The sequence below is a fragment of the Sphingomonas hominis genome (genome assembly GCF_013328205.1).
Taxonomy (GTDB): Bacteria; Pseudomonadota; Alphaproteobacteria; order Sphingomonadales; family Sphingomonadaceae; genus Sphingomonas; species Sphingomonas hominis.
Genome location: NZ_JABULH010000005.1, coordinates 1 through 226,722, shown reverse-complemented (window position 1 = coordinate 226,722; position 226,722 = coordinate 1). Strand labels below are relative to the sequence as shown.

Genomic DNA, 226,722 nt, shown 5'->3' with positions numbered 1-226,722 from the left:
CCCCGCGCGGGTCGATCACGGTCAGCGTCTGCCCGGCGTCGAGCATGAATGCGGTGCCGGAGCGCGGCGGTATCTCGGTCGTGGCGTCGCTCACTGCTCGGCATCGCCCGAGTAATGGAACGGGCAGCGCCACTCGGCATCGACCACGCGCCCGCTATACTGACGCGCCTCGCTCGATGCGCCGTGGCGCGCGAGCATTGGGTTGCGCGATCCGGCGATCGCCTCGTCACGCACCATGATCTTCTCGCGCATCGTCTCGTAACGGCCCTGCGCGCGCAAGGTCTCGAATTGGTCGTGCAGGTTGAACACCATCGTCGGGCGTCCGAAGCGTCGCGCGGGGCGTGACGCCTGTGGGTGGAGCCCGACGACAAAGAACGCCTCTCCGCCGAAACTCAGCGAGAAATGCGGGTCTTCGGGATCGGCGCTAACCCGCGCGTCATAATCCTGTCCGCGCCACACGTCCTTGTCGGACAGCGACTGAATGCGCTTCCACAAGGCGCGCTCGAACGTCGGCTCGGTCAGGTCATCCGGACCTTCGAACACCACCGCGAAGCTGCGGAACAGGCCAGGCTCCTCGCGATAGGCCTGGGCGAAGCGCATCAGCCCGTCGTGGATGCGCAGATCGTCCCACGAACTATCGATGCGGTTGCACGCCAGCACCTGCAACGTGCCCTTGGCGAGCGCCGCCTTCGCGCCGACACAAGGGAAAGCACGATCGTCGACGTGCGCGTGCATCATGGCTTCGAGTTCTGCCTGCGCCGAGTGGCGCCACGGGAACATCGGTGTCTCAGGCATAGGCATGGATGGGCCATACGGGCGACTCGCGCGCGTGGTTCCGGCAGAACGTCCTAACACCGATCAACATAGGAGGTTGTGCAAACAGGAAATTCGTTGCGGCACCAGCTGCGTCATGCAGGTTTCCTGCCAAGCGGCTTTGGCGTAGAGCAGCGGGCGTACCACCCGTTCCGGAAAGTGCCCGCGCGCATGGCAACCACTGCCGACCCCACGCTCGATCAGGTCGAGGCGATCCACGAGGCTCCCGTCAGCCACGGGTTGCAGGTCGTCTCGATCGCCAAATCATACGACAAGCGCACCGTGCTGACCGACGTGTCGGTGTCGGTCGGGCGCGGCGAGGTGATCGGGTTGCTAGGCCCGAACGGCGCGGGCAAGACGACGTGCTTCTACTCGGTGATGGGTCTGGTGAAGCCCGATGCCGGGCGCATCATGCTCGACGGCGACGACATTACCGGGCTGCCGATGTACCGCCGCGCTATCCTGGGTCTGGGCTATCTGCCGCAGGAAACCTCGATCTTCCGCGGGCTGTCGGTCGAGAAAAACATCATGACCGTGCTCGAACTGTCCGAAGCCGACGCGTCGGCGCGCGGCGCGAAGCTGGAAAAGCTGCTCGACGAGTTTGGACTTACCCGCTTGCGGGACGCGCCCGCGATGGCCTTGTCTGGTGGCGAGCGCCGCCGCGCGGAGATCGCGCGCGCGCTGGCGGCCGATCCGTCGATCATGCTGCTCGACGAACCATTCGCGGGCATCGACCCGATCTCGATCGCCGACATCCGCGACCTGGTGAAGGACCTGAAGCGCCGCGACATCGGCGTGCTGATCACCGACCACAATGTGCGCGAGACGCTCGACATCGTCGACCGCGCCTACATCATCTACGACGGGCGCGTGCTGTTCACCGGCTCGCCGGAGGAACTGGTCGCCGACGCCAACGTCCGGCGGCTCTACCTCGGCGAAGGCTTCACGCTGTAGTCATGGGCGACGCTCGCCAACGTTCTGACGGCGATCCCAGATGAGCCTCGCGCCGCGGCTCGACCTGCGCCAGTCGCAATCGCTGGTGATGACGCCGCAATTGCAGCAGGCGATCAAGCTGCTGGCGCTGTCGAACCTAGAGATCGAGGGCGTGATCGCGGAGGAGGTCGAGAAGAACCCCCTGCTCGAAACCGCGCCGGCCGCCGACGATGCGCCGGTGGTCGCGCCGGAAGCGCCCTCCGCGACGCGTGAGGAGCCCGCGGGTGCCGACGAACTGGTGATGGCGGGCGAGGCCGCGGGCGAGGCGCTCGACGTCGATATCGCGGCGGAGCGGTTCGACGATGGACCGTCGGACGGCGGCGCATCGCTGGGGCCGGCCGGCGGCAGTGTGTCGAGCGGCGAGATGCCCGACCTCGATGCGTTCGCCGATACGCGCGCGGAGAGCCTGGCCGACCATCTGCTCGCCCAGGCGGGCACCGCATTCGCTGCCAACGACCTGTTCATCGCGCAGCATTTGATCGATCACATCGACGAGGCGGGTTACCTCCAAGTCCGCCCGCTCGAGGTTGCGCAGCGGCTGGGCGTGCCGCTTGCACAAGTCGAGGCGGTGCTTTCCACGATCCAGACGTTCGATCCCACCGGCGTCGGCGCGCGCGATCTCGCCGAATGTCTCGCGCTGCAAGCGAAGGAGGTCGACCGCTACGATCCGTGCATGGCGCGGTTGATCGACAACCTCGACCTGCTCGCGCGCGGCGAGCTGTCGCGCCTCAAACGCCTGTGCCACGTCGACGACGAGGACATGGCGGACATGATCCGCGAACTGCGCGGCTATGATCCCAAGCCCGGCTGCCGCTTCGGTGGCGAGGTCGCGCCCGCGGTTGTCCCCGACGTCTACGTGACGCGCGGGGCCAAGGGCTGGAACGTCGAGATCAACGGCGCGACGCTGCCGCGCGTGCTGATCAACCGGCGCTATCATGCCGAGCTTGCCGCGGGCGCACAGGACAAGGCGTCCAAGGCGTGGCTCGGCGATCAGCTCGCCAGCGCCAACTGGCTGGTCAAGGCGCTCGACCAGCGGCAGCGCACGATCATCCGCGTCGCGACCGAGCTGGTGCGTCAGCAGGAGGCGTTTTTCCTGCACGGCGTGTCGCACCTGCGCCCGCTCACCCTGTCGCGCATCGCCGAGGCGATCGACATGCACGAATCGACCGTCAGCCGCGTGACCTCGAACAAATATCTGTCGTGCGCGCGCGGGCTGTTCGAGCTAAAATACTTCTTCACCTCCGCGATCCAGTCGGCCGACGGCGGCGACGCGGTGTCGGCGGAGGCGGTGAAAAGCGCGATCCGCGCGCTGATCGCGAACGAAGGTGCCAAGATCCTGTCGGACGACACGTTGGTCGAATTGCTCAATGCCAAGGGCTTCGACATCGCGCGGCGGACGGTCGCGAAATACCGCGAGGCGATGGGGATCGGCAGCTCGGTCCAGCGCCGCCGCGCCCGCGCGCTGGCGGGTTAAGCCACCTACGTCACCCCGGATTTGATCCGGGGTCCCGCTTGTACGCGACGAAGGCAGCGGGATCCCGGGTCGAGCCTGGGACGACGAGCTCTGGATGATCTAGGTACTCGCTGCTCGTCGGTAGCTCATGACCTCGCGACAGCTACCAACATCTTATCCACAGCTTATGAACAGCCGACCGACACGCCGCGATCGGCGGTCACACCCTCACCCCTTCTTCGTCGCGATGTAGCGGTCGACCTGCTCCTCCAGCACGTCGAGCGGCAGCGCGCCCTGCGCCAGCACCGCCTCGTGGAAGTCGCGGATGTCGAACTTCGGCCCCAGCGCACGCTCCGCCTTGGCGCGCAGCTCGGTGATCCTGAGCTGGCCGATCTTGTACGCGGTCGCCTGCCCCGGCCAGTTGATGTAGCGATCGACCTCGCGCGCGATGTCGGTGTCGCTGACCGAGCTGTTGGCCTTGAAATACGCGATCGCCTGCGCGCGGGTCCAGCGCTTGGAATGGATGCCGGTGTCGAGCACCAGCCGGATCGCACGCCACATCTGGAGCGAGAGCATCCCGAACTCCGAATACGGGTCCTTGTACGCCCCCATCTCCTTCGCCAGCCGCTCGGTGTAGAGCCCCCACCCTTCCGCATAGGCGCCGTAGCCGCCGAAGCGGCGGAACTTGGGCAATCCCTCCAGCTCCATCGCGCGCGCGATCTGGAAGTGGTGGCCGGGCGCGCCCTCGTGGACAGAGATGCCCGCCATCTGCACCTTCTGCGTCTGGTTCATGTCGACCAGATTGACGTAATAGATGCCGGGGCGCGAACCATCCGGCGCAGGCTGGTTGTAGAAGGCGGTCGGCGCGGTCGCCTCGCGCCATTTCTCGACCGCGCGCACCTCCAGCTTGGCCTTGGGCAAATGGCTGAACCAGCGCGGCGCCTTTGCCATCATGTCCGCGATCACCGCGCGCGCGTCAGACAGATACTGTTCGCGGCCCGCCTCGGTGTTGGGATATTTGAACTTCGGATCGGTGCGGATGTAGTTGAAGAACTCGGGCAACGTGCCGGTGAAGCCGACCTGTTGCTTGATCGCATCCATCTCGCGCCCGATCGAGGCGACTTGGTCGAGCCCGATCTGATGGATCTGGTCGGCGGTCAGGTCGGTCGTCGTCGTCGCGCGCAGCCGCTGCTGATAATAAGCCGCGCCGTCGGGCAGGCTCCACGCGCCATTGTCGCCCTTCGCCATCGGCTCCACCGCGTCGAGCGCGGCGAACATCACGTCGTAGCCGCGCTTGAACGGACCCGTCATCGCCGCCACCGCGTCGGCAACGAGCTTGTCCTTCTCGCCCTGCGGAATGGTGAGCGCGGCGACCTTCTTCTTGAAGTCGGCGAGAACGGCGGTGTCGGCGCCGGGGGTGAACGGTGCGCCCGTCACGACCTTGCGCGCGTCGGCGCGGACGGGGGCGAAGTTGAGCTTCGGCGGGACGATCCCCTTGGCCGCGCGCGCGCGCAGCTCGGCCGCGCTCTCGCGCATCACGCGCTCGGTGTCGCGCAGTCGTGCGATGTACGCGCGCGCGTCGTCGGCCGAGTCGATGCGGTGGTTGTTGATCAGGAACACCGGCACCTCGCCCATCGGGCTGCCGTTGGTCGAGATGATGTAGCCGTGGTCGCGGAAGCGGTACGCCTCGCGCGCCTGCTCGGCCTGTTGCTCAAACAGGCGATAGCTGAGCCGCGCGCTTGTCCCCAGCCGCGTGGGGCTGAACTGCGGGCGCATCTGCTTGAGCTGGCGCTCGCCCAGCTCGCGACTCTTGACCGCCGCGGCATCGGTGTAATCGTCGAGGCGGTCGTAGTTCGTCTTCAACCCCAGGCTGGTCTGCGCCTCCGGGCTGAGCGCGACCTGCTCGTCGAAGGCGCGGTCGAGGAACGCGACCAGGCGCGCGTCCTCCGCGACGGTGCTGCTGGCGGCGACCGGTGCTGCGGCGGGACGGGTTTGCGCGGAGGTGGACGCCGCAGCGCTGGCGAGCAGCAGCAGCGTCAGGTGACGGATCGACATATCTTCTCCCCTTTGTCTCGTTATCAGTTCGGCGGCGTGGCCTGCGCGGCCGACAGGCTGGCGGGCTGCGCGGGCGTGCCGTTCCGCGCGTCGCTCACCGCCTCGTCGTACCATGCCGACAGGTCACGCTTCATCGCGTGCAGCGCCTCGGGGTTGAGATACGTCATGTGCCCGGCCGGGTAGTAAGTGAACTTGAGGTTCTGCTGCTGCGCGGGTTCGAGCATCATGTGGCCGAGGTCGTTCTCGGTCCCGAAGAACGGCGTCGCCATGTCGTACCAGCCGTTCATCGACAGGACGTGGAGATACGGATTGGCGCGCATCGCCGCCGCCAGATCGATCGCGGTGTTGGGGTTGTTCTGCATCGCGCCGTATCCGCCGCCCGGCGCGCGGTGCTTCCAGTTCCAGTCCCACCCGGCCGCGTCGCGCGCCGACAGGCGGTACGGCATGTCGGTCTTGTAGCCTAAGGTGTGCGTCGCATAATCGTTGAACGTCGCGATGAACGCGCCCGAGATCGCGTCGGACGAGGCGTCAGTCTCCGCCCGCTCGCCCGCCGCATCCGCGTCGAGCCCGGTATAGCGCGAGTCGAACCGCCCGATCGTCTGGCGGGTGCCGCGCAGCAGCTCCTTCTGGAACCGCGGCAGATCGACGCGCAGGTTGGATCGGATGATGAACTCTGGGCTGAGCCCGGTCAGCTCGCTCATCCGCCGCGCGACCGCGTCGCGTTCCTGCACCGAGACGTTCTGCCCCTTGGCAAGCGCGGACATATAGGGACCGGTCGCGAAGTCGCGCGCCTGCTGCACGATCGTCGCGACGTCGGCCGGGCGGTTGGGCACGCGATTGTGGTACCACGCCGTCGCGGCGTAGCTCGGCAGGTAGTTCAGATACACCTGATCGAGCCCGGGCTGGCGATAGCCGTAGTTCATGATTGATGACAGCAGCACGACGCCGTTCAGCGCCATGCCGCGGTCCTGCAGCTGGTAGGCCAGCGCCCCCGACCGCAGCGTGCCGTAACTTTCACCAAAGATGAACTTCGGTGAATTCCAGCGGCCGTACTTGGTCGAGTAGCGGATGATCGCCTTGGCAAAGGCGTCGGCATCCTCGTCGGTGCCGTAGAAGGCGCTGGGCTTCATGTCGCCGAGCGGCCGCGAATAACCCGCGCCGATCGCGTCGAGGAACACCATGTCGGTCTTGTCGAGCAACGTGTCGGGATTGGGGCCGAAATCGTACGGCGCGGGGCGGATCGACTCGGGGTTGCCGGTCCGCAACCGCACCGGCGCGAACGATCCCATGTGGAGCCAGAAGGTCGGGCTGCCCGGTCCGCCGTTGTAGAAATAGGTGATCGGCCGCTTCGTGCCCGGCTTCGTCCCGTCGAGCGTGTAGGCGGTGTAGAACATCGACGCGGTCGGTTTGCCTTCCGTGTCGCGCAGCGTCAGCGTGCCCGCGGTCGCGGTATAGCCCAGCCGCCTGCCCGCGACCGTCACGTTGCCGCGCGACACCTCGGCGCGCTCGGCGACGGGGGCGCTGGCGTAATCGGCCTCGACCGCGTCGCGCTGTACCTCGGCGTTGGTGCGGCCGGGCTTCTCCTTCGCCGGCGTCTTGTCGGCGGCCGCGCGGTCTTGCGCCATCCCGGCAGAGCTGACCGTCAACCCCGCGCTCAACAGCAACAGCGACGCCAATCGGAACATGCGCGAACCCCCTTCGATCATCTTGTTTGCACGCAGCCTAGGCCAGCATCCTTCACCCATTCAAGCGAAAGCACCCGTATGCCGCAGCGTGACGAAAGCACTTGTCCTTCGCCGCGCGCGCGGCAAGGCTGCGCGCAACAGGGGAAGGGTTTCACATGCATCGTCTGTCCGCGCTTCTCGGCGCCACCATGCTCGCGCTCGCGCCGCTCGCCGCGGAGGCGCGCACCGTTGTCGTCACCGCCGCGCACATGATCGACGTGCTGTCGGGCCGCCGCGTCGACGATGCGCAGGTGGTGGTGACCGACGGCCGCATCACCGCGGTCGGCCGCCGCGGTGACACCGTTCCCACCGGCGCGGAGCGGATCGACCTGGGTGCACGCACGCTGCTGCCCGGGCTGATCGACATGCACGTTCACCTTACCAGCGACCCACGGCTGTCGGGATACCGCGGGCTCGAGTTCACCGACAATTTCGCCACCGTGGTCGGCGTCGCCAATGCGAAGAAGACGCTCGACGCCGGCTTCACCACCGTGCGCAACGTCGGGTCGGGCAATTACGACGACGTGGCGCTGAAACAGGGGATCGAGGGCGGCTACGTGCCCGGCCCGCGCATCGTCCCCGCAGGGTACGCGCTGGGCGCGACCGGCGGCCACTGCGACGCGACCGAGGCGCTGCCGCCGTCGTTCGCCGCCGTGCCCAACCCCAGCGTCGCCGACACGCCCGACGGTTATCGCAAGCTGGTGCGCACGATGCGCAAATACGGCGCCGAGGTGATCAAGATTTGCGCCACCGGCGGCGTGCTGTCCAAGCGCGATTCACCCGGCGCGCAGCAGATGAGTTTGCCCGAGATGAAGGCGGTGACCGACGAGGCGCACATGCTCGGCATGCGCGTCGCCGCGCACGCGCACGGCACCGCGGGCATCAACGACGCGCTTCGCGCCGGCGTCGACACGATTGAGCACGCCAGCCTCGCCGACCCCGAATCGTTCAAGCTCGCGCGCGAGCACGGCGCGTGGTTCAGCATGGACATCTACAACGACGACTACATCCTGGCCGAGGGCGCGAAGAACGGTGCCTTCCCCGAGAGCCTGGAAAAGGAAAAGGTGATCGGCCGCAAGCAGCGCGAGACCTTCCGCGCCGCGCACGCCGCCGGCGTGAAGATGGTGTTCGGCACCGACGGCGGCGTCTACCCCAACGGCGACAATGCCAGGCAGTTCGCCAAAATGGTCGAATGGGGCATGACGCCGATGGAGGCAATCCAGGCGGCGACGAAGAACGCGGCCGAGTCGCTCAATCGCAGCGACGTCGGCGCGATCGCGTCGGGGCGCTACGGCGACCTGATCGCGGTCGACGGCGATCCGCTGTCCGATGTGCGCGCGCTCGAACGCGTCAGCTTCGTGATGAAGGGCGGCGAGGTCGAGCGCAGCCCGCGCTGACTGCTAGGTGTCCGTGTGGCGGACGGGCTGGAGGCGAATTTACGGAATTCTATGGGCTCCACTTCAGCAATAGCTCAGCAAGAAGAAGCGGAATTCCGGATCAAGTTCGGGATGACGGCGGTGAGTCGGTCGCGAAATAGTTGAAGGCGGCGTGCGGCGACGCGCACCTGCCCGGGGGCAAGCGGTTGGCCGCGCAGGTGGACGGCAGCGTGCGGATCCACTTCGTGCTGCCGGTGACGGTAACGTGGATCAGCTATTCGCCCTCGTCCGACGCTCGCTCCACCCTCGCCTTCGCACGCCCGAACGCCCATGTTGCATGCATGGACGATCCAACACCCGAGCCCGCCGACACGCCCGCCGCTGAGCGCCGGTCGCCGCTCAAGTGGATCCTGCACTGCGGATTGAAGGGGCTGTGCCCGCGCTGCGGCGAGGGGAAGATGTTCTCGTCGTGGCTCAAAATCGCACCCAAGTGCGACCATTGCGGGCTCGATTACCGTTTCGCCGCGGCCGACGATGGGCCTGCGTTCTTCTCGCTGTGCATCATCGCGCTGCCGCTGACCTTTATCGTGGTGTGGATACAGGTCGCGTATGATCCGCCGGCCTGGGTGCATCTTGTCACCTCGGTGCCGATCATGGTGCTCGGCTGCCTGTTGCCGCTACGGCCGATCAAGGGCTGCCTGGTCGCGTCGCAATACGTTAATCGCGCACAGGAAGCGGGCACCGGCGGCCTGTGGGCGAAACTGGAAGGGCGTGACACGGATGCGGGCGGCAGTTCGTTCGACTAGCCTCGCGCTCGCGGCATCGCTCGCCGCCTGCGCGCCCGCCGCGCGCGACCGCGGCGTCTCACCCGATGCGCCGCTCGCCGCACGCATGAAGGTCGCCGACGCCGGCGCCGGACGCGCGGTGTTCCGCCAATGCGCCGCCTGCCATACGATCAACGAAGGTACGGGCGACCGCGACGGCCCCAATCTGTACGGCGTCACGCGTGCGCAGGTCGGGCACAACAGCCAGCGCTTCGGCTATACCGCCGCGCTGCAATCGGTCGGGGGCGCGTGGAGCTGTGAACGGCTCGATCGCTGGCTGACCAACCCGGCAGCGTTCGCGCCGGGCACGTCGATGCACTTTCCGGGCCTACGCGACGGGCTGACTCGCGCCGACGTCATCGCCTACCTTTACGCGAACGGCGGCGGCAAACTCGACTGTTCCTAGCTGCCGTCATCCCGGATCAAGTCCGGGGTGACGTGAACACTCAATCGTCCTCGTCCTCGAACCCGGCGAGTGCCAGCGCGCGCGCGCGGATCTGGCGCGTCATGCACCAATGGACCAGCGCGTCCTCCCGCCCGTGCGTCACCCACACCTCCTTGGGGCTGATCTCGAGCAATGTCGTCGTCAGCTCGTCCCAGTCGGCGTGGTCGGACAGGATCAGCGGCAGCTCGACGTTCTTCTGCCGCGCGCGTTGCCGCACGCGCATCCACCCGCTCGCCATCGCGGTGATCGGGTCCGGCAGCCGCCTGGACCAACGGTCGTTGAGCGCGCCCGGCGGACACATCACGACATGCCCCGCCATCTCCGCCTTGCTCGCGTCGGCCACCGTGCGCAGCTCGCCCAGCCGCACGCCCTGCTCGACATAAAGGTCGCACAAGCGCTGCAAGGCACCATGGAGGTAGATCGGCGCCTCGTGCCCGCGCTCGCGCAATTCCGCGATCACGCGCTGCGCCTTGCCGAGCGCGTAGGCGCCGACCAGCACACAGCGCGTCGGATTGGCGTGCAGCGCGGCGATCAGCTTGTCGATCTCGTCGCCCGTATCGGGGTGGCGAAACACGGGGAGCCCGAACGTCGCCTCGGTCACGAACACGTCGCATTTGACCGGCTCGAACGGCGTGCAGGTCGGATCGCTGCGTCGCTTGTAGTCGCCCGACACCACGACGCGCTCGCCGCGGTAATCTAGTACGATCTGTGCCGAGCCGAGCACGTGGCCGGCGGGAACGTAGCCGACCTCGACGTCGCCCATGCGGATCGTCTCGCCGTACTGCACCGGATTGGCCGATTGCTGGCCGTAGCGCACGTCCATGATCGCCAGCGTTTCGGGCGTCGCCCATACCGCGCCGTGCCCACCGCGCGCGTGATCGGCGTGGCCGTGCGTCACCAACGCGCGCGGCTGCGCCGTCGACGGGTCGATCCACGCGTCGGCCGGGCGCACGTAGATGCCGTGCGGATGCGGTTCGATCCAGTCGCCTAACGTCGGTGCGCGTGTCGCCATCCGCGATCAACCGGCCAGCGGCGTCGTGCGTTCCGGGTCAGGCATGTTCCGGGATCGAATGAACCGTCGTGCTCGTTAGCGTGGGGAATAGTGATGGGAGCAGGCGATGTTCGGCGACAATCTTCAGGCAATTCTCGTCATCCTCGGTTTCGTGGTGCTCGGCGGCGCGATCCTGTTTGCCAAGCTGCGCAACAAGCAGACGCCGGCCGAATTCCGCCAAACCGAAGAAGCGACCCGGCGGAACTATCACGAGCAATCGGCCGAGGACCGCGCGCGCACGCCGTGATCGCGCTTGCCTGACGTATCGAACCGCGGTCGAGTGACGTGGTGACCGCGCCCGACAACCAGGTTCCTGCGCCACTCGCGCGCTGGTTCGAGGGGCGCGGCTGGAAACCGCGTCGTCACCAGCTCGACATGCTGGCGGAGGCACGGCGCGGCCGGTCTGCACTGCTCGTCGCAACCACGGGCGCGGGCAAGACGCTCGCGGGGTTCCTGCCGACGCTCGCCGAACTGATCGAGCATCCAGTCGACGGGCTCCACACGCTCTACGTCTCGCCGTTGAAGGCGCTGGCGGTGGACATCCAGCGCAACCTCGTCACGCCAATCGACGAGATGGGCGTCGACATTCGCGTCGAGACGCGCACCGGCGATACGCCGTCCGATCGCAAGGCACGCCAGCGCGCGCGCCCGCCGCAGATCCTGCTGACCACACCCGAGTCGCTGTCTCTGCTGCTCAGCTACCCCGACAGTTTCACGATGTTCGCGCAGTTGCGCACGATCGTGGTCGACGAGGTTCACGCCTTCGCGACCGGCAAGCGCGGCGACCTGCTGTCGCTGTGCATGGCGCGGTTGCAGCGGATCGCGCCCGCGATGCGCCGCGTCGCGCTGTCCGCGACCGTCGCCGACCCTGACGGCTATCGCGCCTGGCTCGCCCCCGACGGCGACATCGACACGGTCAGCCTGGTGCAGGGCGAAGGCGGCGCCGACCCCAACATCGCGATCCTGCTGCCCGAGGATCGCGTACCCTGGGCGGGCCACTCGGGCCGTTACGCCGCGGCGCAGGTGATGGCGGAGATCGCGCATCATCGCACCAGCATCATCTTCTGCAACACCCGCGCGCTCGCCGAGCTGATCTTCCAGGATTTGTGGAAGTCGAACACCGACCAGCTACCGATCGGCATCCATCACGGCAGTCTGGAGAAAGAGGCACGCCGCAAGGTCGAGGCGGCTATGGCGTCGGGGCGGCTGCGCGCGCTCGTCGCGACCTCCAGCCTCGACCTCGGCGTCGACTGGGGCGACGTCGATTGCGTGATCCAAATGGGCGCGCCGAAGGGGTCGTCGCGCCTGCTTCAGCGGATCGGCCGATCGAACCACCGGCTCGACGAATCGTCGCAGGCGCTGGTCGTGCCCGGCAACCGCTTCGAATATCTCGAGGCACGCGCCGCATTGGACGCGGTTGAGGCGGGCGAGCTCGACCCCGACATCTTCCGCATGGGCACGCTCGACGTGCTCGCGCAGCATTTGATGGCGTGCGCCTGCGCGGCACCGTTCGACCAGGCCGCGATGCTGGGCGAAGTGCGCTCCGCCCTCCCCTATTCGGCACTGACCGACGAGCTGTTCGACCGCGTGCTCGGCTTCATCCGCGACGGCGGCTACAGCTTGCGCGCCTACGACCGTTTCAAGCGGCTGAGCCAGGATGCCGACGGACAATGGCGCGTCAGCCATCCGCGCTTCGTCGCGCAACACCGCCTCAACGCCGGTATCATCGTCGAGGCGACGATGCTCAAGGTTCGCTTCGGCAACGGTCGCGCGCTCGGCAAGGTCGAGGAAGGCTTCGCCTCCACCCTCTCCCACGGCGACACCTTCTTCTTCGCCGGATTGAGCCTCGAGGTCGAGAAGATCGACACCGAGGATTTGATCGTCCGCGCGACCAGCCGTCCCGCGCGCATTCCAACCTATGGCGGCAGCCGGATGCCGCTGTCGACCAGCCTCGCCGACCGTGTCCGCGGCTTTCTCGCATCCTCGTCCGAGTGGCACCGTTTTCCGCCCGACGTGCGCGAATGGCTCGAGATACAGGACCGCCGCTCGGTGTTGCCGCGCCCCGATCAGTTGCTGGTGGAAACGTTCGTGCGCGAGGGCCGCCATTACATGGTCGCCTATTCGTTCGAGGGGTGGAACGCGCACCAGTCGCTCGGCATGCTCGTCACCAAACGCATGGAGACGATGGGGCTGAAACCCCTCGGCTTCGTTGCCAACGACTACGCGCTGGCCTGTTTCGGGCTGGAGAAGATCACCGACCCCGCCGCCTTGTTCTCCGCCGACATATTGGAGGACGAGTTCGTCGACTGGGTCGAACGTTCACACCTGCTCAAGCGCGCCTTCCGCGAGGTCGCGGTGATCGGAGGCCTCGTCGAACGCCAACATCCCGGCAAGCGCAAGACCGGCAAGCAGGTTACCTTCTCCACCGACCTGATCTACGACGTGCTGCGGCAGTATGAACCGAGCCATGTATTGCTCCAGGCCGCGTGGGACGATGCACGCGCGCGGATGACCGATGTCGGGCGGCTCGCCAGCCTGCTCGAGCGCGCCGCCGACACGATGGTCCACGTCGACCTGCCGCGCGTCTCCCCGCTGGCCGTCCCGGTGCTGGTGCTGATCGGGCGCGAGCGTATCTCCACCAACAGCGCCGACGACGCGCTGCTGATCGAGGCCGAGGCATTGGCGCACGAGGCTATGGCGATCGACTGAGCCGCCGGGCATCCCTGATCGCGCAATCGCCCAATAGCGTTGCGCAATCGCGCATTCGCTGCGACCCTGTACGGCGTAACGGTTGCGAGGGGATGCAGGATGCGCGGAGTGTTGGTCAAGCTGCTGGCAGGAGCGGCAATGATGGCGACCATGCCGGCCGCTGCGCAAACTCGCGCCGACCAGAAGCCGTTCTTCGATCTCTACAAGGAGCTGGTCGAGACCAACACCGTCGTCGGCGTCGGCAGCTGCACCAAGGCATCGGCGCAGCTCGCCCAGCGGTTGAAGGCAGCCGGATACGCCGACAGCGACATCACGTTGTTCTCCACCCCCGATCACCCCAATGACGGCGGGCTGGTCGCGGTCCTCAAGGGCAGTGAAGCGCGCGACAAGCCGATGCTGCTGATGGGCCACCTCGACGTCGTCGAGGCGAAGCGCGCCGATTGGCAGCGCGATCCGTTCACGCTTGTCGAGGAGAACGGCTTCTACTACGGTCGCGGCACCGTCGACGATAAGGCACAGGCGGCGATCTGGGCCGACGCGATGATCCGTTTTCGCCAGCAGGGGTACAAACCGAAACGCACGATCAAGCTCGCGCTGACCTGCGGCGAGGAAACCACCTACGCCTTCAACGGCGCGCAATGGCTGGCGCAGAACAAGCCCGAGCTGATCGCGGCGGAGTTTGCCTTGAACGAGGGCGGCGGCGGGCGGCTCGACGCGCAGGGCAAGCGGCAGGTGCTGGCGGTGCAGGTCGGCGAGAAGGCGGCGCAGAACTATACCATGCTCGCGACCAACCCCGGCGGGCACAGTTCGGCCCCGCCGCCGGAGAACGCGATCTACGACCTCGCGACCGCGTTGAAAGCGGTGCAGGGCCACGAGTTCCCGGTAAAGTTCACCGACACGACGCGCGCCTTCTTCGCCGCCACCGCCAAGAGCCTGGGTGGTGAAACCGGCACGGCGATCACGCGCCTGCTCGCGAACCCGAACGACACGGCCGCCGACACAATCGTCAGCCGCGACAAGACGCTCCACTCGACACTGCGCACCACCTGCGTCGCCACGCTGCTGAACGCCGGCCATGCCGAGAACGCGCTGCCGCAGCGCGCCACCGCCAACATCAACTGCCGCATCTTCCCCGGCGAGAGCGTCGACGGCACGCTCGCCACCCTGAAGCAGCTCGCCGGCTCCAAGGTGACCGTTACCGCCAACCAGCCGTTTCGCCCGACCGCGATCCCGCCGACGCTCGACCCCAAGATCATCGAGCCGATGCGCACGGTCGCGGCGAAGCATTTTCCCGGCGTGCCGCTGCTGCCGCTGATGTCGACCGGCGCGACCGACGGCGTGTTCCTGGAGGCGATCGGCATCCCGGTCTATGGCGCACCCGGTACTTTCCTCGAGCCCGATAACAACGGCACACATGGATTGAACGAGCGTATCCGCGTGTCCTCGCTCTACGCCTCGCGCGATTACCTGTTCGATCTGGTCAAGGCCTATGCCGGGTAGGGAGAACCGGCAGCTTTCGTCACCCGGATCAAGTCCGGGATGGCGGCGGCACTTACCGGATCGTTACGCCGTCGGCGATTGATCCACCATCCAGCTTGCGGCATGAGCGCGCGCATGGTTCCCCTTTCGTTCGGCGGACATGACTGGCGCGCGCTGGCGCAGGGGGCGTTGTTCTGGCCGGCACGCCGCGCCTTGCTCGTGGCCGACCTGCATTTGGAAAAGGCGAGCTGGTTCGCGCGCGGCGGACAGATGCTGCCGCCGTATGACTCGATCCGCACGCTGGCCGATCTCACTGCACTCGTCACCGCAACCGCGGCGGAGGAGGTCTGGTGCCTGGGCGATAGCTTCCACGATATCGAGGGCTGCGACCGCCTACCACCGCAAGCGCGCGACCTGCTCACCGCGCTGACCGGCAGCACGCGCTGGACCTGGATCACCGGCAACCACGACCGCGTGCTGGTCGATCGCTGCGGCGGTGAGGTGTGCGACGAGGTCGAAGTCGATGGCGTGATCCTGCGGCACGAAGCGCAGCCGAGCGAGACGCGCCCCGAGCTCTCCGGCCATTTCCATCCCAAACTACGGCTGCGCGTCCGCGGCAAGTCGATCGCGCGGCGCTGTTTCGTCGCTACCCCGCGCAAGCTGATCTTTCCCGCCTTCGGTTCGCTCACCGGCGGGCTTGACGCGACTCACCCGGAAATCGGCCGCGCAACGCGACAATCCGGCGGAGAACCCGCCGAGGCGCTGGTCGCGCTCGATGATCGCCTGCTGCGCTTCCCGCTCGCCGCTTAGGCCGGCATCCCCATCAACAGCCGCGGCAATTGCCCGCTCTCGCCGCGCGCCTCGGCCATAAACCGGTCCTTGAGCGGCGACATAGCGTCGACCGCGCTGATTCCGAAGCGCCGCACCGCACTCGCGGTCTTGCCCGGCAGGCCGAACAGCCGCGTCAGCGTGTCGGTGGCGAACGCGACGGCGAAGGTATCGACGCTGCGCCATTGTTCGTAGCGCGCGAGCAATTGCGCGTCGCCCGCCTCCAACCCGAGCCTGCGACCCTCCACCAGCACCTCGACCAGGGTGGCCACGTCGCGGAAGCCGAGGTTCAGCCCCTGCCCCGCAATCGGATGGATGCCGTGCCCTGCGTCACCGACCAGCGCCAGCCGTGTGTCCGTCACTCGCGTGGTGTGGTGGAACCCCAGCGGATAGGACGCGCGCGGGCTCGGCGCTGACAGCGCTCCCAGGAACCCACCCATTTGCTTCTCTGCCTCTGCCAGGAAGCCGCGATCGCCAAGCTTGAGCATTCCCGGCGCCTGATCCTTCGCGACGGTCCACACGATCGCAGAACGGTGTCCGATGTCGTCGTCCGGCAGCGGCAGCAGTGCGAACGGCCCAGACGGGTAGAAGATCTCGAACGCGATATCTTCGTGCGCATGTTCGTGATGGAACGCGCCGATGATCGCGGCATGATCATACTTCCAACGCGCGACCTTGATCCCGCTCGCCTCACGCGTCGGCGAGTTGCGCCCCTCGGCGGCGACCAGAAGATCGGCGGTGACGATACTGCCGTCCGACAGATGCGCGGTCACCCCGTCGAGGTCGCGCGTAACGTGCGTCGCCCGCGTCTGCATTCGCAAATCAACCCGCTCCGCCGCCGACGCCGCCTCGAACAAGGTCGTGCGCAGCAGCCGGTTCTCGTACATCGTGCCGAGCGGATCATCCTGATCGCCGGCGATGAAATCGAGCTTGCCCGGTGCCAGCCCGTCGCTGACGCGGATCTGCCGGATCGCGCATCCCTGTCCACGCAGCGTCTCACCAACGCCGATCACGTCGAGCAATCGATGGCTGGCACTCGCTACCGCCGACGCGCGGCCGTCGAACCCGGTCGACAGGATCACCGCCGGATCGGCAGGATCAACCACGATCGTGCTGATCCCGGCCTGCGCCAGCGCGATCGCCAGCGTGCTGCCGACCAGACCACCACCCAGGATCAGGACGTCTGCGTGCGCGGAAGCGTTGTTCATGCAGTCCGCTCTACCCGTCATCGCCGCGCCTGCCAACGCCGACCGCTTGACGAACAGCGGTGGCGAGCGGATGGTTTCGCCCAAGTTCACGACATCGTTGAGGATTAACTATGGCGACCCGTGCAGACGCACCCTTGTGGCGCGAGACGGTGAAGGCGGGAGCGTTGCGCAGCTGGTCGCTCGCGGTCGCGATCGCGCTGCTGCTGCTCACCGCGGCGATGGCGCTCGCGCTCGCCAGCTACCATCCGGGCGACAGCTCGCTCAACACCGCCGGTGGCGGCGTCGACAATCTGCTCGGACCGGCGGGCGCGTGGTTTGCCGACATCGCGCTGATGCTGTTCGGGCCGGCGGGTGCGCTGCTGCTGCCGGTCGGGCCGATTGTCGCGATGCGGCTTTGGCGCGACGAGCCGGCGGGCGCGTGGGGGCGGATGCTGCGCACCGCCTTGTTGGGGGTTGTGTTGATGGCAGTGGCGCTCGCCTGCGTCGCGCCGGGTGCGGTACCTGCGCTGCCGTTCGGTTGGGGCGGCGCGGTGGGACTCGCGGTGGTCGGCGGTGCGCGCTGGGGCATGGCGTTCGCGGGCAACCCCACGGTCAGTTGGTGGGGTCTGGTCGTGCTCGGCCTGCTCACCGGCTTCGCGGGTGTGATCGTCTGGGGCCGCAGCCTGGAGATCGACTTCGGCCGCTTCGCGCGTCGCCGCGTGCGCGTGCGTAGCGACGACTATTCCTATGACGACGAGGAAGACGAGGAGCAGCTGGAGGAGAGCCAGGCGCTCGCCCCAGCCCCGCTGCCGCGCCGAGACGCACGCGTCGAACTCGAGATCGAGGTCGACACCCGCCCCGCACCGGTCATCGGAGACCGTAAGCTGGCGCCCACCGCTGCCAAGCCGAAGCCGCAGGCGGGCGCGAGCACCGCCGCCAACAGTGCCGAGACTCGCGACAGTTACGTCCTGCCGACGCTGGACATGCTGACGCCCGCCCCGCTCTCCAACAGCGGCCCGGTGGACAAGGCCGCGTTGGAGCGCAACGCGCGGCTGCTCGAAACCGTGCTCGACGACTTCAACGTCAAAGGCGACATCGTCGAGGTTCGCCCCGGCCCCGTCGTCACGATGTACGAACTCGAACCCGCGCCAGGGATCAAGGCGAGCCGCGTCATCCAGCTCGCCGACGACATCGCGCGCAACATGTCGGCGATCTCGGCGCGCGTCGCGGTGATCCCGGGGCGCAACGTCATCGGCATCGAACTGCCCAACCAGAAGCGCGAATCGGTCTCGCTGCACGAACTCGTCGGCTCGCAGACGTTCGACGACCTGACCGCGCAATTGCCCGTCATCTTGGGCAAGAACATCGCGGGCGATCCCGTCATCGCCGATCTCGCGCCGATGCCGCACCTGCTCGTCGCGGGCACCACCGGCTCGGGCAAGTCGGTGGGGTTGAACTGCATGATCCTGTCGCTGCTCTACCGGCTGACGCCCGAGCAGTGCCGCATGATCATGATCGATCCGAAGATGCTGGAACTCAGCATGTACGACGACATCCCGCACCTGCTCTCGCCCGTGGTCACCGATCCCGCGAAGGCGGTGCGCGCGCTCAAATGGGCGGTCGAGACGATGGAGGATCGCTACCGCCAGATGTCGTCGGTCGGCGTGCGCAGCCTCGCCAGCTTCAACGAGAAGGTGCGTGCGGCCAAGGCCAAGGGCTCGCCGCTCGGCCGCCGCGTCCAGACCGGCTGGGACGAGCACGGCCGCCCGGTGCACGAGGAGGAGCAGCTCGATTATGACGTGCTGCCGCAGATCGTCGTGGTGGTGGACGAGCTCGCCGATTTGATGATGACCGCGGGCAAGGAGGTCGAGTTCCTGATCCAGCGCCTCGCGCAAAAGGCGCGTGCGGCGGGTATCCACCTGATCATGGCGACGCAGCGCCCCTCGGTCGACGTCATCACCGGCGTCATCAAGGCGAACCTGCCGACCCGCATCTCCTTCCATGTCACCTCAAAGATCGATTCACGCACGATCCTGGGCGAACAGGGCGCGGAGCAGCTGCTCGGCAAGGGCGACATGCTCTACATGCCCGGCGGTAAGGGCATCGTCCGCGTCCATGGCCCCTTCGTCAGCGACGAGGACGTGCAGGCAGTTACCGATCACTGGCGCTCGCAGGGCGCACCCGATTACGTCAACTCGGTTACCGAGGAGCCCGAACAGAGCTTCGCGCTAGACGGCGCACCGACTGGGGAAGACTCTGCCGAGGACCAGCAATATCGCGCCGCGATTGCGCTGGTGTGTTCGAGTCAGAAGGCGTCGACCTCGTGGATCCAGCGCCAGCTGCGCATCGGCTACAATTCCGCTGCGCGTCTCATTGAGCGGATGGAAAAGGACGGCGTCGTCAGCCGCCCCGATCACGTCGGTCGCCGCGAGGTGCTGCGCGACACCGACGGTCAACCGGTGTGACGGTGTGGGCGGGGCTCACCACCCCGCCCGCTTCGATCAGCCGAGATGCTCGGTGAAGAATGCCGCGGTTCGCTCGTCCGCCTGACGCGCCGCCGCGTCTGACCGCCGCTCGCCAAACTCGGTCGCGAAGCCGTGGTCCTCACCCGCGTAATCGTGCAACGTCACCTTCGGGTGATCGTCGAGCCCTTCGTGCATTGAGGCTTGGGTTTCCTTGTCGACGAAACCGTCCTCGCCGGCGATGTGGAGCATCAACGGATGCGCGATCGCGTGCTTCTCGCCGAGCAGCCCGTCTACGCCGACTGCGTAATAGCCAACACTCGCGTCGACGTCAGTCCGCGCCGCGGTCATGTACGCCAAACGTCCGCCCAGGCAGTAGCCGACCGCACCGACCTTGCGCCCGCCGCTCGCATCGCGCGCGTAGCGGATCGCCGCCTCGATATCGCTGACACCGCGATCCTGGTCGAACTCGCCCATCAGCGACAGCGCACGCTGCATCTGCGGCTCGATGTCGGGATCAAGCTCGATCCCAGGCTCCAGCCGCCAGAACAGGTCGGGCGCGATCGCGAGGTAACCGGCCTCGGCAAGCGTGTCGCACTTGCGCCGGATACCCCCGTTAACGCCGAAGATCTCTTGAATGACGACGATGGCCGCCTTCGGCGTGCCTTCGGGTTCGGCGCGATAGGCGGGCATCGTCTGGCCATCCAGCGTGTCCAACGTGACGTTGCAGGTCATCCTCACACTCCATCGATTGTCGCGGCCGTTCGCACGCACCACCTAAGGGCCTAGTCCCGAGCCTGAACGACCGCAACGCGCCAACGTTGCCGCGAGCGTGCCGCGGCAGGCATAACGCGGGAGGCCGCACAGGTTCGGCACGCAGATGAAAGGCTCGCGATGAAGGTCACGATCGAGGTTGAATGCACGCCGGAGGAAGCACGCCGCACGATGGGCCTGCCCGACCTCACGCCACTGCATGACCGCTATCTCGCACGGATGCAGGAGGCGATCGATGGCGGCGGCGTCTCGCCCGAGATGGTCAACGCGCTGGTCAAGAGCTGGGCACCAATGAATGACGCTGGGATGGACTTCTGGCGCACGATGTTCGCGGCCGGCGCCAAGCCGACGACGTGACCGACACGATCTACGCTTTGTCCAGCGGCCGGCCGCCCGCCGCGATCGCCGTGCTGCGCATCAGCGGCCCCGATGCAATCCCAGCGGGGCGACGATTGGCCGGCGATCTGCCGCCTCCCCGTACGGCTGCTCTGCGAACGCTGCGCACCGCCGCCGGTGAGCCGCTCGACCGCGCGCTCTTCCTCGTCTTTCCGGGTCCCAAAACTGCCACCGGCGAGGATCTGGTCGAGCTTCACCTGCACGGTGGGCGCGCCGTCGTGGCGGCGGTAGAGGCCGAGCTCGCCACCCTACCCGGCTTGCGCGCTGCGATCGCGGGCGAGTTCACCCGCCGCGCGCTCGAGCACGGACGTATCGATCTCGCTGAGGCGCAAGGTCTCGCCGACCTGCTCGCCGCCGAAACTGAAACCGAACGCCGCGCTGCCTTTGCAGCGGCCGAGGGCGAGATCAGCCGGCAGGTTGCGGCTTGGCTTTCCCGCATCGCGCATCTCTCGGCTTTGGTCGAGGCATCGCTGGACTACAGCGACGAGGACGACGTCGGCGCCGCGCCGCTCGTCGCAATCCACGACGACACCGCGGATCTCGCCACGACGATCGCCGCCGTCCTCGCACGTCCCACCGTTGAGCGGCTGCGTGAGGGCATCACTGTCGTCTTCGCCGGGCCGCCTAATGCGGGCAAGTCGTCGCTGTTCAACGCCCTGCTCGCCCGCGATGCTGCCATTGTCACCGATCAGGCGGGGACCACGCGCGACGTGCTGGAGGCGTCGGTGCAGCGTGACGGCACCAACTTCGTGCTGATCGACACCGCTGGCCTGCGCGCCGACACCGAGGATGCGATCGAGCGGATCGGCATCGCACGTGCAGGCAATGCCATCGCGCGTGCTGATATCCTGCTCTGGCTGGGCGAGGCGGCGGACGCACCGGAAGGCGCGACGATCGTCCACGCGCGCAGCGACGCTTCTGACCGGGCGACCGCACCCGCCGGCGCGCACGCCGCATCAGTCAACGATCAGGCATCGATCCAGGCATTGTGGAACCACCTCCACCAGCGCGCCACGACGATCATGCCACCAGTCAGCACCGCATTGCTCCACCAGCAACAGCGCGAGCGCGTTGCCGTCGCACATGCCGCGCTGACGCACGCGACGGTTGAATCCGACCTGTTGTTGGTGGCAGAGCAATTGCGCACCGCGCGCACCCATCTGGCATCGTTGCTGGGCGTCGACGCCACTGAGGTGATGCTAGACGCATTGTTCGCGCGCTTCTGCGTTGGGAAATGAATGTTCCACGTGAAACACGATTATGACCTCATCATCGTCGGTGGCGGCCATGCCGGCACCGAGGCCGCCGCCGCTGCCGCGCGGCGTGGCGCGCGCGTCGCACTGCTGACACAACGCCCTGATCGCGTCGGGGCGATGTCGTGCAATCCCTCGATCGGCGGGCTCGGCAAAGGCCATCTCGTCCGCGAGGTCGACGCGTTCGACGGCATCATGGCACGCGCGAGCGACGCCGCCGCAATCCACCATCGCATGCTTAACCGCAGCAAGGGCTTGGCGGTGCAAGGCCCCCGCGTGCAGGCCGACCGCGGCCGGTACCTGCGCGCCGTGCAGGACCTCCTGGCTGGCTATTCCAACATAGCAACACTCGCCGGTGAAGCGGCCGAACTACTGATCGATCATGGCAAGGTCGCCGGGATCGTCACCGCCGCGGGCCAGACGATCCGCGCACGCGCCGTCGTCCTCGCCACCGGCACCTTCCTCGGCGGCCGCCTGTTCCGCGGCAGCGAACGACACGAGGGCGGACGCGTCGATGAAGAGTCAGCCAATCGCCTCGGTCAGCAACTCCGCGCCGCCGGCCTCCCGATCGCACGCCTAAAAACCGGCACCCCACCCCGGCTCGACGGACGCACGATCAATTGGGCCGCACTCGAACCGCAGCCGTCCGATCAGGACGCCTGGACGATGTCGCCGATGACGCCGCGACGCATCCTGCCGCAAGTGGCCTGCGCAATCACGCGCACCACGCAACAAACGCACAATATCATCCGCGCGGGACTGGGCGATTCACCCCTCTTCGGTGGCGCGATCGAAGGGCAGGGTCCACGCTACTGCCCGTCGATCGAAGACAAGGTCCATCGCTTCGGCGACCGCGACGGTCATCAGATCTTCCTCGAACCCGAGGCGCTCGACGATGCCACAATATACCCCAACGGCATCTCGACCTCGCTTGGCAGCGATGTGCAGCAGGCGTTGGTGCGCTCGATCCCCGGCCTCGAACAGGCGCGCATCGTCACGCCCGGTTATGCGGTCGAATATGACTATGTCGACCCGCGCGCACTCGACCATTACCTGGCACTCGGCGCCATCCCCGGCCTGTTCTGCGCCGGGCAGATCAACGGCACGACCGGCTATGAGGAGGCTGCGGCACAAGGGCTGGCCGCCGGCCTCAACGCCGCGGCCTATGCCTGCGATCTCGCGCCGGCCAAGCTCGACCGTGCCAATAGCTATATCGGCGTGATGATCGACGACCTCGTCTTGCAGGGCGTCAGCGAGCCCTACCGCATGCTCACCGCTCGTGCCGAGTTCCGCCTCTCGCTACGCGCCGACAATGCCGAGTCGCGCCTCAGCGCGATCGCTGCGGCATACGACTGTCTGTCGCCGGAACGTCGCCGCCATGTCGAGGAACGAGACGCACAGCGCGCCCAAATCCGCGCCGGCGCTATGGAAGGCGCACCGATCGACCTCGTCCGCGAGGTCGAGGAGGATCGCCGCTACGCACCCTATCTGCTCCGCCAAGCTGAGGAGATCGCGCGCATGCGCAAGGACGAGGGCGTCGCCCTGCCCCCAGTCGCGACGCTGCGTTCGATTCCTGGTCTGTCGAACGAAATGATCGAACGGCTGACCGTTGCCGCGCCCCGCACATTGGCAGAGGCGTCGCGCGTCCGCGGCGTGACGCCAGCCGCACTCTCAACCTTGTGGCTCCACGCCCGCAAGCAGAAGCAAGCATCATGACCGAGAATCAAGCGCGTGCCTGGGCGAGCGAGCACTTCCCCGTCGCAGTCGACCGGTTCGACCGTTTCGCCACCATCGTCACACGAGAGACTGAGCGCCAGAACCTGATCTCGCCCTCAACGATCCCGCTGATCTGGTCGCGCCACATCGTCGACTCGGCTCAGTTGCTGTCGTTCGTTCCGGCAAGCGCCACGACGTGGCTCGACATCGGCACCGGCGCCGGCTTCCCTGGCATCGTCGCTGCGATCCTGTTCGACGGCCATGTGACGATGGTTGAACCTCGGGCCAAGCGTGCGACCTTCTTGCGCGAGGTCGTGGCCGCGCTCGACATCGATGCCACGGTCATCCAGTCGCGTGTCGAGACGACGACGCCCACCACTGCCGACATTATCTCCGCACGCGCCGTCGCCACCGTCGACGCACTTCTCACCATGACCACGCATTTACGCGGCGCATTAACCACTTACCTGCTGCCACGCGGCCGAACGGGGCAGGACGAGATTGTCAAAGTGCGCGCAGGATGGCACGGAACGTTCCACGTGGAACAGAGCATCACTGATCCCGCTTCCACCATTCTGATCGCGACAGGAGTACGCACCCGATGTTCTGCATCGCGATAGCCAATCAGAAGGGCGGCGTCGGCAAGACCACCAGCGCGATCAATCTCGGCACCGCCCTCGCCGCATCGGGGCATCGTGTGCTGCTGATCGACGTCGACCCGCAAGGTAACGCTTCGACCGGGCTCGGCATCGGTCACGCAATGCGCACGCGCTCGAGCTACGATGTGCTGATCGATGCCGGCGGACTCGATGCCGCCGTCGTCCACACCGCCGTGCCCAAGCTCGACATCATCCCCGGCACCGTCGATCTCTCGGGCGCCGAGATCGAATTGGTCGAGCTCGATCAGCGTACCCACCGCCTCCACATGGCGCTGGAGCAGAGCCGCGGTGAGTGGGACATCGTGCTGATCGACTGCCCGCCCTCGCTCGGCCTCCTCACCATCAACGCGATGGTCGCGGCCGACGCGTTGCTCGTGCCGCTGCAATGCGAGTTCTTCGCACTCGAGGGGTTGAGCCAGTTGCTCAGCACGGTCGAGCGCATCCGCTCCCGCTTCAATCCGTCGCTCTCGATTCTTGGCGTCGCGCTCACCATGTACGATCGTCGCAACCGCCTGACCGAACAGGTGTCGACCGACGTGCGCGCCGTGCTCGGCAAGGTGGTGTTCGACACCGTCATCCCGCGCAACGTGCGTCTGTCGGAGGCGCCCAGCCACGGCCTCCCCGCCCTTATCTACGATCACCGCTGCAGCGGGTCGGAGGCTTATATGGCACTCGCGCGCGAGTTGATCGTCCGCCTCCCCGCCGCTCCGACGGAGGTCGCGGCGTGAGCGAGACGGTAACGCGCCGCAACCGCGGCGGACTCGGCCGCGGTCTCGGCGCACTGCTCGGCGACGTCGCACGTGACGAGCGCGAGGCAAGCGCCAGCGGGGAGGCACGGGCTTCGGTTCGGATGATCTCGGTCGGCGCGATCTCGCCCCACCCGGAACAGCCGCGCCGTCATTTCGACGAGACCAAGCTGGAGGAACTCGCCGCCTCGATCGCAGAGCGTGGTATCATCCAGCCGATCGTCGTGCGCCCGCACGGCCACGGCTATCAGATTGTTGCCGGCGAGCGTCGCTGGCGTGCGGCGCAACGCGCGCGTCTCCACGAAGTACCCGTGGTCGTCCGCGACTATAGCGACAGCGACACGCTCCAGATTGCGCTGGTCGAGAACATCCAGCGCCAAGAGCTCAACGCGATCGAGGAGGCCGAAGCGTATCAGCGGCTGCTCGGCGAGTTCGGCCATACGCAGGAAGCGCTCGCTAAGGTCGTCCACAAATCACGCAGCCACGTCGCCAACCTGTTGCGGCTGCTCGATCTGCCCAGCGCGATTCAGTCGCAGGTGGTCGACGGATCGCTGTCGATGGGCCACGCCCGCGCGATCATCACTGCCCCCGATCCGGCCGCGCTCGCCACGCAGGTCGTCGCCAAGGGATTGTCGGTACGTCAGACCGAGAAGCTCGCCAGCGTCGCCAAGAAGCGGCCGCGCGAGGCGAAGCAGCCCTCGCCCGAGCCGATCGCCGGCGACACTAGCAGCGCCGACATTGCCGCGCTGGAGAGCCAGCTCGCCGACCTGCTCGGACTCAAGGTCAAGATCACCTTCACGCCCGCGGGCAGCGGTACGATCGCGCTCGACTACAGCACGCTCGAACAGCTTGACATGGTCTGTCAGCGACTGACCGGCGACAGCATCTGACCGAGGGCACTCCTACACCGCACCGGCGGCGTAGGAGCGGGTCGTTCAGACCAAGCCGACACCTACCGCCGCGCCAGCATCAGCAAGCGCTGGTCCGCGATCGTCCGGCCCGCAGCGCCGCGCGCCATCACCTCGCGCTCGGTCGCGCGGACGATCTCCAGCGCACGGGTCAGCCGCGCGACGTTCCAGCGTTGCAGTGCCGCGATCGTTGTGCCTTCTTCGCGCCAGAATACGCGAAAGCGCTTCACGACCTGCCCTGCCCCCTCACCCGCATCGACCGCGGCGCGCATCTCGGCGAGGTTCGCCAGCCGCCGCGCCAGCGCACGCAGCCACGGGATCGGTGACGCATCGCTGCCCTCCATCGGACGCAGCGCCGCGATCAGCGCCTGCGCGTCGCCCGCGATCACCGCCTCGACGATCGGCGTGATCTCGCCCTCGTCGATCTCCGCGCCGATCTCCGCCAGGTCACCCGCGCTTGCATCGCGCGGATGTTCCACGCCTGCGTCGAGGAAGAGCGCCAGCTTCTCGACTTCCGAGGTCATGATCGCGCGGTCGCCGTCGCTCGCGCGCACGATCCGCGCCGCGACACCTGTACCCAACCGCAGCCCCTGCTCGCGCGCCAGACTGTTGACCAAGCTTTCGGCATTGTTGCCCTCTGGCGGGTAGCAGGCGAAGCTCATCGCCTGATTTGCGGCGAGCGCCAGCTTCACCAGCCGCCCCGTTGCCTTCACCGATGGTGCGATCATCACCACCGGGTTGCCCGCGCTGGGCGCCGCCAGCAACGCCTCGACAGCGTCGCCGCTCTCCTCGCCCGCGCCTGCGATCCGAATATAGCGCCGCTCGCCGAACAGCGACATCGACGCCGCTTCGTCGGCGAGCTTGGCAGGATCGCTGCGTAGCGTCGCAGGCTCGATGTCGACGCGCTCCACGCCCGCGCCGACACCCTTCGCCAGCCGTGCGGCGAGTGCCATCGCGCCCGATTCGTCGGGGCCGTGGAGCAGGAATAGCCTGATGTCACCGCCGCCGCGGTCGACCGCGGCGTTGAGCTGCGCCTGCGTCGCCTTCACGATGCCGGTTGAGGGGCAGGCTGCGTGCGGCGCCTCGCGTAGAGCGCCACCCGCGCGACGATCTGATCCGCGATCACGGTCGACAGCCGCTCCAACGCGGTGTTCTCTGCCGCAATGACCGCATAATCGCTCTGCACCACATCGATGCCGACGTCCGACCCCGCGGTCTGATCGAGCAGTACCGTGCCCTGCGCCGCGTCGACCAGTTGATAGCGCGCGCGCAGCGTCCGTCGCTCGCGCGTGACGCTGTTGTCGCGCCGCACGCCCAGCCCGCTGATCTGGTCGTCCAGCCGCACCACCAGCCGATACGACGCACTGCCGCCCAACACCGCACCCAGCCGATCCTTCAGCGCGTTGGTGACCAGCCACCCCGCCTTGCCCTCGATCGGCGCGATATCGACCTGCCCAATCGCATTGGCGACCGCGCCCGAGCTGCCGCCGGAATAAAGCGGCTGAAGCCCGCATCCGGCCAGCAACAAGGCGGCGAGCGGCAGCAGATGGAGCGAGAACGGGCGCGTCATGCGACGATGTTCACGAGGCGGTCGGGCACCACGATGACCTTGCGCGGCGTCTTGCCCTCCAGCGCCCGCACGACCTTGTCGCTCGCCAGCGCCGCGGCTTCCGTCGCGTCCTTGGCCGCGCCTTTCGCCATCACCAACGTGTCGCGCAGCTTGCCGTTGACCTGCACCGCGATCGTCACCTCGTCCTCGACCAGCAGCGCCGCGTCGACCTCGGGCCAGGCCGCATCGGCGACCAGCCCCGACTTGCCCCGCGCCGCCCAGGCTTCCTCGGCCAGATGCGGTACCATCGGGGCGACCAGCCGCAGCAGCGTGTCGACCGCGTTCGCGCGCGACGTTGACGGCGCGGACTTCTCGATCGCGCTGGTCAGCTCGTACAGCTTCGCCACCGCCTTGTTGAACGACAGCGCCTCGATGTCGCCTGCGATCCCGGCGATCGTCTGATGCAGCTTGCGATCGAGCACCGTGTCCTGCCCCGCTGCCACGTCGGGCTCGGCATCGACCAGCCGCCACAGACGCTGCACGAAGCGCCACGCCCCCTCGATCCCGTTCTCGCTCCACTCCAGGTCACGCTCGGGCGGTGAATCGGACAGCATGAACCACCGCACCGCGTCCGCGCCATACTGGTCGACGATCGGTTCGGGATCGACCGTGTTTTTCTTCGACTTGGACATCTTCTCGACCCGGCCGCGCAGGACCGGGATCGAGGCGCCCTCGGCGGTCTCGAACGACAGCGCGCCACCCTCGCCCACCGTCAGGTCGGCCGGGTTGACCCACAACGCGCCCGGCGGTCCGTCGTGGTCGGGGATGTCGAGCCGGTACGTCTCGTGCGTCACCATGCCTTGCGTGAACAGCCCGGTGAACGGCTCCGCCACGTCGAGCATGCCGACGTGCCGCAGCGCACGCGTCCAGAAACGCGCGTAGAGCAGGTGCAGGATCGCATGCTCGACCCCGCCGATATACTGCCCCACCGGCAGCCAACTCTCCGCCACGGCCTTGTCGAACGGCTTGTCGTCGGGCGCGCTGGCAAAGCGGATGAAATACCACGACGAGTCAGCGAACGTGTCGAGCGTGTCGGTGTCGCGCAGCGCCTCGGCCCCGCAACGTGGACAGGCGACATGCTTCCACGTCGGATGACGATCGAGCGGGTTGCCCGGCACGTCGAAGCTCACATCCTCGGGCAGCACCACCGGCAACTGTTCGCGCGGCACCGGCACCTCGCCGCACGCGGCACAGTGGATGACCGGGATCGGCGTGCCCCAGTAACGCTGGCGGCTCACCCCCCAGTCGCGCAGGCGATAGACCGTCGTCCCCTCGCCCCAGCCCGCTTCCTCGGCGCGCGCGATCACCGACCGCTTGGCGTCTTCGACGCTCATCCCGTCGAGCTCGCGCGAGTTCACCAGCACACCAGGCCCGGTATAGGCCGCGTCATCGTCGAACGCCGGGTCGGTCCGCTCGCCATCAGCGACGACGCGGCGGATCGGCAGCTTGTACTTGGTCGCGAACTCGAAATCGCGCTGGTCGTGCGCGGGCACGCCGAACACCGCGCCGGTGCCATATTCCATCAGCACGAAGTTCGCAATGTACACCGGCAGCTCGCCCGCACCCAGCGGATGCGCCGCGGTCAGCCCGGTGTCGAACCCCAGCTTCTCCTGCGTCTCCAGCTCGGCCGCGGTAGTACCGCCCTGCTTGCACCGCTCGATGAACGCCGCGGCATTAGAGTTCTGAGCCGCCAAGCTCTGCGCGATCGGATGATCCGCGGCCACCGCCACGAAGCTCGCGCCGTAGATCGTGTCGGGACGCGTCGTGAACACTTCCACGCTGCCGCTGTCGGAGAGCAAGAAGCGGAACCGCAACCCCTGGCTGCGCCCGATCCAATTCTCCTGCATCAGCCGCACCTTGTCGGGCCAATGCTCGAGTGCGCCCAGCCCCTCGATCAGCTCGTCGGCGAATTGCGTGATCTTCAGAAACCACTGCGACAGCTTGCGCTTCTCGACCAGCGCACCAGATCGCCAGCCGCGCCCGTCGATCACCTGCTCGTTGGCGAGCACGGTCATGTCGACCGGGTCCCAGTTGACCGCCGACTCCTTGCGATAGACGAGCCCCGCCTCGTAGAACGCCAGGAACAGCGCCTGCTCATGCCCGTAATAATCGGGCTCGCACGTCGCCAGCTCGCGCGTCCAGTCGAGCGCGAAGCCGAGGCGCTTCAACTGCGCCTTCATCGTCGCGATGTTCTGGCGCGTCCAGTTCCCCGGATGGACGCCCTTCTCCATCGCCGCATTCTCGGCCGGCATCCCAAACGCGTCCCACCCCATCGGGTGAAGCACCTCGTAACCCGTCATGCGACGATAACGCGCCAGCACGTCGCCCATCGTGTAATTGCGCACGTGCCCCATGTGGATCTTCCCCGACGGATAGGGGAACATCTCGAGCACGTAGCTCTTGGGCTTGGCGCTGTGGTCGTCGGCGGCATAGGTGCGGCGTTCGTCCCACACCTGTTGCCAGTGCGCATCCGCCTTCAGGGCATTGAACCGGGTAGCCATAAGTATGTGGTCGCTCAGCCGGTCACCGACCCGCGACGCAGGTCACGCGCCTTGGTCAGGATGATGTCTTCCAGCTTCTGCGTCGTCGCCGCGGCAACGGGTGCGGACACCCACTGACCGCCGCGGTTCACTTCACGCAGTGCCGCCACGCGCACCGCGTCGGCACGCAGGTCCTGGTCGAGGATCGACACCGTCACCTTCATCCGCTCGGTCGGCAGCTGCGGATTGACGTACCAGTCGGTCACCACGACCCCGCCGTTGGAATCAGTCTGCAGCAGCGGCATGAAGCTCAACGCGTCGAGCGTCGCGCGCCACAAATAGCTGTTGACGCCGATCGTCGTCACCTTCGACGCCGCTAGGTCAGCGGTCGGGCGCTTGCTGCCCCCGGTGCTGCATCCCCCCAGCACGGACGTGGCGGCGAGGGCGGCGCAGAGGCCAAATGCGACACGCGAACGGCGAAACATGGCAGGATCCTTGGAAAACGCGCGCCTTGGACCGGCGCATATCACGCTTATCTCTACCGTTCAGGCAAGGGCGCGGCAAGGATGGACACGGACCTACCGCCTGTGCCGAATCCGCAACACTCCCGGGGATTCGCAAGTCGGAGTAATGGACTTGGAACACAAAGCTGCTAGGTCGCTTCTCCGGGGCGGCGTAGATCGCCGTTGAGGGGTTTTTGTCGTGAACGCACGTCGGGTCATGGTTGGCAGCATGGGGGTCGCCTGCGCGGCGCTCGCCTTTGCCGTCGCGCCCGCTTTCGGTGCGGCTGAAACGGCACCGCGTTCGATCAAGCGCTTCGTCGCGCCGCGCGTCGCCGGCTCCTTCACCCCCGCCGCCGCCGATCCCAAGCTTGCCGCGCTGTTCGCACGCAGCGGGTTGGACGCCAGCAGCTTCCGCTTCACGCCCACCGAGTCACGCAGCGGCAGCCGCTCGGTGACAGTCGCGGTCCGCGCGCGCTCGACGCTGACGCCGCCGACCGAGACCCGCGTGGCCGCGGTCGCCGCGCCGACCGTCGGTCCGGCGCCGATTGCCTACAACCTCGGCGTGTCGGTCGGGTGGAAGCGCTTCGCCGTCACCGGCGAAACCGCCAAGGTCGATCTGGTTTCGGTGCCCGGCGGACGCGAGACGTCCGACCTCGCGTTCAGCTACGCCGGCAACCGCGTCTCCGGGCAGCTTCGTGCAACCGCCGACCGCGCGCTCGCGGGAACGCCTGCCCTCGTGGCCGAACGTCCCAGCTACGCGCTCGACCTCGGCGGCTCCTACTCGCTCACGCGCAACATAGATCTGACCGCCGGTATGCGTTACAAGAGCGAGCGTGAGCGGCTGACGCGGCGCGAGGATGATCGCCGCGATAGCCAGGCAGTCTACGTGGGCACCGCCTTCCGCTTCTGATTGCTTGCGCGAAGGCTGTTACGCCGACCAGGCATCGATCGCGGCATAACCGTGAAACCCGCGCAGCCGCCGGAATCGCGCCTCGCTCATCCCGCCTAAGGCAATAACCGGAACCCCCGCCACCCGCCCGATCGCGCGCGCACGGCGGGCACCCAACCCCGTTGCACCCGGATGCGACCGCGTCGCGAACACCGGCGAGACGAACACCGCATCCACCCTTGCACGCCGCGCCCCACGCGCTTCACCGACATCGTGCACCGGCCACGTCACCATGCCCGCCCCGCGTTGCGCGTGCGTTCCCATCTCGCCCGTCATCCGCGCCGGCCCTGCGCGTACCAGCACCAACCCGCGCCGCAGCGCCACCCGCCGCACCCGCGCGAACAAGCCTCGTCGCTCGCGAGACGGAAGCGTGTAATGCCGGAACACCACCCCTCCGCCGCGCGGCAACCGTTCCAGCGCGCGCCACAATCCCTCGCCCATCCGCTCGTCGGTCATTAACCAGCGCATCGGCAGCGGCGTGCGTCTCGAGCGGTCGGGGTGGCAGCGATCCATTCCGCCTCCTATAGCGCCCGCGATGCCCTTCCACGAACCCTCGCTGCCCAAACCCGCCCCGTGCCTCGCGCCTGACGATCGCCCCGTTACCGAGCGGCTGGCGACGATCCGCGCGCGCATCGACAAGGCCGCCACCATCGCGCAGCGACAGCCGGGCGACGTCACGCTGATCGCGGTATCGAAGACGCACCCGATTGAGGCGATCGAGCCGCTGCTAACCGCCGGACAGCGCGACTTCGGCGAGAACCGCGTCGCCGAGGCGCAGGCGAAATGGCCTGGCTTGCGCGAGCGCTTCCCCGACACCCGCCTCCACCTGATCGGGCAATTGCAATCCAACAAGGCGCGCGAGGCTGTGGCGCTCGCCGACGCGATCCACGCGGTCGACCGCTCCTCGCTCGTCGCCGCGCTCGCGCGCGCGATGGAGCAGGAGGACCGCCGCCCCGACTGCTTCCTCCAGGTCAACATCGGCGACGAACCGCAGAAGGGCGGCTGCTCGATCGCCGACCTGCCCGCCCTGCTCGCCGAAGCACGCAGCGCCGACCTGCCGGTCGCCGGGCTGATGTGCCTGCCACCCGCCGGGCTGGAGGCAGCGCCCTATTTCGCGCTGCTGGCCAAGATCGCACGTGACCACGGCCTATCGGGGCTCAGCATGGGGATGTCCGACGATTTCGAAACCGCGGTGACGCTCGGCGCCACGCACGTCCGCGTCGGCTCGGCGCTGTTCGGCGCACGCGCATGAAGTTCGCCGCACTCCTGTTCGACTTCGATGGCGTGCTGATCGAGAGCGAGGCCGCCGGCAACCGCCAGATCGCCGCGTTCCTGACCGGCATCGGTCACCCGACCACCCCCGAACAGTCGATGGCGAACTTCATGGGCCTGTCGGGCGCAGACTTTCGCGGTGCAGTCGAGCGCTGGATCGATGGCCCACTCCCCGCCACCTTCCACGAAGCGCGCGCTGCCGAGGATGCGCGCTGCGTGGCGGAGGGGATCGAGGAGGTCGCCGGCGCGGTCGCCTTCGTACGCAGCCTACCTGCCGATCTGCCCAAAGCGGTCGTGTCGTCGAGCGGCACGCGCTGGCTCCACGCGCATCTCGCTCACCTCGGCCTCACCGACGTGTTCGGCGATCACGTCTACTCGGGTGCGGAGCACGTGACCCGCGGCAAGCCCGCGCCTGACCTTTACCTCTACGGTGCCGAACAGCTCGGCGTGCCAATCGAGCGCTGTGCGATTCTTGAAGATTCGCCCGTCGGCGCGACCGGCGCAGTGGCGAGCGGCGGCTACGTCATCGGCCTGGTCGCCGGCACGCACTGCGCACCCGGCCACGCCGACCGGCTGCGCGCGATCGGCGTCGACGCGGTCGCGCGCGATTTTGCCGAGGTCAGCGCGCTGCTCGCCTGACGCGCGCGCCCGTCAACGCCCACGCGCCCGCGACCACGTCGTACGGCAGCGCCAGCGCCTCGCGCGCGTAGTTGCGCGCGCGCAAGGCGGCCGGCTGCGCACGGGGCGTCATCCACGCACCGCCCGCCACGACACCGAACATCCGCAACAGCATCCGCGCGCGCGGCTGATGCCAGTTGTCGGTACAGGCGATGCAGCGCGCGATGCCGTTTGCGCGGGCATAGCGCGCCGCCGCCAGCGCCGTCTGCAACGTGTCGCGGCTCGTCTCGTCGAGCACCAGCCGCTCGCCCGCCACCATGTCGCGCAGACCGTCCGCGATCACCGACGCTTCCGACGGTCCCTCGCGCCCGACCGCTCCCGAGCAGAACACGATCGCGCCCGGCTCCTCCAACGCAAGTCGCCGCGCCAGCGCGATCCGCCCCGCCAGCGCGCCGCTCGGCCGCCCGTCGGCACGCACCGCCGCGCCGAACACGACGATCAGTGTAGGCGCCCGCATCGTCATGCCGCCTTCACGTCTGACCTTACCCACACGGCAGGTCCGACGGTCAGAGCTGATGCCCCGTCCGGTCGCGCTTGGTCGCTAGGTATCGCTCGTTGTGCGGGTTGGTCGGCAGGAAATGCGCCACGCGCTCGATCACGCGGACGCCCGCCGCCTCCAGCCCCGCGACCTTCGCCGGATTGTTGGTCAGCAGTCGCACCTCGCCCTGCCCCAGCAGCGTCAGCATCCGCGCCGCCACGCCAAAATCGCGCGCGTCGATCGCGAAGCCGAGCCGCGTGTTCGCATCCACCGTGTCGAAACCCTGATCCTGCAGTGCGTAGGCACGCAGCTTGTTGATCAACCCAATTCCGCGCCCCTCCTGCCGCAGGTACAACAGGATGCCCCAGCCGCTATGCTCGATCGCGTGGATCGCGGCATGGAGCTGAGGTCCGCAATCACACTTGAGGCTGCCGAGCACGTCGCCAGTCAGGCATTCGCTATGCAACCGCACCACCGGCGGGCGCCCATTCGGCGCGCCGACGATCAGCGCGACATGTTCGTCCGCGCTCTCGGGCGAGCGGAACGCAACGATCTCCGCATCTTCCGCGCCGTCGACCGGCAGCTTGGCACGCACCGCGATCGACAAACGCGCGGCATCCTCGTGACTCGCCACGTCGTCAGGCGTGATCGTCACCTCGGGATCGACGCCGTCGGTGAAGAAGGCGGGCAGCAGCCCCGCAATCCGCGCCAATTGCAACGCCGCCGCAGTCGCCATAGGTCGCGCATTGTCGAGCGTGCGGAACGGCCCCTTCATCGGCGTCGCCAGATCGCGCTGCGGGTCGGCGATCGCGGTCGCCAGCGCCATGTCGAACCACGGCGCGCGCTCGATCACCACCGGCTGGTCGGGGTCGCCCGACGCGCGCTGGTTGAGCAGCTTGAGCGTTTCCGCGCGCCCGCTCGAGATCAGGATACCGTAATCGTCGCCCGCGAAGTCGCGCAACCGCCCCTCGTCCGCGGTCTCGATCGCCAGCAATGTCAGCGCTTGCTCACCCGCCGCGTGGATCGCGATCGGCCAACCACGGCGCAGCGCGTCGATCGCCTTGGCCGCGGCGCGCGCGCTCACCAGTCGAACTCGGTCATGATCGGCACATGGTCGCTCGGCTTCAACCAGGCGCGGCAATCCTCGAACACCGTGTGCGCACGCGCTTGCGCCGCCACGTCGGCAGTCGCCCACATATGGTCGAGCCGCCGCCCGCGATCGTTCTTGGTCCAGTCGGGCGAGCGATAGCTCCACCACGTGTGCAACCGCGCCGGTGCCGGGTGGAAGTGCCGCCCGAGATCGACCCACGTGTTCGACGCTTTCAGCGTATCGAGTGCCTCGACCTCGATCGGCGTGTGGCTGACCACCTTCAGCAGCGCCTTGTGGCTCCACACGTCGGCGGGCAGGGGGGCGATGTTGAAATCGCCGGTCAGGATCGTCGGGCAGTCGAGGTCTCGCGACCAGCGTGTCATTCGCTCGATGAAATCCAGCTTCTGCCCGAATTTCGGGTTCACCTCGCGATCGGGCACATCGCCGCCCGCGGGCACGTACACGTTCTCCAACCGGACGCCGTTCGGCAGCCGCACGCCCAGGTGCCGCGCTTCCTTGTTCGCCTGCCAGTCGAGCCGGTCGTCCTCCACCACCGGCACGCGCGCGACGATCGCGACGCCGTGATGCATCCGCTGCCCGTGCAGGATGACGTGCTCGTAACCGAGCGCATGGAACGCCTCGACCGGGAAGTCGGCGTCGACCACCTTGGTTTCCTGCAAGCACAGCACGTCGGGCTGCGCCTCGCGCAGGAATTGCTCCACGATATCGATGCGGAACCGCACCGAGTTGATGTTCCAGGACACGATCTTCACAGCAGCGCGTGTAGCGCCGCGGGGGAGGGGCTGCCAAGGGGAGGGGAGAACCACACCCGTCTCAACCGTCATCCCGAGCTTGACCCGAAATCCCGCTTCTTCGCGACGCTGACGTGAGTGGGGAAGGCCCGCCGCGGGCAAAGCCCGCGTCGTCGGACGGGCCTCGCGGCCCGCCGGCCGTGCTCATGGGCCAATTCATAGGCCCATTCGCAGAATGGCCCCCGCTCCGGGGGCGAGGAGCGAGGGCCGACCTGTCGTTCGTCACGCAGGCGGGACCGTGGGAGAGCGGGGCAACAGGGGGAAAAATCCCCGACAAGCCCCCACGACCGCAAGCCCCGTCTAAGCGCTTGTGCCTGTCGCTGCGATGAACGGAATTGCAAGAAACCGCATCACCCGACGCGTCCCTGCCGCCGCGGATCGTTCCAGCGGAACGTTCCGTCGCTCACGGGTGCGTTGAACTTCTGTCCCGACAGCCGGATCGTGGTGCGATTGCCCTGCGCGTCAAGCTGGACCCAGCCCTGCAGCATCAATCCGGCCGGCGCACCCGCGTCGCGCGCGAATACCAGGGTAATGCGCCCATATTCGGGATGCTTGGCATCGTAACCGTCGAGCGTCACGACCCGTGGATCGCTGCTGGGCACGATCTTGGCGAAGCGGGAAATATCCTTGTTGGGATCGAGCAGCACGCCCAGTGGCGAATTCCCGATCGGCCAGCGCTGCACCTGCCTGACCGAATAATCGATGAAGGTGAGCGCGCGGCCATCGCCGACGATCAGGATCGGCACGCCCTTCTGATACTGGAACCGGATCTTGCCCGGCTTCTTGAGCGTCAGCGTGCCGGTCAGCACCTGTCCGTTGCGATCGGTCTGGCTGAATGCGGCGGTCATCGTGTTCACCGCCGACAGATGCCGCTGCACCGCCGCCAGGTCGCCGGTCTGCGCCGCGGCGGGAATCGCGGTCGCGGCGAGGACGGCGAGCGGCAGAAAGACTTTCACGAGTTGAAGCTCCGGTGATTGCTTGATCGGCCATGAGTGGCACGGCGGCATTGAACGCGCCGTGAACCCTGACCGATCCCGATCGCCGTCGTCCCCCGCGTCAGAACAGCGACACGATCCCCGCCGTCTCCGCGGTCCCGGTCCAGCCTTCGTAGATCATCTTGCCCGCCACGAACACGATCACTGCGAGGCCAATATAGGCGATCCAGCGATGCTTGTTGATGATCCGTGCGATCAGGTTCGCGGCCAGCCCCATCAGCGCCACCGACAGCAGCAGCCCGATCACCAGAATGCCCGGATGCTCGCGTGCCGCACCCGCCACCGCCAGCACGTTGTCGAGGCTCATCGACACGTCGGCGACCGCGACCGCCCAGGCAGCGGCAGCGAAGCTCTTGGCCGGGCGCACGCCCGATACTTCCTCGGCCTCGTGCGCGCCGCCCTCGCGAATTTCGCGCCAGAACTTCCAACTGACCCACAGCAGCAGCAACCCGCCGGCGAAGATCAGCCCGACCAGCCCCATCAACCACGTCACGATCAGCGCGAAGAAGATGCGCAGCACCAACGCCGCGCCGATGCCGATCAGGATCACCTTCTTGCGCTGGTCCGCCGGCAACCCCGCCGCCAGCGCGCCGACGACGATCGCATTGTCGCCCGCCAGCACCAGGTCGATCAGCAACACCTGCCCGAACGCCGCCAGCGCCGCGGGCTCGTTCAGGTTTGAGAAGTCGGCGACGATATGCTGCCAGATGTCGGACAGCGATCCGGGGCCAGCGGCCGCCGCGGCGGAGAGGATGGTGGCGAGGATCAAGCGACGGGCTCCCGGTTCATGTCACGCGTCATAGCGCAACCGCTGCACACGCCAAGCCGGTCAGACGCACTAGCCGGCCCGGTGATCCGCTGAGTGATCCCCCGGACATGTTTCGATACATTGTGAGGGGAGGGAAGGCGCCGCGGGCTAAGCCCGCGTCGTCGGTCGGGTGCGGTTTGTGCCGCACCCGCCGGCCGAACCGGCGTGAGTCGTGCGCCAGCATGGCGCACGCCACGCTCGGTTATTGATTCATGCTGTCGAAGAAATCGGCGTTGGTCTTCGAATCCTTCATCTTGCCCAGCAGGAACTCCATCGCGTCGACGGTGCCCATCTGCATCAGGATGCGGCGCAGCACCCACATCTTGGACAGCTGCCCCTTGTCGACCAGCAGCTCTTCCTTGCGCGTGCCCGACTTGCCGACGTCGATCGCCGGGAAGATGCGCTTGTCCGCCACCTTGCGGTCGAGCACGATCTCGGCGTTGCCGGTGCCCTTGAACTCCTCGAAAATCACCTCGTCCATGCGGCTGCCGGTGTCGATCAGCGAGGTCGAGATGATCGTCAGCGAACCACCTTCCTCGATGTTGCGCGCCGCACCGAAGAAGCGCTTCGGCCGCTGGAGCGCATTCGCGTCAACACCGCCGGTCAGCACCTTGCCCGAGCTCGGGACGACGGTGTTGTAGGCGCGGCCCAGGCGCGTGATGTTGTCGAGCAGGATGACGACATCCTTCTTGTGCTCGACCAGCCGCTTGGCCTTCTCGATCACCATCTCGGCGACTTGGACGTGGCGCGTCGCCGGCTCGTCGAAGGTCGAGGACACGACCTCGCCGATCACCGTGCGTTGCATGTCGGTGACTTCCTCGGGCCGCTCGTCGATCAGCAGGACGATCAGGAATACCTCGGGGTGGTTGATCGAGATCGCGCGCGCGATGTTCTGCATCATGATCGTCTTGCCGACGCGCGGCGGCGCCACGATCAAACAGCGCTGCCCCTTGCCGAGCGGCGTGACCACGTCGAGCACGCGGCCCGACTTGTCCTTGATCGTCGGATCCTCGATCTCGAGCTTCAACCGCTCTTCGGGGTAGAGCGGCGTCAGATTGTCGAAGTTCACGCGCTGGCGCACGCGATCGGGGTCCTCGAAATTGACCTGGGTGATCTTCACCAGCGCGAAGTAACGCTCACCGTCCTTCGGTCCGCGGATTTCGCCTTCGACCGTGTCGCCGGTGCGAAGGCCGTGCTTTCGCACCTGGTTCGGGCTGACGTAGATGTCGTCGGGCCCGGCGAGATAGTTCGCCTGTGCCGAGCGCAGAAAACCGAACCCGTCGGCGAGCACCTCGATCGTGCCCTCGCCCATGATCTGCTCGCCGTTCTCTGCCTGAACCTTCAGGATCGCGAACATCAGATCCTGCTTGCGCAAGGTCGAGGCGCCCTCGACGCCCAGCTCCTCGGCCAGTTGGACCAGCTCGGCAGGAGCCTTCTTCTTCAAATCTTTCAGGTGCATGGTCGTCGGTCCGATACGATCGGGTAAACAGGGAGAAGCTGGTTCCGGCGAAAGGAGTAAGTCGCTGGCGGAAACGCTGGAAGGAGGCGGCAGGGCGCGGGCGCGCCTCTACCGTGCTCGCGACCTAAGATTGGCGCGTAGCCAAGTCAAGCGCGCAAGGCTCGCCCAGGCGCCCGGCCGATCGAAACGGCCTTACGACTCAGAACGGCTTCACGATCACCAGGATGACGATCAGCGTGACGGCGAGCGCGGGTATCTCGTTCATCATCCTGAGCGCCTTGTTCGACACGGTCGCACGACCCCGCGCCAGCTTCTTGGCATATCCGACCGCCCAGCCGTGATAGCCACTCAGCAGCAGCACGATCAGCAGCTTGGCATGGAGCCAGCCGAGCCCAGGCACGCCCGCGAGCAGCCCGGCGTTGATCGCGAGCAGGATGCCGAGCACCCACACCAGCACCATCGCCGGTGTCAGGATGATGCTCCGCAGCTTGTTCTCGCGCTCGGTCCAGCGCGCCGCCTCGCCCGCGTCCGCCAGCCCTTCCTGATGGTACACCAGGTAACGCGGCAGCATGAACAGCCCCGCCATCCAGAAGATGACGAAGATCAGATGCGCCGCTTTGACCCACAGATAGGTCGCGCCCAGAAAACCCGGTTCCATCATTCAGCCCTTAGCACGGCAAGTAGCCGTTCGACATGCGCGATCGGCGTGTGCTGCCCAATGCCATGCCCCAGATTGAACACGTGCGGGCGTCCGGCGAGCGCCGCCATGATCGCGCGTGCGCCGTCCTCCAGCGCAGGTCCGCCCGCTTCGAGCAGCAGCGGGTCGAAATTGCCCTGCACCGGCATCCCCGCGGGCAGCACGCGGTTCGCCCATGCCGGGTCGACCGTCTCGTCCAGCCCGATCGCGTCGGGCGCGACCCCCGCGGCGTAATCGACCAGCTTCGCGCCCGCACCCTTGGGGAAACCGATGATCGGCACGCCCGGATGCCGCGCCCGTAATGCATCGACGATCGCCCGGTTGGGCTGGATCACCCAGCGCTCGAACTGCGCCGGGCTGAGCGACCCCGCCCAACTGTCGAACAGCTGCACCGCCTCGACGCCCGCCGCGATCTGCCGCGACAGATACTCGACCGTCAGCGCAACGACCCGCTCGATGATCTCACCAAAACGCACAGGGTCGCGATAGGCCAGCATCCGCGTCGCGCCCTGGTCCTTCGATCCCGCGCCCGCCACCATGTACGTCGCGACCGTCCACGGCGATCCGGCGAACCCCAGGAACGTCGTCTCAGCCGGCAGCATCGCCGCCACCCGCTCCACCGTCGCATAGACCGGATCGAGCCGCGTGAGATCGGGGGTCAGCGCATCCAGATCGGCCTCGACCAGCGCCGGCGCCAATCGCGGGCCTTCGCCCACCCCGAACGTCAGCTCCTGTCCCAGCGCCCACGGCACCATCAGGATGTCGCTGAACAGGATCGCGCCGTCGAACCGGAAGCGGCGGATCGGCTGCACCGTCACTTCGGCTGCGGCGTGCGGGTCGATCGCCAGCGCCAGGAACCCGCCCTTCTCCGCTCGCAATGCGCGATATTCGGGCAGGTAGCGTCCAGCCTGACGCATCAGCCACACCGGTGGACGCGACCGCGCCTCACCGTTCAGAACCGCGAGCAGGGGCTTGGAGCCGGACAATCGGGCACTCCTTCTTCAATAGAAGAATCTAAAATGAGGGTTGTTGATGTTGTTGGCGTGTGGGCGCCGGGGATTATGCGTTCGCACACTTAATGCCAACAGATTGACTCGTGTGACTCACCGATTCCACCGGGATTCGATTCAACCGCTACCACGACTCACAGCCTGTGGATAAATCGAGGCGGCGTTGGCGGGATTGTGGACAAGTACCGCGTTATCCACGGCGGCTGGCCGGCTTGGCGGGTCGGCCGAGTTACGCTAGCCCTCGTCCCCATGTTGTCCACAGATCGATCCTGAGCGCTGCGTGCCGGTCCGGCTCCACCTCCACTTGCTGTCCGATTCAACCGGCGAGACGCTGGAGAACATCGCCAAGGCGGCGCTGGCGCAGTACGACGACGTCGAGACGGTCCGGCATTTCTGGCCGATGGTCCGCACCGAGGCGCATCTCGACCGCATCCTGCAGGAGATCGCGCAGAACCCCGGCCTCGTCATCTTCACGCTGGTCAATCCGCAGACGCGCCGCGCGCTCGAAGGGCGCTGCCACGCGCTCGGCCTGCCGATGGTCGCCCCGCTCGACCCGGTGAACGACGCGCTGTCGGGCTTGCTCGGGCAACAGGCCAAGGCACGCCCCGGACGCCAGCACGTGCTCGACGCGGCTTACTTCGCGCGCGTCGACGCGATCCAATTCACCATCGCGCATGACGACGGGATCGCGTGGGAGGAATGGGAGGAGGCCGACATCGTGCTCGCGGGCGTCAGCCGCTCGTCGAAGACGCCGACCTCGATCTATCTCGCCAATCGCGGCTACAAGACCGCGAACATCCCCGTCGTGGTCGAAAGCCCGCCGCCGCCGCTTCTCTACCAACTCAAGAACCCGCTCGTCGTCGGGCTCACCACCAGTGCCGACCGGCTGATCGCGATCCGCCGCAACCGCCTGCTCTCGCTCAACCAGGCGCCGGAAACCGATTACGTCAACGGCGAGGCGGTCGCGCGTGAGATCGCCTTTGCGCGCCGGATGTTCGCCGACAACGGCTGGCCGGTGATCGACGTCACCCGCCGCTCGATCGAGGAAACCGCCGCCGCGATCATCTCGCTGTGCAACGAACGCCGCGGCGACGCCGTCGGCCCGCGCGACTGACCCACCGTCATCCCGGATTTGATCCGGGATCCCGCTTCTCCGCCGCGGCCCGATCGGAGCGAGCCCGAACGTCAACAGCCGACCGCCGCAGCCACACCCTGGACCTCATCACCCCATGACCCTCATCCTCGCCTCGCAATCCGCCTCGCGTACCGCCATGCTGTCGGCCGCCGGCGTCCCCTTCACCGCCGAACCCGCCCACGCCGACGAGGCAGCGCTCAAGGCCGCGATGGCGGGCGCACCCCCGCGCGACATCGCCGACGCGCTCGCCGAACTGAAGGCATTGAAGGTGTCCGCGCGCCATCCCGGCCGGCTCGTGCTCGGCTCCGACTCGCTTGCGGTGCTCGACGACGGCACGATCCTCGACAAGCCGCGCGACCGCGACGACGCGCGCGACCATCTGCTGCGGATGTCGGGCAAGCGCCACGACCTCGTCAGCGCGGCGGTGATCGCGGAGAACGGCCGCCCGGTATGGCGCCACGTCGAGGCCGCGCGCATGTTCGTTCGACCGCTGTCTTACAGCTTCGTCGACGCCTATCTCGACGCCGAATGGCCGGCGATCGCGGGGTGCGTCGGCTGCTACCGGATCGAGGGGCCGGGCGCACAATTGTTCAGCCGCATCGAAGGGAGCCAGTTCACCGTGCTCGGCATGCCGCTCCTCCCGGTGCTCGGCTACCTGCGCGACCGCGGCGTGCTGCCCGCCTGATCCTGCAACACCGTCATCCTGGGCTCGACCCGGGATCCCGCTTCTTCTCACCGGCTGCCGCACGGGAGCAGGAGCTCGGATCAAGTCCAAGGCTACGATCATCAACAGCCGCGTTGGTGTGACCTTCGCGTGACCTTCCACCCCGCTGGCCCCGCAGAAAGTGACCCGTTGGACTAACCTTTGCCTGACCTTTGGCGCATGATGCCACGATGACCCGCCCCTATGCAGAAGTGATCGGCGACCCGATCGCGCATTCCAAGTCGCCGCTGATCCACCGTTTCTGGCTCGACCAGCTCGGCATCCAGGCCGACTACCGCGCCACCCGCGTCGCCCCCGACGACCTCGCCACCTACTTCGCCGAGCGTGCGGCCCACTCCGACTGGCGCGGCTGCAACGTGACTGTACCCCACAAGGTGGCAGCCCTCGACCACGTGCCCGATCCCGGCGACGTGCGCGGCTCAATCGGTGCCGCCAACACCGTGTTCCGCACCCCCGACGGGCTGGCGGCGACCAACACCGACGCCGCGGGATTCCTGTCGCCGATCGCCGACCTCGACCTCGCGGACAAGCCGGTGGTGGTCGTCGGGGCAGGGGGCGCGGCGCGCGCGATCCTGTTCGCGCTGTCGAAGGTCGGTGTCGGTCCGGTCACCCTGCTCAACCGCACACCGTTGAAGGGTGCCGCACTACTCGCGCAATTCGGCCTGAAGGGACAGGCGCTTCCGCTCACCGCCAAGCTTCCGCCCGCGGCCTTGCTCGTCAACGCGTCCACGCTCGGCATGGCAGGCCAGCCGCCACTCGATCTCAACCTGTTGGCGCTCCCAGCCGACGCGATCGTCTACGACATCGTCTACTCGCCGCTCGAGACCGACCTGCTGACCCAGGCGCACGAGCGCGGACTCGACACGATCGACGGGCTCGACATGCTCGTCGGGCAAGCCGCGCTCGCGTTCGAGCTGTTCTTCGGCCAGCCCGCTCCGCGCGAGCACGACGAAGACTTGCGCGAACGGCTGCTCGCGTGACCCGGCTAATCGTTGGCCTGACCGGCTCGATCGGCATGGGCAAGTCCACCGTCGCGCAGATGTTCCGCGACGAGGGCGTCCCTGTCTTCGACGCCGACGCCGAGGTGCACCGGTTGCAAGGCCCAGGCGGCAAGGTAGTCGCGGCGATCGAGGCGCGCTTCCCGGGTACGACCGGGGCAGCGGGCGTTGACCGCGCGAAGCTCGCCGCCGCATCGCTGGGCGATGATGCGGCGATGAAGGCACTGGAGGCGATCGTCCATCCCGCGGTCGGAGTCGAGCGCGCCGCCTTCCTGACGGCACATGCCGATGCGCCGTTGATCGTGTTCGACGTGCCACTGTTGTTCGAGACCGGCGGTGACGCCCGCGTCGACAAGGTGGTGGTCGTCTCGGCCGATCAGCACGTCCAGCGCGCCCGCACGCTGGCGCGTCCCGGCATGACCGAGGCGAAGCTCGACGCTATCCTCGCGCGCCAGACCCCCGACGCGGAGAAGCGCGCGCGCGCCGACGTCGTGATCGCGACGGACACCTCGCTGGAGGAAACGCGTGGCCAGGTCCGCCGCGTCGTCGCTTGCCTCCGCGCGGGGGAAGCACGATAATCGCTTCCCCATGCGCGAAATCGTCTTTGATACCGAAACAACGGGCCTGAGCTTCGCCGGCGGCGACCGGATGGTGGAGATCGGCTGCGTCGAACTGTTCAACCGCGTCGAGACCGGGCAGACGTTTCACGCTTACTATCACCCCGAACGCGATATGCCCGAGGAGGCAGCGCGGGTGCACGGCCTGCGCATCGACTTCCTGTCCAAGTTCCCGGTGTTCACCGCTGGCGTCGACGCGCTGCTTGAGTTCATCGGCGACAGTCCGCTGATCGCGCACAATGCCGGCTTCGACTTCTCGTTCCTGAACGGCGAGTTGGAACGCTGCGGCCGCACGGCGGTGTGTCGCACCCGCATGGTTGACACGTTGCAGATCGCGCGTAGCCGCCATCCCGGCGCCAAGCACACGCTCGACGCGCTCTGCAATCGCTACGGCGTTGATCGCTCGCACCGCGTCATGCACGGCGCGCTGCTCGACGCGCAATTGCTCGCGCAGGTCTATGTCGAGCTGCTCGGCGGCCGGCAGATCGGGCTCGGGCTGGTGAGCGACGTGATGGTCGAGGCCGCGCCCGTGGTCACCGCATCCCCGCGCAAGGCACGCGCACCGCGCGTCTTTCATGCAAGCGCGGCGGAACTGGCGGCGCACGCAGCGTTTGTGAATGGTATAAAGGAGCCTTTGTGGGGAGCGGCCGAAGGCTCTTCGTGAAGGGGGCCGTCGCGCCCGGTTGGCGCGGATGGCGGGGTCGTCCTGGCCCCGTGTCGAGCAGGAGAAGACAATGGATATCCGGACCAATGGTCACCAGGTTTCGATCGGCGACGCGCTGAAGAGCCATGTCGAGGACCGCCTCCAGGGTATCGCCGACAAGTATTTCGCGCGCGCCATCTCGGCCGAGGTGACCTTCGGCAAGGGCCCGCACGACGTCGGTTTCCGCTGCGACATCGTGTCGCACGTGATGCGCGGGCTGGTGCTGAAGGGCGCGCACGAGGCGCATGACGCGCACGTCGCCTTCGACGGCGCGGCCGAGAAGATCGAGAAGCAACTGCGCCGCTACATGCGCCGCCTGAAGGATCGCCACGCCGCGCACGTCGGCGCGGAGGCCGAGCAGGACCGCTCGGGCTACGACAATGCCGGCTATACGTTGTTTGCCGAGTCCGTGTCCGAAGAGGAAGATACCACCGACGCCCCGTTGATCATTGCGGAAACGCGCGTCGACGTGCCCGATGCCAGCGTCTCCGACGCGGTGATGATGCTCGATCTGCGCAACACGCAGGCGCTTTTGTTCAAGAATGCGGGCACGGGCGCGTACAACATGGTCTATCGCCGCGGCGACGGCACGATCGGCTGGGTCGAGCCGCAGCGCGGCTGATCTCCACCCACATAACGCAACATGGACCTGAGCGACCTGTTGCTGCCCGAGCTCGTGGCGGTGGATGTTCCCGCCGCCACGCGCAAGGCAGCCTTTACGCAGATCGGCGCCCTTGCGGCGCCGGTGCTGCACCTCGACGCGCGCGTGATCGCCGACGCGCTCGGCGCGCGCGAGAAACTCGGGTCGACTGCCTTTGGCGGTGGCGTGGCGATCCCGCACGCGCGTCTGGACGGGCTCGACCGCATCGTGGCGGGTGCGATCCGGCTGGCGCAGCCGATCGATTTCGCCGCCGTCGATGACGCACCCGTCGACTTGCTGTTGATCCTGTTCTCGCCGCCGAACGCGGGTGGCGATCATCTGAAAGCGCTCGCGCGCGTGTCGCGTCGGCTGCGCGACCGCGGCTTCGTCGCCAAGCTGCGCGGCGCGGGCTCGCGCGACGCGATCTGGGCATTGCTCACGGACGAGACACGTGACGCCGCCTGAGGGAGCCGCCGCGCATTTCCGCGCGCTCGAAGCGCTCTACACGGCTGCCCCGATCAATCGCTTGTTCGAGTCGCGACTAGAGGTGCCTGAGGCGGGCGTAGCACGCATCCATTTCGCGATCGACGAGCGGCATTTTCACGCGGCCGGTGCAGCGCACGGCACCAGCTATTTCAAGATGCTGGACGATGCCGCCTTCTACGCCGCCAACAGCCTCGTCACCGATCGCTTCCTGCTCACCACTCAGTTCAGCCTCAACTTCACGCGACCGCTGGGCATAGGTCCGGTCGTCGCCGAGGGACGTTGGATCAGCGGGCAGCGCCGCGTGTTCATCGCCGAAGCACGCTTGATCGCCGCCGATGGCGAGGAAGTGGCGCGCGGCACCGGCACGTTCATGCGGTCGCGCATCGCACTCGCCGGGCTGCCCGGCTATGGTGCGCCGGCGTGAGCGGACGGCTGCCAACCCATCTCGCGGTGGGCGCGCTCGTCCGTCGCGTCAACGACGCCGGCGGCTTCGCGGTGGTGCGCGCGCGCGGCGAGGCGCAGAGCGGTGCGATCCTGGTCGTGATCGAAGACGATGGCCGAATACGCGCGCTGGAACGGTTCCGTGATCTCGACGATCGCGAGACGCTGGTTCCCGCGGGGCCAAGTGACAGTGATGGTGCCGCCATGGACGACTATTGGCGGAAACGACGCGTTTCCGATCCTGATCTATGGGTCATCGAACTGATGATCCCGCAGGCCGAACGGTTCGTCGCTGAAACGATCCTGGTTTGTTGACCCGTTAATCGCCGCAGTCGAGAGAGACTTTCATCAACAAACGCGTTGTGCTGCGCCGGTGTGCGATGCCGGACGGTTACGCAGTCGGGGGGATCCCGGCGGTGGCGTACTCGCTCGCGAGTAGCGCGCACCGTCCGTGTACTCACCGCACGATGTAGACGATGAATGACGTTTCGGAAGCGCGCTGCGACCATTGCAGCGACCTTGATCTCTCTCGCTGGCCTGACGCTCCACAGCACAGCCAGCCTGGCAGCGGAAACACCCGTTGTCGTATCGAGCAGTCAAGCTTCTGAACAACCGGCCACTTCTTCGGTTCCCGCGTCCTATTTCGTTCAACAGCTCCCCGCCGAGCCTAGCGTCCAGGCGGCCGTGGCGCAGGAGCCGGCCTTCGCACCCGACGCGGACGAAGACGACACCGTCGCCTACCCGACGCTCGCCGCAGCGGTTGCCGCACAGGAAGCTTCCGCCGACAACGAGCAGATCCGCTGCTTGGCGGGTGCGATCTATTTCGAAGCGCGCGGTGAGCCGCTCAGTGGGCAGCTCGCGGTTGCCGAGGTCATCCTGAACCGCGCCAATTCGGGCCGGTTCGCCAAGAGCGCGTGCGGCGTGGTGACGCAGCCCGGCCAATTCTCCTTCGTGCGCGGCGGCCGCATCCCCGACGTTGCCGAGAATGCACGCTGGCGCACCGCGATCGCGGTGGCCAAGGTCGCGATGAAGGATGCGTGGGACAGCGACGCTGCCAAGGCGCTCTACTTCAACGCCGGCCGCTCGCCGGGTCGTTCGCTGATCCGTGTCGCGTCGATCGGCAATCACACCTTTTATCGCTGAGCCGCGCCGGCGCGAACGGCCGCTAGCCGCCGTTCTCGCAATGTTCTAAAGGTCGGCGATGTTGCAGCCGCCCGCCTCCTGCCAGGATCATGCCAGCGATACGCTCTGCGCCGCTGATGTCGCGCGCGGAGTGACGCGCATGTTCCTGCGTCACGATCTCGCCACCATCCACGAAGTACCATTGGAGGGTGGGCGCCGTGCCGACCTGATGGCGGTCGACGCGCGCGGACAACTCGTCATCGTCGAGATCAAGGTGTCGCGCGCCGACCTGCTCGGCGACGGCAAGTGGCAGGATTATCTCGCGCATTGCGACCGCTTCTACTGGGCGGTGCCGGCGGGCTTCGACGCGTCGCCAATCGACGGACCCGCCTTCCTGCCCGAGCGCACCGGCGTGATCATCGCCGATCGCTACGATGCGGAGATCGTGCGCGAGGCGCGGACCGACCCGCTGCCCGCGCATGTGCGCAAGCGCTGCACGCTCGCCTTCGCGCGCCGCGCTGCCCGCCGCCTGATCGCGCATCACGATCCGGAGGCGATGCAGTTCGGCGGGTAAGTCAGCGCAGCGTTGGTCCGGACACCGCGCGCGGCTTGACTACGGGAGTGTCCGACAGAACCTTCAGCACCGGCGCGGCGCGCGGATCGGCCTTGGCGTAATCGCGCGCCGACATGCCCGCGACATTGTCGGTCTGATCCGGGTTCGCGCCAGCGGCGAGGAGGGAGCGCACCAGCGCCAGGTCGCGACGCTGCACCGCGCGGATCAGCGGCGTCTCGCCACCCGAATTGCCGAGGTTCGCATTCGCCTTCACCAAAGCAAGGATATCGATCAGCGCGGGTTCGCCGCCCTGCACAGCTAGCATCATCGGCGTGTTGCCGGCATTGTCGCGAATGTTCGGGTCGGCACCCTTCGACAACAGGTAGCGCAGATAGGTCGCGTCACCGCGTTTGACCACGATGTGCAACGCGGTCTCGCCATTGGTCACGTCGCGCGTGTTGACGATCCGCTGTCCCGGCTGCTCGACCAACTGCGTCACAACCGTGCCATCGCCGCTGCGTACCGCTTGCAGGAACTTGTAGCTGGCCGATTGCTGCTGCGCTGCGACCGGAGCGGCGACTAGGATCGCGGCGGCGGCGAATAGGGCGGAACGGAACATGGGCCTCGCTCGGATGACAATGACGAAAGGGCGACGAACGCCTTGGCGAACATGCACTTGCTCCCCATCGTATAACCAATCAATGCTGGACGCACCATGTACATGCCCCGTCTGATGCTCGCCCCGGCCGCGCTGCTCGCGGCGGCGCTCTCGTCCTGCTCGTCGCCAGTTGCGTCGACGCCCGCCCAGCCGCCACTAGCCGGTGCACGGATCGGGGGACCGTTCACGCTGGTCGACCAGAACGGCCGCACGGTCACCGACGACGATTTCGCCGGGCGCTACCGCATCATGTACTTCGGCTACACCTTCTGCCCCGACGTCTGTCCGACCGATGCGCAAAATATCGGTGCCGGCTTGCGCCTGCTTGAGAAGAGCGACCCGACGCTCGCGGCGCGTGTCGTGCCGATCTTCGTCAGCATCGATCCTGCGCGTGACACGCCCGCGGTGCTCAAGCAGTTCGTCGCCGCGTTCCACCCGCGCATGATCGGGCTGACCGGCAGTGCGGCGGAGATCGCGCGCGTCGCCAAGGAATACGGCGTATTCTTCGCGCGCGGCAAAGGCACGCAGGACGGTTACCTTATGGAACACAGCCGACAAATTTACCTGATGGACCCCGCGGGCAAACCGCTCGCGCTGCTGCCCGAGACACCGCCGCAGGCGCTGGTGGACGAGATCGCGAAGTGGGCGAAGTGAGCGCGCGTTTCTGGGAAGACACGCCGTTGTCGAAGCTCGATCGCGCGCAATGGGAAGCGTTGTGCGACGGTTGCGGCAAATGCTGCCTGCACAAATTGGAGGATGACGAGACGGGTGAGATGTACGCCACCAACGTCGCGTGTCGCCTGCTCGATCGGCGCAGCGGGCAATGCTCCAACTACCGCAACCGCCGCGCTTATGTGAGCGAGTGCGTGCGGCTGACCAACGGCAACGTCGACCAGATCGACTGGCTGCCCTCGACCTGCGCCTATCGCCTGCGCGCCAACGGTGAGCCGTTGCCCGAGTGGCATTATCTCAACAGCGGCGACCGCGACGCGGTACACCGCGCGGGCGAGTCGGTACGCGGCTGGACGATCAGCGAGGACGATGCCGGCGACCTGGAAAACCACGTGGTCGATCGTCGGTTGTAACGCGGGTGGAAGACGACGCGATTGAGGTCGTTCGCCACCCACGCGCGCGCCGGGCGAAGCTGTCGTTCGATCCGGTAACCGGTCGTGTCCGGCTGACCATCCCCAAACGCGCGGCGCTCGCGCCGATGATGGCCTGGGCGAGGTCGAAGGAGGAATGGATCGCGCAGCAGCGTGACGTGCTGCCGCAGGCGCGCCCGTTCGTGCCGGGTGCGACGCTGCCGCTCGACGATGAAAACCTCTCGATCGTCTGGCAGGCGGAGGCGCTGCGCAGGGTCGAGCGCGATGGCGCGACGCTCGTCGTCGGGGGGCCGATCGACCGAGTCGAGGCGCGCGTCGCGACGTGGGTAAGGCAGCAGTCGCTCGCTCTACTGGTCGCCGATACCGCTTTCTACGCCGAGCGCGCCGGAGTGAGCGTGACGCAGGTAAGCGTCGCCGATCCGCGTGGCCGCTGGGGGAGTTGCGCGTCGAGCGGTGCAATCCGCTACAATTGGCGCCTCGCACTCGCGCCGCGCACCGTACGCCGGGCCACCGCCGCACACGAGGTCGCACACCGCGTCCATATGAATCACGGGCCGGCGTTTCACGCGCTGGTGGCCGAACTGTTCGGGCGCGATCCTACGCCTGAGCGGCAGTGGCTACGCCAGCACGGCGCCAGGCTTCACTGGTATGGTCGTTCGTCGTCCGAAGGTTCGGCGCGGGGCGGGTAGCGTCGCTCACCCGCCTGCGGTGCGGGTTCGCGCACTGTCGGGGGTGCTGGGCGCGCGGGATCACGCCGCCTGTTGGTGACGCGGTCGATCCAGTCCTGATCAAGCCGCTGCTCGTCGCCGTCGACCGGCTGTGGCTCGTCCGGGTTCGCGCGCTGCGGCTGCTCGCGCACCGTCGGTTCGGATGCCGATGGCGGATTGCCGTCGTCATCGACGAACGTGCCGTTGTCGGGTGAGCCGAAATACGCTTCCTCATCGGGTTCGAGCTGCCATTCGGGCAGCGTCACCTTGGTGTCGAACTCCTCGATCGGGCGATTGGCGACCGCGCGGCTCATGAATGCGGCAAAGGCCTTCGCCGGCGCGGTACCGCCGTGCAGCCCAGCGATCGGCCGCGCATCGTCGCGCCCCATCCACACGCCCGTCGTCATGCCCGACGAAAAGCCGAGGAACCAGCCGTCCTTGCCCGAGGTGGTGGTGCCCGTCTTGCCCGCGACGGGTCGCCCGATCTGCGCCGCGCGACCGGTGCCGGTGTTGACTGCGGTCTGGAGCAGGTCGGTCATGCGCGCGGCGACGTCAGGGGCGACCAGCACGCGGCTGCGGTCGACCTCGTGCGTATAGATCGTCTCGCCGTCGCTCGTCACCTTGGTGATTGCGTAGGGGGTGATCGCCACGCCCTTGTTCGCGACGCTGGCGAAGGCGCGCGTCATGTCGATCAGCCGCACTTCCGATGTGCCGAGCACCATCGAGGGATGCGTGTTGACGCGCGTGGTGATGCCGAAGCGGCGCGCCATGTCCGCTACCGTTTGGAACCCTACCGCCTGCCCCAGCTTCGCCGCGACGGTGTTGAGCGAATAAGCGAAGGCGGTGCGCAACGTCACTTGCCCCGAGTTGCGGCGCGAATCGTTGCGCGGGCTCCACCCGTCGATCGTGACCGGTGCGTCGAGTTCCTTGTCTTCGGGCGTCTTCCCCGCCTCGATCGCGGCGAGATACACGAACAGCTTGAACGCCGATCCCGGCTGGCGCACCGCTTGCGTCGCGCGGTTATAGATCGAACTCACGTAGTCGGTACCGCCAACCATCGCGCGCACGGCCCCATCGCGGTCGATCGCGACCAGCGCACCTTGCGCGCCCTTGGGCACGTTCTGCCGGATCGCTGCATCGGCGTCGCGCTGCATCGACGTGTCGATCGTGGTCCACACTTCGAGCGGCTTGACCGTCTCGTCGATCAACAACTCGAGCTGCGGCAATGCCCAATCAGTGAAATAGCGCACGCTGTTCTGGCGCGGGGCGGGGGCGAGCTTGACCGCCTGCGGATCGGCGGATGCGGCCTCCGACGGCGTGATCGCGCCCGTCTCGCGCATCGTCTCGATCACCACGCCGGCGCGGCCGACTGCGGCCTCGGCGTCAGCGGTCGGCGAGTAGCTCGACGGCGCCTTGACCAGCCCGGCGACGATCGCGGCTTCGGACAGGTTCAGCTCGTCCGCGCCGTGACCGAAGAAGCGCCTGGACGCCGCGTCGATGCCGTACGCACCGCCACCGAAATAGACCTTGTTCAGGTACAATTCGAGGATCTGGTCCTTGGAAAATTTTCGCTCCATCGCCAGCGCCAGGATCGCCTCGCGGAACTTGCGGCCGAACTTCTTGGCTGAATTCAGGAAGATGTTGCGCGCGAGCTGCTGCGTGATCGTCGAGCCGCCCTGGGTCCAGCGCCCGCGCCGCACGCGCACGTCGACCGATCGCGCCACGCCGACCGGATCGACGCCCAAATGGCTGTAGAAGCGACGATCTTCGACCGAGATCATCGCGCGCTGCATCACGCTGGGAATGCGGTCGATCGGCAACCACTCGCCGTAGCTCGGCCCGAGCGACACGATCACCGAGCCATCGGCGGCGTGAACGCGGATCATCTGCCCGTTGGGTGAGGACTTCAGATCCTCGAAGCTCGGCAATTGCGCCCGCGCGACATAAACCGCGGTGACGAGCGCGCCGAGTGCGACCAAGGCGAGCACGACCAGCGACTTCCACGCGATCGACCAGCGCCGCCGCCACGGAGAGCGGGTCTTGGAGCGCTTGCGGGATGAGGAGGGACGGGCGCGGGCCATGGCGTCGGCCCTGGCGGATAGAGGCTTGAGCGATGCTTAACAAGTCATGCCCGGCGTGGCCGATCGGTGCGGATCGGCAGCTAATCGAGCGCAGGTACCCGCGTGCTGGCCGCCACCATCGCCAGCGCGCCGGGTACGCGGGCGGCGAACGGCAGCAAGGCGGCCGACGCGCGCCGGTCCGACAGCGCCCAGACCGCCCCAGCGTTGCGCAACGGCGCGGCGACCGCGCGCGCGAACCGCTGCTGCCACGCCGCCGCGCCCGCTGCACCATGCGCGACCATCGCCTGCGCCGCCGATCGGCCGCTGGCGAGCGCGATCCCCATGCCCTCGCCGGCCAGCGACGGGATCACCGCTGCCTGATCGCCCAGCCGAAACACACCAGATGTCGTCCGTTCGGTCCGCCAACCATAGGGCACGTTGGCGATCGCATCGATCGCGCTCCATCCGCCGGCGAGCCGTTCGCCCAATTGCGGCGCCTCATGCATTAGGTCGCGTAGCAGCGCTTCCGGGCTGCCTGCCTCTCGTAAGCGCGAGCGGTGCACCGCCATGCAGGCGTTGGCGCTGCCATCTTCCTGCAACACGACGCCGCAGTAGCCGCGGTCGAACAGGTGCAGCTCGATCGCGTCACCGACCAACCGCGCCAATGCGGGAGAGGGTGCCAGCCGTACACGGAGCCCGAGCGTCGGATCACTGCCTCGCGCCTCCGCAGGGCGTGCGCCGCCGCGAATGTCGTGCTTGCCGCTGGCGAGGAACAAGGCGTCGGCGGCGAGCGTCGCGCCGTCGGCGGTGCTGACCGCGTGCTCGGCAACCTTGCGCACCGTCACGCCGCGCTCAACCGCGACGCCCAGCGTCTCGGCATGGGCGAGCAGCAGCGTGTCGAGCCGGCGCCGCGACACGGCCAGGGCCGGTCGCGGCAGCCGCGCTTCGCCACGGCGGCCTGCCGCAAAGATGCGCGCGCGGGTGATCCGCATTGGGGTGAGCGCGTCGGGGTCGATGCCGAGCCGTTCCAGCGTCTCAATCGTGCGCCAACTGATGAAGCCGCCGCACAGCGCATCGGCGGTTTCGCGCGTGCGCTCCACCAGCAACGGCGCGTGTCCGCCGCGCGCGAGCGTGATCGCGGCGGCGCTGCCTGCGGGGCCACCGCCGACGATCAGGGCCGCGCGACGCACAGCCGGAACGGAAAAGCGGTGAACACGCGCGCGGCGACACCTGCCTGATCGAGCAACGGCTGCCACTCGGCTGGACGATAGCTGCGCGCGATGGAGAGATGGCCGTCGTGCCGGACGATTGGGTGCCAGCGGAACAGCCGCGCGAGCAACGGCCAACCGGCATGCGCGAAACGGTGGCGATGGAGGTCGTTGACGAGCCACCCGACGCGCGCATGGTCATGCATGAAGCGCAGAAACGCGACGAGCTGCGCGGTCGTCATGTGGTGCGCGACCAGGCTGGAGACGATGAAGTCCCACGGCTCGTCCGCCAATCCGGCATAGTCGCCGGTGCGATAATCGATGGCGAGCGCGGCCGGCGTGTCGGCGCGCGCGGCCAGTTCGCTGCGTGGATTGAGATCGATACCGACGAGATCGAACACGATGCCACGCCGTGCGCCCCAACGCGCGATCCGCCGCAACATGTCGCCGTCACCGAACCCGACGTCGAGCAGGCGATAGCGATTGCCAGGACGTGTGTGGGCGTGCAGGAACGCGAGCGTCGGTCGCGCGGCCAGCGTTACCGCGTTGACGCAGGCAAGGTCGCGCACCACCGCGGCATAGGTGTCCGCCGGTAGATCGTCGGCGTCCATCAACTCCTCGCCCTCGGCGCGTTCGGCGAGCGCGATCATGCCGACGGACCGAACGCGAAACCCTCGGCAGCGAGACCGGGCCCGAAGGCGAGCGCAACGCCGCGGCGCACGTCGGACCGCGCGAGCACACGCGCGAGCACGAACATCAGCGTCGCCGACGACATGTTGCCATTGTCCACCAGCACCGCACGCGAATCGTCGAGGGCGTCGGCGTCGAGCGACAGCCCATGCTCGACCGCGTCGAGAATCGAGCGTCCGCCGGCGTGCACCGCCCAGCCATCGATAGAGGTGGCGTCCTGTCCCGCGGTGATCGCGTCGACCAGCACCGGATCGGCCAGCGCGGCGGCGATCCGGCCGGGCACCTCGCCCGACAGATGCATCGCGAAGCCGGCGTCGGTGATGTCCCAGCGGATTAAACGGTCCGACTTGGCGAGCGTGGTCGCGAACGGTTGACCGATCGCGAGGCCGCGGCGCTCGGCAGACACCATCGCCGCGGCCGCGCCGTCGCCGAATTGAAGCATCGCCAGCAATGGTTCGATCTCGTCGACGGCTTGCAGGTGCAGCGTGGAGAGCTCGACCGTGACCACCAGCACGCGCGCGGCGGGGTCCGATCGCACGATATGCCGCGCGGTGCGCAGCGCCGCGACCGCGGCGTAGCACCCCATGAAGCCGATCAGCGTACGCTCGATCGCGGGCGAGAGGCTTAATTGTCGCGCGATGATCTGATCGATGCCGGGCGCAACGAAGCCGGTGCAACTGGCGACCACCAGGTGAGTCGCATCGTCGATCGGGACCTGATCGCGCAGCCGCTCGATCGCACTCAGCGCCAGTTCGGGTGCCGCCTGTGCGTAGAGCGACATTCGCGCGGCAGTGCCCGGGTGCGGCGTGTCGGCGTAGAAACCGGTGTCCCCGACCGGTGACCCGGCGTCTTCCGGCAGCACCGACCAGCGATGACCGATCGCGGCACGCGCGGCCATGCGGTCGAACAGCTTGCGCTGCGCGATTGGCAAACGCTCGCGCGCCCAGCCGATAAAGGCCGCGTGGATGTCGTGGGACGGAACAGCCGTGCCGATCGCGTTGATATAGGGTGTCACAAAGTCGGCCGATGCCATGACGGTCGAACGCGCACCGGCTTCGTTCGGGCCCACGCACCTGCGCGACACCGCGCCAGGAGGAGCGACGAGCAGTGAGGCGATGAGGGAATCACACCCGACGCTGCCGGGCGGTTATCGATCCCGCTCTCCACAGAGCGAGAAATGGTGCGGTCGAGAAGACTCGAACTTCCACGGCCTTTCGGCCACAACGACCTCAACGTTGCGCGTCTACCAGTTCCGCCACGACCGCACGTGTTGTTCACCGGGCAGGCCCGGCGACTGGCAGGAGCGGGCCTCTAGCAAAGCACTTCGACCCTGGCAACGCCGATTGTGCGTGAGTTGACACGATTTGCGCGGTCAGCTCGCTTCGCCGACGAAGGTCAGGTCCAGCCGCTTCGATGACGGCGGCACGTCGACCTGTGCCGAGTTGAAATCGATCGCGCCATTGGCGGGCAAAGTGCGCTGCTGCGGGGTGATCGTCCAGCTGAACACCACCCGGCCGCGTTCGTCGCGCAGGTCGGCGCGCAGGTCGGGGACGCGCTGCGAGGCGGAGGATGGGTTGGTGATCCGCCCGCTGACCGCGAACAATTCCGACCCGTTGGTCATCTGCCGTCGCTCGATCGGATTGTCGACGATGCGGAGCGGCGACTGTGCCGGACCGATGTTGAAGCCGGCCTGCTGCGCCAATCCAGGCGCGGTGGTCCACAGGATTACGCCGACCAGCGCCAGCATGATCAGCCCCGCCGCGATCGACGCAATCGTGCGGACGCGCGCCATGTTGCGCCGCGGGCGGAACGGCGGGCGGTGCGCGAAGGCGTCGTAGCTTGCCTCGTCCGTCGGCGTCGGATCAATCGTCGGCGATGGCGCGTAGCCGGCGGGTGCGAAGCCTTTGGTGGTCCCGGAGAGCGCGTCGGGCGCGGTCGGCGTCGTGGTGCCCGAGAGCGGAAGTGGCGGAAGCGCGGCGCCTTCCTGGAACCAGCTGTGCCGGCAATTGGCGCAACGCACGGTTCGGCCCGTCACGCCGACCGCGGAGTCGGGTACGAGGTAGCGGGTGCGGCATTCGGGGCACTCGAGGATCATGACGCCACGCTGTTGGTTATCGTTACCGACGTAAACACTTACCGTGCCCCGCTGGCAAGTATCGCTGGCGAAACGACGTGCGATGATGCCCCGCGCGCTGCCCAAGCTTGATGAAGGGGGCCGCCACGTGCGATGGCGGGCGCCTTCAAGCGAAGGGATGTCGCGGGCCGGTGGCCGGAATCGTGCAGTTCGAGAACGTGGGGCTGCGCTACGGCCAGGGCGAGGAGGTCTTGCGCGACCTCAGCTTCTCGCTGACGGGGGGCGAGTTCTACTTCGTGACTGGCGCGAGCGGCGCGGGAAAGACCTCGCTGCTCAAGATGCTGTACCTGGCGCAGCGCCCGACGCGCGGCGCGATCCACCTGTTCGGCACCGACGTGGTCACCTTGCCGCGCGGGCGCATTCCTGGCTTTCGCCGCCGTATCGGCGTGGTGTTCCAGGATTTCCGGCTGGTGCCGCACCTGTCGGCGGCGGACAATATCGCGCTCCCCTTGCGGATCGCCGGCGTGCTGGAGGACGAGGTGCGCGACGCCGTGTCGGAGATGCTCGCCTGGGTCGGGCTCACCAGCCGCGCGGAGGCGCGACCGCCGACGCTGTCGGGCGGCGAGCAGCAACGCGTCGCGATTGCGCGCGCGGTGATCGGCCGGCCCGAGATCCTGGTTGCCGACGAGCCGACCGGCAACGTCGACGAGGCCATGGCCGACCGGTTGCTGCAATTGTTCGCGTCGTTGAACGGGCTCGGCACCACGCTGGTGATCGCGACGCACGACCTGCAGCTTATCGCGCGCGTGCGCTCGGCGCAGATGATGCGGATCGACGACGGGCGGCTGCTCGATCCGACCGGCATGCTGCGCCATCCGCCGGGACGCCATTCGTGAGCGCGGCGAGCACGCGCGTCCTAGAAACCGCGCGCACCGGACGCGGCATGGTGTGGGTGATCGCGGTGATGCTGTTCCTGACCGTGCTGGCGACCGCGGGCGGGATCGGCACCGCGCGCGCCACCGGTGCGATCGGGGTGCAATTGGGCGGGCGCGCGACGGTGCAGGTCGCCGCCGCCGATCCGGCCCGGCGCGAGCGCGACGTGGGCGAGGCGGCGGCGGTGCTCGCCGGCATCGCGGGGGTGAGCCAGGTGCGCGTCGTGCCGCGCGCGGAGATCGCGCGGCTGCTGTCGCCGTGGCTCGGCGGTGATGCGGCGGACGTCGACCTGCCGATCCCGGCGATGGTCGACCTGACGGTAGCGGACAAGGCGAGCGTGACGCGCGTGCGCCGTGCACTCGCCGCCGCGCTGCCGGGGGCGCGGCTCGACCTGCACAGCGCGGCGCTGGCGCCGGTGCGGCGGTTCCTGACGGTGATGAGCGTGCTGGGCCTCGCGTTGGTCGCGATGATGGTCGCGGCGACCGCGTTCGTCGTCGTGCTGGCGGCGCGCGCCGGGTTGGAAGCGCATCGCGGCACGATCGAAGTCATGCACATGCTGGGCGCGACCGACGTGCAGGTCGCGCGACTGTTTCAGCGGCGCTTGTCGCTCGATGCGGCGTTGGGCGCGGCGGTAGGCGGGGTCGCGGGGCTGGTCGCGGTGGCATTGCTGGGCGCGCAGGCGAGCGCGCTCGGCTCCGAACTGCTCGGCGCGGTGACGCTGGGTGGGCTCGGCTGGGGGGTGCTGCTGCTGCTGCCGTTCGCATTCGTCGCGCTGGCGGCGGGCGTCGCGCGGCGTGCGGTGGTGCGCAGCCTGGGGCAGATGCTGTGACCGGACGGTCGCCATCGTGACCGGGTGGTTGCCATGATCGGACGTTTGGCCGGGCTGGCGCTGATCGCCTGGGCGCTGGGCTTTGCGTTGTTCGCGGTCGCGCTGCCCGAGCCGGTGGACGACGTGCGCACCGACGCGATCGTGGTGCCGACGGGCGCGGCGGGTCGGATCGATCGCGGGCTCGCGATGTTGGCCGCGGGGCGCGCGCGGCGGATGCTGGTGACGGGCACCGCGCCGGGCGTGCGCAAGCGCGATCTGGTGCGCACCTACGGTCACGGCGCGACCTTCGCGTGCTGCGTCGATCTGGGCGAGCAGGCGGTCGACACGCGCTCCAACGCGGCGGAGACGGCGGGGTGGGTCGCCGAGCATCGTTATCGCTCGGTGCGGCTCGTTACCTCGAACTGGCACGCGCGGCGGGCGGCGATGGAGCTGGCGCAGACGCTGGGGCCCGATATCCGCATCGTCACCGACGGCGTGCCGACGCACCCCAGTCTGGCGCAATTGTTGAACGAATATCACAAGCTGCTGCTGCGGCGCGCGGTGTTGTGGTGGGAGAGATGGCGTGGGTGACGTAGTGCGGACGTGGCTGTTCCGATTGCTGTTCGCGATCGGATCGCTGATCGTGGTGCTCGTAATCCCGTTCGTCGCGCTGTTCGGGCCGCGCGCGATGATCCCCTATGCGCACGGCTGGGCACGCTATCACACGTTCATCGCGCGCTGGGTGATGGGGGTTCGGGCGCATTTCGAGGGCGCGGCGCTGCCGCCGGGACCGGTGCTGTTCGCCGCCAAGCACGAGGCGATGTTCGAGACGCTGGAGCTGCCGTACCGGCTGGGCGGGCCGGCCGTCGTCATAAAGCGCGAATTGTCGCAGATCCCGATCTGGGGCTGGGCGGCGCGCATCTACGGCGCGCTGCCGGTCGACCGCGAGGCATCGGCCAAGGCGCTGCGCCAGCTCATGGCCGATGCCGCGACCTTCAAGGCGGCGGGGCGGTCGGTGATCGTGTTTCCGGAAGGAACGCGGATGCCGCACGGCGAACACCCGCCGCTGCGCTCAGGGTTCGCCGGCCTGTACCGTGCGCTCGGCTATCCGGTGGTGCCGATCGCGCTCGACAGCGGCCGCCGCTGGCCGCGCAAGGGGCACGCGCATTCGGGGCCGATCCGCGTGCTGATCGGCGAGGCGATCCCGCCGGGCCTGCCGCGGCGCGAGGCGGAGGAGCGCGTCCACGCCGCGATCAACGCGCTCAACGATTGAGCGCGGAAGGTCACGCGAAGGTCACACCAACGTGTGTCGCCGCGGGGTGCCGATCGTTTGCCGAAAGTCGCACCCTGGACGTGTGTGCGCGTCTGTGTCGGATAATGGCAAAGAGCGCCGATCCGGGTAGGTGATCAGTCGCGTGTAGGACAGCGGGCGCGGGCAGCGTTTCGCGGCGGTACTCGTCACCGCGGACTTGATCGGGGGTCCCGCTGCCTGTGCACCGGCTTCGCAGAAGAAGCGGGATCCCGGGTTGAGCCCGGGATGACGGAGGAGGTGACCTGCTAAAGCAAGCCGCATTTTCTGGGCCACAGACCCACTCGCCTTCCTTCGATATTGGGGAGCGAGTTGGCGATTGCCCTAGTCGTGCTTGCGGCCGAAGTCGGCGGCGGCGTCGTCCTGGCCCTGGTCGACGATCGAGCGCCGGATCGCGCGGGTGCGCGCGAAGCGATCGTATAGCGCGTCGCCGTCGCCCCAGCGGATCGCGCGCTGCAATTGCGACAGGTCCTCCGAGAAGCGTTGCAGCATGTCGAGCACCGCGTCCTTGTTCGACAGGAACACGTCGCGCCACATGGTCGGATCAGACGCGGCGATGCGCGTGAAGTCGCGGAAGCCGCCGGCGGAGAATTTGATCACCTCGCTCTCGGTCACCTGTTCGAGGTCGTCGGCGGTGCCGACGATCGTGTAGGCGATCAGGTGCGGCAGGTGGCTGGTGACGGCAAGGACGAGGTCGTGGTGGTCGGGCGCCATCTGCTCGACCTCGGCGCCCAGCCGGCGCCAGAACTCCGCGACGCGCTCGACGGCTACGGGGTCGTTGTCCGGGAGGGGGGTTACGATGCACCAGCGACCGCGAAACAGCGTTGAAAAGCCCGCCTCGGGCCCGCTCTGCTCGGTGCCCGCAACCGGATGGGCGGGGATCACCTGCGCCGCCGGCAAATGCGTGGTGAGCGCGGCGGCGACCGATGCCTTGCAACTGCCGACGTCGCTGACGATCGCGTCCGCGGGCAGGTCTGCGGCGATCTCGGCCGCGACCGCGCCCATCGCGCCGACCGGCACGCACAGGATGACGAGGTCGGCGTCGGTCACCGCTGCGCCCGCGGTGTCGGTCACGTCGTCGGCAAGGCGCAGCGCGCGCGCCGCCTCGCGCACCTCCGGGCTCGCATCATGCCCGGTCAGGCGGACGCTTGGCATATATTCCCGCACCGCGCGCGCGATCGAGGAGCCGATCAGCCCCAATCCAATGACGGTCACGCGCGCGAACGGGAGCATCAGCCGCGCTCGATGCCCTGATCGGCCGGGGTGGCGTGCGCGGGGGAGGCGTGCTGTTCGACGAGCGCGCGTAGCGCCGCGGCGACGCCGCGCGTCTCTTCCTCGGTGCCGATCGTGATGCGCAGGCCTTGCGCAAGACCCTGACCGGGCAGCCAGCGGACGATGAACCCTGCGTCCATCAGCCCCTTGTACGCGGTCTCGGCAGTCAGCTCGCCCTCGAACACGACGAGGACGAAGTTCGCCTGGCTGGGGATCGCGCGCAGGCCGGCGTTGCCGAGGCTGGCGACCTCCTGGTTGAACCACGCGCGCCACTCGGCATTGTGGACCCGCGTCGCCTCGACGAACGCGCGATCCTCGATCGCCGCCACCGCCGCGCGCTGCCCGCCGATCGTCACGTTGAACGGCAGGCGGATGCGATGCAGCGCCTGGATGATGTCGGCATGCGCGTAGCCCCAGCCGATCCGTTCGGACGCGAGGCCGTGGATCTTGGAAAAGGTGCGCGTGACGAGCACGTTGGACGCGGTGCGTGCGAGGTCGAGCCCGCCGTCGTCGTCGGCGGCGTCGAGATATTCGGCATAGGCTTGGTCGAGCACCAGCAGCACGTGGCTCGGCAGCCCGGCGTGGAGGCGCGCGATTTCCGCGCGAGCGGCGAAGGTGCCGGTCGGGTTGTTGGGGTTGGCGATGTAGACGACGCGGGTGCGGTCGGTGACGGCAGCGAGCACCGCGTCGACGTCGGTGGCATAGTCGCGATCGGGCGCGATCACCGGCGTCGCGCCGACGCGCCGTGCCGCGATCTCGTACACCGCGAAGCCGTAGCGGACGAAGATCACCTCGTCGCCCTGACCCGCGAAGGCGCCGGCGGCGAGGTGGAGGATCTCGTCCGAGCCATTGCCGTAGATGATGCGTGCAGGATCGAGATCGAACGCCGCGGCGATCGCCTCGCGCACCGGTGCCGCGCTCGCGTCGGGATAGCGCTCGAGCGTGTCGGCGGCGGAGGCGTAAGCCGCACGCGCGGCGGGCGAGGTGCCGAGCGGGTTCTCGTTCGACGACAGTTTGGCGACCTTGCGCCCGTCGTCGGTGGTCGAGCGGCCGGGGATGTAGGGCGCGATGTCCATCACCCACTGCTTCGGGGCGGGAGCGTTCTGGCGTGCGGTCGCGGTGTCGGTCATGGTGCGGAGGCTTAGTGCCGAGGGCGGGCCGGGGGAAGCGGGTCGTTCAAGTCGAGGCGCTGCGAACGCACAAATCCTCTCGTCACCCCGGACTTGATCCGGGGTCCCGCTTTTGTCGGGCGGCGAGAGAAGAAGCGGGATCCCGGATCAAGTCCGGGATGACGGTGGGTTGCTGGCGAGGGTGGCGTTGCTTGCGGGATGACGGGGCGCGGATTATCGCGGCGGCTCGATGTCGCTCGCCTCCCTTTCTGACGATCAACGCTTCGGCCTGTCGCGCCGCGTGTCGCTGCCAGGTCCGCTCCACCTCGACGGCGGCGCGACGCTGTCGCCGGTCGAGATCGCGTACGAGACCTATGGTACCCTCGACAGGGATGCGGGCAACGCGATCCTCGTCTGCCACGCGCTGACTGGCGACCACCACCTCGCCAGCCCGCACCCGCGCACCGGCAAGCCGGGCTGGTGGCAGCGAATGGTCGGGCCGGGCAAGCCGATCGACACGAACCGGTTCTTCGTCGTGTGCGCCAACGTACTGGGCAGTTGCATGGGGTCATCCGGCCCCGCCTCGATCAACCCCGTAACCGGGCGCGCCTGGGGCATGGCGTTTCCCGTCATCACGATTCGCGACATGGTGCGCGCGCAAGCTTTGCTGCTCGACCATCTCGGCATCGCCCGGCTGGCGGCGGTGGTCGGCGGGTCGATGGGCGGAATGCAGGCGCTCAGTTGGGCCGCGACCTATCCTCAGCGGGTCGCGGCGGCAGTGGTGATCGCCTCCACCGCGCGCCACACCGCGCAGAACATCGCGTTTCACGAGGTCGGGCGGCAGGCGGTGATGGCCGACCCGAACTGGCGCGAGGGCGATTATTACGATCGTGAAGCGCCGGCGCGCGGGCTGGCGGTGGCACGGATGGCGGCGCACATCACTTATCTGTCGGAAGCGGGCCTCACAGAGAAATTCGGACGGCGACTCCAGGCCAGGGAAGCGAAAAGCTTCGGCTTCGACGCCGATTTTCAGGTCGAGAGTTACCTGCGTCACCAGGGGCTGAGCTTCACCGACCGGTTCGACGCCAATTCCTATCTCTATATCACCCGCGCGATGGATTATTACGATCTGGCGGAGGAGCATGGCGGGCGGCTCGCCAATGCGTTCGCGTCGGCGACGCGTTTCTGCCTCGTCAGCTTCGACACCGACTGGCTCTACCCGACCGCCGAATCGCGCGCGATCGTCCAGGCGTTGAACGCCGCCGGGGCGCCGGTCAGCTTCGTCGAGCTGTCGAGTCCGTACGGCCACGACGCGTTCCTGCTCGACTCGCCCGAGCTCGACCGCATCGTCGCGGGGTTCCTCGGCGCGTGAGCTTGCGTCCCGACCTCGCGATCATCGCCGCGCACGTCGCGCGGGGCAGCCGCGTGCTCGATGTCGGGTGCGGAACGGGTGACCTGATGGCAGCGCTGCGCGACGAGGCGGGGGTCGACGCGCGCGGGCTGGAGATCGATGCCGTCAAGGTCGCCGATGCGGTCGCGCGTGGGTTGAGCGTGATCCAGGGCGATGCCGATGTCGATCTGGCGGGCTACCCCGACGCGAGCTTCGACTATGCGATCCTCAGCCAGACGTTGCAGACCGCGCGCGCGCCGCATCTGGTGCTCGACCATCTGCTGAGGATCGGGCGGCGCGCGTTCGTCAGCTTTCCCAATTTCGCGCACTGGCGGGTGCGGCTGTCGTTGCTGTGGGGAGGGCGCATGCCGGTGACGCGGCTGTTGCCGGAGGAATGGTACGACACGCCCAACATCCACCATCTGACGATCGACGATTTCCGCGCGTTCCTGCGCGCGCGCGGCGTCGCCGTCGAGCGCGCCTGGTTCTTGTCGGGCGACCAGGAGATCGGCAGCGCGGCGGCCAATCTTATGGCCGAACACGCCGTATTCCTGCTTGCTCGGAACCAAGAACGTTGCTCAAGGTTAGCTGAATTCGATAGCAACCTTTCCGAGACCGATGCCCAAAACCGCGCTCATCGTTGAAGACGAGATCTTCGTCGCCCTCGACCTGGAGCGTATCCTGGTCGATGCAGGCTATACGGTGGGTGCGATCGCGGCCGACAGCGCGCAGGCGCTCGCCGCTGCACCGGCATGCTCGTTCGCGTTCGTCGACGTGAACCTGCGCGACGGGCCGACCGGTCCGATCGTCGCCGAGCGGATCGCGCGCGATTACGGCGTGAAGGTCGTGTTCGTCACCGCCAACCCCGGACAGATCGGCACGGTGCCCGCGGCGCTCGGCTACGTCCGCAAGCCGTTCAGCGACCAGGCGATCCTGGCGGCCGCGGCGATCGCGGCGGCGGGCAGCAACGAAGCAACCGTCGACGCCGACTTCGTTAGGCTGGACTAAACCCGGCTGAACGCGGCGAGTGGGGCGGTGAGCGTCACTGACAGGCCGGCGCTCCGCCAGTCGCGATCGATCGATCCGCCGAGCTGACGCACCGCCGACAATTCGATCAACTGCGTACCGAACCCCACATGGTCGCTCGCGCCGCCGATCGCGGGGCCGCCGGCCTCGTCCCAGCGCATCGTCACCATGCCGTCGCTGTGCGCGACGTCGAGCGTCACCGACCCTTCCGCCCGCGATAACGCGCCGTATTTGGTCGCGTTGGTTGCCAGTTCGTGGAACAACAGCGCGAGCGGGGTCGCGGCGCGATCGTCGATCCGCAGGTCGGTGCCGGTGATCGCGATCCGTGCGCTGTCGCCGACGACTGATTGGTAGGGCGCGAACAATTGCGTCAGCAGGCCGCGCAAACTGTCCTGCGGTGCGTCGGGGCGTGATCGCGGACTGTGCGGCCGCACGAAATCATGCGCGCGCCCCAGTGCGGTGATGCGCTGGCGCAGGTCGGTGGCGACGGGCGCGAAGCCGGGATGGCTGCGCGCGGCGAACTGGATCAGCCCGGCGACGACCGAGAAGATGTTCTTGATGCGGTGCGACAGCTCCTGGCTGATCACCTCGCGCTGTTCGAGGGCGAGTTTCTGCTCGTGGATGTCGGTGCAGGTGCCGAACCAGCGCGTGATGCGCGCGCCCGCGTCGCGGATCGGCAGCGCGCGCCCCAGCACCCAGCGATAGGTGCCGTCGCGGTGTCGCAGCCGATACTCGATCTGATACGGCTCACCGGTATCGAGCGAGTGGCCCCACACCGCCCACGCCCGCTCCTGATCCTCGGGGTGGAACACGCCGTTCCACTCCGCGCCGTCGGTCGAACCTTCGGGCATGCCGGTGAACTCGTACCAACGTGCATTATAATAATCATGATAACCGTCGGGCAGCGTCGACCACACCATCTGCGGCATGGTGTCGGCAAGCGTGCGGAAGCGCGTCTCGCTGTCGAGCGCGGCGCGGCGCGCGTCGTTCTCCGCGGCGCGCCATGCGGCACCGTCGCGCGAGTCGCGCAGCCGCGCGAGCACGTTGGAGGCGAGCACGACGAGACCCTCGTGCTGGAGCGCGGTCAGCCCACCGGGCCGCGGCGCCATGTCGAGCACGCATAAAGCGCCGAGCGGGATACCGTCATCGCTGACGAGCGGCGCGCCGGCGTAGAAGCGCACGCCCGGGTCGACCAGCAGCGGGTTGTGCACGAAGCGCGGATCAAGCGTCAGGTCGGGGACGACCATCACCTCGCTGCCCCACATCGCGTGGGCGCAGAAGGACTCGCTACGCGGCGTGCCGCACAGGTCGGTGCCCGTCGCCGAGAGGAACGACTGCCGCGTTTCCTCGACCAGGCTGACCAGCGCCACGGGCGCGTCGCACAGCCGCGCGGCGAAATCGGTGATCTGTTTCAGCGCCGGCGAGTTGCGCAGCAGGTCGAGCTCGTATGCCTCCAACGCCGCCGACCGACGCGCCTCGTCGACGCGCCAGCCCGACGCTGCGGGCACGCTCGGCGGTTCGGGCACGCTCAATGGTTTGGACAGGGAGCGCCCGTCGGACTGCGTCTGGTCGCTCACTTAGAACGGAACGTCGTCGTCGAGGTCGTCCGCGTAGCCACCGCCGAAGTTGCCGGAACCGCCCGAGCCGCCGCCCGACGAGCCGCCGCGCGATCCACCACCCGAACCGCCGCCGAAGCCGCCGCCGCCACCGCCGCCGCGCGATCCGCCGCGACTGCCGCCGCCGAAATCATCACCGCCGCCGAAATCGTCACGCGCGCCGCCGCCACCGCCGCCCGGACCGTCGAGCATCGTCAGCGTGGCACCGGGGCCTTGCAGCACGATCTCGGTCGAGTAGCGATCCTGCCCCTGCTGGTCCTGCCATTTGCGGGTCTGGAGCTGACCCTCGATGTACACCTTAGAGCCCTTGCGCAGGAAACGCTCGGCGACGCCCGCGAGGCCTTCGCTGAAGATCGCGACCGAGTGCCACTCGGTACGCTCTTTCTTCTCGCCCGAATTGCGGTCCTTCCACGATTCGGAGGTGGCGATGCGCAGGTTCACCACCTTGCCGCCGTTCTGGAACGAGCGCGATTCGGGGTCGCGCCCGAGATTGCCGACGATGATGACCTTGTTGACGCTGCCTGCCATTCCTGCCTCTTCAAAGGCCGACGGCGACCGCCAGCCAGTAGGTTAATCCGGCCATGATGTAGGCCGCGGCGAACAGATAGCCAATCATGAACAGCGGCCATTTCCACCCATTCGTCTCGCGCCTGGTCACCGCGATGGTGGAGATGCACTGCGGCGCGAAGACGAACCACATCAGGAACGCGAGCGCGGTCGGCAGGGTCCAGCGGTGGCGCAGATTGTCGACGATGGTGCGCTCGCCCTTGGCATCCTCGGGATCGTCGACCGCGTAGACGGTGCCGATCGCCGCCACCGCGACCTCGCGCGCCGCCATCGCGGGGATGAGCGCGAGCGCGATGTCGCGGTTGAACCCGATTGGGCGCACCGCGACCTCGATCCCGCTCGCGATGCGGCCGGCGACCGAGTAATCGACCTGGCTCTGCCCCTCAGGCGCCTTGGGAAAGGACAATAGCGCCCACAGGATCACGGTGGTGAGCGCAATGGTGGTCCCTGCGCGTTTCAGGAAGATATAGGCGCGCTGCCACAGCCCGATCGCGACGTCGCGAAAGCGCGGCATCTGATATTTGGGCATCTCCATCATGAAGCCCGACGATGCACCCTGCGTGACCGTGCGGCGCAGCACCAGCGCCGCGACGAACGCGCCCAGGATGCCGAGCAGGTAGAGCACCAGCAGCACCAATCCCTGTAGCCCCACGAACCCCGCGACCCGCGTGTTAGGAATGAACGCGCCGATGATGATCGTATAGACAGGCAGCCGCGCCGAACAGGTCATCAGCGGCGCGATCAGGATCGTGGTCAGCCGGTCCTTCTCGTCGTCGATCGTGCGTGTCGCCATGATGCCCGGCACCGCGCAGGCGAAGGACGAGAGCAGCGGAATGAACGCCCGCCCGGACAAGCCGACGCGGCTCATCATCCGGTCCATCAGAAACGCCGCGCGCACCATATAGCCCGATGCTTCGAGAACGAGGATGAAGGCGAACAGGATCAGGATCTGCGGCAGGAACACGACCACCGCGCCGACGCCCGCGATCACGCCGTCGGTCAGCAGCGAGCGCAGGAAGCCATCGGGCATCACGCTCTTGATCACGTCATCGAGCGCGGTGAACGCGCCCTCGATCCAAGCGATCGGCGCCTCCGACCAGGTGAACACCGCCTGGAACATGATAAACAGAAGTGCCACGAGCAGGACGGGGCCGACGATTGGATGAAGCGCGACGGCGTCGAGCGCGTGATTCCAGCGGCGTGTCGGTGTCTCGCTGACGGTCGCGGCGTTGGCGATCGCGCGCGCGCGGCGTTGCAGCACGCCGATCTCCTCTGGCACCGGGTCGACCGGGTCGCGTGCGGGCACGCGCTGGCCGAGCAGTGTGCCGAGCTGCGCCTTGAGCACGTCGATCCCGCGGCGGCGCACCGCGACGGTCGGCACGACCGGCACGCCCAATTCGCGCGCGAGCACGTCCGGGTCGAGCGTCAGCCCGTCGCGCTCGGCGAGGTCGACCATGTTGAGCGCGACGACGACGGGCAGCTTCAACGCGATCAGCTGGAGTGCGAAGCGCAGGTGGTTGTCGAGGTTTGAGGCGTCGACCACGACGATCATCGCGTCGGGCCGCCGCTCGAAGCCGCCGCGTCCGGTCACCACGTCGACGGTCACGCGCTCGTCGGCGGAGACGGGGTCGAGGCTGTAGGTGCCGGGCAGGTCGACCAGCTCGACCGGGCGGCCATCGTCCAATGACAGGCGACCTGAGTGGCGCTCGACCGTGACGCCGGGGTAATTGCCGACCTTCTGCCGCGCGCCGGTCAGCGCGTTGAACAGCGCGCTCTTGCCGGCATTGGGGTTGCCGACCATCGCGACCAGCGGCGAGGCATGCATGTCAGCCGGCGTTGGTCGAACGGTGTGGGGTCACTCGGCGGGCAGCGGGTCGAGCGAGACGCGCACCGCGCCCGCGACCGCGCGGCGCAGCGCCACCGTCATGCGCCCGATGCGGCAGGCGATTGGCCCACCGCCGAAGCGCGCGCGGTGCAGCACCTCGATCGAGACACCGGCGTCGAACCCCAGTTCGCGCAGTCGCAGCGCCTCGGGCGTCGCGAGCCGCGCCCACTCGATCGAATCGACAGTCGCGGCCTGGTGGCGCGGGAGGGTTTCGAGGTTGAGGTTCGCGGTCACACGACGGTTATAGGTGGTCTGCGAGTGATTATCAATAACTCGCGTCGCGTCTTACGCGACGGGGTAGCGCAGTCGCCCGACGAAGCGCGACAGGCTGGGGCGGTAGCGCGTGCGCGCGGTGGCGCTCGCCTTGGCCTTCTCGATCGCCATGATGTTGTCGATCCGCCGTGCGAGGAATGCGCGCGTCTCGGCATGACCCTCGCTGTCGTCGTCGAGGAAGACAGTGATCGTCGCGGCGTAGGTGGCGAGCAGCATCGCGCGCTTCGTGTAATGGTTATAGTCGGTCGCGGTGTCGCCGGCGAGCCGCCACATCCGGTCGGCGCTGCGCCAGCTGAGCCGCGCAGCGCGCGCGACGTTGGTCGGCAGCGCGAGGATCGCGATCGCGCGACGCAGCGACTCGCGGTCGGGTGACAGAATCTCCAGCCGCGTCTCGATCAACGCGGTAATGCGCTGACGAACCTTCATCGCGGCAAGCGTCTCAGCGGGCAGGCGCGCCGCCATTTCGGCGTCGACGTGGTCAAACCAGGCATCGATCATCGCCGGCGCGCCGCCGTCGAAAGCAAGACGGGCCACGTCGCGGTCGATGCCCGCGCCCTCGGCGGCATAGTCGCGCGCCTCGTCGCCCCAGCCATCGAAAGCGGCGTTGCTGGCGATCGCGGGGGCGAGTTGCTGGCGCACCTCGTCGAGCGTCAGGTCGGCTGGATCGTGCGCCGCTGCCGCGCTGCCGGTCGTGTTCGCCATCGTATCGGTCATCACCGCACCTCGTCTGCCGCTAGCGGCTCCGCCGCAGTCTTTACCACTTGGGGACTGCGCCGCACCAGCACCAGCGCCACGGCCACCATCGCGGCGCCGAACAGGTCAGGCGCGCCGAGCGACTCGCCGTAGACGATCCAGCCGATCGTCGCCGCGACCACCGGCTGGAGCAGCAGCGCGAGTCCGATGACGAGCGGGCTCAATTTGCCGAGCGCGTAGATCATGCAGCCCTGCCCCACCACCTGACTGACCAGCGCGAGCCCGATCAGCGGCCACCAGTCGCCCGGCATCACGCGTTCTCCCAACGCGAGCGCGATCGCTAGCAGCGGCACGAGCGCGGCGAGTGAGGAGAGCGCGAGCGCGGGCCACGGCGCCATGGTGCGGCGCACCCCCGACATCAGCACGAAATAGACCGCGTAGAGCACGCCCGCGAGCACGCACAGCAGATCACCGACGAGGTGGCGCGGGTCGAGCTGATACGACCGCCCCATCAGCAACCCCGCGCCGAGTGCGGCGAGTAGCAGCGCCAACCCTTGCGTCCGCGATGGCCAGGCACGCGCGATGATGAAGCCGTAGATCGGAAAGATGAAGGTCGCTGAATTGCCGAACAGCGTCGCATTGGCGAGCGTCGTCTGCAGGATGCCGACGTGCCAGCTACCCAGGTCCATCGCGAAGGCGACACCCGCCAGCGCGAGCAGCAGCCACATCCTGCCCGGCAGCCGCAGCGTGGCCGCGCGCGTACCGCTCGCGATCGCGAGCACGACGATCAACGGCAGCGCGAGCGCCATGCGCCAGAAGGCGGCGGCGACCGGCCCGGTGTCGGCCAGCCGCACGAACCACGGCCCGAACGCGAGCGCGACGTTCGCCACCACGACCGCGAGCAGCGGCAGTGCGGGCGCGCGCTCGCTCGCATTCGCTTCGGCGCCGACCACCACCGCTTCGACGCCGCGCTCGACCGCTCGCGGAACCGCATCCCGGGCGAGCGCGCTTGGCGGCGGCGAAGCATTTCTTGGGTGCGCGCTCTGGTGCATGGCGCCCCTTAGCGTCCTATGTGTGCGGCGTCAGGTAGCTGAATGAAACGGAAAGGCCCATCAATGCCCAGCCTGTTCGACCCCATTACCCTCGGCACGATCGAGGCCCCCAACCGCATCCTCATGGCGCCGCTGACCCGGTCGCGCGCGACCAAGGATCACGTGCCGACTGATTTGATGATCGAATATTATCGCCAGCGCGCGTCCGCCGGGCTCATCATCTCCGAGGCGACGGGCATCAGCCGGCAGGGGCTCGGCTGGCCGAGCACGCCGGGGCTGTGGACCGACGAGCAGGTCGAGGCGTGGAAGCCGGTGACCGCGGCGGTGCACGAGGCGGGTGGGCGCATCGTCGCGCAGCTGTGGCACATGGGCCGGCTCGCGCGTCCCGACGTGACCGGCATCCAGTCGGTGTCGTCCTCGACCAAGCGCGCGCCGTACCACGATCCCGATCCGGCGAAGAACCCGTATGACACGCCGCGTGCGCTGCCGGTGGACGAGATCCGCACCACGATCGACGATTACGGCACCGCCGCGCGCAACGCGATTGCCGCCGGGTTCGACGGCGTGCAGATCCACGGCGCCAACGGCTATCTGATCGACCAATTCCTGCGCGACAACACCAACGACCGCGAGGACGAGTACGGCGGCAGCCCTGAGAACCGCATCCGCCTCATGCGCGAAGTGACCGAGCGCGTGATCGGCGAGGTGGGCGCTGGTCGTACCTCGATCCGCCTGTCGCCCAACGGCGAGACGCAGGGCGCGGACGACAGCAATCCCGAGGCGGTGTTCGTGCCTGCCGCGCGCGCGCTGAACGACCTCGGCATCGGCTTCCTCGAACTGCGTGAGGTCGGGCCTGAGGGAACGTTCGGCACCACCGACGTGGCCAAGCTCAGCCCCAAGATCCGTGAGGCATTCACCGGACCGCTGGTGCTCAACCAGGATTACACACAGGAAGCCGGGCAGGCCGATCTCGACTCAGGGGTCGCCGACGCGATCGCCTGGGGTCGGTTGTGGATCGCCAACCCCGATCTGGTGGAGCGTTTCCGTACCGGGGCCGGCTTCAACAAGCCCAATCCGAAGACCTTCTACACGCCCGGCGCCGAGGGGTACGTCGACTATCCCGCGCTGGAGCGCGCGGACGCGTGAACCGTGCCGCCCCGCCGCCCACGCGCGGCGGGGCGCTTCACGCCGGATCGGTGTAACGGTCGATCAGTGACGTGACGCCGGCGCGCAGCCGCTCGCGTACCTTCGGGTTGAACACGATCGCAGCGACCACGACCAGCAGCGGGAAGCTCGACCAGGCGAGCATGAGCAGCAGCGCGGGCGTGATGATGAGCAGCACCAGCGCGGCGAAGGCAGCCCCGCGAAGTAGGTTCGCACGGGCAGGATCGAGCGCCACCGTGCGCGGTGCGCGCTCGTCGTAGAAGGTGCGGGTGGTGAAACTGACCGTGCCATCAAAACGGGTCGCGCGCGGCAATGCGCCGGGCTGCGGCACTGACTTGCTACGCGGAACGGAAGCCCCGCCAACAACTTGATCGAGCAGCAGCGGCGTATCGTCGCGGCATGCGCCTGCGGATGATGCGGCTGGGTTCAAGCCCGGCTTGCCGCCGATCGCCCGCCCCGTCGCGGTGTCGATCACCTCCAGCCGCCGCCCACGCTCCACGACGCGGAAGCGGGTGGGCGGCATGTCCATGTGGTGGTCAGCCGAGCCGCGACTTGAGGTCGAACATCGCGAGCGCCGCCTTCGCCGCGCCACCACCCTTGTCGAGCTGCGCCGGATCGGCGCGCACGATCGCCTGCTGCTCGTTCTCGGTCGTCAGGATGCCGTTGCCGATCGGGATACCATCCATCGTCAGCGCCATGATCCCGCGCGCGCTCTCATTCGAGACGATCTCGAAATGGTAGGTCTCGCCGCGGATCACGACGCCGAGCGCGACGAATCCGTCGTAGCGCCCCGTTTCCGCCGCCAGCGCGATCGCGCCGGGCACCTCTAGCGCGCCGGGCACGGTCGCGACCTCGCATGAGTGGCCGGCCTGCTTGAGCGCGGCCTCGGCCCCCGCGACCAGCATGTCGTTCAGGTGATCGTAGAACCGCGCCTCGACGATGAGGAAATGCGCCATCTGGGTACTCCGTAATCAGTCGATCTTGCGCTCGCCGACGATCGACAGGCCGTAGCCGTCGAGCCCGACCAGCGTGTGGTGCGTGTTGGTGAGGAGCACCATGTCGTGGACGCCAAGCTCGGCGAGGATCATCGCGCCGACGCCGTAATCGCGCAATTCCTCCATCTCGACCTCGACCGGCTCGCCCACCTTCATCTTGACCGCGGTGGTGAAGGCGTCAGCGCGGTGGCGGTTGATGACGATGATGACGCCGGCACCTTCCTCGGCGATCAGCTCCATCGAGCGCGACAAGAGGCGCGAACGGTCGCTGTCCTCGCCGAACATGTCGGCGAAGGGCGATAGCGCGTGCATGCGTACCAGCGTCGGCTTGGCCGGGTCGACGCGGCCTTTCACTAGCGCGATCTGCTCGGTGCCCGTCGCCTTGTTGCGATAGGCGCGCACGGTCCAGTCGCCGCCCCAGCGGCTCTTGAATGGCGCCTCGCTCGCCAGTTCGACCAGGTGATCGTTGCGGCGGCGATAGGCGATCAGGTCGCGGATCGTGCCGATCTTGAGGTTGTGGAGCTGCGCGAACGAAACGAGGTCGTCCATCCGCGCCATTGTCCCATCCTCGTTCATGATCTCGCAGATCACGCCCGAGGGGTTGAGGCCGGCCAAACGCGACACATCGACCGCGGCCTCGGTGTGCCCGGCGCGCACCAGCACGCCGCCGTCGCGCGCAACCAGCGGGAAGACGTGGCCGGGCGTCACGATGTCGGTCTTGTCCTTGGTGCCGTCGATCGCGACCGCGATCGTGCAGGCACGGTCGGCCGCCGAGATGCCGGTCGTCACGCCCTCGCGCGCCTCGATCGAGACGGTGAAGGCGGTTTCGTGCCGGGTGCCGTTGTTGCGGCTCATCAATTCGAGCCCGAGCGTCTCGACCCGCGACTTGGTCATGGCGAGGCAGATCAGCCCGCGGCCGTGGCGCGCCATGAAGTTGATCTTCTCGGGTGTCGCCATCTGGGCGGGGATGACGAGGTCGCCCTCGTTCTCGCGATCCTCGTCGTCGACCAGGATGAACATGCGCCCGTTGCGCGCTTCGTCGATGATCTCTTCAGGGCTGGAGAGATAACCGTGCCGCAGGCGAGCGAGTTCGGGGTTAACGGCCACGGTAATGCTCCATCCTTTGGAGGTAGCGGGCGAGCACGTCGATCTCGATGTTGACCGATTGCCCGGGCGCGAGCCGGCCGAGCGTCGTCACTGCCTGGGTGTGCGGGATCAGGTTGATCGTGAAGGTGGAGCCGTTGTCCGCGTCCTCAACCGTGTTGACCGTCAGCGACACGCCGTTCACCGTCACCGAACCCTTGGGCGCGATGAACGGCGCGAGGTCGGCGGGGACGCGGATGCCGATGCGGCGCGAGTCACCGTCGGGCGTGACCTCGATCACCTCGGCCACGCCGTCGACGTGGCCGGTCACGATATGCCCGCCCAGTTCGTCGCCCAGCTTCATCGCACGTTCCAGGTTGAGCGCGGCGCCTTCGATCCACTGCCCCTCGGCGGTGCGGCTGATCGTCTCACCCGAAACATCGACCGCGAACCAGTGACGGCCGTCCTGCTGACCCTTGTCGACCACCGTCAGGCACACGCCCGAGCAGGCGATCGACGCGCCCAGGTCGACCGTATCGGTGTCGTAGGCAGTCGTGATGTGGAGGCGCGTGTCGCCGCTGCGCGCCACGCGCTCGACCGTGCCGATGTCGGAGATGATCCCGGTGAACATATGCCCTCTCAGCCGCGCTCGTAGACCTCGACGCGGTCGCTGCCAAGCGCGCGCGCGTCGTGGAGCCGCCAGCGTCCGTGCGCGTCGCTGAGGTCGGTGAGGCCGATGTTAGGCAGTGTCCGCCCGCCACCGACGACGATCGGCGCGCGGTAGATCAGCAGCCGGTCGACCAGATCATCGGCGAGGAAGGCGGCGGCGGTTCGCGCGCCGCCCTCGACCAGCAGATGATCGCCCGCGAGGGCGGCGATCTCGGCCGGCTGCGCGATCGTCCGCACGCCGTCGATCGCTCGCGATGACAGCACCACCCGCTCGGGTGCGCGCTGTTCGAGGCCGGGCAAGCGCACGTCGAGCCGCGGGCGATCCGCCTTCCACGTGCCGCGACCGACCAGGATCGCCTCGTGCCGCGCGCGTTCGAGATGCGTGTGCGCGCGCGCCTCCACGCCGGTGATCCACTGGCTGCGTCCGTCCGCCATCGCAGCGGCACCATCGAGCGACAGCGCGAGCTTGAGCGTCACGAACGGTCGCAAACGCGCGCGACGGGTGAGAAAGCCGGCCATGACTCGCGCCGCCTCGGCCTCGCGCACGCCCTGCTCGACCGCGATCCCGGCGGCACGAAGGCGCGCAATCCCCTGACCATCGGTGCGTGGATCGGGATCGCGGTGCGCCACGACGACGCGCGCGATACCCGCGGCGATCAGCAGGTCGCTGCACGCCGGCCCGCGCGGCGAGACATGCGCGCACGGCTCCAACGTCACGTAAGCGGTCGCGCCCGCGGCCCGCTCGCGCGCCTGTTCCAGCGCCATCGCCTCGGCGTGCGGACGCCCGCCCGCCTGCGTCCAGCCGCGTCCGACCACCACGCCGTCCGCCACGATCACGCAGCCGACGTTGGGATTGGGCGCGGTCATCCCGCGCGTCCGCTCGGCGAGCGCGAGGCTTGCGCCCATCCAGCGCGCGTCGTCGGCGGACGGGCGGGTCACGTGTCGGTCAGATGCCGAGGCGGTTCATCGCGTCGTCGACCTTCTTGAACGATTGCCGCATCTTCTCCTCGCGCGCCGCCTGCTTGGCCTTGGCGGCGTCGATCGCCGGCTGGTCGATCTTCTGCTGCGCGATGATCTGCGCGTCGGTGCGGTCGAGACGATATTGCTGCACGTAGATGATGTTGGGCTTGTACTCTTTCTCGAAGTACGAATCGTGCGCGAACGCCCAGATCAGCACGCTGGTGATCGTGACCGCGAGCACCAGGAACCACAATTCGTACGGCTGCCGCTGGTTCAGGAAGAAACGCAGGTCGCGGAAGGCGCGCAGCGGGGACATGCGGCTGAAGAATTGCATGGAACCGATATAGGACGCGTGCGTGACGCGTGCGAGTCCCGCCTTACCCGCGTGCCGCCGCCTCCAACCGCTCGATGCTACGCGCCTGTCCGATCAACGGCAGCAGCGCCGCCATGTCGGGGCCGTGGTCGCGGCCGGTCAGCACGCGGCGCAACGGGAGGAATAGTGCCTTTCCTTTGCGCCCGGTGTCGGCCTTGAGCGCATTGGTCAGCGCGTGCCACGGGTCGCCGGCCCAGTCGATCGCGCGCGCGGCGGCGGCGGCTTGCGCGAGGTAATCGGCGTCCTCGCCCGCGGCCACCGTCTCGATTGGCCCCTCGACGACGTGCCACCAGTCCGCCGCTTCGGCGACGGTATGGAGGTTGGGGCGCACCGCCTCCCACCCGGCCGCATCCATGCCCGCGGGCAGGCGATCGGCGACCACGCCGTAATCGAGCTGGTGGATGACGCGCGCGTTGACCTGCGCGAGCTCGGCCTCGTCGAAGCGCGCCGGCGCGCGGCCGAAATGCGCGAAGTCGAACGCGGCGACGAGCGGGGCGGGGTCGACCATCGGCTCGACGGGATCGCTGGTGCCGAGCCGCGCAAGCAGCGAGACGATCGCGGCGGGCTCGATCCCGCTCTCGCGCAGCTCGTTCATGCCCAGCGCGCCCAATCGCTTGGACAGCTTGCCCTCGCTGCCGGTCAGCAGCGCCTCGTGCGCGAAACGCGGGTGCGCCGCCCCCATCGCGTCGAACATCTGCAGCTGCAGCGCGGTGTTCGACACGTGATCCTCGCCGCGCACGACATGGGTGACGCCCATGTCCACGTCGTCGATCGCGCTCGGCAGCAGGTAGAGCCACGAGCCGTCGGCGCGGCGGATGACGGGGTCGCTCAACTGCGCGGGGTCGAACGACTGGGGTCCGCGGATCAGGTCGTCCCAGGTGATCGGCGCGGCGTGATCGAGCCGGAAGCGCCAGTGCGGGCGCGTGCCCTCCGCCTCGAAGCGCGCGTGATCCTCGGCCGTCAGCGACAGCGCGGCGCGGTCGTACACCGGCGGCAACCCGCGCCCGCGCGCGATCTTGCGCTTGAGGTCGAGCTCCTGCGCACTCTCGTATGCCGGGTAGATCCGCCCCGCCGCGCGTAGCTCCTCGAACACCGCGTCGTAGCGCTCGAAACGCGCCGACTGCCGCTCCTCACGATCGGGGTGGAGGCCGAGCCAGGCGAGGTCGGCGCGGATCGCGTCGACGAACCGCTCCTCGCTGCGCGCCGCGTCGGTGTCGTCGATGCGCAGGATGAAGTGCCCGCCGTTCTTCTTCGCCCACATCCAATTGTGCAACGCCGCGCGCACGTTGCCGACGTGGAGCCGGCCGGTCGGCGAAGGGGCGAAACGGGTGACGATCGGGGAAGCGGTCATGCGCGCGGCCCTAGAGAAGCGTGAGCGTACGCTCAACCTCGCCGCTCAGATGCGGCAGCCGTACAGCACCGTTGTTCCCGACTGATGCCGCACCGCGCCGCAGCGCAGCCGCACCACCGACCCGCGGGTCAGCAGTTGCAGCGCGTCGCGCTGGTCGCCCGCCAGGTCAGCGATCACGTAATTGCCGCGCGAACGCCCTTCCAGGCTGAGCGCGGGCGGCGAGTCGGACAGCAGCCCGATCACCGTGCCGCGCACCGTCACGGGGCCGGGGAACTCCTCGCCCGCGCGGTCGGGATCGTCGTCGAACGCGGTGTCGATCGCGGCGGCGGGGATCGCCGCCTCGCCGTTCGGGTTGAGCGATGCGGTCGAGCCGATCTCGTCGCCGGTTTGCGCCACCTCCAGCGTCGGGGATGGTGTGGGGGTCGGCTCAGGCTCGGGCAGCGGCGCGCTCGCCACCTCGGCGGGTTCGCTGCTGGGTTCGGGGGCGGGCTCGCTCGCGTTGGTCGCGACCTCGGCGACGGGTCGCGCGCCGTCGCGCTGCTGCCAGAATACGACCGCGAGCACCGCCGCCGCGATCAGCGCCAGGATCACCAGCAACCGCGTGCCGGTGCTGGTGCCGCCCTCGTCCGCGTCCTCCTCGTCGTCGTCGTCGCGCCGCGTCGGAGCGGGGGCGAGCGGGGGCGGCAGCGATGCACGTCGCGGCTCGGCGCGTTCACCCGTCGTCGCGCCTAAAACCGCGCCGGTGCGCGGCGCGGGGCCGAAATGCAGACCATCGGCCGGCAGCTCGGGTCCGCTCGCGGCAGGGGGCACGAGCGGCGCGCGCGGGCGCTCAGGCTCAACAGCGCGGTCGGCGTCCGTCGGCGGGTCGAGCGTTGGGGCGGCCGCGCCGCAGCGCGGGCAGAAGCGTGCCTGATCGGGCAATCGCGTGCCGCATTGGGTGCAGAATGCCATTGCTCACCTTTCACGCAGACGGACAGCAACGCCTAGCGCGCGCGAGCACGCCCGAACAGTCCCGCTAGCGTGCGCGTCAGAACAGCCCTGGCGTCTCGCGCTGCGCGGTCGACGGACGCTCCGGGCTGAGCAATTGCTGGCGCTGCGCGAACGGCGTCGTGGCACGCTCCACCGAAGCGGTGGCCCCGATCCGCGTGCAGCCGCGCCCTTGCAGGAAGTTGAGCGCGGCGCGCGTCGACGCTTCGCGCGGGTCGCCCATCTGATAGGTCGCATCGTCCACCGCCTGGCACGACGTTTCCACCTTGGTCGCCAGCCCGTCGTAATAATCGCCCTGACGCGACGCATTCTGCAGCGCGAGCGCGATCACGCGCAGCCGGTCGTCGCATTGCGACCGGTCGAGCGCGATCTGCCCGACCGGCTTGCCATAGGTGTTGCTGCCGATCAGCGCGACGTTGCTCCGAAGGTACGGCAGCATCGAGTTGATGACGTACTCGCTCGCCGACGCGGTGCTGCCGGTGCCGATAAAGGCGATCTTGGTCGGTGCGATCGATTGCGGCTGCGGCGAGAAATAGGTCGTCTCGTTCTGCGATGCCTTGGACGGGCGGAACGTGATATAGCTCTGCACGTCGTTGGTGGACCGCGCACCACCGAGCAGGTCGGTGAACAATTCCGCGATCGAGAGCGACCCGCCGCCGTTGTAGCGCACGTCGACGATCACGTTGGTGATGCCGGCGTCGCGGAATTGCTGAAACGCCGATCGCAGCCCGGCATCGGCGGTGCCGATAAAGGTGCGCAGGTTGACGTAACCGACGCGCATCCCGTTGTCGGTGATGATCTTCGCGCCGTAGCGCGACGACACCGGCGTCAGGTTGAAGTCCGCCTTGGTCAGCGTGACGTTGCGCGTTCCGCTGTTGTCCGACACGCGCAGCACGCGCGTCGTGCCCGCATTGTCGGGGCCGAGCGCGTCGACCACGCCCTGCGGGCCGTTCGCCGCGATCAGGTCGCTGGTGGTGCGCAGCGTATCGGCGCTGGTCCCGATCGCCAGGATCTCGGTGCCGCGGTCGAGCCCGGCGGCGAGCGCGGGTGCGCCTTCGAACGCTTCAATGATGCCGACGCGGCGGTTGGTGGTGTCGTAACCCAGCCGGATGCCGAACCCGCCGCTCGCGCCGGCGCTATAATAGGCATTCTCCTCGGCGATCGAGGTCAGATAGGTGAAATACCGATCCTTGCGCTGCGCGCGCGCAGTGGCGGTCAGCGCGTCGACGTAATCGTCCACCGTGGAATAGCCCGCCGGGCTGAGCGAGGCCGGCAGCGTTTCGGGAAACAGATACCATTCGTTCAACTGGGCGAACGCCCAATCCTGCCGCTCGCGCAGCGAACAGCCCGCCGCCGCGGTCGGTGTCGGGGAAGCGGCGGGTGTGGGCGTCGGCGCCGATGCAATCGGAACGCCGCTGCCCGACCCGCCACCATCGCCGCCACCGCATGATGCGAGCAGTGCCGCACTTGCCAGCAAACCGGAAAAACGCCCCGCACGCATCTCACTCTCCACTCAACCATCATCGCTCGCCGCGTGATGGTGCAGCGTCGTCGTCGCGACGCGCGGGCGCAAGCGGAATCGTGCAGGCATCCACTCGGAGTGACGGTTGCCGCTCGTCTTGCGCGCGGGTCGACGCTACATCATCGCCCGTTATGAGCCGCAACCTCCTCTTCTTGGCGCCCGCGCTGCTGACGCTGGGCGCCTGTCAGCAGCCGTCGAACGAGGCACCGTCGGTGCCGGAGCCGGTCACCACCGTCGGCAATTACGTCGCGCGGGTCGAGGCATTGGGCGAGCGGCAGCGCTTCGGCGTGCTGTTCCGCGCGGTGCGCGACGCCGGGCAGGACTGCCAGGAGCTGACCGACGCCACCGCGACCAAGACGACCGACGGTCGCCCGGCGTGGATCGTCACCTGCGACGCGCGCACGCGCTGGACGGTGGTGTTGAGCAACGACGGCACCGCGCTGGTGACGCCCGTGTCGCAGGCGCGCTGAGCTACCGTCCGATCAACCGCAGCGTCGCGGCGTCGGGCGCGGGGAAAAAGGTATCGAGCGCGCGGGCGACGGCGGGCGGCGCGCCCGCGGCGTCGAACAGCGTCAGCGACGAGCGCAGCTTCACCGCGTCGATCTCGCCCATGATTGCGCGCGCATCGCGCCCGGTGTGGCGCAGCAGCGCGTCGACGCAGGCGAGATAGCGCGTCCCGAGCAGCGGGTGCGCCAGATAGGCGCGCGCTTCATCCAGGTCGGCAATCGCATAATGGATCGCGGTGGCGCTGCGGCCCAGCCCGGCGATCTGCGGAAAGATGAACCACATCCAGTGGCTGCGCTTCGCCCCGGCGGTGAGCTCGGCCAGCGCACTGTCGTAACTGTCGGCCTGCGCGGCGACGAAACGGTTGAGGGGGTCGGACATAGGGCGATAACGCCGGCGGCCCTGCGCGGGTGCCGCGATCAGACGATCGCGCTACCCGGGTCGATCCACAACAGCATGGCGGTGGTCACGATGCTCGCCAAGACGAGTGCGAGCGGACGGTGAGCGAGACCGGTCATTGCCGACCTCACGCGATCGGCGACACGGGAACCGCGGCGCCGATCATCAGCGCGGCGACCGAGAAAGCGGCAACGAGGGCGAATGCCTGGCGAGCGACGGCGTCAAAGGTGCGGATCATGGTGGTGAACTCCTGTTGCTCGATCGGCCGTTCCGATCGATGCAAGAGGCGTAGCACCCAGCGTGCCAATTTCAGTATTCGTTCACGATCAACAGCTTAGCACTGAGCGATCGAGCAGGTTGGCGCGATCCGCCGCATGGTCGCGGCGATCCGCGCCACTTTATGGCGCGACCATCGTGCGGCCACGCCCGGCCTGCTTGGCGGCGTAGAGCGCGCGGTCGGCGCGTTCCATCAGCGGGATCAGCGTGTCGCTCGCTTGTCCCAGCGCCACCCCGGCGGAGAAGTTGATCGTCCCGATCGGACGATCGGTGTCGCGGTCGCGCAATCGTCGCGCGCCGATCGCGTCGCGCGCCGCCTCGATCCGCGATCGTACCTCGCCGACATTGCGCGATTCGAACAACAGGGCGAACTCCTCGCCGCCGTAGCGCGCGACGGTGCACCCGACCTCGCGCTCGAGCAATTGCGCGACCAGCTTCAGCACGCGGTCGCCGACCGCGTGGCCGAAGGCGTCGTTGACGCGCTTGAAGAAGTCGATGTCGCAGATCGCGACCGCCACCGGCGTGTCGGGGGACAACGCGGTGAAGGCGTCGTCGAACGCGCGGCGGTTGGGCAGCTCGGTCAGTGGGTCGGTCTGCGCGCTGGTGCGTGCCTCCTCCAACGCCGCGCGCAGTTCCGCCGTCTCGTGCTTCGCTTGTTCCAACCGCGATTCGGCCTGGTGGACCCGCTCGATCATCGCCGCGGTCAGGTGCGAGATCCGCTCTACCCCGGCATCGGCACCACCGACGCGGATCGCCTCGGCCGTCGCCGCCAGATCGCGGCCGAAATGGTTGGTTTCGCTGTGGATCGCGTGCAGCGTGTCGCTGAACCCCGCGACCTGCGCCAGCGCGCGCGCGGCCAGCGCATCGTCGCGCTGGTCGGGCGGCGAGGCGACCGGGGCGGGCGCAGCAGGCGTGGCGGGTGCGGATGGGACCGGGCCAGCCTGCGCCGGTGAGGTCACCAGCGCGATTGGCGCCGCACTGCGCGCACTGCCACCCAGCCGAACGATGTCGCCGCCCGACAGGCGCACGCCGTCCTGCGTCAACCGCGCGACCTCGCGCGCGCGCGGGCAGTCGGGATGACACACGACGTCATAGGCGAGGGCGTAATTGACCGGGTCGGGGTGCAGCCAATGTTCGCCCAGGAACGCCATGATCCGCGCCACCATCGTGTTCGCATCGGTGGCGTCGTGTACGTTCCGCAATCTCGTCGCCACGCCTTAACCCCCCAGCCGCGATCCCCGTTCGGCACCGCGATAGGACAGGATTGCTAACATCCCGTGTGTGACGCGGCGTTTTCTCTTATGATTGTTGCGTCAGGCCGGTGACCGGCGACTCAGCGCGCCGCCAACCGCTTCACCGCCGCCAGCGTCGTCTGCACGTGCTCGGCCGGGTTCATGTCGGCGTGGACGAAGGCGATACGACCGTCGCGGCCGATGACGTAGCTGGTGCGGCTGGTCACGTTGCGTCCCTTGATCGCCTGGCCCAGCGCCACGTCATACCCTGCGATCACGCGCGGCCCGGCGCTCGCCACCGCGAACTTGCCCGCGCACTCGCTCGACGAGAATTTCTGCAGCGTCGGCACGTCGTCGGCCGACATGCCGATTACGCGCGCGCCCGCCGCCTCGAACTGCGGCACGGCCTCGGCAAAAGCGCGCGCCTCCGCGTTGCAGCCGCCGGTGAACGCCGCGGGGAAGAAGTAGAGCACAACCGGACCGCGACGCAGTTCCTTGGCGAGGTCAACCGAGATCACCTTGCCCGCCATCGCACCGCGCGTGGAGAACGTCGGCGCCTTGGCACCGGTCGCGAGCGTCGCCGCGGCGGGCAGGGCAGCGAGGGTCGCGGCGGCGGCGATGATGGTGGCGAAGGCACGCATGAGTATAGGTCTCCTGTTGCGCCGCATCCTAGCGCCGCGCCGCGCACCGCGATAGGCACCACGTTTATGCCCGTACGCCCCGCCGACATCCAACTCGCCCACCGCCTCGCCGACGCCGCCGGCGCGGTGATCCGACCGTATTTCCGCGCCGACGCCGGCGTGCGGATGAAGGACGACCAATCTCCCGTCACGCTCGCCGACACCGAGGCGGAGGCCGCGATGCGCCGCATCCTCGACGCCGAACGCTCGGGCGACGGCATCGTCGGCGAGGAATATGGCGAGAAGCCGGGCGTCACCGGGCGGCAATGGGTGCTCGATCCGATCGATGGCACGCGTAGCTTCACGGTTGGGCGCGCAATCTTCGGCACGCTGATCGCGCTGGTCGAGGATGGCTGGCCGGTGCTCGGAATCATCGACCAGCCGGTACAGCGCGAGCGCTGGATCGGTGTCGCCGGCCGCGCGACCGAGTTCAACGGTGCGCCGGCACGCACCCGTGCCTGTGCCGCGCTCGCGGGCGCGACGATCGCGACAACCAGCCCGCACCTGTTCGGCGACGGCGACGTGCCGCATTATTTGTCGCTGGTCGCGGCGGTCAGCGGCGGCTCGCCCAGGCAGGGTCCGGTCTATGGCGGGGACTGCTACAATTACGGACTGCTCGCCAGCGGCCACCTCGACCTGGTGTGCGAATCGGGGCTCCAGCTCTACGATTTCGCCGCGCTAGTGCCGGTGGTTGAGGGCGCCGGCGGGCGGATGTGCGACTGGAACGGCGATCCGCTGACCGCGGCGAGCGCGGGCCACGTGCTTGCGATCGGCGACCCCGCGCGCACCGACGACGTGCTGGAAGCGCTGCACGGCGCGCATGACCATGGGCACGCGCACGACCACGATCATTGAGGCGCGGGTAATTTCGCGCCGCGCGCGCGTTGTGGGGCGATGACCGTCTCCACCCCGCCGCGCTATGCTTATCGCCCGATCACCGATCGTCCCGACTACGACTGGCCCGAGGGCAAGCGGCTCGCGATCTACTTCGGCATTAATTACGAGGTGTTCGACTTCGGCGGCGGGATGGGTGCCGAGCTCGCCCCGCCCAAGAACCAGCCCGACGTGCTCAACTATGCGTGGCGCGATTACGGCAACCGCGTCGGCGCGTGGCGGCTGTTTGATTTGTTCGACCGGCTCGGCTTACCCGCCACCGCGCTGCTCAACGCCGACGTGCTCGCGACCTGCCCCGGCCTCGCCGAGGCGTGCGTCGCGCGCGGCTACGAGATTGCGGCGCACGGAGAGAGCAACGCCGCCGCGCAGGGCGAGCTGTCGCAATCCGACGAACGCGATCTGATCGCGCGCACCACCGACGCGCTGGCGGCGCTCGGCACGCGGCCGACCGGCTGGCTCGGGCCGTGGATCTCCGAAAGCCACGACACGCCCGATCTGCTGCACCAGGCTGGTTACCGTTACACGCTCGACTGGGCGCACGACGACCAGCCGACGTGGCTGTCGACCGACACGGGCCGGCTGCTGTCGGTGCCCTATTCGCAGGAGATCAACGACATTCCCGCGATCGTCGCGCGCAACGGCGAGGCATCGCAGTTCGCCGCGACGATCGAGGATGCGGTGGCGCAATTGCTCAGCGAGTGCGACCGCCGCCCGCTGGTGCTCGGCGTCGCGCTCCACCCGTATATCATGGGTCAGGCGCACCGTTTGCCGCCGCTCGCGCGCGCCTTAGAGCGGCTACGCGCCGATAACGACCCACGCATCTGGTGGACGACGGCCGGCCAGATCGCCGACCACGTGATCGAGCACGATCTGGGCGTTTAGGCGCCCGCTTATCGGGCTAGAAGATGCCGAGGAACTTCTTGCGCTTCGGCTTGGCGCTTCCCCCCACGTCGTCGCGCGCCTCGCCCTTAACAGTGCGCTGGGCGGCGGCAGTCTTGCCCGCCAGCACCGGGCCGCACGCCGCGGCCTTGGCGTCGCCCGGATCGATGAACGCGATCAACCCCGCGACCGGCGTCGCCAGCACCGCCAGCCCCAGTCCGACGCCCGCGCGCGACAACAGCTCGGGCGTGATGATCTGCAATCCCGGCTGCGCGAACGTGCCCTTGATCCCGACCGGCGATTGGCCGGAGAACAGGCTGAACTTCTTCGAATCGGCTTTGAACGCCAAGTCGACGCCCTCGGTGCGGAAACTGAACCCGCCGCGCGCGGTGACGACGTTCTTGCGCGTGTCGATCAGCACCGGGTCCGCCGCCGCCACCCCGCCGCGCACGGTGAAGCCGATCAACCCGCAGTTGATGTTCACCGGCTCTTTCAGCGCACCCGAGAACATCTTCTGCACGAACGTTCCGATGTCGAGCTCGGCCAGTTCGGCATTGCGCGTCCACAGCGTGCCGGCGGGCAGCACGAACGCGATCCGCCCGCGCGCGGTGCTGAGCGAATCGTGGATCGTGTCGCCGCGTCCCGCCAATTGGATGCGCCCGCGCACCGTGCCGCTCGTTCCCGCCTCCGCGACGCCCCAGCCCGCCAGCAACCGCCCGAGCGGGGTAGGGGCTAGCCGGATGTCATAGGACACCGCACTCGGCCGCTGGCGCGTGTCGAACACCAGGTCCGACGCCACGTTGCCGCGCGCCATCGCGAAGGTCAGGGGCGCGACGGTCAGCTTGCCGCGGTCGAGGTTCAGCGTCACGTCGACGTCGCTGATCGGCACCCGGCGCGAGCGTACCGCCTGAATCGTCCATTTCAGATCGGCGTCGAACCGCCGCATCGTCTCCACCGGGAAGGCCGCGTCGGGCATCAGCCGTGCCGGCGCCGCACCCGTCTCCGCCGCCGCGGCGGTCACGCCCTTGGTCGCGACCGTGTCGGGGTTGAACCCGATAAAGGGTGCCGCGTCGACGATGTCGAGGCTGCGCGTCGCTAGCTGCGAATCGAGGTGCAGCCGCGCGCCGTTGGTGATCGTCAGCCGACCCGCCAGGTCGGTCTGCCCGGCGGTGCCGGTGATGCGGGTGAAGCGGTATTCGTCGCCCGCCTTCACCATCTGCCCGCGTAGAGCGTAGGTCCGCGTCTGTGGGATCGCCACGTCGATGATGCCGAGCAGCGTCGACAGGTCGCGCCCCCGCGCGCTGACGCGCAGCGGCACGTCCTCGATATCGGCCAGGCTCGGCAGCGTGCCCGCGATATCGACCGTGTTGCCCGCGGCGCGTGCCGTCGCGACCAGCTTGTTCTCGCCGCGGTTGGCGGTGGTGTCGGGCGACAGCAGTTGCGCGGACACGCTGAACGGCGTCGATCGGATCGTGCCCGCGCCCTTCACCCCCACCGCCTGCCCGATCCGCGCCTGAACCGAGCGGATCGTGTCGACGTCGAGATCGGCGAGCAACCGCATGCGCGGATCGCGGTAACGCACGCTCGTGCCCGCCACGGTCGCGCGGTCGATCCGCGGCAGCTCGAACGGCTTGCCGCCCTTCTTCTCGCTGAAGGTCCAGGTGTTGCGATCGTGGCGCTCGTTCCACTCCATATCGAGCGCCGCGTTCGTCAGGTCGAGCCAATAGAGCCGCCGCCGCCCGAAGATCAGCGACAAGGGCGCGATCCGCGTGTCGATCCGCTCGGCCTCGAACAGGTTCGGCTTGGTCGCCCAATCGGGATTGGAGATGCGCAACCGCTCGGCGTGGAACTTGATCTGGAACGGCGCGAAATAGAGCTGGAAGTCGCCGCCGACGCGCACCTCGCGGTGTGTCATGCGGCCGACGATCCGCTCGAATGGCGATTTCAGGAAGCGCCCCTTGGTGACGAACAGGATCGCCCAAGCGGCGAAGATCGTGCCCAGCACAGCCAGGACGATGTTGCGCGCAACCCGCCGACGCCTGGACGCGACCGGGCCGGTCGCGTTTGCGCGCTCGACCGGTTCGTCGGGCTGGGTCGTCGTCGTCATGACGGGAGCGCAATGGTCGAACGCGGTGCTTGGTTGCATGGGAGCGGGTGGGGAGCAGGACGGTTGCATCGCGCGCGATCCGCGGCTAAGGCGCGCAGCTTCCGTGAGCGAGGCGCTTAAAGGAACGGCCCGGCCATCTGGGGCTGCCGCGGCCGTTTTCAGCCTCCTCTCAACCGAAAGGACCAAAATGCCCAAGCTGAAGACCAAGAGCGGCGTCAAGAAGCGCTTCAAGCTCACCGCCACCGGCCTGCTCAAGCACGGCGTCGCCGGCAAGCGCCACCGCCTGTTGCACCACAACGGCAAGTACATCCGCCAGAACCGCGGCACCAAGGTGCTGTCGAAGGCGGACACGGCGGCCGTGAAGGCCTGGGCCCCCTACGGCCTGAACTGAGCGAGAAGGACTGAGATATGGCACGCGTCAAGCGGGGCGTAACCACTCGCGCCAAGCACAAGAACATTCTGGAACAGGCCAAGGGTTACCGCGGCCGTCGCAAGAACACGATCCGCGTCGCGCGGCAGGCGGTCGAGAAGGCCGGCCAGTACGCGTATCGCGACCGGAAGGTGAAGAAGCGCACCTTCCGCGGCCTGTGGATCCAGCGCATCAACGCCGGCGTCCGCGCCGAGGGGTTGAGCTACAGCCAGTTCATGCACGGGCTGAAGCTCGCCGGGATCGAACTGGACCGGAAGGTCCTGGCCGATATCGCGATGCACGAGGGCGAAGCCTTCACCGCGATCATCGCGCAGGCGAAGGCCGCACTGCCGGAGCAGCAGCAGGCCGCCTGATCGAACGATCCGGTTGATCCAGAAAGGGTGTCGGTGGAGCGATCCACCGGCGCCTTTTTCGTTGCGCGTCTTCTCGCGGAAGCTACGCGATCGATCCGGCGTAGCGCCACCCCCACCCGTCATCCCGGGCTCGATCCGGGATCCCGCTTCTTGGTGCACCGGCTCGGAAGTGGTTCACGCCTCAGGGTCGAAGGCGGACAGGAGTTGCTCGCCAGCAGCCGCTTCGACTGTTCGTGCCATGCCGAAGTCGACTCACATCTCCGCCGCCGTCGCGCCCGAATAAGCGGGGCCCCGGATCAAGTCCGGGGTGACGGGTGGGTAGAGACGGCATCTACATCCGCTCAATGCATCGTGTATTTGCGAGCCCCACCGACGCGTGGGTCGATCACCGCAGCAGCCGGGATGACGAGTGGTGGGAGGCTCCTACAACCGCGTCACCGCGCCGTGGACCCGCTATCCGCCACCGACCGCGCGCGTGCCTCGGCCGCGGCGTCCGCAGCCCCGGTGTCCAGCCCGGTATCGACCGGGTTCGCCGCATTCGCGCCGCCCCCGCTCGCTGCGGCCGAGGCTGCCGCCGCATCAGCCGCATCCTGCCCGCCCATGCCGCCACCGCCGCCGGCATCGCTGCCCGGCGTGCCGCCGTTGGTATCGCGCAGCACGTTCGCCGCGGTCGCGTCGTCGCGTGCGTCGGTGCCGATATCCTCGGGTGCAGCGTTCGGGTCGGTCATCGCCATCTCCTTGTTTTCAGGCTGTGAACGAGCGGGATGGGCGGATGATCCGCGATCGGCTACAGGCCATGCATGTCCGCGCTGTCGATCCTCGCCGCCGTCACGCTGTCCGCGATCGCGATGACGCTGATCGTCGGCGTGCGCTACCTGATTACCTCGGCCGGGTTCGCGTGGGCGACGAAGCTCAGGCATCCAGGCCTCTACACCGGGCTCGATCCGCAGATCCGGCGCGAGATCTGGTGGAGCCTCGTCTCCGCCGCGATCTACGGCATACCCGCGGGCGTGCTCGCCTGGGGGTGGGACAATCACGGCTGGACCCGCGTCTACCGCGACGTGCACGATTTCCCCTTGTGGTACCTGCCCGTGTCGGTGCTCGCCTATCTGTTCCTGCACGACACCTGGTTCTACTGGACGCACCGCTGGATGCACCGGCCGCGGCCGTTCAAGCTCGCGCATGCCGTTCACCATGCCAGCCGCCCGCCGACCGCCTGGGCGGCGATGGCATTCCACCCGATCGAGGCATTGACCGGCGCTGTGGCAATTCCGCTACTGGTGCTCGCGATTCCGATCCACGTCGCAGCCCTCGGCTTGGTGCTGACGATCATGACCGTTATGGGTGTGACCAACCATATGGGGTGGGAGATTTTCCCCCGGTTCATGTGGCGGGGGGTAGTGGGACGCTGGCTGATCACGGCCAGCCATCATCAGCGTCACCACGAACGATATGGGTGCAATTATGGGCTTTATTTCCGGTTCTGGGACCGGGTTTGCGGCACCGACGATGGGGTCGGCGACTTCACCCGCGCCCATGCCAAGGCGCGCGCGCGTGGGCATGCTGGCGAGCGCCACGTTGTTGCTGATGGGGGCAGCGCCGGTCGCGTCGCTTGACGTCGGCATCGACCATCTGCGCTCGACCAAGGGGATGCTGCGCGTCTGCCTGACCGCGGATGCGGAGAACTTTCCGTCGTGCGTCGACGACAAGGATGCGGTGACGCGCAACGTGCCCGCGACGACGCACGGCCTGCGCTTCGCCGGCCTGCCTTATGGCAATTACGCCGTGGCGGTGATCCACGACGAGAACGGCAACGCCAAGCTCGACACGTTCGCGGGCATCCCGCGCGAGGGCTTCGGCTTCTCGCGCAATCCGCCGATCCGCTTCGGCGCGCCGCGCTTTTCCGCCGCGCGCTTCGCGATCGCGGGTGATGCACAACGGCAACAGATCGGCATGCGCTACATGCTGTAAGGACGTAAGCGGACACAAAGCCGTAAACGCTCGTTCACGCGGGCAGATCAAAGGGGAAATTTTGTGTCCGCTGTTCGTCCCGTCGCCGTTCGCTCGCTCCGTCCGCTCCGCCTCGCCACGCTGGCGGTCGCCGCCGCGTCGTCGCTCCTTGCCGCTCCGGTGCTGGCGCAGTCCGCGCCGGTCGACCCCAACGCCCCGCCGATGCCGGTGCCCAACGCCAACGGCAACACGGTAACCGTCGCGGTGGCGGGTGCGTGGTTGCCCGATTACGAAGGCTCGAACGATTACTCGCTGACGCCCGCGCCGGCGGCGATCGGCACGCTGGGCGGCGTCTCGTTCCAGGTGCTCGGCAACCGTGCCTCGGTCGATCTGATCGCCGAGCCCACCGACGCCAAATGGGATTTCCAGGCTGGCCCCGTCGGGCTGGTCAACTTCAACCGGGTCAGCCGCAAGGGCATCGACGATCCCCGCGTCAAGGCGCTGCCGACCACCTCGACCGCGCTCGAACTCGGCGGCTATGTCGGCGTCGGCAAGGTCGGCGTCATCACCAGCGATTACGACAAGCTGACGGTGTCGGTCAGCTATCGCTACGACGTGACCGGCATTCACGACAGCGGCGTGATCCAGCCCTCGATCAGCTATTACACCCCGCTCAGCACCAAGGCGGCGATCGGCATCTTCGGCTCGGCCGAGAAGGTCGAGCGCGAATATGGCCGCACCTATTTCGACGTCCGCCCACAGGACGTGGCGGCGAGCGGCCTGCCCGCGTTCCGCACGCGCGGCGGGTGGAAGAACTACGTCGTCGGCTTCGCCGGCACCTATTCGCTGACCGGCGACCTGCTGCACGGGTTCAAGGTGATCGCGGGCGGCACCTACAAAAGGATGCTCAACGACTTCGGCGACACGCCGATCGTCAGCATCGCGGGTTCGCGTGATCAGTGGCTCGGCGCAGTGGGCATCGGCTACACCTTCTGACCTTACCTTGGGTAGGTCGATCGACGACTCACCCACCCAGACGTCATCCCGGGCTTGACCCGGGATCCCGCTTCTTCTCTCAGGCTGACCAGAAAGCGGGACCCCGGATCAAGTCCGGGGCGACGAGTGGAGAATGCGTCCGCTCGGCTCGCCCGGTCACTCCCGCCGCATGACGCCCCCGGTTGAAGAGCGTCGCGGCGAACCGCAGCGTCCCATCTCACCGCTTCAAACGGCAGCGACCGCCTCTCCCACATCCCCGATCGCCCGGCTGACCCAGCCGACACCACGTCGCCGCCCACCACCCACCATTTGCACCCACGTCCGCCTGCGCCTATCGCTGCGATCGAGTCAGCCGCGCGCAAGGTTCGCCGCGGCATGGTCGAGCGTAGCGGAAGAAGGATGCAGGCGATGGGCGAAGGCGAACTGATCGGGGCGCTCGACGCACGGGCGACGCGGCGCGAGGAGCGGCGCGCGTTCTTCGGACAAGCCCTCGGCGCGGTTGCCGCCGGTGGCGCGATGGTAGCGGCGGGCCGCGCCGGCGCGCAAACCGCGACGCCGACGCCCACGCCGTCGCCCAGCGCGACCGCAACCAGCACGCTGGGCGTCTCGGACTACCTCAACTTCGCGCTCAACCTCGAATATCTCGAGGCCAATTTCTACGCCTTCGCGGTCAACGGCGCGGCGATCGGCACGGGGCTTCAGGGCGGCGTCACCACCACCGGCGCACAGGGTGCGGCAACCGGCGGGCGCCGCGTCGCCTTCACCGATCCGATCGTGGCGCAGTTCGCGCGTGAGATCGCGGCGGACGAGCTCGCCCACGTCACCTTTCTGCGGTCCGCCATCGGCTCGCTCGCGGTGGCGCAGCCCGCGATCGACCTGAGCCCAGCCGGTGCCTTCACCGCCGCGGCGCGCGCCGCCGGCGTGGTCGGGGCGAGCGAAACCTTCGACCCTTATGCCAGCGACGAGAATTTCCTGCTCGCCGCGTTCCTATTCGAGGACGTCGGCGTCACCGCCTACAAGGGCACGACCGGGCGCCTCGCCAACTCGACCCTGCTCGAGGCGACGCAGGGCATCCTGGCGGTGGAAGCGTATCACGCCGCGATGATCCGCACGACCTTGTACCGCAAGGGCATCGAGACACCCGCACTGCGCCTGATCGAGAAGACGCAGCAGCTGTCCGACGCGCGCGACCGGCTCGACGGCAGCGCGACCGAGAACCTCGTCACCGGCTACGCGACCGACGACGATCAGGGGATCACGCCGGGCACCAACGAGGCGGGCGAGACGGTGTCCAATATCGTGCCGCTCAACGGCAACGGCCTCGCCTACAGCCGGACGGGCGACCGCGTGCTCAACATCCTGTACCTGAACCAGGCCGCGGTCGGCACCGGCGGCTTCTTCCCGGCCGGGGTCAACGGCGCGATCAGGACCAGCGCCGCCGCGACCTGACGCGCACCCCGCGCCCGCCCCCAATCGATCCTTCTCGCATAAAGTGTCCGCTTCGATGACCGATCCCATCACCGATCCCGCGCTCGCCCACACGATCCTCGCCGCCGCGGCCGAGCGCCGCGCCGAGCGTCGCCGCTTCATCAAGCTGGCGAGCGGCGGCATCGCCGTCGCCGGCGGCCTGTCGCTGCTCGCCGCCTGCGGAGGCAACGACGATGACGACAATCCGATCACCAACCCCACGCCCACCCCAACCGCGTCGGCGACCAGCTCGACCGCCGAGGTCGACGTGCTCAACTTCGCGCTCCAGCTCGAATATCTCGAAGCGCAATTTTACGCCTTTGCCGCGACCGGGCAGGGGCTGCCGGCGACCCTGACCGCGGGCACCGGTACCGCCGGCGCCGTGACTGGTGGCCGCCGCGTCGCCTTCACCGATCCGGTGGTCGCCGCCTACGCGCGCGAGATCGCGGGCGACGAGCGCGCGCACGTCGCCTTCCTGCGCCAGGTGCTCGGCAGCGCCGCGGTGGCGATGCCCGCCATCGACCTGAGCGCCGCCGGCCCGTTCACCGCCGCCGCGCGTGCTGCCGGGATCGCGGGTGCCAACGACACCTTCGACCCCTACGCCACCGACGAGAACTTCCTGCTCGGTGCGTACATCTTCGAGGACGTCGGCGTCACCGCGTACAAGGGCGCGTCGTCGACCCTGGTGTTCACCCCCGGCTATCAGGAGGCGACCGCCGGCCTCCTGGCGGCGGAGGCGTATCACGCCGGGCTGATCCGCACGACGCTCTATCAGAAGGGGCTGGCAACGCCGTCGCTGCGCACAAAGGCCGACGCGATCTCCAACGCGCGCGATCTGCTCGACGGCGTCCGCGCGCCGACCGCGACGCCGACCCCCACGCCCTCGCCGACCCCCAGCTCGACCGCGACCGGCCTGCCGACCGGCGTCGACAATCGCGACCTCGACCAGGGGATCACCGGCACCGCTGACGTGTCGAACATCGTCCCCGCCGACGACAACGGCATCGCGTTCAGCCGCACGGTCGGGCAGGTGCTCAACATCGCGTTCCTCAGCAACGCCGCGGTCGACAAGGGCGGCTTCTTCCCCGCGGGCGTCAACGGCAACCTGAAGATCAGCGCGGCGAGCGGCGGGTAAGCCGCGCACGGCGTCGGTGGATCGCCGACGCCTCGTCACGACGATCAGCGTCGCCGCGAAGGCGACGTCTGACGTCACGGCACCGGCTCCGTCTCACACCGTCACGATCCGGGGTTCGTGCGCCTGGTCGCATGTCCACGAGGCCAGCGGAACACCCCTCCACCGAAACCCCCTTCCACTCCGCCCCCACGCGCCTATACTGCGCCGCATCCCCGGGGGACCGCTGAGGCGGTTGAGAGGGGGGCGCCTGAGCCCCCGACCCGCTGAACCTGATCCGGCTGACACCGGCGTAGGGAGTGGAGCGGCGACCATACCCGGCCACCGATCCTCTCCCCCATAAGGAGAGTGAAGCGCATGGCAGACATCCAGGCCCGCAGCGAGATCGGCGTCACCACCGGCGCGATCCGCGGTTCCCGCAAGATCCACGTCGGCCCCCTCGGCGTCGCAATGCGCGCGATCAATCTCGATCCCTCGTGCGGGGAGCCGCCGCTCAACGTCTACGACACCTCCGGCCCCTACACCGACCCGAACGCCCGCATCGACATCATGGCCGGCCTGCCGAGTCTCCGCCGCGACTGGATCATCGCGCGCGGCGACGTCGAGGCATATGACGCACGCGAGATCCGGCCCGAGGACAACGGACAGCTCGGCCCCGACCGCTCGGGCGGGGTGCAGCCCTTCCCCAACGTCAACCGCCGTCCCTTGCGCGCGAAGGCCGGTGCCAACGTCAGCCAGATGCACTACGCCCGCCGCGGCATCATCACGCCCGAGATGGAATATGTCGCCACGCGCGAGAACCTCGGCCGCGAGATGCTGCGTGAATACGTCCGCGACGGCGAAGATTTCGGCGCCTCCATCCCCGATTACGTCACGCCCGAGTTCGTCCGCGACGAGGTCGCCCGCGGCCGCGCGATCATCCCCAACAACATCAACCACCCCGAAACCGAGCCGATGGCGATCGGCCGCAATTTCCTGGTCAAGATCAACGCCAACATCGGCAATTCCGCGGTCGCCTCCAACGTCGCGTCCGAGGTCGACAAACTCGTCTGGTCGATCCGCTGGGGTGCGGACACGGTGATGGACCTGTCGACGGGCCGCAACATCCACGACACGCGCGAGTGGATCATCCGCAACTCGCCCGTGCCGATCGGCACCGTTCCCATCTACCAGGCGCTGGAAAAGGTCGGCGGTATTGCCGAGGAGCTGACGTGGGAGATCTTCCGCGACACGCTGATCGAGCAGGCCGAGCAGGGCGTCGATTACTTCACGATCCACGCCGGCGTCCGCCTCCCCTACGTGCCGCTCACCGCCAAGCGCGTGACCGGCATCGTCAGCCGCGGCGGCTCGATCATGGCGAAATGGTGCCTCAGCCACCACAAGGAGAGCTTCCTCTACGAGCGCTTCGACGAAATCACCGAGATCATGAAGGCGTATGACATCGCCTATTCGCTCGGCGATGGTCTCCGCCCCGGCTCGATCGCCGACGCCAACGACGAAGCGCAGTTCGCCGAATTGTACACACTGGGCGAACTCACCAAGCGCGCCTGGGAACAGGACGTGCAGGTGATGATCGAGGGCCCCGGCCATGTGCCGATGCACAAGATCAAGCAGAATATGGAAAAGCAGCTCGAGGCGTGCGGCGAGGCGCCGTTCTACACATTGGGGCCGCTCACCACCGACATCGCGCCGGGTTACGACCATATCACCAGTGGCATCGGTGCCGCGATGATCGGTTGGTACGGCACCGCCATGCTCTGCTACGTCACGCCCAAGGAGCATCTGGGCCTCCCCGACCGCGACGACGTCAAGGTCGGCGTGGTGACCTACAAGCTCGCCGCCCACGCTGCCGACTTGGCAAAGGGGCACCCGGCGGCCAAGATGCGCGACGACGCGCTGTCCCGCGCCCGCTTCGAGTTCCGCTGGCGCGACCAGTTCAATCTCAGCCTCGACCCCGACACGGCGGAGTCGTACCACGACCAGACGCTGCCCGCCGAGGGCGCGAAGACCGCACACTTCTGCTCGATGTGCGGACCGAAATTCTGCTCGATGAAGATCACGCAGGAAGTACGCGACTTCGCGGCCAAGCAGAACGCGCCGGTCGAAACCTTCGTCGCTGCTCAGCCACCCCGGCACGGGGAGGGGGACCATGCGCAGCATGGTGAAGGGGCCGCGCCGCTCGACGCAACGTCGGCCGAGGCCGGCATGGCCGAGATGAGCGAGCGTTTCCGGGAACAAGGTGGCGAGGTATATCTGCGACAAGCGGAGTAAACGAAGGTGGAAGAAACGGCCAAGCTCATTACTGCGTTTGGTGTTCTGCTGGGTGCAGTCGCTTGGCCGGTTTGCATCTTAACTATAACGCTGATTTTTCGTACTGAAATTAGAGGCGGCTTTCAACGCTTGCCTGGGCTGCTCGATCGCATGCGCAAGATGAAAGTCGCAGGTATTGAAGCGGAACTTGATGAAGTTGCAAATGCTTCTGCAAATGTCAGCTCCGGGGAGGTCACTCCACTTCAGATTGAGGCTGCCGCAAGGATCACAGTTAAAGCTGACAGCCACACAGATGTGTTGTCTGAACAACTTGATCGGCTTTGTCTTGAGTACGACGCAATTCGCCGCTCGATGCCGGCCGGTTCAAACCGAACAGAAGCTATGACGCGTGTCCTTGTAAAAATGCGTGCGTTAGCTCCAACCCTAGTAGGGCGAATACAAATCTACAAAGGTTCCGGCTCAAGCGGCAGTCGATTGGCAGCTATTGCGATGATGCAGATGAACCCTGCTGTCGCTGACGTTGAATGGTTAGCTAAACGCTTTGAACACGAGCAGCCGTTCCTCTTTTATCACGCCGCCCTTGCTCTTGAAAACATTGCATCGAACGAGCTTTCCGACGTCGAGCGAATTCGACTACTTGGGGTGGCTCAGCAAGGCTTACAGAAGGTGAAGTCTTTTAGCGGTACACCTGATAAGCAAACAGTTAACGTACTACAGAACCTCATCTCAAGTATCAGTCAATAGTAATACCGGCACTGCGCCATGCGCAACATGCTTCTCGCCTGATCTCGCCGCGCGGTACACCAAGCGATGCTCGTGGCTGATCCGGCGCGACCACCAGCTTAACAGGTTATTGCCGAGGGGCTCCGGCTTGCCGGTGACCTCGAGCGAGTGGCGCCGACATCCCTCGATCAAAGTGTTGAGCTTGGCAAACAGCTTCGTATCGTGCGCGTTGAGGTCCTGATACTCCGCCACGAGCGCTGAAGCTTCACGGCGTTACGAAATCATGTACCTCGCCGTTCCCGGCTTCAAGTTCGGCGATGCTGTCCAGCAGCCGCTTGGCGTTGGCGGGCGAGCGTAGCAGGTACAAGGTTTCCTCGATCGCCGCCCACCCGCTCGCCGAAACCAGCACCGCGCCCTCACTACGCCGTCGCGTGATCGCGACCGGTGTACAGTCAGCGACCACCATGGCGATCACCGCATCCAGATCGTCGCTCGCCTCGACACAGGAAATTGCGCGCATGCCGGTAAGATGAAGGCGCGAGATCGGCAGGTCAACGCACCTCCCGTTCTGCACGCCCGCGATCTGCACGTGCCCAACGGATGCTTGCCCGGCGAAGCCGACCACCGCGCGTGCCCCGATGCGGGAGGTAACGGCGCAAGCCGCGGCTTGATCGGTGGTGATGGAGGTCAGTCACATTCGGAGCGAGCACCCGGACCGGAGGCTAGCCGTCACACCGCGACCACCGCTCTGCTCATTGCAGTGACCTACCAAAGTTGCCGCCCACTTTTCACGGAACAGCCGTTTCGTGAAAAATGGGCCTCGCAATTTGCACATCCGTGCAAAGTGACGATGCCGTGCCCCACTGTCCTACACGCCCGCGATCTGCGTTTACCCTCGCGGATGCACGACTATCCGCACACCCCAGCCGGCGCCGCCGCTCCCCACGCGGCCGCGCTCCCTGCAACCCAAGCCCCGTCGCCCGAGCGCGACGCGCATGGCTTCGATCCGAACGACTTCGAGTGGCGACCCGTCCCGCGCCGCCCGCGTGCCGATGGCTGGTCGCCCGAGGTGCAGGCGCGCTTCGTGGAGGCGCTGGCGGATACCGGGCTCGTGTCCGCCGCCTGCGCCGCGGTCGATATGTCGATCGGCAGCGCTTATCGCCTGCGCCGCGCGGCGGGTGCGGAGAGTTTCGCGCGCGCCTGGGACGCCGCACTCGATGCCGCCGCCGATCACCTCCAGGCACTCGCCTTTTCCCGCGCGATCGAGGGCGTCGACGTGCCCGTGTTCGACCGCGACGGCTGCCGCATCGGGTCGAAGCGGCAATATAACGACCGCCTGCTCATGTTCCTGCTGCGCGCCTACCGCCCCGATCGCTTCCGCCACGCGCACGAGGACACGCGCCGCGCCGACGAACCGCGCGCGGCACCCACGCTGTCGATGGCGCGCGCGACGCCTGCGCTGTCGCCGGTCACCCCGGCCGAGCCGCACCGGCTGATGGCGCCCGACGCGCTCGCCGATGCGCTGGACGCCGCGGCGGGGATGGGCGAGCTCTTCGAACGCTACCCCGACCTCGAACGCCAGCGCTACGCCCGCCCGTCGGTGGAAGGCGACAGCCACGTCGCGACCGAACGCGCCCGCGCGCGCGCCGCCCGTGACGCAGCGCGCGACGACGCCGACTGGGCGCGCGGGAACGATCCGTTCGGGCGCGAGCCGACACGCGACTACGACGGCACGCCCGAGCTATGATCGCGGGCGGGTGGGGAGCGCGGAACGGTCGCCGGGTCGGGCAGCGCCGAGGTCGCCTACATACGCCACCGCTGGCGCGCCTATGTGATCCGGATCGAGCCACGACCGCCACGACACGCACGCCTCGCAGCGAGTTGGCCCGCCGCGTCGCCGCGTCGCCGCACGGACGATGGCGAGATCGCGATCAATCAGCGGAAGTCGCTCCGACCCGACACCCAGGCCGTACGCACCCGGCGATTAGCGAACTAACTTCACGCGCTTTGGCGTCACCTTAGTATGACCTTACAAGTTTCGAGGTCCGCAATGTCCGACGCAACACCACGCATCGCCGAGCCCCTGAGGCAATCCCCAACGGATACAACCAACCGTCATCCCGGACTTGATCCAAGATCCCGCTACCTTCTCCCACCCCGCCAAAGAAGCGGCACCCCGGATCAAGTCCAGGATAACGAGAGCATGAGCGTCAAGCTGGTGCAGAAGCGGCTAAGCCTGACCTTCCACGTCTGGCAGCCCAAGAGACAACAGCCCCGTCACAATACCGTGCGTTGGTGTGACCTTAGCATGACCTTCCACGGCTCACGGAGCAACAGCCCCGTCGCAGCACTACGCGCTCGCGTGACCTTAGCGTGACCTTCCAGGCCGCAACGAGCATCGGGTCCGACGCTTCCCGCGCCGAACCCGATGCTCGATCAACGCCAGGCGGGCGGCAGCGTGCGTCGCGCATCGCCCCGCCCACCTAAGCGGATCACATCTGGTTCTTGACCTGCTGCTCGACGCGCGCGTCGTCATTGTCATCGGCCTTGTCGGCGGCGTCGTCGCCCATCTCGCGGACGTTGTCGGCGCGGTCCTCGAGCATGTCGGACACCTGCTCGTTGCCGGTCGCGTCGGCCTGCGCGTCGAGCGCGTCCGCACGGTTCTCGGTCATCGCCTCGATGTTGTCGGCGGCCTTGTCGTCGGCATTGCCGCCGCACGCGCCCAGCATCAGCAGCGCGGCCACGCCGGTGGCCTTCAGGATCGTCTTCATGGATATTCCCCTTTCTGGTTCGTTGCGGGGGTTCAATGATCTGCTCGGGCACCGGTTCCAAATCGCGCCTCGCGCGTTGGCTACGCCATGCCCGACGCTTCCCCGACCGACGATCACGGCTGGATCCGAATTGCCAGCGACCATTTGTCCGCCGCGATCAACCCGCACGGCGCGGAGCTGTCGTCGCTGACCGACGCCGCCGGCCGCGAGCTGATGACCGACGCCGACCCGCGCTGGTGGAGCGGGCGCGCACCGATCCTGTTCCCGGTGGTGGGCAAGCCCGCGAACGAGACGATCCGCGTCGACGGCCGCGACTATCCGATGAAGCAGCACGGCTTCGCCCGCCGCCGCGACTTTACGGTGGTTGCCGCCGAGCCGACGCGCGCGGTGTTCGCGCTGACCGACGATGCGGAGACACGCGCCTCTTACCCATTCGCGTTCCGGCTGGAAGTGGGGTTCTCGCTGAACGGCGCGACGCTCGACATCCAGGTGACGGTCAACAATCCGGGCGACGTGCCGCTGCCCGCGAGCTTCGGCTTCCACCCCGCCTTCGCCTGGCCGCTACCCTACGGAGCGCCGCGGGAGGAACACCGCGTGACCTTCGCCGACGACGAGCCTGAGGCGCTGCGCGTGCTGAACGGCGACGGGCAGATCAGCGGCGAGGAGCGCCCATCGCCGCTCGAAGGACGCACGCTGCACCTGTCGGGCGACCTGTTCGCGCACGACGCGCTGATCTGGGACCGCGTGCGCAGCCAGTCGGTGCGCTACGGTGCACCGCACGGCCCGGCGCTGGAGATCGCGTTTCCCGACACGCCGATGCTCGGCATCTGGAGCAAGCCGGGCGCGCCGTTCGTCTGCGTCGAGCCGTGGCACGGGATCGCCGATCCGGCAGGCTTCACCGGCGAATATCGCGACAAGCCTGGCGTGTTCACCATCCCCCCCGGCGGCGAGAAGCGCATCGCCATGTCGGTGACGCTGACGGCATGAACGTGCGCGGTATCGCAAACGACAACGGCCGGCCGCTCGGGCGAGCAACCGGCCGTTCCGACGTTTCAGCGGCGATCAGCCGTCGTAGTCGGCGCCCAGATTCTGGTTGCGCGGCGGGGCGGCGGCGGTGAGGCGCAGCGCCTCTGCCGACGCGGCCAAGCTGCCGACCTCGTCGGCCTCATCCTCGTCGTCGATTTGCACGCGCTGCATGCCCTGGATCGCGGATTCGTTCAGGTCGCGCGGGCGCACGGTCTGCTCGGCGATTTCCCGCAGCGCCACGACCGGGTTCTTGTCGCGGTCGCGGTCGAGTGTCAGTTCCGCACCACCCGAGATCTGGCGCGCACGCTGCGCCGCCATCAGCACCAGGTCGAAACGGTTCGGGATCTTGTCGACGCAATCCTCGACGGTCACGCGCGCCATAGGCGGCTTCCTTGCAAAAAATGGAAACGGGAAGATGCCGCTGTATGACGGCGGCGTCACCAAGTCAACGAACGCGACCGTGCCGCACCCGACGCACCCGCCGGAGGCGCGCGCGTGACGGGGCCGTTCACGGTCGACGGTCACCGTTTGACGCTGCTGACCGAGGGGCCGGAGCGGCGGCGCGCGCTGCTCGCGCTGATCGAGGGCGCGCGTGAGACGCTGCGGCTGATCTTCTACATCTACGCCGACGACGCATCGGGGCGGCGGATCAACGCGGCATTGATCGCAGCGGCCGAGCGCGGCGTGCGCGTGGCGTTGATCGTTGACGGCTTCGGCAGCGACGACACCGATGCGGCGTTCTTCGATTCCTTGCGCGCGGCGGGCATCGCGGTGTGCCGTTTCTCGGCGCGGTTCGGGCGGCGCTACCTGCTGCGCAACCATCAGAAGCTCGCGCTCTCCGACGCCGACACGCCGCATGCGCGCATCCTGACCGGCGGGTTCAACGTCGAGGACGATTATTTCGGGACCGAGCGCGAGCAGGCGTGGCGCGACTTGGGGCTGCTGATCGAGGGCGCGGCGGCGTCGCGGATGGCGGGGTATTTCGACGCGCTGGAGCAATGGGTCGGTCAGCCCAAGGGCAAGCTGCGTCACCTCAACCGGGCGCTGTCGCAGTGGAGCGAGACGCAGGGACGGCTGCGCTGGTTGATCGGCGGGCCGACGCGGCGACTGTCGCCCTGGGCGCGAACGGTGCGCGACGACATGCGTCGCGGCACGCGAATCGACCTGATCGCGGCTTATTTCACGCCCAGCCCGGCGATCCTGCGCCGGCTCGACCGCGCGGGGCGCGGCGGCAAGGCAGTGCGCGTGGTGACCGCGGGCAAGTCCGACAATGACGCCACGATCGCGGCGGCGCGCTTCACCTATCGCGGGCTGCTGAAAAAGGGCGTCCGCGTGTTCGAGTATCAGCCGACCAAGCTGCACACCAAATTATACGTCGTCGACGACGCGGTGCACATCGGCAGCGCCAATTTCGACATGCGCAGCCTGTTCATCAATCTGGAGCTGATGATCCGCATTGAGGACGCGGATTTCGCCGCCGCGGTGCGCCACTATGTGAATGGCGAGATCGCGCAATCACGTGAGATCACGCCCGAACTTTACGCCGCAGCGACGGGATGGTGGCAGCGCGCCAAGCAGTTCGCGGCCTATCTGATCGTCGGCGTGCTCGATCCCACCGTGTCGCGCGGGCTCAATTTCCGCAGCGACGACCTATAGCAGATAGCGGCAGCGCGACGTGTCGCGCTGATCCATCCGCGAGTCCTCCGTATCGGGGCAGGCGAGTTAGTCAGTCCTTGTGCGCCCAGTAGAGTTGTGCCGGCGGCACGTTCCACCATTCCATGTCATGGTCGATGCGCGTGAAATGCGCGGCGATGAAGTCGCGGACCTTGGGGCTGAACTGATAAACCAGGAACGCGCCGTCCTTGCGAAGCGCAGCGTGCGTAGCGGCCGCAATCGCAGGGCCGACGCCATCGGGCAACGTCGAGAACGGCAGGCCCGACAGGATGTAATCGGCCGCGGCGTGGCCATGCTCGGCGATGATCCGCTCGACGTCGGCGGCCGATCCTTCAACCGCGACGAAGCGCGAATCGGTGATGGTGTGATCGAGGTAGCGGATGAAGTCGGCATTGGTATCGATCGCGATCAGCATCGCGTCGGGCGCCATCCGCTCCAGGATCGGACGGCAGAAGGTGCCGACGCCAGGGCCGTATTCGACGAACAGCTTGCAATTCGCCCAATCGACGGGGCCAAGCATCTTGCGGATCAGCCGGTCCGACGACGGGATGATCGAGCCGACCATAACCGGGTGCTTCAGAAAGCCTTGAAAGAACATCTGCAGCGGTCCGGGGACGCCGGCGGGCCGGGCGCGACGCATCGCGTTGGTCGAACTGGGCATGAGGAAAAGCACTGCTCCCGTTATGTCCGCGCTGCATGCTCCGCGCAGCCCGGTTTGACGAACGCTTGGTCAAGCGCGTCGGTTGCCATAGCGGGGTTGCGCCGCGCCCCCAAGCGCCTAATCGCTTGGGTATGCCGGACGACAGAACAGCGGCGCACGGGAGCAGGACGGGGCAGATCGCGGTGATCTTCGCGGCCTGGCGCACCCGCGTGGACGAGGCCGGCTACGCCGCCGCCGCCGCGGCAATGGACGCGCTCGCTGCCGCGCAGCCGGGCTACCTCGGCGTCGACGCCGCGCGCGGGGGCGACGGGTTCGGCATTACTGTCAGCTACTGGACCGACGAGGCGAGTGCGATCGCGTGGCGTGAGCACCCGCAGCACGCGGTGGTGCGCGAAGCCGGCCGCGGAAGCTGGTACGACCATTACGATCTGCACATCGCGCATGTGACGCGTAGCTACAACTGGCGCAGGGCAGGGGAGGAACGGGCATGACGCGCGGGTTCGATCGGCGCTTCGCGCTCATGTTCCTGGTCATGCTGACGATCGCGGCGGGGAACACGGCGCTCCAATCGGTGCTGCCCGCGCTCGGGCGTTCGCTCGGCGTCGAGGACAGCGCGGTTGCCGCCGCCTTCTCGGTGTCGGCGCTGCTGTGGGTGGTCGCGGCACCCTTCTGGGCGAAGCGGTCCGACCGGCACGGGCGCCGGCTGATGATCCTGTTCGGCATGGGCGGCTTCTGCGTCAGCCTGACCCTGTGCGGCGTGTTCCTGGCCGCCGGGATCAACGGCTGGATCGGCGGCACGACCGCGTTCGTGCTTTTCATCCTCGGGCGGCTGATTTACGGCACGTTCGGGTCGGCCGCGCCGCCCGCGGTGCAGGCGCTGGTCGCGGGCAACACGACGCGCGAGGAGCGGACGCGCGCGCTCACCCTGCTCGCCTCGGCATTCGGGCTGGGAACGATTTTGGGGCCGGCACTCGCGCCTTACCTGATCCTAGGGCATGCCGGGACGATCGAAGTCGGGCTCGCGGGGCCGGCGTTCGTCTTCGCCATCTTCGGGCTGATCGTGTTCGTAACTGTGCGCCGCGTGCTGCCCGACGACCGCGGCATCGCGCCGGGCGTCCATGGTGCGGCGAACGCCTACCCCTCGATCGGTGGGCAGGCATCAGGCGCGAGCGTCACCGCGGCGACTGCCGAGGGACGAACCGAGGTGCGCTACACCGACCCGCGGATCAGGGCGTGGATGATCGCCGGACTGGTGATGGGCCACGCGCAGGCAATGACCGGGCAGGCGATCGGCTTCCTGGTGATCGACCGGCTGAGCGTCGCGCCCGCCGCCGCGCTGGAGCCGACCGGCATCGTGCTGATGATGGGCGCGGGCGCGGCCTTGCTCGCGCAATGGGGGCTGATCCCGACGCTCAACCTCAAACCCCGCGCGCTGGTGTTGGTGGGGCTGGTGCTCGCCGCGGCGGGTACCGCGCTGACGGGGCTCGCGACCTCGCTCTACGGCATCGCGACCGCCTATGCGCTGGCGAGCCTGGGCTTCGGCTTCACGCGCCCCGGCTTTACCGCAGGATCAAGCCTCGCAGTGGGCCCCGCCGCACAAGGCTCGGTCGCGGGCAAGGTGACGAGCGTCAATGGCGCGAGCTTCGTGCTCGGGCCGTCAATCGGTGTCGGACTGTACGAGGTGCAGCACTCGCTGCCGTACCTGACCGCGGGGGCGGCGTGCGTGATCCTACTGGTGTACGCGTGGCGCGCGCTGGGTACACCGGAGAGCGACGCGCAGGTGTGGAGCGATCCCGAGGTGTGAGCACCTTGGCGATGTGCTTGCCGGACTATCCGCTGTACGAGTGGAGTGGTGCATGCGCAGAGTGCCCAAGTGCTGAGCAGTGACAGGGGCCGGTGCGCGTGTCGCACCGACGTGAGCCTCGGGTTTTATTCTTTTCCTCTCTAAGGAAGGGAGAAGAACGGGTCGTCGCTCGCGAGCCTGTGCCGTGCCGGAGAAGAAGCGGGACCCCGGATCAAGTCCGGGGTGACGTAGCCAAAAATTGCGAGATGGGGTGCCGCCGACGTGACGGCACCCGCTATCGTCAGTCGCCGCCCTTCGGCCCCCGCGGGGTAAGCTGGCCCGGTGAAATGAAACCGAGCGGCTGGATCGCGTTCGCTTCCTGCTTCAGCTTCGCCGCCATCTGCTCATATTCGCGCTCGACCTCGGGCGTGACGCTTGCCCGCGAGTCGTCCAGCGCGCGCTCGAAATTCGCCTGGCTCACCTCGGCATTGTCGATCCGCTCGCGCAGCGCGATCAGACCGGCGCGGCGCACCACGTCCTCAAGATCGGCGCCGGTGAAGCGGTCGGTGCGCGCAGCGATGTCGTCGAGATCGACGTCGCTCGCCAGCGGCATCTTCTGCGTCTGGATACCGAGAATGCGGCGACGTCCCTCGCGCGTCGGCAATCCGACATAGATCAGCTCGTCGAACCGGCCCGGACGCAGCAGTGCGGGGTCGACCAGGTTCGGCCGGTTGGTCGCGCCGATGACGACAACCGATTGCAGCTCCTCCAACCCATCCATCTCGGCGAGGATCGTGTTGACCACGCGCTCGGTCACCTGCGGCTCGCCCAATCCACCGCCGCGCGCGGGGACGAGGCTGTCGAGCTCGTCGATGAAGATCACCGTCGGCGCAACCTGACGCGCGCGCTGGAACAATCGCGTAATCTGCTGCTCGCTCTCGCCATACCATTTCGACAAGAGGTCGCTCGACTTGGTGGCGATAAAATTCGCCTCCGCCTCGCGCGCGACCGCCTTGGCGAGCAGCGTCTTGCCAGTGCCGGGCGGGCCGTAGAGCAGGAAGCCCTTGGCAGGACGGATGCCGAGGCGGCGGAATGCGTCGGGGTTCTTGAGCGGAAGCTCGACGCCTTCCTTCAGCCGCATCTGCGCGTCGTCCAGTCCGCCGACGTCGCTCCACTTGGTCGTGGGCGCCTGCACCATCACCTCGCGCATCGCGCTCGGCTGGACGCGTTTCAGCGCGCCGAGAAAGTCCTCGCGCGTCACCGCCAATGTGTCGAGCACCTCGGGCGGGATCGTGCGCTCCTCCAGGTTCAACTGCGGCATGATGCGACGCACTGCCTCGATCGCCGCCTCACGCGTCAGCGCGGCGAGGTCGGCGCCGACGAAGCCGAACGTGGTGCGAGCGAGCTCGCCCAGATCGACCTTGTCGCCGAGCGGCATGCCGCGCGTGTGGATGCCGAGGATCTCACGCCGCCCGCGCTCGTCGGGCACACCGACGACGATCTCGCGGTCGAAACGGCCGGGACGACGCAGCGCCTCGTCAATCGCCTCGGGACGGTTGGTGGCGGCGATGACGACGAGGTTCGCGCGCGCCTCCAGCCCGTCCATCAGCGTGAGGAGCTGCGCGACGACGCGTTTTTCCGCCTCGCCCGATACCTGGCCGCGCTTGGGCGCGATCGAGTCGATTTCGTCGATGAAGACGATCGAGGGCGCGTTCTTCGCCGCTTCCTCGAACACCTGCCGCAACCGACCTTCCGACTCGCCGTAGGCCGAGCCCATGATCTCGGGGCCGTTAATCAGGAAGAATTGCGCATCCGATTCGTTCGCGACCGCACGCGCCAGTCGCGTCTTGCCGGTGCCGGGCGGGCCGTAAAGCAGCAGCCCCTTGGGCGGATCGACACCCAGACGCTGGAACAACTCGGGGTAGCGCAAGGGCAGTTCGACCATTTCGCGTAACTGGTCGATCGTGCCCGCCATGCCGCCGATGTCGTCGTAGGTGACGTCGGCGCGGCGCGCAGCCTCGGGCTCCTCATACTCGGGGCGCAGCTCGATCTCAGTGTTTTCGTCGATGTGCACGATGCCCTTGGGCGTCGCCGAGACGACGAGCAGGCGAATTTCCTGCAGCGCGTAGGCGGGGGCGTTGACGAACTGCGCCATGCCCGGCGGCATGTTCTGCACGCGCTGGTGCCCGGCCGTCGCGACCACGTCGCCTTGCGCGAACGGGCGACCGATAAAGGTGCGCTTGAGCGCGTTGGACGACCCTTGAAGGCGCAAATTCTGCTGCGCGGGTGCGAAGACGACGCGGGTAGCGGGCTTCGACTCCGCCTTACGCACCTCAACGAAATCGCCCGAACCGACACCCGCATTGGCGCGCTGCAACCCGTCAATGCGGATCAGCGCCAAGCCTTCGTCCTCGTTATACGGGCCAACCGCGCGCGCGGGCGTGACCTTCTTGCCCGAAATCTCGATCACGTCGCCATCGGTGATGCCGAGCGATGCCATGATCGCGCGCGGCAGATGCGCGATGCCGCGGCCGGAATCCTCGGGCCGCGCGTTCGCGACCTGCAATTTGGTAGGTTGTTCGGCGTCGGCCATCATTTCCTCACTCGCTCGAAAGCGTCGAGCGCGGGAGATAGGCGGCAGGTTCCCGATTACGAGCATGGACGCGCCGGATGCTGATCCAGCGCAGACGAAAAAAAGGGCCGATCAGATGACCGGCCCGTGAAAGTTTTTAGGAGAGGATGCCTGAAAGGCCCGATCTTTCTGCGTCGCAGCAGGTCATGTTGCAAGTGCGAAAAGGTCGTAGTACGATTGCAGAAACGGCAATCGCCTGCCATCGTGCGATCACAGTTCGCGGTTCGCGCCGCGCCCGAAACGGACCAGCCATGCGCCGTCTGCCACCGCTCACTGCCATCGAAGCGTTCGTCGCGGTTGCGCGCTTGGGCTCAATCAAGGCTGCGGCGACCGAGCTGGCGCTGTCGGCTCCCGCGCTCAGCCGACGCATTCAGACCTTGGAGCGCTTTCTCGGTCGTCCGTTGTTCGACCGCCGGCACCAGGCGATGACCCCCAACGCCGACGGCGACCGCCTGCTCGCCGCGATCGCGCCCGCGCTCGACAGCCTATCGGACGCTGTCGAGTCGATGACCAGCGGCGGCGAGGTGCTGCGGCTGCGGCTGGGCGTGCTGCCGTTGTTCGCATCGCAGCGGTTGTTTCCGAAACTGGCGCAGCTGCGCGCCGCGCGACCCGAGCTGCACCTCGACGTCGATACCGGCAGCAACGCGATCTCGCGGCTGGGCGAGGGATTGGACGCGGTGATCGTACTCGCGCGTGAGGTCGATCCGACGCTTTATGCCGAGCGGCTCGACCGCAACAAAGTGTACGCGATCGGCGCGCGGACGTTGGTGGAAGGAGCAGATCCGCTGCTGCGCCCGGAACAGCTCGCCGACCACAGCGTGCTGCTCCATCGCGACATGGGGGATAATTTTACCGCCTGGCGCCAGAGCGCGGGGATTGCCGAGATCGAGCCCAAGGCGGTCGACCATTTCGATTCGGGGGCGCTGATGCTGGAGGCGGCGGCGCAAGGGTTAGGCGTCGCGTTCATGCTAGAGAGCCATTTTAACGACGCGAACGATCCGCGGCTGGTGCGCTTGTTCGAGCTCGAGGTCGAGAGCCCCTATTCCTACTGGTTCGTCTGCCGCCCGCGCGCGTTGCAGACGAAGCCGGTGCGCATATTTCGCGACTGGTTGATCGCGACGCTGCGCACCGACTGACCAGCCCGCCGCTTGGCAGGCCAGCTCGGATTGCTCTGCCCCGATTACTCCGCCTTCGCCTTGACGATCTTGCCCGGCTCGCGCGGCGGCTCGCCCTTGGGCAGCGCGTCGATCAGCTCCATGCCGTCGGTCACCTCGCCCCACACCGTATACTGGTTGTCGAGGAAGCGCGCGTCGTCGAAGCAGATAAAGAACTGCGAGTTGGCCGAATTCGGGTCCATCGTCCGCGCCATCGAGCAGGTGCCGCGCACGTGCGGCTCCTTGTTGAACTCCTGCTTGAGGTTGGGCTTCTTCGACCCGCCGGTGCCGTTGTGGTTCCCGCCGTCGCCGCCCTGCGCCATGAAGCCGGGGATGACGCGGTGGAACGGCACGCCGTCGTAGAAGCCCTCATTGGCGAGCTCGCCGATACGCTGCACGTGCTCGGGCGCGAGATCGGGGCGCAGGCGGATCGTCACGTCGCCGCTGTCCAGCGTCAGCGTCAGGGTGGAAAAGGTATCGGCCACTCAAAAATCCTTTCGTGTTCGTGCGCCACAGTTAGTGTCGCGCGCCTCGCGAGGCAAACGGCCGAGCCGGGCAAATGGTGCATGGCCAATCGTGCGCCCCGGCGATAAGGCGCGCTCAGTCAGCGCACAGCAGGGAGGCACGCGACATGAGCGAGACCGAGCTTCCTGACCTCGAACGTGACGAGGCCGTCGAACAGGGCGACCAGCCCGCCCCCAATCAGCTTGACGAGGACGACCGGCTGAAACCCGCCTTCGTCGCGGCGGTGCTGGATGCGGTAGAGGACGGCGACGTCGATGCCGCGCGCGCGCTGGTCGCGCCGCTCCACCCCGCCGATATCGCCGATCTGTTCGAGCTGACGCCCGAAGACCGCCGCCGCGACCTCGCCGCCGCGATCGCCGACCAGCTCGACGCCGACGTGTTCGCGGAGATGAACGACTACGTTCGCGAATCGCTGATCGACGCGCTCGACGCGCGGCAGGTCGCCGACATCGCGAGCGAGCTCGACACCGACGACGCGGTTGCGATCATCGAGGACATGGACGTCGAGGACCAGCGCGAGGTCCTGCGCGCGATGGAGCCCGACGACCGCGCCGCGATCGAGGAAGCGCTCTCCTACCCCGAGGAGTCTGCCGGTCGCCTGATGCAGCGCGACCTGGTCGCGGTGCCCGAGCATTGGACGGTGGGCGACGCGCTCGATTACCTGCGCGGCCACGACGAACTGACGACCGATTTCTGGGAAATCTTCGTGGTCGATCCGGCGCACCGCCCGGTCGGCACCTGCGCCTTGTCGTGGATCCTGCGCACGCCGCGTGGGATCGCGATGGCGGACGTGATGCAGCGCGAGCAGACGCTGATCCCGGTCGACATGGACCAGGAGGAGGTCGCACTCCGCTTCCAGAAATACGCGCTCATCTCAGCGGCGGTGGTCGATGGCTCCGGCCGGCTGGTCGGCATGATCACCGTCGACGACATCGTCCACATCATCCAGCAGGAAGCGGGCGAGGACGTGCTGCGCCTGTCGGGCGCGGGCGAGGGCGACATCAACGAGCCGATTCGGCTGACCGTGCGCACGCGGGTTGCCTGGCTGGTGGTCAATCTAGGCGCGACGATCCTGTCGGCCTCGGTCGTCGGGATCTTTCAGGGCGAAATCGCGCGCTTCGCGCTGCTCGCCGCCCTCATGCCGATCGTCTCGGCATTGGGCGGCAATGCCGGCACACAGACGCTCGCGGTCATGGTGCGCGCGCTCGCCACCAACCAGCTCACCAGCTCCAATACCGTACGAATGTTGTTCCGCGAGTTCCGCATCGCGCTGTGTAACGGCATCGCGCTCGGCACCGTCGGCGCGGTCGGCAGCTACCTCGTGCTCGGTCACCTGCAACTCTCGATCGTGTTCGCGATCGCGATGATGATCAACAGCGTGGTCGCGGGGCTGGTCGGCGTCGTCGTGCCGGTCGCGCTCGACAAGGCGAACGTCGATCCGGCAGTATCCTCGGCGGTGTTCGTGACCACTGCGACCGACGTCATGGGGTTCCTGTCGTTCCTGGGACTCGCGGCCTTGTGGGGCCTATCGGGCTGACCCACATCGGGGAGGCATGTCGCTTCCCCCGTTACACCTGACCAAGGTCGCGTTCGGCGCGACGAGCCTCGACGTCCTGACCGATCGTTTGAAAGCACGCGCCGCGTCCGGCGAGCTGTTCCTGACGACGCGCTATTTGCCCAAGCGGCACGAGGAGGTCGCAGGGCGCGGCTCGCTCTACTGGATCATCAAGCACCAGCTCGTCGCGCGCTCGCCGATTACCGGCTTCGGTGAGGCGGAGGGCGGCCGCATCGCGATCCATCTCTCGCCCGACTTCCAGCTAATCCACGCCCGCCCGCGTCGCGCGCACCAGGGGTGGCGCTATCTTGAGGCGCACGAGGCACCCGAGGATCTGTCAGGCGAGGCGGGCGACGGCGTCGCCGCAATGCCGCCGGTGCTGGTCGGCCGGTTGGTGGAACTGGCGCTGTTGTAGGCGGAAGGTCGCAAAGGTCGCCCCCCAACGCAGGTGCGCGCGGGCGCATACGCACGCGGGGTTTATACACGATTGAGCAAGAGCGACGCAGCGGGTGGCACGAGGTGCTGGTGTAGGACAGCCCTGAATGTTGAGGTGGGGTGGAAAGCGGACGTTGACAGCTAGTTAGAAATTATAAGCTAATGGTAATTACGTGAGATGCTAATAAATCCTCTGCGATGCATAGATGAGCACTAAGTGCTTAGGCTTTCTGTTTTCTTATTATAAAGGCATCGGACAAGACAAAGTAACAGGGCAAATACCATGACTGTGACCCAGATGTAATAACCTAGTCCGTAGGCAATGATAGGGTAAGCTCCGTTATCGTACGGAACTTCACGCCAATTTAGAGCGCTTAATATCGGAAATGGAAATAATCCAGCTTGAACTGCCGCCACGCGTCTTGAATCCGGCGAAGACAAAACCACGCAAAACAGTAGAATGTTACCAAGCCATCCAGTTTGAAGTAGAGCAAGGCCCATCCATCCGATTGCCAGAACGGCCCAACCAGGGAGCGTTTCAGCATTGTACCGACACGCTGGAAGGATCAGTGAAGCGATACCGCCTAGTATCAAAAGATAACAAATTGGTGGGTCGAGTCGCCTTAATCGCTCCATCTTTAATGCTCCAAAGCACCAACATCTGGTACCGTGTTGTGCTGAGAAAGTCTGGACGACTGCCTAACCGACGCCTTGGTTCGCGCTCGGTCGACTAGGTATCCGATGTCCGTAATTGGGCGAAAGCGGATATTCACGCGAGATCATCCGCTTGCCAAATCACTCCATCCCGCTGCCCCCATCCGCGTTTCCGTGCGTTGTGCGTCCTCACGCCAATGGAGCCAACACCATGACCGACGACACTGCCGTTCAGGCCCGCCGCCGCGAGATCGCGAGTGAGCACCTGTTGTTCAAGCTGATCGAATATGTCGAACAGCGGCATCCTGGCCTGCTCGATTTCCTGGAAGGCAGCCTTGATCACCTGGGCGATCCGGCGCACGACGAGACCAAGGACGACGAGGCGGTGCGGCAGATCGCGCGGCAGATGATCACGGGCGCGCGCGCCGAGATCGCGGAATAAAAGCTAAGCGCCGCCTTCCAGCTTCGCCTTCAATGCGGCGAAGGGGTTGGCGGGTTTCGCTTCCTCTTCGCTGATCACGCCGGCCTCGCGCAGCACCTCGGCAGCGCGCGGAGATCGCGGAAACGGGTCGAGCGCCAGCGCCATCGTCTCGGCGGCGGTTTCGCCCAGGTCGATGCCACCGCCCTCGATCTCGACCGTGTCGATCTCCTCGCCGGCGAGTTCGATCTCTTCCTCGTCGCCTACTGGCGCGCGCGCGCCCGCGGGGTGCACGAAGCGAAGCTCCACGGGCTCGTCGACCTGCGCGGGAACGGGATCGCCCGTCACCGAGCAGGCTTGCGTGACCGTTGCGGTGACGCGGCCGCGCACGGCGACCCCCGCTGCCTCTTGCCGCACGGTGAAGCGCCCTTCGAGCCGCTCGATCGCGAGAAGGCCGAAGCGCCCGACCAGAGCGGCGCGCTCGGCTTCCTTCGCGCTGATCGACACGTCGCGCGGGTCCGATCCGATCGCGTCGAGCCGTTCGACGCGGCTGAACTCGGGCGTGTTCACGGCAGGCGTCCTTCCATCAGCGCGTTGATCGACGTCTGCCCGATTGCGGCGTGAAGCGCGAGCAGCGCGTGCCGCACATGCGCGACCGCTTGGGGATCGGGTGCCTCGCCGCGGTAGAGGTTGCGCACCAGCGCGGCGTCGAGCGTGCCGCTCGCGATCCCCTCGCGATACGCGCCCAGCCGCCCGCCGAGCATCCCCATCATCCGCCCGACGTGCTTGCCGACCACCATGTCGCCGAAGCCGATCTGGCGCACCTGCGCATCCATGTCGTCGACGAACCGCTCGGTCAGCACCGCCGACGGTTCGGCACCGGCCGGATCGGTTTCGAGTCGCAACTGCACCATCGCCAGCACCGCCGCCACCATGTCGAAGCGTCCGTCGAGCGTGTCGGGCACCGCGCCGTCCAGATACCAATGCGGTTGCCGCGCCCGCGCGATCACCGCATCGTACAACGGCAGCGCGGCGGTGCGGTCACGTCCGCCGAACAATGATTTGAGCCAGCCCACGTTCGTCACTTCGCCATCAATGGTGTCGGGTGCAGGCGCGCTTGTGTCGCGTCCACGGGGGGCATATTGGGGGCAAAGGCCGCACCTGTCCACGTCCGGGCACGCGGCGAGGGTCGCGAACGTCCGCTTCGACCAGCGGCGCGCGCAATCCGATCGAGTCCGCCGGAGAGTCCATGCGTTTCCTTCTTCCTCTCGTTCTCACGGCCGGCCTGCTGGCGGCGGGTTGCACGCCGCTGCGCTCGCATCAGGGCTATATCGTCGACGCCGACCTGGTGAATTCGGTGCAGCCGGGAGTCGACAACCGCGCCTCGGTGCTGGCGACGCTGGGCCATCCGAGCTTCGCGAGCCAGTTCAACCAGGGCGACTGGTATTACATCGCGCGCGACAGCCGCAATTACGCGTTCAACCCGCCCAAGGCGGTTGAGCAACTGACGATGCAGATCAGCTTCGATCAGGCAGGCAACGTGTCCGCGATCCGCAAGTCGGGCGTCGAGCAGGTCGCGTCGATCGATCCGTCGAAGAAGACGACGCCGACGCTGGGCCGCAGCCGCAGCTTCTTCTCCGAATTGTTCGGCAACATCGGCGCGGTTGGCACTGCGGGCGGGCCGGGTGCGGGCGGCCGCGCGGGTGGTCGCGACCAGCCGTGATCGTATAGGTGTTTCCAGCATCGCGGCAGTCGGGCGGTTACCTTGCCTCGACCGCTGCGGGCGACGCTTGAGCAAGCAACGCCGCCGCAAGCTGTCGTTTCGCTGACGCACCCATTCGCGGCCGGTTCAGCCGCCCAAAGCTAACTTCCGCTTCATGCCGAAGCCGATCAGGCCAAGCCGTGAAAAGGAGGTTGTTCATGCGTAAGCTCATCACCACCGCGCTGCTCGCCGCCGTGGCACTGCCCGGCGTTGCGATACCCGGCGCGGCCTCGGCGCAGTCGCGCGAGGAGTTGCGCCGCGACCGGCAGGACATTCGCGAGGAGCAGCGCGATCTGAACCGTGCGCGCCGCTTCGGCGACCGTGACGACATCCGCGACCAGCGTGGCGACCTGCGCGAGGCGCGGCAGGAATATCGCGAGGATCTGCGCGGCCGTTATGGTGATCGTGACTGGCGCGGCGACCGTGACTGGCGTGACGATCGCGGGCGCAATGCGGAGCGTCGAGATTGGGGTCGGGGCGACTGGTCGTCGTGGCGCCAGCAGAACCGCAGCCTCTACGCGCGCGGCAACTGGCGGGCACCGTTCGGCTATCAGAACTTCCGCCCCGGTGCGCGGATCGGCGCGGGCTATTACGGATCGCGCTACGTCATCAACGATCCGTGGCGTTATCACCTGCCGCCCGCGCGCGGTTACGCGCGCTGGGTGCGGCATTACAACGACGTGATCCTGGTCGATCAGCGCCGCGGCGTCGTGTTGGACGTGATCCGCAACTTCTACTGGTAACGTCGGCCTGACCGGAGGCGGGCAAGCGCTCTCCCCAAGGGCCAAGGCGGTGCGCGGGTTCGAGCCGCGCACCGCTGGCAAGGCCCCGATCGGCCGCGCCGCTGATTACGCGTCGGCGCGGCCCGTACCGGCTTGGGGTCGGCACTGGTCCCGAAAGGGGGATAAAGGGACCGTGAAAGCGAACGCGGATGCGTCGCTTTTGTTCTCCCGTACCGACCAATTGCATCGAAACTATCGCTGTAGTTGCACGCATGGCGGCGGCGCCGTGCACATCGACGCTGCAAATCGTAAGTTTCAACAACTTGCGCGCCAATTACGTATTTTGCAGATTGCCGTTCCGGGGACAGCGCACGGGGGTGGCTGATGTGGGACGGCGTGGCCACGGCGGGCCTGCACGCGTGCGACCTCGTGTTGCACGAAGCCTTGTTGTTCGCAGCGATCATGTTCTTTGTCGGCGGCGTCGACGATCTGCTGGTCGATCTCGCCTATGTCTTCTGCCGGCAGCCCGCCGCGACGCTCGCCGACATACCGGATGCGCGTGCGGAGCCGCTCGCGATCTTCGTCGGGGCGTGGGACGAGCAGGCGGTGATCGGCGCGATGCTGCGCACCGCGCTCGCAGGCTCGATTATCCCGATTACCGCATCTTCGTCGGCTGCTACCCGAACGATCCGGCGACGATCGCAGCGGTGGCGGCGGTCGCCGACTCGCGGGTGCGGCTGGTGGTGGGGGAGCGCGCCGGCCCGACCACCAAGGCCGATTGCCTCAACACCTTGTGGCGCGCGCTGCTGCGCGACGACGCGGCGGCGGGGCGGCAGACGCAGGCAGTGATCCTGCATGACGCCGAGGACGTGCTGCACCCCGCCGAGCTGCGCGTGATCGCGCATTACCTGGAAAACAACGCGCTGGTGCAATTGCCGGTGGTGCCGTTGATCGATCCGGCGTCGCCGATGGTGACCGGCCATTATGCCGACGAGTTCGCGCTGGCGCACGCAGTCGCGCTGCCGGTGCGCAATGCGATAGGCGCGGCGATGCCGCTCGCCGGGGTCGGCTGCGCGATCCGGCGCGACGCGCTCGATCAGCTCGCCCGCGCGACCAACGACGCGCCGTTCGAGCCCGCCAGCCTGACCGAGGATTACGAACTCGGCCTGCGCGTAGCGGCGCTGGGATATCGCAGCCGCTTCGTGCGAGTGCGCGAGCGCGAGAACGACGCGCTGGTCGCGGTGCGCGCCTATTTCCCCGACACGGTGCGCGCGGCCGTGGTGCAGAAGGCGCGCTGGATGACCGGCATCGCGCTTGCCGGTTGGGACCGCACCGGCTGGGGCGGGCGCTGGCGCGCGGCTGAGCTGTGGATGCGCATGCGTGATCGTCGCGCGCCGCTGGCGGTGCTGACGCTGGCGGTCGGTTACCTCGCACTGGTCGCCTGGGGATTGTCGCTGCTCGGCCATGGCCTGCTCGGCAGTGTGCCGCCGGGGACGAGCGACCTGCTGGCGGCGCTGCTGTCGGCAAATGCGGTGCTGCTCGCGTGGCGCTTGCTGGTGCGCGCGCGCGCGACCGCGCACGAACATGGCTGGCGCGAGGGGGTGCGCTCGGTCCCGCGCGCGGTGCTGGGCAACGTCATTTCACTGCTCGCCGCAAGGCGCGCAGTGGTGCGCTACGTCGGCATGCTGCTGGGGCGTGCGCCGCGATGGGACAAAACGACGCACCGCTTCCCCACGGTGCTGCCGGGTGCGGCATGAGCGCAGTGCGACTTAGTGAGGTGAGATCTGGCTGGGGCGCGCTGCGGTTCGGCGGGCAGGGGCGTCCGCTGCGGTTCCTGATGATCGTAGTGGGTGGATGGACCGGCGCGCGCGTGGCGTTGCTGTGGCCGGAAGCGCAAGTCGAGCGGCTCGCCGCGGTGACACGGGCCGCGCGCGCGCCTACTCCCCACTTCGCTCTAGGCACGCGCGCGCCGACGCCGTTGGTTGCGGCGGGAAGCTTGGCTGCGGCCGAGGTGATGCTGCGCAGAAGCTTGGTAGCACCCGCGGTGCCGGCCGTGTCGCGTGTGGCGCCGCCGGTCGCGCCCGTGTCGATCGCGGCGGTCGAGCCGGTGGAAGCTCCTTCGATCACCGCCCCTGTGCCGGTGAACGCGGGCACGGCGCGCTACGATGCCGCGCAACCGGTCGCCACCGCGCTGCCGACGCGACCGCGCTGGTCGGGCAGCGCCTGGGCGTTCGTGCGCGGTGCCGGCGATGCGGGCGGCGTCGCGACCCCGCAGCTCGGCGGCAGCCAGATCGGCGCGCGCATCGCCTACCGGCTCGACGCTCGCGGGCGCGTGGCGGCGGTGGCACGCGTCGCGGCGGCGACCGGGGTGCGGCAACAAGAGGCGGCGGTCGGCGTCGAGTGGCAGCCGACGCGGCTGCCGATCCGCCTCGTAGCCGAGCAGCGGATCGGGATCGCCAACATCCGCGGCGGCCCGGCGATCGGCCTGGTGGGCGGGGTCAGCGCGCTGCCGCTCGGCGCTGGGCTACACGTCGACGGCTACGCGCAGGGCGGGGTAATCGCGCGCGACCGCGCGGACGGCTATATCGACGGCGCGGTGAGTGTCGGGCGCACGATCGCAAGCCGCGGGCGGGCGCGGCTGGAGCTCGGGCTCGGCGCCTGGGGTGCGGCGCAGCGCGGCGCGGCGCGGCTCGACCTCGGGCCATCGCTGGTGGCGGTGCTGCCGGTCGAGGCGCGCGCGATCCGCGTCGGCGTGCAATGGCGCGAGCGGGTGGCAGGCAACGCGCGGCCGGGATCGGGCGCGGTGCTGTCGATCGGTGCCGATTTTTGATTGGTGCCGAAGGTGGCCGAAGTTTTGGTGACCGAGCCGGGTAATGGCAGCCGCCTAACGTACCACCGGGCACAGCGAGGCACCGCTCACATTTTGGCTTATAGCGCGGACACTCGGATGGCGTAGCTGTGGGTGCGCGTGCGACTGCCCTCGGTCCGCCTCAACGTTGGCATGCTGATGCCGTGCAGACCTACGCATAGCATGTCTGTTCAGTGGAAACGCCATTGCCGATAATCGGAGCACGCGCCGCCCAGTCCTGTGTGTACGGTGTTGCTCAACCGGATCGGTGTCGCTCTCTAGCGCCTCCTGCGTGCGGCCGAACGTGGATGCGAGCCGCCCCGCCCGGCACTGTCCCCGAGGTGGTCCCACAAACGCCGGTATGGTCGTTGGACGCGGAGCCGCGTGCGGAAGTGCCGCCTACGATTCCACGCATTCGCGGCGTCGCCCCTTCGCGTAGGACCGAGAGCCTGGTGTTTGCGGTTCCACCTGAGATGACGGAGCGCGAGCCGTGCACGCGTCGCTCCGCCCCCTCCGCGCGAGGCGCGGCTATCGCTGCCGCGACGAAGCGACTAACCCTGCGATCATGGACGTCTACCTGCCGATCGCGAACCTGTCGGTGAACGCGCTGGTGATGATCGCGCTGGGCGCGGGCGTCGGCTTGCTGTCGGGCATGTTCGGCGTCGGCGGCGGGTTCCTGACCACGCCGCTGTTGATCGTTTACGGCATCCCGCCGACCGTCGCCGCGGCCTCGGCGGCGAGTCAGGTGACGGGGGCGAGCGTATCCGGCGTGTTCGCGCATTTCCGCCGCGGCGGCGTTGACGTGAAGATGGGCGCGATCCTGGTCGCGGGCGGCGTCGTCGGGTCGATCGCGGGCGCGTTCCTGTTCCGCATCCTGCAGGCATCGGGGCAGATCGATACGGTGATCGGCATCGTCTACGTCGTGCTGCTCGGCTGGATCGGAACGCTGATGACGCGCGAGGCGGTGGGGTCGATCCGCGTGCTGCGCGGTGCCGCGACGCCGCGACCGCGTCGGCGGCGGCACCACCCGCTGGTCGCAGGGCTGCCGTGGCGCATGCGCTTCTACGCCTCGGGCCTGTATATCTCCCCGCTGGCGCCATTCCTGCTCGGCTTCGGGGTCGGCATCCTGACCGTGCTGCTGGGCGTCGGCGGCGGGTTCGTGCTGGTGCCGGCGATGATCTACCTGCTGGGCATGGCGACGTCGGTGGTGGTCGGCACCTCGCTGTTCCAGACGTTGTTCGTGACCATGGTGGCGACCATGGTCCACGCCACCACCACCAAGGCGGTCGACATCGTGCTCGCCGGATTGCTGCTGGTCGGATCGGTCGTGGGCGCACAGGTCGGCGCGCGCTTCGCCAATCGCGCGCGGCCCGAATATCTGCGACTGGCGCTCGGCATCGTCGTGCTGCTGGTGTGCACGCGCGTCGCGCTCGGGTTGGCGTGGCGGCCAGGTGAAATCTACACCGTTGAGCTGTCGTGAGGCGCACGCTTCTTCTGCTCGCCCCGCTGCTGATGGGGCAGGCGAAACCGGTGCTGGTCCCCGACGTGTCGCAGCGTGACATCGAGATCAAGTACAGCTTCTCGGGCGCGGACCTGCTGCTGTTCGGTGCTATCCTCTACCCAGGCGGACGCTTGCCGGAGCGGGCGGAGCGCACCGACGTCGTCATCGTGCTGAAAGGCCCGGCGCAGTCGATCATCATCCGCGAGAAGGAGAAAGTGGCGGGCATCTGGGTCAATGCCGAGGCGCTGCGCTATCGCTCGGCACCGTCCTTCTACGCGATCGCCTCGTCGCGGCCGATCGATAAACTGGTGGATGCGCGAACGCGGGCGATCTACGAACTGGGGTTGGGCAGCCTGCAACTCTCGCCTGCATCCAATGCACCCTCGGCGGTGCAGGATCGCTTCACGCAAGGATTGGTCGAACAGCGTCGCCGCACCGGGCTGTTCGTCGAAGCGCCCGGTGCGGTCGAGATCACCGGCGACGTGCTGTACCGCGCGCGGCTGACGATCCCTGCGCGCGTGCCGACCGGGCGCTTCACCGCGGAAACGTTCCTGATCCGTGACGGGCGCGTGCTCGCCGCGGCGGTGCGCGACATCGACGTGCGCAAGACCGGTTTCGAGCGATTCGTGTCGCGCGCCGCGGATCACCACGCGATCCTCTACGGGTTGAGCGCAGTGGCGCTGTCGGCGCTGCTCGGATGGGGCGCAGGGCGCTTCGCGCGACGCACGTAGATCGCGCCGGTTCCGCTCCAAAACGGATACATCCACGCAAAATTTACATTATCGGCCTAGCACCGCGACTCATGAACGGCGCCGTGCCCTTATGACCGATCAACCGCCTTCCCTCGCGTTTGCGGGCGTGTTCGCCGGCGCGATGACTGATGCGGTGCCGTCGCACGCGGCCGACCCGATCGGCTACGTGCTCGAGATCGCGGGTTCGCGCAGCGAGATCGTGCTCGACATGGCGGCGCTCGCGCCGCTGGCGGGCAGCGACGACGTCGTGCTGGCGAGCGCGGGACAGGTCGGTGGACAGATCAAGGTTCGGCTGGGCACGACGTGGCTCGTTGCCAGCATCCGCTCGCTCAAGCTCGCCGCCGGCACCGCCGGGCAGATTGTCGCCGCGGTCGATTTCCTGGGCGAAGGCGAGGAGGAGCAGCTGACCGGCAAGCTCTACGCCTTCCGCCGCGGTGTCACGCGCTACCCCATGCCGGGCACCGAGGTATATCCGGTGTCGGCGAGCGACCTGGTTCAGGTCTATGCCGCCGACGACCGCGCGACGATCGAAGTCGGCCACGTCTACCCGACCAAGGACGTGCGCGGATCGCTGTTCGTCGACGCGATGCTGGGCAAACATTTCGCGCTGCTCGGCTCGACCGGCACCGGCAAGTCGACCTCCGCGGCGTTGATCCTGCACCGCATCTGCGAACTGGCGCCGCAGGGCCATGTCGTGATGATCGACCCGCACGGCGAATATGCCGCGGCGTTCAAGCACAATGGCGCGCTGTACGACGTCAACAACCTGCAGATGCCCTATTGGCTGATGAACTTTGAGGAACATTGCGAGGTGTTCCTGACCTCCAGTGGCCCTGATCGGCAGATCGACGCCGACATCCTCGCCAAATGCCTGCTCGCCGCGCGCGCCAAGAACCGGATCGGGCAGGATATTCCCAAGCTCACCGTCGACGCGCCGGTGCCGTACCTGCTCAGCGACCTGTTGCAGTTGATCCAGCAGGACATGGGCAAGATGGACCGCGCCGGCTCCACCGCGCCCTACCTGCGGCTGAAAGCCAAGATCGAGGAGATCAAGGCCGATCCGCGCTTCGGCTTCATGTTCAACGGCATGCTGGTCGCCGACACGATGGCGGCGTTCGTGTCGCGCATCTTCCGCCTGCCGGGCGACGGCCGCCCGATCTCGATCATCGACGTGTCGGGCGTGCCGAGCGAGATCACCTCGGCGGTGGTCGCGGTGCTCAGCCGCATGGTTTTCGACTTCGCGATCTGGTCAAGGAACGAGCCGCAACGCCCGATCCTGCTCGTGTGCGAGGAAGCGCACCGCTACATTCCCAACGAGCGCGAGGCGCAGAGTGCGGTGTCACGCATCCTCAGCCGCATTGCCAAGGAAGGACGCAAATATGGCGTGTCGCTCGGCCTCATCACGCAGCGCCCGTCCGATCTCGCGGAGGGGGTGCTGTCGCAGTGCGGAACGATCATCGCGATGCGACTCAACAACGAGCGCGACCAGGCGTTCGTGCGCGCAGCGATGCCTGAGGGCGCCCGTGGCTTCCTCGATTCGATCCCCGCGCTTCGCAATCGCGAGTGTATCGTCTGCGGTGAGGGCGTGTCGATTCCGGTGCGCGTCATGCTCGACACGCTGGAGGAAGCGAAGCGGCCGGCCTCGGCCGACCCGGTGTTCTCCGAATCGTGGCGCGAGGTCGGCGACGAGGACCAGATCGTCGCCCGCACGATCGCCCGCTGGCGCGCCCAGGGGCGGTGAGGCGAGCCGGCGGCGGATGTCCGCTGCCGACGAAAGGCAACATTGCAACAAGTCGGCGCGCGGCTACGGGACAGGCATGAATGATGGCACACAACTGCTAAGCGACTATCGCGACGTTTTAAGTGACATCTTCATCACGCATGCTTGGCGTGGGCATGGCTCTGCAATCTTCCTTGAGCTTGGCAAACTGACGCCCAAACTCCGGAGTGATGGTAGCTCCGGCAATCCCGATGGCGAATTTACGCTGATGATCGGCTGGAGTTGGCGCATCGAGGAAGCAGATCACATAGTCTGCGGTAGCGAGAGCGAAGTAGAAGTTTTTGAGCATTGGCTTAGAAAGCTAGTCGGCCGCAAGGTATTGAATGTGACAACGTTCGGCCGGATCCCCGAAATCATGTTGTCGCTTTCTGATGACCTTTATGTTTCTTCCTTCATGACGGCAGAAGGCGGCCCGGAGTGGGCGCTTATGGATCATCGCACGAACGGCTTGCCGACCCTCATGACCAAGAAAGGGCGTCTTTGGCCAGAGGAAAGACGGTCCTCATGTTCCTGACCGTCGGCTGGCCAGTTGACGTCTGTAATCATGAGAAAGCGGCCATCCCCAGCATCAACTTGGCCTGAGCCTCAGTCAAGCTAGCCTCCGGCCGCACACCCCGACCCATTGCCATCGCGCGCGCGGCGGCTAAAGCCGGCGCGCGAAAGGGTATTCGACCATGAAGCTGTTGACCGGCAACTCCAACCTGCCGCTCGCCACCGCGATCTCGGACTATCTCGAGGTACCGTTGACCGAGGCGCTGGTCAGGCGCTTTGCCGACGAGGAGATCTTCGTCGAGATCATGGAGAATGTTCGTGGCGAGGACGTGTTCCTGCTCCAGTCGACCAGCTACCCGGTCAACGACAACCTCATGGAACTGCTGATCATGATCGACGCGTGCAAGCGCGCGTCGGCGAAGCGGATCACAGCGGTGTTGCCCTATTTCGGTTATGCGCGGCAGGACCGCAAACCGGGGCCGCGCACGCCGATCTCGGCCAAGCTGGTCGCGAACCTGATCACCACCGCGGGCGCCGACCGCGTGCTCTCGGTCGACCTCCACGCCGGGCAGATCCAGGGGTTCTTCGACATCCCCACCGACAATCTGTTCGCGGCGCCGGTGATGAGCGCGGACATCCGCACGCGCTTCGGCGACAAGAACCTGATGGTCGTCTCGCCCGACGTCGGCGGCGTGGTGCGCGCGCGTGCCTTGTCGAAGCGGCTCGACAACGCCCCGCTCGCGATCGTCGACAAGCGTCGCGAGCGCGCGGGCGAATCGGAAGTCATGAACATCATCGGCGACGTCGAGGGGCGCTTCTGCGTGCTGATCGACGACATCGTCGATTCGGCGGGGACGCTGTGCAATGCGGCGGCGGCGCTGCGCGAGGCGGGGGCAGAGGATGTGGTCGCTTACGTCACACACGGCGTGCTGTCCGGGGGGGCGGTCGCGCGCGTCGAGGGCTCGTCGCTGCGTGAGCTGGTGATTACCGATTCGATTGGGAACCACGAGTCGATCGGAAAGGCGGAGAAGATCCGGCATTTGACGATCGCGCCGTTGCTGGCGGAGGCGGTGAAGCGGATTGCGGATGAGACGAGCGTGAGTAGTCTGTTTGACTGACGGCGGCAGGCGCGGCCACGTCCGTGCCGATGCGCGCAGCGCAGCCGCCGGCACGGCCGGCGAACAGGCGACAGCCTGATCCGGCCGACGACGCGGGCTTTGCCCGCGTGAATCTTCCTTTCCGCGCCAGCGCCGCGCGCGAGCTGGCAGCTTCTCAGAAGTGTAGGAAACAAGAAACGCGAGCAAAGCCCGCGTCGTCGGCCGTGTCCGGCTATGCCGGCACGCCGTCCGGCTTACGCGCTGCGCTGACGCGCACCGGCGCGAACGCGGTCGCGCTTGCGCTCAGCGTTCCCCTAACGCCACAATATGGTCAAAAACCGCCGGGTGCAGCGGCTTCGAGAAAGCACACCCGTACCGGAACTTGTCCCGCCACGCGACCACCGCCTCCAGCGCGGCGAGCCCCGGCAATGTCAGCCACACCGTCGTCCCCGGCCACAAAGTAAAGCTCGTCTGCGCGCGGAACCCCGTGACCGACAGGTCGACCACGTCGATCTCGAACCGCGTGTTGCCGCGGTCGCGCAGGTGCGCCTTCATCTTCACCGCACGACGAAGCGCGTGGCGGTGTTCGTCGGCCTCGGTCGAATCGGGGATGGGGATCGCGGGTTCCATGATCCCGAGTCATGCCCCGAAAGGGTTAATCTTCGGCAAAGGCCGTATGGCCGGGCGCCATCTGGTCGGGCACGCTCGACCGTCGCATGCCCTTGCGCCCACGACGCTTCAACTCGGCCTTCAGGTCCTCGGGCTTGGGTGCGACGATGAAGCCGAAGCTGACGTTCCCCTCGCGCGTCTCGACCACGTGGTGCAGTCGGTGCGCCTGCACGATCCGCTTCATGTACTGGCCTTTGGGTAGATAGCGTGTCGGGATACGGCGATGCACGATCACGTCGTGAAACCCGAAATAGATCATGCCGTAAGCGGCGACGCCCGCACCCACCCACACGAACCCTGGCCACCAGCCGTAATGCAGCGCGCCGTAGATCATCAGAACCGACGGCACGGCAAAGATCACCGCGTAGAGATCGTTCAGCTCCCAATGGCCGTCGCGCGCGCGGTGATGGCTCTTGTGCAGGAACCAGCCGGGCCCGTGCATCACCCAGCGGTGCATCGCATAGGCGAAACCCTCCATCAGCACGACGGTGACGAGGAACAGGAGAAGCGCGGACCACCAAGCCATTGTGTTTGCGCATATAGCGTTCGCGCGGCCTTATCGCTACGTCGCACCGCACCATGAACGACGAACTGCGATCCGCTGCCCTAGAGTCCAAGGCCTGGCCGTACGAGGAGGCGCGCAAGCTCCTCAAACGCTATCCCAGCGGGAAACCGGGTGGCGAGCCGGTGCTGTTCGAAACCGGCTACGGCCCCTCGGGGCTGCCGCACATCGGCACCTTCAACGAGGTGCTGCGCACGACGATGGTGCGCCAGGCGTTCCACGCTTTGTCCGATCAGCCGACCCGGCTGGTCGCGTTCAGCGACGACATGGACGGTCTGCGCAAGGTGCCCGACAATGTGCCGAACGGCACGATGCTGGCCGAGCACCTCGGCAAGCCGCTGACGCGCATCCCCGATCCGTTCGACAAGTTCGACAGCTTCGCCGCGCACAATAACGCGATGCTGCGGCAATTTCTCGACCGCTTCGGCTTCGATTACGAGTTCGTGTCCTCGACCGATTACTACAGCCAAGGCCGCTTCGACGAGGCGCTGCGTAGCGTGCTGCGGCATTTCGGCGGCGTGATGGACGTCATGCTGCCGACGCTGCGCGCCGAGCGCCGCGCGACCTATTCGCCGATCCTGCCGATCAGCCCCGTGACCGGCATCGTGCTCCAGGTGCCGGTCGAGGTGATCGATGCCGAGGCGGGTACGATCGCCTTTACCGACCCGGCGACGAACGAGCGGGTCGAACAGAGCGCGCTCGGCGGTATGTCCAAGCTGCAGTGGAAGGTCGACTGGGCGATGCGCTGGGTCGCGCTCGGCGTCGATTACGAGATGGCGGGCAAGGATTTGATCGACTCGGTGACGCAATCGTCGCGGATCGCCCGCGTGCTCGGCGGACGTCCGCCCGAGGGCTTCAACTACGAAATGTTCCTCGACGAGAATGGCGAGAAGATCTCCAAGTCGAAGGGCAATGGCCTCAGCCTCGAGCAGTGGCTGACCTACGGCCCCGAGGAGAGCCTCGCCTTCTACGCGTACCGCGAGCCGAAAAAGGCCAAGCAACTCCACATGGGCGTGATCCCGCGCGCGGTGGACGAATATTGGCAGTTCCGCGGCAATTACGGTGGCCAAGCGGTCAAGGAACGGCTCGGCAATCCGGTCCACCACATCCACGATGGCCGCCTGCCCGAGGGCGAGTTGCCGGTGACGTTCGGGCTGCTGCTCAACCTCGTCGGCGTGATGGGCGAGGGTGCGACGCCCGAGCAGGTCTGGGCCTATCTCGCCAATTACGTCCCCGACGCCTCGGCCGCGCGCTATCCCGAGCTCGACCGGCTGATCGGCCACGCGCTCGCCTATCACCGCGACTTCATCGCCCCGACTTTGAAGCGCCGCGCACCCGAGGCGATCGAGATCGAGGCGCTGCAACGGCTCGACGCCGCGCTCGCCGCACTGCCCGCCGACGCGAGTGCGGAGGACATCCAAAACGAGGTGTACGAGATCGGCAAGACCGGCGGGTTCGACTCACTCCGCGACTGGTTCAAGGCGCTGTACGAGACGCTGCTGGGATCGTCGCAGGGGCCGCGGATGGGCAGCTTTATCAAGCTGTACGGGGTGGAGAATACACGAAGGCTGATCGCTGAGGCGGTAGGCGAAGGCGCGGCCACGCCCGCGCCGGTGCGCGGCTAGCCGCGTAGCGCCGAGGCCGGCCGGCGGGTCGGTCTTGACCGACTCGTCCGACGACGCGGGCTTTGCCCGCGGCGGCCTCCCTGGCCTTCTCTCCTCCCTGAAAGGGAGGGGTCGGGGGTGGGTTGGTACGCCGGGTGACATCCGCACCAGGTGAGCGCTCGCGTCTCCCCGACCCACCCCCAGCCCCTCCCTTCCAGGGAGGGGAGCCTGTCCCGCTTCAGCCAACCGCTCACATCCAACCTTGCGCCACCCCACCCCAACCCGCATCTTATGCTGCAATGCAGCAACATACGCCTCCCGCAGCCTTAAAGCCTGCCGCCCCGGTCGGCCTCGTCCACCTCGCACTCGCGGTCGGCGGCTTCGCGATCGGCACGACCGAGTTCGCCGCGATGAGCCTGGAGCCCGACCTCGCGCGCGGGCTGGGCGTTGACGCGCCCGCGGTCGGCCACCTGATCAGCGCCTATGCGCTCGGCGTCGTGGTCGGTGCGCCGACACTGGCAGTGGCGCTCGCCAAGGTGCCGCGGCGCGCCGCGCTGATCATCCTCATGCTCATGTTCGCGGCCGGCAACGCGCTGTCGGCCTTCGCGCCCGGTTACGATGCGATGCTGCTGTTCCGCTTCCTCGCCGGGCTGCCGCACGGCGCTTATTTCGGGGTCGCCGCACTCGTAGCCGCGTCGCTGATGCCCGAACGGCGCACCACCGCGATCGGGCGCGTGATGCTGGGGCTGACGGTCGCGACGATCGTCGGTGTGCCGCTCGCCAAGCTGCTCGGCCAGTGGCTCAGCTGGCGCTACGTCTTCGGCGTGGTCGCGGCGCTTGCGCTCGTCACCGCCGCGCTGGTCGCCGCCTTCGCGCCGCACGACCGGCCCGATCGCGACGCGAGCCCGCTGCGCGAACTCGCCGCGTTGCGCAACGGCCAGGTGTGGCTGACGCTCGCGATCGGCGCGATCGGCTTCGGCGGGTTGTTCGCGGTCTACACCTATCTCGCCTCGACGCTGACCGAGGTCACCGGCGCGTCGAACGCGGTCGTGCCGCTGGTGCTAGCGGTGTTCGGTGCCGGGCTGACCGCGGGCAATCTGTTCGTGCCGCGCTTCGCCGATCGCGCGCTGATGCCGACCGCGGGCGTGCTGCTGGTCTGGTCGGCGGTCGTGCTCGCGCTCTATCCATGGGCGAGCGGCAACCTCGCCGCGATCACCGCCTGCGTGTTCGCGATCGGCTGCGGCGGCGCACTCGCGACCGTGCTCCAGACGCGGTTGATGGACGTGGCGGGCGATGCGCAGGGGCTGGCGGCCGCGCTCAACCATTCCGCCTTCAACGTCGCCAACGCGATCGGACCCTGGGCAGGCGGCCTCGCGATTGCGGGCGGCTACGGCTGGGCATCGACCGGCTATGTCGGCAGCGCGCTGGCGCTCGGCGGATTAGCGATCTGGGCGCTGACGCTCGTGGTGGATCGGCAGCGGCGAGGACACCCAATGCCCGCGTGAGCGGCGCCCGGCTGTACCGGCAAGGACCACCCCACTTGGCCGTGTCCTACGTCGCGCACGCGTGGCATGATCGCGCCTATGACCCTTGCCTCTCATCCCACTCCTGTCGTCTCGCGCGCGCACATGCGTAGGGGTGTGACCTTAGCGACCTTCCAGCGCACCGAGCCCCGCGCATGAGGCGGTACTTCTCGCCCGCGCAGGCCACCCACGCACCCGCGCAGGAACTCCACAACGGCGCCTTCACCGACTATGCCGAGAAGCCGTCGCGCGCGCAGGCGATCCTCGACGCGATCGGCGGCGCGGAGCAGCCGGACGACTTTGGCGCGGCACCGATCGAGGCGGTGCACGACGCCGATTACCTCGCCTTCCTGCGCGACGCGGCGCGTCTGTGGGAGGAGGCCGGGCGCCCCGGTCAGGCGATCCCCTACGCCTTTCCGATCGTCGGTCGTCGCCCGCTCGCGCTGTCGCGCGTGGACGCGCTGCTCGGGCGCTACTCGCTCGACGCGACCACGCCGCTGACGCACCAGACCTGGGCGGCGGGCTATGCCAGCGCGCAATCGGCACTCGCCGCGACGCACGCGGTGCTGGCGGGCGAGCGCGCCGCCTTCGCGCTCTGCCGCCCGCCCGGCCACCATGCCGGGCGCGATTATTGCGGCGGCTATTGCCACATCAACGTGGCGGCGGTCGCGGCGCAGGCGGCGCGCGACGCCGGCTGCGCACGCGTCGCGATCCTCGACATCGACTATCACCACGGCAACGGCACACAGGACATCTTCTGGCAGCGCGGCGACGTCTTCTACGCCTCGCTCCACGCCGACCCTGCGACCGACTACCCGTTCTTCTGGGGCCACGCCGACGAGGTCGGCGAGGGCGAGGGGCGGGGCGCAACGCTCAACCTGCCGCTGCCGCAGGGTACGCGGATCGACGCTTTTCGCACCGAACAGGAACGCGCGCTCGCGGCGATCGCGCGCTTCGGGGCCGACCTGCTCGTCGTCAGCTTCGGCGCGGACACGTGGGAGGGCGACCCGATCAGCCGGTTCAAGCTGACCACCGACGATTATCCCGTCCTCGCGCGCGACATTGCCGCGCTGGGACTACCAACCGCGATCGTGATGGAGGGTGGCTACGCGATCGACGCGCTCGGCCGCAACGTCGCGGCGTTCCTGTCGGGGTTCGACTGAACGGCAGGGTGCGCGGTCTAACGCGTCGGCCGCTTCTCGAACCCGTCCAGCACCTCGGCGGACGCGTCCTCACTCACGGCAACCTCGTCGACCCGAGCGGCGGGTGGTCCGCGACGTGCCCGCTCGATCATCGCCGCGACCTGTTCGGGCGCACCGGCCATCACCGCCTCGACCGATCCGTCGGCACGATTGCGCACCCAGCCGTCGAGGCCGAGCCCGCGGGCCTGTTCAACCGTCCAGTCGCGAAAGAACACGCCCTGCACCCGGCCGGTCACCACCAGCCGGCGGAGGATCACTCCACCTGATCCCCGCTCGCGGGCTCGGGATAATCCTCGGGCTTCGCCTTGCCCTGGTTCTTGACCGCCTGCTCGTCGGCGACATCGCGGACCTTGTCGTCGCGCTCGAAATCGCCGCCGGGCTTGTTGGGTTGATCTGGCATCGCATCGTCTCCTCGGGTGATCAACGAGCCGCGCGGCGGGAAGGTTCAGCCCAAGACCCTCAGCCCTCGCGGCGGCGCTCGATCAACCACGGCCGCGGGCGCCCGGTCGGCTGCGGCTTGCCGTCCAGCCGCACCGCGCGATTGACGCGCACCGGGCGCAGCATCAGCGTGCCGCGCATCTGGCCCCCGACCGGCTCGGCGAGGATGCGGCGCACGGTCGCCTGTCCCGACACGATGCGGCCGAACGCGGCATAACCCGGATTGCTGGGCGACCAGTCCATCGACGGCAGCGCGCCGACCGAGATGAAAAAATTGCCGTTCGCCGATCCCGGCGGTCCCATCCGCGCCATCGAGATCGTCATGTCGAGGTGCTTGATCCCGGTCTTCTTGGTCGATTCGTGGGGGATCGTGTCGAGGAACCGGCGCGCGTCGGTGCGGATGCCGCCCTGAATGAAGCCGTAGCGCGGATCGCGCTTGTTCTTGGCGGTGCGATATAAAGAGATGCCGTCGAACCGCCCGTCGTCGACGTAGCGCAGGAAATTGGCGGTGGTCGCCGGCGCCTTCTTCGCCGCCAATGCGATCACCATCGGGCCATCGGCGGTCTCCAGCCGCACCCGCACCCAGCCCGGCGTCGCACGATCGGCACGCTGCGCCGCGGCGGGCGCGACGAGCAGGGGGGCAAGCAGGGGGCCAAGTAGCGCGGGGGCGATGAAGCGGATCATGGCCGGCGGGGTAGAACTCGACCTTGCCGGCTGCAAGGCTCCCCTCCCTGCCAGGAAGGGGTTGGGGGTGGGTTGGCCCGACACGAAGCGTTCTCTGTTCTACTGCTCACCCGACCCCTTCATGTCAGAAGGCGAGAGGATCAGCGCGTCCGCTCCAGCAGCGCGGCCAGATCACCTTCCCAGAACTTCGCCCAGGTGTGCGTGCCGTGCCCGCGGGTCTCGGGCGTCTCGGGGATCAGCCGGAAAGTGGCGTTCTTGATCCGCTTCACGCCCTCGGCCGGATAAGTGAAGCCGCGCGGGTTGATGAAGTCGTCAGCCGAGTTGATCCACGCGGTCGGCGCGGTGATCGCCTCCAGCCGCGGCCACGGATCGTAGGTGCGCGACGAATCGAGTTGATAGATCAGGTCGTTGGCGTCGATCCCCTTGATCGACGCCGCCACCCGCTCGCGCGCGTAGCTCGCCGCGGCATCACGCGACTGGTAATTGGTCTGGATCCACAGCGGCGCCCCGCCCGCGACGAACAGCAGCGACGCCGCGCCGCGCACCCCTTGCGCCGGCTCGGCGGTGTAATTGCCCGCCATCCACGCCGGATCGCTGGTGATCGCATCGATCGCGAGTTGCCGCCACATTCGGTTGAGGCCACCGATCGGCACCACCTCGCATCCCAGCGGCATCAGCGCCCGCGCGAACGTTGGATAGCTCTCGCCCCAAACAAAGGCGTGCATGCACCCCATCGACGTGCCCATGATCAGCCGCATCCGCTTGATGCCTAGCCCTTCGGTCAGCAAGCGGTGCTGCGCGGCCACCATGTCGTCGTAATCGTATTTCGGGAACGCCATCCGCAGCCCATCGGAGGGCTTGGACGACCCGCCATGCCCGATATTGTCAGGCAGGATGACGAAGAAGCGGGTAATGTCGAGCGGCTGGCCCGGGCCGTAGAGCCGGTCGGCAAACTGGGGCTGGAGGAACTGCTTGCCCGTGCCGCCGGTGCCGTGGAGCACCATCACCGCATTGTCGATCTCACCCGCGGCATTGCGGTGCGGCGTGCCGAGCGTGGTATAGTGGAGCCTAAGCGCGCGCATCCGCTCGCCCGAGCGGAACGTAAAGTCGCGCGCGGTGAAGTCCGCCTCGCGCGTCGGCCACTTGGTCGACGTGGTGGGCGCAGTCGCAGCGCGGGTCGCGATCGGCGCGGCAGGCGTCGCCTGTGGCGGCGGGGTCAGCGCCTGGACGGCGGCGAGCAGGACGGTGAGCAGCATGGCGGCATGCTACACAGCCGGTGCGGGGACGCCAGCGCTATAGTTTGGCGGTGCCAACTCCCCTCCCTGGAAGGGAGGGGCTGGGGGTGGATCGGTGCGCCACGAGCGCTTCCACCTCGGCCTCACCCACCCCAACCCCTCCCTTTCGGGAAGGGGAGAAGGTCAGCGCTCGCGCGTCGCGTTGAAGCGGACCTTCGGATAACGATCCGCGACATAGCCGATCTCCCATGCGCTTTTCGCCAGGAACACCGGGTTACCGTCACGGTCCTTCGCCATCGCGCCGCGGTTCACGTCAGCGAACGCCTTCAGGTCGGCCGCCTCGCCCGTCACCCAACGCGCGGTGTCGAATGGCGCGGGCTCAAGCCCCGCGGCGACCTTATACTCCGCTTCCAGCCGGCTGATCAGCACCTCGAGCTGCAACTGCCCGACGACGCCGACGATCCAGTTCGACCCGATCTCGGGGTAGAACACCTGCGTCACGCCTTCCTCGGCCATGTCGTCCAGCGCCTTGCGCAACTGCTTGGTCTTGGTCGGGTCCTTGAGCGCGACGCGGCGCAGGATCTCGGGCGCGAAATTGGGCAGGCCGGTGAAGCGGATGTCCGCGCGTTCGGACAGCGTATCGCCGACGCGCAGCGTGCCGTGATTGGGGATGCCGATGATGTCGCCCGGGAACGCCTCGTCCGCGACTTCGCGGTTCTGCGCGAAGAACAGGATCGGCGAGTGGACCGCGATCGGTTTGCCGTGGCCCGTCGGGGTCAGCTTCATGCCGCGCTTGAACGTGCCCGAGCACAACCGCATGAACGCGATCCGGTCGCGGTGGTTGGGGTCCATGTTGGCCTGCACCTTGAACACGAAACCGGTCACCTCGGGCGTCTCGGGCGCGATCGGCGCGGGCTCGGCGGGTTGCGGACGCGGGGCGGGCGCGTGGCGCGCGAGCGCGTCGATCAGCTCGGCGACGCCGAAATCCTTCAACGCCGATCCGAAATAGACCGGGGTCAGGTCGCCGTTGCGGTACGCCTCACCGTCGAATTCGGCATAACCCGCCTGCGCCAGCTCGACCTCCTCGGCGAACCGGTCGGACAAGGTCACGTCCTGGTCGACGCGGCCCTGGAAATTGCGGCTGTCGCCCTCGGGTCGGCTGACCCCGCCCGTCTCCAGATCGAGCACGCCCTCGAACTCGCCGCCCATCCCGATCGGCCAGCTCATCGGCGCGACGTCCAGCGCCAGGATATCGGCGATCTCGTCCAACAGTTCGAATACCGGACGCCCTTCGCGGTCGACCTTGTTGACGAAGGTAATGATCGGCACCGAGCGCAGCCGGCACACCTCGAACAATTTACGCGTCTGCGCCTCGATGCCGCGCGCCGCGTCGATGACCATGACGGCGGAGTCGACCGCAGTCAGCGTGCGATAGGTATCCTCCGAGAAGTCCTCGTGCCCCGGCGTGTCGAGCAGGTTGAAGGTGATCCCATCCCGCTCGAACGTCATCACCGACGAGGTGACCGAGATCCCGCGCTGCTGCTCGATCTTCATCCAGTCGGACCGTGCTCGCCGGTTCGCGCCGCGCGCCTTTACCTCGCCCGCCAAATGGATCGCGCCGCCCGCGACCAGCAACTTCTCGGTCAGCGTGGTCTTGCCGGCGTCGGGGTGGGAGATGATCGCGAAGGTACGGCGGGGCGAGGTCATGACGGTCCTGACGGTCGGCGCGACCGAGGACGCGCGCAGGCGGAAGTGGGTGGCGCGGCTCGCCGTCCGCAGCGACACGGCGCGATCTGCGAACAACAGACTCGCGCGCATAGCAGCAAGTCGGCCATGCTGGACAGTGGCTCCAGATAGGTCGCACGAGCGAGTGTTCCAATCACAAGCGCGCCGGTGAGTGAGAAAGTTAACGCTCTGACACTGGGGCGAATTGCATCGAACGGCGTTTCTATCGTTCGTCAGCCGTGATCCATTCCCGACGTGCGGGAGCGAGGGCGCGTATGCTGTCGCAGGTGAGGAGGTCCGAATGGCCGATAGTGTGGAGTTGATCGAGGCGCTCGATCGACGCGTGAAACGTCGCGACGAGCGGCGTGAATTCTTTCGCCACGCGCTGAGCGTGGGTACGCTGGCCGCAGGCGGTGTCGCGGCAATGGGCTTCTCAACCGCGGCGCGCGCGCAGACGGCGGCGCCAAGCGACAGCGACATCCTCAATCTCGCGCTCAACCTCGAATATCTCGAAGCGCAATTCTACGTCTACGCCGTCCGTGGCGAGGGCCTGCCCGCAGCCCAACTGACCGGCACCGGTCGCCAGGGCGCGGTAACCGGTGGACGCAAGGCCAACCTGACCGACCGCACCGTGATCCAGTACGCGCGAGAGATCGCCGAAGACGAGGTCGCGCACGTCGCAGCGCTGCGTTCAGCACTCGGCAACGCGGCCGTGGCGCAGCCCGCGATCAACATCTCGGGCGCGGCTGACGGACCGTTCACCGCGGCAGCGCTGGCGGCGGGCATCGACCTGTCGGCAAGCGGCGGCGTGTTCGATCCTTACGCCAACGACGACAATTTCCTGCTCGGCGCGTACATTTTCGAGGACGTGGGCGTCACCGCTTACCAGGGCGCGGCGCCGCTGATCAGCAACGTCGACATCGTTGATGCGGCAGCGGGCATCCTGGCGGCCGAGGCGTTCCACGCCGGCATCATCCGCAGCGCGCTCTACGCCCGCGGCGTCGCGACGCCAGTGCTGCGCACCAACGCCGACCGCATCTCCGACGCGCGCGACCTGCTCGACGGCAATCGCGCTTCGGCGGCGGGTTCGCTGCCGACCATCGTCGCCGACGACGATCAGGGCATTTCGCCGATGACCGTCAACGGTCAGGTGCAGGCGAACATCGTGCCGACCGACAGCACCGGCCGCACGTTCAGCCGTACCTCGGAGCAGGTGCACAACATCGTCTATCTGACGCGCAATCAGGCGACCTCGGGCGGTTTCTTCCCGAACGGCACCAACAACCCCAACGCGGCGCTGACGCGCTCCGGCGCGAACTGAGGAGGCGCACGATGAGCAACGAAACAAGCCTGGTCGACATGATCGAGGGCGCCGAACACCAGCGCAGCGCACGACGCAATTTCATCCGGATGTGCGGCGGCGCAGCGGTGATGACGGGCGGTCTGTCGCTGCTGGCGGCATGCGACAATGACGAGAACGACTTCACCCCCGCGCCGGCACCGTCGCCGACACCCACGCCGACCTCGGCGACGGTAACCGACGTCGACGTGCTCAACTTCGCGTTGCAGCTCGAATATCTCGAGGGCAATTACTACAGCTACGCGACCACGGGTCAGGGCATCGCCGCGGCGCTGCAGACCGGCACGGGTACGCAGGGTGCGGTGATCACCGGAACGGGTGCGGGCGCTGCACGCCAGGTTACCTTCACCGATCAGGTGCTGGCGCAATATGCACGCGAGATCGCGGCGGACGAGCTCGCGCACATCACGTTCCTGCGCACCGCGCTGGGCGGATCGGCAGCGGCGCAGGCATCGCTCAACCTGTCGGGTTCGGCGAGCGTCACGACGCCCGGCGGCACCGCGGTCGGCGCCTTCACCGCGGCGGCACGCGCGGCGGGCGTGGTCGGCGCTTCGGAAACCTTCGATCCGTTCGCCAGCGACGAGAACTTCCTGATCGGCTCCTACCTGCTGACCGACGTCGGCGTCACCGCTTATCGCGGTTCGGCGCGGTTGATCAGCAACAAGACCTTCCTCGAAGCGGCGGCGGGAATCTTGTCGACCGAATGCTACCACGACGGCGTGATCCGCTCGTCGCTGTGGCAGCGCGGACTCGCCGCACCGACGATCTACACGCGCATCAAGCAGATCTCGGACACGCGCGACGGGCTCGACGGGGCGACCGATACCGATCAGGACATCGGCGACGCCACCACCGCGAACCTAGTACCGACCAACAGTAGCGGGCTCGTGCTCGGTCGCACGCCGCAGCAGGTGCTGAACGTTGTGTACCAGACGCGGACCGCGGTGAATGCGGGCGGCTTCTTCCCCGCGGGCGTTAACGGCAACGTGCGGACGTCGGGCGCCAACTAAGCGTCGACACCGTTGAACGATCGAACCGCGTCCGTGCACCAAGCACGGGCGCGGTTTCGTTATGGTGCCGTCCGTGCCTCAACCACGCAGCAGCGCCACGGCGAGCGCGATCGAGCCGGCGATGGAGACGAACAACAACACCAGCGCGATCTGGATCGCGCGTTGCACTCGGGGATCATTAGTCACGGCTGCCATATCGTGCGTCGTGGCGGCTCGCTCAAGCGGTAGCGACGATCACCTCGCGCCGGCACCCGAAGCGCAGCGTGACGATGGCGGCCGCGTGGAGACGGCCGCGCGCTGGACGGTCCTAACGGTCGCGACGACCATCCGGCGCTGACACGTGGCGTCTCTGGATGAGGATGGAATTGGGTCCGCGCCGATGCTCCGGCGCGACGCGGGTCGCATTGCGCCCGAGAAGCTGCTCGCCAGCCATTCGCCGCAGCTTGCCGATCCTCGGATGGTGATCGCAGCCCGGATCGTCATACAGCGAAAAAAAAGCCCGGTACGTTGCCGTACCGGGCTCAAGGTGTCGTCCGCAGGAGGAACATCGGGATGACGACGGGCACCGCCCGCCGCCGAAAAGCCGTCAATAATTGTAGGCGCGCTCGCCATGCTCGCCGAGGTCGAGGCCTTCGCGCTCGACTTCGGGGGTGACGCGCAACCCGGTCAGCGCCCTGGCCGCGAACATCGCGATCGCGGTGCCGATGCCGGTCCAGACGATCGTCGCCGCCACCGCGGACAGCTGCACGATCAGCTGGTGCGCCATGTCGTAATCGGGCTTGCCCGGTCCGCCGAGCGACGGGGCATAGACGATCGCGGTGCCGATCGCGCCGACGATGCCGCCGACGCCGTGGATCCCGAAGGCGTCCAGCGCGTCGTCGTAGCCGAGCCGCACCTTCAGCACCGACACCGCGTAGAAGCAGATCACCGAGGCGACGGCGCCCAGCACGATCGCGCCGAACGGCCCCGAATTACCCGCCGCCGGGGTCACCGCGACGAGTCCCGCGACCACACCCGAGCAGAAGCCCAGCGCCGACCCCTTGTGGCCGTTCAACCGCTCGGCCAGCATCCAGAACAATGCGGCCGACGCGGTGGCAACGAAGGTGTTGATCATCGCCAGACCCGCCGATCCGTTCGCCTCCAGCGCGGAGCCGGCGTTGAACCCGAACCAGCCGACCCACAGAAGCCCGGTGCCGATGCCGGTCATCGTCAGCGAGTGCGGCACGATCCGCTCGGTGGGGTAACCGATCCGCTTGCCCAGGATCAGCGCGGCGACGAGCGAGGCGACGCCGGCGTTGATGTGCACCACGGTGCCGCCGGCGAAATCGAGCGCGCCCATCTTGAAGAACAGCCCGCCCGACGCCCACACCATGTGCGCGATGGGGAAGTAGACGATCGTCAGCCAGATGGCGGCGAACGCCATCACCGCGGAGAATTTGATCCGCTCGACCACCGAGCCGAGCACCAGCGCGACCGTGATCGCGGCAAAGGTCATCTGGAAGCAAACAAAGACATATTCGGGGATCGCCACGCCCTGCGTGAAGGTCGCCGCCGTGCTCTCCGCTGTGACGCCGACGAGGAACGCCTTGCCCAGCCCGGAGACGAAATCGTTGCCGCCGTCACCGAAGGCGAGCGTGTAGCCCCACATGACCCAGATCAGCATCGCGAAACACGCGACCGCGCCAATCTGCGTCATGGTCGACAGCATGTTCTTGGTGCGCGTCAGCCCGCCGTAGAATAGCGCGAGGCCGGGCAGGATCATCATCATCACCAGCAGCGTGCTGGTCAGCATCCACGCGGTATCGCCCTTGTTGACGGTCGCACTCGCCGCCGCGGCGGGTGCCTGTAGTGCCGCGTCCTGCGCCCAGGCGGGCAGCGCGGCGACGAGCGCCAGTCCCGCGCCCGCGAGGCCGATGCCCCGCAATCCGGTACGTTCCATCGATCGCTTCATTCCCCAACCCCCGTCAGAGTGCATTGTCGTCGGTTTCGCCGGTGCGGATGCGCACCGCCTGTCCGACATCGAGCACGAAGATCTTGCCGTCGCCGATCGCGCCGGTGTTCGCCGATGCCTGCACAGCCTCGACCACGCGCTCGGCCATGTCGCTCGCGCACACGACCTCGATCTTGATCTTGGGCACCATGTTGGTGCTGTATTCGGCGCCGCGGTAGATTTCGGTCTGGCCCTTCTGGCGACCGAACCCCTTCACCTCCGACACCGTCATCCCCGCCACGCCGATCGCGGTCAGCGCCTCGCGCACCTCGTCGAGCTTGAACGGTTTGATGATGGCAATGACCAGCTTCATCGCGCCCCCTTCCCTGTAGCGAGAGAGGGCTTCGCAACGACCGTGCCAAACATGGATCACACCGAGAGAAGGGCTAGTACCCGCTCAGTGTCGTAACGCTTTGGTAATAATTAGGCAGCGGAGCAGGTGAGTGCCCGTTTTCCAGGCAGGCCGCTCAGGCAGGATCGAGCAGCCGCTTCGCACGCGACAGATCGTCCTCGTCCACCATGACGCGCGCGGGGATCAGCAGCCAGCTACCGTCGGCGATCGACGCGCCGGTGTCGAACGCCACCGCCTCGATCCCCTCGGACTCGAGCCGACCAACGATGATGTTGGCGAGATTGCGGTCGAAGCGACCGAGTTCGACCAATGCCATTACGCGGGCACCGTCGGATTGCGTACCGGCAGCCCGTCGATGCTGGTCGTGCGTACGGCATATTTCGCGAAGCGCGTCTCGTCGTCGTGCTTCTCGTGATATTTGTTGAGCGTCTCGCGCGTGCGCTCGAACGCCATGTACGGCACGCCCCAACCGCACGAGGTCTGCACCTCCTGCACGTCGACGACGAAGATCTGCCGCGTGCCGGGCAGCAGCGTGAAATGTGCGGCGAGCCCCGCCCACTCGTCGTCCTGCGGCAGCACCGGGCGACCACGACCGTAGATGCGGAAGATCAGCGCAGGGTTATCGAAGGCGCAGAACATGATCGTGATGCGCCCGTCGGCGATGAGGTGCGCGTTGGTCTCGTTCCCCGATCCCGCGACGTCGAGATAGGCGACGGTGCGCTCGTCCAGCACGCGGAAGCTGTTCATGCCCTTGGGGCTGAGATTGACCCGCGTCCCTTCCGCCGCGGTGGCGACGAAAAACACCGGCTGTTTCGCGACGAATGCGCGATGCTCAGGGGTGAGCGCGGGGAAGAACTCCATCGACATGGCCTCGCGTTGACGCGCATCGGTCATGCGCATACGTTCCACGCATGAAGCATGATCCGATTAGCTCCGGCAAGCGCAAAGCGGTCAACCTGTCGATCGACACCGGCGTCGTCGCCGCCGCGCGCGAAGCGGGGATCAACCTGTCGCAGACCTGCGAGGCGGCACTACGCACCGCCGCCAAGTCCGAGCGCGATCGCCAATGGGCCAAGGACAATCGCGACTGGATCGAGGCCAACAACGCCTGGGTCGAGAAGAACGGGTTGCCACTCGAGAAATATCGCCTGTTCTGATGGCGCGTTTCGATGTCTATCCGGCACCGGATGGCGGATATTGGCTGGACTGCCAGTCCGACCAGTTCGGTGCGTTGAACAGCCGCTTCGTCGCCCCGCTGATCGACGAAAGCGAACGTCCCGCGGGCGACCCCCGCCTCACCCCCGTCTTTGAGATCGACGGCGTGCCCCACACGATGCAGGCTCACCTGTCCGGCGCGGTCGCGGCGCGGCTGCTGCGCGAGCCCGTTACCAACTTGGTCGAGCACGAATACGCAATCGGCACCGCGCTCGACCTGTTGCTGGGTCGCTACTGACCGCTCACGCGGTCGCGGTGCCGCCCACGGTCAGCCCGCCGATCAGCAGCGTCGGCTGACCCACGCCCGCGGGGACGCTCTGCCCGCCCTTGCCGCACATGCCGATGCCTTCGTCGAGCGCGAAATCGTTGCCGACGCCCTCGACCTTGGTCAGCACGCTTGGCCCGTCGCCGATCAGCGTCGCACCCTTGATCGGCGCGCCGATACGGCCGTTCTCGACCAGATACGCTTCGGTGCACGAGAAGACGAACTTGCCCGACACGATGTCGACCTGCCCGCCGCCGAACGACTGCGCGAAGATGCCGCGCTTGACGCGGCTCAGCAGCTCGGCCGGATCGTCCTTGCCCGCCTTCATGAAGGTGTTGGTCATGCGCGGCATTGGCGCGTGCGCGAAGCTCTCGCGGCGGCCGTTGCCGGTCGGCTCGACCCCCATCAGCCGTGCGTTCAGCCGGTCCTGCATATAACCTTTCAGGAATCCATCCTCGATCAGGATCGTCTCGGAGGTCGGCGTGCCCTCGTCGTCGATCGACAGCGAGCCGCGGCGGTCGGCGATCGAGCCGTCGTCGACCACAGTGACGCCGCGCGCTGCGACCTGCTCGCCGATCCGACCGGAAAACGCGCTGGTGCCCTTTCGGTTGAAGTCACCCTCCAGCCCGTGGCCGATCGCCTCGTGGAGCACGATGCCGGGCCAGCCCGGCCCGAGCAGCACCGTCATCTCGCCAGCAGGAGCGGCTACCGAGTCGAGATTGACCAGCGCCTGACGCAGCGCCTCATCCACCGCGCGGTTCCACGCCGCGGGCTCGAACAATTGGTCGTAGAGGTAGCGCCCGCCCATGCCGAACGTGCCCGTCTCGCGCCGGCCGTTCTGCTCGACGACGATCGAGACGTTCAACCGGACGAGCGGGCGCACGTCGGTGGCGACGAAGCCGTCGGCACGGACGATCTCGACCACGCTCCACGTGCCCGACAGCCCGACCGACACCTGCGCCACGCGCGGGTCGCGCGCGCGCGCCGCGGCGTCGATCGTCTGGCACAAATTCACCTTGTCGGCGAAGGGGACGAGGTCGAGCGGATCGGCGTCGGTGTAGAGGTGGCGGTTGGTGCTGCGCGGCGGCTGCGCCTTCCCGTTCGCGGAAGGGTCGATCAGCGCCATCGTCTCCGCGGCGCGCTTGATCGCGGCCTCGCTCAGTTCGTTGGCGTGCGCGAAGGCGGTCATCTCGCCCGACACGGCGCGCAACCCGAAGCCCGCATTGGTGTCGTAGCTCGCGGTCTTCAGCCGCCCGTCGTCGAACCCGAACGCCTCGGCCTTGCGGTACTGGAGGTACAATTCACCGTCGTCGGCCTTCGCCAGCGCGTCGGCGGTCAGCGCCTTCGCCGCATCGGGGTCGAGCGAGTCGCGGTACAGGAACGAGCGGGGGTCGAGTGCGGTCATGCAATTTAGATAGGACGGCTCAGCGCATTGGCAAAGTCGCCCCACGCACTCGGATCGTCGCCCGATCAATGCACGTCGGGGTTCGACCCTTCGTGGATGTCGGGCAGCGTGCCCTGGTCGACGCCGTCCGCCGCACCGCCGATCAGCACGAAGCGGCGGTCGCAGTAACCGCAATCGACGTAGCCGTGCTCGTCGATCTGGAGGTAGATGCGCGGGTGGCCGAGCGCCGCACCACCGGGAATGTCGCTGGCGCCATCGCAGGCGACGCGGGGTTGCGAGACACGGACGACTTCGAGCGGCGGATGCATGGGTGATGCGTTAGCAAGCACGCGCGCGACTCGCAATCATCGCCTAGCGCGCGGCCTGCGATCGGCGTACCGCGCCAGCCATGACCAGCGAAGCCGCGATCTCGATCCAGAATTTGTGCAAGACCTACGCCGCGCCCGGCCCGGGTGCCGCGGAGAAGCGCGCGCTCGACGGCGTCACCTTCGACGTGCCGCGCGGCAGCGTGTTCGGGCTGCTCGGCCCCAATGGCGCGGGCAAGTCGACGCTGATCAACATCCTGGCGGGCCTCGTCAACAAGACCAGCGGGACGGCGTCGATCTGGGGTTTCGACATCGACCAGCACCCGCGCAACGCCAAGGCGTCGATCGGGATCGTCAACCAGGAGATCCTGTTCGATCCCTTCTTCACGCCGATCGAGACGCTGGAAATCCAGGCGGGGCTCTACGGCGTGCCCAAGCGCGAGCGCCGCTCGCTGGAGCTGCTGCGCGCGGTGCACCTGGAGGACAAGGCCAGGGCATACGCGCGCACCTTGTCGGGCGGCATGAAGCGGCGGTTGATGGTCGCCAAGGCAATGGTCCACCAGCCCCCCGTCCTCGTCCTCGACGAGCCGACCGCGGGCGTCGACATCGAGCTGCGCCAGCAACTCTGGACCTATGTGCGCAGCCTCAACGACGCGGGCGTCACGGTGGTGTTGACCACGCACTATCTCGAGGAAGCCGAGGAATTGTGCGACCGGATTGCGATCATCAACGGCGGGCGCGTCATCGCCAACGAACCCACCGCCGAGCTGGTCGGCAAGGCGCAGGAGAAGGTCGTCGCGGTGACGGTCGACCGCGATGTCGCCGATTTGCCCGACGCGTCGTGTTTCGAGAAGATTGTGCTCAAGGGCAGTCGCACGCTCGAGATCACTTATTCTAAGGACCGCGTGAACGCGGGCGAGGTGCTCGCCGCGGTGCAGCGGGACGGACTCGGCATCGTCGACGTGACGACCAAGGAAGCCGACCTGGAGGACGTGTTCCTGAGCCTCACCCGCGCCGCCAACGCCGGGTAGGTTTTCTAACCGTCATCCCGGACGTGATCCGGGACCCCGCTAACCGCTTCGGCGGCAGGCGCGAGTGAACGCTGGATCACGCGCGATTGAGGGACGAGCCACCGTGCCCGCCCGAACCGCGGCTACGCACGCAGCCGCACCCAACCCTCGCCCGCGTCGCGCCGCTCCGCCGGGTCGATGCACGCGGCTAGGATTTCCGCCGACTCGACCAGCCGCGGCCCCGGACGATTGAAGAAATGGTGCCCGTCCGCCACGAACACACGGTTCTCGCGCACCGCCGTCAGGTCGCGCCAGCGCGGGTGGTTCACCACCGGCCCTAGCTCCCCCATCGTCTGCGGGATCTGGTAACCGCACGGCATCATCACGATCACGTCGGGGTCGGCCTCGGCCAGCGCGTCCCATTCCAGCCACGGCGAATGCTGTCCGGCGGCGGCGAACAGCGGCTCACCACCCGCGATCCTGACCAGCTCGGGCACCCAATTCCCCGCCGCCATCAGCGGCTCGGTCCATTCGATCGACGCGACGGTCGGCCGCTCGTCGGAAGCCGCGACGCGCGCCTCCAGCGCCGCCATCCGCTCCTGCAAGCGCGCCACCGCCGCGGCGGCCTCCTCCTCGCGCCCGGTCACTTCCCCGACGCGCGCGAAATCGCCCCACACGTCCGACAGGTCGTCGGGCGCGAGCGACACCAGCACCGGCTGCGTGCCGGTCCACTGGTCGAGCGCGTCGACCAGGTCGGCGGGCGTCACCGCGCAGACCGCACATTGCGACTGCGTCAGGATCACGTCGGGGCGGATGGCGCGCAGCCGCTCGGTATCGACCGCGTAGACCGACAGGCCCTGGCGCACGATCTCCTGCACGCGCACGTCGATCTCCAGCGACGTCAGCCCCTTCTCGAGCTTGGTCGAGGTCAGCACCGGCAGGTCGCCGACGAAGCGCGGGAAGTCGCATTCATGGCTCCGCCCGAGCAATTGCTCGCCCAGGCCCACCGCGACCGCGATCTCGGTCGCGCTCGGCAGCAGCGAGACGACGCGCAGGGGAGCGCTCATGCGGCGCGCGGCGCGGCCGCGTACCAGCGCGGCGCGGCGCGCGTGAGAACCACGTGGAGCCCGGCCAGCACGCCGCACCACAGCGCATCGTTGGCGAACAGGCGCAGCACGATCGCGGGGGTGAAGGTGGCCGTCCCGCCGACCGCGAGCGCGAAGGCGTAGAGCAGCGCCTCGTCGAGCACGAACGCCGCGGCGAACACCGCCAGCGCGCGCGGCAGCGTGACGCTCTCCGCGAAGGCGGCGCGCGCGAGCAGTCCCGCCGCAACGCTCGCCGCACCCAGCGCCACGCCCCAGGCGAGCGCGTAGCCCTCGAGCGGATAGCCGAGCAGGCCGAAGCCGAGCAGCTGGTTCGCCGCCCACGCCCCAACGATCGTCACCAGCATCGCGGGCTTCCGCATCGTCGCCGCCGCCACCACCGCCAACCCAACGAACGGCATCATGCACGCAGTCGCGAGCGTGCCGAGGATCGTCGCCGCGGCGAGCGTCAGCGGCCAGGCGATGTCGCGTGTGGCGGAGTTCGAGGCGGACATGCGTTTCTCCCGGTTCACGCCGTTCCGCCTAGCCGCCACGGCGCGCGTTGCACAGCCTCCCGGCTCATCACACCACCAGCGTCATCCCGGCGAAGGCCGGGATCCATCGCGCCGCGAACAACCAAGTCGCAATGGCGCACCCGTCCGTGAGCGCACATCCAACAACAAGCGACCACACCGGGACTGTCCTACGCCCACGCCATGGTGCACAGACGCGCGCCATGTACCCATCCGCTCTGACCGCTTCGTCCCTCGCGCGCACGCACACGAGTCGGTGCGACCTTAGTGACTTTCCGCGCGCCGGAGCCGCCGCGTGAGCGTGGCAAGCAGCGATGTGCTGATCGTCGGTTCGGGCGCCGCTGGCCTCACCGCGGCACTCAACCTCGCCGACCGCTTCCGCGTCACCGTGCTCGCCAAGGGCGCGCTCAACGAAGGATCGACCGCGTGGGCGCAGGGCGGGATCGCCGCGGTGCTCGAGCCCGGCGACACCTTCGCCAACCACGTCGAGGACACGATGGTCGCGGGCGCGGGGCTCAACGATCGCGACGTGGTGGAATTCGTCGTCGGCGAGGCGCCGGAGGCGATCGCGCGGCTGCGCGCACTGGGCGTACCGTTCGCCGAGGAAGCGGGCGCGCTCCACCTGACGCGCGAGGGCGGCCACTCGCATCGCCGCATCGTCCACGTCGCCGACGCGACCGGCTGGGCGGTGCAGGAGGCGCTGCAACGCGCGGCGGAAGCGCATCCCAACATCACGCTTTTGCCCGACCGCTGCGCAATCGACCTCGCCACCAGCCGGCACGAGCAGCGTTACTCGGGCGCGGGCAACGTCTGGGGCGTCTACGCGCTCGACCGCGCATCGGGGACGGTCGAGCTGCACACCGCGCGCGCAACGATCCTGGCGACGGGCGGGGCAGGGCGCACCTACCTCTTCTCCACCGCACCCAGAGGGGCGACCGGCGACGGCATCGCGATGGCGTGGCGCGCGGGCTGCCGCATCTCGAACATGGAGATGATGCAGTTCCACCCGACCTGCCTCTACAATCTGGAGGTCAAGAATTTCCTGATCACCGAGGCGGTGCGCGGCGAGGGCGGGCGGCTGATCAACCCGGCGACGGGCAAGCGCTTCATGACCTACTACGACCCCGACCGCATGGAACTCGCCCCGCGCGACGTGGTGGCGCGCGCGATCGACGCCGAGATCAAGCGCTACGGCCTCGACTATGTCCACCTCGACATCAGCCATCAGCCGGCGGATTTCGTGCGCGAGCATTTCCCCAACATTCACGAGAAGTTGCTGGGGCTCGGCATCGACATGACGACCGGGCCGATCCCCGTCGTGCCGGCGCAGCATTACACCTGCGGCGGGATCGTCGTCGATCGCGACGGGCGCACCGATTTGCCCGGGCTGTACGCGGCGGGCGAGTGTACCGAGAGTGGCTTGCACGGCGCCAACCGCCTCGCGTCCAACTCGCTGCTCGAATGTTTCGTCTACGGCGAGGCGGCCGCGCGGCACATCGCGGGCGCGTGGGACAGCTTGTCCGAGGTGCCCGCGATCCGCGCGTGGGACGAGAGCCGCGTCACCGATTCCGACGAGGAGGTGGTGATCAAGCAGAACTGGACCGAAATCCGCCGCTTCATGTGGAATTACGTCGGCATCGTGCGCACGACCAAGCGGCTACAGCGCGCCAAGCGTCGCATCGACCTGCTCACCCAGGAGGTGGAGGAGCATTACGGCCATTTCCGCGTAACGCCTGACCTGATCGAGCTGCGCAACCTGATCCAGACCGCGGACCTGATCGTCCGCTCCGCGCTCCACCGGCACGAGAGCCGCGGGCTGCATTTCACGCTCGATTACCCGGAGATGGCGACCAAGGCGGTCGACACCGTGCTGGTGCCGTGAAAAGCGAGCCGTGCCAGACGCTTGTTCCGCCGCCCTTGTTGCGCGCGATGGCCCGCGTCACAACATCTCGTCGTATGGATGAGGTCAATGGTCGCAACCGCGCGCGTCCGCCATTGCCGACGGGGTTCGGCTCGGGGCAACGCTTCGACGTCGGGCGAGGTGCGGGTGCGAATGCGTAAGGGTGGATTTCTCGGGCTGGCTGCGATGCCGGCGCTGGTGGTGGCGTGCAGCGGCGGGGTCGTGCCCGATCCGGGTGGCCGCGCGCCGCTCGCCGCTGAGACGCAGAGCTACGCCGCGCCGATCGTCAGCCTGCCGGTGCCGGTCACGCGCCCGCTGCCCGTCACCAACGCCGCCCCTGCCGCGCTGCGCGCCCGTGTCGACCAGTTGATCGCCGCCTTTCCCGGCAAGGCTGGTGCCGCGATCCGCGCGGTCGACGACGGCTGGACCGTTCAGCGCGGCGGCGCGCTCAGCCTGCCGCAACAGAGCGTCAGCAAATTGTGGGTCGCCTTGACCGTCCTGTCGCATCGCGACGCGGGCAAGCTCCGGCTCGACGATCCGGTGCTCGTCACGCCGCAGGATCTGACGCTGTTCCACCAACCGATCGCGGGCCTGGTGCGCGGCGAGGGCTATCGCACCACCGTCATGGGGCTGCTGACGCGCGCGCTGACGCAGAGCGACAACACCGCCAACGACCGGCTGCTGACGCTGGTCGGCGGCCCGAGCGCGGTGCGCGCCTTCATCGCCGAGCATCAATTGGGCGCGATCCGCTTCGGTCCGGGCGAGCGCCTGCTCCAGAGCGGCACCGCTGGGCTCACCTGGAACCAGTCGATGGCGACCGGCCGCGGGTTCGAGGCGGCGCGCGCGCGCCTCGCCCCCGAGGTGCGCGCGGCGGCGATGCAGCGCTATATCGACAATCCGCCCGACGGCGCGGCCCCGCTCGCGATCGCCGATGCGCTCGCGCGGCTGGCGCGCGGCGAGCTGCTGACCGAAACCTCGACCCGCGTGATGCTCGACACGATGGGCGCGTCGGTGACGGGCCGCGCCCGGCTGCGCGCCGCGCTGCCTGCGGGATGGAAGATCGCGCACAAGACCGGCACCGGACAGGAACTCGCCGGGCGCAACGCCGGGTTCAACGACGTCGGCCTGCTGACCGCCCCCGATGGCAAGCGTTACGCGGTCGCGGTGATGATCGGCGACACGCGCACGCCCATGCGCGTGCGCCAGCAATTGATCCAGAACATCGGTGCCGCGCTGACCGGTGGCCGGGTCGCATCAAGCGTCAGCGAGGACCCAAGCGAGAGCTGATCTCCTGCCGTCATCCCGGACTTGATCCGGGATCCCGCTTCTCCCACGCCGGCAAGGAAGCGGGACCCCGGATCAAGTCCGGGGCGACGAGTGGGTGGGGTAATCCACCGCGTTGCCGATCCGCCACGCCCCCGAACCATCGCGCCACCGCTGTTTCGCTGCCACGCGAAACCCCCTAAGTGTCGGCCATGCCGCATCTCTATCTCGTCGACGGTTCGGGCTACATCTTCCGCGCCTATCACCGCCTGCCGCCGCTCACCAACAAGCACGGCGAGCCGGCCGGCGCGGTCTACGGCTATGCCTCGATGCTGTGGCGGCTGGCGGACGACCTGCACAAGGCCGACGGCCCGACCCACATGGCGGTCATCCTCGACAAGTCCTCGGTCACGTTTCGCAACGAGATGTACGACGGCTACAAGGCGCACCGCCCCCCGCCGCCCGAGGATCTCGTGCCGCAATTCCCGATGATCCGCGACGCGACGCGCGCCTTCTCGCTGCCGTGCATCGAGGAACAGGGCTGGGAGGCCGACGACCTGATCGCCAGCTATGCCAAGGCGGCGCTGGCCGAAGGCTGGCAGGTGACGATCGTCTCCTCCGACAAGGACCTGATGCAATTGGTCGAGGACGGCAGCCTCGACATGCTCGACACGATGGCCAACCGCCGGCTGGGCGAGGCGGATGTCGAGGCGAAGTTCGGCGTGCCGCCCAAGAAGGTCGGCGAGGTGCTCGCGTTGATGGGCGATTCGGTCGACAACGTGCCCGGCGTTCCCGGCGTCGGCCCCAAGACCGCGGCCAAGCTGATCCAGGAGTTCGGCGACGTCGAGGGCGTGCTCGCGGCCGCGCCCGAGATGAAGAAGAGCAAGTTGAAGGATAACCTGCTCGAATACGCCGAGAACGCCCGCCTCTCACGGCGGCTGGTCGCGCTCGCCTGCGACGTGCCGCTGCCCGAACCGCTCGAGGATCTGGCGCTCAAGGGCATTCCCGAGGCGCCGCTGCGCGCCTTTCTCGAACACCACGGCTTCAAGTCACTGCTGTCGCGTCTCGGGCAGGTCGCCGACGCACCGACGCGCGAGGCCAAGGTGCCGGGCGTTCAGTTCGACGACGAGCCATCGTGCAACCACGACGGCTACGAGACGGTGATCGAGGAAGCCAAGCTCGATGAATGGATCGCCGCGGCGCATCACCAGGGCTGGGTCGCGCTCGATACCGAGACGACGGGCAAGGACCCGATGGCCGCGACGCTGGTCGGTATCTCGATCGCGCTCGCCCCCAACCGCGCCTGCTACGTGCCGCTCGCGCACGGCGGGTCGGACATGTTCGCGGACCGCCCGGCGCAGCTCGACGCCGCGCTGGTGCTGGGCAAGCTCAAGCCGCTCTTGGAGGACGCCGGCGTCCTCAAGGTCGGGCACAATTTCAAGTACGACCTGATCATCCTCAACCGCGCCTTCGCCGCCGCTGGGCTCGGCGCGGTGACGATCGCGCCCATCGACGACACGATCGTGATGAGCTTCGACCTAGACGCTGGCCTTCATGGCCACGGCATGCACGAGCTCGCAGCCACCCACCTCCAGCATTCGTGCATCGCCTACAAGGACGTGGTTGGCACCGGCAAAAAGGCGCTCGGCTTCCACGAGGTCGATCTGAAGGCCGCGACCCGCTACGCCGCGGAGGACGCCGACGTGACGCTCCGGCTGTGGCGGCGCTTCAAGCCGCGCTTGCCGGCGGAGAGCGCCACCCGCGTCTACGAGATGGTCGACCGCCCGCTCGTCCCCGTCATCGCGCGAATGGAGCAGCGCGGCATCACCGTCGACCGCGAGCGGCTGGCGGCGCTGTCGGCCGACTTCTCCGAGCAGATCGCCGGGCTGGAGACGGTCATCCACGACCTCGCCGGCGGACCATTCACGATCGGCAGCCCCAAGCAATTGGGCGACGTGCTGTTCGAGCGACTGGGCTTGAAGGGCGGGCGCAAGGGCAAGAGCGGGGTCTATTCGACCGACGTGAACGAGCTCGAACGCCTCGCCGCCGACAAGGATTCGGCCGGCGCGGAGATCGCGCGCAAGGTCCTCGACTGGCGCGGGCTCACCAAACTCAAGAACACCTACACCGACACGTTGCAGGAGCAGATCAACGCCGACACCGGCCGCGTCCACACCAGCTACTCGCTAACCGGCGCGCAGACCGGGCGGCTGTCGTCGTCCGACCCGAATTTGCAGAACATCCCAATCCGGCAGGAGGTCGGCCGCCAGATCCGCGACGCGTTCGTGGCGTGGCCCGGCCACGTCATCCTCGCCGCCGATTACTCGCAGATCGAGCTGCGTTTGGCCGCGCACATGGCCGACGTGCCTGCCTTGAAACAGGCGTTCGCCAACGGCGACGACATCCACAGCCTGACCGCGCAGGAGCTGTTCGGCGAGGTGACACGCGACAATCGCGCGCGCGCCAAGACGATCAATTTCGCGATCCTCTACGGCATCAGCCGCTGGGGGCTCGCCGGCCGGCTCGACATCTCGGCGGACGAGGCGCAGTCGATGATCGACCGCTATTTCGATCGCTTCCCCGGCATCAACCGCTACATCGCCGAGACGTTGACGCAAGTGCGCGAGCACGGCTTCACCACCACCTTGTTCGGGCGCAAGACGCACTTCCCGCGCATCCGCAGCAAGGTGCAGAATGAACGCCAGGGCGCCGAGCGCGCCGCGATCAACGCGCCGATCCAGGGCACCAGCGCCGACATCATCAAGCGCGCCATGGTGCGCATGGAACCCGCACTCGCCGCCGCCGGGCTGACGAGCACGCACATGCTGCTCCAGGTCCACGACGAACTGGTGTTCGAGGTCGCTGACGGCGAGGTCGAGGCGGCGCGCGGCGTGATCGAGCACGTCATGGCCACTGCCGCCGAGCCCGCGGTCAAGCTCGACGTACCATTGGGCGTCGAGATCGGCACGGGGGCGAGCTGGGGAGCGGCGCATTGACCAGCGCCCCCTCGGCGCTCACGCCGAACCAAGCGGGTGCGGTGCCGGCCGAACAGAAGGACATCGCCGCGCTCGCCAAGGGCGGGCGCACCAACGTCGCGGGGTTCGTGCTGCGGCTCGGCGCGCGCATCCCGTTCCTGTTCATTGCCGGGCATCTGTACGGCGCGGCGCTGGTCGGGCGCTTCGCGATCGCGGTGGTGGTGGTCGAACTCGCCGCGCTAGTCGCGACGCTCGGGCTGAAGCGCGGCCTCGCGCAGGCGCTGAGCAGCACCGATCGCCCGCACAATGCGGTGGTCGCCGACGCGCTGACCGTCGCGCTGATCGTCTCGCTGTGCGCCAGCGCGCTGCTGTGCGCCTTTCCGGGAGCGATGTATCCGAACAGCTGGATCACCGGGCTCGACCGCTTCTTCCCGCTGATCATCCTCGCGCCCGCGCTGTCCGACGTCAGCCTCGCCGCACTCGCCTATCGCCACGACGTGAAAGCGAGCGTCACCGCGCGCGCGGTGGTGGAGCCGTGGACGCTGTCGGGCGCGGCCTACGCTTTCTCCTTCTTCACGCTGCGCGATGGGCTGATCCTGTCCTACGTCGCCTCGATGATCGCCGCGCTGATCGCCAGCATCGTGCCGCTGGTGCGCAGCTACGGGTTCCCCACCGGCTGGTCGCCGCAGTTGCGCGGGTTGTTCGCCCTCGCGCGCGCGAACGCGCCGCTGGCGGGCGCCGACGCATTGGAGTGGGGCAGCCGCAATGTCGACCGGCTGGTGCTGGGGGTGCTGTTCGCGCCCGGCGTCGTCGGCATCTATTACATGGCGCAGCAGGTCGCGAGCCTGCCGCAGAAGCTCAAGACCAGCTTCGACCCGATCCTTGGTCCCGTGGTGACGCAGAGCCTGGCGCGGCGCGACTACCCGGCGATCGCGCGGCAGGTGCGACAGGTCGCGTTCTGGATCATCGCCGCGCAATTGTGCCTGGCCCTCATGGCGTCGATCCCGCGCAAGGCAGTGATGGCCTCGATCGGCCCGCAGTTCGAGAGCGGAGCGGCAGCGATGGTGTTCCTGCTGTTCGCGGAGGTGTTCGCCTCCACCGGGGCGGTCAGCGAATCCGCGCTCGTCTACATGGCTCGGCACCGCAACCTCGTCATCTCCGCAACGATGCTGGGGGTACAGGTCGCGCTGTCGTTCGCGTTCGTGCTCGGGATGCGCGGCTTGGGCTTCGGGCTGACCGAGCAGGCGGCGGGCGCGCCGGTCGCGCTGATGGTGACGCTGCTGCTGACCTCGGTCGTGAAGGCGCGCGTGCTGCGCCGGATGCTCGGCGCGTCGGTGTCGCCGATGCGCTGGCCGCTCGCCTGGGCGGCGGTCGCGGCGGGGCTGGTCGGCGCGGCGTTCACGCTGCTGCCGCCGGGCTACCGCGCGGTCCAACTCGCGGTCGGCATCCCCGCGACCGCCGCGGTCTATCTGTGGATGATCTGGCGCTACGCCTTCGGGCCCGAGGACCGGGCACTGTTCACCAAGATGCCGCAAGCGGAGGAAGCGACGCTGCCCAAGGAGGGTGGCTTCACGATCTAGCCGAAACGTCTCGCATATCCCACGTCATCCCGGGCTCGACCCGGGGTCCCGCTTCTTCTGCGCCGACAAAAGCGGGACCCCGGATCAAGTCCGGGGTGACGAAGGAAGAGGGAGGGGGGCGCACACCCACTCCCGTCACTCACCTTCGCTCAATGGCGGAAGTGGCGCATCCCCGTGAACACCATCGCCAGCCCCGCCTCGTCCGCCGCCGCAATCACCTCGTCGTCGCGGATCGAGCCGCCCGGCTGGATCACCGCGGTCGCCCCCGCCTCGACCGCCGCCAGCAACCCGTCGGCGAACGGGAAGAACGCGTCGGACGCGACCGCCGAGCCGATCGTGCGGGGTTCGCCCCAGCCCGCCTTGTCGGCGGCGTCCTTCGCCTTCCACGCCGCGATCCGCGCCGACTCCAGCCGGTTCATCTGCCCCGCGCCGACCCCAGCGGTGGCACCGTCCTTGGCGTAGACGATCGCGTTCGACTTGACGTGCTTGGCGATCGTCCAGGCGAACCGGCAATCGGCCAGCTCCTGCGCGGTCGGCTGGCGCTTGGTCACGACCTTGAGCATATCGTCGGACAGCACCCCATTGTCGCGCCCCTGCACCAGCCATCCGCCCGCAATCGACTTGGCGAACAACCCGCCGCGCGCCGCATCGGGCAGGTCGCCGGTCAGCAGCAGCCGCAAATTCTTCTTGGCGGCGAACAGCGCGATCGCTTCCTCGTCGGCGTCGGGCGCGACCACTACTTCGGTGAAGATGCCGGTGATCGCCTTCGCGGTCGCCGCGTCGAGCCGGCGGTTGAGCGCGATGATCCCGCCGAACGCCGACACCGTGTCGCACGCGAACGCCTGAGCATAGGCGTCCTCCAGCGTCGCCGCAGTCGCGACGCCGCACGGATTGGCGTGCTTGACGATCACGCAGGTGGGCTGCGCGTCGCGGAACTCCGCCACCAGCTCGAGCGCCGCGTCGGCGTCGTTGTAATTGTTGTAGGACAGCGCCTTGCCCTGCACCTGCCACGCTTGGCCCACACCGCGCACGCCATCGTTCGCGGCGTAGAAGGCGGCGGACTGGTGCGGGTTCTCGCCGTAGCGCAATGCGTCACCCGCGCGGCGCAGCGTCAACGGCAGCACGTCGGGGAAGGCCGCGCCCTGGTCGACCTGCCCGAACCAGCGCGCGATCGCGCCGTCGTACGCGGCGGTCAGCGCGAACGCCTTCGCCGCCAGCAGGCGACGATCGTCGAGCGTCGTCTCGCCCGCCGCCACCAGCGCGTAATCCGCCGGGTCGGTCACGATCGCGACGTAGGCGTGGTTCTTCGCCGCCGATCGCACCATGCTCGGCCCGCCGATGTCGATGTTCTCCACCACCTCGTCGCGCGCAGCCCCCTTCGCGACCGTCGCCTCGAACGGGTAGAGGTTGACCACCACCAGGTCGATCGCACCGATATTGTGCTCCTCCAGCGACGCGGCGTGGCCCGCGTCGTCGCGCACCGCCAGCAGCCCGCCGTGCACCATCGGGTGCAGCGTCTTGACGCGCCCGTCCATCATCTCGGGAAAGCCGGTCAGTTCCGAGATGTCGCGCACGTCGAGCCCGGCGTCGCGCAGCGCCTTGGCAGTGCCGCCGGTCGAGACGAGTTCGACGCCGCGGTCAGCGAGCGCGCGGGCGAGATCGACCACCCCCGTCTTGTCGGACACGGAGAGAAGCGCGCGCTTAATCGTAATGCTGGTCATGGCTGCGCGCCTTGGCCGCTCAGCACGCGCGCATCAAGACCCAGAGCGGCGTACGCGCGAACAGCCGAGCGTTTCGCGACCAGCTTCTTGCCGTCACCCCGGACTTGATCCGGGGTCCCGCTTCTCGGATGCGGTAAGGGAAGGCAGCGAGGTCCCGGATCAAGTCCGCAATGACGATGAGGCAATTCGCTCGGGCGCTCTAAGTCACCGCGCGCGCTTGAAGACCCAACTGATCGTCGCGCCGCCCGGATCGGCGCTGCCGCCCGCGACGATCTGCTTCGTCGGCACGATCTCTCCGGCCGGATCGATCCACACGCTGTCCTCGATCATCACGGTCGCGCCGGCGGCGCGAAAGTGCCACACCGCGCCCTGCGGCGTCGTCAGCGTGGCACCCTGCGCGTCGGGGCTGGCCGAAACCTCGACACCCATCCCTAAGTGGAAGCGCGCCACGAACGGCACCGCGCCGCGCGCCTGCCGCTTACCCGCGGGCAGCAGCGAATCCTCGCCGCGCAGTTCCAGCCCGTCGACCGTCATCGTCAGCGTGCGGTGATGGCGAAAGCCGAAACGGCGCGCGTAACCGTCGTGCCGCGCCTCGATCCGGCTGCCCGCGTCCGATTCCTGCCGCGACAGGTCGACCGCACCGACTCCGCGCCCGAGCGATCCGTCGGGCAGCAGTGCGGTCGAATTGGTGTCGGCGAGCACCAAGGTCGAGTGCGCCGCGGTGGAGCGCAAGCCAGCCGCCAGCCCCGCGTCCGCGACCGCCAGCGCGCCGCCGCAATTGACGATCAACCGCTCCTCGCCGTCCGACAGTTCGAACGCCAGCGTCGACGCGCACGCGCCGGCCGCGCTCGGGCTGGTCGGGGGCGGGGCGGCGTCCATCACCAGCACGCTGCGCGCCGCCGCGATCCGCTGATACCCGCGGTCGCTCGCCTGACGTAGCGGGCGGCGCACGACGCGGCTGGCCGCCAGCACCGCCTGCACCTCGTCGTAGCCGATCGGGCCCGCGCCCTGCCAGCTCGACAGCCCGGCATCGCCCATCATCGTGCCCAGCAGCGCCGACACGCTGCGCGCCAGCACCTGCATCACTGGCTCGGGCAAATCGAGCCGACGCGCGTCATAGGCGGCGCGCAAACAAGCGAGCAGCTCGATCGCGTCCAGCTGATCGCGCGGCGACCGGCTGGCGATCCCGCCGTCGCTGCCGATCGACACCGACAATGCACGCTCCAGCCCGGCCTCGCCGATCGCGCGGCGCGGGTCGCCGCCCGGGATCAGCAGCCCCGCCGCGACCACGCCGCACCACGCCGCGATCCGGCGCACGCCCACCGGCGTCTTGTCGGCGGTGCGATCGAGGTGGCGCGCGCCACGCGCGATCGCGCTCAGCACGCTGCTGCGATAGATCAGGTCGGTGGACGACAAGAGCAGCGGCGCGTGCGCTGTCCACATCAGCATCCGCCGCCCCCATAGGTCGGGGCGCCAGCCGCGCTCGGTCACGCGCTCGCCGTTGACCGCGAGCCAGCGCTGCGTCAGCACCTCGGCGGTGCGCGTCGCCGCGGCGCGATCCGGCGCCGCCCACAGGTCGCGCAGCCAGGCGAAGCTCTGCGCGTGATCGTCGAACGCGACACTGCCGATCGAGGAAGCGAAGGTCACCTCGTCGAGCGCGCGGAACTCGTTGCCCCACGCCAGCCAGCCCGCGGTCAGTGCCTCGCCGCGCTCGGCATCGCCCGCGACCGGATCGGCCGGAACCGCCAGCAGCTTGCGCGGGTAACGCCCCTTCAGCCGCATGTCGTGGATCGGCGTGCGCCACGTCAGCCGGTCGAAATAATCCGCGACACGCTGCCCCAGCGACGCGCTGCCCTCGCCGGCGGCGCGCACCATGCGGTGCCCGGCATCGATCGTATCGCGCCCTTGACCGTCGTTCGGCTCGTCGGCGCGGGACTCGCTCATTCGCCGCGGATCGCCCGGATATTGGCGGCATAGGCTTCCGGCCCGCCGCGGAAGGTGGCGGTGCCGGCGACCAGCGCGTCGGCGCCCGCGTCGATCGCGCGCGGCGCCGTCGTCGCGTCGATCCCACCGTCGACCTCCAGGTCGATGTCGCGGCCGGTGGCGTCGATCATCTTGCGGATCGCGGCGATCTTTTTCAGCTGGCTGTCGATGAAATGCTGCCCGCCGAACCCCGGATTGACGCTCATCACCAGCACCAGGTCGACCATGTCGAGCAGGTAATCGAGCATCTTCGCCGGCGTGCCCGGACACAGCACCACGCCCGCGCGCTTGCCGAGCGACTTGATGTGCTGGAGCGAGCGGTGGATGTGCGGCCCCGCCTCCGGGTGAACGGTGATCGTGTCCGCACCGGCCTCCGCGAACGCGTCCAGGTACGCGTCGATGGGTGAGATCATCAGGTGGACGTCGAACGGCTTGGTCGTGTGCGGGCGGATCGCCTTCACGATCGCTGGACCCATCGAGATGTTAGGCACGAAATGCCCGTCCATCACGTCGATGTGGATCCAGTCCGCACCGGCCGCGTCAATCGCGCGCACTTCCTCGCCCAGCTTCGCGAAATCGGCGGACAGGATCGAAGGCGCGATGCGGACGGGCTTTTGCATACGCTTGCCCTAGCGTGCGCGACGCCTATCCGCCAGCACGACGCAGGCGCGCGACGAAGAAGCCGTCGCACCCGCCCTGGTCCGCCAGCATCCCCGGCAACGTCCGCACATAGCCGCGCTCGTGCGGCGTAATCCCTACCGGCAGTTCGTCACCGCGCGCCGGCTCCAGCACGTAATCGCCGCGAGCCTCAAGGAAGCGGTCGAGCTGCGCCTCGCCTTCCTCGGGCTCGAGCGAGCAGGTGGCGTAGACCAGCACGCCGCCTGGGCTCACCCACTCGGCCGCGCGCTCCAGGATGTGCGCCTGCAACGCGGCGGTTTCCGCGATCACGCCGTCATGCGCGCGGTACAGCACGTCGGGGTGGCGGCGGAAGATGCCGGTCGCGCTGCACGGCGCGTCGATCAGCACCGCCTCCGCTGGGACCGCCGGCGCCCAATCGAGCACGTCGGCGATCGTCACCTCGAACGCGAGCCCGGTGCGTGCGCGGTTCTGCGCCAGCCGCTCGGCCCGCGTCTGCGACACGTCGACCGCCTCGACCGCCCATCCGGCCGCGGCGAGTTGCAGCGTCTTGCCGCCCGGCGCCGCGCACAGGTCGAGCGCCTTGCCCGTCCCCCGCCCGATCAACCGCGCCGGGATCGTCGCCGCGACGTCCTGCACCCACCAGCCGCCGTCGTCGTACCCCGGCAGCGTTGGCACATCGCCGCCTGCCACGCGCACGTGGTCCGCCGCCAGCGACACGCCGTCGGGATGCACCACCGCCGCATCGCGCAGCGACAGATCGAGCGGCGGTGGCAGCGCGATCGCGTGACGGGCGGCGTCCACGGTCGCCTTGCCCCAAGCGCCGCGCCACCGCCCCGCGACATGCGCGGGCAGCATCGGCCGCTCCGGCAAGGTCGCACCCTGCCGCATCAGCGTGCCGAACACGCCGTGTACCAGCTTCCGCGGCCCGCCGTCGACCAGCGGCAGCACCGTTGCGATCGCCGCGTGCGGCGGCGTGCCGAGCGCCAGCGCCTGCACCAACGCGATGCGCAGGGCGAAGCGCGCCTTGGCGTCGTCGGGCAATCGCTGCCGCGTCGCCGAATCGATCAGCGCGTCGAGATCGGGCAACCGCCGCAGCGTTTCCGCCGCGATCGCAAGCGCCAACCCGCGGTCCGGCCCGCCGTGCAGCGCGCGCGTCGCCAGCGGGATCGCCGCGTCGAGCGCCTCGCCGCGCCGAAGCACCGCGTCGAGCAACCGCAGCGCCGCCCGCCTGGGCGCGGTGCCCAGCGGCTCGCCCGCCCGCGTCATGTCGCGCGCCATCAGTGTCGCGCTTCGGGGATGCGCGCGTTCGTCTTGAAGCCGTTCATGCCGGCCCATATGTCGCCCGCGTCCCCCGCATACAATCCGAAAGGCCGGTTCATGGGAAAGCGCCCCGACAACGTGAAGCCGCCCGAATATCTCACGCCGAACACGCCCGTTCCCGCGCCCGAGCCGATGCGGCGCCCGGCCGAGGACCCGCTGGGTCGCGATCCCGTCCGCTACGGCGATTGGGAGAAAAAGGGCATCGCGATCGATTTCTGATCCGTGGATCGCCGCGTGGAATCGTTACTCATCTGGAACACGGTAGGCCGACCGGCTAAGACGACGGGCAGTCGGCAACCGGGCGCGCGCCGGTGCGTTCGCCCTTCAAATCGCAAAAAGGCTTCCCGATGACCGATACCGCGACTGCCACTCCCGTTACCGCTAACAACACGCACGAGGACGGCAGCCCCGCGCGGCTCCAGATCGACACGATCCGCACGCTGTCGATGGATGCGGTGCAGAAGGCGAACTCGGGCCACCCCGGTACGCCGATGGCGCTGGCACCGGTCGGCTGGACCGTGTGGAGCAACTATCTGCGCTACGATCCCGGCGCCCCGCAATGGCCCAACCGCGACCGCTTCGTGCTGTCGGTCGGCCATGCATCGATGCTGCTCTACGCGCTGTTGCATTTGGCTGGCGTCGAGGAGGTCGATGGCTCGGGCAAAAAGACCGGCCATCCCGCGATCAGCCTCGACGATATCAAGCAGTTTCGCCAGCTCTCGTCGCGCACCCCCGGCCATCCCGAATATCGCCACACGACCGGCGTCGAGACCACGACAGGCCCGCTCGGGCAGGGTTGCGGCAATTCGGTCGGCATGGCGATCGCCGAACGCTGGCTGGCGGCGCGCTACAACAAGCCCGGTTTCACGCTGTTCGACCATGACGTCTACGTCGTGTGCGGCGACGGCGACATGATGGAAGGCGTCAGCGCCGAGGCGGCGAGCATCGCCGGCCACCTGAAACTCTCCAACCTGTGCTGGATCTACGACAGCAACCACATCTCGATCGAGGGCGACACCGCGCTCGCCTTCGACGAGGACGTCGGCAAGCGGTTCGAGGCCTATGGCTGGAACGTCATGCACGTGAATGACGTCAACGATCTCGCCGCGATGAACGCCGCGCTCGACACGTTCAAGGCGACTAATGACAAGCCGACCTTCATTGTCGCGCACTCGGTGATCGGCTGGGGCAGCCCCAAGGCGGGCAGCGAGAAGGCGCACGGCGAGCCGCTCGGCGCGGAGGCGATCGCCAAGACCAAGCAGGCGTACGGCTGGCCGGAGAAGGACTTCTACGTTCCCGCCGACGCCAAGACCGCGTTCGAGCAGGCGGTGCGCGGTCGCGGCGAGAAACTGCGCACCGAATGGGAAGCGCTGCTGGCGACCTACACCGAGCAATTCCCTGCCGAGGGGGCCGAGCTCAAGCAGCTCCTGTCCGACGAGCTGCCCGAAGGGTGGGAGGACACGATCCCCACGTTCGACGCGGACGAGAAGGGCCTCGCCAGCCGCGATTCGAGCGGCAAGGTGCTGAACGCCATCGTGAAGAAGGTGCCGTGGCTGCTCGGTGGTTCGGCCGACCTCGCGCCCTCGACCAAGACCGACATCAAGGAAGCCGCCTCGTTCGAGGCGAGCAATTACGGCGGCACCAACTTCCACTTCGGCGTGCGCGAGCACGGCATGGGCGCGGTGGTGAACGGCATGGCGCTGTCGCACCTGCGTGCCTACGGCTCCACCTTCCTCGTCTTCATCGACTACATGCGCGCGCCCGTCCGCCTGTCGGCGATCATGGAGATCGGCTCGGTGTGGGTCTACACGCACGACTCGATCGGCGTGGGTGAGGACGGCCCGACGCACCAGCCGATCGAGCAGCTCGCCACGATGCGCGCTATCCCCGGGCTCGACACGATCCGCCCCGGCGACGCGAACGAGGTCGCCGAGGCGTGGCGCGCGATCCTGAAGGACGGCAGCACCCCCGCCGCGCTGGTCCTGTCGCGCCAGGCGCTGCCGACGCTCGACCGCAGCAAATACGCCAGCGCCGCGGGCGTCGCGCAGGGCGGCTACGTCCTCGCCGACAGCGAAAACCCGCAGGTGATCCTGATCGCGACCGGTTCCGAAGTGTCGCTCGCGGTCAACGCGTACGAGAAGCTCAAGGAAGAAGGCGTGGCCGCGCGGGTCGTCTCGATGCCGAGCTGGTATCGCTACGAGAAGCAGGACGACGCCTATAAGGAGAGCGTCCTGCCCAAGTCGGTCAAGGCGCGCGTCGCGATCGAGATGGCGGGCGAGATCGGTTGGGACCGCTACGTCGGCTACGAGGGCCGTACGATCACCATGTCGACCTTCGGCGCTTCCGCTCCGATCACCAAGCTGCAGGACAAATACGGCTTCACGGTCGAGAACGTCGTCAAGGTCGCGAAGGAAGTGATGGGCTGACGCAGATCAGCGCGCCGCGGCGAAACGCGGCGCGCGTCACCATATCGGCATCAGGCGCGCCGCGAACGGCGATCAAGAGGATCAAGGCATGAGCAAGCTCGAACAACTCCGCGACATCGGCCAGGCGCCGTGGCTCGACTTCGTCGACCGCAAGTTCCTCGATGCGGGCGGTCTGAAGAAGCTGGTCGATGAGGACGGGCTGACCGGCGTCACTTCCAACCCGACGATCTTCGAGAAGGCGATGGGCGCCGGCGACGCCTATGCCGCCGGCTTCGCCGAGTTCGACCAGGCGACGCCGAACGCCGAACCGATGGCGCGCTATGAATCGCAGGCCGTGAAGGACATCCAGGCTGCGTGCGACGTGCTGCGTCCCGTCTATGACCGGCTGGACACCAAGGACGGCTATGTCAGCCTCGAGGTCTCGCCCTATCTCGCGCTCAAGGGGCCGGAGACGGCCGAGGAAGCCGAGCGGCTGTGGAAGGCGGTCGACCGTGCCAATCTGATGATCAAGATTCCCGGCACCGACGACGGCGTCCGCGCGATCCGCGACACGATCGCCAAAGGCATCAACGTCAACGTGACGCTCTTGTTCTCGGTCGAATCGTACCAGAACGTCGCCCATGCCTATGTCGAGGGGCTGGAGGAGCGCGTGTCGAAGGACCTGCCCATCGACAAGATCGCCAGCGTTGCGAGCTTCTTCATCAGCCGCATCGACGGCAAGATCGACGACAAGATCGATGCGGGCACTGGCGGCGACGAGGCCAAGGCGCTCAAGGGCAAGGTCGCGATCGCCAACGCCAAACTCGCCTACGCCTGGTATCAGGAGTTCATCGCCTCCGACCGCTGGCAGAAGCTCGCCGCGAAGGGCGCGCAGCCGCAGCGGTTGCTGTGGGCGTCGACCGGCACCAAGAACCCCGACTATCCCGACACGCTCTACGTCGACGAGCTGATCGGCCCCGATACGGTCAACACCATGCCGCCCAAGACGATGGACGCCTTCCGCGACCACGGCACGGTCGAGGTTACCTTGACCAAGGATATCGACGGCGCGCGCAAGACGATCGCCGACGCCGACCGCCTCGGCCTCGACCTCGACGGCGTGACCAAGACGCTGGTCGACGAGGGCGTGGCGAGCTTCACCAAGTCGTTCGACGACCTGCTCGCCGCGATCGGCAAGCAGAAGACGGACGCCTGACGCCCTGTTTCCGCCGGCGGTTAGCGCCGGCGGAAACCCGTTCAAGTGGCAAGTGCGACGAGGGCTGTCCTACCGCGCACAGCCCCGCTACGGCGCCGAGACCGCGGCTTCGATCGTCGCTCTTTCACATCGCTCAGTACAGCTAGATCCGCGACAATGGCTCCCGGCCCAACCCGCCGAGCCGGTCAGCACACCTCACCTACACGCACGTCACCCCGGACTTGATCCGGGGTCCCGCTAACCTTGTCCAACCAGTCGGAATCACCCGCATCCGACCGACAACCGATCACCGTCTCGTTGGTGTGACCTTAGCGTGACCTTCCACCCACCGCGCCCGCGACCCCGCTCGAACACACCGCCGTTCAGCCCCGCAGCGACGTCGCGCTTCGTCCCCGAGCGCCGCTATCGACGCCCACGCCTCAGCCCGTCGTTGGACTATACTTCGCGTGACCTTCCGCGCGCGCCGACGCGCTCAGCCCCGTACCCTCACGCGCTCGCCCGCATGTCTCCAGTCTCGCGCCCCGCAGCCCAGGCAGCAAGCGCCTCGACGATGCGCGGCACCGCGTGACCGTCGCCATAGGGGTTATGCACCCCGCTCATCGCCGCATAGGCGTGCGCGTCGGTCAGCAGCCGCGTCGTCTCGCGCACGATCGCTTCCTCGTTGGTCCCGACCAGCCGGACGGTGCCGGCGTCGACCGCCTCGGGCCGCTCGGTCGTGTCGCGCATGACCAGCACCGGCTTGCCGAGCGACGGCGCTTCCTCCTGAATGCCGCCCGAGTCGGTCAGCACCAGCGTCGCTGCGTCGAGCATCGCGACGAACGGCAGGTAATCGAGCGGCGCGATCAGCCGCACATTGGGCAGGTCGCGCAGCAACCGATTGACCGGCTCCTGCACGTTGGGGTTGAGGTGAACCGGATAGACGAAATCAACCGCCGGGAAATCACGCGCGAGCCGCGCGAGCGCGGCGCAGATACGCTCGAACCCGGCACCGAAATTCTCGCGCCGATGCCCGGTCACCAGCACCATCCGCCGCCCGGGCGCGGGCAGCGGCAGGCCGGCGGTGACCTGTGCGTACAGCTCGGCGTCGCCACGCAGCCGCGCCACCACCTGCAACAGCGCGTCGATCACGGTGTTGCCCGTGACGGCGATGATCCGCGGGTCGATCCCCTCGGCGCGCAGGTTCTGGCTCGCATTGATCGTGGGCGCGAAGTGCAGCGTGGCGAGGCTGCCGGTCAGCTTGCGGTTCGCTTCCTCGGGCCATGGTGCGTAGAGGTCGCCGGTGCGCAACCCCGCCTCGACATGCGCGACCGGGATACGGTGCCAGTAAGCCGACAACGATGCGGCGAGCGTGGTCAGCGTATCACCGTGGACCAGCACGATGTCGGGCGTCTCGGCCGCGAACACCTCCGCCATGCCCGACAGCACCGCGGTCGCGACCCCGGTCAGGTCCTGCCCCGGCTTCATCACCGCCAGGTCGTGATCCGCCGACAGGTCGAACAGCCGCAGCACCTGGTCGAGCATCTCGCGGTGCTGCCCCGTCACGCACACCTTGGCATCGAACCGTGCGTCGGCGGCGAGCGCGAGTGCCAGCGGCGCCATCTTGATCGCTTCGGGCCGGGTGCCGAACACCGACAGAACCTTGATCGTCACTACGTCCCCGCTTGGTCGTTCGGGCAGGAGCTTAGAGCAGAAGGCTTAACGAAGCGGTGCCTCGGCGACCACGCGAACTACAGAGTTCGCGTCAGCGCGAGCCGAAGCCGGTCAGCATCGTCTTGATCGTGCGCACCACGATCAACAGGTCGATCCACGGCGAGAAGTTGCTGATGTAAAAGAAGTCGTAGGAAAGCTTCTTCATCACGTCCTCGATTTCTAGCACGTGACCCTGGCTCACTTGCGCCCAGCCGGTGATGCCCGGCCGCACGATGTGGCGATAACGGTAAAAGGGGATCTCGCTCTGGTACCAGCGCGACAAGGGCAGCGCCTCGGGCCGCGGGCCGATCCAGCTCATCTGCCCGCGCAGCACGTTCCACAATTGCGGCAGCTCGTCCAACCGGCTGCGACGCAGGAAGCGGCCGGGCGCGGTGATGCGCGGATCGCCGTCCAGCGTCTTCGCCGCCTCCAACTCAGCCTGCGTCGCTGGGCGGTTCACCATGGTGCGGAACTTCCACATGCGAAACGGCTTGCCGCGGTAACCGACACGCGGTTGCACGAAGAACACCGGCCCGCGCGAGGTAGCCTTGATGACGACCGCGATGGTGACGAGCACCGGTAGCAGCAGCAGCAGCACGCCCGACAGTGCGCATTCGGCGAGGAAACCTCCCCACTGGCCTCCCATGTCGACGTGAAAGTCCGTGGCGACCGAGTGATAGCCGGGCGGCAGCGCAGGTGCCTCCAGCGCTGTTCAATTGACGCCCGGCACGTCGAACAATCGCGCGGCGCGGCCCAGCGAGACCACGGCAATGAACAATTGCTGGCGGCGCTGCAGCTTGAAGTAGACCACGTAATGCCAGATCAGCGTCATCACGAAACTGACCAGCAGCAGCGGGCGGCTGTACCCCGCGCGCGCCATGAACAGCACCATCACCGCGACGCCGAAGGTCGAGGCGAAGATTGGAAACACGTAGTAGCTCGAGCGGATGCCCGGAAAGTTGCCGAGGTTGCGGAAAATCTGATGCCCAGCGATCAACGCGCCCGCACTCGCGATCAGCGTGTTGGCGAACAGGCTCTCGCCGCTCAACACGTCGAAAAGGTGACCGCGGCGGCGAAGGGAACAATAACCGCCAGCAGCATCGCGTCCTAGCGCTGCTCGGCGGTGAGGGATCACCGCACAGCGTTAGCCAGTATTCGTGCATCGCCTCGCCCGCGTCAGCGCGCAAATCGTGAACGTCCACCACTTGGCCGAGCGTGTGCAACCGCGTGATCACGTCGGCGACCTTGAAATTGGGAAGGTCGGGCACATCCTCTTCCAAGATGAATCCGAGCACCAGTACGCGGCCACTAGGTGCGAAGCCCGTCATCAGTTCTTCCGCGACCCACTCCGCCATCGAGCCGTTGATCGCGCGACTTGCCAAGATCACGGCGGGTTCGTGCCCGAGTTCACGCGCACGGAGACTGAGATAATATGGATCGACCCCGATACGATGACCACCGACTAGGCCGGCTGGAACTTCAGGAAGTTCCATTTCGTCCGCGCCGCCAGCACGTCCCATACCGAGATGTTCAGCCGCGCGAAGATGCGCGCGATCTCGTTCATGAAGGCGATGTTGATGTCGCGCTGCGCATTCTCGATCACCTTGGCGGCCTCCGCGACCGCGATCGAGGAGGCGGCGAAGCAGCCGCCACTCGTCACCGCGCCGTACAGCGCGTAAAGCGTGGCGGTTACCTCCGGGTTCTCGCCCGCCACCACCTTGGTGATGCGATCGACGGTATGCTCGCGGTCACCGGGATTAATTCGCTCGGGCGAGTAGCCGAGAAAGAAGTCACGCCCGCGCGTGAGGCCGCTGACCTCGGCGATCAGGGGACCGCAGATATCCTCGGTCACGCCGGGATAGACGGTGCTCTCGAACACCACGATCGGGCTGCGATCGGGGGCGATCATCCCGCCGACCATGCGCGACGCGGCGCGCACCAGCCGCAGGTCGGGGACATTGTCGGCATCGACCGGCGTCGGCACGGTGACGATATAGACGTCGGCGGGCGGACAATCTTCCGCACGTGCGATCAGCTTGAGCGTGCTGGCGGCGAGCGTACCGGCGTCGATCTCCCCGGTGCGGTCATGATGTTGCTCGGTGAGTTCCGCGATGCGGCCTTCATCGATGTCGAGCCCGACGGTGTCAAAATGCCGTGCCAGCGCGACCGCGAGCGGCAGCCCAACATAGCCGAGCCCGATGACGACAACGCGCGTGTCCGGGCTGACCGGCGCAGGCGTCATCACCCGGCGATCCGGTGATAGTCGCGGTACCAGGAAACGAAGCGCGGCACGCCGACGTCGATTGAGGTGGTCGGCGCATAGCCTAGGTCACGGCTGATCGCCGACACGTCGGCGTAGGTGCGCGGCACGTCACCTGCCTGCATCGGCAGGTAGTTGCGCACCGCCTCGCGTCCGGTCTCACGCTCCAGCAGGTCGATCATGCGGCCGAGATGCTCGGAATTACTGTTGCCGATGTTGTAGAGCCGGTGCGGCGCATGGCTGCCGCCCGCCTTCTCCTCGCCATCGTGGGGCGGGGGATTGTCGTGGCACGCGACCACGCCGGAGACGATGTCGTCGATATAGGTGAAGTCGCGTTCCATGTTGCCGTTGTTGAACACGGGGATCGGCTCGCCGGCGAACATCGCCTTGGTGAAGATCCACATCGCCATGTCGGGGCGACCCCACGGGCCATAGACGGTGAAAAAGCGCAAGCCGGTGAGCGGCAGGCGGTAGAGGTGGGCGTAGGTTTCGCTGATCAGCTCGTCTGCCTTCTTGGTCGCGGCATAGAGCGAGATCGGGTGGTCGACACGGTCCTCGACCGCGAACGGCAGCTTGGTGTTGCCACCGTAGACCGACGACGACGAGGCATAGACCATGTGCGCGGACCCGCGAGCCCGTGCGATCTCCAGCATGTTCAAGTGCCCGACGAGGTTGGCCTGCATATAGGCGTGCGGGTTCTCGATCGAGTAGCGCACGCCGGCCTGACCGCCGAGGTGTACGATGCGGTCGAACTCGAGGCCGGAGAGTGCAGCGGTCAGCGCAGCCATGTCGGCGAAATCGACCTGTAGGAAGGTAAAAGCGTTGCCGAACGCGTCGCGCAACTTCGCCAGCCGCGCCTGCTTGAGCATGGGGTCGTAATAATCGTTGACGATGTCGATGCCGATCACCCGAGTGCCGCGCGCGAGCAAGCGCTCGGCCACGTGCATCCCGATGAAGCCGGCCACACCCGTCACCAACGTCGCCATTTGATCAATCCCCCAGCCGCGCGTCGTCCTAATAGCCATGTCCCAAACCGCAAGCCCGGAGCATTTGAGCTCCGGGCTATTATACATTTACGTCGTGTTGCCGCCAATCGCCGCGGCGCGCGCATCACCGAATCTTGAAGATGAAGCGTATTGCCGAGCGATTGCGCCGGCCGGCATCCGCTGACCTATCACAAGGCGCCGAGCGTTCCCGCGACCTTGTTCGACATCGCCCACGGTACCGCGCGCGCGCTGGCCCCCGCGCTGCGTCACCGGGTGCGCATCGTGCACGCGCGCAGCTACCTGCCCGCGCTGATGGCGCGAGGGGTGAAGCGCGCTTACGGAGCCAAGCTGCTGTTCGACATGCGCGGATTGTGGGCGGACGAGCGCGTAGATGGCGGGCTGTGGCCGCGCGAGGGCGCGGTGTATCGCACGGTGAAGGGGCTGGAAGAGGGGTTGCTGGTTGATGCCGACGACGGCGTCACGCTGACCCACGCTCTGGCGGGCGAGATCAGGTCGTTTCCGTACCTGCGCGGACGCGACGTTGCGATGTCGATCATCCTAACGTGCGCGGACCTCGATCGCTTCCGTACGCCCGCGACACGCCCCGAGGGGCCGTTCACGCTCGGCTACCTCGGCTCGGTCGGGACCTGGTACCTCTTCGACGAGGTGCTGTAATGTTATAAATTGATCGCCGAGAAGCGGCCGGACGCGCGGTTGCTGGTGGTCAATCGGCACGAGCACGATTTCATCCACCAACGCGTCGCGGCGCTGGGGATCGCGGCCGACGGGCTCGAGCTCGTCGCGGCGGACCACACGCAGGTACCCGTGCTGATCGCGCGCATGACGGTGGGCGGCGCGATCATGAAGCGGGTATATACCAAGATTGACAGCGCACCGACCAACCTCCCCAAATATCTCGGCTGCGGCGTGCCTGGGCGACGCAGCGGTGGGCGACTTGAACGCGGTGCTGGAAGGAGAACGTACCGGCGTGGCGCTGACCAGCTTTCCCCTAATAGTCGCGTCGCCGCAGTGGAGCGATTGTTCAAGCTGTTGGACGGTCCAACAGATCGCCGAGAAACACGATCAGTTTTTGGGAAGCGCCCCGGCGTGCGTGCTCTTCGTCGATGATCACGAGCATCTGATCGAGCAAATCGATCCGGCCGTGAACGTCACCGATTGCGAATATTCGAAGACCTGCGGGCACCCGCGGATTGATGCGACGCGACGCGAACGGACGAAGGAAACGCCGGATTGTCCTTCTCCACGCTACACGTCAGCTACACCCCTTGCCGACCCGCTGGATAATAGCAAGTCGGTGCTTTCGAGGTCTTCGGTGCGCTGAGTGATTAGCCAGCCAGCCAATAAGCGGACAGCGCAATCGGAAGCCAACACGTCACTGCCAATCCGGCGATGATCGCGGCATTGTTGGGATGGACTGCCTTCACCCGGTTCACGAATGAACCATCGCCGTGAGCGTAAGTGAATGGAACAGCCACTTCGGCACGGCGATCTCTCACGCATTCTCTCCCGTAACGGCCGCTGCGTGGCGAGCCGTGTCACATGCTCAACAGTGGAATGCCCCAAGTGTTCCGGCGCGGTGATGGCCGACCATCACCTGTTCAAGCGTGCGACACGTGGTGCGCGCAGAGTAGATTTTTGCCACTACCGTTGGTCCTGCCTAGCGGCTAAGCGGGGCGGCTTCGAGGGAGCGGTTGTTGTAATCATGTTGGATGCTGCCGCAACGGGAAAGCGGAGCCGCTTAAAGCGTCGGCTGCGGCTGCGGCTGTACGTCGGTATCCTGCTGGTCGATGCACTCGCCGTGGCGCTCGGCTTCTGGTTGGCGCGCTACCTTCAGCCCGACCTGTGGCAGGACGCGCGCACCTTCGGTCTGTTCATCGCGACCTTCTCGCTGTTTCTGCTGATTGAGATCCGCAACCTGCGCCCGGCCGCGCTGGAGCAATGGCTGCGCGGCACGGGCTCCAGCCTGGTGTCGCTGATGGCGGCGTTGCTGCTGGCGGTGTTTGTGTCATTCTGCCTCAACCGCGCGGCCTATGTGCCGCGGTTGTTCGCTGGCGGATCGCTGGTGCTGTCGGGGGCGCTGCTGATCCTGTTTCGCACGATATTGGGACGCGTGGGCGAGCGGATGCTGAGCGGATCGGCGGTGTCGCGGCTGGTCGTGCTCGACGGGCTGGCGATCGACCTGCCGCATAACGTGGCGACACTCGACGCGCAGCGGATCGATCCAGGTGCGGGCGCGCCCCACCCCTATTTTCTCGATCGGCTGGCGCAGGCGTTGAAGGGCGTCGACGAGGCGTTCGTCGCCTGCCTGCCCGAGCGGCGCGCGTTCTGGGCGGTGACGATGAAGGGCAGCGCGGTGCGCACCGAATTGCTGGTGCCCGAGCTCGACCAGTTCGGCGCGATCGGCAACAAGCATTTCGCCGGGATCGCGACCGTGCTCGTGTCCACCGGCGCGCTGCCGACGCGCGAGCGGGTGATGAAGCGAATCCTCGACCTCGCCATCGTGGTGCCGGCGATCGTATTTCTCGCGCCGTTGCTGCTGGCGGTGTTCATCGCGGTGAAGCTCGACAGTCCGGGCAAGGCGTTCTTCGTTCAACCGCGCGTCGGCTACGGCAATCGGCTGTTCCCCATGTTCAAGTTCCGCAGCATGCGCACCGAATTGTCGGACACCGCGGGCGCGCAATCGACCTCGCGCGACGACAAGCGGGTGACCCGCGTCGGCCGCCTGATCCGCGCAACCAGCATCGACGAGCTGCCGCAATTGTTCAACATCCTGCGCGGCGAGATGAGCTTCGTCGGTCCGCGCCCCCACGCGCTGGGGTCGCTGGCGGGCGACCAGTTGTTCTGGGAGGTAGACCCGCGCTACCACCATCGCCACGCTTGCAAGCCGGGGCTGACCGGGCTGGCGCAGGTCCGAGGTTTCCGCGGTGCGACGCACCGGACCGAGGACCTCACTAACCGGCTCGACGCCGACCTGGAATATATCAACGATTGGAGCGTGGTGCGCGACATTCAGATCCTGGTCGCGACGTTCAAGGTGCTAGTCCACCGCAACGCATTCTAGCGCGGTCTTCGATCAGGCCGGATGTCGGGTGTCGGAGTTAGCGGCGGGTCGCCTCCCTATCGGAAGCGACGTTGCCTGCTAGTTACAATGGTTCACCTCGGGCGTCCTTGACCCTCTGGCGGCCCGACACCAACCCTGATGTTTGAACACGTTGGCCGTTCACGGTGCGACGGCGAGCTCCGCGTTGGGCGTCGCCATAGCCGCTTGCCTCGGGCGATCATCGGACGCTCGACCCCCGTGTAGACGGCGGTGGCGAGCGCAACGGTTGCCGCGACGGTGAGCGCGATGAACAGGATCGCCGCACCGGCGTTCGCGGGCGGGACGATCAACGCTGCCACGCGCGTGACGGGGATGTGGAAGAGGTAGATCGAGTAACTGATCGCGCCGAGCCGCAGCAGCGTCGGCGATGTCGCACCCGCACGATTGTGCAACATCGCGAAGGTAGCGGCGGCGGCAATCCCGGCGAGCAGCACGCCAATAGGCGTCGACAGCGTGAAGCTGTGATCGGGCTGAGCGGCGAGTAGCGGCATGGCGGCAAGTGCGAGCAGCATCAGGGTGACGGCATAGCAGGTGGCCGCGCGGCGCGCGTGCTCGTGCGCGATCCGCATCAGCGTGCCCGCGAACAGGAACGACAGATGCGCGCCGAGATAGACGACCGGCGCGTGCACGCCGGCATCGCGCAGCAGCACGCCCGCGACCGGCAGCGCGACACAAGCGAGCCCGAGCGTGAACACGGCGCCCGCTCGCCGCAACAGCCCGGCCGCGAACAGCGCGACGCACAGTGTATAAAAGGCGAGTTCGACGAACAAGGTCCAGTACACGCCTGACAGCGGTTGCTGCCCCAACAAACTGGGCGCCATCGTGAGGTTGGCCACGACCTGCGCCATTGGCGGCAGCGCCGGAGCGGTTGCGACAACAGCGATGAGCGAGAGCCAGAAGGCCGGATAGAGCCGTATCGCGCGGGTGAGCGCGAAGCGCCGCAGCGCGTGCGCGCCATGTAGGCTGAACGGGACCACGTAGCCGCTGACGAGGAAGAACAGCACCACGCCGTAGCGCCCGAGATCGAAGCGATCGACCGTGATCGCCGACAGCCACGCGCGCGCTTCGGGCATAGTGGCGGGATGTATGATGATGGGGTGGACCGCATGCTGTACGCAGACGCACAGCGCGGCAATTCCGCGCAGCGCGTCGATCGAGCCGATCCTTCCTGCGATCGCCACACGTCCCCCATTCCGCCCGGCCGAGCAACGTGTGACATGCGCGCCGCCCTGCATCAACCGTGACGGGGAACTTGCCGCCATCGGGTCGACAGGTGGTTAAAACCTGCTGCGGTGCCGAAGATGCGTGGGCTTCTGCGTAAGTCTTTGCGCGTTCTGCGACCGCATCCACGTGCGGCGCAGCCGACGCCTTGCAAGCAGCGAGACGCATCGCGGGCGTGGTCATGCACATCGCGCCCGGTGCCGTCACGAAGGTGCGGTGCCGGCCGCCAGCTCCACCGGTCGGCCGAGATATCCGGCCCGGCGCTACCGACGAGATTGTCGCTGTCCTACAAGGTTGCGAGCCAATAGCCGGAACGTACCGTGAACAAAAAAGGGAGGCGGTACGATGGACGAGGTACAGGTGGAGGCGCCCGGCGGGTTCGTGCCGCAGATCGCGCTGACGTTTGGCGCGCGCGACGGTGCGGCAGTGGCGGTTGATCGCGCCAACCCGCTGCCGACGCGCGCGGTAACCGCTGCGGCGGGATCGGTGCCGCTGGCGGGGGCCAGCGCGGAGAGCGGTGTGTTCGGCCCGTTCGCGCCGGACCTGAGCCGCGCGATCGTCGTCACGCTGGCGGGCGAGTGGAGCGGCACCGTCACCCTGCTGCGATCGAGCGACAACGGCGCGACGCGGCGACCGCTGACCTTCATCGATGGATCGGCGAAGGGCGTATGGAGCGGCAACGTCAACGCCGCGATCGGCGAGGAGAGCGTGGCAGGTGCCACCTATTACCTCCAGTTCGCGCGCACCGCGGGCACGCTTTCCTACCGCGTGGAGCAGTGACAATGGCGCTGGATATCGAGGCGCAGGGGCTGGCGCTCGGTGCGCGCGCGCTGGCGGAAGCGCGGCATGAGGGCTATTTTCCGATTGCCTGCCGCACCGGCGCGGCGTTCGGGCGCGCGGTGGCGTCGAACAATCCGGGCGTCTCGCGGATGCGGCACATATTGCCGTACGGCGCGCTCGACGTAATCCCGGTCTACGCCGGCTGGACGTTGCAGCCCGGCGAGATCGCGACCGCGGCGCTCGCCGGCATCCACCTCGGCGTCGAGCCGACCTGGGGCGCACAGACGATGTGGGGCGCAACCGGCAACGGTGCGGCGGTGGTGCGGCGCGTCAGCGCGAACGGCAATCTGTCGCCGAGTGTGCCGGCCGACCATCTGCTGCTGCCCGAGCCGGTCGCGGTCAACCGCCGCGCGGGCGAGGCAATCGGCACGCGCATCTGGGTGCCGAGCGGGTCGGGCTATGCCGCGAGCCGATCGGTGCTCGCGGGGCACGATTACTGCTACATCGGCGCGAACGCGACCGATTGGGCGTGGGGCGGAACCATGCCGGTTGCGAGTGCCATGCCCTCGGCGATGCAGCCGATCGCGATTCTCGGGCGCGCGCCCGACCGGCGGCGGCATCCGGCCGTCGCGATCGTCGGCGACTCGATCGGCTACGGCAACGTCAGCCTTAGCGGCGGCTCGCTCGGTTGGGATAATGACGCCGACGGCAATTCGGGCTGGATCGAGCGCGCGCTGGCGAGCCGCGTCGCGTGGAGCAACTTGTCGGCGCCGGGCGATCGGCTCGATTATCTGACTAACGTCAACGGCGGCGCGGGCGCGCGGCGGGTCGGGCGAACGGGTGCGCTGAAGCGGTTGGGCTACACCCACGTGATCCACGCGCTGAGCGGCACCAACGACGCGTTCACGGGGCTGACGCTGGCGCAGCTTCAGGATCGCTGGCTCAACTGGACCGACGAGCTGGTCGGCATGGGGCACCGCGTCTGGGCGGTCACACCGCCGCCGCACACCGCGTCCAGCGACAATTGGGCGACGCTCGCCAACCAGAACGTGACCGCACCGGGCGCGGTGCTGGTGCAAATGGCCGATTGGATTCGCGGCAACGCGCGTGCCTATGGGTGCGAGCGGGTGATCGACCTCGCCGCGTTGGTCGACAATGGCGCGGGCAAGTGGCGCGTCGATCTCGCCGCGCAGATCGGCGTGCCCCCGACCTACGACGGGGTCCATCCGTCGAGTTCGATGACGCAGTGGATGGCGAACCAGGGGCTGCTCGCGCCCGGCATGTTGTGATCGAAACAAGGTAAAGGCTTACACTTCCACCGCCGATTACGTGTTTTGCGTAGTCTGTCCTCGACGCGCCGGATACCACCGGGTCGGGAACAGGCGGGGGCTTGTTTGAGAGAGACGAGCGGCGAGGAGCATCGTGCGCAGGCGGCGCAGCATCGCGGCGACATCGCGGGGATGCGCGCGATCGCGGTGGCCGGCGTGCTGTTGTTCCACGTCGGTGGCTCCGATGGCGGGTGGGGTGTCGCGCGCGGTGGCTTCGCCGGTGTTGACATCTTTCTCGTCATCTCGGGCTATCTGATCACCGGTAACCTGCTGCGCGCGCGGGCGGCCGGGCAGTTCACGCTTATGGGCTTCTACGCGCGCCGGATCGTGCGCATCGTGCCGGTGCTAACGGTGGTGGTGCTGGCGACGCTCGGATATGCCATGCTCGCGCTGCTGCCGGTCGAGATCTCGCGCGTCGGCAAGAGCGCGGCGGCGACCGCGGCGTCGGTGTCGAACTTCTATTTCAACGCCACCACCGGCTATTTCGCCACCGCCGGCGAGGCGCAGCCGCTGCTCCACAGCTGGTCGCTGGGGGTGGAAGAACAATTCTACCTGTTTCATCCGCTGTTGCTGCTGTGGCTGACGCGGCGGGGATGGGCGCCGCGTCCGATGCTACTCGGCATCGGCGTCGCGTCGTTCGCGCTCGGCACGGTGCAGGCATTCCATCAACCGGCTGCGGGTTTCTACCTGCTGCCGGCGCGGGCGTGGGAACTGGCACTCGGCGCGTGGCTGGCAGCGGGGGGCGTCAGGATGCGCGCAGATCGGTCGGGCGAGGGCTGGTGGCCTAGGACTTGGTGGGCCGGGAACTGGGTGCGCGAGGCGGCGAGTGCGGCCGGTGTCGCGATGATGCTGCTCGCGCTGGTGATGCTCAAGCCCGACCTGCCGTTTCCCGCACCCACCGCGCTCTTGCCGTGCGTGGGTGCGGCGCTGGTGCTCGGCTGTGGCGCGGGCACCCGCGCGGGGACGCTACTCGGGTCGCGGTCGCTGCGCTGGCTGGGGATGATCTCCTATTCGGTTTACCTGTGGCATTGGCCGATCGTCACTTTCTATCGCCTGCGCTTCGGCCTGACCTTGGGAGTGGCGGAGGCGGCGATGCTGGTCGCGGTGTCGGTCGTGGTCGGGGCACTGTCCTTTTACCTGGTCGAGCGGCCGGCGATGCGGCGCTGGCGTAGCGCGTCGCCCGCCGGCGTGATCGCGGCCGCACTGGCGGTAGCCGCAGCGCTGGTGACGCTCGGACTCGGCGCGGGGGCGACGGCCGGGTGGCTGCGGCCGGTCCGACCGGCAGTGTCGGCGCTCGCGTCCTTTGTGGATTACGAGCGCAGCGCAGTTGGACGCGCGCAGTTCCGGCGCGGCACCTGCTTCGTCACCGACAACGCGCCGGGGTTCGACGCCGCGCGCTGCCTGGCGCGGCGGCCCGGCCGGCGCGCGCTGCTGGTGATCGGCGACAGCTACGCCGCGCAATATTGGCGCTCGATCGCCGAGCGCTTCCCCGATGCCGACGTGATGCAGGCGACCGCCGCGGGGTGCCGTCCGCTGATCGAGGCGCGCGGCGCGGCGCGTTGCACCGCGCTGATGCGGCACGTGTTCGCGGACCTGGTCGCCCATCGCCAGGTGGAGGCGGTGGTGCTCGCCGGGCGCTGGCTGGCGTCGGAGGATGCGGCGCTGGCGCGGACGATCGCCTTTATCCGCGCGCACGGCGTCGCGGTGACGGTGGTCGGGCCGGCCGTCGAATATGACGGCAGCGTGCCGCTGCTGCTGGCGCGTGCGGTGCAGGCCGGCAATGCGCGCGGGATCGATCGATTCCGACGGCATGGTGCGCGCCGGGAGCGTGCGATCCGGGCGATCGCGCTAGCGGCGGGCGCCAATTACTACTCGGTTACGTTGCGCGAGTGCCCGCGGAGCGCGTGCCGGCTGTTAGCCGCGCCGGGCGTGCCGATCCACTTCGACGAAGGCCACGTAACGCAGGCGGCGGCGCGGCAGTTGATGCGCGATTTCGGATGGCCATCGTAGCAGCGGGCAAGAGCCGGGTGGTGCCCGCGCGCGCGCGCCGACGCGCAGTGCCATGGGTTCCGGGGGTTATGCTGGTCGCGGTAGCTTACGTGTCGGCGATCGGGCCGCAGGCGTTGCAGGATCGCGGCGCCGCGTTCGCGCAATATGCGGTGGTCGACCAGCGGCTGTTCATGCCCTTCTACCTCGCGCTGGCGGTGCTCGCGGGCGTGATATGGTGGGTGCGTCCGGCCTATCCGCTGCGGTTGTTCGATCCGTGGCTGCTCGCATTCCTGTGCTGGTCGGGTTTCACCGTCGTCGTGTCGCCGGTGCCGGGCAAGGCGGTGATCGGATGGGGCAAGCAGCTGGTGTATTTCCTCGGCGTGGCGGCGCTGGTCGTGACGTTTCGCACGCAGCGCAGCCTGGTCGGCGTGCTCGGCTGGACGTTGCTCGCCTTCGTGGCGGCCGACCTCGCCGCGGTGCTGCTGCGGCCCGATGTCGCGATCCATCACGCCAACGACGCGGTGGAGCCGACGCTCGCCGGATTGTGGCGCGGGCTGCACCCGCACAAGGCGAAGTTCGGCGAGCTGCTCGCCTTCGCGGTGCTGCTGGTGCTGGCGATGGCGCGTGGGCGGCGGCGCGGGTGGCTGGCACTGCTGGTGGTGCCGCTGGTCGTGCTGATGCTGTTGGCGGGGGCGAAGACCTCACTACTGGCGCTCGCGCTTTCGCTGCTGCTGCTCACGGGGCTGCGCACGGCGGCGCTTTACGCGCCGGGTTTGCTGGCGACGCTGGTGATCGCGCCGCTCGTCATGCTGGTTGGGGTGGCGGCGGCCCTGGTGATGCCGATGCTGCTGACGAGCGTGTTCGGCGACGCGACACTGGCGGGGCGGACGCATCTGTGGGGCGTGTTGTGGCGCTATGTCGGCAGCCACGCGCTGTTCGGCAGCGGCTATTCGTCCTTTTTCCTCGGCGAGGAGGGGCCGCTGTTCCGGTCGGGCGACGCGATGCTGATGCGGATGGGGAATGCGCACAATTCGTTTCTCGACCTGCTCGTCACCACCGGATGGCCGGGCGCGGTGCTGGGCTATGCCGCGCTGCTGGTGGTGCCGGTTACGGCCGCCTATGGCCGCTTGCCCTATGATCGTTACGCGCGATTGTGGGTGGCGGTGATCCTGTTCGGCGGGATCAGCAGCCTGACCAGCGTGACCTTGTTGCAGAACGAGCGCGCGTCGGGGTTGATGCTAACCCTGGCCTATGTCGCGCTGCGTCAGTTTACCCCCGCCGGCCACGCCGTGCCGCCGATCGGCACGCGCCTGCGCAGGCAGCACCGGGCAGAGGTGGGCGCGTGACCGGGGCGGTGCGCGTGTCGGCGATCATCACCGCCTATCGTCGCGCGGGCGTGGTGCGCGCGGCGATCGAGTCCGCGTTGGCGCAGGACCATCCGGTGCTCGAGGTGATCGTCGTAGACGATGCCTCGGGTGACGACACCGTCGATGCGGTGCTGGCTGTGGGCGATCCACGCGTGCGATTGCTGTCGCTGCCAGCGAACGTCGGGCCGGCGGGGGCGATGAACGCGGGGATCGCGGCGGCGCGCGGAGAACTGGTTGCGCTGCTCGACAGCGACGACCAGTGGCTGCCGCACAAGCTGTCGCGCCAAGTCGCGGCGTGGCAGGCGCATCCCGGACGCGAGGCGTTGCTTGTCGCGTCGCGCGTGCTCGACGTGCGTGACGGGCGGGTCGCCGGCACAAGACCCGAGGCGACGATCAGACTGCGCGAAGATGTTGCCGATTATCTGTTCGTGCGCGACGGATTGCTCCAGACCAGCACCATGCTGCTGCCGCGCGCGCTGGCGTCGCGGGTCGGGTTCGACGCGGCGACGAGGCGGCACAGCGATCCGGGCTTCGTGCTGCGGCTGGCGCGGGCGGGCGCGAGCATTCTCCAGCTGGAAGAACCGCTCGCCTGCTGGTGCAGCGTGAGCGGAGCGGCGCGCGTGAGCGGCACGCGCTCGCTCGACGAGTCGATGGCGTGGTTGCGGTGGTACGGCTCGTGGATGAGCCCGCGCGCGCGCGTCGCCTTTCGCTATCGCAACCATATCCGCATCCTGCGCCGCAATGCGCCGTTGGCCGCGGCGTGGCTAACGTTGCGCGCGGCATTGGCCGGGGTGCTCGGCGGACGCGAAGTGCTGCGCGCGTGGCGGTGGATGCGCGGGTGATTTCACTCGCTTTCCCGGCAAGCGCGACACGCGCGCAGGCGTTGCTGCTGGTACGCCGGCTGGCGACCGCGGGAGCGGCGACGCTGTTGCTCAATGGCTTTAACTTCGCACTGGGATTGCTGCTGGTCCGGCGTCTCCCGCCGCGGACCTTCGGTGTCTGGGCGATGCTGACGACCTTGCAGGGGGTGGCGGGCGTGCTGCTGACGGCGCTCGTCGCGCAGCAGATGGCACATGTGCTGCCGCGGCTGCATCATCCCGCACGGCAGCGCGCAAGCGCGCGGCTCTTCGCCAGCGTCGCAGTGTGGTGCGTTGTGGCCTTCGTGCCCGTGACCGCGGTGACGTTGTACGCGCTCGACCTTCCGCTGAGTGTCGTGGCTGCGGGCAGCGTGTTCGTCGCGGCGGCCGGTATACGCAGCCACGCGCGTTTCCACCTGTACGCGCTGCGGCGTCCGCGCGCGGTACTGACGCAGGACGTCGTTTTCGTCACGCTGGCGGCGGGCTGCGTCGCGCTGATCGGGTGGCGCGAGGACCTGACGGCGTTGCTGCTCGTGCTGACTTTCGCGAACATGGGGGCGAACGTAGCGGCGGTGGCATGGCGGTCGCAGGCACAACTGCCGACGTCCGGGCGCGTGCGGGTGCGCCGGCGGCTCGTTGCCTATCGCCGGCACGCGGCACGGGCGTGGTGGTCGCTGGTTACCGTTGCCTTGTCGACTGTGTCGGCGCTGTCGCCCAATCTCGCGCTGGCGAGCACGGGCGCGCTCGCGGCGCTGGCGACGGTTGCCGCACCCGTCGCGCTGCTCGCACCGTTGCGGCTGGTTGCGCTGACGTTTCAGGCGTCGCTGCGCGCCGAATATGCGGCGCTGATCCACGCCGGGCGGCAGCGCGCGGCGATGCATTTATATGCCGGCGCGAGCGGGCTGGCGCTGCTCGCGTGTCTGCTGCTGGCAGTTGTCTTGTGGCAGGCGTGGCCGTGGCTCGGCCCGCGGGTGTTCGCGCGCGGTTACGATCACGCACTGCTCGCGCGCGCGACGATGCTCGCCTTCGCGATCGCGGCGGTGAACGTTGTGCGGCTGCCCGGGGCGGTGTTGCTCAACGTGCTGGGCGTGTTCCGTTTCTCCGCCGCGACGCTTGGTGCGGTGGTGCCGGTGGTGGTCGTACTCGCGTGTTGGCTCGCGCACCGCGGCGCGGTCGTGGCGGTGCTCTACCCCGCGCTTGCCGGAGAAGCGGCGATGCTGGTCGCCGAATTGGTCGCGCTGCGACGGCGGCTGCGCTGATGCCGCGGCTGCTCAACGTCAACACCTACCATTATCGTCGCGGCGGCGCCGACGCGGTCTATCTCGATCACGGCGCGCTGTTCGAGCAGGCGGGATGGCAGAGCGGCTGGTTCGCGATGCATCATCCGCGCAACGAGGAAACGCCCTGGTCGCGCTTCTTCGTCGACGAGATCGAGCTGGGGCACGACTATTCGGCTTGGCGCAAGCTGGCGATCGCCAAGCAGGTGATCCACTCGCGCAGCCACGCGCGTGCGGTTCACCGGTTGCTCGATGCTTTTCCCGCCGACATCGCGCACGTCCACAACATCCGTCATCACATCGGCGCCAATATCCTGGCCGAGCTCAAGCGGCGCGGGGTGCGCGTAGTGCTGACGGTGCATGACCTGAAATTGTTGTGCCCCGCCTACCGCATGCACGACGGCGTCGGCGTGTGCGAGGCGTGCAAGCCGCATGCGGTGCACCACTGCGCGACAAGGCGCTGTATGCACGGATCGCTGCCGCTGTCGGCCCTCATCAGCGCCGAATCGGCAGTGCACCGCGCGACCGGTGCCTATCGCCGCCACGTCGACCGCATCGTCTGCCCGAGCCGTTTCTATTTGGAGAAGCACGTCGAATGGGGTTGGCCGCGCGCGCAGCTGATCCACATCCCCAACGACGTGGCGTTGCCGCGGCCCGCACAGGTGGCGCCGCCGGGCGACTACTTCTGCTATTTCGGGCGGTTCTCGTTCGAGAAGGGATTGGCGACGCTGGTGCGCGCCGTGGCGATCGCGCGCGTGCCGCTGCACCTGGTGGGTGAGGGGCCGCAGGAAGCGGCGCTGCGCATGCTGGCGGCGGAGACGGGCGCGGACGTGACCTTTTACGGCCATCTGGCCGGCGACACGCTGTTCGACGTGGTACGCGGCGCGCGTGCCTGCGTGCTGCCGTCCGAATGGTACGAGAACGCACCCAAGAGCGTGCTGGAGGCATTCGGTCACGCGCGCCCGGTGATCGGCGCGGCGATCGGCGGCATTTCCGAGCTGATCGAGCACGGCCGCACCGGCTGGCTGTTCGCGAGCGGCAACGTCGGCGAACTCGCCGCGCTGCTGGTTCAGGTACGCGATGCCGATGATGCGGTGATCGCCGATATCGGCGCGCGCGCCGCGACGTTCGTGCGGCGCACGTTCGGCACCAATCGCTACCTGTCGCAGATGACCGCGCTCTACGCCGAACTAGGGATCGAACCGGCTCCAATTGCTTGCTAGATGGAGGTATTTGTAAGTAAAAGCAGTAGTTGACCGCGAGGTCAACTTGACCGTCGGCGGCACATCTCAATAGATTATTCACCAAGATCAAACGGGGGCTCGATGCGGGTTTACGTCGCTGGTTGCGGGGGCATGCTCGGTGAAGCCGTTCACAAGACCTTTGCGCAACGGCATCATGTCGCGTGCAGCGACATCGACCTCAATGCCGACTGGCTCGACCATTGTGACTTTCGAGATTTTGCGCAGTACAAGCGCGCGGTGGAAGCGTTCGCGCCCGACGTGCTGATCCACCTGGGCGCACACACCAGCCTGGAATATTGCGAGCGCGAGCCCGACGACGCGTATCGCACCAACACGCTGGCAGTGGAACATGCTGCAACGCTCGCCAATACGCATGGCCTTCCGCTGGTCTATATCTCGACCGCGGGCATCTTCGATGGCGAGAAGCGGTTGTACGACGATTGGGACCAGCCCAACCCGCTCGGCGTCTACGCACGAAGCAAATACATGGGCGAACTGCACGTCCAGCGCAGCGTGGCTAAGCACTTCATTTTCCGTGCCGGGTGGATGATGGGCGGGGGACTGGCCAAGGACAAGAAGTTCGTTGCCAAGATCATGCAACAATTGCGCGCGGGCGCGCGCGAGTTGAAGGTGGTCGACGACAAGCTCGGCACGCCGACCTACACGATTGACTTCGCGCGCAACATCGAGCGGATGCTCGGCACCGAATATCACGGGCTCTACAATCAGGTATGCGGCGGCGAGACCGGGCGGCTGGAGGTGGCGCAGGAACTCGTGCGGCTGATGGGACTGGAGGAACGCGTCGCGGTGACGCCGGTCGGGTCTGACCATTTCGCCGCCGATTATTTCGCGCCGCGCCCGCCGTGCGAGCGGCTGGTCAATTACAAGCTGATCTTGCGCGGCATGAACCACATGCGCGACTGGCGCGTGTCGCTGCACGAATATCTGCGCGACTATTGGGGCGAGGCGATCGCCGGGATCGAGGGCGCGACGCTCGCCCCGATGCCGAGCGTCGTCCCGCCACCCGGCCGAGCGCAACGCGCGGTCGCGGTGGCGGCCCTGCCGCCGCTCGTTCATGCGGCAGCCCAGCGTGGGATGACGCGCGCGACTGGGCATCACGATCACGAAGGGGCAGACTCGGCAACTGTCGAACGGTGCGATGCCTGACGCGTCGTCAGCGAGGCGCTCCGGCGCGGGCCGATGACGACCGACTGCGTGCCTACACCGTGCGTTCGGCGAGCGATTTGACGACCAGCGACCCTGCAGCGGCCAAGCCGATCGACCGGCTGTCGCCTCGCTGTTGGGATGCGCCTGTTGTGGGCACCGAAGCAGCGGTTCGGCATGGTACGGCGCGGCAGTACGACATGCTGTGCGAGCAGGGCATCGGCGATGTGATCGATCACCGGCCGCGTGCCGATGCTCTGTCGCAGATTCCGCAACTCACCGGTGATCCTAAGATTGCCGATGCTCCGCCCGATGGAACGGCATGCATACTGAGCCCTGTGCCGCCCGACGATCCGCCTATGCGGCCGCCACGTCCGCCTGGTACCGCGCCGCTCAGGATCGCGTCGTTTGGGTTCCGGCACCTGCCGCCGCGCGCTGGTTGTGCAGGCGCTGACAAGTTCGTCTTCGAATTACTGCCCCGCCTCGCCGCGCGCGGGCACGAGGTCGTCGCGTACAACCGGATCGCATTCACCGAGCCGGCACTGCCACCTGACAGCTATCGTGGCGTGAAACGCCGCACCATTCGTACGTTCCACACATCCGGGCTGGAAGCTCTGTGGCACGCCGCTCGTGTAACCTTTGACATCATCCGCCACAATCGCGCGGACGTGGTTCACATCCAGAACGGAGGCAACAGTCCGTTTGGCGCGATTCTGCGGCTGTTCGGCAAGCGCACGGTGCTGACCGAGGATGGCAAGGAGTGGGAGCGTGGCAAATGGTCGCCGCTCGCGCGCACCTATCTGCGTGCAATGACGTGGCTCAGCGCGCGGGTTCATAGCGAAGTCGTATTCGACAACGTTTTCGCACGCGCCGAAGTCGAGGCACAGGCCGGGCGACAGTTCGCGCTGATCCATTACGGTGCGGAAGTCGACTATCAGCCCGACGCGGACGCCGAGACCGCGGTGCTGGCGCGGTTTGGGCTGGTGTCGGGTGACTATTTCCTGTTCGTCGGCCGCTTCATCCCGGACAAGGGATTGCACCACCTCGTCGCCGCGTTCGAGCGGTTGGAGACGAACAAGAAGTTGGTGCTGGTCGGCGGCGCGCCTGCGGGCAGCGACTATGCCGCGGCGATCCGCGCGACCGCCGACCCGCGGCTGGTACTGCCCGGCTTCCTTTATGGCGCGGAAACGCACGCGCTAATGCGGCATTGCGTCGCCTACGTGCAGCCGTCCGACCTGGAAGGGTTGTCGCCGGTGATCCTGGAGGCGGCGTTTCTCGGCACGCCGGTGATCTGCTCGGACATCGCGATGAACCGCTACGTATTGGGCGAGCACGGCATCTATTTCGCGGCTGGCGAGGCGAACGACCTGCACGACCGATTGGCGGCGGCGCTGGCGGCGCCCGATGCCTTGCGCGCGCGCGCCGCGGCGCAGCAGCGGCACGTCGCCGATACCTATTCGTGGGAGCGGGTCACCGACGAATATGTCAGCGTCTTCGAGGCGAAGGGGCGCGAACGATAACGCGAAGGGGGGGATCGGACATGCGGATAGCGGTGGTCGGATTGGGGAAGATGGGGCTGGCGCACCTCGCGCAGATCAGGATGGTCGAAGGGGTCGAGGTGGTTGCCGTCTGCGACAGCGCGGCGTTCATGCTCGGCCTGTTGCGCGGGCAGACCGGGCTCCACGTCTGTTCCGACTATCGCGCCATGCTTGCTTCGGTCGCGCTCGACGCAGTGGTGATCGTCACGCCGTCGAAGTCGCACGTCGCCATGGCGCGGGCGGCGCTGGAGCGCGGCCTGCACGTCTTTTGCGAAAAACCGCTGACGCTCTCACCGCAGGACAGCGCGATGTTGTGCGAGATCGCCGCCGCGCATGGGTTGGTCAATCAGGTCGGCTATCATCACCGCTTCATGGGCACGTTCCGCGAGGTCAAGCGGCTGCTCGACGCCGGCGCGATCGGCACGGTGAGCCACGCCTCGGCCGAGGCCTATGGGCCAGTGGTGCTGCGCCCCGCCGCTGGAACGTGGCGATCGCGGCGCGAGGAAGGCGGCGGGTGCTTGTACGATTACGCCGCGCACCCGATCAACCTGCTCAACTGGTACATGGGGCGTACGGCCGCGGTCGGCTGTACCGCGCTCAACCGCATCTTCTCGGCCGATACCGAGGACGAGGTGCACGCCACCTTGTTCTTCGATGCTGCCACCGCACGCATCGCGGTCAATTGGAGCGACGAGTCGCAGCGCAAGATGTGCACCAGGGTGACGATCTGGGGATCGACCGGGCGCATCTACGCCGACCGACAGGAGGTGCAGTTGTTCGCACGCAGCGGCGCGCGGCTGCCGCAAGGCTACCATGTCGGCTGGAACACCCGCTACACCACCGACCTGACCCCTGCGGCGGGTTTCTACATCCGCGGCGAGGAATATGCCGCGCAGTTCGAACATTTCGTGTCAGCGATCCGCGGTGAGCGTCCGGCCGCGGAGAACGACTTCGCCTCGGCGGCGGAAACCGACCGCGTGCTCGCGATGCTGCGCACCGACGCCGAGGAACCGCGCGTCGCAGCGGTGCCGACCAGGCGACGGCGCCTGTCGATCTTCGGGCGCTGAGCATGGAGCGGCTGATCTTCGGCGACAACCAGTTCTTCGGCATCAACCATATGTCGGAGGAAAAGGCGCGCGCGCAGGCGATCCGGTTTCAGTCGGACGCGGCGGTGATCGCGGTGCTTGACGCCGCGTTGGCGGAGGGCGTGCACGCCTTTACCTGCACGACGCACGACCGGATCGAGCGCATCGCCGACCACGTGCGCGCGCATCCCGAGCGATACCGCGACTTCCATTTCTACCCGGGCATGCCTTACGCGCACAAATACGCGAATGCGGTGACCGAGGATGGGATGCTCGGCGCGCTTGGGCGGTTCATGCCCGGGGAAGGCGGCGTCGCACGGTTGATGCGCGGTGGTTTGTCGCTAGCTCGCGGTGACGTGGAAGGGATCGCGACCTTCCTGGTCGATGCCGAAATGGCGATGTTCGCCGGGCTGAGCACGCCCGTGATCTTCCTGCAGAACGTGCTGGTCGACCTGTTGCTCGGGCTGGGCGCACACGACGCGTTCCGGATCTTCGACGCGCACGTCCGCACGCGTTATGGCGCGGAGCCCGGTTACATGACCATGAACATGCCGCATCTGCTGCCCGTGCTCGAGCGGCTGGGGATCGACAATCCGATCGTGTGCACCACCATCAACAAGCGCGGGTTCCGCATGTCGGGCGGGATCGAGGCCTACGTCCGCGCGCTCGAACGGCATCGCTTCCGCTGCGTGGCGATGTCGGTGTTCGCGTCCGGCGCGATTCGTCCTGAGGAGGCGATCGATTGGGTATGCCAACAGCCCAACATAGAGAGCATCGTGTTCGGTGCGTCGAGCCGCGCCAACATTCGCGCGACGCGTGCGCTGGTCGCGCGACATTGGGCGCTCGACGAGGCGGAGATCGCTGTGGCGGTCTGATGCCAACGTACGACACTTGCTGCCAAGCGTGCCCACTTCAACGCGCGCGCACTTCGACCGGCGATTGTTCCAACGGGGGTGGGCGTGGTGATCCGCCTGCGCTAGGCCATTGATCCGTGACCGAGAAGGGTGCGTGGCGACGTGGGTGCAAGGGCGTCCGGTGCCCGACGAAGCAACGACCGGGACCGCAGCGCCACGTCAGCAGGGAGAGCAGAGACGACCAGCGACGAGTACGGGGCAAACGGACGTTCCTGGTGCTGGTCGTGCCGCGTGGATGATCGGGCGTGCAGGGGGCGCTGCTGTGATTACTGGGTGAGCGGCACTACCGCCCACCCGCGCTCACCGCCGCTCAGCTGCGGTAGTTCTGGTAATAATCGCTGTACTTGTTGGAGTAGTAATTAAGCGCGCCGGCCGAGGCGGAGGCCGGATCGACCATCGACAGCATAATACCAACCGGGCGGCTGCCATCGGTGCGCAGGAAGTTGATCGCCGAGGACACCGCGCCACGCGACGTGTCGTTCCATTTCACCACCACGATGGTCGCGTCCGCCAGGATCGCGAGGAAGCGACCATCGGCTAGGCCGAGCAGCGGCGGCAGATCGAGCACGATATGCTCGTAACGACCGCGCAGGTCGCGCATCAGAGCGTCCATCGCATGCTCGCCGAACAGATTTTCCGAGGAGAAGAAACGCGTCGGTTGCAGCAGCACGTCCAGGTTGGGAACGTCGCCGGTCATGATCGCCTCGTCGACGCTCGCGTCGCCGTGCAATACCTCGACGATGCCCACCTTGGGACGCGGTGAGCGCGTCATGTTCTGCATCACCGCGCGGCGCACGTCGCATTCGACCAGGATCGTCTTCGATCCCGCGATGGCCAGCGTCCGCGCGAAGGCGAGCGCGGTCGTCGACTTGCCCTCCGCCGGCAGTGCGGAGGTAAGCGCCACCACCTGCGGTGCGGAGCCTGCACGCACCCCCATCACCGCGGCGCGCCCGATGCGCAGCGCCTCGGCGTAGAAGGAGGTGGGCTCGTCGAGCATCAGGTCGGCCGGGTTCTCGGTCTTGCCGACCTTGGGCACCGCGGCGACGACGGGTAGGCCGTACTCGCGTTCGATATCCTCGACGCTGGTGAGGCCACCCGACAGCGCTTCCTGTACCGCGATCGTTACCGTGCCGGCGGCCAGCGCGACGATCAGCGTCAGCACGAGCAGCAGCGGGCGGTTGGGTGAGGTCGGACCCGCCGGGGGCTCGGCATTGTCGACGATCTCGGCCGGCGCCAGGCTGACGCGTGCGGCCTGCATGCTGTCGAGCGAGAGCTGCGACATGCGATCGTACTGCGCGCGCTTGGCCGCGGCCTCGCGCTCCAGGCTCTCGGCCAGCACCGAGTTGCGCGCGTCGCGTGCGCGCTGCGTTTCGATGTTCGACAACGACGACTTTAGGCTCTCGGCACGCGCGCCGGCAGCAGCGGCATTGGCCTGGAGCGAGGATACGACGCGGCGCGCCTCGGCCTGGATTTGCGCGTCGATGCCGGCGAGCTGCTCGCGGACGCGCAGTGTCTCGGGGTGGCGATCGCCGTAGCGCGCCTGCACCTCGGCCATGTTCTGCACCACCAAGGCGCGCTGCGCACGCAGCTGCGTCACGACCTCCGAACTCAGCACCGCAGCGACCGAGCCGATCCCGCCGCGCTGCATTTGGCCCTGCGCGGCGTTGAGCGCCGAGCGCGCGCCAGCCGCCTCCGATTCAGCGAGCGACAGCGACGAAGCAAGCGGCGCGACCTGCTGGTCGAGCACGGTGCCCGACCCGCTGTTAGCGGCGCTGCTCTCGGTGATCCCGTTGGCACCGCGGAACTCGGCGACGCGCTGATCGGCCTCGCGCGTTTCGACCGCGAGTTCGGCCAGGCGGCGCGAGAACCATTCCGACTGACGCTCGGCGGTGCTCGCCTTGCCGGTCAGTCGACGCTCGATGTAGGTCGAGGCAAAGGCGTCGGCGATCGCGGCCGACTTCTGCCCGCTGCTCGAGGTGAACTTCACGTCGATCAGGTAGGTCAGCTTCTCGCGAGCGACGTCGAGGTGGCCGAGCACGCCATTCGCTATCGCGGTCTGGCGTGCGGTGGTGTTGGTCCGCGCGGCGGCACCTGCGTTCTTCAACGTGCCGGCAAATTCGGGATCGTTGTCGAGGCCAAGCTTCTGCACCACCTCGAGCGCGACCGGCAGCGCGCGGATCGCCGACACTTCGGTTTCGATCGCCTCCGTGGTCAGTTCGGCGCGACCGTCGGCGGAGCGGGTGGCGAGCGGGTTGCGCGATGGGTCGATGCGCACGCGTGTCGTCGCCGCGTATTTGGGCGGCAGCGTCATGACGAAGGCTGTGCCTGCCACCAAGACCGCCAGCGCCACCAGCGCCAGCGTCAGCCAACGGCGGTGCAGCGTGTCGCGCGCGATCGCGAACACCTCGGCGATCCGCGGATCCGCGACTCGCGCGACATTCTGGGTCATTTCTATAGCGTTTGCATCCCCCGTGCGCCCCGAACAGGCCCGCCGCTGCCGAAACAGATCATAGTTGATACCGTATGCTCGCCTCGGCGCGCGCTTCGTCGAAGCCGCCGCCGAGCGTACCCGAGCCTGCCCGATTGTTGTATCGGGCACTAGCCTCCAGCACCAGGCGACGCGACAACAGATAGCGCGCGCCGGTGGCGAGCTGGATAAAGTCGACCAAACCTTGCGTGCTGCGCGGGAATGTCTGGTGAGAGTAACCGGCCTCGGCGCGCAGAATGAGGTTGCGTAGTAGCGCGTGGTTGACGATTGCGGCTAGGCGGTTGTCGAAGAACACGAGCTGGTTCAACTGCGTGTCCTCCAGCACCCGACGCCCCGAGATCGTCACGGTGGTAAGCGCGGTCATGAAGAAGTCGACGCGCGCTTCCGCCGAAAGGCCGGCGACCGCTTGGTAGATCGACGCGGTCGGCGCGCGTCGGACATAGCCGACGCCGATCGTCCCGCGCGCCCTCCCCGCGAAGTCGAAATTGATCCCGGCGAGCGCGCGGTAGCTGTTCGAATTGCGGTTAGGAACTGCGGCGCTGAGCGGACGATCGTAGCCGATGTTGGCGTAGGCGAGCTGCGCGTAAACCGACACGCTGGGCGAGGTAGCGTATTCGGCCTGTCCGCTGACGCGCGCGATCGAGCGGTCTCGGGTCGCCTGGCTGCGCGGCGGGCCGTCGAGCAGCGGCACGTCGCTAAATGTAAAACTGGTGTAATCAGCTGCGAGCGTCAGGCGGGTGCGCCCTTCCTGGTAAACACCGCGCAGGGAGGCGAGATCGCGGCGGTAGCGCGACAAAGCAGCAATTGTCGGCACGACCTCGCTGCTGAACTGGTTCTCGACCAAGCGCGTGGAGGAGAGTTCGCCGGTGACCGACGACGATCGCCCGAGATCGGCGCGGCCGGTCGCGCCAATGTCATAGGTGCGCGCGCGGGCGCGGGATTGACCGATGTAATCGAAGTTCTGCCCGGCAGCGCGGAGCGAAACCGAGTGCCGGTTCCAGTCGGACTGGAGCCGGGCCAATGCTTCCTCGTAGACGAAGACGGTGCTGATCGGATTGACTGACGACGAGTAGATGTTGGAACTGGCACCTGCTCCCAGCTCCACGCTGGGGAACAGCAGAAACGATCCCAGCCGTCCGCCAAGCGGGTTGTAGTCGGGCGGTGTCTGATCGGCGACGCTGATGTTGCGGCCGCGGTCGAAGCCTTGCGGTACGAGAGGGGGAACCAGCAGACCTTCGCCGACCTGTGCCCGTGCGGGGCTGGCGTTGATGGCGACGATCGCAGCGAGGCCGGTCAGCAGGCCAGCTGAGGCGAGGCTTCGCCAGGCGGCGCGCGCGTGACCCGTCGGGTTCGCGCGTCTCGAGAACCCAGTCAGGTCGACTAACGGTTGCTCAAACCGGATCATGAACGGGTCAGAAGAAGCGCTCGCCTACCCGCACCATATCGCCGGGATAGATACGCAATCCGGGCGAGGCGCGGTACACTTCCTCATCGGCGGCACCGAGCCGCATGATCCTCACGGTGCCACGATCAGCGCGCGGCGTGTAGCCCTTCGCGGTCGCGACCGCCATCGGCAGCGTCATGCCGATCGTGTAGGGATATTGGCCCGGTGTCTCGACCTCGCCTAGGATAAAGAAGGGGCGATAGTTGATGACCTCGGCGCTGACCTTGGGTTCGCGCAGGTAACCATCACCGTAGCGTGCTTGCGCCTCGCGCGAGAATTCCGCCACGCTTCGCCCAAGCGCCTTAACCGAACCGATCAACGGCAAGGCGACGTTGCCGTCGGCGCCGACCGCGAACTCGCCGGTCAAGTCGGCCTCGCGGTAGACGGAAACGCGCAGGCGGTCGCCGACACCCAGGCGATAATCCTCCACCACATCGCCCGCCGTGGAGAAGCGTTCGCCCGATGAGATAGGCGCGTGACCCTTGCCGCCGCAGGAGGCGAGCGTCGCGGAAGCCGCGAACAGCATGATGTATCTAGCGCTAAACAGCTGACCCCCCCCCCCCCCCCCCCCCAACCGAGCCCTGACCTGACAAGGACGATGGAGGCTGTGCCATAATGACATAAGTGAAGCAAGGATCGATGATGCCGATTTGCTGCAAGGGAAAGGTTCGCGAAGCAATGCAGGTGCGCGCCGGGGTGCTTCAAATTGATGACAATTATTACAAAGGTGCGCGCTTTATCGCTGTCGAGCTGCATCAAACAAGTGGGCATCACATGGACTTGTGCATATGCTCTGAGCTTTGCGCGCTCCGTACTTATAATCAATAGGTATCCGGCCATTCCATTATAATTGTCGTGCGAAGGCAGGCAGGTTTGAAGGGGCGATACTGGGGTTATATCCATGCGTATTCAAGTCAGAGCCGGCGAGTAGGCCCACGAACAACAGAAACAAAATTGGCCTTTGTCACGATTGCTCCTGAGCCCGGTTGAGTGGTGAGCGTGAGCCTCAACCACGCAGACCTACCACGCCAACCGCGATCGTATCCGTGGTGCCTCAGCTCGCGAGGCGGATCGCGCGCGTGTCGGGCGCGGGCGGCTGGTCGGGCCAGATGCCGCGTGTGTCGTAGACGTGCTTGGTTGCGCGTTCCTCCAGCGGGACCGAGCGGAACAGGTCGTGGTCGACCAGCGCGATCATCACGCCCGCGCGCTCCAGCGCGTCGTCGAGGTCGACCAAGGTCGCGCCGGTGTTCGCGAAGGCCGCGGGCAGCGTATCGGCGTAAGGCTCGACGATCTGGACGCGCGGCCCGAAGCGTTCGGCGAGCGCCAGCGCGACCTTGAGCGCGGGGCTTTCACGAAAATCGTCGATGTTGGCCTTGAATGCGAGGCCGAGGCAGGCAACGGGCGTGCCTGGATGCGCGGCGATGAGAGCGGACGCGCGGGCGATGACGTGGTCGCATTTGGCGTCGTTGACCTCGCGCGCGGTGCGGATCAGCTGGGTATCCTCGGGCGCGCCGTGAACCAGGAACCAGGGGTCGACCGCGATGCAGTGACCACCGACGCCGGGGCCGGGTTGCAGGATGTTGACGCGCGGGTGCCGATTGGCGAGGCGGATCACCTCCCACACGTCGACGCCGAGCGTTTCGGCCACGCGCGACAGTTCGTTGGCAAAGGCGATGTTGACGTCGCGGAATGCATTTTCGGTCAGCTTGGTCATCTCGGCGGCGCGCGACGTGGTGGTCACGCAGGCACCGCGCACGAAGCGGCGGTAGAAATGGAGCGCGCGGCGCGCGCAGCGCGGGGTAATGCCGCCGATCACGCGGTCGTTGTCGATCAGCTCGACCAGAATGCGCCCTGGCAGCACGCGTTCGGGGCAGTAGGCGATCGCGACATCGGCTGTCTCGCCCGCGCGGCCGGGTACCTTCAGATCGGGGCGCAGCCGCGCGATAAAGTCACGCACCTGCTCGGTCGTGCCGACGGGCGAGGTAGACTCGAGAATTACCGTGTCGCCCGCCTTGAGCACGGTCGCGACCGCGGTGGCTGCCTTCAGCACGTAGCCGATGTCGGGGACGTGGTCGGCGCCGAACGGCGTCGGTACCGCGATCACGAACACGTCGGCCGCTTCGATCTGCGTCGAGGCGCGCAGCGACCCGCGCGCGACCACGCCCGAGACGAGCCCGTCCAGGTCGACTTCCTCGATGTGGACACGGCCCGAGTTGACCGTTTCGACCACGTGCGGCGAGACGTCGACGCCGAGCACCTGTGCGCCCGTCCGTGCGATCACCGCCGCGGTTGGCAGGCCGATGTAGCCGAGACCGAGTACGCAAACCTTCAGTTCCGTTCCGCCGAGCACGAGCGACCTCTTTCCTTCGCGCGCCCGCGCCGATGGCGGGCAATTCTGCGCGGGTCATGCAGCAGAATTGGTTTCGTTTTCGGTAACGCTGCGAGTGATCGGACGGCTGAAAGGTCGTATCGCTGCACGAACGAACAAGGAACTTTCTAACGGAAAAAGCGTATCATTATTACCATGACAAACTACTTCGAAGTAACGAGAGGACGTGCCGCACAGCCGGCCAAGCTGCCACCGATTACCGGTGTGTTCATCGGACTTACCTTGTGCCTTCCCTTTTGGGCGTTGGTAGCAATTGCGCTGGCATGAATGCTTATGGCTGAAGTGGCCAGAGCTGATTATCGGGCCGTACATTCCAAACTAAAGGTCGGTCGGAGTTAGACGTGCGGGTCCTAAGCTCCCCTTGCTGATCAAGATGCCACCTGCCTATGACCTCAAACAGGCGCGGTAATCGCGCCGGTGATGATGGGGGCAGGGATTGGTGCGACGTACGGCATTGGGGTTCGCCTTCGCGCTGATCGGCGCAACACCGGCGGTCGCAGTGGGAGCGACACCCGCTGATCAGCAGTTGAAGGCGATCTACGACGCCGAATGGGTCTGGCGGCAAAAAGAGTTCGCGCAGATCAGTGATGGACTGCGCAGCGAGAGCGACGATCACTTCCCCGCGATAGCTCCTGCCGATTGGGTGCGCCGCCGCGGCTATTGGCAGAATGTACTCGCGCGCATCGCGAAGATACCGGTCGCCAGCCTGTCACCCGAGGAGCGGATGAACGCTGCGGTGCTGAGCGAGTCGCTGCGCGCCGAGATCGCGAACATCGATTTCCGCACTTATGAAGCGCCGCTCAACAGCGACAGCTATTTCTGGGGCGAGGTGAAGCCCTATTCGGCGCTGGAGAACGCGGACGACTACCGCCGCTACATCGGGCGGCTGCGCGACGTGCCGCGCTGGTTCGACGGCAACATCGCCAACATGCGCGCCGGGCTAGCACGCGGGTTTACGCCGCCGCACGTGACGCTCGCCGGGCGCGATAAGACGATCGCGGCGTACGTCATGCCGGGTGCGGCGAACCCGTTGTTGGATCCATTCAAGGAAATGCCCGCGGCGATCCCCGCGGCCGAGCAGGCGCAGTTGCGGGCACAAGCGCAGGCCGCGATCGATACGCAGGCGGCGCCTGCCTATGCCAAGTTGCTGGTTTTTTTCCGCGACACCTATCTGCCGGGCACGCGCCAGACGGTGTCGGCGGCGGCGCTCCCCAACGGTCCGGCTTTCTATCGCAGCCAGATCCGCGAATATACAACGCTGGACCTCTCGCCCGAGCAGATCCATCAGATCGGCCTCGCCGAAGTGGCGCGGATCGACCGCGACATGAAGGCGACGATCGCCCTGACGGGGTTCAAGGGCAGCTTTCCGCAGTTTCTCGCCTTTCTGCGCAGCGACCCGCAATTCTACGCCAAGACGCCCGATGAGCTGCTCGGCTTCTCTGCGCTGGTCGCCAAGCGGATGGACGGGCGGTTGAAGGACGTGTTCACCACACTGCCGCGTTACCGTTTCACGATCCTGCCGGTGCCCGACGCGATCGCGCCGGTCTACACCTCGGGGCGCGGTGGGTTGAGCGCGTGTCTGATGAACACCTATGACCTGAAATCGCGTCCGCTCTACAATCTCGTCTCGCTCACGCTGCACGAATGCGTGCCGGGGCACAGCCACCAAGCGGCGATGGCGCTGGAGGCACCCGACCGCCCCGCTTTCCGGCGTCAGACCTATTTCTCGGGCTATGGCGAGGGGTGGGGGCTGTACTCGGAGTGGCTCGGCACCAAGCTCGGCATGTATCGCACGCCGTACGAGGAGTTCGGTCGCGAGACGTTCGAGATGTGGCGCGCGGCGCGGCTGGTGATCGACACCGGGATCCACAGCATGGGTTGGACCCGCGCGCAGGCGATCGACTATTTGTCCTCGCATACCGCGCTCGCCAAGCTGGACGTCGAGATCGAGGTCGACCGCTACATCAGCTGGCCGGGCCAGGCGCTCGCCTACAAGTTGGGCGAGATGAAGATGCGTGAATTACGCGCCAAGGCGGAAGCCGAACTCGGCACGCGGTTCGACCAGCGACGCTTTCACGACACGCTGCTCAACATGGGATCGGTGCCGCTGCCGACGATGGAGGCGGAGATGCTGCGCTGGATCGCGGCGGAGAAGGCGCGGCCGGCTTCGGCTCCGGCCGCCTGAGCCTCAGCCGGCGGCGCGGGCGTGGAGCGCGCGCACCGCGGCGGCGAGTTCGGGGACCGGTCCGGCCACAACGGCATCGGGGATCACCGCGGTGATCGGCAGCGGTTCGATCCCCATCGGCGGACGGCCGAGCTCGCGCATCCACTGCGTCAATTGCGCGGTCGAGGTGGCGTAGACGACCCGCCCCAGGCCGACGAGGCCGTGCGCGGCGGCGCACATCGCGCAATGCTCGCCCGAGGTGTAGACGGTGGCGGTGCGGCGCTCGTCCGGCGACAGATGCTCAGCCGCCCAGCGCACGATCGCATATTCGGGATGGCGCGTCGGGTCGCCGCCGCCGACGCGGTTGCGATCCTCGAACAGCACGCGCCCGTCGGCGGCGACGAGCAGCGATCCGAATGCCTCGTCCCCGGCGTCGACCGCCTCGGTGGCGAGCGCGACGCAGCGGTCGAGATAGGCGCGGTCACGCGCATCGATGCTCACCGGCGCCCCCGCATCTCGAAGCCCGCGCCTCCCTGTTCACCGTCGTCGTCGCGCGCGCGACCGGCGAGCACGTTTTCCAGCTCATCCAGCGTATGCGGCACGTCGAGGTGCTGCGCGCCGAGGAAGAGGCGCGCGCCACCGTCCTGCGGGACCGCGTGGGTCAGCTTGTCGATGTCGACCAGCGCGCGGCCGGTCGGCAACATCTCGATCTGGACGAAGCGCATGTCGGGATCCTTCGTGGTGAATGATCGCACAAAGCGCAACGGTGACGCTGCGATCCGTATGCATGCGACGCTTCGCTGCGAAAGGACAGGGATGTTGCAACATATGTATTGTTATGGCAGCGTGATTACCAGCGATACTATCTGTCGTCTTGCGGAGATTAGTTCTTGTCCAGGAAGCCTTTTTTCCTCGCCGCCGCCGCGGCAACGATTGCGCTCGCAGCACCGGCGCTGAGCCGGGTCGAGCAGGCGGCAGCACCGGCCGCACCCGCTTCGCCGGCACCCGCCGCCGCAACCGATGCGACGGCGACCAGCTACGGTCCGTGGGGCTTCGACGTGTCGGGCATGGATCGCAACGTGCGTCCGGGCGACGACTGGTTCCGCTTCGTGAACGGCACTTGGGCGAAGAACACGCAGATCCCCGCCGACCGCAGCTCCTACGGCGCATTCGCGGTGCTGCGCGACCTGTCGGAACAGCGGCTGCGCACGCTGCTGCAGAGCTACAAGGTCGATGACACCGCCAACCCGGACCGGATGAAGGCGGCGATCCTCTACAACGGGTTCATGGACCAGGCGGCGGCGGAGAAGCTCGACGCCAAGCCGCTGACTGATCGGCTGGCGGCGATCAAGGCGGTCGGCGACAAGAACCAGATGGCGGCGGTGATGGGTCGCGCGATCGGCGGCTTCGGCGGCAGCTTCTTCGGCCCCGGCGTGTCGGACGACGCGAAGAAGCCCGACACCTACGCGCTCTACCTGCGCCAATCGGGGCTGGGTCTGGGCGACCGCGATCTGTACGTCGACCCGAAGTTCCAGCCGCAGGTCGCGCGCTATCGCCAATATGTCGCGCAGATGCTGACGATGGCGGGGTGGCCGAACGCGGAGGCGGCGGCGGACAACGTCGTCGCGATGGAGACGCGGCTGGCGCAGGCGCACTGGACCCGCGCGCAGAGCCGCGACCGCGACAAGACCTACAATCTAACCACGCTGGCCGAATTGAAGGCGCAGGCTCCGGGCTTCCCGTGGGACCCGTTCTGGCAGGCGGCGGGGCTGGGCAAGTCGGAGCGCGCGATCGTGGCGCAGAACACCGCTTTCCCGAACATCGCCAAGGTGTACGCCGACACCGACCTCGACACGCTGAAGGCGTGGGAAGCGTTTCGCATGACGGACGAGATCGCGCCGATGCTGTCGAAGCGCTTCGTCGACGCGCAGTTCGAGTTCCGCTCCAAGTTCCTGAACGGCCAGCCGCAGCAGCGCGAGCGCTGGAAGCGCGCGGTCGCGTTCGCGGAGAACGGCGTCGGCGAGGGGATCGGCCGCGATTACGTCCAGCTCTATTTCCCGCCCGAATCTAAGGCGAAGATGGACACGCTGGTCGCGAACCTGCGCGTGGCCCTCGCGGGCCGTATCCAGAACCTCAACTGGATGAGCCCCGCGACCAAGGCGCAGGCGCAGGACAAGCTGAAGGGCTTCACGGTCAAGGTCGGCTACCCGAGCAAGTGGCGCGATTACTCTGCCTTGCGGATCGTGCCGGGCGACCTCGTCGGCAATGCCGAGCGCGCGGCGCGGTTCGAGTGGGATTACGACCGCAACCGCATGAACGCGCCGGTCGACAAGGCCGAGTGGGGCATGACGCCGCAGACGGTCAATGCGTACTATAGCTCGGTCAAGAACGAGATCGTGTTCCCGGCCGCGATCCTGCAACCGCCGTTCTTCGACCCTAAGGCCGACGACGCGGTCAATTACGGCGGCATCGGCGGCGTGATCGGGCACGAGATCACGCACGGCTTCGACGACCAGGGACGCAAGTCGGACGGGCAGGGCGTGCTGCGCGACTGGTGGACCCCCGGCGACGCGCAGAAGTTCGAGGCGCAGGCGGCACGCTACGGCGCGCAGTACGAGGCGTATGACTTCGTCGGGCTGCCGGGCATCCACATCAACGCCAAGGCATCGATGGGCGAGAATATCGCCGATCTGGGCGGCGTGCTGATCTCGCTCGACGCGTATCACAATTCGCTGAACGGCAAGCCCGCGCGCGTCATCGACGGGTTCAGCGGCGACCAGCGCTTCTTCCTTGGTTGGGGTCAGGTGTGGCGCACCTTGTTCCGCGACGAGGCGCTGCGCCAGCAGCTCGTCAGCGATCCGCACTCGCCCGGGCAGATCCGCGCGGTGAACCCGCTGCGCAACGTCGATGCCTGGTATCAGGCGTGGAAGATCACGCCCGACCAGAAGCAATATATCGCGCCCGCCGAGCGCGTGCGAATTTGGTGAACGGATGATCGAGGGCGCCGCGCGGGCGCCCTCGATTTAACGGCTAATTCGTTCGAACAGGAGCCGACGGTCAGCGGTGAACGCCGCTGAGCCCGAGATGGTGGTCGATCGTCGCGAGCAGTCGGTCGAGCCCGGCCTCGTCTGCCGCCTCCGCGCGCAGCGTCACGGCGGCCTGCGTGTTCGACGCGCGCAGCAGCCACCAGCCGTCGGGGGTGGAGACGCGCAAGCCATCGGTGAGGTCGATCGCGACGCCTTCGGCATGGACCCGTGCGAGCACCTCGTCAACAATGTGCAATCGGCGATCCTCGGGCACCGCAATACGCAGCTCGGGCGACGCGCAGGTCGGCGGCAGTTGATCAACCAGCTCGGCCAGCGGGCAGCCCGCCAGGTGGATCGCGCGGATCAGCCGCACGGCGGCAAAGGCCGCGTCATCGAACCCGTAATAGTCGCGCGCGAAAAAGATGTGGCCCGACAGCTCGGCACCGATCGCCGCGCCTTCTTGCCGCATCCGCGCCTTGATCTGGCTGTGGCCTGATTTGGCCATCACCGCGCGCCCGCCGAGCGCGCGGACGCGGTCGAACAGCGCATTGCTCGACTTCACGTCAGCGACCACGCACGCGCCGGGTGCCTCGCGCAGCAGCGGCTCGGCGAGCAACGCCAGTATCTGGTCGCCCCAGACGATGCGCCCGCGCGCGTCGACAGCGCCGATGCGGTCGCCGTCACCGTCGAACGCGAACCCTATGTCGAGCCGCTCGCGCGCAACCAGCGCACGCAGGTCGGCCAGATTCTTCGGGATGGTGGGGTCGGGGTGATGGTTGGGGAAAGTGCCATCTACCGTAGTGTGGAGCAGGTGGTGCTCGCCCGGCAGCAGGCGGGTGAGTTGCTCGATCACCGGTCCTGCCGCACCGTTGCCGGCGTCCCAGCCGATTCGATACGCGCCGCCGCCGTAGCCTGCGAACAGGCGGCCGACGTAATCGTCGATCACGGTCGCCTCGGTCACGCTGCCGCTGCCCGTCTCCCAATCGCCTAACTCCGCCAGCCGCGCGAGGTCGCGGATGTCGTCGCCGAAGAAGCTGTCGTGCCCGAGGACGAGCTTGAAGCCGTTGTCGTCCGCCGGATTGTGGCTGCCGGTCACCTGCACGCCGGCGTCGACCTCCAGCGTCGCTTCGGCGTAATAGAGCATCGGAGAGGGGCCGAGGCCGATCCGCACCACGTCGACGCCGCTCGCTACCAGACCGTCGACCAGCGCCGCCTCCAGCATCGGCGAGGACAGGCGCCCGTCGCGCCCCACCGCGACACGGCGACCACCAGCGCGGCGCACGCGCGTCGCGAAGCTGCGGCCGACCGCGCGGGCGTCCGCCTCGCCGAGCAACGCGCCGACGGTGCCGCGGATGTCGTAGTCGCGCAGGATCGTAGGGTGGAGGCGGTGTGTCATCGCCCCTGCATATGATGCGCCGGTGACCAGTCCAACGGGGTCGCGCCGGGTTGGAAAAGATCGTGCACGTCGGAGCTCGCTCCTGACGGCACGGCCGCGTCAGCGCGCAGGCGTCACCTGCGCGAGCAGCAGGTCGCGCGCGGCATTGACGCGCCGCGCTTCCTCCGCGGAGCCGCCGCGATCGGGGTGGATCTCGGCGATCAGCCGCCGGTGCGCGGCGCGGATCGCATCGCCATCGTCGCCGGCGGAAACACCGAGCGTCGCGCGCGCGGCGGCGAGCGCACTGGGACGGCGCCGCTCAGGCTTGCGAAGCAGCCACCAGACCGCCCAGATCACCAGCGCGGCGACGATCCATTTCACGCCGCCGCACTCGGTGCGGCGGCCGCGGTCGCCTCCGCCGGCAATGCGGCATCGGGCAGTGCGAAGCCCGCCATCATCTCGCGCAATTCCTGCCGCGCGGCGACGTGGCTGAGGCCCATGCCGCCGAACGACTTGTTGTCGAGGAGCGTAAGGCCGGCGGGGAACAGTTCGCGGTAGATCACGCGCTCGCCCAGACCGGGAATGATGCGGAAGCCGACGCGGCGCGACAATTGGTCAAGCGCTTCCGACACGCGACGCATGTTGCGCGCGTCGACGTAAGCCAGGCGGTTGCGCAGGACGACCCAGTCGATCGTCGTCCCGTCCGCCTTGGCGCGTGCCTTGCGCACGTCCCAGATCAGCTCGGAATAGAAGGACGGCCGCGTCACCTTGAACGTCTCGGCATCGACCTGCCCGATCAGGTCGAAGTCGACGAAACTGTCGTTCATCGGCGTGACCAAGGTGTTGGCGAGCGCCGCGGCGGTGCGTGCGCAGGGATCATCGCGGCCCGGCGTGTCGATCACCAGGAAGTCGTAGCCGTCGCTATATTGCGCGAACAGATCCTCGAAATTGCCGTCGGCGCGGCCGTCGCCGGTGGCGTGGTCGGGGATTGGCAGTTCCTGACCCGTCCGCTTCACCGTTGCGGCGCGATTGTCGAGGTAGCGGCCCAGCGTACGCTGTCGGTGGTCGAGGTCGATGCACGCCACGCGACCGCCGCGCGCGGCGAGCGCAACCGCGGTGTGGACCGCGGTGGTCGACTTGCCCGTGCCGCCCTTCTCGTTGGCGAATACGATGACGTGGGGAGCGCCGGTGGCGGGTCCCGCGAGGTGAGGCTTGTTGTCCAGGTCCGGCAACGCACGACTTCCCTGATTGATTGCTGTTTGGTGCCATCATAGAAGCCGCGGCGCAGGGATACGAGGGGGTTAGCGCGTGGAAGTGTTTCGGGAACTCGTCGATCTGCGCGCGGCGGTCGCCGCCGCGCGTGCGGCGGGCCGCGAAGTCGCGCTGGTGCCCACCATGGGCGCGCTCCACGCCGGACACATCGCGCTGGTGGAGGCCGCGCGGCGGCCGGGAACGACGGTGGTCGCGTCGATCTTTGTCAATCCCAAGCAGTTCGGCGCGAACGAGGATCTGTCGCGCTACCCGCGTAAGGAAACGGGCGACATCGCGATGCTGACCGAGGCGGGCTGCGACCTGCTGTGGCTGCCCCCGGTCGAGGCGATGTACCCCGATGGGTTCGCGACCAACATCTCGGTCGCGGGCGTCAGCGAAGGGTTGGACGGCGCGGCGCGCCCCGGCCATTTTGACGGGGTCGCGACCGTCGTCGCCAAGCTGTTCAACCAGGTCCAGCCCACGCGCGCTTATTTCGGCGAGAAAGACTTCCAGCAGCTCGCGGTGATCCGTCGCATGGTCGCCGACCTCGATTTCGCGATCGAGGTGACCGGCGTGCCGACGCAGCGCGAGGACGACGGGCTCGCATTGTCGAGCCGCAACGTCTACCTCGACGCCGACGAGCGCGCGAAGGCGGTGGCGCTGCCGCGCGCGCTGGGCATCGCGGCGCGCGCGATTGCGGCGGGCACGCCGGTCGACAAGGCGCTGGCCGACGCGACCACCTATCTGGCGAATGCGGGGTTCGAGGTCGATTACGTCTCGCTGGTCGATGCCGAAACGCTGCAACCGCAACCCGACGCAGGCCGGCGACGGCAGTTGTTGGCGGCGGCGCGGCTGGGCACGACGCGGTTGATCGACAATCTCGCGATCGAACCGATGGCATGAAGGATCAGCGTTAACGCGTTAACCATTTGGTGAGCCGAATCAGGTCATAGCCTCTGTTCAGCATCCACGCTGATATCGGGGGCAAACCGATGACCGTTGTTTCACACGCGCCTTCACTGCTCGACCGCCGGATCGCCAAGGCACGCGCCGGCGACGCCAATGCTTCTTACGATCTGGGGATCGCCTACTCGACCGGCACGTCGGGTGCGGCGCTCGACCTGATCGAGGCGCACAAGTGGCTCAACCTCGCCGCTGCTTGGGGCCATGATGCGGCACCCTCGGCACGCGCCGAGGTGTCGGAAGACATGACCGCGCGCGAGATCGCTACCGCGCAGCGCGCCGCACGCGACGTGATCGCGGTGCTTCAGCGCCGGGCGGCGTAAGCGGGCAGGTCGCCCGCGGCCGCTCGCCTGTTTTTCCAACCTAGCGTCACCCTGAACTTGTTTCAGGGTCCATCGTGCTGGTGGCGACGGAGCCGCGTGGGGCACGATGGATGCTGAAACGAGTTCAGCATGACGGCAGGAGGATAGGTGCCGGGACGTACCCCCGACACCTATCCGCTCAGACGCTGGCCTTCTTCGCGGCGGGCTTCTTCGTTGCCGCTTTCTTAACTGCCGGCTTCTTTGCAGCAGTTTTGGCCGCGGGCTTCTCCGCGTCGGCCTTCGCGACCTTCTTGGGCGCGGCCTTCTTCTTGGCCGGCGCCTTCTTCTTGCTCGGCGGCGCCATTGCGGCGCGCGCGTCGATCAGTTGCGCGGCCTCTTCCAGCGTCAGTTGCTCGGGCGTGATCGTCTTCGGCAGCGTCGCGTTGGTCGTGCCGTCGGTGACATAGGGTCCGTAGCGCCCTTCCATCAGCTTCAGCTCCGCCTCAGTGCGCGGGTGCGCGCCGAGCACCTTGAGCGGCTCGCGCGCCGCCCCGCGCTGCGGCCGCCCGCCGCCCGCCGCTGCCTCGGCCAGTTTCACCACCGCGGCGTTCATGCCCGTCTCGAACACGTCCGCGGTCGAGGTCAGCCGCGCATACTTGCCCGCGTGCGCCAGATACGGTCCGTAGCGCCCGATCGCCGCGGTGATGTCCTGCCCCGTCTCGGGATGCTGCCCGATCGTGCGTGGCAGGCTCAGCAGCTTGAGCGCCATCTCCAGGTCGAGTTCGACGTCCTTGGGGATCGAGGCGCGCTTCGCCTCCTTGCCTTCGCCAAGCTGGATGTACGGACCGAAGCGACCCGACTTGCGCTCGACCTCCAGTCCCGTCTCCGGATCCTTGCCTAGCATCTCGGGCCCGGTCGACTCGGCGGCGTCACCACCTTGCGCGAAGCGGCGGGTGTATTTGCATTCGGGATAGTTGGAGCAGGCGATGAACGCGCCGAAGCGCCCGCCGCGCAGCGCCAGGCTGCCCGCCTGGCACGCCGGACAGGCGCGCGGATCGCTGCCGTCGGCCTTGTCGGGGAACAGATAGGGCGCGAGGAAGGTGTCGAGTTCGGCGGTCACCTCCGACGGCTTCTGCTCCATCACCTCGGCGGTGCGCGGCTTGAAATCGCGCCAGAAGCTTTCCAGCACCGCCTGCCACTGCGCGCGCCCGCCCGACACGTCGTCGAGTTCTTCCTCCAGCTCGGCGGTGTAATCATAGCCGACGTAGCGCGGGAAGAAGCGTTCAAGGAACGCCGTCACCAGTCGGCCCGATTCCTCTGCGAAAAAGCGGTTCTTCTCGACACGGACGTAGGCGCGGTCCTTCAGCGTCTTGATGATCGACGCGTAGGTGGAGGGGCGGCCGATGCCGAGCTCCTCCATCCGCTTGACCAGACTCGCCTCTGAATAGCGCGGCAGCGGCTGGGTGAAATGCTGCTCGGCGTAGACGGCCTTCTTCGCGGGTGCGTCGCCCTCGCGCATCCGCGGCAGACGGCGCGCATCCTCGTCGGCGCTGTCATCGGTGCCTTCCTCGTAGAGCGCAAGATAGCCGGGGAAGAGCACGACTTGACCGGTCGCGCGCAGGACATTGCGCCCGGTGCCGTCGGCGAACTCGATCGTGGTGCGCTCCATCCGCGCCGATGCCATCTGGCTGGCCAGCGCGCGCTTCCATACTAGGTCGTACAGGCGCGCGTGGTCGCCCGCGCCGACGCGGTCCTTGGAAAAATCGGTCGGGCGGATCGCCTCGTGCGCTTCCTGCGCGTTCTTGGCCTTGGCCTGATACTGCCGCGGCTTGTCGGGCACGTAGCTGCCGTCGTAGCGATTGGCGATCGCGCCGCGCGCGGCCGAGATCGCGCTGCCGTCCATCTGCACGCCGTCGGTGCGCATATAGGTGATCGCGCCGTCCTCGTAGAGCTGCTGCGCGATCCGCATCGTGTGATCGGCGGAGAAGCCGAGCTTGCGCGCCGCCTCCTGCTGCAATGTCGAGGTGGTGAAGGGCGGCGGCGGGTTGCGCGTCGCCGGGCGCGTTTCGACCGACTGCACGGTGAAGCGACCGGCCTCGACATCGGCCTTGGCACGCATGGCGTCACCCTCGTTGCCGATCGAAAGGCGATCGAGCTTGCGTCCCTCCCACTGCGACAGTCGCGCGGTGAAGGGCGTACCGTCATGCTCCAGCGACGCGGTGACCGACCAATATTCCTGCGTAACGAACGTCTCGATCTCGCGCTCGCGCTCGACGATCAGGCGCAGCGCGACCGACTGGACGCGCCCCGCGGACTTGGCGCCCGGCAGCTTGCGCCACAGGACCGGCGACAGCGTGAAGCCGACGAGATAGTCGAGCGCACGGCGCGCACGATACGCGTCGATCAGGTCAGTATCGAGCGCGCGCGGCGCCTTCATCGCCTCCGTCACCGCCTGTTTGGTGATCGCGTTGAAGGTGACGCGCTCGACCGCCTTGGGCAGCGCGCGGCGCTTGGCGAGCACTTCCTGCACGTGCCAGCTGATCGCCTCGCCCTCGCGGTCGGGGTCGGTGGCGAGGATCAGGCGGTCGGCGGTCTTCGATAGATCGGTGATCGCCTTGAGCTGCTTGGCCTTGTCGGCGTAGTTTTCCCACTCCATCGCAAACCCGTCGTCGGGGTTCACCGACCCGTCTTTGGGCGGCAGGTCGCGGACGTGGCCGTAGCTCGCGAGGACGCGATAATCGGAGCCGAGATACTTTTCGATGGTCTTCGCCTTGGCGGGCGATTCGACGATGACGAGTTGCATTGGTGCCTAACTAAGGAGCTTCACACGTGTACGCGAGGGTGGCGACGCGGAGACGGCGTCGTCAAGGGGCGCGTGAGGGTGTGGCGAACCAGGCAAGCACGAAGCCCGCGCCCAGGATCAGGTCGATCGCGCCAAAGGCCGCGGTCGCCGATCCGCCCGCCAGAACTAGCGCGGGCACGCCGAACGCGCCCTTCTCGGCGACACCCGCGAGCATCAGCGGGCGATACCGCACCGGATCGCCGCCGATCGTCCAGAAGACGAGCTGGAACGCGAGCGCAGTCAGCGTGAAGGCGAGTTGCGGCAGGATGAGCGGTCCTGGTGCGGCGAGGCTGGCGACAAGCGCCATCGTGGCGTAGATCGCGGCACCGCGGAACCACCAGCCGACCCAGCGCGGCGCGCTCAGCACAGGCTGACCCGCCCGGCGGCGTGACGTTCGAGCCGGCCGCCGAGTTCGAGTTCGAGCAGCACCATCTGCACCACCGCCGGCGCGAGCCCAGCCTGACGGACGAGTTCGTCGACGCCGACCGGGACGGGGCCGAGCAGCGACACGATGCGGCGGCGCTCGGCCTCGCTCGCATCCTCGGGCGGCGGTGCGCCCCACGCCGCGTTCGGCGATCGAACGCCGTTTAACCGATTGACGGCGCGCGGGTCGATCGGGCGGATCTGTTCAAGCACGTCGGCGGCGGACTGGACCAGCACCGCGCCGTCGCGGATCAGGCCGTTGCAGCCTTGCGCGCGCGGGTCGCTAGGGTGGCCGGGCACTGCCATCACCTCGCGTCCCGCCTCGCCCGCCAACCTGGCGGTGATCAGCGAGCCTGAGCGCGGCGCGGCCTCGATCACCACGGTGCCGAGCGAGAGCGCCGCGATGATTCGGTTGCGATGCGGGAAGTGGCGCGCGCGCGGTTCGGTGCCGGGCGGCATCTCGGCGACCAGCAGTGCGTCTGCGGCGATGCGGTCCTGCAGTCGCGCATTCTCCGGCGGGTAGGCGACGTCGATCCCGCCCGCGATGACGCCGATCGTCGCGCTGCCGGCACCCTCGTGTGCGGCGGTATCGATCCCGCGTGCCAGCCCCGAGACGACGACCGCGCCCGCCTGTGCGACCTCCTGCGCCAGGCCGCGCGCGAAGCGGCACGACGCGGCGGAGGCGTTGCGCGCACCCACCATCGCCACCGTGTCCCGCGACGCGAGCGACCGGTCGCCGCGGATGGTGAGGACGGGCGGCGCGTCCGACAGTTCGGCGAGCAGCGGCGGGTAATCGTCACGGCCGAGAAACAGGTAGCGCGCGCCGATCCGCGCGACCGCCTCCATCTCGCGCAATGCCACACCCGTGTCGGTCACCGCGGGTACGCGCCCGCCGCCGCGCCGTGCTAGGTCGGGCAGCGCCTCGATCGCCGCCGCCGCGGTGCCGAAGCGCGCGATCAATTGCCGGAACGACACCGGCCCGATCGAGGCTGTGCGGATCAGCCGCAGCCGCGCGAGCGCGTCATTGTCGTCGATACTGCCGGCCGCGGTTGCGCGATCGAGGGCCGCGACTTCGCGCACGGTCAGGCCGCGTCCCTGCTGCGGCCGATCCGCGGCTCGGTACCGTCGAGCAATCGGGAGATGTTGGCCCGATGCTTCCACACCACCAAGAGCGCGAGCGCGAGCAGCAGCGGCACGAGGTCGAACGGGCCGAGTATCGCGGCAGCGACCGGCGCGCTGACCGCCGCCGCCATGCCCGCGACCGAGGAGATGCGCATTCCTGCGAGCAGCCCCAGCCACACGACCGCGTAGACGAGACCGAGCGGCCAGGCGAGCGCGACCGCGATCCCCATCAGCGTCGCGACGCCCTTGCCGCCCTTGAAACGGAGCCAGACGGGATAGCAGTGGCCGATGAACGCGCCCGCGGCGGCGAGCGGCGTTTCCTGCGGGAACAGCCGCGCGACGATCAGCACCGCTGCCACGCCCTTCAACATGTCGAGCAGCAGCGTCGCGGCGGCGAGCCCCTTGCGCCCGGTGCGCAGCACGTTGGTGGCGCCGATGTTGCCCGAGCCGACCTGCCGCAGATCGCCGGCGCCGCCCAACCGCGTCAGGATAACGCCGAACGGAATCGAACCGAGCAGATAGCCGATCAGCAACGCCGCCGCGGGCGGCATCCAGACGATTTCGGTGCCCAGTTCTGTTCCCCTTCTGACCCTGTTCTAGCGCCCTGCGAATAGTGTGTCACTCATCTGTATCTACTAGCATCCCAAGCCTATGCGGTCGGCGATGAGCGACAATACGCGACCGATCCTGTTCTTCGATTCTGGTGTGGGCGGCTTGTCGGTGGTCGCGCCGACGCGCGCGCTGCTGCCCGCCGCACCGATCGTCTACGCCGCCGACAGCGCGGGCTTTCCTTACGGCACCAAGAGCGAGGGCGAGATCGCCGCGCGCGTGCCCGCGCTGCTCGGGCGATTGTTGGAGCGATTCCGCCCGCGATTGATCGTGATCGCGTGCAACACGGCGTCCACGATCGCGCTGCCCGCGGTGCGCGCCGCGCTTGATCTTCCGATCGTCGGCACGGTGCCCGCGATCAAGCCCGCGGCACAGGCGTCGCGCACGCGCGTGATCGGCGTGCTCGGTACTGAGGCAACGGTACGCCAGCCCTATGTCGACGACCTCGCCAGGCGGTTCGCGGGCGACTGCACGGTGCTGCGCTACGGTTCGGCGGCGCTGGTCGAGTTGGCGGAAGCAAAGCTGGCGGGCGAGGCGGTCGCGCCGGACGCGGTGGCGCGCGAACTCGCCGGCTTGTTCGGGCAGGCGGGTGGCGAAGCTATCGACGTGATCGTCAACGCGTGCACCCACTTCCCACTGCTGGAGGACGACATGCGCGCGGTGGTGCCGCGCGAGGTCACCTTTGTCGACGGCGGCCCAGGCATCGCGCGGCGCGTGGCGACGCTGACCGATGGGCAGCAATGGCCGCACGACTCGGGCGAGGCGCGTCTGGTGTTCACCCGGCTCAGCGAGCGTGAGGCCCAAATCGGCGCGCACCTGCGCGCGCACGGCTTCGCCCCGCCCGAGACACTGTGATCGACCAAATGCGCTGGAAAAGCGTGTGACACAGGCGTAAGTCGCTCGCATGATTAGCGAGAGCAGCGAAGCGCGCCGCGTCCATCAGGTCGACGCACGCCCGGTCGATTATTCGCGCGTGTTTACTCAGGCGATCGACCGCCTGCATGCCGAAGGGCGCTACCGCGTCTTTATCGACATCCTGCGCAACAAGGGCATGTTCCCCAATGCGCGCTGCTTCGCCGGGCACAACGGCCCCAAGCCGATCACGGTCTGGTGCTCGAACGATTATCTCGCGATGGGGCAGCACCCCAAGGTTATCGCGGCGATGGAAGAAGCGCTCCACGACGTCGGCGCCGGCTCGGGTGGGACGCGCAACATTGGCGGCAACACGCACTATCACGTCGACTTGGAGGCGGAACTCGCCGATTTGCACGGCAAGGAAGCGGCGCTGCTGTTCACCAGCGGCTATGTCTCGAACGAGGCAACGCTGGCGACGCTCGCCAAGGTGCTGCCGGGCTGCATCATCTATTCCGACGAGCTGAACCACGCCTCGATGATCGCAGGCATCCGCAATTCGGGCTGCGAGAAGCGCGTGTTCCGCCACAATGATCTCGCGCATCTGGAGGAACTGCTCGCCGCCGACGATGCCGCGGTGCCCAAGCTGATCGCGTTTGAGAGCGTATACTCGATGGAAGGCGATGTCGCGCCGATCGCGGCGATCTGCGACCTCGCCGACAAGTATAATGCGCTGACCTACCTCGACGAGGTGCACGCGGTCGGCATGTACGGCGCGCGCGGCGGCGGCATCTCGGAGCGTGATGCGGTCGCCGACCGGCTGACGATCATCGAGGGAACGCTGGGCAAGGCGTTCGGCGTGATGGGCGGCTATATCGCGGCCGACCGCACCATCGTCGACGTGATCCGCTCCTACGCGCCCGGGTTCATCTTCACGACCTCGCTGTCGCCGGTGCTGGTCGCGGGCGTGCTGGCGTCCGTCCGGCACCTGAAATCGTCGAGCGTCGAGCGCGACGGGCAGCAGGCCGCCGCCGCGACGCTCAAGGCGATGCTGGCCGACGCCGGTCTGCCGGTGATGATCGGCGAAACGCACATCGTGCCGGTGATGGTCGGCGATCCGGTCAAGGCCAAGAAGATCAGCGACATCCTACTTGCCGAATACGGTGTGTACGTTCAGCCGATCAATTATCCGACCGTCCCGCGCGGCACCGAGCGGTTGCGCTTCACCCCCGGCCCCGCGCACAGCGAGGCGATGATGCGCGAGCTGACCGACGCGTTGGTCGAGATCTGGGGCCGGCTGGAGCTGCGTCAGGCGGCGTAGCAACTTCGTCATCCCGGCCTTGAGCCGGGATCCCGCTGCCTGTCTCTAGCGTGCGGAGAAGTGGGACGCCGGATCAAGTCCGGGCAACCGCGTTCACTGTAACGCTGCATCGCGCTGATCTAGGATCGCGGGCACGTACGGCGTCGGCGCACCCGCCGGCATCGCCGCCAGCGCTTCCGCGATGATCCGTGCGCGATCCTTAGGTGACGGATGCGTGCGGCTGCGGAACATGCCGGGGTCGACCTTTTTTCCCGGCCCTTGCCAGAAGCGTACCGCATTCTGCGGGTCCCAGCCGGCGTTGCGCAGCAGAAACGCGCCAAGCACGTCGGCCTCGGTTTCCGTCACGCGAAACAGCCGCGCGTTGCGGCCGAACTCGCCGAACAGCCCCCATTTGACCCCCGCCGCCTCCAGCCGCGCGCGGTGGCGCAGGATCGTGTGCGCGAGCTCGTGCGCGACCACGACTGCTACATCGTCGTCGCCGTACGTTTCCATCAACCGCGCGCCGACCTGCACGACATACCCGTCCGATGACGCGCCGAGCTTGGGTCCTGCGACCACCTCGAACTCGCTGCGGCAGGCGGGGACCGGCGCGATCGTGGCGCGGCGCGTGCCGTCCAAGTCGTTGAGCGTCAGCACGATCGGTGCGCCCGGCGGTCGCGCGGCCAGCCGGGCAAGTGCCGCATCACGCGTCGCGCTGGTGTCGTGCGCTGCGGTCGGCGCAGTCAGCGGCGTGCCGGCGATCGCCGCCAGTCCTTCGTTCTGGACGATCCCCGCCCGCGCAGCGGGTGAACCGGGCACCACCCACTCCACCGCAACCGGCTCCGCGAAGCCGAACACCGCGCGCGCCGTGTCGGCATCACGCGCGGCATATTGGTCGATCGCGTGAAGCACGAGCCCAGTGCCCGGCTGCTGGTCGCGGCACAGCGCGGCGTTCGCGGTGGTGAGCCGCCACGCCACGTCCGCGAGCCGCGCATCCTGCGCCCGCAACGCCTCGAATGTCGCGCGGCTGTCGGGCGCTGCGGCGGCGAGCAGCGTGAGGGGGAGCAAGATGCGGAGCAGACGCGACATGCCTCGTCCTCTACGCCGTGCAGGTCGCGCGGTCATCACCGCGCAACACCGCGCCCGCATTGACTTCGCGCGCCTCACGCATCAGAATAGTTTCACTTGATACCAGTGGAGCAGGCTCATGGACCATATCGACGTCAATCCGATGGGGCTCGACGGCTTCGCCTTCTGCGAGTTCACCTCGCCTGAACCCGACAGGCTTGCCAAGCAGTTCGAGGCGCTCGGCTTCGTTCCGGCCGCCACGCACCCGACCAAGCAGGTGACGCTCTACCGCCAGGGTCGCATCAACCTGCTGATCAACCGCGAGGAGACTGGGCAGGCCGCCGAGTTCCGTAACAGTCACGGCCCGTCGGCCAACGCGATGGCGTTCCGCGTCTCGAACGCGCGCGAGGCGCTCGACGCAGCGGTGGAGCGTGGCGCCAAGGCCATGGACGCGAGCGGCAGCGCACTGCCTGACGCGCAGGTGCTCGAAGGCATCGGCGGCTCGCTGCTGTACCTGGTCGACGCCGATCCGTTCGCCGACTGGACCGAGGTCGAGGGCTGGCAGGACGCAGCGGCGGAGAACAACGTCGGGCTCGACCTGCTCGATCACCTGACGCACAACGTGCGGCGCGGACAGATGCGGACGTGGTCGGCGTTCTACGGCCAGATCTTCGGCTTCGAGGAGCAGAAGTATTTCGACATCAAGGGCAAGGCGACGGGCCTGTTCAGCCAGGCGATGATCGCGCCCGACAAGGCGATCCGCATCCCCTTGAACGAGAGCCAGGACGACAAGAGCCAGATCGAGGAGTTCATCCGCGATTACAACGGCGAAGGCATCCAGCATCTCGCGCTCACCACCGACGACATTTACACCACCGTCGAGAAGCTGCGCGCGCGCGGTGTGCGGTTGCAGGACACGATCGAGACCTACTACGAGCTGGTCGATAAGCGCGTGCCGAACCACGGCGAGGACCTGGAGCGGCTGCGCCGCAACCGCATCCTGATCGACGGCAACGTCGGCGAGGAAGGATTGCTGCTGCAGATCTTCACCGAGAACATGGTCGGCCCGATCTTCTTCGAGATCATCCAGCGCAAAGGCAACGAGGGGTTCGGCAACGGCAACTTCCAGGCGCTGTATGAGTCGATTGAACTCGACCAAATTCGGCGCGGTGTCATTACAGTCGACGCCTGATCGATGTGCGAAGCGAACGCTTCGCACGAGATGCGCCGCGACGGCGGCGCCGTCGACCGGCTAGCGCGACGAAGCCGGCGCACAAGGCGCGGCTTCGCCGCGTCTGACGCGCCGGCGGGCGTGACACGATCCACCCGCGGATTCGTTACACAAAGCCGCCCAAGGAAGGACCGAGGATGACCGACCCCATCACCCCCACCTACATCCCCGGTTTCGGCAACCACGTCTCGACCGAGGCGATCCCCGGTGCGCTGCCGATCGGCCGCAACTCGCCGCAGCGCCCCGCCTTCGGGCTCTATACCGAGCAACTGTCAGGCACCGCCTTCACCGCGCCAAGGCACGAGAATCGCCGCTCGTGGCTGTACCGGATGCGCCCGACCGCGGAGCATCCGCCGTTCGAGGCTTATGAGGGAGCCAAGCGTTTCGCCCCCGGCACCGCCGACACGCCGCTGCCACCCAACCGGCTGCGCTGGGATCCGCTGCCGCTGCCGGGCGGAGAGCGCGTCGATCTGGTCGACGGCATGACGACGATGCTGACCAATCGCCACCCCGCCGACCTCGAAGGCGTCGCGATGCACGTCTATGCCGCGACCAAGGATATGGACGCGCGCGTGTTCATGGACGCGGACGGCGAACTGCTCTTCATCCCCGAGCAGGGGCGGCTGGAGCTGCTGACCGAACTCGGCCGGATCGAGGTCGCGCCGGGACAGGTCGCGCTCGTGCCGCGCGGCGTCCGTTTCAAGGCGCTACTGCCCGACGGTCAGGCGCGCGGCTATGTCGCGGAGAATCACGGCGCGCTGTTCCGCCTGCCCGATCTCGGCCCGATCGGCGCCAACGGCCTTGCTAACCCGCGCGATTTCGAGACGCCGGTCGCCTGGTTCGAGGACCGCGACGAACCGACCGAGGTCATCCAGAAGTTCATGGGATCGCTGTGGACGACGACGCTCGACCATTCGCCGCTCGACGTCGTCGCGTGGCACGGCAATCTCGCGCCCTGGCGCTATGACCTGTCGCGCTTCAACACGATCAACACCGTCAGCTTCGACCATCCCGATCCGTCGATCTTCACCGTGCTGACGAGTCCCAGCGATGTGCCCGGCCGCGCCAACGCCGATTTCGTCATCTTTCCGCCGCGCTGGATGGTGGCGGAGGGGACGTTCCGTCCGCCGTGGTTCCACCGCAACGTCATGTCGGAGGCGATGGGGCTGATCACCGGCGCGTATGATGCGAAGGCGGAAGGCTTCCAGCCCGGCGGCATCTCGCTCCACAACATCATGAGCGGGCACGGCCCCGACGTCGCGAGCTGGCAGGGGGCGAGTGCCGCCGACCTCAAGCCGCACAAGATCGAGGGCACGATGGCGTTCATGCTCGAGAGCTGCTGGGCGTACCGGCCGACCGACTACGCGCTGACGCACGCACAGCTCGACTATGACGCGGTATGGGCGGATTTCCCCAAGGCGACGCTGCCCCGTTCATGAAGGTGCGCGCGTGAGCGAGGTGACGACCGGCGGGCAATCCGCTCGCGTCTTTGCAACCCCAGCGGGGGTGAAGCTCGGCACGCTCGATCAGATCGCCGACGGTGCCGCGCGCAATTACGTGCTGCAATTGCGCGCGGGGCGATTCCACGGCTTCGTCGTGCGACAGGGGGAGGCGGTCTACGGCTACGTCGACCGCTGCCCACACGCCGGGCTACCGCTGGCGCAGGAGCTCGACGCCTATCTGACGCCCGATGGCGCGCGGATCATGTGTTCGTGGCACGGCGCGGTGTTCGCGATTGCCGATGGTCGCTGCGAGGGCGGGCCTTGCATGGGCGCGCGGCTGACGCCGTGGCCGGTGCGCGTCGATGGCGGCGTGATCGTCACCGCCGATACGTAATCCGCCATCCGAAACGGATGCTTAATCACCTTCAACCATGACAGGCTGGTGATCGCATCCGAAACCTTGCCCAACCATTTCAGCATCGGCGCGTCGCAGGCCGCCTGGCACGCGCTGTGCCGATCGCAGGCGGTGATCGAATTCACGATGGACGGCGTCGTGACCTGGGCGAACGACCGTTTCCTCACCATCGTGGGTTACCGGCTCGATGAGATCGTCGGGCGGCACCACCGTGTGCTGTGCTTCGACAATCAGGCTGATACGCCAGCCTATGCCGAGTTCTGGCGCAAGCTCGGCTCCGGCCGGTTCGACCAGGGCGAGTACCCGCGACGCGACGCGCGCGGCGAGGAAGTGTGGTTGCAGGCGACCTATACGCCGGTCCTCGGACCACCGGGCATGCCAGAGCGCGTGCTGAAGATCGCCACCGACATCACGCGACAGGTCAAGCTGGAACGCGAGGTGCAGGCACACCTAGACCAGTCGCGCGTGTCAGGCGCCGCGCTGGTCGAGCGCGGCACGGTGATGGAGAACACGATGGCGCAGGTGGCGGAGATCGTGTCGAGCATCTCCGCCATCGCCAAGCAGACCAACCTGCTCGCGCTCAACGCGACGATCGAGGCGGCGCGCGCGGGAGAGGCGGGGCGCGGCTTCGCGGTGGTCGCCTCTGAGGTCAAGAAACTGGCACGCGACACGCACGACGCCGCCGGGCGCGCCGCGCGGCTGGTCGCGGCGCAGGGCGACTAGGCACGCATCCGGGCGCGCCTCACGGCTGATGTGTGCGGCGCAGCGCGCCCGTGTCGTAGCCGAGCGACTTGGCGCGCGCGAACAATGCGTCGACCTCCTTGTCGCCGGGACGCGGCGAGCGTGACAGCAGCCACAGGTAGCGCCCGCCGGGCTCGCCGACGATCGACCAGCTGTAATCGTCGGCGTGGTCGAGCACCCAGTAATCGCCGACGTACAATGGCCCGAAGAACGACAGCTTGAGCTTCGCGCCCGTCGTCTTGTCCGCGACCACGCCCTTGGCGCGCGCGACCTTGCGCTTGCCGCCGCGCGTGCCAGCATTGGTGACGCCGATCTTGTCGGCCGCGAGGCGGGAGTAGTCGGCGGTGACCGCGTCCATGCCCTCCTCGAACAGGTATTCGTGCCGCGCGATCTCGTACCAGCGGCCGAGATAGCGGTTGAGGTCGACCGGCTTGGCGGGCTCGGGCACCGCACGGTTAATCACCGGCGGACGCTTGGCGCGCAGGTAGAGGAAACCGCCGAGACCGAGCGCGGCGGCGCCGGCTCCGGCGAGGACGGCGGCGTTGGGACGGGAGGATTGCTGTGCCATGCACATCCCTACCAGCGAACGCCCGCCTGGTTCCCTCAGGCCACGCGCGCCTTCTCGCGCAACCGCGCGGCGTGCAGCAGCGGTTCGGTGTAGCCGCTGGGTTGCGCGACACCGTCGAAGACAAGCGCGCGCGCGGCCTGGAATGCGATGCTCTCCTCCTCGCGGCCCGCCATGGGGTGATAGGCCGGGTCGCCTGCATTCTGCGCATCGACCTTGGAGGCCATGCGGGTCAGCGCAGCATTGACCTCGTCGGCGGTGGCGACGCCGTGGAGCAGCCAGTTGGCCATGTGCTGCGACGAGATGCGCAGCGTCGCACGGTCCTCCATCAGCCCGACGTCGTGGATGTCGGGCACCTTGGAACAGCCCACCCCCTGGTCGATCCAGCGCACGACATAGCCGAGAATCCCCTGCGCATTGTTGTCGAGCTCCTCGCGCACCTCCTGCGGCGTCCAGTTGCGCCCCGCGGCCAGGGGCACGGTGAGCAAACGGTCGAGCGCGGCGACCGGCTCGGCGCGGCGCGCCTCTTGCCGCGCGAACACGTCGACGCGGTGGTAATGCGTCGCGTGCAGCGTCGCCGCGGTGGGTGAGGGTACCCAGGCGGTGGTCGCGCCACTGGTCGGATGCGCGATCTTCTGGTCGAGCATGTCGGCCATCATGTCGGGCGCGGCCCACATGCCCTTGCCGATCTGCGCGCGGCCGGAGAGGCCGCAGGCGAGCCCGATCTGGACGTTGCGGTCCTCATACGCCTTGATCCAGTCGGCGCCCTTCATCTCCGCCTTGCGGATCATCGCGCCGGCACGCATCGCGGTGTGCATCTCGTCGCCGGTGCGGTCGAGGAAGCCGGTGTTGATGAACACGATGCGGTGGCGCACCGCGTGGATGCACGCGGCGAGATTAGCCGAGGTGCGGCGTTCCTCGTCCATCACGCCGACCTTGATCGTGTGGCGTGGCAGGCCGAGCAGGTCCTCGACCGCGTCGAACAGGCGGTCGGTAAAGGCGCATTCGTCGGGGCCGTGCATCTTGGGCTTGACGATGTAGATGCTGCCCGCGCGGCTGTTGCGGCGCCCCCCCCGGATGTCGTGAAGCGCGACGAGGCTGGTGACGATCGCGTCGAGGATGCCCTCGGGTGCCTCGCTGCCGTCAGGCAGGTGCAGCGCCGGCGTCGTCATCAGGTGACCGACGTTGCGGACGAACAGCAGGCTGCGGCCGGGCAACACGATCTCGCCGCCGTCGGGGCCGGTGTAACGGCGGTCGGGGTTGAGCCGACGCGTCATCTCCCGCCCGTTCTTCTCGAACGTGTCGGCGAGGTCGCCGCGCATCAGCCCGAGCCAGTTGGCATAGGCCGCGACCTTGTCGGCGGCGTCGACCGCGGCGACTGAATCCTCCAGGTCGCAGATCGTCGTGACCGCACTTTCCAGGATCACGTCGGCGATGCCCGCGGGATCGTCGCGGCCGATCGGATGGTTGGAATCGAACACGACCTCGATGTGCAGCCCGTTGTGGCGGAACAGGCGGCCGTTCTCGCTGCGGCCGACGTACTGAGCGGGGTCGGCGAGCGTGATGTCGTCGCCGGTGAGGTCCGTCCACGATCCGCTCGCGAGCGGCACCGCGTCGTCGAGGAATGCCTTTGCCCAGGCGATCACCTGACTTCCACGTGCCGTGTCATACGCACCGCCGGGGTTGGGCGAGCCGAGCGCGTCGGTGCCGTAAAGCGCGTCATACAGGCTGCCCCAGCGCGCGTTGGCGGCGTTCAAGAGGAAGCGCGCGTTGAGGATCGGCACGACCAGTTGCGGCCCGGCGGTGGTCGCGACCTCCGCGTCGACGTCGGTCGTGTCGATCGTGAACGGTGCGGGTTCGGGGACGAGATAGCCGATCTCGCGCAGGAACGCCTGGTACGCGGCCTGGTCGATCGGCTGTCCGGCGCGCGCGGCGTACCAGTCGTCGATGCGGCGCTGCAGCTCGTCGCGGTGCGCGAGCAGGTCGCGGTTCTCGGGCGCGAAGCGGGCGAAGATGTCGGCGACGCCCGACCAGAAGGCGTTCGGCTCGACACCAGTGCCGGGCAGCGCACGCTCCTCGATAAAGGCTGCGAGTTCGTTCGCGACGTTGAGGCCGGCGCGGTTGGTCATCTGCTCGGTCATCTGCTCTCTCCTGCCGGCACGCTTGTAGCCTGCGCCCGTTGACGCCACTAGACGCATCATTGACGCGGCAGCCGCTACTCAGATGCATGAATGATCGACCCTGATTACATCCTGTTTGCGCGGCTGGTGACCGCTGGCAGCATCGCTGCGGCGGCGCGGGAGCTGCGCCTATCTCCTGCGATGGCGTCGCGCCGGCTCCAGCGGCTTGAGGCGCGGCTCGGTGCGCGGCTGGTGCAGCGCACGACCAGACGTCTCGCACTGACGCCAGCAGGCGAGCGGTTCCACGCCGACGTGGTCGCGATCCTCGCTGCGGTCGAGGCGGCGGAAGCGCGGTTGACCGGTGCGGCGGCGGTGCCGGCGGGGCTGCTCCGCGTCAGCGCGCCCACCTCGTTCGGGCGCCTCCACGTCGCGCCGCAGCTGCACCGCTTCCTCGACGCGCATCCTCAGGTGAGGCTCGCGTTCGACCTGTCCGACGCATTCGTCGATCTAGTCGCGGGGAGCGTCGACGTCGGCATCCGCATCGCCGCCGGGGTGCCGCCGTCGCTGGAGGCGCATCGGCTGGGCGCGAGCCGCCGTGTGTTGTGCGCTAGCCCGGCCTATCTAGCGCGCGCGGGCGTGCCGGCGCGGATCGCCGATCTGGGCGACCACCGCCTGCTCGCCGCGGCGGGGCAGATGCCGTGGCGGCTGGTGTCGGGCAGCAGACGCGCGAGCGTCGACCGCGCGAGCCACGTCGAAACTAATTCGAGCGAGCTGGTACGCGAACTGGCGCTGTCGGGGGTTGGCATCGCGCTACGCTCGCTATGGGACGTCGGCGATGCGCTGCGGACCGGCGCGCTGGTGCGCGTGCTGCCCGAGTGGGAGGGTATGCTGGACGTCGCGATCTGGGCGGTGCACCCGCGCGCGCCGATCGTGTCGCCGGCGGTGCGCGCGTTCGTGGCGTTCCTGCGCGAGGTGGTTGATCCGGCGGCGTGGGAGTGAAGGGGATCGCGGAAGGTCACGCGAAGGTTACGCCAAAGCGCGGCGCGCGGGGGACTGAGTCGACGTGGGGGCGGTGCGGAAGGTCACGCGAAGGTCACGCCAAAGCGCGGCGCGGAGTTGGAGTAATCCGACTGTCGCGAGAGATCACGCTGGGCCGCTTTCCGCGCGGCTTAACGGGCATGTTCCCGTCACCCCGGACTTGGATTCGGGTTTCCGCTTCTTTGAGCACGACACGAGAAGGTAGCGGGATCCCGGATCAAGTCCGGGATGAGGGGGGTTAAATCCGTCAAAACGCTTTTAAAAAGATCAGCGCTCAAAAAGGTTGGGTGGGTGCGGCGTGGTTCGCTGGCGTAGCGATGTCAAAGAGCGTCGGTGATCCGGTCCTGGGATGACGCTGGCATGGATCGGGTGTGTAGGACAGCGTGGCATGGCGGCTGCTGGGGTGACTTGGGACTAGCTTATCGGAGCGGTTCTCGGCCGTTCGCCACATCGTCCCCCGGACTTGATCCGGGATCCCGCTGGCTTCTTCTGCCGGCCCGAGAAGCGGGACCCCGGATCAAGTCCGGGGTGACGGAAGAATGTGCGTTGAACTGGTTGGAGCACGCACGCGGTATCGCGGAGCGCGCATCCGGCCGCATCATCCTTGTTCGTCGCGAGGTCGGGCCGGGTGACGGCGTTTGTTTCAATCGGTTCGCGGAGCCAGCGCCCCGCCGGCCGGTCAGAACAGGCGGCCGCCGTTCGGAACTGGGTGCGCCGGACTGACGAGCACCACCGCGCCGTCCGCGTCGGGGAAGCCGAGCGTCAAAACCTCCGACATCATCGGGCCGATCTGTCGCGAGGGGAAGTTGACGACGGCGGCGACCTGGCGGCCGATCAGCTCGTCGGCCGAGTGGCGCACGGTGATCTGCGCCGAGGAACGCTTGATGCCCAGCACCTCGCCGAAGTCGATGGTGAGCTTGTAGGCGGGCTTGCGCGCTTCGGGGAAGGGGTCGACCGCCACGATCGTGCCGACGCGGACGTCGACGCGCATCCAATCGTCGAAGGTGATCGGGTCGGCGGCGGGCGCGGCGGGATCGTTGGAGGCGTGCATCAGTCCCTCGGCATCAGAAGTCCGGATTTTCGTAATAGCTCGGCGGCTCGATCCCGCTGACGCGCTCGGTGAGTAAGGGGCGGAAGCTGCGGCGGCTCTTGAATGCGGCATACCACGCCTTGGCGTGCGCGTGGCCGGTCCAGTCGATGCCGCCCAGGTAATCCGCGACCGAGATCTGCGACGCGGCGGCGAGGTCGGCGAGGCTGATCGTCGCGCCGGCGATCCATTTGCGGTGGTCGAGCAGGTAATCGATATAGTCGAGGTGCCCGACCGACGATTTCATCGCCTCGCGCAGCCGTGATGCATTGGGCGCGGTGCGGTGGACGAGGCGGTTGAGCATCCGTTCTTCGAGCAGCGGCTGCGTCACGTCGCGGTAGAAGAAAGTGTCGAACCACGCGACCAGCCGGCGGATCTCGGCGCGGTTGGCCGAGGTGCCGTTGATCATCGCGGCACGCTCCACCGTTTCCTCGAAATACTCGCAGATCGCGAGCGAATCGATCAGCACCTCGCCCTTGTTCGGCTCGACCATCACCGGCGTCTGGCCAGCGGGGTTCATGTGGAGGAAATCGTCGCGCCGCTCCCACGGATGCTCGCGCACCAATTGGTAGCCGACGTCCTTTTCATTGAGCAGTGTGCGCACCTTTCGGGTGAACGGACACAGGGTGAATTGGTGCAACTGCCACATGGGTTTGGTGAATAGCGCGCCCGTGAGGTGGGGCAAGGGGCGCACGTGGCGAGGTGCAGGTTTGTGGCGTCGGGCGCGCGCGATGAAAGTGCTGGCGCCGCAGGGACTTCCGTCGCGGCGGCCGAGCGGGCAGGGACGTGGGCGTGTCGCACCCGTTGATCGCCGCGCTCGCCACGTTGCTCGCCTTCGTGGTCGGGCTGACCCTGCCCGACGTCGACATGGCGTTGTGGCTGGGGCATCGCAGCGCGGTGACGCACAGCGTGCTGCTGCCGGGCGTGCTGCTGGCGCGGCGGCGATGGTGGCCGGGGGCGTGCGGGTTCGGCGGCGGGCTGGGGCTGCACCTGGCGGCGGATTTCTTTCCGAACCGGATGATCGGGTTCGCGACCGTGAAGCTGCCGCTGGTGGGCGCGCTGTCGGCGGCAGGGTCTTACTGGTGGTTGGGGGTGAATGCGCTGGCGTGCCTGGGGCTCGCGGCGTGGGTGCTTCGGCGGCTGCACGCGGGCGGCGCGGCGGTGCTGGTGGCGGGCGCGGCGGGAGTCGCGGGGGCGGCGTATCTGTGGCGGACCGATGGCGGCTGGCCGGTGCTGGCGATCGTGGCGGTGCTGGTGTGGGGGGCGTGGCGGTGGCGGCGGGCATAGTCGCCGATCGTACCTTCCCCCGCACGTCACCCCGGACTTGATCCGGGGTCCCGCTGTCCTCTCGGCGGTGGCAAGTAGAAGCGGGATCCCGGGTCGAGCCCGGGATGACGTAGGAAGAGACGTTACTCCGCCGCGACCAATTCGGCGCTGTCGTCGAGCGGGTGGGGGAGGCGGGTGAGCATTTCCTTGGGCACGACCTGCCAGAAATGCTGGAGCGCGGCGTCCCAATCCTCGAGCAGCCCCTTCGACCAGCGGCTGTCGGTGGCGCGGGCGTGGGCGTGGACGAGCGCGTGGAGCCGCTCGGCCCAGTGGGCGCTGGCGAGGCGCTGCCACACGATGCTCTCCGGGTTGGCGTTGCGCGCGAAGCTGCCCTTGGCATCATAGACGAACGCCATGCCGCCGGTCATGCCGGCGCCGAAGTTCTGGCCCACCTCGCCCAGCACCACCGCGGTGCCGCCGGTCATGTATTCGCAGCCGTTCGCGCCGCAGCCCTCGACCACGACGTCGGCGCCCGAATTGCGCACCGCGAAGCGCTCGCCCGCCTGGCCCGCTGCGAGCAGTTTACCCGCGGTCGCGCCGTAGAGCACGGTGTTGCCGAGGATGGTGTTGTCCTGGCTGGCGAGCGGCGAGGATACCGCTGGGCGCACGATGATCGTGCCGCCCGACAGCCCCTTGCCGACGTAATCGTTGGCGTCGCCGAACACTTCGAGCGTGATCCCCTTGCACATGAACGCGCCGAGCGATTGCCCGGCCGAGCCGCGCAGGCGGACGGTGACGTGGCCGTCGGCGAGCTTGCTCATCCCGAAGCGTCGGGTGATCTCGCTCGACAGGCGGGTGCCGACCGCGCGGTGCGTGTTGCGCACCGAATAGGTCAGCTGCATCTTCTCGCCGCGCGAGAAGACGGGGGCGGCATCCTTGATGATCTGCGCGTCGAGGCTGTCGGGCACTTCGTTGCGGAAGGTGGAGAGCGAGAAGCGCCGCTCGGCGTCGGTCGCGTCGACCTTGGCGAGGATCGGGTTCAGGTCGAGGTCGTCGAGATGCTCCGCGCCGCGGCTGACCTGGCGAAGCAGCTCGGTGCGACCGATGATCTCGTCGAGGCTGCGCACGCCCAGCCGCGCGAGGATGTCGCGCACTTCCTCGGCGATGAAGGTCATCAGGTTGATGACCTTTTCCGGCGTGCCGACGAACTTGTCGCGCAGTTTCTGGTCCTGCGTGCAGATGCCGACCGGGCAGGTGTTCGAGTGGCATTGCCGCACCATGATGCAGCCCATCGCGACGAGGCTGAGCGTGCCGATGCCGAACTCCTCTGCGCCTAGGATCGCGGCAATGACGATGTCGCGTCCGGTCTTCAATCCGCCGTCAGCGCGCAGTTTGATGCGGCCGCGCAGGCCGTTGAGGGTGAGGACCTGGTTGACCTCGCTCAGCCCCATCTCCCACGGCGTACCGGCGTACTTGATGCTGGTCTGCGGGGACGCACCCGTACCGCCGACGTGTCCCGAGACGAGGATCACGTCGGCGTGCGCCTTGGCGACGCCCGCTGCGACCGTACCGATGCCGGCCGACGACACGAGCTTGACGCAGACGCGCGCGCGCGGGTTGATCTGCTTCAGATCGTAGATGAGCTGCGCCAGATCCTCGATCGAGTAGATGTCGTGGTGCGGCGGCGGCGAGATGAGCGTGACGCCGGGCGTCGAGTGGCGCAGGCGGGCGATGAACTCGGTTACCTTGAAGCCGGGGAGCTGCCCGCCCTCACCGGGCTTGGCACCCTGAGCGACCTTGATCTCGATCTCGTCGCAGGCGTTGAGATATTCCGACGTCACGCCGAAGCGCCCCGAAGCGATCTGCTTGATGACCGAATTGGCGTTGTCGCCATTCTCGTACGGCGTGTAGCGGATTTTGTCCTCGCCGCCCTCGCCCGACACCGCCTTGGCACCGATCCGGTTCATCGCGATCGCCAGCGTCTCGTGCGCTTCCGGCGACAGCGCGCCGAGGCTCATGCCGGGGGTGACGAAGCGCTTGCGAATCTCGGTGATCGCCTCGACCTGATCAACCGCGACGCCCTCTGCGGGGAAGTTGAACTGGAACAGGTCGCGCAGGTAGATCGGCGGCAGGTCGGCGACTCCGCGTGAGAATTGCAGGTAGCTCGAATAGCTGTCGGTCGCGACCGCCGTCTGGAGCAGGTGCATCAGTTGCGCGGAGTAGGCGTGCGCCTCGCCGGTGTGGCGCTGGCGGTAGAAGCCACCGATCGGCAGCGTCGCGACCGCGCTGTCGAACGCCGCCTCGTGCCGCTCGGTCGCGTTGACGTGGAGCGAAGCGTAGCCCTCGCCGCTGATCTTGGCGGGCATGCCGGGGAACAGGTCGTTGACGAGCGCGCGGGAGAGACCCACCGCTTCGAAATTATAGCCGCCGCGATAGGAGGAGATCACCGCGATCCCCATCTTCGACATGATCTTGAGCAGGCCCTCCTCGATCGCCTTCTTGTGGCGGGCGAGGCAGTCGTCGAGCGCGAGATCGCCGAACAGCCCGCGCGCTTGGCGGTCGACAATTGCGGCTTCGGCCAGGTACGCGTTCACCGTCGTCGCGCCAACGCCGATCAGCACGGCGTAATAATGCGTGTCGAGGCACTCGGCGGTGCGCACGTTGACGCTCGCGTAGGAGCGCAGCCCGCGACGCACGAGATGGGTGTGGACCGCGGCGGCGGCGAGCACGCCGGGGATCGCGACGCGGTCCTCCGAGATATTCTCGTCGGTCAGGAACAGCTCGCTGCGTCCCTCGCGCACCGCTTGCTCGGCCTGGTTGCGGATGCGCTGGATCGCGGCGCGCAGGCGCTCCGCACCGCCGCCGGTCTCGAACGTGCAGTCGATCTCGGCCGCGCTGGAGCCGAAATAGGCCTTCAACCGGTGCCAGTGCGCGCCGGTCAGCACCGGCGAATCGAGCACCAGCACGCGCTCGCGCCGATCCTCGGTGTCGAGAATGTTGGCCAGATTGCCGAAGCGCGTCTTGAGCGACATGACGTAGCGCTCGCGCAGTGAATCGATCGGCGGGTTGGTGACCTGCGAGAAATTCTGACGGAAGAACTGGCTGATCAGCCGCGGCTTGTCGGAGATGACCGCGAGCGGGGTGTCGTCGCCCATCGAGCCGATCGCTTCCTTCGCGGTCTCGACCATCGGCGACAGGATCAGCTCCATGTCCTCCAGCGTCTGTCCGGCCGCGACCTGTCGCCGCGCGAGTTCGGCGCGGTCGTAGCGGGTGGTGCTGTCGAGCGGAGCGGGGGGCAGGTCGTCGACCGTCGAGAATTCGCCGATCATCGCGGCGTAATCGTGCTCGGCGGCGATCTTGTCCTTGATCTCGCGGTCGCGCAGCACGCGGCCTTCGTGCAGGTCGACCGCGATCATCTGCCCCGGGCCCAGCCGGCCCTTGGCGACGATCGTGCTCTCGGGCACCACCACCATGCCGGCTTCCGAGCCGATGATGAGCAAGCCGTCGGCGGTCTGCGTGTAGCGTAGCGGGCGCAGCGCGTTGCGGTCGACGCCGCCGACCGCCCAGCGCCCGTCGGTCATCGCGAGCGCGGCCGGGCCGTCCCACGGCTCCATCACGGATGCCAGATATTGGTACATCGCGATATGCGCGTCGGGCGTGTCGCCGCCCGACTGCCATGCCTCGGGCACCAGCATCAGCTTCGCGGTCGGCGCGTCGCGGCCCGAACGGCAGATCGCCTCGAACGTCGCGTCGAGCGCCGCGGTGTCGCTGGCGCCCGCGGGGATCACCGGCTTGATGTCCTCCGAATGCTCGCCGAACGCGATCGATGCCATGCGGATCTCGTGGGAGAGCATCCAGTTCTTGTTGCCGCGAACCGTGTTGATCTCGCCATTGTGCGCGAGGCAGCGGAACGGCTGCGCCAGCCACCATTGCGGGAAAGTGTTGGTTGAATAACGCTGGTGAAAGATCGCGACGCGGCTCTCGAAACGCTGGTCGGTGAGATCGGGGTAGAAGACCGACAGGCTCTCGGCGAGGAACAGCCCCTTGTAGATGATCGAGCGGCACGACAGCGAGCAGACGTAGAAGCCCTGGATCTGCGCCGCGATCACGCGCTTCTCGATCCGGCGGCGGACGAGGTAGAGGTTCTTCTCGAACTCCTCCGCGCTGACCGCGTCGGGCATCGGCCCCGCGATCATGATCTGCTCGATCTCGGGTCGCGTCAGCTGCGCCTTGGCGCCGATCACCGACACGTTCACCGGCACCTGGCGCCAGCCGTAGATCGTGTAGCCGGCCTCGATCATCTCCGCCTCGACGATCGTGCGGCACGTCTCCTGTGCCCCCAGATCGGTGCGCGGCAGGAACATCATGCCGACTGCGAGCCGGTTGGGGAGGAGCTTGTGCCCCGAGGCGGCGACGCAATCGTCGAAGAAGCGCACCGGCAGGTCGACGTGGAGCCCCGCGCCGTCGCCCGTCTTACCATCGGCATCAACCGCGCCGCGGTGCCACACCGCCTTCAACGCGTCGATCGCGGATTGCACGACGCGGCGCGACGGCTTGCCATCGGTCGCCGCGACGAGGCCCACGCCGCACGCGTCGCCCTCGAATTCGGGGCGGTACATGCCGTGCTCGGCGAGATAGGCGCGCTGGGCGGTCAGACTGGGGGCGGTCATGATCGGGGCTCCAGCATGTGACGATCCGCAATCACGCGCTCGGCACGCGCGGCGGCATCGGTGAGAAACGGAATGGATGTGAGCGCTGCGACGACACGCTCGAAGCGCTCGGTCGATCCGAGCGGGTATTCGTGCACGAGTTCGTTTCGCAATTTGACGATTGTCACCCAGCGCTCAGGCTCGTCGATGACACCCAACTCGACCATGTGGTTGCCGATATCGAGCGGATAGAGACCCTTCAGTCGAATGCCCAGCATCCGCAACATAGCACGGAACAGGCTGTGCAGCGTGCCTTGGAGTTGCTCGAACTCCTTCAGCAACGCGGTCGATGCCACGCGTTGTACCGAGGTCATCGCCTCAAACGCCTCTTTGGATGAGGGCGGTTGTCCCATAAGCGGCTGTGTTTCCACGACCGAGCGGATCAGCGCGCGGGTCGCCAGCAGCAAATCCTCCAACACCTCCTGCTCGGGCGTCACAGCACGATCCCGTCGCGATAGGCGATACGCTCGAACCCGCGCGGGATCGTGCCGCGGCGCGACAGGACTAGATCGATCTTGCGCGGTTCGATCTGGCGAAACAGTCGATCCTCGAACAGGCCACGTGCCTGCCATTCGTTAGTTGGCGGAGACGCCTCCACGTGCAGATCGATATCGCCGCCGCGCAGGTCGTCGTGAACGCGGCTGCCGAACAGGCGCACGACCGCGTCGTCGCCGAACGCCTCGCGCGCCGCCTGCTTGATCGCCGACACCTCGTGTTCGGTCAGCCTCACGCCGCGACCCGCGCGTTCGCCGCCTTTGTCTTCAAATACTTGTGCATCGCCGCCGACACGTCGCGGCCATCGCGGATCGCCCAGACGACCAGGCTCGCCCCGCGGACGATGTCGCCGGCGGCGAACACGCCGTCGAGGCTGGTCATCAGCGTTTTCGCGTCGACCAAGACGGTGCCCCAGCGCGTGACGCCGAGTTCGGGCGCATCCCACAAATGCGGCAAATCCTCCGCGTCGAAGCCGAGCGCCTTGACGACGAGGTCGGCGGGCATGTCCTCGGCCGCGCCCGGATCGATCTCGGGCGTGCGGCGGCCGCTGGCGTCGGCGCTGCCCAGCCGCATCCGGTTGGCGCGGACGTGGGTGACCCGGCCGCCGTCCTCCACGAAGGAGGCAGGGGCGGAGAGCCAGACGAACTCGACGCCTTCTTCCTCGGCGTTCGCCACCTCGCGCTGGCTGCCGGGCATGTTGGCGCGGTCGCGGCGGTAGAGGCATTTGACGCTCTTCGCGCCCTGGCGGATCGCGGTGCGGACGCAGTCCATCGCGGTGTCGCCGCCGCCGATCACGACGACGTTCTTGCCCGCCGCATTGAGGCTGCCGTCCTCGAACGCGGGCACGGTGTCGCCGAAGCTCTTGCGGTTAGAGGCGGTGAGATAGTCGAGTGCTGCGACCACGCCCGATGCGTCATGCCCGCCGACGTCGATCGCGCGCGCCTTGTACACGCCGGTCGCGATCAGGATCGCGTCGTGGCGCTGGCGCAACTCGTCGAGCGTCGCGTCCTCACCTACCGCGAAGCCTTCGTGGAAGACGATGCCGCCTGCGCGCAATCGCTCGACCCGGCGCGTGACGACTGGCTTCTCGAGCTTGAAGCCGGGGATGCCGTAGGTCAGCAACCCGCCGGCGCGGTCGTGGCGGTCGTAGACGTGGACCTCGTAGCCGTGGCCGCGCAGATATTCCGCCGCCGACAGCCCGGCCGGACCGGCGCCGATCACGCCGACCGACTGGCCGCGGGGCGAGCCGGGGACGAGCGGTTCGACCCAGCCTTCCTCCCACGCCTTGTCGGTGATGAACTTCTCGACCGAGCCGATCGTCACCGCGCCGTGGCCGGTGAACTCGATCACGCAATTGCCCTCGCACAACCGATCCTGCGGGCAGATGCGGCCGCAGATCTCGGGCATGGTCGAGGTCGCGTTCGACAGCTCATACGCTTCGCGCAGCCGGCCTTCGGCGGTCAGCCGCAGCCAGTCGGGGATATGGTTGTGCAACGGGCAGTGGACCGAGCAATAGGGCACACCGCATTGCGAGCAGCGCCCTGACTGATCCTCCGCCGATTGCACCGCATAACGCTCGGCGATTTCGCGGAAGTCCTCCGCGCGCGCCTCCGCCTCGCGCTTGGCGGGATAGGATTGCGGGCGTTCAACGAAACGAAGCATGTCGGCCATCGGTAATCTCCGATGCCCGCAATTTCATATCAACAATCGTCTGTCACGCGAAATCAAACAACTTAGGTATTGCAATGGACCTAGTTAGTCGAGTTTTCTACTTAAATCCGAGAAATCGGTTATCATCTGCTGTGTAGAAGGTCCGCTTCAACACCTATCATTGTGTCAGGAGTAGCAGCGCCAGCGCACCGGCCACGATCCGGTACCAGGCGAAGGGCGCGAAGCCGTGCCGCCCGACGATGCCGACGAACCAGCGCACCACCAGCAGCGCGACGACGAACGACACGACGAAGCCGACCGCGATCGCGCCCAGACCCGCGCCCTGGCCAGTCATCAGCTCGCGGTGATGCCCGCCCAACTCGACCACGCTCGCGCCCAGCATCGTCGGAATCGCCAGAAAGAAGCTGAATTCCGCCGCGGTGCGCCGCTCGACGCCGAGGCTCAGCGCACCGAGGATCGTCGCGCCCGAGCGGCTGACGCCTGGGATCATCGCCAAACACTGGATGAAGCCGACGCCCAGCGCGGTGCGCGCGGGCATGTCGGCGATGCCGCGCGTGGTGCCGGGCTTCACCAGCCGCTCGATCACCAGGATCGCGATGCCGCCGACGATCAGCGCGACCGCGACCACGCGCGGTTGCAGCAGCAGCGCCTCGATCTGGTCCTTGAGCGCCAACCCGATCACCGCCGCCGGGATGAACGCGATCAACAGGTTGCGCACGAACCGCACCGCGCCCGCTTCACGCGCGAACAAGCCCGTCAGCACGGTCCAGAAGGTGCGCCAGTAGAGCACGGCCACCGCCAGGATCGCGCCCAGCTGGATCACGATGTTGAACAACCGCCAATGCGCCTCGTCGTAGCCGAGCAGCGCGCTCGCCAGGATCAGGTGGCCGGTGGAGGAGACGGGCAGGAACTCGGTCACCCCCTCGACGATGCCGAGGAGGACGGCGGTGAGCAGGTCGTTCAAGCACGATCTCCCGAGGAGAAGAAATGGGTAGGCGGGTTAGCCCAAGTGTCAGCCCAGGTATCAGCCTTGCGCGCGGTTGAGCAGCGAGAAGCGTCCCGCCTTCCGGTAGCGCACCAGCCAGCCGGGCGCGACCGCGTCGAACGGCGTGCGCGCGACGCCCAGCGCGGTCAGCCCGTCGCTGCCGGCGGAGACGACCGAGTCGCGCTGTAGCAGCAGCCACTGGTCGCCGGTCAGCGGCCCGCCGGGCAGCTTCGACAGGATGGCGCCCGCCGCGTCGGGCAGCGGCAGGAAGGTCGGCGTGCGACCGACGTGCGTCGCGATCCGCTGCTGGATCTCCAGCATGGTCAGCACCTCCGGCCCGCCGAGCTCGAACAACTGGCCGCCGAAGCGCGCCGGATCGCCGAGTGCGGCGACAACCGCGTTCGCGACGTCGCCGGCGAAGACCGGCTGGAACCGCGCGCCGCCGCGCAGCACCGGTACCACCGGCAGGCGCGAGACCATGCCCGCGAAGCGGTTGATGAACTGATCCTCACGCCCGAACACCGTCGAGGGGCGCAGGATCGTCGCGTTCGCGAACGCGTCGCGCACCGCGGCCTCCGCCTCGCCCTTGGTGCGGGCGTAGTTGGACGCGCTGTCCGCGTCGGCGCCGATCGCGGACACGTGCACCAGCGCGCCGACGCCTAACCGCGCGGCGGCCTCCGCGACCGCGCGTGCGCCCTCGACGTGGATGCGCTGCAGGTCGCCGGCGAAGCTGCCGACGAGGTTCACGACGCCATCGGCATGCTCGACCGCGCGCGCCACCGTGTCCGGGCGCGTCACGTCCACTGCGACGAACTGCGTCTGCCCGAGCGCGCCCAGCGGCTTGAGAAAGAATGCCTGCCGCGGATCACGCTGCGCGATGCGGACGCGCGCGCCCGCCTTCAGCAACGCCTGCGCCACGTAGCGGCCGATAAAGCCGCCGCCGCCGATCAGGGTCACGAGCTTGTTGTTCACGCCGGTCATTGGTCAATGTCCCTGGGAAGTCGGGCCACGCCTTAGCCGCCCGCGCGGGCGAATAACAAGGCTGCGCACGGGCGTGGCGCCGCGCACACGATTTTCTGTGCGGGAAAGCGTTGACAAGCCTCCGTGCGCTCCACTAGAGGCGCCGGCCTACCCGAGAGCTTGTCAGCTCTTACCGTGCCCAGATGGCGGAATTGGTAGACGCACCAGCTTCAGGTGCTGGCGATCGCAAGGTCGTGGAGGTTCGAGTCCTCTTCTGGGCACCATTCACCCTAGGCCATTGAAAAGCCTAGGAAATAGCTGAGAAACAACGGTTTTTACAGGCGGCTGTTACAGATGTAACAGGGGCTGAAAGCCATGTGTACCTATCTCGCTAAGCGCGGTTCTACCTACTATTTTCGGCGGGCAATCCCTGTCGAGCTACGGCCTGCCTTCGGCGGTCGGGCTGAGTTCATGCTGTCGCTACGGTCCAAGGATCGGGCAGAGGCCAAGCTCCGCATCCCTGCTCACACTGTCGAAACGGACAAGCTGCTAGCCGATGCTACCCGGTCCCTAGCTGGCAAGCCTGCCCCTAAGCCGAAAGCGCCCCTGTCCCCCGCTCAGATGGAGCGGGCGCGGACCCGTTGGGAACAGGAGCAAGAGCAAGCGGACCATGTAGCCGATGAGCTATTCGCCACGGACATGGAGGCTGAGGCCCTATCCCCGATCATGGATGCCCTGAGCGCCGGTAAGGAACCTGAGGGATCGCTAGCCGACATAGCTAGGGCTGGCAGGCTGCTAGTGGAGCATGAGCGGGAGACAGCCGGGGCAAATCGGGAAGCCCTGATAAACTCCCTTCATGCCCGGTTCGGCCAGAATGCCCGCGCATCGAAAGGGCAAAATCAGGCCGTTGAGTACAGCGACGACGCCAAGGCCAACGAGGGCAAGGGCAAATACCTAGATACAGATATCCTCGACGGGTGGGCCGCTGAGCGTAAGCCGTCTCCCCGTGGCAAGGATGCCTATTGGCGGGATGCCAAGCTGTTCAATTCCATGATGGGCCGTAAGTCGGTCGAGCTAATTACCAAGGCCGATGTGATGGCCTACAAGCGCAAGCTGATAGCGGACCCGGCCCGATCACAGGTGAATGTGCGGGATCGGCTGGCGTATCTGCGGACCCTGCTAGAATGGGCGACTCAAGAGGATATCGTACCCGTCAACGTGGCCCGTGACGTTAAGATGGCCGTCACTGAGCGGGGAGAGAAGCGGAAAGACTTCTCTACCGATGACCTCAATGCCCTGTTCGCTGGCCCGGTTCATGCCAAGGGCGAACGACCTAAGGGCGGCTATGGAGAAGCTGTCTATTGGCTTCCCCTCCTAGCCCTGTTCATGGGAGCGCGCCGGGAAGAGATAGGCCAGCTACGGGTGCAGGACGTGAAGCCCGTGGCTTACATAGACGATGCCGAAAACCGGCAAGAGGTATGGTGTATCGACATAACAGATACGCCCGATGACGATGCCCTGCCTAATCAAATCAAGAACGAGGCGAGCAATAGGCTTGTCCCGCTGCATCCCAAGCTGATTGAGCTAGGGTTCATCGACTATGTATCCAAGCTGCCAGATCAGACAGGCCGCGTATTCCCCGGCCTGAAAGCTGTAGGCATTGGCAAGAAACTAACTGACAAGATAGGGCAGTGGTTCAGCCGCTATAAGCACGACTGTGGGATTGAGGATAAGGCCAAGGTCTTTCACTCATTCCGCCATACATGGAAAACCCATGCTGTAGATGCCGGTATCCCTGAGCGGGTATGCCGACAGTTCCAAGGGCATGAAGGTAAAGACGCTGCGGATAAGTATGGGGCTGCTCCATCTATGCGGGTAATGGTAGCGGCTATTGCATCTTATCGGGTGCCGGGGCTGGTCATTCCCAAGCCTTGAGCGAACCGGACATACAGATACCCGAAATTGCCCCGGAGCCGCCCGTGTGGAGCGATTTGGAAGCGTTCGGGTATCTGTAGGACGGAATGAGCTATCACCTCTCAGCGACTCTCCTAGGCAGGATTTTAGGCATCCCGCCCGAGCGGTACGCCAGCCTCACGGCGGGCAGCTTCCCCGGTCGGGGTCACTCGGTAGTAAGCGTCCGGTGACGGCGTCACCTCAAACGGGCCGGTAGTTCCACGGCAGCAGTTCAGCGACCCGGCGGGCCGGA

The 226,722-nt window shown here is 67.7% G+C and carries 220 protein-coding genes, 2 tRNA genes, 1 pseudogene and 1 riboswitch (1 of these 224 only partly in view); of the genes and pseudogenes, 115 read left to right on the top strand and 108 right to left on the bottom strand.

What is annotated here, in order from left to right:
• A protein-coding gene (locus HRV97_RS12875) for a DUF1989 domain-containing protein (RefSeq protein WP_174194666.1) crosses the window boundary here: on the bottom strand, window positions 1–94 show its 5' end (the start). 497 nt of this gene lie to the left of the window's left edge; only the first 94 of its 591 coding nucleotides appear in the window; its start codon is at window positions 92–94; its stop codon lies off the left edge, out of view.
• Window positions 91–801 (bottom strand): guanitoxin biosynthesis heme-dependent pre-guanitoxin N-hydroxylase GntA, encoded by a 711-nt coding sequence (gntA, locus tag HRV97_RS12870; protein ID WP_174194665.1) that lies wholly within the window; start codon window positions 799–801, stop codon window positions 91–93. Before gntA ends, HRV97_RS12875 begins: the two co-directional genes overlap by 4 nt.
• A gap of 183 nt (window positions 802–984) precedes the next feature.
• On the opposite strand from gntA, the gene lptB reads away from it, so the two are divergent.
• Both lptB and rpoN read left to right on the top strand, forming a co-directional pair.
• Window positions 985–1,767 carry an LPS export ABC transporter ATP-binding protein gene (lptB, locus tag HRV97_RS12865; protein WP_174194664.1) on the top strand — a complete coding sequence of 261 codons (783 nt, stop codon included), beginning with the start codon at window positions 985–987 and terminating at the stop codon, window positions 1,765–1,767.
• Window positions 1,768–1,807: 40 nt separating this feature from the next.
• Window positions 1,808–3,280 carry an RNA polymerase factor sigma-54 gene (rpoN, locus tag HRV97_RS12860; protein WP_174194663.1) on the top strand — a complete coding sequence of 491 codons (1,473 nt, stop codon included), beginning with the start codon at window positions 1,808–1,810 and terminating at the stop codon, window positions 3,278–3,280.
• A gap of 207 nt (window positions 3,281–3,487) precedes the next feature.
• On the opposite strand, the gene HRV97_RS12855 is transcribed toward rpoN, so the two are convergent.
• Entirely contained in the window at window positions 3,488–5,314 is a 1,827-nt protein-coding gene (locus tag HRV97_RS12855) for a DUF885 domain-containing protein (RefSeq protein ID WP_174194662.1), read from the bottom strand.
• A gap of 23 nt (window positions 5,315–5,337) precedes the next feature.
• Complete coding sequence (locus tag HRV97_RS12850) at window positions 5,338–6,999, bottom strand: S10 family peptidase (protein WP_246248710.1); 1,662 nt, start codon at window positions 6,997–6,999, stop codon at window positions 5,338–5,340.
• Between the two features lie 155 nt (window positions 7,000–7,154).
• Here HRV97_RS12850 and HRV97_RS12845 point away from each other — a divergent pair, with 155 nt between their 5' ends.
• The 3 genes from HRV97_RS12845 to HRV97_RS12835 all read left to right on the top strand — a co-directional run bounded on the left by HRV97_RS12845 (window position 7,155) and on the right by HRV97_RS12835 (window position 9,644).
• Window positions 7,155–8,435: a Xaa-Pro dipeptidase gene (locus HRV97_RS12845; RefSeq protein ID WP_174194661.1), complete on the top strand. Its 1,281-nt coding sequence runs from the start codon at window positions 7,155–7,157 to the stop codon at window positions 8,433–8,435.
• A gap of 320 nt (window positions 8,436–8,755) precedes the next feature.
• Window positions 8,756–9,220: a DUF983 domain-containing protein gene (locus HRV97_RS12840; RefSeq protein ID WP_174194793.1), complete on the top strand. Its 465-nt coding sequence runs from the start codon at window positions 8,756–8,758 to the stop codon at window positions 9,218–9,220.
• Window positions 9,195–9,644 (top strand): c-type cytochrome, encoded by a 450-nt coding sequence (locus HRV97_RS12835; RefSeq protein WP_174194660.1) that lies wholly within the window; start codon window positions 9,195–9,197, stop codon window positions 9,642–9,644. The genes HRV97_RS12840 and HRV97_RS12835 overlap by 26 nt, the downstream gene beginning before the upstream one ends.
• Before the next feature lie 40 nt (window positions 9,645–9,684).
• Here HRV97_RS12835 and HRV97_RS12830 read toward each other — a convergent pair whose 3' ends face one another.
• Window positions 9,685–10,695: a ligase-associated DNA damage response exonuclease gene (locus HRV97_RS12830; protein WP_174194659.1), complete on the bottom strand. Its 1,011-nt coding sequence runs from the start codon at window positions 10,693–10,695 to the stop codon at window positions 9,685–9,687.
• A gap of 106 nt (window positions 10,696–10,801) precedes the next feature.
• Here HRV97_RS12830 and HRV97_RS12825 point away from each other — a divergent pair, with 106 nt between their 5' ends.
• The 4 genes from HRV97_RS12825 (at window position 10,802) to pdeM (ending at window position 15,732) form a co-directional block, all read left to right on the top strand.
• Complete coding sequence (locus HRV97_RS12825) at window positions 10,802–10,981, top strand: LPXTG cell wall anchor domain-containing protein (RefSeq protein WP_174194658.1); 180 nt, start codon at window positions 10,802–10,804, stop codon at window positions 10,979–10,981.
• A gap of 41 nt (window positions 10,982–11,022) precedes the next feature.
• A complete protein-coding gene (locus HRV97_RS12820; protein ID WP_174194657.1) occupies window positions 11,023–13,443 on the top strand; it encodes a ligase-associated DNA damage response DEXH box helicase in 2,421 nt (806 codons plus the stop codon).
• Between the two features lie 99 nt (window positions 13,444–13,542).
• Complete coding sequence (locus HRV97_RS12815) at window positions 13,543–14,943, top strand: M20/M25/M40 family metallo-hydrolase (protein ID WP_174194656.1); 1,401 nt, start codon at window positions 13,543–13,545, stop codon at window positions 14,941–14,943.
• A 114-nt stretch (window positions 14,944–15,057) separates the two neighbouring features.
• Window positions 15,058–15,732: a ligase-associated DNA damage response endonuclease PdeM gene (pdeM, locus tag HRV97_RS12810; RefSeq protein ID WP_174194655.1), complete on the top strand. Its 675-nt coding sequence runs from the start codon at window positions 15,058–15,060 to the stop codon at window positions 15,730–15,732.
• Here pdeM and HRV97_RS12805 read toward each other — a convergent pair.
• Window positions 15,729–16,958, bottom strand: coding sequence for a UbiH/UbiF/VisC/COQ6 family ubiquinone biosynthesis hydroxylase (locus HRV97_RS12805; RefSeq protein ID WP_174194654.1), 1,230 nt, complete (start codon window positions 16,956–16,958; stop codon window positions 15,729–15,731). The genes pdeM and HRV97_RS12805 overlap by 4 nt on opposite strands.
• Window positions 16,959–17,068: 110 nt before the next feature.
• Here HRV97_RS12805 and HRV97_RS12800 point away from each other — a divergent pair, with 110 nt between their 5' ends.
• On the top strand, window positions 17,069–19,402 hold the full coding sequence (locus tag HRV97_RS12800) for an FtsK/SpoIIIE family DNA translocase (RefSeq protein ID WP_174194653.1): 2,334 nt from the start codon (window positions 17,069–17,071) through the stop codon (window positions 19,400–19,402).
• Between the two features lie 36 nt (window positions 19,403–19,438).
• Here the strand turns inward: HRV97_RS12800 and HRV97_RS12795 are convergent, their stop codons facing one another.
• Window positions 19,439–20,134: a dienelactone hydrolase family protein gene (locus tag HRV97_RS12795; protein WP_174194652.1), complete on the bottom strand. Its 696-nt coding sequence runs from the start codon at window positions 20,132–20,134 to the stop codon at window positions 19,439–19,441.
• A 159-nt stretch (window positions 20,135–20,293) separates the two neighbouring features.
• Here HRV97_RS12795 and HRV97_RS12790 point away from each other — a divergent pair, with 159 nt between their 5' ends.
• The 6 genes from HRV97_RS12790 to HRV97_RS12765 are packed head-to-tail and all read left to right on the top strand — an operon-like array spanning window position 20,294 to window position 25,833.
• A complete protein-coding gene (locus HRV97_RS12790; RefSeq protein ID WP_174194651.1) occupies window positions 20,294–20,530 on the top strand; it encodes a DUF6489 family protein in 237 nt (78 codons plus the stop codon).
• A complete protein-coding gene (gene mnmE / locus HRV97_RS12785; protein WP_174194650.1) occupies window positions 20,527–21,807 on the top strand; it encodes a tRNA uridine-5-carboxymethylaminomethyl(34) synthesis GTPase MnmE in 1,281 nt (426 codons plus the stop codon). The genes HRV97_RS12790 and mnmE overlap by 4 nt, the downstream gene beginning before the upstream one ends.
• On the top strand, window positions 21,808–23,538 hold the full coding sequence (mnmG, locus tag HRV97_RS12780; protein ID WP_174194649.1) for a tRNA uridine-5-carboxymethylaminomethyl(34) synthesis enzyme MnmG: 1,731 nt from the start codon (window positions 21,808–21,810) through the stop codon (window positions 23,536–23,538).
• Complete coding sequence (gene rsmG, locus HRV97_RS12775; protein WP_174194648.1) at window positions 23,535–24,158, top strand: 16S rRNA (guanine(527)-N(7))-methyltransferase RsmG; 624 nt, start codon at window positions 23,535–23,537, stop codon at window positions 24,156–24,158. Before mnmG ends, rsmG begins: the two co-directional genes overlap by 4 nt.
• Window positions 24,140–24,925, top strand: coding sequence for a ParA family protein (locus tag HRV97_RS12770; protein ID WP_174194647.1), 786 nt, complete (start codon window positions 24,140–24,142; stop codon window positions 24,923–24,925). The genes rsmG and HRV97_RS12770 overlap by 19 nt, the downstream gene beginning before the upstream one ends.
• Window positions 24,922–25,833 (top strand): ParB/RepB/Spo0J family partition protein, encoded by a 912-nt coding sequence (locus HRV97_RS12765; protein ID WP_174194646.1) that lies wholly within the window; start codon window positions 24,922–24,924, stop codon window positions 25,831–25,833. The genes HRV97_RS12770 and HRV97_RS12765 overlap by 4 nt, the downstream gene beginning before the upstream one ends.
• A 62-nt stretch (window positions 25,834–25,895) precedes the next feature.
• On the opposite strand, the gene holA is transcribed toward HRV97_RS12765, so the two are convergent.
• The 4 genes from holA to HRV97_RS12745 are packed head-to-tail and all read right to left on the bottom strand — an operon-like array spanning window position 25,896 to window position 30,425.
• Window positions 25,896–26,900, bottom strand: a complete 1,005-nt coding sequence (gene holA / locus HRV97_RS12760) for a DNA polymerase III subunit delta (protein ID WP_174194645.1) — start codon at window positions 26,898–26,900, stop codon at window positions 25,896–25,898.
• Window positions 26,897–27,421, bottom strand: a complete 525-nt coding sequence (gene lptE, locus HRV97_RS12755; RefSeq protein ID WP_174194644.1) for an LPS assembly lipoprotein LptE — start codon at window positions 27,419–27,421, stop codon at window positions 26,897–26,899. Before lptE ends, holA begins: the two co-directional genes overlap by 4 nt.
• Complete coding sequence (leuS, locus tag HRV97_RS12750) at window positions 27,418–29,961, bottom strand: leucine--tRNA ligase (protein ID WP_174194643.1); 2,544 nt, start codon at window positions 29,959–29,961, stop codon at window positions 27,418–27,420. The genes lptE and leuS overlap by 4 nt, the downstream gene beginning before the upstream one ends.
• 14 nt (window positions 29,962–29,975) lie before the next feature.
• Window positions 29,976–30,425, bottom strand: coding sequence for a DUF3576 domain-containing protein (locus tag HRV97_RS12745; protein WP_174194642.1), 450 nt, complete (start codon window positions 30,423–30,425; stop codon window positions 29,976–29,978).
• Between the two features lie 217 nt (window positions 30,426–30,642).
• On the opposite strand from HRV97_RS12745, the gene HRV97_RS12740 reads away from it, so the two are divergent.
• Window positions 30,643–31,353, top strand: coding sequence for a hypothetical protein (locus HRV97_RS12740; RefSeq protein WP_425505770.1), 711 nt, complete (start codon window positions 30,643–30,645; stop codon window positions 31,351–31,353).
• 18 nt (window positions 31,354–31,371) lie between these two features.
• Here the strand turns inward: HRV97_RS12740 and HRV97_RS12735 are convergent, their stop codons facing one another.
• A complete protein-coding gene (locus tag HRV97_RS12735) occupies window positions 31,372–31,905 on the bottom strand; it encodes a thiamine phosphate synthase (protein WP_246248709.1) in 534 nt (177 codons plus the stop codon).
• A 22-nt stretch (window positions 31,906–31,927) separates the two neighbouring features.
• Here HRV97_RS12735 and HRV97_RS12730 point away from each other — a divergent pair, with 22 nt between their 5' ends.
• Window positions 31,928–32,644 (top strand): YggS family pyridoxal phosphate-dependent enzyme, encoded by a 717-nt coding sequence (locus HRV97_RS12730; protein ID WP_174194641.1) that lies wholly within the window; start codon window positions 31,928–31,930, stop codon window positions 32,642–32,644.
• Window positions 32,641–33,303: an HAD family hydrolase gene (locus HRV97_RS12725; RefSeq protein WP_174194640.1), complete on the top strand. Its 663-nt coding sequence runs from the start codon at window positions 32,641–32,643 to the stop codon at window positions 33,301–33,303. Before HRV97_RS12730 ends, HRV97_RS12725 begins: the two co-directional genes overlap by 4 nt.
• On the opposite strand, the gene HRV97_RS12720 is transcribed toward HRV97_RS12725, so the two are convergent.
• From HRV97_RS12720 to hemE, 8 genes are all read right to left on the bottom strand, one after another.
• Window positions 33,284–33,799 carry a YdcF family protein gene (locus HRV97_RS12720; RefSeq protein WP_174194639.1) on the bottom strand — a complete coding sequence of 172 codons (516 nt, stop codon included), beginning with the start codon at window positions 33,797–33,799 and terminating at the stop codon, window positions 33,284–33,286. The genes HRV97_RS12725 and HRV97_RS12720 overlap by 20 nt on opposite strands.
• 49 nt (window positions 33,800–33,848) lie before the next feature.
• The gene (gene ribA / locus HRV97_RS12715) at window positions 33,849–34,907 is read right to left on the bottom strand and encodes a GTP cyclohydrolase II (RefSeq protein ID WP_174194790.1); all 1,059 of its coding nucleotides are present in this window, start codon (window positions 34,905–34,907) and stop codon (window positions 33,849–33,851) included.
• Window positions 34,901–35,683, bottom strand: a complete 783-nt coding sequence (locus HRV97_RS12710) for an exodeoxyribonuclease III (RefSeq protein ID WP_174194638.1) — start codon at window positions 35,681–35,683, stop codon at window positions 34,901–34,903. Before HRV97_RS12710 ends, ribA begins: the two co-directional genes overlap by 7 nt.
• A gap of 389 nt (window positions 35,684–36,072) precedes the next feature.
• Window positions 36,073–36,678: a LolA family protein gene (locus HRV97_RS12705; protein ID WP_343044506.1), complete on the bottom strand. Its 606-nt coding sequence runs from the start codon at window positions 36,676–36,678 to the stop codon at window positions 36,073–36,075.
• Window positions 36,679–36,778: 100 nt separating this feature from the next.
• A complete protein-coding gene (locus tag HRV97_RS12700) occupies window positions 36,779–37,486 on the bottom strand; it encodes a TerC family protein (protein ID WP_174194636.1) in 708 nt (235 codons plus the stop codon).
• A 241-nt stretch (window positions 37,487–37,727) separates the two neighbouring features.
• Window positions 37,728–38,984, bottom strand: coding sequence for a transcription termination factor Rho (rho, locus tag HRV97_RS12695; protein ID WP_174194635.1), 1,257 nt, complete (start codon window positions 38,982–38,984; stop codon window positions 37,728–37,730).
• Window positions 38,985–39,183: 199 nt separating this feature from the next.
• On the bottom strand, window positions 39,184–39,642 hold the full coding sequence (locus HRV97_RS12690; RefSeq protein ID WP_174194634.1) for a CopD family protein: 459 nt from the start codon (window positions 39,640–39,642) through the stop codon (window positions 39,184–39,186).
• A complete protein-coding gene (gene hemE, locus HRV97_RS12685) occupies window positions 39,642–40,667 on the bottom strand; it encodes a uroporphyrinogen decarboxylase (protein ID WP_174194633.1) in 1,026 nt (341 codons plus the stop codon). Before hemE ends, HRV97_RS12690 begins: the two co-directional genes overlap by 1 nt.
• A 304-nt stretch (window positions 40,668–40,971) precedes the next feature.
• Between hemE and HRV97_RS12680 the strand changes: the two genes are divergently transcribed.
• From HRV97_RS12680 to HRV97_RS12630, 11 genes are all read left to right on the top strand, one after another.
• The gene (locus tag HRV97_RS12680) at window positions 40,972–41,805 is read left to right on the top strand and encodes a pyruvate, phosphate dikinase/phosphoenolpyruvate synthase regulator (protein WP_174194632.1); all 834 of its coding nucleotides are present in this window, start codon (window positions 40,972–40,974) and stop codon (window positions 41,803–41,805) included.
• A 115-nt stretch (window positions 41,806–41,920) separates the two neighbouring features.
• Window positions 41,921–42,511 carry a Maf family protein gene (locus tag HRV97_RS12675; RefSeq protein ID WP_174194631.1) on the top strand — a complete coding sequence of 197 codons (591 nt, stop codon included), beginning with the start codon at window positions 41,921–41,923 and terminating at the stop codon, window positions 42,509–42,511.
• Window positions 42,512–42,720: 209 nt separating this feature from the next.
• On the top strand, window positions 42,721–43,530 hold the full coding sequence (locus HRV97_RS12670) for a shikimate dehydrogenase family protein (protein WP_174194630.1): 810 nt from the start codon (window positions 42,721–42,723) through the stop codon (window positions 43,528–43,530).
• Window positions 43,527–44,126, top strand: coding sequence for a dephospho-CoA kinase (coaE, locus tag HRV97_RS12665; RefSeq protein WP_343044505.1), 600 nt, complete (start codon window positions 43,527–43,529; stop codon window positions 44,124–44,126). Before HRV97_RS12670 ends, coaE begins: the two co-directional genes overlap by 4 nt.
• A gap of 10 nt (window positions 44,127–44,136) precedes the next feature.
• A complete protein-coding gene (gene dnaQ / locus HRV97_RS12660) occupies window positions 44,137–44,829 on the top strand; it encodes a DNA polymerase III subunit epsilon (RefSeq protein ID WP_174194629.1) in 693 nt (230 codons plus the stop codon).
• 70 nt (window positions 44,830–44,899) lie between these two features.
• Window positions 44,900–45,490: a ribosome hibernation-promoting factor, HPF/YfiA family gene (gene hpf / locus HRV97_RS12655; protein WP_174194628.1), complete on the top strand. Its 591-nt coding sequence runs from the start codon at window positions 44,900–44,902 to the stop codon at window positions 45,488–45,490.
• Window positions 45,491–45,511: 21 nt separating this feature from the next.
• Window positions 45,512–45,973, top strand: a complete 462-nt coding sequence (locus HRV97_RS12650) for a PTS sugar transporter subunit IIA (protein ID WP_174194627.1) — start codon at window positions 45,512–45,514, stop codon at window positions 45,971–45,973.
• Entirely contained in the window at window positions 45,960–46,418 is a 459-nt protein-coding gene (locus HRV97_RS12645; RefSeq protein ID WP_174194626.1) for a hotdog domain-containing protein, read from the top strand. The genes HRV97_RS12650 and HRV97_RS12645 overlap by 14 nt, the downstream gene beginning before the upstream one ends.
• Window positions 46,415–46,750, top strand: a complete 336-nt coding sequence (locus tag HRV97_RS12640; RefSeq protein WP_174194625.1) for a DUF1491 family protein — start codon at window positions 46,415–46,417, stop codon at window positions 46,748–46,750. The genes HRV97_RS12645 and HRV97_RS12640 overlap by 4 nt, the downstream gene beginning before the upstream one ends.
• A gap of 369 nt (window positions 46,751–47,119) precedes the next feature.
• On the top strand, window positions 47,120–47,578 hold the full coding sequence (locus HRV97_RS12635; RefSeq protein WP_343044504.1) for a cell wall hydrolase: 459 nt from the start codon (window positions 47,120–47,122) through the stop codon (window positions 47,576–47,578).
• Between the two features lie 58 nt (window positions 47,579–47,636).
• A complete protein-coding gene (locus HRV97_RS12630) occupies window positions 47,637–48,131 on the top strand; it encodes an MmcB family DNA repair protein (protein ID WP_174194623.1) in 495 nt (164 codons plus the stop codon).
• 1 nt (window position 48,132) lies between these two features.
• Here the strand turns inward: HRV97_RS12630 and HRV97_RS12625 are convergent, their stop codons facing one another.
• Window positions 48,133–48,729 carry an ankyrin repeat domain-containing protein gene (locus HRV97_RS12625; RefSeq protein ID WP_174194622.1) on the bottom strand — a complete coding sequence of 199 codons (597 nt, stop codon included), beginning with the start codon at window positions 48,727–48,729 and terminating at the stop codon, window positions 48,133–48,135.
• Window positions 48,730–48,825: 96 nt separating this feature from the next.
• Here HRV97_RS12625 and HRV97_RS12620 point away from each other — a divergent pair, with 96 nt between their 5' ends.
• The 3 genes from HRV97_RS12620 to HRV97_RS12610 are packed head-to-tail and all read left to right on the top strand — an operon-like array spanning window position 48,826 to window position 50,560.
• Entirely contained in the window at window positions 48,826–49,422 is a 597-nt protein-coding gene (locus HRV97_RS12620; protein WP_174194621.1) for an SCO family protein, read from the top strand.
• Window positions 49,419–49,853 carry a YcgN family cysteine cluster protein gene (locus HRV97_RS12615; RefSeq protein WP_425505768.1) on the top strand — a complete coding sequence of 145 codons (435 nt, stop codon included), beginning with the start codon at window positions 49,419–49,421 and terminating at the stop codon, window positions 49,851–49,853. The genes HRV97_RS12620 and HRV97_RS12615 overlap by 4 nt, the downstream gene beginning before the upstream one ends.
• A gap of 5 nt (window positions 49,854–49,858) precedes the next feature.
• A complete protein-coding gene (locus HRV97_RS12610) occupies window positions 49,859–50,560 on the top strand; it encodes a YgjP-like metallopeptidase domain-containing protein (RefSeq protein WP_174194619.1) in 702 nt (233 codons plus the stop codon).
• On the opposite strand, the gene HRV97_RS12605 is transcribed toward HRV97_RS12610, so the two are convergent.
• The 6 genes from HRV97_RS12605 to HRV97_RS12580 form a co-directional block, all read right to left on the bottom strand.
• Window positions 50,512–52,659: a transglycosylase domain-containing protein gene (locus HRV97_RS12605; RefSeq protein WP_174194618.1), complete on the bottom strand. Its 2,148-nt coding sequence runs from the start codon at window positions 52,657–52,659 to the stop codon at window positions 50,512–50,514. The genes HRV97_RS12610 and HRV97_RS12605 overlap by 49 nt on opposite strands.
• Before the next feature lie 80 nt (window positions 52,660–52,739).
• Window positions 52,740–53,828 carry an FAD-dependent monooxygenase gene (locus tag HRV97_RS12600; RefSeq protein ID WP_174194617.1) on the bottom strand — a complete coding sequence of 363 codons (1,089 nt, stop codon included), beginning with the start codon at window positions 53,826–53,828 and terminating at the stop codon, window positions 52,740–52,742.
• Window positions 53,810–54,496, bottom strand: a complete 687-nt coding sequence (locus HRV97_RS12595; RefSeq protein WP_174194616.1) for a methyltransferase domain-containing protein — start codon at window positions 54,494–54,496, stop codon at window positions 53,810–53,812. The genes HRV97_RS12600 and HRV97_RS12595 overlap by 19 nt, the downstream gene beginning before the upstream one ends.
• The gene (locus HRV97_RS12590; RefSeq protein WP_174194788.1) at window positions 54,493–55,569 is read right to left on the bottom strand and encodes a type III polyketide synthase; all 1,077 of its coding nucleotides are present in this window, start codon (window positions 55,567–55,569) and stop codon (window positions 54,493–54,495) included. The genes HRV97_RS12595 and HRV97_RS12590 overlap by 4 nt, the downstream gene beginning before the upstream one ends.
• A 145-nt stretch (window positions 55,570–55,714) precedes the next feature.
• Window positions 55,715–55,801 (bottom strand) — tRNA-Leu (locus HRV97_RS12585).
• A 107-nt stretch (window positions 55,802–55,908) separates the two neighbouring features.
• Window positions 55,909–56,631, bottom strand: a complete 723-nt coding sequence (locus HRV97_RS12580) for a zinc-ribbon domain-containing protein (protein ID WP_174194615.1) — start codon at window positions 56,629–56,631, stop codon at window positions 55,909–55,911.
• A gap of 170 nt (window positions 56,632–56,801) precedes the next feature.
• On the opposite strand from HRV97_RS12580, the gene ftsE reads away from it, so the two are divergent.
• The 4 genes from ftsE to HRV97_RS12560 are packed head-to-tail and all read left to right on the top strand — an operon-like array spanning window position 56,802 to window position 59,624.
• The gene (ftsE, locus tag HRV97_RS12575) at window positions 56,802–57,506 is read left to right on the top strand and encodes a cell division ATP-binding protein FtsE (RefSeq protein ID WP_174194614.1); all 705 of its coding nucleotides are present in this window, start codon (window positions 56,802–56,804) and stop codon (window positions 57,504–57,506) included.
• On the top strand, window positions 57,503–58,372 hold the full coding sequence (locus HRV97_RS12570; RefSeq protein ID WP_174194613.1) for an FtsX-like permease family protein: 870 nt from the start codon (window positions 57,503–57,505) through the stop codon (window positions 58,370–58,372). Before ftsE ends, HRV97_RS12570 begins: the two co-directional genes overlap by 4 nt.
• A gap of 33 nt (window positions 58,373–58,405) precedes the next feature.
• Entirely contained in the window at window positions 58,406–58,942 is a 537-nt protein-coding gene (locus HRV97_RS12565) for a YdcF family protein (RefSeq protein WP_174194612.1), read from the top strand.
• Window positions 58,935–59,624 carry a 1-acyl-sn-glycerol-3-phosphate acyltransferase gene (locus HRV97_RS12560; protein WP_174194611.1) on the top strand — a complete coding sequence of 230 codons (690 nt, stop codon included), beginning with the start codon at window positions 58,935–58,937 and terminating at the stop codon, window positions 59,622–59,624. The genes HRV97_RS12565 and HRV97_RS12560 overlap by 8 nt, the downstream gene beginning before the upstream one ends.
• Before the next feature lie 360 nt (window positions 59,625–59,984).
• Here the strand turns inward: HRV97_RS12560 and HRV97_RS12555 are convergent, their stop codons facing one another.
• Both HRV97_RS12555 and hisC read right to left on the bottom strand, forming a co-directional pair.
• Window positions 59,985–60,893, bottom strand: a complete 909-nt coding sequence (locus HRV97_RS12555) for a prephenate/arogenate dehydrogenase family protein (protein WP_174194610.1) — start codon at window positions 60,891–60,893, stop codon at window positions 59,985–59,987.
• The gene (hisC, locus tag HRV97_RS12550) at window positions 60,893–62,062 is read right to left on the bottom strand and encodes a histidinol-phosphate transaminase (protein ID WP_174194609.1); all 1,170 of its coding nucleotides are present in this window, start codon (window positions 62,060–62,062) and stop codon (window positions 60,893–60,895) included. Before hisC ends, HRV97_RS12555 begins: the two co-directional genes overlap by 1 nt.
• A gap of 229 nt (window positions 62,063–62,291) precedes the next feature.
• Here hisC and metX point away from each other — a divergent pair, with 229 nt between their 5' ends.
• Genes metX through HRV97_RS12535 form a run of 3 tightly spaced genes read left to right on the top strand, consistent with a single transcriptional unit; the run spans window position 62,292 to window position 64,439 of the window.
• Entirely contained in the window at window positions 62,292–63,413 is a 1,122-nt protein-coding gene (gene metX / locus HRV97_RS12545; protein ID WP_174194608.1) for a homoserine O-acetyltransferase MetX, read from the top strand.
• On the top strand, window positions 63,410–64,075 hold the full coding sequence (metW, locus tag HRV97_RS12540; RefSeq protein ID WP_174194607.1) for a methionine biosynthesis protein MetW: 666 nt from the start codon (window positions 63,410–63,412) through the stop codon (window positions 64,073–64,075). Before metX ends, metW begins: the two co-directional genes overlap by 4 nt.
• Window positions 64,050–64,439 (top strand): response regulator, encoded by a 390-nt coding sequence (locus HRV97_RS12535; RefSeq protein WP_174194606.1) that lies wholly within the window; start codon window positions 64,050–64,052, stop codon window positions 64,437–64,439. Before metW ends, HRV97_RS12535 begins: the two co-directional genes overlap by 26 nt.
• Here HRV97_RS12535 and HRV97_RS12530 read toward each other — a convergent pair.
• The 6 genes from HRV97_RS12530 to HRV97_RS12505 are packed head-to-tail and all read right to left on the bottom strand — an operon-like array spanning window position 64,436 to window position 70,543.
• Window positions 64,436–65,983: a PAS domain-containing protein gene (locus HRV97_RS12530; RefSeq protein ID WP_425505780.1), complete on the bottom strand. Its 1,548-nt coding sequence runs from the start codon at window positions 65,981–65,983 to the stop codon at window positions 64,436–64,438. The two genes, HRV97_RS12535 and HRV97_RS12530, sit on opposite strands and share 4 nt — an antisense overlap.
• A gap of 51 nt (window positions 65,984–66,034) precedes the next feature.
• Window positions 66,035–66,601: a single-stranded DNA-binding protein gene (ssb, locus tag HRV97_RS12525; protein ID WP_174194605.1), complete on the bottom strand. Its 567-nt coding sequence runs from the start codon at window positions 66,599–66,601 to the stop codon at window positions 66,035–66,037.
• Between the two features lie 10 nt (window positions 66,602–66,611).
• Window positions 66,612–68,465: a ferrous iron transporter B gene (gene feoB / locus HRV97_RS12520; RefSeq protein WP_174194604.1), complete on the bottom strand. Its 1,854-nt coding sequence runs from the start codon at window positions 68,463–68,465 to the stop codon at window positions 66,612–66,614.
• A gap of 30 nt (window positions 68,466–68,495) precedes the next feature.
• Window positions 68,496–68,759: a FeoA domain-containing protein gene (locus tag HRV97_RS12515; RefSeq protein ID WP_174194603.1), complete on the bottom strand. Its 264-nt coding sequence runs from the start codon at window positions 68,757–68,759 to the stop codon at window positions 68,496–68,498.
• A gap of 51 nt (window positions 68,760–68,810) precedes the next feature.
• On the bottom strand, window positions 68,811–69,512 hold the full coding sequence (locus HRV97_RS12510; RefSeq protein ID WP_246248708.1) for a COQ9 family protein: 702 nt from the start codon (window positions 69,510–69,512) through the stop codon (window positions 68,811–68,813).
• The gene (locus tag HRV97_RS12505) at window positions 69,512–70,543 is read right to left on the bottom strand and encodes a DMT family transporter (protein ID WP_174194602.1); all 1,032 of its coding nucleotides are present in this window, start codon (window positions 70,541–70,543) and stop codon (window positions 69,512–69,514) included. Before HRV97_RS12505 ends, HRV97_RS12510 begins: the two co-directional genes overlap by 1 nt.
• A gap of 63 nt (window positions 70,544–70,606) precedes the next feature.
• On the opposite strand from HRV97_RS12505, the gene HRV97_RS12500 reads away from it, so the two are divergent.
• A complete protein-coding gene (locus HRV97_RS12500) occupies window positions 70,607–71,689 on the top strand; it encodes an alkene reductase (protein ID WP_174194601.1) in 1,083 nt (360 codons plus the stop codon).
• A 37-nt stretch (window positions 71,690–71,726) separates the two neighbouring features.
• On the opposite strand, the gene HRV97_RS12495 is transcribed toward HRV97_RS12500, so the two are convergent.
• From HRV97_RS12495 to HRV97_RS12455, 9 genes are all read right to left on the bottom strand, one after another.
• Window positions 71,727–72,236, bottom strand: a complete 510-nt coding sequence (locus HRV97_RS12495) for a hypothetical protein (RefSeq protein ID WP_174194600.1) — start codon at window positions 72,234–72,236, stop codon at window positions 71,727–71,729.
• Window positions 72,237–72,243: 7 nt separating this feature from the next.
• The gene (gene ribH / locus HRV97_RS12490; RefSeq protein WP_174194599.1) at window positions 72,244–72,663 is read right to left on the bottom strand and encodes a 6,7-dimethyl-8-ribityllumazine synthase; all 420 of its coding nucleotides are present in this window, start codon (window positions 72,661–72,663) and stop codon (window positions 72,244–72,246) included.
• 15 nt (window positions 72,664–72,678) lie between these two features.
• Window positions 72,679–73,809: a 3,4-dihydroxy-2-butanone-4-phosphate synthase gene (gene ribB / locus HRV97_RS12485; protein ID WP_174194598.1), complete on the bottom strand. Its 1,131-nt coding sequence runs from the start codon at window positions 73,807–73,809 to the stop codon at window positions 72,679–72,681.
• Window positions 73,799–74,416 (bottom strand): riboflavin synthase, encoded by a 618-nt coding sequence (locus HRV97_RS12480; protein ID WP_174194597.1) that lies wholly within the window; start codon window positions 74,414–74,416, stop codon window positions 73,799–73,801. The genes ribB and HRV97_RS12480 overlap by 11 nt, the downstream gene beginning before the upstream one ends.
• Window positions 74,417–74,424: 8 nt before the next feature.
• Window positions 74,425–75,393 (bottom strand): bifunctional diaminohydroxyphosphoribosylaminopyrimidine deaminase/5-amino-6-(5-phosphoribosylamino)uracil reductase RibD, encoded by a 969-nt coding sequence (ribD, locus tag HRV97_RS12475; protein WP_343044503.1) that lies wholly within the window; start codon window positions 75,391–75,393, stop codon window positions 74,425–74,427.
• 7 nt (window positions 75,394–75,400) lie between these two features.
• Complete coding sequence (locus tag HRV97_RS12470) at window positions 75,401–75,748, bottom strand: hypothetical protein (protein WP_174194596.1); 348 nt, start codon at window positions 75,746–75,748, stop codon at window positions 75,401–75,403.
• 43 nt (window positions 75,749–75,791) lie between these two features.
• Entirely contained in the window at window positions 75,792–77,138 is a 1,347-nt protein-coding gene (locus HRV97_RS12465) for a glutamate--tRNA ligase (RefSeq protein ID WP_174194595.1), read from the bottom strand.
• 45 nt (window positions 77,139–77,183) lie between these two features.
• Window positions 77,184–78,089 carry a zinc ribbon domain-containing protein gene (locus tag HRV97_RS12460; RefSeq protein WP_174194594.1) on the bottom strand — a complete coding sequence of 302 codons (906 nt, stop codon included), beginning with the start codon at window positions 78,087–78,089 and terminating at the stop codon, window positions 77,184–77,186.
• Between the two features lie 76 nt (window positions 78,090–78,165).
• Window positions 78,166–79,626: a S41 family peptidase gene (locus HRV97_RS12455; RefSeq protein ID WP_174194593.1), complete on the bottom strand. Its 1,461-nt coding sequence runs from the start codon at window positions 79,624–79,626 to the stop codon at window positions 78,166–78,168.
• Window positions 79,627–79,778: 152 nt separating this feature from the next.
• On the opposite strand from HRV97_RS12455, the gene HRV97_RS12450 reads away from it, so the two are divergent.
• Window positions 79,779–80,117 carry a hypothetical protein gene (locus HRV97_RS12450; protein WP_174194592.1) on the top strand — a complete coding sequence of 113 codons (339 nt, stop codon included), beginning with the start codon at window positions 79,779–79,781 and terminating at the stop codon, window positions 80,115–80,117.
• 1 nt (window position 80,118) lies between these two features.
• On the opposite strand, the gene HRV97_RS12445 is transcribed toward HRV97_RS12450, so the two are convergent.
• From HRV97_RS12445 to HRV97_RS12435, 3 genes are all read right to left on the bottom strand, one after another.
• Window positions 80,119–80,532 (bottom strand): DUF1810 domain-containing protein, encoded by a 414-nt coding sequence (locus HRV97_RS12445; protein ID WP_174194591.1) that lies wholly within the window; start codon window positions 80,530–80,532, stop codon window positions 80,119–80,121.
• A 416-nt stretch (window positions 80,533–80,948) separates the two neighbouring features.
• The gene (locus HRV97_RS12440) at window positions 80,949–82,028 is read right to left on the bottom strand and encodes a GGDEF domain-containing protein (protein WP_246248707.1); all 1,080 of its coding nucleotides are present in this window, start codon (window positions 82,026–82,028) and stop codon (window positions 80,949–80,951) included.
• A gap of 131 nt (window positions 82,029–82,159) precedes the next feature.
• The gene (locus tag HRV97_RS12435; RefSeq protein ID WP_174194590.1) at window positions 82,160–82,699 is read right to left on the bottom strand and encodes a peroxiredoxin; all 540 of its coding nucleotides are present in this window, start codon (window positions 82,697–82,699) and stop codon (window positions 82,160–82,162) included.
• Window positions 82,700–82,765: 66 nt separating this feature from the next.
• Here HRV97_RS12435 and HRV97_RS12430 point away from each other — a divergent pair, with 66 nt between their 5' ends.
• Entirely contained in the window at window positions 82,766–83,593 is an 828-nt protein-coding gene (locus HRV97_RS12430) for an inositol monophosphatase family protein (RefSeq protein WP_174194589.1), read from the top strand.
• A 39-nt stretch (window positions 83,594–83,632) separates the two neighbouring features.
• A complete protein-coding gene (locus HRV97_RS12425) occupies window positions 83,633–84,514 on the top strand; it encodes a polysaccharide deacetylase family protein (RefSeq protein WP_174194588.1) in 882 nt (293 codons plus the stop codon).
• A gap of 16 nt (window positions 84,515–84,530) precedes the next feature.
• On the opposite strand, the gene HRV97_RS12420 is transcribed toward HRV97_RS12425, so the two are convergent.
• On the bottom strand, window positions 84,531–86,618 hold the full coding sequence (locus HRV97_RS12420) for an AsmA family protein (protein ID WP_174194587.1): 2,088 nt from the start codon (window positions 86,616–86,618) through the stop codon (window positions 84,531–84,533).
• Between the two features lie 187 nt (window positions 86,619–86,805).
• On the opposite strand from HRV97_RS12420, the gene rpmI reads away from it, so the two are divergent.
• Together rpmI and rplT are read left to right on the top strand one after the other, a co-directional pair.
• Window positions 86,806–87,009 carry a 50S ribosomal protein L35 gene (gene rpmI / locus HRV97_RS12415; protein ID WP_174194586.1) on the top strand — a complete coding sequence of 68 codons (204 nt, stop codon included), beginning with the start codon at window positions 86,806–86,808 and terminating at the stop codon, window positions 87,007–87,009.
• Between the two features lie 17 nt (window positions 87,010–87,026).
• Window positions 87,027–87,401, top strand: coding sequence for a 50S ribosomal protein L20 (gene rplT, locus HRV97_RS12410; RefSeq protein WP_174194585.1), 375 nt, complete (start codon window positions 87,027–87,029; stop codon window positions 87,399–87,401).
• 434 nt (window positions 87,402–87,835) lie between these two features.
• Here rplT and HRV97_RS12405 read toward each other — a convergent pair whose 3' ends face one another.
• The gene (locus HRV97_RS12405) at window positions 87,836–88,129 is read right to left on the bottom strand and encodes a hypothetical protein (RefSeq protein WP_174194584.1); all 294 of its coding nucleotides are present in this window, start codon (window positions 88,127–88,129) and stop codon (window positions 87,836–87,838) included.
• A gap of 72 nt (window positions 88,130–88,201) precedes the next feature.
• Here HRV97_RS12405 and HRV97_RS12400 point away from each other — a divergent pair, with 72 nt between their 5' ends.
• The 7 genes from HRV97_RS12400 (at window position 88,202) to HRV97_RS12370 (ending at window position 95,961) form a co-directional block, all read left to right on the top strand.
• Window positions 88,202–89,017: a sterol desaturase family protein gene (locus tag HRV97_RS12400; protein WP_174194583.1), complete on the top strand. Its 816-nt coding sequence runs from the start codon at window positions 88,202–88,204 to the stop codon at window positions 89,015–89,017.
• A complete protein-coding gene (locus HRV97_RS12395) occupies window positions 88,962–89,372 on the top strand; it encodes a DUF2141 domain-containing protein (RefSeq protein WP_174194582.1) in 411 nt (136 codons plus the stop codon). Before HRV97_RS12400 ends, HRV97_RS12395 begins: the two co-directional genes overlap by 56 nt.
• 63 nt (window positions 89,373–89,435) lie before the next feature.
• Window positions 89,436–90,347, top strand: a complete 912-nt coding sequence (locus HRV97_RS12390) for a MipA/OmpV family protein (RefSeq protein WP_343044502.1) — start codon at window positions 89,436–89,438, stop codon at window positions 90,345–90,347.
• A gap of 399 nt (window positions 90,348–90,746) precedes the next feature.
• A complete protein-coding gene (locus HRV97_RS12385; RefSeq protein ID WP_174194581.1) occupies window positions 90,747–91,796 on the top strand; it encodes a ferritin-like domain-containing protein in 1,050 nt (349 codons plus the stop codon).
• 55 nt (window positions 91,797–91,851) lie between these two features.
• Entirely contained in the window at window positions 91,852–92,949 is a 1,098-nt protein-coding gene (locus tag HRV97_RS12380; RefSeq protein WP_174194580.1) for a ferritin-like domain-containing protein, read from the top strand.
• Window positions 92,950–93,152: 203 nt separating this feature from the next.
• A riboswitch (TPP riboswitch) is annotated at window positions 93,153–93,263 on the top strand.
• Between the two features lie 40 nt (window positions 93,264–93,303).
• On the top strand, window positions 93,304–95,217 hold the full coding sequence (gene thiC / locus HRV97_RS12375; protein WP_174194579.1) for a phosphomethylpyrimidine synthase ThiC: 1,914 nt from the start codon (window positions 93,304–93,306) through the stop codon (window positions 95,215–95,217).
• A 6-nt stretch (window positions 95,218–95,223) separates the two neighbouring features.
• Complete coding sequence (locus HRV97_RS12370) at window positions 95,224–95,961, top strand: hypothetical protein (protein WP_174194578.1); 738 nt, start codon at window positions 95,224–95,226, stop codon at window positions 95,959–95,961.
• On the opposite strand, the gene HRV97_RS12365 is transcribed toward HRV97_RS12370, so the two are convergent.
• Together HRV97_RS12365 and HRV97_RS12360 are read right to left on the bottom strand one after the other, a co-directional pair.
• On the bottom strand, window positions 95,944–96,192 hold the full coding sequence (locus HRV97_RS12365; RefSeq protein WP_343044501.1) for a Txe/YoeB family addiction module toxin: 249 nt from the start codon (window positions 96,190–96,192) through the stop codon (window positions 95,944–95,946). The genes HRV97_RS12370 and HRV97_RS12365 overlap by 18 nt on opposite strands.
• 13 nt (window positions 96,193–96,205) lie before the next feature.
• The gene (locus tag HRV97_RS12360) at window positions 96,206–96,565 is read right to left on the bottom strand and encodes a type II toxin-antitoxin system Phd/YefM family antitoxin (RefSeq protein ID WP_343044500.1); all 360 of its coding nucleotides are present in this window, start codon (window positions 96,563–96,565) and stop codon (window positions 96,206–96,208) included.
• Window positions 96,566–96,841: 276 nt separating this feature from the next.
• Here HRV97_RS12360 and HRV97_RS12355 point away from each other — a divergent pair, with 276 nt between their 5' ends.
• Window positions 96,842–97,687, top strand: coding sequence for a hypothetical protein (locus HRV97_RS12355; protein ID WP_174194577.1), 846 nt, complete (start codon window positions 96,842–96,844; stop codon window positions 97,685–97,687).
• Window positions 97,688–98,432: 745 nt separating this feature from the next.
• Here HRV97_RS12355 and HRV97_RS12350 read toward each other — a convergent pair.
• Complete coding sequence (locus HRV97_RS12350) at window positions 98,433–98,711, bottom strand: hypothetical protein (RefSeq protein ID WP_174194576.1); 279 nt, start codon at window positions 98,709–98,711, stop codon at window positions 98,433–98,435.
• Window positions 98,712–98,798: 87 nt separating this feature from the next.
• Between HRV97_RS12350 and HRV97_RS12345 the strand changes: the two genes are divergently transcribed.
• Window positions 98,799–99,698: an aldose 1-epimerase family protein gene (locus HRV97_RS12345; RefSeq protein WP_174194575.1), complete on the top strand. Its 900-nt coding sequence runs from the start codon at window positions 98,799–98,801 to the stop codon at window positions 99,696–99,698.
• 75 nt (window positions 99,699–99,773) lie between these two features.
• Here the strand turns inward: HRV97_RS12345 and rpoZ are convergent, their stop codons facing one another.
• On the bottom strand, window positions 99,774–100,118 hold the full coding sequence (gene rpoZ, locus HRV97_RS12340; protein WP_174194574.1) for a DNA-directed RNA polymerase subunit omega: 345 nt from the start codon (window positions 100,116–100,118) through the stop codon (window positions 99,774–99,776).
• A 114-nt stretch (window positions 100,119–100,232) separates the two neighbouring features.
• Between rpoZ and HRV97_RS12335 the strand changes: the two genes are divergently transcribed.
• Window positions 100,233–101,393, top strand: coding sequence for a phospholipase D-like domain-containing protein (locus tag HRV97_RS12335; protein ID WP_174194573.1), 1,161 nt, complete (start codon window positions 100,233–100,235; stop codon window positions 101,391–101,393).
• A 70-nt stretch (window positions 101,394–101,463) separates the two neighbouring features.
• Here HRV97_RS12335 and HRV97_RS12330 read toward each other — a convergent pair whose 3' ends face one another.
• Window positions 101,464–102,072 (bottom strand): class I SAM-dependent methyltransferase, encoded by a 609-nt coding sequence (locus HRV97_RS12330; RefSeq protein WP_174194572.1) that lies wholly within the window; start codon window positions 102,070–102,072, stop codon window positions 101,464–101,466.
• Window positions 102,073–102,248: 176 nt separating this feature from the next.
• Here HRV97_RS12330 and HRV97_RS12325 point away from each other — a divergent pair, with 176 nt between their 5' ends.
• Both HRV97_RS12325 and HRV97_RS12320 read left to right on the top strand, forming a co-directional pair.
• A complete protein-coding gene (locus HRV97_RS12325; RefSeq protein ID WP_343044512.1) occupies window positions 102,249–102,563 on the top strand; it encodes an antibiotic biosynthesis monooxygenase family protein in 315 nt (104 codons plus the stop codon).
• Window positions 102,560–103,876, top strand: a complete 1,317-nt coding sequence (locus tag HRV97_RS12320; protein WP_174194570.1) for an MFS transporter — start codon at window positions 102,560–102,562, stop codon at window positions 103,874–103,876. Before HRV97_RS12325 ends, HRV97_RS12320 begins: the two co-directional genes overlap by 4 nt.
• Window positions 103,877–104,156: 280 nt before the next feature.
• Here HRV97_RS12320 and HRV97_RS12315 read toward each other — a convergent pair whose 3' ends face one another.
• Complete coding sequence (locus tag HRV97_RS12315) at window positions 104,157–106,448, bottom strand: CDC48 family AAA ATPase (RefSeq protein WP_174194781.1); 2,292 nt, start codon at window positions 106,446–106,448, stop codon at window positions 104,157–104,159.
• Window positions 106,449–106,738: 290 nt separating this feature from the next.
• Between HRV97_RS12315 and HRV97_RS12310 the strand changes: the two genes are divergently transcribed.
• Window positions 106,739–107,623: a LysR substrate-binding domain-containing protein gene (locus tag HRV97_RS12310; protein ID WP_174194569.1), complete on the top strand. Its 885-nt coding sequence runs from the start codon at window positions 106,739–106,741 to the stop codon at window positions 107,621–107,623.
• A 44-nt stretch (window positions 107,624–107,667) separates the two neighbouring features.
• Here HRV97_RS12310 and HRV97_RS12305 read toward each other — a convergent pair whose 3' ends face one another.
• Window positions 107,668–108,126, bottom strand: a complete 459-nt coding sequence (locus tag HRV97_RS12305) for a peptidylprolyl isomerase (protein ID WP_174194568.1) — start codon at window positions 108,124–108,126, stop codon at window positions 107,668–107,670.
• A gap of 146 nt (window positions 108,127–108,272) precedes the next feature.
• Between HRV97_RS12305 and mgtE the strand changes: the two genes are divergently transcribed.
• The 3 genes from mgtE to HRV97_RS12290 all read left to right on the top strand — a co-directional run bounded on the left by mgtE (window position 108,273) and on the right by HRV97_RS12290 (window position 111,252).
• A complete protein-coding gene (gene mgtE, locus HRV97_RS12300) occupies window positions 108,273–109,703 on the top strand; it encodes a magnesium transporter (RefSeq protein WP_174194567.1) in 1,431 nt (476 codons plus the stop codon).
• Between the two features lie 16 nt (window positions 109,704–109,719).
• Window positions 109,720–110,136, top strand: a complete 417-nt coding sequence (locus tag HRV97_RS12295; protein WP_174194566.1) for a DUF1489 domain-containing protein — start codon at window positions 109,720–109,722, stop codon at window positions 110,134–110,136.
• Window positions 110,137–111,021: 885 nt separating this feature from the next.
• Window positions 111,022–111,252, top strand: coding sequence for a hypothetical protein (locus tag HRV97_RS12290; protein WP_174194565.1), 231 nt, complete (start codon window positions 111,022–111,024; stop codon window positions 111,250–111,252).
• A 3-nt stretch (window positions 111,253–111,255) separates the two neighbouring features.
• Here the strand turns inward: HRV97_RS12290 and HRV97_RS12285 are convergent, their stop codons facing one another.
• Together HRV97_RS12285 and HRV97_RS12280 are read right to left on the bottom strand one after the other, a co-directional pair.
• Entirely contained in the window at window positions 111,256–111,798 is a 543-nt protein-coding gene (locus tag HRV97_RS12285) for a YceD family protein (RefSeq protein WP_174194564.1), read from the bottom strand.
• Window positions 111,795–112,304: a ubiquinol-cytochrome C chaperone family protein gene (locus tag HRV97_RS12280; RefSeq protein ID WP_174194780.1), complete on the bottom strand. Its 510-nt coding sequence runs from the start codon at window positions 112,302–112,304 to the stop codon at window positions 111,795–111,797. Before HRV97_RS12280 ends, HRV97_RS12285 begins: the two co-directional genes overlap by 4 nt.
• A 173-nt stretch (window positions 112,305–112,477) precedes the next feature.
• Between HRV97_RS12280 and HRV97_RS12275 the strand changes: the two genes are divergently transcribed.
• From HRV97_RS12275 to HRV97_RS12235, 9 genes are all read left to right on the top strand, one after another.
• Window positions 112,478–112,951, top strand: coding sequence for an outer membrane protein assembly factor BamE (locus HRV97_RS12275; RefSeq protein WP_174194563.1), 474 nt, complete (start codon window positions 112,478–112,480; stop codon window positions 112,949–112,951).
• Between the two features lie 197 nt (window positions 112,952–113,148).
• On the top strand, window positions 113,149–113,733 hold the full coding sequence (locus tag HRV97_RS12270) for an RcnB family protein (RefSeq protein ID WP_174194562.1): 585 nt from the start codon (window positions 113,149–113,151) through the stop codon (window positions 113,731–113,733).
• Between the two features lie 569 nt (window positions 113,734–114,302).
• A complete protein-coding gene (locus HRV97_RS12265; protein WP_343044499.1) occupies window positions 114,303–115,469 on the top strand; it encodes a glycosyl transferase family protein in 1,167 nt (388 codons plus the stop codon).
• Entirely contained in the window at window positions 115,466–116,542 is a 1,077-nt protein-coding gene (locus HRV97_RS12260; RefSeq protein ID WP_174194561.1) for a hypothetical protein, read from the top strand. Before HRV97_RS12265 ends, HRV97_RS12260 begins: the two co-directional genes overlap by 4 nt.
• Before the next feature lie 583 nt (window positions 116,543–117,125).
• Window positions 117,126–118,040, top strand: coding sequence for a sulfite exporter TauE/SafE family protein (locus tag HRV97_RS12255; RefSeq protein ID WP_174194779.1), 915 nt, complete (start codon window positions 117,126–117,128; stop codon window positions 118,038–118,040).
• 32 nt (window positions 118,041–118,072) lie between these two features.
• Window positions 118,073–118,792 carry a TIGR02186 family protein gene (locus tag HRV97_RS12250; RefSeq protein ID WP_174194778.1) on the top strand — a complete coding sequence of 240 codons (720 nt, stop codon included), beginning with the start codon at window positions 118,073–118,075 and terminating at the stop codon, window positions 118,790–118,792.
• A gap of 91 nt (window positions 118,793–118,883) precedes the next feature.
• Window positions 118,884–120,554: an ATP-binding protein gene (locus HRV97_RS12245; protein WP_174194560.1), complete on the top strand. Its 1,671-nt coding sequence runs from the start codon at window positions 118,884–118,886 to the stop codon at window positions 120,552–120,554.
• A 16-nt stretch (window positions 120,555–120,570) separates the two neighbouring features.
• The gene (locus HRV97_RS12240; RefSeq protein WP_174194559.1) at window positions 120,571–121,107 is read left to right on the top strand and encodes a hypothetical protein; all 537 of its coding nucleotides are present in this window, start codon (window positions 120,571–120,573) and stop codon (window positions 121,105–121,107) included.
• Window positions 121,108–121,267: 160 nt separating this feature from the next.
• Complete coding sequence (locus HRV97_RS12235) at window positions 121,268–122,203, top strand: ribose-phosphate pyrophosphokinase (protein ID WP_174194558.1); 936 nt, start codon at window positions 121,268–121,270, stop codon at window positions 122,201–122,203.
• A 282-nt stretch (window positions 122,204–122,485) separates the two neighbouring features.
• Here the strand turns inward: HRV97_RS12235 and HRV97_RS12230 are convergent, their stop codons facing one another.
• The gene (locus HRV97_RS12230) at window positions 122,486–122,812 is read right to left on the bottom strand and encodes a PilZ domain-containing protein (RefSeq protein WP_174194557.1); all 327 of its coding nucleotides are present in this window, start codon (window positions 122,810–122,812) and stop codon (window positions 122,486–122,488) included.
• 25 nt (window positions 122,813–122,837) lie between these two features.
• Complete coding sequence (locus HRV97_RS12225) at window positions 122,838–123,377, bottom strand: sterol desaturase family protein (protein ID WP_174194556.1); 540 nt, start codon at window positions 123,375–123,377, stop codon at window positions 122,838–122,840.
• A gap of 53 nt (window positions 123,378–123,430) precedes the next feature.
• Here HRV97_RS12225 and HRV97_RS12220 point away from each other — a divergent pair, with 53 nt between their 5' ends.
• The 3 genes from HRV97_RS12220 (at window position 123,431) to HRV97_RS12210 (ending at window position 127,703) form a co-directional block, all read left to right on the top strand.
• A complete protein-coding gene (locus HRV97_RS12220) occupies window positions 123,431–125,038 on the top strand; it encodes a lysine--tRNA ligase (protein ID WP_174194555.1) in 1,608 nt (535 codons plus the stop codon).
• Between the two features lie 278 nt (window positions 125,039–125,316).
• A complete protein-coding gene (locus HRV97_RS12215; protein ID WP_174194554.1) occupies window positions 125,317–126,522 on the top strand; it encodes an MFS transporter in 1,206 nt (401 codons plus the stop codon).
• Window positions 126,523–126,695: 173 nt separating this feature from the next.
• A complete protein-coding gene (locus HRV97_RS12210; RefSeq protein WP_174194553.1) occupies window positions 126,696–127,703 on the top strand; it encodes a histone deacetylase family protein in 1,008 nt (335 codons plus the stop codon).
• A gap of 17 nt (window positions 127,704–127,720) precedes the next feature.
• On the opposite strand, the gene HRV97_RS12205 is transcribed toward HRV97_RS12210, so the two are convergent.
• The 5 genes from HRV97_RS12205 to HRV97_RS12185 all read right to left on the bottom strand — a co-directional run bounded on the left by HRV97_RS12205 (window position 127,721) and on the right by HRV97_RS12185 (window position 131,806).
• The gene (locus tag HRV97_RS12205) at window positions 127,721–127,999 is read right to left on the bottom strand and encodes an acylphosphatase (protein ID WP_174194552.1); all 279 of its coding nucleotides are present in this window, start codon (window positions 127,997–127,999) and stop codon (window positions 127,721–127,723) included.
• On the bottom strand, window positions 127,996–128,142 hold the full coding sequence (locus HRV97_RS12200; protein ID WP_174194551.1) for a hypothetical protein: 147 nt from the start codon (window positions 128,140–128,142) through the stop codon (window positions 127,996–127,998). The genes HRV97_RS12205 and HRV97_RS12200 overlap by 4 nt, the downstream gene beginning before the upstream one ends.
• A gap of 59 nt (window positions 128,143–128,201) precedes the next feature.
• Window positions 128,202–128,864, bottom strand: a complete 663-nt coding sequence (locus HRV97_RS12195; RefSeq protein ID WP_174194550.1) for a peptidylprolyl isomerase — start codon at window positions 128,862–128,864, stop codon at window positions 128,202–128,204.
• A gap of 140 nt (window positions 128,865–129,004) precedes the next feature.
• Window positions 129,005–130,120 carry an alpha/beta fold hydrolase gene (locus HRV97_RS12190; protein WP_174194549.1) on the bottom strand — a complete coding sequence of 372 codons (1,116 nt, stop codon included), beginning with the start codon at window positions 130,118–130,120 and terminating at the stop codon, window positions 129,005–129,007.
• 162 nt (window positions 130,121–130,282) lie between these two features.
• A complete protein-coding gene (locus HRV97_RS12185; RefSeq protein WP_174194777.1) occupies window positions 130,283–131,806 on the bottom strand; it encodes a peptide chain release factor 3 in 1,524 nt (507 codons plus the stop codon).
• 319 nt (window positions 131,807–132,125) lie between these two features.
• Here HRV97_RS12185 and HRV97_RS12180 point away from each other — a divergent pair, with 319 nt between their 5' ends.
• Window positions 132,126–133,145, top strand: a complete 1,020-nt coding sequence (locus tag HRV97_RS12180) for a ferritin-like domain-containing protein (RefSeq protein ID WP_174194548.1) — start codon at window positions 132,126–132,128, stop codon at window positions 133,143–133,145.
• Window positions 133,146–133,156: 11 nt separating this feature from the next.
• Window positions 133,157–134,194: a ferritin-like domain-containing protein gene (locus HRV97_RS12175; RefSeq protein ID WP_174194547.1), complete on the top strand. Its 1,038-nt coding sequence runs from the start codon at window positions 133,157–133,159 to the stop codon at window positions 134,192–134,194.
• A 586-nt stretch (window positions 134,195–134,780) separates the two neighbouring features.
• On the opposite strand, the gene HRV97_RS12170 is transcribed toward HRV97_RS12175, so the two are convergent.
• The 4 genes from HRV97_RS12170 to HRV97_RS12155 form a co-directional block, all read right to left on the bottom strand.
• Entirely contained in the window at window positions 134,781–136,133 is a 1,353-nt protein-coding gene (locus tag HRV97_RS12170; RefSeq protein WP_174194546.1) for an ammonium transporter, read from the bottom strand.
• 25 nt (window positions 136,134–136,158) lie between these two features.
• Window positions 136,159–136,497: a P-II family nitrogen regulator gene (locus HRV97_RS12165; protein WP_174194545.1), complete on the bottom strand. Its 339-nt coding sequence runs from the start codon at window positions 136,495–136,497 to the stop codon at window positions 136,159–136,161.
• Window positions 136,498–136,651: 154 nt separating this feature from the next.
• Window positions 136,652–136,852, bottom strand: a complete 201-nt coding sequence (locus HRV97_RS12160; protein ID WP_174194544.1) for a putative signal transducing protein — start codon at window positions 136,850–136,852, stop codon at window positions 136,652–136,654.
• On the bottom strand, window positions 136,852–137,436 hold the full coding sequence (locus tag HRV97_RS12155) for a pyridoxamine 5'-phosphate oxidase family protein (RefSeq protein ID WP_174194776.1): 585 nt from the start codon (window positions 137,434–137,436) through the stop codon (window positions 136,852–136,854). Before HRV97_RS12155 ends, HRV97_RS12160 begins: the two co-directional genes overlap by 1 nt.
• 11 nt (window positions 137,437–137,447) lie before the next feature.
• Between HRV97_RS12155 and HRV97_RS12150 the strand changes: the two genes are divergently transcribed.
• Entirely contained in the window at window positions 137,448–137,693 is a 246-nt protein-coding gene (locus HRV97_RS12150; RefSeq protein WP_174194543.1) for a type II toxin-antitoxin system CcdA family antitoxin, read from the top strand.
• Entirely contained in the window at window positions 137,693–137,989 is a 297-nt protein-coding gene (locus HRV97_RS12145) for a CcdB family protein (RefSeq protein WP_174194542.1), read from the top strand. Before HRV97_RS12150 ends, HRV97_RS12145 begins: the two co-directional genes overlap by 1 nt.
• Window positions 137,990–137,993: 4 nt before the next feature.
• Here HRV97_RS12145 and tldD read toward each other — a convergent pair whose 3' ends face one another.
• Both tldD and HRV97_RS12135 read right to left on the bottom strand, forming a co-directional pair.
• On the bottom strand, window positions 137,994–139,421 hold the full coding sequence (gene tldD, locus HRV97_RS12140) for a metalloprotease TldD (protein WP_174194541.1): 1,428 nt from the start codon (window positions 139,419–139,421) through the stop codon (window positions 137,994–137,996).
• A gap of 65 nt (window positions 139,422–139,486) precedes the next feature.
• Window positions 139,487–139,729, bottom strand: a complete 243-nt coding sequence (locus HRV97_RS12135; protein WP_174194540.1) for a zinc-finger domain-containing protein — start codon at window positions 139,727–139,729, stop codon at window positions 139,487–139,489.
• Between the two features lie 80 nt (window positions 139,730–139,809).
• Between HRV97_RS12135 and HRV97_RS12130 the strand changes: the two genes are divergently transcribed.
• A complete protein-coding gene (locus tag HRV97_RS12130; RefSeq protein ID WP_174194539.1) occupies window positions 139,810–140,757 on the top strand; it encodes an ABC transporter ATP-binding protein in 948 nt (315 codons plus the stop codon).
• Between the two features lie 122 nt (window positions 140,758–140,879).
• Here the strand turns inward: HRV97_RS12130 and HRV97_RS12125 are convergent, their stop codons facing one another.
• Window positions 140,880–141,803 (bottom strand): cobalamin-binding protein, encoded by a 924-nt coding sequence (locus HRV97_RS12125; RefSeq protein WP_174194538.1) that lies wholly within the window; start codon window positions 141,801–141,803, stop codon window positions 140,880–140,882.
• On the bottom strand, window positions 141,800–142,333 hold the full coding sequence (locus HRV97_RS12120) for a hypothetical protein (protein WP_174194537.1): 534 nt from the start codon (window positions 142,331–142,333) through the stop codon (window positions 141,800–141,802). Before HRV97_RS12120 ends, HRV97_RS12125 begins: the two co-directional genes overlap by 4 nt.
• A 319-nt stretch (window positions 142,334–142,652) precedes the next feature.
• Here HRV97_RS12120 and nadB point away from each other — a divergent pair, with 319 nt between their 5' ends.
• The 4 genes from nadB (at window position 142,653) to HRV97_RS12100 (ending at window position 150,069) form a co-directional block, all read left to right on the top strand.
• Window positions 142,653–144,233 carry an L-aspartate oxidase gene (gene nadB, locus HRV97_RS12115; RefSeq protein ID WP_425505779.1) on the top strand — a complete coding sequence of 527 codons (1,581 nt, stop codon included), beginning with the start codon at window positions 142,653–142,655 and terminating at the stop codon, window positions 144,231–144,233.
• 171 nt (window positions 144,234–144,404) lie between these two features.
• On the top strand, window positions 144,405–145,538 hold the full coding sequence (locus HRV97_RS12110; RefSeq protein ID WP_174194535.1) for a serine hydrolase: 1,134 nt from the start codon (window positions 144,405–144,407) through the stop codon (window positions 145,536–145,538).
• A 188-nt stretch (window positions 145,539–145,726) separates the two neighbouring features.
• Entirely contained in the window at window positions 145,727–148,510 is a 2,784-nt protein-coding gene (gene polA / locus HRV97_RS12105; RefSeq protein ID WP_174194534.1) for a DNA polymerase I, read from the top strand.
• Window positions 148,507–150,069, top strand: a complete 1,563-nt coding sequence (locus HRV97_RS12100) for a lipopolysaccharide biosynthesis protein (protein WP_174194533.1) — start codon at window positions 148,507–148,509, stop codon at window positions 150,067–150,069. Before polA ends, HRV97_RS12100 begins: the two co-directional genes overlap by 4 nt.
• A gap of 149 nt (window positions 150,070–150,218) precedes the next feature.
• Here HRV97_RS12100 and purH read toward each other — a convergent pair whose 3' ends face one another.
• The 4 genes from purH to HRV97_RS12080 form a co-directional block, all read right to left on the bottom strand.
• Window positions 150,219–151,790, bottom strand: a complete 1,572-nt coding sequence (gene purH, locus HRV97_RS12095) for a bifunctional phosphoribosylaminoimidazolecarboxamide formyltransferase/IMP cyclohydrolase (protein WP_174194532.1) — start codon at window positions 151,788–151,790, stop codon at window positions 150,219–150,221.
• A gap of 204 nt (window positions 151,791–151,994) precedes the next feature.
• Complete coding sequence (locus tag HRV97_RS12090) at window positions 151,995–153,734, bottom strand: heparinase II/III family protein (protein WP_174194531.1); 1,740 nt, start codon at window positions 153,732–153,734, stop codon at window positions 151,995–151,997.
• A complete protein-coding gene (gene rpe / locus HRV97_RS12085; protein WP_174194530.1) occupies window positions 153,731–154,393 on the bottom strand; it encodes a ribulose-phosphate 3-epimerase in 663 nt (220 codons plus the stop codon). Before rpe ends, HRV97_RS12090 begins: the two co-directional genes overlap by 4 nt.
• A 25-nt stretch (window positions 154,394–154,418) precedes the next feature.
• Entirely contained in the window at window positions 154,419–155,690 is a 1,272-nt protein-coding gene (locus HRV97_RS12080) for an RsmB/NOP family class I SAM-dependent RNA methyltransferase (protein WP_174194529.1), read from the bottom strand.
• Window positions 155,691–155,789: 99 nt separating this feature from the next.
• Between HRV97_RS12080 and HRV97_RS12075 the strand changes: the two genes are divergently transcribed.
• From HRV97_RS12075 to tal, 3 genes are all read left to right on the top strand, one after another.
• A complete protein-coding gene (locus HRV97_RS12075; RefSeq protein ID WP_174194528.1) occupies window positions 155,790–155,951 on the top strand; it encodes a DUF1674 domain-containing protein in 162 nt (53 codons plus the stop codon).
• A 128-nt stretch (window positions 155,952–156,079) separates the two neighbouring features.
• Entirely contained in the window at window positions 156,080–158,158 is a 2,079-nt protein-coding gene (gene tkt, locus HRV97_RS12070; protein WP_174194527.1) for a transketolase, read from the top strand.
• Between the two features lie 88 nt (window positions 158,159–158,246).
• Complete coding sequence (tal, locus tag HRV97_RS12065; protein ID WP_174194526.1) at window positions 158,247–159,353, top strand: transaldolase; 1,107 nt, start codon at window positions 158,247–158,249, stop codon at window positions 159,351–159,353.
• A gap of 486 nt (window positions 159,354–159,839) precedes the next feature.
• On the opposite strand, the gene wecB is transcribed toward tal, so the two are convergent.
• The 5 genes from wecB to HRV97_RS12040 all read right to left on the bottom strand — a co-directional run bounded on the left by wecB (window position 159,840) and on the right by HRV97_RS12040 (window position 164,288).
• Window positions 159,840–161,003, bottom strand: coding sequence for a non-hydrolyzing UDP-N-acetylglucosamine 2-epimerase (wecB, locus tag HRV97_RS12060; protein WP_174194525.1), 1,164 nt, complete (start codon window positions 161,001–161,003; stop codon window positions 159,840–159,842).
• Window positions 161,004–161,094: 91 nt separating this feature from the next.
• A complete protein-coding gene (locus tag HRV97_RS12055) occupies window positions 161,095–161,688 on the bottom strand; it encodes a sugar transferase (protein WP_246248706.1) in 594 nt (197 codons plus the stop codon).
• 66 nt (window positions 161,689–161,754) lie between these two features.
• Window positions 161,755–162,090, bottom strand: a complete 336-nt coding sequence (locus HRV97_RS12050) for a hypothetical protein (protein ID WP_174194478.1) — start codon at window positions 162,088–162,090, stop codon at window positions 161,755–161,757.
• Between the two features lie 414 nt (window positions 162,091–162,504).
• The gene (locus HRV97_RS12045; RefSeq protein ID WP_246248705.1) at window positions 162,505–163,284 is read right to left on the bottom strand and encodes a nucleotide sugar dehydrogenase; all 780 of its coding nucleotides are present in this window, start codon (window positions 163,282–163,284) and stop codon (window positions 162,505–162,507) included.
• Window positions 163,284–164,288: an SDR family NAD(P)-dependent oxidoreductase gene (locus tag HRV97_RS12040; protein WP_174194523.1), complete on the bottom strand. Its 1,005-nt coding sequence runs from the start codon at window positions 164,286–164,288 to the stop codon at window positions 163,284–163,286. The genes HRV97_RS12045 and HRV97_RS12040 overlap by 1 nt, the downstream gene beginning before the upstream one ends.
• Window positions 164,289–164,438: 150 nt before the next feature.
• On the opposite strand from HRV97_RS12040, the gene HRV97_RS12035 reads away from it, so the two are divergent.
• The gene (locus tag HRV97_RS12035; RefSeq protein ID WP_174194522.1) at window positions 164,439–164,963 is read left to right on the top strand and encodes a glycosyltransferase family protein; all 525 of its coding nucleotides are present in this window, start codon (window positions 164,439–164,441) and stop codon (window positions 164,961–164,963) included.
• A gap of 367 nt (window positions 164,964–165,330) precedes the next feature.
• Here the strand turns inward: HRV97_RS12035 and HRV97_RS17795 are convergent, their stop codons facing one another.
• On the bottom strand, window positions 165,331–165,426 hold the full coding sequence (locus HRV97_RS17795; RefSeq protein WP_343044511.1) for a hypothetical protein: 96 nt from the start codon (window positions 165,424–165,426) through the stop codon (window positions 165,331–165,333).
• On the opposite strand from HRV97_RS17795, the gene HRV97_RS12025 reads away from it, so the two are divergent.
• Together HRV97_RS12025 and HRV97_RS12020 are read left to right on the top strand one after the other, a co-directional pair.
• Window positions 165,400–165,630, top strand: a complete 231-nt coding sequence (locus tag HRV97_RS12025) for a hypothetical protein (RefSeq protein WP_174194520.1) — start codon at window positions 165,400–165,402, stop codon at window positions 165,628–165,630. The genes HRV97_RS17795 and HRV97_RS12025 overlap by 27 nt on opposite strands.
• Before the next feature lie 381 nt (window positions 165,631–166,011).
• Window positions 166,012–167,370, top strand: a complete 1,359-nt coding sequence (locus HRV97_RS12020) for a sugar transferase (RefSeq protein ID WP_174194519.1) — start codon at window positions 166,012–166,014, stop codon at window positions 167,368–167,370.
• Between the two features lie 92 nt (window positions 167,371–167,462).
• Here HRV97_RS12020 and HRV97_RS12015 read toward each other — a convergent pair whose 3' ends face one another.
• Window positions 167,463–168,590: an acyltransferase family protein gene (locus HRV97_RS12015; RefSeq protein ID WP_174194518.1), complete on the bottom strand. Its 1,128-nt coding sequence runs from the start codon at window positions 168,588–168,590 to the stop codon at window positions 167,463–167,465.
• Window positions 168,591–168,975: 385 nt separating this feature from the next.
• Here HRV97_RS12015 and HRV97_RS12010 point away from each other — a divergent pair, with 385 nt between their 5' ends.
• From HRV97_RS12010 to HRV97_RS11960, 11 genes are all read left to right on the top strand, one after another.
• Window positions 168,976–169,410 carry a hypothetical protein gene (locus HRV97_RS12010; RefSeq protein ID WP_174194517.1) on the top strand — a complete coding sequence of 145 codons (435 nt, stop codon included), beginning with the start codon at window positions 168,976–168,978 and terminating at the stop codon, window positions 169,408–169,410.
• Window positions 169,411–169,412: 2 nt separating this feature from the next.
• Window positions 169,413–170,699 carry an SGNH/GDSL hydrolase family protein gene (locus HRV97_RS12005; RefSeq protein WP_174194516.1) on the top strand — a complete coding sequence of 429 codons (1,287 nt, stop codon included), beginning with the start codon at window positions 169,413–169,415 and terminating at the stop codon, window positions 170,697–170,699.
• Window positions 170,700–170,804: 105 nt separating this feature from the next.
• A complete protein-coding gene (locus HRV97_RS12000; RefSeq protein WP_174194515.1) occupies window positions 170,805–172,748 on the top strand; it encodes an acyltransferase family protein in 1,944 nt (647 codons plus the stop codon).
• On the top strand, window positions 172,736–174,073 hold the full coding sequence (locus HRV97_RS11995) for an O-antigen ligase family protein (RefSeq protein WP_174194514.1): 1,338 nt from the start codon (window positions 172,736–172,738) through the stop codon (window positions 174,071–174,073). Before HRV97_RS12000 ends, HRV97_RS11995 begins: the two co-directional genes overlap by 13 nt.
• Entirely contained in the window at window positions 174,070–174,936 is an 867-nt protein-coding gene (locus HRV97_RS11990) for a glycosyltransferase (protein ID WP_174194513.1), read from the top strand. Before HRV97_RS11995 ends, HRV97_RS11990 begins: the two co-directional genes overlap by 4 nt.
• Entirely contained in the window at window positions 174,933–176,210 is a 1,278-nt protein-coding gene (locus HRV97_RS11985) for a hypothetical protein (protein ID WP_174194512.1), read from the top strand. Before HRV97_RS11990 ends, HRV97_RS11985 begins: the two co-directional genes overlap by 4 nt.
• Window positions 176,210–177,451 (top strand): glycosyltransferase, encoded by a 1,242-nt coding sequence (locus HRV97_RS11980; RefSeq protein ID WP_174194511.1) that lies wholly within the window; start codon window positions 176,210–176,212, stop codon window positions 177,449–177,451. Before HRV97_RS11985 ends, HRV97_RS11980 begins: the two co-directional genes overlap by 1 nt.
• A gap of 102 nt (window positions 177,452–177,553) precedes the next feature.
• The gene (locus HRV97_RS11975) at window positions 177,554–178,639 is read left to right on the top strand and encodes an SDR family oxidoreductase (protein WP_174194510.1); all 1,086 of its coding nucleotides are present in this window, start codon (window positions 177,554–177,556) and stop codon (window positions 178,637–178,639) included.
• Window positions 178,640–178,995: 356 nt separating this feature from the next.
• Complete coding sequence (locus HRV97_RS11970; protein WP_174194509.1) at window positions 178,996–180,156, top strand: glycosyltransferase family 4 protein; 1,161 nt, start codon at window positions 178,996–178,998, stop codon at window positions 180,154–180,156.
• A gap of 20 nt (window positions 180,157–180,176) precedes the next feature.
• Window positions 180,177–181,241, top strand: a complete 1,065-nt coding sequence (locus tag HRV97_RS11965; protein ID WP_174194508.1) for a Gfo/Idh/MocA family protein — start codon at window positions 180,177–180,179, stop codon at window positions 181,239–181,241.
• Between the two features lie 2 nt (window positions 181,242–181,243).
• Entirely contained in the window at window positions 181,244–182,134 is an 891-nt protein-coding gene (locus HRV97_RS11960; RefSeq protein ID WP_223176811.1) for a hypothetical protein, read from the top strand.
• A 349-nt stretch (window positions 182,135–182,483) separates the two neighbouring features.
• On the opposite strand, the gene HRV97_RS11955 is transcribed toward HRV97_RS11960, so the two are convergent.
• The 4 genes from HRV97_RS11955 to wecC form a co-directional block, all read right to left on the bottom strand.
• On the bottom strand, window positions 182,484–184,622 hold the full coding sequence (locus HRV97_RS11955) for a GumC family protein (protein ID WP_174194507.1): 2,139 nt from the start codon (window positions 184,620–184,622) through the stop codon (window positions 182,484–182,486).
• Window positions 184,623–184,680: 58 nt separating this feature from the next.
• Entirely contained in the window at window positions 184,681–186,066 is a 1,386-nt protein-coding gene (locus HRV97_RS11950) for an outer membrane beta-barrel protein (RefSeq protein ID WP_174194506.1), read from the bottom strand.
• A gap of 7 nt (window positions 186,067–186,073) precedes the next feature.
• Window positions 186,074–186,631, bottom strand: a complete 558-nt coding sequence (locus tag HRV97_RS11945) for a polysaccharide biosynthesis/export family protein (RefSeq protein ID WP_246248704.1) — start codon at window positions 186,629–186,631, stop codon at window positions 186,074–186,076.
• A 528-nt stretch (window positions 186,632–187,159) separates the two neighbouring features.
• Entirely contained in the window at window positions 187,160–188,455 is a 1,296-nt protein-coding gene (wecC, locus tag HRV97_RS11940; protein WP_174194505.1) for a UDP-N-acetyl-D-mannosamine dehydrogenase, read from the bottom strand.
• Window positions 188,456–188,933: 478 nt separating this feature from the next.
• On the opposite strand from wecC, the gene HRV97_RS11935 reads away from it, so the two are divergent.
• Entirely contained in the window at window positions 188,934–190,679 is a 1,746-nt protein-coding gene (locus tag HRV97_RS11935; RefSeq protein WP_425505778.1) for a DUF885 domain-containing protein, read from the top strand.
• Between the two features lie 3 nt (window positions 190,680–190,682).
• Here HRV97_RS11935 and HRV97_RS11930 read toward each other — a convergent pair whose 3' ends face one another.
• Both HRV97_RS11930 and HRV97_RS11925 read right to left on the bottom strand, forming a co-directional pair.
• Window positions 190,683–191,159: a deaminase gene (locus HRV97_RS11930; RefSeq protein WP_174194504.1), complete on the bottom strand. Its 477-nt coding sequence runs from the start codon at window positions 191,157–191,159 to the stop codon at window positions 190,683–190,685.
• Window positions 191,156–191,383 (bottom strand): hypothetical protein, encoded by a 228-nt coding sequence (locus tag HRV97_RS11925; protein WP_174194503.1) that lies wholly within the window; start codon window positions 191,381–191,383, stop codon window positions 191,156–191,158. Before HRV97_RS11925 ends, HRV97_RS11930 begins: the two co-directional genes overlap by 4 nt.
• Window positions 191,384–191,548: 165 nt before the next feature.
• On the opposite strand from HRV97_RS11925, the gene HRV97_RS11920 reads away from it, so the two are divergent.
• A complete protein-coding gene (locus tag HRV97_RS11920) occupies window positions 191,549–193,645 on the top strand; it encodes a M13 family metallopeptidase (protein ID WP_174194502.1) in 2,097 nt (698 codons plus the stop codon).
• 70 nt (window positions 193,646–193,715) lie between these two features.
• Here the strand turns inward: HRV97_RS11920 and pgmG are convergent, their stop codons facing one another.
• The 3 genes from pgmG to HRV97_RS11905 form a co-directional block, all read right to left on the bottom strand.
• Window positions 193,716–195,080 carry a phosphoglucomutase/phosphomannomutase PgmG gene (gene pgmG / locus HRV97_RS11915; RefSeq protein WP_174194501.1) on the bottom strand — a complete coding sequence of 455 codons (1,365 nt, stop codon included), beginning with the start codon at window positions 195,078–195,080 and terminating at the stop codon, window positions 193,716–193,718.
• A 99-nt stretch (window positions 195,081–195,179) separates the two neighbouring features.
• Window positions 195,180–195,440: a J domain-containing protein gene (locus HRV97_RS11910; protein ID WP_174194500.1), complete on the bottom strand. Its 261-nt coding sequence runs from the start codon at window positions 195,438–195,440 to the stop codon at window positions 195,180–195,182.
• A complete protein-coding gene (locus HRV97_RS11905; RefSeq protein ID WP_281356814.1) occupies window positions 195,437–196,291 on the bottom strand; it encodes a division plane positioning ATPase MipZ in 855 nt (284 codons plus the stop codon). Before HRV97_RS11905 ends, HRV97_RS11910 begins: the two co-directional genes overlap by 4 nt.
• Before the next feature lie 76 nt (window positions 196,292–196,367).
• Between HRV97_RS11905 and panC the strand changes: the two genes are divergently transcribed.
• Together panC and HRV97_RS11895 are read left to right on the top strand one after the other, a co-directional pair.
• Window positions 196,368–197,213, top strand: a complete 846-nt coding sequence (gene panC / locus HRV97_RS11900; RefSeq protein WP_174194499.1) for a pantoate--beta-alanine ligase — start codon at window positions 196,368–196,370, stop codon at window positions 197,211–197,213.
• A gap of 89 nt (window positions 197,214–197,302) precedes the next feature.
• Window positions 197,303–197,596 (top strand): hypothetical protein, encoded by a 294-nt coding sequence (locus HRV97_RS11895; RefSeq protein ID WP_174194498.1) that lies wholly within the window; start codon window positions 197,303–197,305, stop codon window positions 197,594–197,596.
• Between the two features lie 178 nt (window positions 197,597–197,774).
• Here HRV97_RS11895 and topA read toward each other — a convergent pair whose 3' ends face one another.
• The 4 genes from topA to plsY form a co-directional block, all read right to left on the bottom strand.
• Window positions 197,775–200,378 carry a type I DNA topoisomerase gene (gene topA / locus HRV97_RS11890; RefSeq protein WP_174194497.1) on the bottom strand — a complete coding sequence of 868 codons (2,604 nt, stop codon included), beginning with the start codon at window positions 200,376–200,378 and terminating at the stop codon, window positions 197,775–197,777.
• Between the two features lie 61 nt (window positions 200,379–200,439).
• Window positions 200,440–200,784 carry a hypothetical protein gene (locus HRV97_RS11885; RefSeq protein ID WP_174194496.1) on the bottom strand — a complete coding sequence of 115 codons (345 nt, stop codon included), beginning with the start codon at window positions 200,782–200,784 and terminating at the stop codon, window positions 200,440–200,442.
• Window positions 200,778–201,875: a DNA-processing protein DprA gene (gene dprA, locus HRV97_RS11880; RefSeq protein WP_174194771.1), complete on the bottom strand. Its 1,098-nt coding sequence runs from the start codon at window positions 201,873–201,875 to the stop codon at window positions 200,778–200,780. The genes HRV97_RS11885 and dprA overlap by 7 nt, the downstream gene beginning before the upstream one ends.
• A 47-nt stretch (window positions 201,876–201,922) precedes the next feature.
• Window positions 201,923–202,513 carry a glycerol-3-phosphate 1-O-acyltransferase PlsY gene (gene plsY, locus HRV97_RS11875; RefSeq protein WP_174194495.1) on the bottom strand — a complete coding sequence of 197 codons (591 nt, stop codon included), beginning with the start codon at window positions 202,511–202,513 and terminating at the stop codon, window positions 201,923–201,925.
• A gap of 112 nt (window positions 202,514–202,625) precedes the next feature.
• Between plsY and murI the strand changes: the two genes are divergently transcribed.
• Both murI and hemA read left to right on the top strand, forming a co-directional pair.
• Window positions 202,626–203,426, top strand: coding sequence for a glutamate racemase (murI, locus tag HRV97_RS11870; protein ID WP_174194494.1), 801 nt, complete (start codon window positions 202,626–202,628; stop codon window positions 203,424–203,426).
• 49 nt (window positions 203,427–203,475) lie between these two features.
• Complete coding sequence (gene hemA / locus HRV97_RS11865; protein WP_174194493.1) at window positions 203,476–204,744, top strand: 5-aminolevulinate synthase; 1,269 nt, start codon at window positions 203,476–203,478, stop codon at window positions 204,742–204,744.
• 93 nt (window positions 204,745–204,837) lie between these two features.
• Here hemA and HRV97_RS11860 read toward each other — a convergent pair whose 3' ends face one another.
• Window positions 204,838–205,812 (bottom strand): M48 family metallopeptidase, encoded by a 975-nt coding sequence (locus HRV97_RS11860; protein ID WP_174194492.1) that lies wholly within the window; start codon window positions 205,810–205,812, stop codon window positions 204,838–204,840.
• Window positions 205,813–205,930: 118 nt separating this feature from the next.
• Between HRV97_RS11860 and hppD the strand changes: the two genes are divergently transcribed.
• The 4 genes from hppD (at window position 205,931) to HRV97_RS17690 (ending at window position 209,602) form a co-directional block, all read left to right on the top strand.
• Window positions 205,931–206,983 (top strand): 4-hydroxyphenylpyruvate dioxygenase, encoded by a 1,053-nt coding sequence (gene hppD / locus HRV97_RS11855; protein WP_174194491.1) that lies wholly within the window; start codon window positions 205,931–205,933, stop codon window positions 206,981–206,983.
• A gap of 176 nt (window positions 206,984–207,159) precedes the next feature.
• Entirely contained in the window at window positions 207,160–208,461 is a 1,302-nt protein-coding gene (gene hmgA / locus HRV97_RS11850; protein ID WP_174194490.1) for a homogentisate 1,2-dioxygenase, read from the top strand.
• A gap of 10 nt (window positions 208,462–208,471) precedes the next feature.
• On the top strand, window positions 208,472–208,858 hold the full coding sequence (locus HRV97_RS11845; protein WP_343044497.1) for a Rieske (2Fe-2S) protein: 387 nt from the start codon (window positions 208,472–208,474) through the stop codon (window positions 208,856–208,858).
• Between the two features lie 48 nt (window positions 208,859–208,906).
• Complete coding sequence (locus HRV97_RS17690; RefSeq protein ID WP_343044496.1) at window positions 208,907–209,602, top strand: methyl-accepting chemotaxis protein; 696 nt, start codon at window positions 208,907–208,909, stop codon at window positions 209,600–209,602.
• A gap of 19 nt (window positions 209,603–209,621) precedes the next feature.
• Here HRV97_RS17690 and HRV97_RS11835 read toward each other — a convergent pair whose 3' ends face one another.
• On the bottom strand, window positions 209,622–210,188 hold the full coding sequence (locus tag HRV97_RS11835; protein WP_174194489.1) for a lipocalin family protein: 567 nt from the start codon (window positions 210,186–210,188) through the stop codon (window positions 209,622–209,624).
• Window positions 210,189–210,223: 35 nt separating this feature from the next.
• A complete protein-coding gene (locus HRV97_RS11830; protein WP_174194488.1) occupies window positions 210,224–212,326 on the bottom strand; it encodes a malate synthase G in 2,103 nt (700 codons plus the stop codon).
• Between the two features lie 90 nt (window positions 212,327–212,416).
• Between HRV97_RS11830 and HRV97_RS11825 the strand changes: the two genes are divergently transcribed.
• Window positions 212,417–213,304, top strand: a complete 888-nt coding sequence (locus HRV97_RS11825) for a LysR family transcriptional regulator (RefSeq protein ID WP_174194487.1) — start codon at window positions 212,417–212,419, stop codon at window positions 213,302–213,304.
• A 718-nt stretch (window positions 213,305–214,022) separates the two neighbouring features.
• Here the strand turns inward: HRV97_RS11825 and HRV97_RS11820 are convergent.
• Both HRV97_RS11820 and HRV97_RS11815 read right to left on the bottom strand, forming a co-directional pair.
• Complete coding sequence (locus HRV97_RS11820) at window positions 214,023–214,394, bottom strand: tRNA-binding protein (protein WP_174194486.1); 372 nt, start codon at window positions 214,392–214,394, stop codon at window positions 214,023–214,025.
• Between the two features lie 13 nt (window positions 214,395–214,407).
• The gene (locus HRV97_RS11815; protein WP_174194768.1) at window positions 214,408–215,079 is read right to left on the bottom strand and encodes a glutathione S-transferase family protein; all 672 of its coding nucleotides are present in this window, start codon (window positions 215,077–215,079) and stop codon (window positions 214,408–214,410) included.
• Window positions 215,080–215,222: 143 nt separating this feature from the next.
• Between HRV97_RS11815 and HRV97_RS11810 the strand changes: the two genes are divergently transcribed.
• Window positions 215,223–215,717: a hypothetical protein gene (locus HRV97_RS11810; RefSeq protein ID WP_174194485.1), complete on the top strand. Its 495-nt coding sequence runs from the start codon at window positions 215,223–215,225 to the stop codon at window positions 215,715–215,717.
• Between the two features lie 122 nt (window positions 215,718–215,839).
• Here the strand turns inward: HRV97_RS11810 and gltB are convergent, their stop codons facing one another.
• From gltB to HRV97_RS11780, 6 genes are all read right to left on the bottom strand, one after another.
• Window positions 215,840–220,366, bottom strand: a complete 4,527-nt coding sequence (gltB, locus tag HRV97_RS11805) for a glutamate synthase large subunit (protein WP_174194484.1) — start codon at window positions 220,364–220,366, stop codon at window positions 215,840–215,842.
• Window positions 220,363–220,842 carry a ribonuclease HepT family protein gene (locus HRV97_RS11800; protein ID WP_174194483.1) on the bottom strand — a complete coding sequence of 160 codons (480 nt, stop codon included), beginning with the start codon at window positions 220,840–220,842 and terminating at the stop codon, window positions 220,363–220,365. The genes gltB and HRV97_RS11800 overlap by 4 nt, the downstream gene beginning before the upstream one ends.
• Window positions 220,839–221,135 (bottom strand): nucleotidyltransferase domain-containing protein, encoded by a 297-nt coding sequence (locus HRV97_RS11795; protein WP_174194482.1) that lies wholly within the window; start codon window positions 221,133–221,135, stop codon window positions 220,839–220,841. Before HRV97_RS11795 ends, HRV97_RS11800 begins: the two co-directional genes overlap by 4 nt.
• On the bottom strand, window positions 221,132–222,571 hold the full coding sequence (locus HRV97_RS11790; RefSeq protein WP_174194481.1) for an NAD(P)-dependent oxidoreductase: 1,440 nt from the start codon (window positions 222,569–222,571) through the stop codon (window positions 221,132–221,134). The genes HRV97_RS11795 and HRV97_RS11790 overlap by 4 nt, the downstream gene beginning before the upstream one ends.
• Window positions 222,572–222,728: 157 nt before the next feature.
• Window positions 222,729–223,535, bottom strand: coding sequence for an undecaprenyl-diphosphate phosphatase (locus tag HRV97_RS11785; protein WP_174194480.1), 807 nt, complete (start codon window positions 223,533–223,535; stop codon window positions 222,729–222,731).
• Window positions 223,536–223,595: 60 nt separating this feature from the next.
• The gene (locus tag HRV97_RS11780; RefSeq protein ID WP_174194767.1) at window positions 223,596–224,528 is read right to left on the bottom strand and encodes an SDR family NAD(P)-dependent oxidoreductase; all 933 of its coding nucleotides are present in this window, start codon (window positions 224,526–224,528) and stop codon (window positions 223,596–223,598) included.
• A gap of 185 nt (window positions 224,529–224,713) precedes the next feature.
• Between HRV97_RS11780 and HRV97_RS11775 the strand changes: the two genes are divergently transcribed.
• The 3 genes and pseudogenes from HRV97_RS11775 to HRV97_RS17790 all read left to right on the top strand — a co-directional run bounded on the left by HRV97_RS11775 (window position 224,714) and on the right by HRV97_RS17790 (window position 226,451).
• Window positions 224,714–224,800, top strand: a tRNA-Leu gene (locus HRV97_RS11775).
• A gap of 91 nt (window positions 224,801–224,891) precedes the next feature.
• Window positions 224,892–225,065 (top strand): annotated as a pseudogene (locus HRV97_RS17860) (DUF6538 domain-containing protein); the annotation flags it as partial.
• Window positions 225,066–225,314: 249 nt separating this feature from the next.
• The gene (locus HRV97_RS17790; protein ID WP_174194479.1) at window positions 225,315–226,451 is read left to right on the top strand and encodes a site-specific integrase; all 1,137 of its coding nucleotides are present in this window, start codon (window positions 225,315–225,317) and stop codon (window positions 226,449–226,451) included.
• The last annotated feature ends 271 nt before the right edge of the window (window positions 226,452–226,722 follow it).

Bases quoted from the DNA above. Each gene is read 5' to 3' on its own strand.
- gntA (WP_174194665.1), bottom strand. From the start codon at position 801: ATGCCTATGCCTGAGACACCGATGTTCCCGTGGCGCCACTCGGCGCAG.
- lptB (WP_174194664.1), top strand. From the start codon at position 985: ATGGCAACCACTGCCGACCCCACGCTCGATCAGGTCGAGGCGATCCAC.
- rpoN (WP_174194663.1), top strand. From the start codon at position 1,808: ATGAGCCTCGCGCCGCGGCTCGACCTGCGCCAGTCGCAATCGCTGGTG.
- HRV97_RS12855 (WP_174194662.1), bottom strand. From the start codon at position 5,314: ATGTCGATCCGTCACCTGACGCTGCTGCTGCTCGCCAGCGCTGCGGCG.
- HRV97_RS12850 (WP_246248710.1), bottom strand. From the start codon at position 6,999: ATGTTCCGATTGGCGTCGCTGTTGCTGTTGAGCGCGGGGTTGACGGTC.
- HRV97_RS12845 (WP_174194661.1), top strand. From the start codon at position 7,155: ATGCATCGTCTGTCCGCGCTTCTCGGCGCCACCATGCTCGCGCTCGCG.
- HRV97_RS12840 (WP_174194793.1), top strand. From the start codon at position 8,756: ATGGACGATCCAACACCCGAGCCCGCCGACACGCCCGCCGCTGAGCGC.
- HRV97_RS12835 (WP_174194660.1), top strand. From the start codon at position 9,195: ATGCGGGCGGCAGTTCGTTCGACTAGCCTCGCGCTCGCGGCATCGCTC.
- HRV97_RS12830 (WP_174194659.1), bottom strand. From the start codon at position 10,695: ATGGCGACACGCGCACCGACGTTAGGCGACTGGATCGAACCGCATCCG.
- HRV97_RS12825 (WP_174194658.1), top strand. From the start codon at position 10,802: ATGTTCGGCGACAATCTTCAGGCAATTCTCGTCATCCTCGGTTTCGTG.
- HRV97_RS12815 (WP_174194656.1), top strand. From the start codon at position 13,543: ATGCGCGGAGTGTTGGTCAAGCTGCTGGCAGGAGCGGCAATGATGGCG.
- pdeM (WP_174194655.1), top strand. From the start codon at position 15,058: ATGGTTCCCCTTTCGTTCGGCGGACATGACTGGCGCGCGCTGGCGCAG.
- HRV97_RS12805 (WP_174194654.1), bottom strand. From the start codon at position 16,958: ATGAACAACGCTTCCGCGCACGCAGACGTCCTGATCCTGGGTGGTGGT.
- HRV97_RS12800 (WP_174194653.1), top strand. From the start codon at position 17,069: ATGGCGACCCGTGCAGACGCACCCTTGTGGCGCGAGACGGTGAAGGCG.
- HRV97_RS12795 (WP_174194652.1), bottom strand. From the start codon at position 20,134: ATGACCTGCAACGTCACGTTGGACACGCTGGATGGCCAGACGATGCCC.
- HRV97_RS12790 (WP_174194651.1), top strand. From the start codon at position 20,294: ATGAAGGTCACGATCGAGGTTGAATGCACGCCGGAGGAAGCACGCCGC.
- mnmG (WP_174194649.1), top strand. From the start codon at position 21,808: ATGTTCCACGTGAAACACGATTATGACCTCATCATCGTCGGTGGCGGC.
- rsmG (WP_174194648.1), top strand. From the start codon at position 23,535: ATGACCGAGAATCAAGCGCGTGCCTGGGCGAGCGAGCACTTCCCCGTC.
- HRV97_RS12770 (WP_174194647.1), top strand. From the start codon at position 24,140: ATGTTCTGCATCGCGATAGCCAATCAGAAGGGCGGCGTCGGCAAGACC.
- lptE (WP_174194644.1), bottom strand. From the start codon at position 27,421: ATGACGCGCCCGTTCTCGCTCCATCTGCTGCCGCTCGCCGCCTTGTTG.
- leuS (WP_174194643.1), bottom strand. From the start codon at position 29,961: ATGGCTACCCGGTTCAATGCCCTGAAGGCGGATGCGCACTGGCAACAG.
- HRV97_RS12745 (WP_174194642.1), bottom strand. From the start codon at position 30,425: ATGTTTCGCCGTTCGCGTGTCGCATTTGGCCTCTGCGCCGCCCTCGCC.
- HRV97_RS12735 (WP_246248709.1), bottom strand. From the start codon at position 31,905: ATGGATCGCTGCCACCCCGACCGCTCGAGACGCACGCCGCTGCCGATG.
- HRV97_RS12730 (WP_174194641.1), top strand. From the start codon at position 31,928: ATGCCCTTCCACGAACCCTCGCTGCCCAAACCCGCCCCGTGCCTCGCG.
- HRV97_RS12725 (WP_174194640.1), top strand. From the start codon at position 32,641: ATGAAGTTCGCCGCACTCCTGTTCGACTTCGATGGCGTGCTGATCGAG.
- HRV97_RS12720 (WP_174194639.1), bottom strand. From the start codon at position 33,799: ATGCGGGCGCCTACACTGATCGTCGTGTTCGGCGCGGCGGTGCGTGCC.
- rho (WP_174194635.1), bottom strand. From the start codon at position 38,984: ATGCACCTGAAAGATTTGAAGAAGAAGGCTCCTGCCGAGCTGGTCCAA.
- HRV97_RS12690 (WP_174194634.1), bottom strand. From the start codon at position 39,642: ATGGAACCGGGTTTTCTGGGCGCGACCTATCTGTGGGTCAAAGCGGCG.
- HRV97_RS12675 (WP_174194631.1), top strand. From the start codon at position 41,921: ATGACCCTCATCCTCGCCTCGCAATCCGCCTCGCGTACCGCCATGCTG.
- HRV97_RS12670 (WP_174194630.1), top strand. From the start codon at position 42,721: ATGACCCGCCCCTATGCAGAAGTGATCGGCGACCCGATCGCGCATTCC.
- dnaQ (WP_174194629.1), top strand. From the start codon at position 44,137: ATGCGCGAAATCGTCTTTGATACCGAAACAACGGGCCTGAGCTTCGCC.
- hpf (WP_174194628.1), top strand. From the start codon at position 44,900: ATGGATATCCGGACCAATGGTCACCAGGTTTCGATCGGCGACGCGCTG.
- HRV97_RS12650 (WP_174194627.1), top strand. From the start codon at position 45,512: ATGGACCTGAGCGACCTGTTGCTGCCCGAGCTCGTGGCGGTGGATGTT.
- HRV97_RS12630 (WP_174194623.1), top strand. From the start codon at position 47,637: ATGTTGCAGCCGCCCGCCTCCTGCCAGGATCATGCCAGCGATACGCTC.
- HRV97_RS12625 (WP_174194622.1), bottom strand. From the start codon at position 48,729: ATGTTCCGTTCCGCCCTATTCGCCGCCGCCGCGATCCTAGTCGCCGCT.
- HRV97_RS12620 (WP_174194621.1), top strand. From the start codon at position 48,826: ATGTACATGCCCCGTCTGATGCTCGCCCCGGCCGCGCTGCTCGCGGCG.
- HRV97_RS12605 (WP_174194618.1), bottom strand. From the start codon at position 52,659: ATGGCCCGCGCCCGTCCCTCCTCATCCCGCAAGCGCTCCAAGACCCGC.
- HRV97_RS12595 (WP_174194616.1), bottom strand. From the start codon at position 54,496: ATGATCGCGCTCGCCGAACGCGCCGAGGGCGAGGAGTTGATGGACGCC.
- HRV97_RS12590 (WP_174194788.1), bottom strand. From the start codon at position 55,569: ATGGCATCGGCCGACTTTGTGACACCCTATATCAACGCGATCGGCACG.
- HRV97_RS12580 (WP_174194615.1), bottom strand. From the start codon at position 56,631: ATGATCCTCGAGTGCCCCGAATGCCGCACCCGCTACCTCGTACCCGAC.
- HRV97_RS12565 (WP_174194612.1), top strand. From the start codon at position 58,406: ATGATCGGACGTTTGGCCGGGCTGGCGCTGATCGCCTGGGCGCTGGGC.
- HRV97_RS12555 (WP_174194610.1), bottom strand. From the start codon at position 60,893: ATGCTCCCGTTCGCGCGCGTGACCGTCATTGGATTGGGGCTGATCGGC.
- hisC (WP_174194609.1), bottom strand. From the start codon at position 62,062: ATGACCGACACCGCGACCGCACGCCAGAACGCTCCCGCCCCGAAGCAG.
- metX (WP_174194608.1), top strand. From the start codon at position 62,292: ATGTCGCTCGCCTCCCTTTCTGACGATCAACGCTTCGGCCTGTCGCGC.
- HRV97_RS12535 (WP_174194606.1), top strand. From the start codon at position 64,050: ATGCCCAAAACCGCGCTCATCGTTGAAGACGAGATCTTCGTCGCCCTC.
- ssb (WP_174194605.1), bottom strand. From the start codon at position 66,601: ATGGCAGGCAGCGTCAACAAGGTCATCATCGTCGGCAATCTCGGGCGC.
- feoB (WP_174194604.1), bottom strand. From the start codon at position 68,465: ATGCATGCCTCGCCGCTGGTCGCGATGGTCGGCAACCCCAATGCCGGC.
- HRV97_RS12510 (WP_246248708.1), bottom strand. From the start codon at position 69,512: ATGACCGATACGATGGCGAACACGACCGGCAGCGCGGCAGCGGCGCAC.
- HRV97_RS12505 (WP_174194602.1), bottom strand. From the start codon at position 70,543: ATGCACCAGAGCGCGCACCCAAGAAATGCTTCGCCGCCGCCAAGCGCG.
- HRV97_RS12500 (WP_174194601.1), top strand. From the start codon at position 70,607: ATGCCCAGCCTGTTCGACCCCATTACCCTCGGCACGATCGAGGCCCCC.
- HRV97_RS12495 (WP_174194600.1), bottom strand. From the start codon at position 72,236: ATGGACATGCCGCCCACCCGCTTCCGCGTCGTGGAGCGTGGGCGGCGG.
- ribH (WP_174194599.1), bottom strand. From the start codon at position 72,663: ATGGCGCATTTCCTCATCGTCGAGGCGCGGTTCTACGATCACCTGAAC.
- HRV97_RS12480 (WP_174194597.1), bottom strand. From the start codon at position 74,416: ATGTTCACCGGGATCATCTCCGACATCGGCACGGTCGAGCGCGTGGCG.
- HRV97_RS12470 (WP_174194596.1), bottom strand. From the start codon at position 75,748: ATGCAATTCTTCAGCCGCATGTCCCCGCTGCGCGCCTTCCGCGACCTG.
- HRV97_RS12465 (WP_174194595.1), bottom strand. From the start codon at position 77,138: ATGACCGCTTCCCCGATCGTCACCCGTTTCGCCCCTTCGCCGACCGGC.
- HRV97_RS12460 (WP_174194594.1), bottom strand. From the start codon at position 78,089: ATGGCATTCTGCACCCAATGCGGCACGCGATTGCCCGATCAGGCACGC.
- HRV97_RS12455 (WP_174194593.1), bottom strand. From the start codon at position 79,626: ATGCGTGCGGGGCGTTTTTCCGGTTTGCTGGCAAGTGCGGCACTGCTC.
- HRV97_RS12450 (WP_174194592.1), top strand. From the start codon at position 79,779: ATGAGCCGCAACCTCCTCTTCTTGGCGCCCGCGCTGCTGACGCTGGGC.
- HRV97_RS12445 (WP_174194591.1), bottom strand. From the start codon at position 80,532: ATGTCCGACCCCCTCAACCGTTTCGTCGCCGCGCAGGCCGACAGTTAC.
- HRV97_RS12435 (WP_174194590.1), bottom strand. From the start codon at position 82,699: ATGCGTGCCTTCGCCACCATCATCGCCGCCGCCGCGACCCTCGCTGCC.
- HRV97_RS12430 (WP_174194589.1), top strand. From the start codon at position 82,766: ATGCCCGTACGCCCCGCCGACATCCAACTCGCCCACCGCCTCGCCGAC.
- HRV97_RS12425 (WP_174194588.1), top strand. From the start codon at position 83,633: ATGACCGTCTCCACCCCGCCGCGCTATGCTTATCGCCCGATCACCGAT.
- HRV97_RS12420 (WP_174194587.1), bottom strand. From the start codon at position 86,618: ATGACGACGACGACCCAGCCCGACGAACCGGTCGAGCGCGCAAACGCG.
- rpmI (WP_174194586.1), top strand. From the start codon at position 86,806: ATGCCCAAGCTGAAGACCAAGAGCGGCGTCAAGAAGCGCTTCAAGCTC.
- rplT (WP_174194585.1), top strand. From the start codon at position 87,027: ATGGCACGCGTCAAGCGGGGCGTAACCACTCGCGCCAAGCACAAGAAC.
- HRV97_RS12405 (WP_174194584.1), bottom strand. From the start codon at position 88,129: ATGACCGACCCGAACGCTGCACCCGAGGATATCGGCACCGACGCACGC.
- HRV97_RS12400 (WP_174194583.1), top strand. From the start codon at position 88,202: ATGTCCGCGCTGTCGATCCTCGCCGCCGTCACGCTGTCCGCGATCGCG.
- HRV97_RS12395 (WP_174194582.1), top strand. From the start codon at position 88,962: ATGCTGGCGAGCGCCACGTTGTTGCTGATGGGGGCAGCGCCGGTCGCG.
- HRV97_RS12385 (WP_174194581.1), top strand. From the start codon at position 90,747: ATGCAGGCGATGGGCGAAGGCGAACTGATCGGGGCGCTCGACGCACGG.
- HRV97_RS12380 (WP_174194580.1), top strand. From the start codon at position 91,852: ATGACCGATCCCATCACCGATCCCGCGCTCGCCCACACGATCCTCGCC.
- thiC (WP_174194579.1), top strand. From the start codon at position 93,304: ATGGCAGACATCCAGGCCCGCAGCGAGATCGGCGTCACCACCGGCGCG.
- HRV97_RS12355 (WP_174194577.1), top strand. From the start codon at position 96,842: ATGCACGACTATCCGCACACCCCAGCCGGCGCCGCCGCTCCCCACGCG.
- HRV97_RS12350 (WP_174194576.1), bottom strand. From the start codon at position 98,711: ATGAAGACGATCCTGAAGGCCACCGGCGTGGCCGCGCTGCTGATGCTG.
- HRV97_RS12345 (WP_174194575.1), top strand. From the start codon at position 98,799: ATGCCCGACGCTTCCCCGACCGACGATCACGGCTGGATCCGAATTGCC.
- rpoZ (WP_174194574.1), bottom strand. From the start codon at position 100,118: ATGGCGCGCGTGACCGTCGAGGATTGCGTCGACAAGATCCCGAACCGT.
- HRV97_RS12330 (WP_174194572.1), bottom strand. From the start codon at position 102,072: ATGCCCAGTTCGACCAACGCGATGCGTCGCGCCCGGCCCGCCGGCGTC.
- HRV97_RS12320 (WP_174194570.1), top strand. From the start codon at position 102,560: ATGACGCGCGGGTTCGATCGGCGCTTCGCGCTCATGTTCCTGGTCATG.
- HRV97_RS12315 (WP_174194781.1), bottom strand. From the start codon at position 106,448: ATGGCCGACGCCGAACAACCTACCAAATTGCAGGTCGCGAACGCGCGG.
- HRV97_RS12310 (WP_174194569.1), top strand. From the start codon at position 106,739: ATGCGCCGTCTGCCACCGCTCACTGCCATCGAAGCGTTCGTCGCGGTT.
- mgtE (WP_174194567.1), top strand. From the start codon at position 108,273: ATGAGCGAGACCGAGCTTCCTGACCTCGAACGTGACGAGGCCGTCGAA.
- HRV97_RS12295 (WP_174194566.1), top strand. From the start codon at position 109,720: ATGTCGCTTCCCCCGTTACACCTGACCAAGGTCGCGTTCGGCGCGACG.
- HRV97_RS12290 (WP_174194565.1), top strand. From the start codon at position 111,022: ATGACCGACGACACTGCCGTTCAGGCCCGCCGCCGCGAGATCGCGAGT.
- HRV97_RS12275 (WP_174194563.1), top strand. From the start codon at position 112,478: ATGCGTTTCCTTCTTCCTCTCGTTCTCACGGCCGGCCTGCTGGCGGCG.
- HRV97_RS12270 (WP_174194562.1), top strand. From the start codon at position 113,149: ATGCGTAAGCTCATCACCACCGCGCTGCTCGCCGCCGTGGCACTGCCC.
- HRV97_RS12260 (WP_174194561.1), top strand. From the start codon at position 115,466: ATGAGCGCAGTGCGACTTAGTGAGGTGAGATCTGGCTGGGGCGCGCTG.
- HRV97_RS12255 (WP_174194779.1), top strand. From the start codon at position 117,126: ATGGACGTCTACCTGCCGATCGCGAACCTGTCGGTGAACGCGCTGGTG.
- HRV97_RS12250 (WP_174194778.1), top strand. From the start codon at position 118,073: ATGGGGCAGGCGAAACCGGTGCTGGTCCCCGACGTGTCGCAGCGTGAC.
- HRV97_RS12245 (WP_174194560.1), top strand. From the start codon at position 118,884: ATGACCGATCAACCGCCTTCCCTCGCGTTTGCGGGCGTGTTCGCCGGC.
- HRV97_RS12240 (WP_174194559.1), top strand. From the start codon at position 120,571: ATGTCCGCTGCCGACGAAAGGCAACATTGCAACAAGTCGGCGCGCGGC.
- HRV97_RS12235 (WP_174194558.1), top strand. From the start codon at position 121,268: ATGAAGCTGTTGACCGGCAACTCCAACCTGCCGCTCGCCACCGCGATC.
- HRV97_RS12230 (WP_174194557.1), bottom strand. From the start codon at position 122,812: ATGGAACCCGCGATCCCCATCCCCGATTCGACCGAGGCCGACGAACAC.
- HRV97_RS12225 (WP_174194556.1), bottom strand. From the start codon at position 123,377: ATGGCTTGGTGGTCCGCGCTTCTCCTGTTCCTCGTCACCGTCGTGCTG.
- HRV97_RS12220 (WP_174194555.1), top strand. From the start codon at position 123,431: ATGAACGACGAACTGCGATCCGCTGCCCTAGAGTCCAAGGCCTGGCCG.
- HRV97_RS12215 (WP_174194554.1), top strand. From the start codon at position 125,317: ATGCAGCAACATACGCCTCCCGCAGCCTTAAAGCCTGCCGCCCCGGTC.
- HRV97_RS12210 (WP_174194553.1), top strand. From the start codon at position 126,696: ATGAGGCGGTACTTCTCGCCCGCGCAGGCCACCCACGCACCCGCGCAG.
- HRV97_RS12200 (WP_174194551.1), bottom strand. From the start codon at position 128,142: ATGCCAGATCAACCCAACAAGCCCGGCGGCGATTTCGAGCGCGACGAC.
- HRV97_RS12195 (WP_174194550.1), bottom strand. From the start codon at position 128,864: ATGATCCGCTTCATCGCCCCCGCGCTACTTGGCCCCCTGCTTGCCCCC.
- HRV97_RS12190 (WP_174194549.1), bottom strand. From the start codon at position 130,120: ATGCTGCTCACCGTCCTGCTCGCCGCCGTCCAGGCGCTGACCCCGCCG.
- HRV97_RS12185 (WP_174194777.1), bottom strand. From the start codon at position 131,806: ATGACCTCGCCCCGCCGTACCTTCGCGATCATCTCCCACCCCGACGCC.
- HRV97_RS12180 (WP_174194548.1), top strand. From the start codon at position 132,126: ATGGCCGATAGTGTGGAGTTGATCGAGGCGCTCGATCGACGCGTGAAA.
- HRV97_RS12175 (WP_174194547.1), top strand. From the start codon at position 133,157: ATGAGCAACGAAACAAGCCTGGTCGACATGATCGAGGGCGCCGAACAC.
- HRV97_RS12170 (WP_174194546.1), bottom strand. From the start codon at position 136,133: ATGGAACGTACCGGATTGCGGGGCATCGGCCTCGCGGGCGCGGGACTG.
- HRV97_RS12165 (WP_174194545.1), bottom strand. From the start codon at position 136,497: ATGAAGCTGGTCATTGCCATCATCAAACCGTTCAAGCTCGACGAGGTG.
- HRV97_RS12160 (WP_174194544.1), bottom strand. From the start codon at position 136,852: ATGGCATTGGTCGAACTCGGTCGCTTCGACCGCAATCTCGCCAACATC.
- HRV97_RS12155 (WP_174194776.1), bottom strand. From the start codon at position 137,436: ATGCGCATGACCGATGCGCGTCAACGCGAGGCCATGTCGATGGAGTTC.
- HRV97_RS12150 (WP_174194543.1), top strand. From the start codon at position 137,448: ATGAAGCATGATCCGATTAGCTCCGGCAAGCGCAAAGCGGTCAACCTG.
- HRV97_RS12145 (WP_174194542.1), top strand. From the start codon at position 137,693: ATGGCGCGTTTCGATGTCTATCCGGCACCGGATGGCGGATATTGGCTG.
- tldD (WP_174194541.1), bottom strand. From the start codon at position 139,421: ATGACCGCACTCGACCCCCGCTCGTTCCTGTACCGCGACTCGCTCGAC.
- HRV97_RS12135 (WP_174194540.1), bottom strand. From the start codon at position 139,729: ATGCATCCGCCGCTCGAAGTCGTCCGTGTCTCGCAACCCCGCGTCGCC.
- HRV97_RS12130 (WP_174194539.1), top strand. From the start codon at position 139,810: ATGACCAGCGAAGCCGCGATCTCGATCCAGAATTTGTGCAAGACCTAC.
- HRV97_RS12125 (WP_174194538.1), bottom strand. From the start codon at position 141,803: ATGAGCGCTCCCCTGCGCGTCGTCTCGCTGCTGCCGAGCGCGACCGAG.
- HRV97_RS12120 (WP_174194537.1), bottom strand. From the start codon at position 142,333: ATGTCCGCCTCGAACTCCGCCACACGCGACATCGCCTGGCCGCTGACG.
- HRV97_RS12110 (WP_174194535.1), top strand. From the start codon at position 144,405: ATGCGTAAGGGTGGATTTCTCGGGCTGGCTGCGATGCCGGCGCTGGTG.
- polA (WP_174194534.1), top strand. From the start codon at position 145,727: ATGCCGCATCTCTATCTCGTCGACGGTTCGGGCTACATCTTCCGCGCC.
- purH (WP_174194532.1), bottom strand. From the start codon at position 151,790: ATGACCAGCATTACGATTAAGCGCGCGCTTCTCTCCGTGTCCGACAAG.
- HRV97_RS12090 (WP_174194531.1), bottom strand. From the start codon at position 153,734: ATGAGCGAGTCCCGCGCCGACGAGCCGAACGACGGTCAAGGGCGCGAT.
- rpe (WP_174194530.1), bottom strand. From the start codon at position 154,393: ATGCAAAAGCCCGTCCGCATCGCGCCTTCGATCCTGTCCGCCGATTTC.
- HRV97_RS12080 (WP_174194529.1), bottom strand. From the start codon at position 155,690: ATGGCGCGCGACATGACGCGGGCGGGCGAGCCGCTGGGCACCGCGCCC.
- HRV97_RS12075 (WP_174194528.1), top strand. From the start codon at position 155,790: ATGGGAAAGCGCCCCGACAACGTGAAGCCGCCCGAATATCTCACGCCG.
- tkt (WP_174194527.1), top strand. From the start codon at position 156,080: ATGACCGATACCGCGACTGCCACTCCCGTTACCGCTAACAACACGCAC.
- tal (WP_174194526.1), top strand. From the start codon at position 158,247: ATGAGCAAGCTCGAACAACTCCGCGACATCGGCCAGGCGCCGTGGCTC.
- HRV97_RS12055 (WP_246248706.1), bottom strand. From the start codon at position 161,688: ATGGGAGGCCAGTGGGGAGGTTTCCTCGCCGAATGCGCACTGTCGGGC.
- HRV97_RS12045 (WP_246248705.1), bottom strand. From the start codon at position 163,284: ATGACGCCTGCGCCGGTCAGCCCGGACACGCGCGTTGTCGTCATCGGG.
- HRV97_RS12040 (WP_174194523.1), bottom strand. From the start codon at position 164,288: ATGGCGACGTTGGTGACGGGTGTGGCCGGCTTCATCGGGATGCACGTG.
- HRV97_RS17795 (WP_343044511.1), bottom strand. From the start codon at position 165,426: ATGCTCGTGATCATCGACGAAGAGCACGCACGCCGGGGCGCTTCCCAA.
- HRV97_RS12020 (WP_174194519.1), top strand. From the start codon at position 166,012: ATGTTGGATGCTGCCGCAACGGGAAAGCGGAGCCGCTTAAAGCGTCGG.
- HRV97_RS12010 (WP_174194517.1), top strand. From the start codon at position 168,976: ATGGACGAGGTACAGGTGGAGGCGCCCGGCGGGTTCGTGCCGCAGATC.
- HRV97_RS12005 (WP_174194516.1), top strand. From the start codon at position 169,413: ATGGCGCTGGATATCGAGGCGCAGGGGCTGGCGCTCGGTGCGCGCGCG.
- HRV97_RS11995 (WP_174194514.1), top strand. From the start codon at position 172,736: ATGGCCATCGTAGCAGCGGGCAAGAGCCGGGTGGTGCCCGCGCGCGCG.
- HRV97_RS11980 (WP_174194511.1), top strand. From the start codon at position 176,210: ATGCCGCGGCTGCTCAACGTCAACACCTACCATTATCGTCGCGGCGGC.
- HRV97_RS11975 (WP_174194510.1), top strand. From the start codon at position 177,554: ATGCGGGTTTACGTCGCTGGTTGCGGGGGCATGCTCGGTGAAGCCGTT.
- HRV97_RS11970 (WP_174194509.1), top strand. From the start codon at position 178,996: ATGCGGCCGCCACGTCCGCCTGGTACCGCGCCGCTCAGGATCGCGTCG.
- HRV97_RS11965 (WP_174194508.1), top strand. From the start codon at position 180,177: ATGCGGATAGCGGTGGTCGGATTGGGGAAGATGGGGCTGGCGCACCTC.
- HRV97_RS11960 (WP_223176811.1), top strand. From the start codon at position 181,244: ATGGAGCGGCTGATCTTCGGCGACAACCAGTTCTTCGGCATCAACCAT.
- HRV97_RS11955 (WP_174194507.1), bottom strand. From the start codon at position 184,622: ATGACCCAGAATGTCGCGCGAGTCGCGGATCCGCGGATCGCCGAGGTG.
- HRV97_RS11950 (WP_174194506.1), bottom strand. From the start codon at position 186,066: ATGATCCGGTTTGAGCAACCGTTAGTCGACCTGACTGGGTTCTCGAGA.
- HRV97_RS11945 (WP_246248704.1), bottom strand. From the start codon at position 186,631: ATGCTGTTCGCGGCTTCCGCGACGCTCGCCTCCTGCGGCGGCAAGGGT.
- HRV97_RS11925 (WP_174194503.1), bottom strand. From the start codon at position 191,383: ATGCGCTTCGTCCAGATCGAGATGTTGCCGACCGGCCGCGCGCTGGTC.
- pgmG (WP_174194501.1), bottom strand. From the start codon at position 195,080: ATGACACACCGCCTCCACCCTACGATCCTGCGCGACTACGACATCCGC.
- HRV97_RS11895 (WP_174194498.1), top strand. From the start codon at position 197,303: ATGACCGTTGTTTCACACGCGCCTTCACTGCTCGACCGCCGGATCGCC.
- topA (WP_174194497.1), bottom strand. From the start codon at position 200,378: ATGCAACTCGTCATCGTCGAATCGCCCGCCAAGGCGAAGACCATCGAA.
- plsY (WP_174194495.1), bottom strand. From the start codon at position 202,513: ATGCCGCCCGCGGCGGCGTTGCTGATCGGCTATCTGCTCGGTTCGATT.
- murI (WP_174194494.1), top strand. From the start codon at position 202,626: ATGAGCGACAATACGCGACCGATCCTGTTCTTCGATTCTGGTGTGGGC.
- hemA (WP_174194493.1), top strand. From the start codon at position 203,476: ATGATTAGCGAGAGCAGCGAAGCGCGCCGCGTCCATCAGGTCGACGCA.
- HRV97_RS11860 (WP_174194492.1), bottom strand. From the start codon at position 205,812: ATGTCGCGTCTGCTCCGCATCTTGCTCCCCCTCACGCTGCTCGCCGCC.
- hppD (WP_174194491.1), top strand. From the start codon at position 205,931: ATGGACCATATCGACGTCAATCCGATGGGGCTCGACGGCTTCGCCTTC.
- hmgA (WP_174194490.1), top strand. From the start codon at position 207,160: ATGACCGACCCCATCACCCCCACCTACATCCCCGGTTTCGGCAACCAC.
- HRV97_RS11835 (WP_174194489.1), bottom strand. From the start codon at position 210,188: ATGGCACAGCAATCCTCCCGTCCCAACGCCGCCGTCCTCGCCGGAGCC.
- HRV97_RS11830 (WP_174194488.1), bottom strand. From the start codon at position 212,326: ATGACCGAGCAGATGACCAACCGCGCCGGCCTCAACGTCGCGAACGAA.
- HRV97_RS11825 (WP_174194487.1), top strand. From the start codon at position 212,417: ATGATCGACCCTGATTACATCCTGTTTGCGCGGCTGGTGACCGCTGGC.
- HRV97_RS11820 (WP_174194486.1), bottom strand. From the start codon at position 214,394: ATGCACGCCTCCAACGATCCCGCCGCGCCCGCCGCCGACCCGATCACC.
- HRV97_RS11815 (WP_174194768.1), bottom strand. From the start codon at position 215,079: ATGTGGCAGTTGCACCAATTCACCCTGTGTCCGTTCACCCGAAAGGTG.
- gltB (WP_174194484.1), bottom strand. From the start codon at position 220,366: ATGACCGCCCCCAGTCTGACCGCCCAGCGCGCCTATCTCGCCGAGCAC.
- HRV97_RS11790 (WP_174194481.1), bottom strand. From the start codon at position 222,571: ATGGCCGACATGCTTCGTTTCGTTGAACGCCCGCAATCCTATCCCGCC.